This is a genomic window from Paenibacillus tyrphae (assembly GCF_000722545.1).
Classification (GTDB): Bacteria; Bacillota; Bacilli; order Paenibacillales; family NBRC-103111; genus Paenibacillus_G; species Paenibacillus_G tyrfis.
Genome location: NZ_JNVM01000004.1, coordinates 229,725 through 460,410, shown reverse-complemented (window position 1 = coordinate 460,410; position 230,686 = coordinate 229,725). Strand labels below are relative to the sequence as shown.

Here is a 230,686-nt window from a genome sequence, read left to right as displayed (position 1 = left end):
TTTATCGAAGAAAGCTTTGAAACGTGCGGTCGAATTGGTCCAGGAACAATCTCACAGCCTACATCCTCCGCGGCTCGAAATTATTCATGTGTACGCCCTTCCTACCTTTATCGGCAGCGAATATGCGGTTAACAACGATTATATTGAAGCTGCCGAAGCGACGATCGAGGAAGCCAAGTCGCTGATCCCGCCGACGCTAAACGTGAAATTTACGCTGACCCGGGGGCAGCCGGCTTATACCATCCTGTCGCATGCGGAAGAGATCGAGTGCGACCTGATTGTCATGGGAAGCCGGGGACTCGGAAAAATCCGCGAGTTCTTCCTCGGAAGCGTCAGCCATAACGTCGTGCAGCAGGCTAAAGTTCCCGTGCTGATTGTGAAATAAACCGGATTCCCATATCGTCGACAGACCGCCCGACCGGCGGTCTATTCGTCGTTGCGCAAAATTTATTTTAGCCTAAGCTTGCTTTAAAGTAAGGTTAAGCTTGGATGCCTATCCTAACATTGGTTGCAAAACCAATCCAACATCAGGAAGGTGAACCTGCATGAAGCAAACGTATGCGAAACGGGTAATCGTCTCCTCGCTGGCTCTTGCGCTTCTGCTCGGAGGCGGGGTCCTGTATGGAACCCGACAATCGGCGCACGCCGAGGATGCGGCCGCGCAGCAGCCGTCCGCGACGAAAGCGAAAGCCGGCCCATTCCAGGAGTGGTTCGGCAAGCGAAGCGAACGTGACGGCTCCAAGGATTCCGGCGATTCCGCCAAAGGCATGCCGATCTTCGAAGAAGCCGCTGCGATTCTCGGCACAGACAAAGCCTCGCTGGTCGCCTCGCTTAAAGACAAGACGCTCGTACAGCTGGCCGCGGAGAAAAACATGAGCGAAGCCGACTTCGTCGCCAAGCTGCAGGCAGCGCGCAGCAAAACGATCGACGAAGCCGCAGTCTCCGGGAAGCTGACCGCCGAGCAAGCGGAGAAGCTCAAAAGCCGCATGGCGGACCATCTGAAAAAGATGGTTAACCGTACCTTTGACGGCAACGGCCGCTTCGGCATGCATGCGGGCAAAAAACATTTGGGCATCACGCCGGACAAGCTCGCTTCCCTTCTCGGAATGACCGAGGACCAGTTGAAAACCGAGCTGAAATCGGGCAAATCGCTGACCGACATCGCGCAAAGCAAAGGAATCTCCAAAGCGCAGCTGGTCGGCAAAATCAAGGACGAAATGACCCCGTGGATTGAGAACATGGTCGATCGCAAGCCTTCGCAGGATAGGAAGAAATCTGAAACGACTAACAAGACCCCGTAGTGCTTACGTACCATACCGTCCCGATAGGGGCGGTTTTTTGCTTATCTGTTATGATATCTTTGCAGAAACGATGGCGTGTGTCACTTCATGCCTAGACTTCGTTTATACGCGAAGATCTCCTCGACGGCTCGATGATACCCGCCCGCAGCTCGAAACAAATCGCCAACTTCAGCGCAAACCTTTCGAATTGACGCATCCTTGAGTACGCGTTCCGCCGCCTCTCTGAGATCTCCTGCGGTTAAGCCTTCTTGATTCAGGTGGATGCCCGCACCGATTTCTGCCACGCGCCGTGCTACAACAGGCTGGTCGGCGCTTTTGGGAAATACAATCAGCGGCACACCATAATAAAGGCCTTCACTGGTGCTGTTCATGCCGCCGTGTGTGGTAAACAATTTAGCGCGTTGCAGTACTTCGAGTTGCGGTACGTAGTCGCGAACGATAAAATTCGCTGGAATGTCTCCCGATTCCGCAATCTGGGTTTGTCTGCCGATGGATAGAATTACGGTGCACTTCGTTTCGGCGAACGCCGCAAAACAGAGTTTGTAAAAATCCACGGCTTGATTAAAAACGGTGCCGAGAGATATGTAGATCAGGCGATGCACGAGTTGACTGCCGGTAGGTCGAGTATTTGTGCAAGCAAACGCCCACAGCCAAACATCGAGTCATGAATGATGTAATCAAAACGCTCTCCTTTTGTTTGCTCTAGAACACTGGGAATGACGATGTCGGCGGTACGCAATAGTCCCCCCACTCGAGCCCATGGAGTTCTTCCTCCGGCAAGGAACGCCTCCAAAAATTTGCCACTATCGAACGTAATCACTTCTGCGCCCGTCGGCTCGATGCGATCGCGAAATTGTTCCGCTACAAAGTAAACTACCTCTTCGCCACGACGGATAAGCTCTTGAACCACACCGAGGGTTGGGTTGATATGTCCTTCGGAACCTCCGTTGATCAGCAAAACGCGTGCCATAGTCATCACCTTTCATGAGGAAATATACCGCTCCGAGCGCCTGCCAGCTGATTTTTCGCGCAGGTCCCATAATCCTGTTCAAGATCTACGCAACATTTACAGCTTTAACTGTTTTTAATATATCATAAAGATGTATCAAAATACCTAACCTGAATCGCCTTCCAAATCAACGTTGTCGAACGTTCGTTCACACTATCGGACAATTTTGGTGTATAATATATGAGGCTCCCGAACTATGCATCAAAGAGGTGTGAGTCATGTTACCCGAATCGAACGAAGATTGGATCGAGCAATTGCTTAAGCTCAGCGACGAAGAACCGAAAATGACGGAAAAACAAACGAAAATCCTGCATGCGGCCATTGAAATTTTTGCCGAGAAAGGCTACGCCGCAGCTTCCACCAGTGAAATCGCGCAAAAAGCAGGCGTTGCGGAAGGCACGATCTTCCGTCATTACAAAACCAAAAAAGACTTGCTGCTGTCCATCGTCCTTCCGATCATGGCCAAGCTCGTCGCCCCGTTCGTCCTCCGTAATTTTACACCGGTGCTAGAAGCAAAGTATACCCGGTACGAGGACTTTCTGCGGTCGCTCATCCGCAACCGGCTGGAGTTCGCCCGCCAGCATTTGCCGATGATCAAAATTTTGATGCAGGAGATTCCATTTCACCCCGATCTTCAGGAGCAATTCAAGAACGAAGTTATGAACGAAGTATTAACGCGCATCAAAAAAGTGATTGTTTTTTTTCAACAAGAAGGGCAGATCATCCCCCTTCCTGCCGCCACCGTAGTCCGGCTGACCGCCTCGGTCATCATCGGCTTCCTAATTACCCGTTTCCTGCTCGTACCGGAACAAGAATGGGACGAGGAAGAAGAAGCGGAGACGTGCATCCGCTTTATTATGCACGGACTCGCCACTCGGTAAGCTGTGGAGACATACGCTTCATACTCGGGTTCCAAAGGAGACAGCTTCATGATTGTACACGGAGACCGGATCTATATCCGACCTCTTGATTTACCGGATGTCCCAGCGCTTCATCTGCTGCGGGCGGAAAACGAAACGTTCTTCCGTCCGTTTGAGCCTCTGCAGGACAGCAACGCTTTTACCCTCGACGCCGTACAAGAATCCCTGGTGAAGATGATCGCCGAACGGGAGCAGGACAGTGCCTACGCCTTCGGTATTTTCTTGAACGGCACAGACGAGCTTATCGGCCGGGTCAGGCTATCATCTATCGTTCGAGGGCCATGGCAGAACGCCAATCTCGGTTATTACATTTCCGAACGCTTCAACGGGCAGGGTTACATGTCCGAGGCGGTCGGACTCGTGCTCCGGTTCGCTTTCGAGAACTGCGGACTTCACCGGGTTCAAGCGGCCATTATGCCTCGCAATAGAGGATCGATTCGGGTCGTCGAAAAAAACGCCATGCGGCTGGAAGGCCTGGCCCGCAACTATTTGCAGATCCACGGCGTATGGGAAGATCATGCGATCTATGCCATGACACGGGAGGAATGGCCCCCGGCCCCCGGCGATCGGTCGGATTCGGCGCTGAGCCATCTGGAGTGAATAAGAAAGAAAAGCCGTCGCAGCGAACAATCGCATGCGGCGGCTTCTTTGCGTTCTTCAAGATTTCGATTATACGGGCTGTCCCGCTGTCCGGGTATCTGCGCGATCCGCGACGATAAAGCGGTACAGCAAGTACAAGGCAGCGATCGAAAGAACCGCTCCGGTCACGAACGGCACGCTGTGGTTGTAATCGTAAATGCCGGCCCCGAGCAGCGGCCCGGTAATGCGGCCCAGACTGTCCATCGAGGAGCTTAAACCGGAAGCCACACCTTGCCCGACCTTGGTCTTCTGCGTGATCAGCGAGGTGACGCACGGACGAATAAGCGCGTTCCCTGCGGCGAAGACGCTCAAGTAGATCGAAGCGGTAAGCAGGCTGCTGGAGAACAGGATCAGCACGAAGCCGAGCGCCGACAGCAGCAGGCCGATACCGATCACGCGGGATTCCTGCCCTTTTTTGACCAGCCGCCGGGCCACGCCGCCTTGGATCAACGCGCCGACTACGCCGCTTACCGCGAACATGATGCCGAGCTGCGTCGGCGTTGCGCCGATCTGATCCCGTTCAAACAGCAGCAGCGTCGCCTCCAGCCCCGCCAGCGTGAACGAGACGAAGAACGAAAGCACATACAAATATTTGAGCGAACCGACGAATGCGCTCCAACGAGAAGCTTTCGCTTCTCTTGATTTGCTCCGCATCTCCACGGTCAGCGACTCCGGCAGCATGAAGAAGGCGAACGCGAAGGTGGCCAGCGCCAGCGCGGAAGACGCGAAGAACGGCACCTGCAGCCCGAAGTGGCTCAGCAAGCCTCCGAACGCCGGGCCGAAGATGAAGCCCAGACCGATCGACATGCCGACAAGCCCCATGCCCTTGGTGCGGTTCTCCTCGGTCGTAATGTCCGCGACATAAGCGACGGCGCACGCGGTAGTTGCTCCGGAGAATAGGCCTCCCAAAATGCGCGACACGTACATCAGCACGAGGTTATCCCCCGCTAAGCCGAACAAGAAGAAGCTGACGCTAAAGCCGAGCGCCCCGGTCATGATAAGCGGGCGGCGCCCGATCCGGTCCGATAATCCGCCCCATACAGGAGACATCAGAAACGACGCCAAAGAATAGACCGACAACAGCATGCCGAGATGAAAGCTGTCGGCCCCCGATCCGGTGACGGCGTCGGGAAGCACCGGGATGATAATGCCGAAGCCGATAAATATCGTCATCAGCAGTACCATAATAATTGCCAGCTGTTTTTTCATATGCGTAACTGTTCCTCCCGATTCGTTGGTTGAACTAAAAACGGCCTGAGCCGCGGGTTCGGCCGAAGCCATTTGTAGAAATTATCCTTATCGTACCATAACTTTTTTGACGATGGAAACGAAAGCTTTTTAAGATTAACAAAATCGACAAACCTGCACGCGGGAGCCTTTGAAAAGCGCGGCCAGCAAGGCTTTTTTCGCCTCCGTTCGCCTCCCCGGTTAATTATTTGGCCGAGTTAACAAACTATTTATCAAAAACCGCTTGCATCCGTGTCGCTTTTTGCTATACTCATTTTGTTTGCTTTTTTTCCGACAAACGCTGGCATAGCCAACAATACTCGTACAAACGAAGGGTAGGGATGACCGTGGATCAAACGAAAACTCCTCTGTTTACCGCACTTAAGGAGCATGCCGGACGCAATCCGGTACAGTTTCACATTCCAGGACATAAGAAAGGTGTCGGCATGGACCCCGAGTTTCGGGAGTTTATCGGTGATAACGCGCTGTCCATCGACCTGATTAATATAGCTCCGCTCGATGACCTGCACCAGCCGACCGGCGTCATCGAAGAGTCTCAGAAGCTGGCCGCAGCCGCGTTCGGAGCCGATCATACGTTTTTTTCCGTGCAGGGCACGAGCGGCGCTATCATGACGATGATTCTCACCGTCTGCTCCCAAGGCGACAAAATCATCGTGCCGCGCAACATTCACAAATCGATTATGGCTGCGATCATTTTCGCCGGCGCGAAGCCGATCTTCTTGAAGCCGGTTCGCGACGAAAACCTCGGGATCGATCACGGCGTGACGACCAGCTCCGTCAAACGCGCGTTGGAGCGCCATCCGGATGCCAAAGCGCTACTGGTCATCAATCCGACGTATTACGGCGTGTGCGCGAACCTGAAGGAAATCGTAGATATCGTGCACAGCTACAATATTCCGGTACTGGTAGACGAGGCCCATGGCGTGCTGATTCATTTCCACGACAAGCTGCCGATGGCCGCCATGGAGGCCGGCGCCGACATGGCCGCTACGAGCGTGCATAAGCTCGGCGGCTCGATGACGCAAAGCTCCGTGCTCAACATTCGCGAAGGACGCGTGAACGTGCGCCGTGCGAAGACGATCATCAGTATGCTGACGACGACTTCGACGTCCTATATTTTGCTCGGGTCGCTGGACTGCGCGCGGCGGAATCTGGCGCTGAACGGCCACATGATGGCGGAACGGGCGCTGGAGCTGGCGAACTACGCCCGCGAAGAAATCAACCGTATCCCGGGACTGGAATGCTTCGGAGAAGAAATTTTAGGTACGGAAGCGACCTACGATTACGATCCGACAAAGGTCAATATCCATGTGCGCCATCTCGGCATTACGGGCTACGATGCGGAAAATTGGCTGCGCGAGCACTATAATATCGAAGTCGAACTCAGCGACATGTACAACGTGCTGTGCCTGGTTACACCGGGCGATACGCGCGAAAACATCGACATCCTGCTTGATGCGCTGCGCCAACTGTCCGAGGAGAACTACAACATTCGCCAAGCGAACGAACTGGTCATCAAAATCCCGAAAATTCCGCAGCTCGCCCTGGCTCCGCGCGACGCGTTCTACGGGGACACGGAGTTGATTCCGTTCAAAGAATCGGCCGACCGCATTATCGCCGAATTCATCTACGTCTACCCGCCGGGTATTCCGATTCTGCTCCCGGGCGAAGTTATCTCGCAGGATCTCATCGACTACATTACCGAACATATCGACGTCGGGCTGCCGGTTAAGGGACCGGAAGACCGCAGCATCGAATACGTCAAGGTCATCGTCGAAGCTCCCGCGATTTTCTAGAAAGCCAATTCAAGCTCTACGTATAAAATTCTCTGCATACGCCGGTAGGGTATATCCCTCCAGCCGCTCTTGAAACCCGTGAATTTGATTAGAGTTAGCGGTATTTTCACGGGCTTCAAAGGCGGACGTAAACTCTTACGGGATATACCCCACCTCTATTGGTCTGAGACTTTTCTATTTCTAGGAATTCTCGACAGCCTAAGCTTCTCCTCTGGAGAAGCTTATTTATTTTATGCTAGCGTCCCCTGCCGGACTTGTTCCTCCAACCATTCGATCACGTCGGCAATCGCATGCTCGTTATGGTGCTTGCCGTGGCGCTTGGCGGCGTCCAGAAGCTCCAGATGTGCATTGGCGACGGCGATACCGATACCTGCCCGGCGTATCATCTCCAGGTCGTTCAGATGATCCCCAAGCGCGATGCAGCGTTCCATCGGGATGCCAAGCTCCGCCGCTAACCGTTCCAATGCATGCCCTTTCGTCGCTTCCGGAGCTAGCATCTCGAAATATTTATCGTCCGAACGAACCCAGTCGACCTCCGTCCCTGCCGTCAGCCGCACGATCTCGGGTACGGCTTCGTCGAGCAGCGACGGCTCCCAGGCGAACAGCAGCTTGATCCACGGCTCGGACACGTCGTCATACGAATTCAGCCGCAGCAACGGAAATTTCTCCACGGCCCGGTGACGCTCCGTCGTTTCATTTTCCTGCAGCACATAAGGCGCCACTCCTCCGCGCACATACAATTCTGCGCCGATGCCGGGGAAGCGCTCAAGCACGCGCCCCACCGCTTCCTTAGCCGAGGCAGACAGCGTCCGTTCCCAGATGGCCTCTCCGCGGCTGAAATCGTGAATGACCGCTCCGTTGTACAAAATGGCCGGCGCATTCACCGGCAGCTGCTCCACGAAGGGCCGGACCGATCCGGCGATCCGCCCCGTTGCGAGCGTAAACCGGCCGCCGAGGCTCGTAAACCGTTCGATAGCGGCTCGATTTTCCCCGCTTATTTGTTTGGCGCTATCAAGCAGCGTTCCATCCATATCCGTGACCAGTAAATATCCTTCAAACCTTCTGTCTTTCATTGCTCTCTCCCTCTTCTCTGCCCGTCTACCGCTGCCGGAACAAGTATTGTATTTGATTTTTCTTAATGCTATGATGTTCATGGTACTTCAAACAAGAAAATCGTTCCAGTCCATATGTATAGGCAGGTGCATTCATCATGGCGCAAAGCGCTTATATCAAGTTCGTCGAAGGGTCCGCCGTTTCCTCCCTGACGTTAGATGAATTGAAGGCCCAGCTGGAGCATTACCGCGAGCAGCTAACGCTGACCGGCAAGCAGCTCAGCTGGGAATATGACGAAGCCGGATTTCCGTATGAGATTCAAACGAAACCCGAAGGGGAAGGCAAGTGGTTTTATTTAAAAGCAACAAGTCCTCGCTACAAATATATTGTGGCAGGCGTCGGATCAGAGACTTCTGATGAGACGCAAAGGCATTACGTCCAGTTTGTCCTTCCCGAGGATGCCACGCACGGCGACAAAGCTAAGGGCAACGAATTTTGCAAGTATCTCGCCAAGCTGTGGAAAGCGGAACTGCATTTATTCAACGGACGAACCATGTACTTCAATCCGCGCAAATAGACGTTCCAAAAGACCGTTGTCCGCCTTTGGCGGAGACGGTCTTTTTCGATTCTTCCCCCTGCCCTTCGCAGCCGCTTAAAACGCGAAAAACCTTTCTTGCAGGCAAGAAAGGTTTTTTACGGTATTCATTATTGCTGCTCTTGTTCTTCCACAATTTCGTTGTAGATTTGAACAACGCGATCCCACTCTTCTTCGTCTTCAATGCTCGCAAGAAAAGCTTCGCCGTCCTCTTCGTCTATCCGGAAAATAACGCCGTCTGCTTCCATATCGTTACGATCGAGAAGTACCGCATAGGCCCGGTCGTTAGCTTCGAAAGTGTATACCATCACCATCTCATGCTCGACTCCGTCTTGGTCGGTCACGATAAAGATATCGTCCTCATGATCGTGATCGCAGGAAGCGTCATGAATGTGATCGCTCATGGGAAAACCTCATTTCATCTTAATTTAATGTTCTCCCGTATCGTACCACGCACGATAAGACGAAGTCAATGAACCGGGTCATGCCCACCGTCCGCCGGCTTTACTCGGATGCGATCACCTTTTCCGAAACGACTGTATAATCGCTGCGCTCGTCCGGTTTGATCGAGAACTTCACAACATAGTTCCCGGATTCGGCGAATGTGACGTTAAACGGCCACGGGTACCAGAAGCTTTCTTTCTGGCCGTTGACGGCTTTCTCATGAACCGCCACTTGATCCCCGTTCGGAGCGTGGATCGAGATTTTGAAAGAAGAAATCGGCGTCGTCAAGCTGTCTACTTGCGCGAACACGGCAAAGTCGAGACGGTCGCCCTTCTTCACGCCGCCGAACGGCTGTTTGATCGAATAGTCGTCATTGACCTTCTTCGCAACAAACATATGTACGTTCGGCTTGGTGATGGAAACGGTCTTCGCAGCGTCGTCCCATTTCACGAGCGCCTGCAAAGATTCAGACAACACGCGAACGGGGAATACGGCGCTTCCCTTCGCGACAAAAGCGGGTGTCTCACCGTCTTTGAACGGCTTTTCCGCATTATTGATCATCAGCTTTACTTTCGGAAAACCTTCGAAATCGCCCCACATGGAGCTGGCGTACGCTCCCGCTGTTCCGAATAAGGAAAGCGACAGCACCAGCGTCAGCAATCGCGGCACCTTCATTTCCAGCAACCTCCATCATGTTCTTCGTTCTGCTATCTTATACTCCATAGCGCGGTAAGAGTTGCGCGCTTCGTCCAGAAAACTTTCAGCTTTTTTTAAGCGCCCCTCTAGATGTTGTGTGTGAAGAAGATTTTTTCCATTTTCTATACAAAATATGCCAACAAAAGCATCATTGTCGAACGATGCTCCGCAAAGCGAGCCGTGACGATTCGTGCGCTTGCCCGGGAAATTTCAACTCGCGCCCCCAAGGAGCTCCTGCAGCTTTTCTTCGCATTTACCCTTCAGCACGATAGGCATCATGGAGCAATGAAACTCGTAGCCCTGGAATACATACATGACATGGTAATGACGCTCCGGGGTCACTTCCTCCAGAACGATGCGGCATTCGCTCCGGCGCAGCCGCTGCTTCGCATGGTTATGTTCCCGCTCGGCCAATAGCAGCAGCCGTTCGAAAAGCCCTCTCCATATTCTGGATAGCTTCATTGCTTCGGCATGCTTCCGATCGCGTTCAAGTGCCTTAAGCAAATAAAGCGTGACGACATACTGATGCACCCACGGTTCCACCGTCGTATTCCGCATGTTCCCTCACCTGCTGGATTAAAAAAGATTTGATTTTATTATATAGAACATTTGTTCCCATTACAAGGGGATAAGATGTATTAAATTTACCCAAAATGTGACAAACCCATCTTGAATCGTGTAAGATAACCATGGTAAATTTAAAAGCATATCCGGCTGGAAGCCTTAACGAGCGGAGGAACCAAGTGAGTCTGCAAATTCAAATGATAGGTACGGGAAGCGCATTTGCGAAAACGTACTATAATAATAATGCCTTGGTTTATGCCGGCGGCTTCACGCTGTTAATCGACTGCGGTTATACCGCGCCAAGAGCTCTGCACGAGCTCGGCGTCTCTCTCGAACAGATCGATGCGGTGCTTATCTCCCACACTCACGCGGACCATATTGGGGGACTCGAAGAGCTCGCCTTTCGCTATATGTATACGTTTAAAAGAAAAATACCGCTGCTCCTATCCACCAATCTGGAAACAATCCTATGGGAGCAATCGCTGCGCGGCGGACTGGAGAATCTAGCGGAAGACGTTACATCCCTTAACGATTACTTCGAGGTCGTTGCACTTAGCGAACATACACCGACAACCCTCCATCCCGGACTGACGGTCGAACTCCTCCCGGCCGATCACATCCCGGGCAAGCCGTGCTATTCGGTCCTGCTTAACGGCAAAATCTTCTTCAGCGCCGATACCCGGTTCAACGGCCCGCTGCTGTACGAGCTTCATCATAAGGGCTGCACCGTTTTTTTGCATGATTGCCAGTTGTACTCCCCCGGCATGGTTCACGCCACGTTGGACGAGCTGCTGACGCTGCCGAAGGCGATTCAGCAAAAGACGCTGCTAATGCATTACGGCGACGATATGCCTCAGTTCATCGGCAAAACCGGGGACATGACATTTATCGAGCAGTTCAAGACGTACACGTTCGAAGCATAAAATGCCTCCGTTCGGCGCATGATAGTCCGTGGAGGCGATACCGCATGGAACAAAACAAGCAGCAAGTCGTAGCCGTACGCAAAAACGGCGACGGCGACATCGTCGAATTAAAGCTGTCTTCCGGCCAGGTGGTCGATTACTTGGAAGCGCAGCAGCTGGCCAAAAACGGACAGCTTGAGAACGTGAACGTATTCCGCGGAAGAGACGGAGACGAGCATTTGCGTTCCAACGCCGACGGAGATCCAAGCAACAATCTCGATAACCTGCCCGGATTTTAAACTCGGAGAACCAAGCGCAGCCTAACCGGCGATTCCGCTTGGTTTTCTTTTTTGGAACCCCAAAAAAGTTTTTACTGAATTTGGGAGTTCAAGCAGGAATTCCACCTCCCGATACAGAATTTCTTTAGTACTAATAAAATCTACGGATCAGTCGGGGGTTGGAGTTCCAATATGAAAGGTAGCTGGATCTTCCTCATTTATACCGGTTTGGTTTGCACTTCCTCCCTCTACCACGATCAGGCCTCAAGTCCGCTGCTGCTCGTTCTCGCATCCCTTGGCTACGCACTCACACATATCCGTTCCGTTCACACGTTCATACCGGCACTGCTTGCCGTCCAACTCAGTCTTCTCGTCGCGCTTCACGCCGCAAGCTTAAGCGACTGGTGCTTTCCGCTTTACCTGCTGCATATGTGCAAGCTATTTTACGGGACGCCTCCTTTTCGTTATGCGGTTAGCGCCAATGCGGCCTTGATGCTGGCTTATGCTCTCATTTCGATGGCCGGCGGCCCCTTCAGCTGGAGCACGCTGATCGAAGTTGTGTTTACGGCAGGAACCTACTTGCTGCTTGCTTTTATGTTCCGCAAATACATTTATGATATCGAGCAGCAAAAACAGCTGCTTACCAAGGAGAAGAAGCATCTGAGTACTCACGATTCGCTAACAGGCCTATATAATTTTCAGGAATTTCATAAACAAATGGAGCAGCTCGTCAAGCAAAAAGAGCCCGTCATCCTCGTGCTCATCGATTGCAAAGATCTCAAATCACTGAATACGACAAACGGATTCCAGGGAGTGAACAAAATTTTGCGACAAGCAGCCGAGCTGCTGCGCATCATGTTCCCCGACGCTTTGTTGATATGCCGGTACGGCGGGGACGAATTTGCAATCGTGCTCCGATCGGACGATATGCAAGAGACGGTCAATGCCGTCACGCAGCTGCTTGCTTCCGAGTTTCCTAAACTGACCGGCATCGAAATCAATTTCGGCATGGCCTGCTATTCGCGGGACGGGGTGACCAAGGACGATCTGATCGTCGTCGCCGAGCACGGACTCTATATGATGAAGCGGGAAAGCTGGCTAAAGCGCGAGGAGCATATGCTGCGGTCGGAGAAGCTTCGCGTCGTCGGCGAGCTGGCTTCGGGCATGGCGCACGAAATCCGCAATCCGCTGACGACGATCAAGGGGTTTCTGCAGTTGTCGAAAGCCGGGGATTACAACATTGAGCCTTGGTATGAGCTGATTATGGACGAAATTAACCGGATGAGCATGCTCACCGCCGAATTTTTACAATTTTCCAAGCCGCATGTCACCCAGTATAAAATTCAATCGATTCAAGGCTGTATTTACCGGGTTCTCTCGCTTCTGGATTCGGAGACGACGAGACTCGGGCACCAAGTAAGGTTCGAACATGACGACCGGGATATCCAAATGCTGATGGATCAAGATAAAATGCTTCAACTGCTGCTAAACCTGGTCAAAAACGCCTTTGAAGCGATGCCCGAACAAGGCGTCGTCCGAATTCGGCTGTTTGCCGCGGGACCCGATGCCGTGATTGAAATTTCCGATACCGGCAAAGGCATTCCCGAGTCGGAGCTGGATAAAATTTTTATCCCGTTCTATACGACCAAAGATTCCGGAACGGGTCTGGGCTTATCCATCTGCCATAAAATCGTTCAGGATCATGAAGGCACTATAGAAGTAGAGAGCGTGCCGGACGAAGGCACCAAATTTACGATTACTTTGCCGACGTCCGGGACAAACGATCTTATTGAACCATGCGAGAGCTCAACGTGTACAACGATTTCCGTATAAAAGAGACCCAAGCTCTCCCCGGGCGATGCTGGGGAAACTCCGTCATATAGCTGAGCCAACCGATTGCCGCCCCGATGGCTGCCCCTCCCAACACTTCTTCCGGCAAATGGCCCAACCGCTCTTCCAGCTCTTTGTCTTTACGATGCACATGAGGAGGATGCTGCTCCGTTAATTTAACGAGCACATCCTCCAGCTGGTTTACCTCCGATGCGATCATGCCGGCATGACGGCGAATCCCCATGGCGTCGTACATCACGATCAGACTCAGTACGGCTGCAAGCGAAAACGAAATGGAAGAAGCGCCCTTCTTAAGCCCGACATAAGTCGCGAGCGAAACGACTCCGGCCGCATGCGAGCTCGGCATACCACCAGTCCGAAACAGGTCCGACCACTCAAAACGGCCGCACTGACGGATCCGGTCGGGTATTTTAAGCGCTTGTGCCGTACCTATAGCGGCAAGGGACGTCCATAACGCCCGATTCATCAGCCATCACCTCAAGCTTAGCATCGTAATCCGCCGCCTTTTCTATACTTGGCTTTTCACTCCCATCGCTTCCAGCACGAACCGGGAAAATAAAAAGGCGGAAAAGCTCCGCCCTTTTTTACCGGAATACGCTTCGAACCTGTGCCTGCGCTCGCGAAACCGCTTCCGAATACTGCTTTTCTGTTTTAATCCGAAATGTAAAGGCATCCCCCAAATTTTGCTTGCGAAGCATATCCGCTTCGACGCAGCCCCAACGAAGCTTGCGCAGGAACGTCATCCAGCCCGGCTGTACGTCGCTTCCCGACTCCAACAGCGGCGTCAATGCCGTGAGACAGCTTTGGCGGTATATGCCATGTAAGGGCTCGGGCCGTCCCGATACCTCCGGCAGCACGGCATCGTAGCCGAAGACGCTCCGGTGCTCCGCCAGGAAAGAGGCTGCTCTTGCCGAAATGAACGGCATGGCCCCGCCGGTTACCCAGAGCTCCGGGTATCTGGACAAGGTGAGCGCCGCATGAAGCCCGCCGAGAGGTCCGCGGCCCGGGTAAAAATCCGTAATGATACGTACGGACCGGGGAACATGTTCAAGAAAAATTTTGGGCTCGTTCGTTACGATAATGACTTCTCCGCAGATCGTAAGCATTTCGCGGATTTGTTTCGCTACGACCGTTTCACCAGCCAACACCAACAGTTCCGCGGGACGGCCTTCAATACGCCGCGGGTGACCGCCCGCTAATAGCACTCCGGTCATCATAACGTTTTCACTTCCCCCATGTAATGTGATTCTTATCTTCACTATACACGTCGGGTGAAGCGCTGCATGTTACAAAGATCACAAAAAAATATGAAGATTTAAGGAAGTGTGATGAAAATCACATCACAAATCTTGCAAAATAGGGTATGTTAGATACAACAAAACCTACAGAGGTCTTAACCAGACCGACGCCGGAGGTATGTACCATGACGGATATGCTGCAACGAAAACCGGTCAGCCAAGTGGCCAATTCGGATTGTTTTACGGAAGAAAGCTTAACGAAGCTTAAGGAAATTATGTATGAAATGAGAGCCGAAACCGGAAATCATTTGTTCTGGGAAGGCGATACGGCCGATAAGCTGTATTTTTTGAAGCGCGGTCAAGTGAAGATTACGAAAGCCAGCGATGAAGGGAAAAGCTTCATCCTTTATGTCTATAATACCGGAGACTTGTTCGGACAGGTCGATCCTTTCCAAAACTCCGTTCACAGCTTTAATGCTGAAGTCACGGAAAACTCCATCATCGGGGTCATCCAGCAAAAGGATTTGGAAGTCCTGCTGTGGCAGCACGGGGATCTAGCCGTCGAGTTCATGAAGTGGATGGGACTTATGCATCGGATGACCCAAACGAAATTCCGCGATCTCATGATGTTCGGCAAGCCCGGCGCTCTCTGCTCGACGTTGATCCGGCTTTGCAACACGTACGGCAAAAATCACGGATCGGAAATCGTCATCACCAAAAAGCTTACGAATAGCGAGCTTGCCGACATGATCGGCGCAACCCGGGAGAGCGTTAACCGGATGCTCGGCGATCTGAAACGCGCCAACATTATTGCCATGGAAAACAACTACATCGTCGTAAAAGATTTGCCTTATCTCCGAGACATCTGCCAGTGCGAGAATTGTCCAGTTGATATGTGCCGCATTTAGAGCCGGGTCAGCATCGAAATCGGGAAGCTGGCGTCCGGCTCTTCCCCTAATATCCCCCAAGCCATAATACCGTTCACATAGCTTAAAGTAAACGGAAGCTGTACATGCTCAGCCTTATACACTCCTGGCGGAAAATCGGACGGATCGAGCGTATAAGCTTGCGCCGTATAATATTTGCGCTCGATCACAGAGCGCTGGCTCGGAAATTCCGCCCGGTCCATCTCCTCCCGCAGGTTCTTCATTTCCTGTTCCAATTCGGCCATGGTCATTTGGCTGTATAATTTTTTCATCTGCGATTCTCCGTTCCAATATATTGTTCTGCGAGTTTAATCAGGTCAATAAGTGTAACAAAGTTTTAATGTTCTTTTTCCGGCAATATTGTATAATAGATTTATCCGAATTTGGAAGAGAGGACCACTTCGAATCTTAACATCAGCATTCCACTGCCGCTCTACTCTTGAGCGGCTTTTTACTGGAAAGCGGTTGCTTAAGCCTGGTCCGCTCTGTTATAGTAAACGTTAATTTGCCTCTTCACCCTGCTGCAAAGGACTGTTGGAGATGATTATTATGGAAAAAAACAAGCGCAGCTTTTTTCGTTTGCGCTTTCAGCAGCCGCTATGCGCGGAATTGAAAATTATCGGAATGGACGATCTTGAGCCGGAATTCAAGACGACGAAAGCCGCCATGCTGGATCTTAGCGCCGGTGGAGCCCGCTTTTTTACCGCAGCCCCGCTGCCGGATGAAAGCCGTTTATTGATCGAGTTGAAGTTCACCGCTCTGGCCAAAGAATACCGGACGCTGGGGATGCTTGTGCGCTCCGGGCAGACGGAAATCGGGCATCCGGAATACTGCATTCAGTTTTCACATAGCGAAAAGGAGACGGCGGCTTTGACCAGCATGATCAATCAATTAGCGATCAAGCTTCGCAAAACCACCGTCATCTCGCAGTGCAGCTTCTGTACCGAAGAAGATCTGGCCGAATTCGGAATACTACGGGCGGAGACGGCCAGATAACCCGGCGATCAAATACGTTTTGCCAGAATCGGTATACCCGACCCAACTGCGGAACAATAATTGATCCGGGCGAAGAGAATCGTAAAGATCCTTGAGGCCCAGCACAGCCGCTTCGATCCCGTACTGTCCGAACGCTTCGAACAAAAAGCTCGTCCTCTCCTTATCGGTTCGCCGCCGGTCCAGCTCCTCGGCGATCCATTGCTTATCCTCGTCCAGCAAAATCATATCCGTCCATACCGTCACCCGGCCGTCAGGTTTTACGAGCGACAGCAGCATCCGGTTATAATCCGAAATCAGGCTGTTCCGAAGGTATCCCAGCGCCTCGACGATTTGCCGGGTTTCATTTTCATTGTATTTCTCCATATAACCGTAAAATTGCATGAGCGCATCCGGATAAAACAATTGCGTATGAACACCCGAGGAAACAACGAGCGAAAACGCTTTTTTCAAATGAGGCATCGCCTCCAGCCCGCGCACGCGAAACGCGCAGTCCCTCAAGTAATCCGTTATTTCCCCGGCAGACTTACCTTCCGTCAGCAGCTCCTCAAACGTTTCGTAGAAGGAAATTTGGTCCAGCCGGGTATAGTCGATTCGCGTTAAAGAACGAACCCGGTTGTTAGCGATTGCTCCGGCCGAATCGAGCCATTCCTGCAGCATATTGTCTTCCGTATCCAGCGCGGTTACCTGCTGAAAATGAACGGAAAGCCGAGGGAGCCCGACATCACCGTGATTCCCCGCTCCCAGTACGACGGCTTTCTCCGGCATAGGCAGCAGCGATACGGAATCCTCGACAAGCCGGTTGACGTGGTACCGATGTGTTCCCCATTCCTGCTCGCCCCAATCCAGCGCTTCTTGCTCCGGTTCCGGCTGCTCGTTCTCTCCTCCTTCGATATGCGGCTGAAAATGCGCCCATCGAAAATCTCTCATCAAAGTCCCCTCTTTTCAAATGCATGTCTAACATGCTCTATTATACCATAACGAATGTATAGGGATAAAAGAGAGATCCATGGCGGAATAAACCCATATTTACAAAAACAAAAAAATTTGTAGGCTAACGCTTGACATTATGCGCCCATCTTGGTATTATGGAAAACGTCCCCACAAGATATGAAACATGACTTGTTAGCTCAGCTGGGAGAGCACCATCTTGACAGGGTGGGGGTCAGTGGTTCGAGCCCACTACAGGTCATTATAACAGAAAGCCGCGTTCCTTTATAGGACGCGGCTTTTCTCATTGTAACAGCAGGTTTAAAATTACTGATACAGATGCAAAAATAGCAATTTGGGGACAAATTGGGGACGCGCGAACCTCGCCCCCCCTTAACAACCGGTTGGAAAGGCTAACAATTCAATGAAGAAATAAATTCCCAAATGCAGCATATAGTATGATGATATGCCTATTAAATTCCGGGGGGAAAGCGAATGTCTCCCAACAATAATCCGGTTTCAGGATTGAATCAACCGATCTATGTTAAAAGCCTTCAAACCATTACTACCCCAAACATTGTATCTTCACCATCTTATGCAGCCGCACAGAGCGGCACATTTTTTGCAATACCACTCAATCGCGCTCCGTGGCCGCTAACGGATTTCTTGCTATCCAACTTACCAACCCTGCCAACTCGAGAAAGACGCTTTATATCCAGAGAGTTTCGGGAGGGGCTACCGGCGGACCCGTTGTTATTGATTATGCTGGTGAAATTGCTATACCTCCTACTACAACAAACAATACAAACCAAACGAACCTTCTGTCACTTAATATAGGCTGGTTTGAATTGTAACTTCATGGATGAACCGTACACCTGCCAGCTTTCCCCCTTGTCTCCTTCCTCTCATTCCTACGTCTGGATTAACGTGATCCGTTCAGGATCGACCGGAGACCAAGAAATATATCTTTCTCTATCCAGCATGGATGAAAAACCTTCAAGTATGCTTCTTGGCGTTTCCTGATCTTATTTGTCTAATGATTGCGGCGGTTGTTGAGTAATGATGCACAGAACTTTCCGCGCCGATCCTCTTCATGGAATTCCCTTTTTGGTCTAATAACTTATCAAGATACCTACACATCCACTGTATGGCAATCGTCATAGCATATTAAGTCCTAATTAATGGAGGAGACTATATTGTCCGAATGTCTCAATTGTCCTACGCAAACAGTTTTTGATCCGCCTAGAGTTGTGTATGAAGATTTTTTTCATCCTCAACTTATTCAAGTTATTCATCCAATTGAAATCGTTAGACGGCATCGATGCGTTCCTGTTCCCCATCACGTTGCTACTTTTACAGTACGTGATAAATTTTGTAATAAACCTACTGCTTTCATTAGAAGTCGAAAATTGAGAAAAAATCAAAAAGATAATTAGGCCTCCGTACAGTTGGATTTGCGCCCCCCTCATTTAACACAGGCTCGTTCGCCTCCCCGTCCGTACATCCTGTATATTCAGCTACTGCATCGCAAATAAACTGTTCAAACGTCTTCCCAAGAAGCCGGAAAGCATTCATCGGCTGTTTTACGGGCCGGGTCCAGGATATGATGGCCGGTGATGTCCGTCGCCGGGTTCAGACCGTACTGGTAGCAGGCGTAGGCCAGCACCTCGGACGAGCGAAGACAAACTGGGGAAGAATGGGGGCAATTGGGGGACAAACACCATTCTCAAGCGGGTGACAATAATTTAGTAATCAAATCACCATATAAAGCTATTAAATTCCTATATTTTCAATTCAATAAATCTACTATACTAAAATTGTTAATTGAAGAAGGCGTCGATCTTCTATTAATAGATGAATCGAAGAAAAGAGGTATGGAGATGTTCAAGAAATCCCTCATCTTTGCGCTGGTCTTCTTGCTGGCTCTCGCTGTGCCTGTCAGTGCGGCAGCCAATTACACGTACTCCAAAGTAACGGCTTCCAATGGCGTCGTATTGCATGCAATGAAAGCTTCGCCCAACGATATAAAACTAAAAGCGATCAGCAGCAATTTAAAAAATCAAAGCAGCTACGGCATCAACGGCGGATTTTTCGGTTCCGGCGGAACTCTGCTGTCGATTGCCGTAAATAATCATGTGCCCGCAGGCGGCGGCTCCATCGGCGAGCTTTATAGAGGCGCGGTGAACGTTGGTTACGCGCGCGGAACACTGGTATGGGACGCTAAAGCAAGCAAATATTCGGTACAGGTCGTCAAATGGGCTAGCGAGCTGAACGTATCGGATACGTCCAACTATTGGGCGCAAGGCGGAATCAGCATGCGCTTAAGCAGTGACTCGACCTGGAAAAGCCAAGCAACCGCTGAAAATATTCCTGGAGGCGTAAACGGCACGGCCTCCGGCCGATCGGCGCTGGTGTACAACTCCGGAGGAAACATTTGGCTCGTCGTCACCAATACGACCTGCACCCCCGAGCAATTCCGTACCGCGATCAAAGAGAAAATCGGCTCCGGCACTTTGGTTGACGGCATATTTTTAGACGGAAGCGGTTCTTCCCAGATGAAAACTCAAACGTCCACAGGACAAGTCGTTGAGGTTACCGGCGACGGACGAACCGTATACCAGATGGTCACATTCAAATAATCCCTGCCAATCCGTTAGCGATGCCCTGTCAAGCATTCGATGCTTTACGGGGCATTTTTTCATACTCCCCTCTTGACTTCTTCCTTCATATGCGGTATAGTACTTCTTGCGACAACAAATACGACGTGACTTGTTAGCTCAGCTGGGAGAGCACCATCTTGACAGGGTGGGGGTCAGTGGTTCGAGCCCACTACAGGTCATAAAGAAAAAAACCTTGAAGCCAAGCTTCAAGGTTTTTTTCTTACTCATTATACTATCGGGTGAACGTAACGTAAGCCTGGCCTCATTCAGCCCCGCATCGCCGCTCTTAAATTAAGCTGATCATAATACCGGACAAACAGCTTCGTCGTGTTGATCGCATCGACCAAGGCGGAGTGGAATCTGCCTTCCTTCTCGATACCGGCCAGTTCAATCGCATCCTTCAGCTTCATTTGATTGCGCTTGACCAGCAGCTGCGAGATCGGCCTCTGAATGTCATGGTAATGGTTCAGCCAGCTTTGAGACAGATCGAACCGCCTGCAATGTTCCAGCAAAATTTTGCGGTCATCGACCCCCCAGCTGCAGAAGTAAACCAGCTCGGAGCCGATCCATTCCATGAAACGGTCGTACCCCTCGCGAAACGGGACTACTTTGCCCAGATCCTCTTCTTTCAAGCCGATAAATTTTAACGTCTTTTTGCCGAAGCGTCCTTTAATTTCAGGAAACGTATAGCATTGAAAACAATCCGTTACGGCTTCGCCCGGGTCATACGGATTCAGATTCACTTTGCATGCGCCGATCTCCACGATTTCCGGGATGTCGCCTTTAACGGTTACATATGTAGTCTCTACATCAAAGATGACTGCGAGCATTCTTCTCTCCTGCTTAAGAAATTTGTTCTAGTTTGTCCAACCTCTGCGCATCGTTATACTTTAGCGAAAAATTAGAACGGCTCAATTCGCCGGGTCGGCTTCGAATCGCTTCAATAATTTCTCCTGGTGGGCCTTGGCGGCATCTTCCAATGTAAAACCGTACTTATCGGCCAAAATCGCCAGATTCGCCAAAATGTCCCCGAGCTCTCCCATCAGCTCCTCCTTCAAAACAGGCTCAGGCTTTACCGCTTCGTCCGGACGATCCCGGCCGATTTCATACGTACGCACGGCTTGCGCCAGCTCTCCCGTTTCTTCCATCAGAAAACCCATACGTTCAAAGACGCCGTATTGCGTCCAATTTCGCTGTCCGTAAAATTGCATGACCCATTCCTCAAAATGCTTCATTCAGCTCTCCACCTTTTCCGAATAATGTCTAAAGTTCTCTATTTTCAGTTCGATCGGACAACTACAGGGTACCACAATTTCATAATCCGATGGAAGGCCTGTACAAAATAAAGAAGACGGCCCTTCGATATCGTATCGGATAAAGGCAGCCTTTGTCCGGGGCATCGCGTACACCTCGATATAAATTAGGGATTGACAGCGCCTGCATCCCTTGTTATTATCCAATTAATCACATCGGATTTATATATTATGTGCCAATCGACCTTGCCCCCTCCTTTCTTTGTCGAATTCTGATAGATAAGCTCAGTGCCCGATTTACCCCGCTCGTCCTCTCCTCACAATGCGGAAAAACCGTGCAGCTATGCGTCTGTGCGGTTTTCCGTTCCTTCTTTCGCCACATGCAGCCCAGCTTGCGCTGTCTAATCATTGGATGTTTGTCTATTTTTACGTAATCTTTAGTAAAACTTTATACCATTTTGAGTGCTATTTCACAATTTTACGCATATAATGTGTCTATAATTGTCATATTGTGACTCGAAAAGGAGAAAACTTATGTACTATTGCCTCGCTTGCCAGAAGCTTCACAAGCCGAACCCGCTCAAGAAATACGTCGTCTTCAAGACAGGTTTCCACTTCATCAATTCGATGAAATATAACGCAGGCATTTGTCAGGTTGTCTCCGATTCGAAAGAAAACGTTAGTATTAGCCCGGTATCCGCTTAATGTCCTGCACATGCGGCCGGGCTTTTCTTTTTTTACACCCCCGCTGTTCTTGGGAAGTTGCTTATGCCGGTTAATCCCAAGCTTTCGGCTTCGTATTCGGGCGTTTCGTACGAAGTCTGTCCAGCAGAGGGCGCTTTTTTTTCGCTTCCATCAGCATACGAATATCTTCCATCAGCTTTCTTAGCCGCTCCTGATCTCCGTGACGGTGCTCTTTCAACTCATCGTACAGATTGCTTCTCACATGCATTCCTCTCCTTATGCCAATTCCCGCTGTCTCGCCGCTGTTGACGGCGTACGTTTCGTGGATGAGACCGGCTGTACGGCCAATATGCGATCGATGGCAAAGCATCGGACCGCTTCGCGCTCCATGCAATAAGCCCGAATGAAAGCAGGCTGTACGGATCGAATGACGATCCTCCGTTTGCTGAATTGCCCGGAACGGTCCCCGTAAATGATCTCAACCATACGCCCAGTGTACTTTTGCCATGGAAGCACGATTTTCCCCTCCTCGAAACAGGAACGTTTGTTCTTCTATCTTTATTATATACCAAACATGCGTTCGTAATTCAAGTGGTGGAATTTTCTTTTCAAGGGGAAAAATAAATAAAATGAACTTGACGGGAGGGTTGTCCTTGGGGTTGAATCGCAAAATAAAAGGCACCCCGCGAGGGATGCCTTTGGATCGATCGGCCTAACGGCGCTTGCCGCCTTTCCTGCTCCAATCGATGACGTTATCTTTAGGTTCTGCATTGACTTCTTCGTTGCGCAGCATCTGCGACAAGTCCTCGATCGTTTTATCGAGCAGCTCGCCCTTATGCTTGGAAAACAATCGCCGGCGCTCTTTGAGCAAAACGTCGAGGATCAGCTTCTTTTGACGGTTACTGAACAGCATGTTCGTTTCCCCTGCCGTTTACTTAATTTTTTCTTCATAGGACAAGCAAGGCTTGCCCGAGGAACGCATCACCAAAGCGGAAGGCATATCCGCGGTTTTGAAGCCGTAGGCGCGGCAGCCCCTGGGAAAACTCGGCTCCCAAGTCACATAAAAGTGCTTGCACTTTAAACAATTTATTTTCGTATCGCGTTTTGCGTTTCCGGAATTCATGCGCGCCTTATCTCGTCGATTGGAAAAATTCGACCCATTCGCCATCCGGGCCATAGAAAAAGAAATAACGCGAGCCATTCGGCAGCGTCGTAATCTCTTGATCGATTAAACGCACGTCGAGTTCTTTGATGCGGGCGAATTCTTCCTCAATGTCGTCTACCGTAAAAGCGACATGGTGCACTTTGCCTTCCGCCGGAAGCCCGTCGTTATAGCCTTGGATCAGCTCCAGCTCCGTCTCACCCGACTCGTTGAACCCGAGAAAAGCCAGCGTGACGACGCCGTTCGTATGTACGAGCTTATCCTTCAGCTCAAGGCCCACGACGTCTTTATAAAACCGCACCGACGTATCGATATCCCGGACCATAATGCCCACGTGTTCTATTTTTTTGCGTGCCATCCGTTTTCGCTCCCTTATCCGTTCATTTCCAGTACAACAAAATGATTATATCACAGAACGGAGACGGAAGCCCATGAAGGCTCATGCGCTCTCCATAGCTTTATTTTCGTTATTTCGGAGGAAGGCCGCGAAGCAGCTGACGAATGTTTTTCACGCGGGCATCCGCACGTATCAATCGGACCGACCCGAACTGTACCATGGACGCTGCAGAAATGGCGACAACCCGCACATCCCTGACGCTAATGACCGGACTTGTGTTGGTTACATCCATCTGCACTGCCGGTTCCTGCCGGCCGATCGGAAGCGGGGCCGAATAAAGGGAATAAGCGCTCAAATGTCCTTCATCCCCATAAAAAACCGGAATTTCCCGCTGGACGGCAAAAACGTAAGTCACCGGAGAAAAATCGATTAAATCCCCTATAAAAACCGTAGAAGCATAACCGGTATCGTTAACCTTCAAGCTTCTGACAACGGATGTCCGCGGAGCGCAAGCCATCATCCTCTCGCCGAGGCAAGCGGTACCAGCGGCCCAATGATAAGCGATTCCGGCGGCGTATCGAACACGCTGGACAAGCTAATGACCTCGGCGTCACCGATCAGGAAAACCGACGAGCTGGCAACGCCCACAACTCTGATGTCGCCGACACAAATCTCTTTATTCTCCACCTGCAGAATCATTCTGTGCCTCTCCTCCTGTTTTTCGCTTTAAGAAATATTGTTCAAGCCCAAGCCGAATATCCCGGATCACTTTGTCCGTAATGCTCTGTTCCTGCTCCGTAGTCAAAACGACTGTATTCGGGTCGAGTCCGTAATTTAAATAATAATCGATCCGTTGCCCGATCTGCCCCTGGAGATCGCCTAAGATAGATTCGGTCGTGTCCTCATCCAGCTTAACTTGGTATTTCCCTTCCAGTTGTACCAATTCAGCCGGACACGACTGCTGCAAATAATCCGTCACCCGCTGTTGAATACGTGCAAACGACTCCGATTTGGCGGGATTTGTTCGAATCGTTTCACCGCCGACCTCCATATCCTCGACCGATTGTTCGCCGAGTCCGGCGGGCGAAAGCCCGACATTGAGCGTCCCATCGAGCTTCTCTACTTTCAATTGATCGAATTTGTATTCAATTCGCTCGATCGTCACTCCCCGCTGCTTTTTTAACGATTCGAGCTCTTTGGAAAGCGATTCGACCTTATTTTCCAAGGAACGGATGCGGCTCGTCTGCCATTTTAGATAGTCGTTCAGCTTTTGAAAGTAAGATTCCGGGTAAGATGAATACATCCGTCATTCCTCCGTTTACCTGGAAGGTGTAGGCAGCGGTACCAATGCTATCGGGCTGGGTTGCTCGATTACACCCTGCGTCGTTGGCGGAGCGGTTGCAGGAAGGGCCAATTGAGGGGCAGGGCCGGTAAACCCCCCCGTATTATATAGATTCGCCAACGCGCGGATCGTCCCCGCGGTCCCGATCTGAAGGACGGAAGAGTTAGACACGGCGCCGATCTTAAAATTTTGAATGACGATGCTTTGATGTATGATTAGCTGCATGACGGTTTATACAACACCTGCCTTATCGGCGGAAACTACATTGGAATCAACGATATCGTTATCGTACGTATTGGTTGTGCTAACCATGTTGTAGACCCGCAAATTATCTCCCGTATTAAACGAACCCGCTCCGGCGAACGTTTTAGCCGTTACACTTGGAGCTAACTGAATCGAATCTCCTATATGCACGATGGAGCCTGTACCGACGTTCACAATTTTGACGGCGCCCACGATAGCCGGCATAAGGCACCACCCTAACTTCAGATGAGTTTATTGTAGTATATGATTCAAGGAGAAGAAGTATGTTTTAGACAACTTTAGGGGACTCATGGTTTGCGCTTCATGCACATATACTGGAATCAGTAAGGAGTGGATAAACATGGGCGATTCCAAAAACAATAACTCGTTTTTCGACATGAATTGGAAACAGTTCGAGCAGTTTTTTAACGGCAAGCTGCCGTTTCCCGCCTCCCCCTTAAGCGGCGACAACAAAGATCCCGTATCATGGGTTGAAGGGTATATCAAAGACGTCCTGAACCAGGCATTGCCTAACGTGGAAGTTCAAGCGCTTAAGCACCATTTTCATTCGGAAATCTTCGACACCCACAACAATATCATCGCCAAAATCCACATCCCCGACAAAGTACAAGCTCGCAAAATCCAATTGAAGCTGAATCCTTACCAAATTCGTTTAGAGGGACTGCCTGACGACAAGACGCAAACGATCCGGTTATCAAATCAAATCGTGCCAAACAGCTGCAAAGCAGTATATAAGAACGGCATTCTCCAGCTGCATATGCGCAAACAGTCTCTGGATCCTCCATATACGGACGTCGATATTCGATTTACTTAACCGGCTTTAGTAAACAAAAAACGTCCCTTCCGGCCCAAAATGGCCGTTGAGACGCACAAGTGTTGGCAGATCTGAAGAATGGATCATCCTTTGTCTATGTACCCTAATTATTCCCCACGTTATTGGAATCGGCAATGTCGGGGTCAAAGATATTGGTAAAGCTAACGGCCGAAAAGGTACTTATAAAGTCTCCTGTATTGCCTCCACCCGCACCCGAATTGGTTTTTGACGTACTCTTCGGATTCACTTGAAGCACGTCGCCGAAAATAACTTCCCCTTCAGCGCCGGTAATTTTAATTGGAGCCAAAATAATCGAAGGCATGGAAGCTCCCCCTCCCCTTCCTTGTCGTGTTCTAAAGTATATGAGGGTCCGAAGCAAAAATCTCCTCCTGAAAAGAAAAAGAGTTTTGCTTTGAAAAATCAAAGCAAAACTCTTTATGTATGATACTACTACTGGAACTGCCGAAGACCGGACTCGAACCGGTACGGTAATCACCTACCGCAGGATTTTAAGTCCTGTGCGTCTGCCAATTCCGCCACTCCGGCGCAGTTCTTTTTGGTGGGCCCTGAGGGACTCGAACCCCCGACCAATCGGTTATGAGCCGACCGCTCTAACCAACTGAGCTAAGGGCCCTTGAAAACTTTGGTTGCGGGGGCAGGATTTGAACCTGCGGCCTTCGGGTTATGAGCCCGACGAGCTACCGGGCTGCTCCACCCCGCGTCAGAAAATCTACACTGTACATTGACAGCGACAAAGATAACTATACACCAACTAAAACGTCGAAGTCAAGTAAAAAAATTAGACAGTGTAGCGGACGCCAAAACGGCCCTTTTTCGAACGGAACACTTGGACTTCGCTTGGGCATTCATAACCGTAAATCCACCAGTCTTCCTCCATACGTTTGGCCAGGCATCCGGCTTGAAACTTGCTGTCATACAATTTCACCCAATAGACCCAGTTCATGTTATGTTCACTCCGCTTATCGAATGAAGATGAAGTTTTGTTAGTATCTTAACCCAAAAAAAGCTCCCTTATTTGCATAAGGAAGCTGCTCCAATATATAACAAAATTCCGGCTTCAGCCCACGCTTTCTTCTGATGCGGCAATATAAGCGACGACATTGTCCCGCTCATCCGCATCCCGCTGTCGATGGGCCAGACGGCTTGATGCCGATGCCGCGATGCTGGCAACCAGATCATCCAGGAAGGTGTGCACTCCGTTTCCGTTCTTGGTATCCAAGCGTTTAATAATTCCGATTTTTTGTTTATCCAAATGACCAAACGTCGTGAGCGCGATACTGCCGTATCCGAACACCGACCCAAGAGCCAGCGTTTCATCGCAGCCGAACAACCCTTCATCGCTTTCGATAATCGATTGCAGCGGCTCGGACAACATACCTTTTTCAGCCAATACGTCCAGCTCGATACCGACAAGAATCGCGTGCTGAAGCTCCCGCTTCTTCAAAACCGCATGGACCGATTCGAGACAAGTCTCCAGCGTCAAATCAGGATGATAAGGAAGCTGCATTTCTCTGACGATCAGGGCAATATCTTCCATCGTCACACCGCGTTCCTCCAGCTTTTGATATACCGCGGCTTTAATTTCTTTGCTGTGAACCTGACGTTTCATGAGAATCGCTCCTTTAATGGAAGTGCTATCATTATACCATGATCCATATTCACGTACCATGGGACAACTGGTGATAGTTGGGGAAAAGCCGGCCCAGAGGCCGGCTTTCGTTTGCTTCAAATGACTATGAATTAAGATTGCTTAAGCTCTTTAAGCAGGCGCTTGGACTTCTGGCCGCCCGTAGTCGTAAACTGTTCGTAAATCCGAACCGTCAGCGGGTGGTCGAATTGCTCCGTGCTGCCGTCAAAGATGATATTGTTTTCGCCAGTTGACAAACGGTTTACCCCTGTGAATGCTCCACTGCCTGTTCCGATCAATTGATTTGAGGAGTTATACAGCTCGAACAGCAGTCCCGAGAAGCTCGGATCTACCTGAACTTGATCATGACGGCTAACTTCCAGCCAGAACTTTGCTTTGTACTGATAGTTCTTCAGTCCCATAGGATTGAAGCTTGTACCGATTTGCCAGTTGTTCACTCTAATTTCAAACGGATACAGCTCAAACGTATCCTTGCTATCCTCGGTTTGAAGCGCAATGCCGTAAGCGCCAATCGTCGACTTGTACGGAGCGGCCGTCTTCGTGTCTTGGATCTTCAGAGACAAGCCCTTTCCAGTTTCGGATACTGGGATTGTGTAGAAGTAGTTCACTGTAAGCGAAGAATTCGGAAGCACGTTCGGCATCGTAATATTTTGACGGCTGCCATTGTACTCATACCCGTCCGAGCTGACCAGATCCGTCGCAAACGCCGGAACGGCAAGCGGTCGGTCCGTCTTATTGGTGAGTTTGAATTTGGCCGATACGGTTTTCGAACCTTCTTCTTTGTTGTCAAACATATGGAATTCGATGACGGAAACATCCATATCCGGATGAATCAGCTGGCTTCGTTTGTCTAGCGTCATTGGAGTGCCGAGCTTATAGCTAAGAGCAGTTTCTCCGGTTTGCTGCGACGGCAGCAAAATGTTCAGGCGACCTACGTTATATACGCCGGCAGCCCCCGCGGCTGCACCGGCATTGGCACCAGCTCCTGCACCAGCCGCAGCTCCGGCCCCTGCTCCCGCACTGCCTGCGCCGCCAACTGCAAATTTCTCGGGGGTCAAAATGTTTAAGCTGTTCAAAATCGTATCTTGGTCCGTCGGAATAGCAAAATGAATATATTTTTCTTCCTTCGCTTCCAGTGCAATGCTTCCTTGCTCTACCTGGCTGCCGGAAAATACTTTTCCCGCCGCCTTGCCATCCACGGTGAAAACCGGAATCGTTTCGCGTTGGTTCGAAGGATTATAAGCAAGCAATTGTACGACGTATACGGTCCCCTTTTCCGTCGACTCCTTGTTGATTGCCGCCGACGTATATTGGATCGGCGAGGTTAAGGTCGGGATCGTAAAGGAATCGGACCATTTCTTAATCGCGCTTGGATCGGTAATCGGCGTATCGCCGCCTTTCCAAATCTCTCCCGTAATTGGCGCCGCTACGATCTGCGTCTCCTTCTTCGGATAAACGTAGTAATCGACATCGGTCCAGTTCACTTGGGCCAAATTTACGGTATCGGTGCGGTCGATGACGGTCATATAGCTGAGCTCCGTGTTCGCTTTCGGCTGAATCGATTTCACATTCGACGCACTTGGCTGCAGCGTATATTCGACGCCTTCGCTCGTCTTCACCCGCAGTTCGTAGTCCGGAACCCGAGTCGAAGCCGTGCTGTTATTTTTCATTCGAATCACGACACCGAGTCGGGTGCCGTCCTGAATTCGCTCGTTTAATACGCCTTTGACTTCCACATCGAGAAGATCGGTCAGTTTATAGGTTACGACAGCTTGCGCTGCAGGCTCGCTTCCTGCAGGCTCCGCTGCGAGAACGGAATAACCTGTACTCATAATCGAGGCGGTAATAACGACGGATGCTACGGTTTTTTTCAGCTTGTTGTTCACTTGGTTTTCCTCCTGTCAGGTCCGCTGAAGGTTACTTGGCCAGCTGGACTTTCTCTTTGTCTTTCAATTGGTTCTGACCCGAAATAATGAGCTGTTCCCCTTCTTTGAGACCAGACAGCACTTCTTGGATCGTTTCGTTCAAACGGCCTAAAGCTACTTTACGTTTCTCCGCCGAATCGCCTACGAGCACGAAAGCAAACGTTTCTCCGCCTTCACGTACGATAGCTGTAGTAGGCACGGTAACAACCATCTGATCGGCTTCTTCCGTTACGAGAATCTGAGCCTTCATACCAGGCTTAAGCTTACGCTCAGTGTTAGGATATTCAAGCTCCAACGTGTAAGACTTGGAATTGGCGCTCATCACATCAGCCAAATAGTTGACTTTCGCTTTTGTCTTGTCAAGCGTGCCAGGGACGTAAAATGTCAGCTCCTGCTTACCCCGTACCAAATTAGCCGTCTCCTCGGTCAGCTCCGCCCGGATTTTGATCGGATCGAGCTGCTGCACCTTCCCGGCTTGGAAACCGGCATTCAAAGACATGCCCACTTCAATCGGCAGATCGGTTAATACGCCGCTAACCGTCGCTTTCACTTCCATATTTTCGAGCGTCCGGTCGGCTTCGCGAATCGAAAGATTCGAGGATTGCATCGCCTGCTCCAACGGGGCCAAGGGGTTCGTCGTTTCCAGCGTCTTCTGCTTGTTTCGGTTGTTTTCCAGTTCGAGCTTGAGATTGTTAAGCTGCGTTTCCATTTGTTCCAGCTGGAATTTTGTGACTAAGCCCATATCGTAGTCATTACGCATTTTATTATAATTCTTTTCGGTCTCCTTGATGGAATCTTCCAGCTTCTTGATTCCATTCTTCATCTCCTGCTTGCTGTTGACCAATTCTTGCTTTGCTTTTTCCAACTGCTGTTGGCTGCTTGAAATGTCAATCTGCGCTTTGTCCTTTTTCATTTTCACATCCGTCGGGTCCATGCGGAAAATCACATCGCCTTTTTCCACCATATCGCCGCGCTTCTTCAATACTTCCATGACGTCTCCACCAACCTTGGTGACCAAGTCAATCTGGATGGAAGAAATAACGTCGGCTACCTGCTCCTGCGGATCGCCGATCCTTTGCTTCTCGATCTTCGAGACTTTAACAGTCTTGAGTTGGGGCTCCGACGCGTTGGCAGCCGTCGGTGCGGCTTGCGGTTGAGCGCCGCAGCCGGCGAGGAGTGCCGTCGAAATAACGACGGCCCCCATCACTTTGGTACTTTGCTTGAAAGATTTTGACATGATCGGATTCATGGGCTGATTCTCCTTTTTCCCTTATGGAACTCTCTATCTATCTGAATAAATGCTTTCTTAAGCATTCGTTACCGGCGTTGACTTGGATTCCGATGTCTTTCTGCTGAACAAGCGGCCGAGACGGTTCTTTGTATTGTGAATAATTTCGTATACGACCGGCACAACGACGAGCGTAAGCAAAGTCGATGTGGTCAATCCGCCGATAACGACAACGGCCAAGCCTTTGGAAATGAGCGCCCCTTTAGAGAACCCAAGAGCCAGCGGCAGCAGGGCAATAATGGTAGCCCCCGCGGTCATTATAATCGGACGAAGCCGGGATAAACCACCCTCCAAAAGCGCGTCGCGTACGGACTGTCCCGCCTCCCGCAGCTGCTGCACGCGGTCGATAAGCACGATCGCATTGGTAACCACGACACCGATCAGCATCAAGAATCCGATCAATGAGGTGAGGTTGAGCGATTCGCCGCTGACGAGCAAGCCAAGCATGCCTCCGATTGCCGCAAGCGGCAGAGAGAATAAGATTGCAAACGGCGCACTGGCATTTCCGAAAGCCAGAACCATGATCAGATAGACAATAAAGATGGAGACGGCCATGGCTACGAACATTTGCATGAAGTTTTTCTGAATATCGTCGGATACCCCTTTGACTTCAGGACGAATTCCCGACGGAAGCTCCACGGATTTCAGCATTTCGGCCGCTTTGGCGCTAACGCCGCCCTTGTCCCTGGACTCGATCGTTGCCGTTACCGTTACGTATTGGACCTGTTGATCCCGGGTGATCGACGCCGGAGCCTCGATTTGGCGAATCTTCGCTACTTCATTCAGCTTGACGGTTGCCCCCGTAGGAGTCTTGATCAGGAAGTTGCCGATTTTGTCAATGGAATCCTTGAAGCTCTTGTCCAGCATGATCTTGGTAGAGAAGGTCGTATTGTCGAATTTCAGATCTCCGATCTTTTCCTCTCTCAGCCAAGAATTCACGGTTTCGACGATTTGTCCCGAAGACAAATTGTACAGTCTGGCTTTATTTTGATCTACGGCGATTTCCACTTCGTTCTTCGATTCGCTCAAGCTGTCTTTTACATCTTTAAATTCCGGAATTTCCTTGAGCTTCTCCTTTACCATTTTGGCTCCCTGAGTGAGCAGATTCAGGTCGTCGCCTTTAAGCATATAGGAGAAGTCTCCCCCGCCGCCAGGTCCGCCGCCGCTAAGCAGCATGCCGTTTACCTCAGAGCCTTTGGGAAGCAGGTACACAATCTTTTCTTTCATTTCATTCAAAAGCTTCTTGGCGTTCGTTCCCTGCGAAGCGGCGCCGATTAACTGGCTTTCATAATCGATGCGGTTATCCGTCGTGCCGCCGCCTACATAGGATTGCATATATTCGAAAGCGGGTTCTCCGGCCTGGTTTTTCGTTTCGCGTATCATCGCTTCGATTTCTTTCATTTTCAAATCGTTGGATGCGAGCGAAGTTTCCCGAGGCATTTTGACCATAATAAACATTTGTTTATCCGAATCGCTGGAAGGCATGAACTCCACAGCCAGGAACGGAACCGTACCTACGATAGCTACAACAAAAACCAACATGGAAAGCAGCATCGTTTTGATGCGATTGTTAAGCGACCATTTCAGCACTTTCAAATAAGCGCCGGATACTTTGCCGACGTGCGTTTCATCGTGAACCTTAATATTTTTGGAACGCAGCACGAGCAGCTTGGCAAGCATCGGAATAACGGTCACGGCCACCAACAGAGAAGACATCAAGGCAGCGGAAAGCGTGACGGCGAACGGGCGGAACATATCCCCGAGCTCTCCCCCGACAAAAGCGATTGGAGCGAATACCCCGACGGTTGTAAGCGTGGAGGAGGTAATCGCCGAAGCCACTTGCGCCGTCGCTTTCTTAATGACCGATTCTCCGCGTTCGTGAACTTTCACGAGCTCGCTGTAAATATTTTCGATTACGACGATACTGTCGTCCACGACACGCCCGATCGCGATCGTAATTCCGCCCAGCGTCATGATGTTGAGCGAAATGTCCAACGGAGCCATGATCAGCAGCGTGATCAACAACGATAAAGGAATAGAGACCAAAACGATAATGGTCATCCGAACATTTCTTAGGAAGAGCAGGATCATAATAGAGGCAAGCAGGGCGCCGAGCGCTCCTTCCTTAACCATGCCGTTAATGGAATCCTTGATCATGCTCGATGTAGCAAAAAGCGATTTAAACGTAATGTTCGGGAAGTCCTGCTTCCACTTGGCCATCAAAGCGTCTGCTTCCGTAGCCAATTGAACGTCATTGGAGTTCTTCGTTTTGTAGATCGTTACACCGATGGCCGGCTTCCCATCGAGACGCGAAATGAATCTAGACTCGGAAATGGCTTCAACCTTGGCGATGTCTTTCAGAAGAAGCGTTTGTCCCCCCGACGCCGTAATCTTCATGTTTTCTAAGCTGTAAATCGTATTGAGATCGCTCTTGACGCGCACCATCTGTGTGTTGCCGCTGAAGTCGACTAATCCGGCTGGGCTTGTCAGAATAGAAGATTGAATCATTTGGGATACCTGCGCCGGCGTTAGGCCGTAACTACTGATTGCGTTTCCGTTCATTCTCAAGGTCAGAACCGCTTCTTTATTGCCGACCCCTTCGACGCGGTCAACGCCCTTGATGGCCGCAAAGCCCGGCTGGACGATATCCTTGTAGATTTTATCCAGTTCCTGTTGGCTCATGTTGTTCTCGCCATACACCGAGAGGTAGTAAATGGCGCTCGCTTCGGCACTAGAGGTCTGAACCTTCGGTTTTTCCGCGCCTTGGGGCAGTTTTACGTTCGCAAGCAAGCCTTCGGCTTCTCTTCTGGCATCCTCGATCTTCTTCCCCTGCTGCAATTCAACGGTAACCATGGAGAAGTTATCGCTGGAGGTAGACTTTAAAGATTTGATGCCGTCTAGTCCCGCCACCGCTTTCTCGACAGGCTTGGTTACCAGCTCCAAAACATCCTTAGGAGGAGCCGTGTACTGGGTGGTAATATTGAATCTCGTTTGCGTAGTACTCGGTATGAGTTCCATTTTCAAGATGGAAGCCGCATAAGTACCGCCGCCAAACAACATCAGCACAATAATGATTATTGCGGCGATGTTCTTCATCGAAAAATTTGTTAATGAATTCATCTCTCTACTCCTCCATTACGATTGCTGACTACTTAGACGAGGCGTTTCCGGTTACCCCTTCATTTTCCATAAATCTTTTTTCAGTATAGCTTGGTTCGTTAACGGCTGTAAGGTGAAAAAAGTCATAACATAAAAAAAATCCGGGCGTCCCGTCTTTCGTCTATCTGTTTACAGCTGCTCTCTTAGTCGGATCCACTCCTCTTCGATCCCCTCCAATCGCGATAAAAACATCCGGTACATCGCGGAAACTTCCGCAAATCTTCGCTTGAAAACCTCAAAGGATTCTGTTTCCTCCTCACCAATCTGAGACATTCCTTTAAGAGTGAACAACAATTCTTCGCATTGCTTGGTAATCGATTCGATTTTTTGCTTGCTGGCCCGCATGCTGATCAGTGTGAAATCATCGGATATGTAGTAGTAGTCTTTGCGATCGCTTCTCAACGGAACCTTTTGGCACATGGAGTATTTTTCCAACGCACGGACCTGGACGCTGACGGCTGCTTTCGTTACACCAAGCTGATCGGCGATTTCCTGCAGGCTAACCGGTTTGGGCGCAAATAAAAGCAGGCCGAATATTTTGCCGACAAGCGGGCTGAATCCTTCCAATTCAAAAGTCCGTGACATTTGTTGGGTGACCGTCCATTTATATTCACCAAACGAGAGATGCGGTTTACTCATTATCTTCTCCTTATTCATTGAATTAACATCGTTAAGAATGTTGTTAACGTAAATAACATAAATCGTCTTGAAAAACCTGTCAATACCCCCAATGAACTTTTAACCAATTATTCATAGAAGTCTCTGAGTTCCCAGCAAAAAACCGCTTCTGCACAGTTTTACGCAACTGATGCAGAAACGGTTTCGTTTAATCAAAAAAAGTAAACATATTATTCCGCTGTTTCGAACCAGTTGACCTCTTTGGTGGCGATCAATTTCTTTTGCCCTTGGAACGAATCGTAGATGTTAAGTTTGAAAGTTTTCAGCTGATTGATCCTATACTTTATGTCCTTGATAGATTCCTTAAATTCAAAGTCTACATGCTCACCTACGGTCATTTTTTCTTTTGTTTCCGTTTGAGTTGTAGTGCCTTGCTTATCGGACGCTATACCCTCAAAGTCTTTAAAGTCGAGCGAGCTTTTCATTTTTGTCTTACCGTCGGAATCTTCAAGCTCAATAATGAGCTGGCGGCCTTCCATATTTGAAACGAACATTGAGTCTTTTGTCAGGTTGTAATCGAATTTTATTTTGACTGGCGTGACATCGGAATCTTTGACGTATTCAATGGTGGAACGAATGTTGCTGATGGATAGTTTATACGGATCGAGATTGATATCTTTAAATCCGTCTTGAACCGTGAAATCCTCTTCTGGAAGCCAGTACGCAGCAGCATTTACATAAGCATCCGGTTTTTTGTCCGCTTCCGTCAATTTTCCTTCAGTCACGGCTTCACCGATCAATATACTCATACCGGACGTTGGAGCTCCCTTGCCCACGTTGCTGGACAGCAGTAGCATCGCTGTTCCGTTCGGGTTGACCTTCGTCTTAATCTCGGAAATGGTAGCAGGATACGTACCTTCAGCTGTCTTGAAATAAGCAACCAATTTTGTAATATCCGATGGCCGTTTTTCAAGATTATTTACTTCCAAGAGAGCAGTGAATGTGTCATTCATTTTGCCGCCATACGTCCTAACAGAACGGACCTTATAGTTTGCACTCCGGCCGATGCTTGTCACTTTATACGTTTCGCCGAAGTTATTATAAGGAATATTCATCAGCTCCGAGCGGTGTACAAACTCGAGCAAATCGCTCGCCGCCGTCTGCTGGTCTGTCTTGCCGTCGCTGCTGCCGGTGCCCGTTTTCTCTTGCAGCACAAGCTTGACCTTGCCAAATTGCGACGTGTACGGAATTTTGCCGATAAACTGGAATTGAGCTTCCGCATTCGGGGCCAGGCCGATGACATTGTCCGTCCGAACCAGCTTCGCTTCCACCTTCACGTTGTCGTCTAGCTTGAAATACCCGGTCAGCTCCGGAATCGGAAGCGCTTCTGGGCCTTTGTTGGACAGCGTAAACCCTGCGGTCAAAATATCCTGGTCCTCCCAAGGCAGCCGTTGGACCGTATTCAGCTGAGTCGTGTAGGTACCCGATTTGTTCGTGAAGCTGAAGGCTTTGCCCGTGTCCACCCCGTCCGTATCCGATACGGCCGGTAAAGCGAAGAAAGCAATCGGCAGATTCAGCTTCAAATCCTGCGCGTTCTGAACGATCACGAGCTGCCAGCCTTCCGTTGACACGGAGACCGGAACGGAGCCCGTAAGATCGATATCTTTGTTCGTTTGCGGATTGATGGTCAAATCTTTGACGACTTTGGCGTCAAGCGGGTACATATACCCTTCGCTTGTGCGAAGTAAATATTGATATCCGGGCACCGCGACGCTCTTCGAGCCTACGTTCTCCAAATTAAGGACGATGGTCGGAGTGTAATTCTTCTCGTTCTTGCTCATCAATACTTTTTTGATGGTGCCTTTGACTGGATTGCTTGCTATTTGAATCGTATGTGCTTTACCGGCCGGCGTAACGACGGTATAGTCGTCAGGAACGCTCACCTCTCCGATTTTCCGCACGAAATCCGCCTCCGGCATGCTGAAGTCCCATTTGATAATTTCAAAAATAAGATCCTTCAGGTCCGTCGATTCGTTCACCGTTGCGTAAAAGCTGATGTCTTGGCTCGATTTGGCTGGAATGCGGTTTTTATCCTTGTCCTGCGGCAGGACGCGAACGGAAATTTGGTTGCCGTTTTTCGTCCTCAGCCGAGGCCAGTAGTCGATGAACTGCAGGTCGGTCGACCCTCCGTTGTTGACACCTACGGTGAACGTCACAGTTTTGTTGCCTTGCTCCGGCATCATGACCACATTTTTAATCTCGAAATAGCTGGTTGCGTTGAGAGCGACCTGTCCGATCGCCGGAGCGGTCCCTGTCGAGATTGTGGCCGTTGTCCCCGAAGGCGGGGTCGTGCCGCCGCCCTCCGCTGCAAAGGCGGGGAGCGCGGACCCGAAGGCAAGTACGGCTGCCAGCAGAACTATGCAAGTTTTATATCGTTTGCGTTTGGAATTCATCTTGTTGTTCCTCCTTGTTGAGTTTCACTCCGAACGTACTGCCCGCATTCTTGCTGAGAGGGGACATCTTATCCCCCCTGCATCATCGAATCAAACTGAGCATTCGGATTCTCTTTAATTTTTTGCAGCATCGCATCGCCTTCCGTTTGCCATTGCTTGAGCGCATCGCGCACTTGCAGCTTATTCTGGGCGACTTGCTGGAATTTTTGGGAGCCGAGGCGTTCCACATCGTACAAGCCCGGTTTCTCGCGATAAATCTTGTAGTCTTGGCTTGGCGCAGGAAGCAGCGTTGTGAACGCTTTGATATTGAACTCCGCCCCGTCCTTCGGCTTGATGTATTTTTGGCGCGACACCAGATTGTAGGTGCTTCCGGCTTTCAGACGGGCCCAATCCTCGCTGTTGATAAATTTGATGAATTTCCAGGCGTCCTCGGGGTTTTGCGCCTTGGCGTTAATGCCCATCAGACCGTCCAGACCGATGCTGCCGCCGTATTCCGGCGCTTCCTGATGCACAGGCACCGTAACGACATCCCAATCGAACGGAGTGAGACCTTTAATGTTTGCCGCATTTTTCATGACGTTCGTATACTGGCTAATTTGGCCGTAGTTGATAATGGACATGGCTACACGGCCGGATAAGAAATCGTCGTCCATAAACGGGTTGAAGTCTTCGTTAGGCCCAGGGTTGCGCCGCTTGGAGTAGTCGATCGGCTCAGGCAAAATTTTCTCAGTCTTCAGCTGCAGCAGCGTTTTCCACACTTTTTCCCATTGATCGGAATCGACGGTCATCTTCTCGCCTTTATCGTCGAAGGTCTTGAGGTCAAGCGGCGCCGTGTACATATGTGTCGCATAGAAAATGTCATCGCCCATGTTGTGCGGCGAGAACGAAAAACCGTACTTGCGGTTCTCCCCTTCCCCTTTCGTCAATCTGCGGGCCAGATCGAACGCCTGATCCCAGGTCATCTTGTCTGTCGGGTATTGAACCCCGGCTTCATCGAATATTTTTTTATTATAAATAAGTGCAGAAGAATAGAAAGTCGGTGCCAGCGCGTAAATTTTGCCGTCGCCCACCTTTTTGATGCCCTCGATGACCGCAGGAACGATATCGGACGTATCGAATTTGTCCTTCGCGATGTCCTGGTCAAGCTGCTTCAGCATATTGTTGCTGATCAGCTCCGGCAGTTGTTCGTAGCCAACCATCACCACATCGGGCGGACTATCGCCCGTCATCACTTCTTTCAGCTTATCCATCGGATCTTTCGGCTTTTCCTTCGGATCCGGCCGGCCGCCATACATGTAACGGTCATCCGATGTCGAGATGAACTCAAGCTTAATGTTCGGATTCGCGAATTCGAACAATTCGGTGAAGCGTTGGCGAAAATACTCATTGTCCCCGCCGTATCCCATGCTGGTTGCGACTCGAAGTACCTTCTCGGTTTTGCTTTCCCCGCTGCCGGATTTCGTGCAAGCAACCATTGTCGGCGCCATCAAGCCGACGCAGAGCGATACAGCCACCGTCTTCTTAACATATTTTTGCATTCTCAGGATCCCTCCAGATTGGTTTCTATGTATAATCAAGGCAGTTTTAACAAAAAAGGTTAATGATCGACAGACGCATTCGGATTGTCTTTCATCTTCTGGAGCAAGGCATCCCCCTCGCTTTGCCATTGCTTCAGCGCCTCGCGAACCTGAAGGATATTCACGCTGACGTCTTGCAATTTACGGTTGCCGATCCTTCTTACTTGGTACAAGTTCGGTAGCTTGCGATACAGTTTGTCTTCGACGGCCGGCGCCGGAAGCAGCGTCGTGAACGCTTTGATGTTGAACTCCGCTCCATCTTTCGGTTTAATATATTTTTGCCGGGCCATCAGGCTGCCGGAACTGTTCCCTTTAAGCCGGGCCCAATCCTCGCCGTTGACGAACTTGATGAATTTCCAAGCGTCTTCCGGATTTTGCGCCTTGGCGCTAATTCCCATCAAACCATCCAACCGGATTCCGTATCCGTTCTCCGGCGCTTCGAGATGAACGGGCATCGTGACCATGTCCCAATCGAACGGGGTCAGGCCTTTAAAATTGTGCGCATTTTTCATAACGTTGGCTACCGATCCAACATCTCTGTAGTCAATAAGCGACATCGCAACACGACCTGACAAGAAATTGTCGTCTTGAAACGGATGATCCTCGTTTGATCCCGATCCTCGTCCTTTTAGGTCATCAGACGGCTGCGGTACAAGCTTTTCCGTCTTCAGCTGCAGCAGTGTTTTCCACACTTTTTCCCATTGGTCGGAATCCACCGTCATTTTCTCGGCATTATCGTCAATCATACTCAACTGCAAAGGCTCCGTATAAACTAGCATTCCGTAACTCAGATTGCTCGCCCTGCTGCTGTAGGTCGAAAATGCAAAGCCGAATTTCCGGTTCTCCCCCTCCCCTTTGGACAGCCTACGGGCCAGATCGAACGTCTGATCCCAAGTCATTTTGTCGGCCGGGTACGGAACTCCCGCCTCATCAAACAATTTTTTATTGTAAATAAGAGCGTAAGACTCAAAAGTCGGAGCCAGCGCATAGATTTTGCCGTCTCCTGCCCTTCTGATCCCTTCAATGATAGGAGGAGCGATATCACTCGTATCGAATTTATCCTTGGCGATATCTTGATCGAGCTGCTTCAGCAGGTTGCTGCCGACAAGCTCCGGCAGATGATCGTAATCGATCAAGACGACATCCGGGGAATTGTCCCCCGTCATCAATTCGCTCAGCTTATCTATCGGATCCTTGGGCTTCTCGTTGGAATCAGAGGATCCGCTGTACCTAAAACGTTCGTCCAAGGTCGAAACATATTCCAGCTTAATGTTCGGATTGGCAAATTCGAACAACTCGGTGAACTGCTGCCGAAAATACTCGTTTTCATTTACGTAATCGCTGGTCGCAATCCGGAGTACTCTCTCGCTTTTACCGTCTCCGCTGCCCGTTTTGGTGCAAGCAGTTAACGTCGACGCCAATAAGCCGGCGCTTAATGACAGCAGCACCGTTCTCCTAGCGTACTTATTCATGTTTCAGATCCTCATCGGTTAATATGGTTCTCTCCGCTTCACGAATCCATCATACTAATCCAGCGACTTCGGCGTACGTATAATGATTTTCTCGCCGTCGAATTCCATCGATGCCTTTCCTTCAATCCCGAGCGCCTGCAAATACGATCTCGGAATTTGAAGCCGTCCTGCCCGGTCGAGCACGACATATTCTTCATGAACATCGTGAATCGATCCATGCGATGCCGCCGTCCCGCCTTCGTCGTCCAAGTTTGGGTTGCGTTTGACGAATTCGGTGCTCGTCATCCCGTCGCGGATGGCGACGACGCGGTCCACCTTGCCGGCAAGTGCCATATCGTGGGTTACGATAACGATGGTCACGCCAAGCTCGGAATTCAGATGCCGGAAAATGTCCATGATCATATCCGACGTCCGCGTATCGACGGAACCAGTCGGTTCATCAGCCAACAACAAGGACGGGCGATTCGCGAGCGCAATCGCAATTGCCACCCGCTGCTGCTCGCCGCCGGACAGCTGCTGCAGCTTGTTGTTGAGCCGCTCTTTGAGGCCAACCCACTCCAGCAGCTGCTTCGCATAGGCGCGGTCGTACTGTCCGCTCAGCATCATCGGCATTTCCACATTCTCAAGCGCCGTCAAGTAAGGAACGAGATTTCGCGCATTGTTCTGCCAGATGAAGCCGACGGTTTTGCGCTTGTACTTCACCAGCTCGTCGTCCGTTATTTTCAGCAGGTTCCATTCGCCCACGTGGACCTGACCGGCGGAGGGGCGGTCGAGCCCCCCCAGAATGTTCAGTAACGTCGACTTCCCGCTGCCGCTGTTTCCGATGATCGCCATCATTTCCCCTTGGGCGACGGAAATGTTCAGCCCATGAAGCGCAACGACCTCGATATCGTCGGTCTTGTATATTTTGACGAGTCCGTCGCAATGAATCACTACATCATTTCTCCTCTCCCAGCTTCACGGCCTGATGTACGCGCAGCCTTCTGATGTGAAGGAACAACAACCCGGCACCGGTCAGCATCATAACGGCTATGACGACATACAGTTGATCGGTATCTCTCGCATCGAATATAACGCGGAACGGAGGCACCTGCGTCTTGACGTTCTCCGCGGTCTGCAGGAACGGCAGGAATAAGTAGCTCGTCAGTTTGCCGATACCGAGACCGAGTGCAATGGCCAGCCCGGCGGTAAACAGCTGCTCAAGCAGCAGCATGCCCGTAAGCTGTCGTCGTGACAACCCCATGGCGCGCAGCACGCCGAACTGAACGACCCGGCTGGACAAGTTGAAAAACCAGTACAAAATGTAGCCGATCAACGAGACAAGAACGGATACGAGAAAGCCGAGGCTCAGGATGCCGAACACGCCGCCACGCGCCGGGTGCTTTTTCTGCGTGATCAGTTCGTTGCGGACGTCTTTGACGCTGGCAATGCCGATATTTTTTGCTTTGAGCGCTTCAATGACCGGCGCTACCTTGGCTCCGTCTTTCATTTTCATCCATACATCGTAAGGTACGACAGGCGCTTGATCGTACACATAGTCGAGGTTAGCGATAAAAAACGGCGTCTGATCCGGATACTGGCTCGGCCAGTAAGGCACGGTAGCTACCACGACAAACTCGACCGGCTGGCTGGAAACCGAAATGCTGATCAAATCCCCCGACTTGATATGATGTTTTTCGGCAAAAGAGGTCGGAATGATGACCGCCTGCTCATATTGCCCTAACAAATTCAAGTAGTTGTAAGGATGCGTTTTGTACAAGTCTTTGCGAAACCACGCCACCTTGGCGAAATCGGCGTTATCGATGCCCATCAGCATACCTTGTCCGAGCGACTTGCCGGAAACGACCACGTTCCCCTTCGATTGCAGCACGCGGGCTGCGTGCTCGACGCCTTCCAGCTCCCGAAACACCTGGAACGGAGGTTCGATGTAACGCAGCTTCGGCGGCGGGCCTTCTCCCGGACCTCCAGGCTGGCCGCCGCCCCCTTGACCGGGATTCTTTCCTCCGCCCTGTCCTTGCCCTTGACCTTGTCCGCCCTTATTCTGGTTGGACGTTGACGGCAGGTCGTCGGATACGGAAGTCCATTCCGCTCTCATGGTAACATCGGTGCCGTAGGCATAAAGCACCCGCTCCGTCGAGTTCAAGTCGATCGTCCGAGCCGCAGAAGCGTTGTAAATGCCGAGCCCGAGCGTCAAAATGAGCAGCAGCATGAGCGGATAGTACGCCGTAGACGAACGTGAGAGCTGGGTCAGCGTCAGGTAGACGGGAACCGGCAGCAGCCTTTTGCCCAGCCAGTTGCCGAAGCGAAGCAACCACGGGAAAATGCGCAGGAAAAACAGTCCAAGCGCAATGATCGACAAGGCCGGAATAAAAAACAGCAGCGGGTTCACGCTCAACTGATCGGTCGTTAGCCCAGTCCGGCTGAATAAATCTTGCCGGTCGTGGAACAGGTAATACCCGTAGCCCACCAGACCGACCAGCGCCACATCCAAAAACCAGCGCTGCCAAAACGGTTTTCGATCCGATCTGGCCAGCTTCTGCTTATAGCTGACGATGGAGGCTTTGGCGTAGACAATGGCCGGTATGACGCTGGCCATCAGCGCAATAACGACTGCGGCCACGCCGTACAGCAGCGCTTCGCTCGACACCCCGACAGGTACCGCCTTACGGTCGACGAATGCCAGGAACCCACTGGACGAACCTATGCTCTTCGCCATAAACCAGCCGAGCAGTGGGCCCATGATCATTGCAACCGCGCCGAGCAGCAGCCCTTCGAGCAAATAAATCCAGATGATTTGATTCGTACTGCCGCCCCGGCTGCGGATCACCGCAATGACGGTTCGCTGGCGGTCGAGCGATTGTCTGGCGTTCATGACGATATAATAGAACACCATGGCGATCATCGGCGCCGCCAATGTAAAGAGCAGCATTTGCAGCTGCAAGCTCTGCACCTTAAATTCCTGCAGCAGTGGGATAAACGAAATATCCACCCTTGTGTTCTTGAGCTTTTGGAACAAGACGATATCCAAACGTTCCAGCTTCGACTCGAGCGAGGACAGCTGGCTCGTCTTGATTTCCCGCAAATCAAAAGCATAATACCAATTGGCCAAGCTAAGCGGGATTTTTTTGCTTTTCAGCACATAATCGTTAAAACCGGCTTCGCTCATAAAAAAGGACGTAAGCAGGCCTTCCATGCCTTGATACCAATACTGATCGGTTTCGTTCTTTGGCTTGAACGTTCCCGTTACTTTCACTTTGAGCGGGGAAATTCCGTTTCCGCCGCTGATCGGATATGTGAAGACGTCGCCAATATGAAGGTCATTGCGGAACATCGCTTCCTCGTGAATAACGGCTTCAATGATTCCGCCCTGCGGCTGCTCGGAGAACCACTGCCCCTGCGTCAGCTCGACTTGATCCTTCAAGCCGTTCTGGGCCATCAGTGTCATCTGCCGGCGCTTGCTCGGGTCGACCTTGCCCGTATCCTCGGGCGTAATTTGCGAGCCGCGAATAGAATACGTCCGTACGTACGCCTGATACGGAAACGCGATGTCTTTAGGCAATTCTTCCTTTATGTATTGATCAACGTCGCTCAGCGCATTCAGATCGGCTTTTTCGTTGCCGGACGCTTGAAATCGGATCATGACGGCGCCGGCGGAAAGCCCGTTGTTCTTCTCCTCCAGCGATTTCGACACGACGCGCTTGAGCGAGCCGTCGGAATACATCGGGATGCTGGTCGTAAAAGCGACGGCCATAATGAGGCCGGCGAGCGTGCTGAGCGTCAGCCAGCGCGTGTTCCACATTTTACGGAATAAAAACCGGAACATCGCCATTAGCGTCCCACTACTTTCTGCCCTGCCGTGAGACCTTTCACAATCTCTACAGCCGTCGACGTCTGCAGTCCGATTTCGACGTCCACTTCGCGCTTGTTGCCTTTATCGTCCACAACCTGCACGTAATTGCGGCCCGCGTACGAACGAAGAGCGGCAGGCGGAATCGTAATGGCATTCTCCTTGCGCTGGGTAATAATTTTCACACCGAGCGGCGTTCCGTGGGAAATTCCTTCCGGAAATTGGTCAAGCTGGATCAGCAGATAGTTTTCGATCGAATCCGGCTTTTTCTGCTGGCCTCCGCCCGGGAACCCTCCGTCGCCATTGCCATTGTTCCCGGCCTTCGGACTCGGAAGCTTCGACACTTTGCCTTTGACCTTGCCTACGCCGTTGATGTCCGCTTCAGCCTCCATGCCAACGGAGACTTTCGACAAGCTGTCCGCGCTAATGGTCGCAGCCACCGTAAGCTGAGACAGATCCGCGATCGTGGCGACCGCATCGTAAGCCTTGGCCGTATCCCCTTTTTTCATGTAAGCGGAGATAATCGTACCAGCATAAGGAGCCGTCAGCTTGGCACCGGCAATCGTTTTTTCAAGCGTGGTTACTTCTTCCTTTTTCAATTCAAATTCGATTTTGTCCCGCTCCAACTGCTCGGGGCCTGTCTCATCGGCTTTGCGCAGCTTTTCGATCATACTCAATTCATCCTGGCGCGTCTGCAGCCGTTTCTGCCGCAATTTGTTTTCCTGCTCCGTGACGTCAAGCTCGGCGATCACTTGCCCCTGCTCCACCTTGTCTCCGGTTTTGACCAAGAAAGATTTGATGCGCCGGTTGGCATCATCCGTAAAGTATAAATCTTCTTCCACGGTCGACATCAGCTTCCCGGAGAGAGGAACGTCGAACACCAGCGTCTCTGTTTTGACTGCATACTCCGGTTTTTTGGAGAGCTGGGGCGGGGTAATGGCCGGCAATACTTCCTCCTCGTCCTCCTTTGGCAGCAACGAGCATCCGGACGACAATGCGAGAGATGCGGCGATGCAAACGAGCAGCAACGGGCGGCCCGATTTTTTAACCACTGATAAATTTTCCATCCACCATTTCGAATACACGGTCGGCAACCTCCATTATTGTCGGATCATGCGTTGTCATGCAAATCGTCATGCGTTCGGTACGGATAATGTCCCGGAATACCGCCATGACTTGCGCGCCCATTTGCGAATCGAGCTCCGCCGTCGGCTCGTCGGCAAGCAGCAGACTGGGCTTGTGCGCGATGGCTTTGGCAATCGCGACACGCTGCTGCTCCCCGCCCGACAGCTCGAACGGACGATGGTGCATCCGCTTGCCGAGGCCCACCAGCTCCAAACAATGGGTGACGCGGGGCTTCCATTCCGATCGGGGAACTTTTGCCATGCGCAGTGACAATTCCACATTTTCCCAAGCAGACAAAAGAGGCATCAAAGCAAACGATTGAAAAATAAAGCCGATTTCTTTTCTTCTTATGTACGTCCGCTGATCGTCACTGCATTCATGGAACGGGTATTCCTTGAACATGATTTGTCCCCGGTTCGGCTGGTCCAGACCGCCGATCATGTTTAGCAGGGTCGTTTTCCCCGAACCGGACCGGCCTTTCAGCATAACGAGCTGCGTCGGATACAGCTCCATATTGATTCCCTTGAGTACATGAAGCTGCTGTCCTCCGACAGGAAATGAACGCTCCACTCCCGTTACGGTAAGGAGCGGGATACTCGTGTCAATGGGTGGTCTGGTATCGACCAATACACTCGCGCCATCGCTTGCCGCAGCAGCTTCCCCGTCGACCGAGGCTTCCAGCGCCGCGGTCTCGATCCCCTGCGGAGCGGCTGGCACGGCGGCTGCCGCTTCATTCTGCGCTTCGTTCTTAGGTTTGCGCAGCCATCGGAACATGTGGCCCCTCCTTCTAACCGTTCTATAAATCTGTAAAATCATGTCACGCCTATTATAATAGACGCCACGAATCACAAAAAAGTTACAAAAAAACTACAGTTTTTTAAAATGTTTTTCACGTTTTTCGACTGATGAAGCAACTCTGGTACTTTAGTCAGGGTCCGAAAGTGTACAGGGCGCAGCAAGCTTGCTCGTAATACCTTTGGCATAGATCGCTTGCACGATGCCCCCAGCGAGGCACTCCGTCCTCCAATAACGCAAAACAGCCCTGCACGCAAAAAAATGCGTGCAGGGCCATTTCGTTCCCGCTTACCGGGAACGGAACTTCTGCGAGTGCTCCTTCGCCTGCTCGACGGTCGTAATCCGGTTGCGCTGCCACTCCAGCAAGATCCGGTCGATGTACCGGAAATGCAGCTTGCCGGCGAACACCGCTTCCTTAAGACCGGCGAGGATGAGCTCCTCAGGGTAACCATCTTTGTCGATCCACCCGGATATCGATTCCAGCTCCATCGGCGTGAGCGGACGGCCAAATTCGTTTTCGAAAATCGAGAAAATATCTTTTCGCTCCGCTTTGCTTGTCCGCTCGGCCTGTTTCTTGGCCGCCAGTTCCGCCCGATGCTCTTCGATGCGGCACTCCGCGAGCCGCTCCAGCAGCGGCCGCAAGTTATAAACCTCGCTGTGGACGCCCGTAACGGGATCTTCGATCTCGTCGATCCGCAGCAGTTGCTCCCGGATCAGCTTTTGCAGCACGGCAATCACTTTCTCCTGTGGCAGCGACATGCGGGCTTGAAGCTCTTCCAATGTCGGAAAATCTTTGTTTTCCTTTTGCTTAAAGGCCATGACATGAAGAATAAGCATCACGTCCGGCTCCAGCAGCCCAAGCTGCTTGTAATATTTGAACAGCCAGTAGGGAACGTCGACGTTCCCGTCCTGCCAGCCCGCGAGCAGCACGGACGGCAGCTCTTTCGTGTCGTAATCGCTACGTCTCATGCCTACCCTACTTTCCACTTACAGACTCGCGAGAGACGGCTTCCGCATGCAGACCTTACGGGTACAGGCGGTACAGCAACCGCGGGAACGGAATCGTCTCGCGAACGTGATCGAGCCCGCAAATCCAAGCGACCGTGCGCTCAAGCCCCAAGCCGAAGCCCGAATGCGGCACGGAGCCGTATTTTCGCAGGTCGAGGTACCACTGGTACGCTTCTTTGGACAGCTCGTGCTGCTGGAAGCGTTCTTCCATCAGCTCCGGATCGTCGATCCGCTGGCTGCCTCCGATAATTTCCCCGTAGCCTTCCGGAGCGATCATGTCCGCGCAAAGCACGACTTCCGGTCGGTTCGGATCCGGCTTCATATAGAAGGCTTTGATCTCCGTCGGATAATGCGTGATGAACACCGGCTTCTCATATTTCTCGGCAATGGCAGTCTCGTGAGGCGCGCCGAAGTCTTCGCCCCATTCGAATTCGTGACCGTTCTCTTGAAGGAATTTTACCGCTTCGTCGTACGTAATGCGCGGGAACGGGCCCACCACTTGCTCCAGCTTCGTCGTATCGCGCTCCAGCGTCTCAAGCTCCTGGCGGCAGTTCTGCAGCACCGATTGTACAATGTGAGAGACGAACTGCTCCTGCACTTGAAGATTCTCTTCGTGCGTCACGAACGCCATCTCCGGTTCGATCATCCAGAATTCGATCAAATGCCGGCGCGTCTTCGATTTCTCCGCCCTGAAGGTCGGACCGAACGAATATACCCGGCCGAGCGCCATCGCCGCAGCTTCCATGTACAGCTGGCCGCTCTGCGTCAAGTAAGCGTCCTCGTCGAAATATTTCGTATGGAACAAGTTCGTCGTTCCTTCGCAGGACGAAGGAGTCAAAATCGGCGGATCGACCAAATGGAAGTTGCGCTCGTCGAAAAATTGCTGAATCGCGCGGATAATTTGCGCCCGGATGACCAGAATCGCCCGCTGACGCGGCGAACGGATCCACAAATGGCGGTGGTCCATCAGAAAATCGACGCCGTGCTCCTTGGGCGTGATCGGATAATCGCTGGTGACTTGAATAATTTCGACGCCGGTTACCGTCAGCTCGAAGCCGCCTTTGCTGCGCGTATCCTCGCGCACCGTTCCGGTGACGTAAAGCGAGCTTTCTTGCGTCAGCTTGCCCGCGTCTTCCCATACCTGCTCCGGTACTTCGCTCTTGACGACGACGCCCTGTATAAACCCGGAGCCGTCCCGCAGCTGCAGGAAACGGATCTTGCCGCTGGAACGGATGTTATGCAGCCAGCAGCCGATTGTCACCGACTCGTTTATATATTTATTCACATCCCCGATCATACACAGGTTACGGTTCATGAACATTCCTCCACCTACTTTTAAAATTGACCATCGTTCACTAGTTTACATCATTTCGGTCCAAAATCAACTGGTACGTATCCCGAGCGATAACAAGCTCCTCATTGGTGGGGATGACGAGCACTTGTACCCGGGAGCCCGGCGTCGAGATGGCGCGTTCTCCAGATTCGCGCCGTTCGTTCGCTGCTTCGTCCAGCTCCAAACCGAGAAAGCTGAGATTGCGGCATACCGCAGCCCGCAGCGAAGCGGAGTTTTCCCCGACACCCGCCGTGAAGACGATGGCGTCCAAGCCGTTCATGGCAGCCGCGTAAGCGCCGATACATTTGCGCAGCCGGTACTCGTACATGTCGAACGCGAGCGCCGCATTGCGGTCTCCCGTCTGCCTTGCCTCGTCAATCTCCCGCATGTCGCTGCCGATGCCCGAGATGGCAAGCAGTCCGCTGTGCTTGTTCAGCATCGAGTTCACTTCGCTGAGCGTCAAATCCTCCTTGCCCATCGTAAACGGGACGATGGCCGGATCGATATCCCCGCTCCGCGTTCCCATCATGAGCCCTTCCAGCGGCGTCATTCCCATGCTCGTATCGTACGACCGCCCGTCCATCACCGCGGTGCAGCTCGCCCCGTTCCCGATGTGGCAGGTGACCAGCTTCAGCTCGCGGAGCGGCCGCCCGAGGAATGCCGCAGCGCGCTCGCTCACATAAGCGTGCGAGGTGCCGTGGAAGCCGTAGCGGCGAATTTTATGCTTCTTATAGAGCACCATCGGGATCGGGTACAAATACGTCACCGGCGGCATCGTTTGGTGAAACGCCGTGTCGAATACGACGGCCTGCGGCACGTTCGGCATATTCGCTTCGACCGCCTGAATCCCGAGCATATGGGCAGGATTGTGCAGCGGAGCCAGATCGAACAACCGCTTGATCTCCTGCTTTACCTCTTCGTTGACCAATGCGGAATTGGAAAACGATTCGCCCCCGTGCACGACCCGGTGGCCCACCGCGTCGATTTGCTGCGCCGACTCGAGCACCCCGTGGACCGGATGCACCAGCATGTCCAGCACCTTGCGGATCGCGGTCGTATGCTCCAAAATTTCACTGACTTCGCGCACGTCCTGCTTGCCCTCCGGCTCAAATGTCAAGATCGCGGATTCCATCCCGATCCGCTCCACCTTCCCTTTGGCCAGCACGGATTCGTCCTCCATCTCGTAAAGCTGAAACTTAAGAGAGGAGCTGCCTGCATTAATGACGAGTACGATCATATCCGGTCACCGTCCTTATCATAGCGAAAAAAGCCTTGTCCCGTCTTCGTGCCAAGATGACCGGCCCTTACCATCTGCTTCAGCAGCACCGCCGGCCGGTACTTCACATCGCCGAACTCGCGGAACATACGTTCCATCGCGGCCAATATCGAATCCAAGCCGAAGCGGTCTGCCATCTCCAACGGCCCATAATGAAAATCATAGCCGATTCGCATCGCATTATCAATATCGTCCGCGCTCGCCACCCTCTCCGACAGCGCGTGCATCGCTTCGTTGATCAGCACGCAGATCAGCCGCGTCGTAACAAAGCCCGGCGATTCATATACCTGAATCCCGCGTTTTTGAATCGTTTCTTCGACGAATTCCCGGGTCGCCTGGAAGACATCTTCTCCCGTTTGCAGCGCGCGGATGATTTCTACCAAATGAATTTTCGATACCGGATATAAAAAATGAAGCCCGATGACGCGCTCCGGATACTGGGTCTCCGCCGCCAGTTCCGTCAAGCTAAGCGTAGACGTGTTGCTGGCGAGGATGGTCGACGGCGAGCATACCTCGTCAAGTTTGCGGAATACTTCTTTTTTAATCTCCAGATCTTCCGAAACGGTTTCGATGACCATGTCGCATTCGGCCAACCGGTGAATATACGTTTCCTTCGCAATGCGCGAAAGAATCAATTTTTTCTCAACGGGAGTGATCGCCCATTTCTCCAGCTGCTTGTCCAGACTGATCTCGATTTGCTCCCAGGCCTGATCCAGCTTTTCAGGCGTCCGTTCGATCAGCATGACTTCCAACCCTTTGGCTGCCAACATTTCGGCAATGCCTTGACCCATCGTTCCGGCGCCCACGACGCCGATTCTCGCAAAACTCATTTCTGTCACCCTCCCATCATGCTTCCAGTGATATTATACACAACGCTTTCGGCGTTTGAAAAAACATAGATCACACTTTTCAAGAAAATTGTCGAAAGTTTTTGAACATTGTATGATAAAATGCGGCCGGATCAAAAAAAAGCCCGACCTTAACTCTTTTTCGAGAGCCAGGCCGGGCTATTCGTCGCTTATTTGTACGCGAGACGCGCTTTATGCGCCGCTTCGTATGCCGCGATTTTGTCTTCATGCTTCAGCGTCAGACCGATATCGTCAAGACCGAGCAGCAGGAATTGACGGCGGTGCTCATCCAAGTCAAAGTCGATGCCGAGGCCTTGATCGTCGGTGATCTTTTTGTTCTCCAGATCGACGGTCAGCTTGTAGCCTTCTTTCGCTGCGGTGCGCTGGAACAGCTCCTCGACCTGCTCTTCGCTCAGCTTGATCGGCAGGATGCCGTTCTTGAAGCAGTTGTTGTAGAAAATGTCGGCGAACGACGGCGCGATCACGACTTTGAACCCGTAATCCTGAATAGCCCAAGGGGCATGCTCCCGGGAGGAGCCGCAGCCGAAGTTGGCGCGGGAAATCAGAACGGAAGCGCCTTGATAGCGCGGCTGATTCAAGCTGAACTCCGGAATCGTATTGCCATTCAGGTCAAAACGCCACTCGTAGAACAGAAATTGGCCGAAGCCGGAACGCTCGATGCGCTTCAAAAATTGTTTAGGAATAATGGCGTCCGTGTCCACGTTCACGCGGTCCACCGGACCGACCAGGCCGGTATGCTGTTTAAAAGCTTCCATGTCGTTGAACTCCTCGCTTCGATAAAATGATCTTCTTAAGCTTCCTGCTTCACTTTGAAATTCCAATCGCGCACATCGGTGAAACGGCCTTCGATCGCTGCCGCAGCTGCCATTGCCGGAGACACGAGGTGCGTGCGTCCGTCACGGCCTTGACGGCCTTCAAAGTTCCGGTTCGACGTCGAAGCACAGCGTTGGCCCGGTTTCAGCACGTCCGGGTTCATCGCCAGACACATGCTGCATCCGGCATCGCGCCATTCAAAGCCCGCTTCGATGAAAATTTTATCGAGGCCTTCTTTTTCCGCTTGGATTTTTACTCGGCCCGAGCCCGGCACGACGATCGCCGTCACGTTCGGCGACACCTTGTAGCCTTGAGCTACGGCAGCCGCCGCGCGCAGGTCCTCGATCCGGCCGTTCGTACAGGAACCGATAAATACGTAATCGATCGTAACATCCGTCATCGGCGTTCCCGGTGTCAAGCCCATATACTCGATCGCTTTTTCCGCCGCTTTGCGCTCGTTCTCCGTGCTGAAATCCGCCGGATTCGGCACGCGGGACGTAACATCTGTACCCATGCCCGGGCTGGTACCCCAGGTGACTTGCGGAATCAAGCTGTCCGCGTCGAAATCGACCACGCGATCGTACACCGCGCCCTCATCCGTCGTCAGCTGCTTCCACGCCGCTACCGCTTGCTCGAACGCTTCGCCCTGTGGCACATATTCGCGTCCGCGAAGGTAATCGAACGTCGTTTGGTCCGGAGCGATCAAGCCTGCTCTTGCACCCGCTTCGATCGACATGTTGCACACGGTCATGCGCTCTTCCATAGACAAGCCGCGAATCGATTCGCCCGTGTACTCGAGCACATAGCCGGTTGCAAAATCCGTGCCGTATTTCGCGATGACGCCGAGAATCAAGTCCTTCGCCGTAACGCCCGGCTTCAGCTTGCCGTTGATGCGCACTTCCAGCGTTTTCGGCTTCGCTTGCTGCAAGCACTGCGTCGCAAGCACGTGCTCCACTTCACTCGTTCCGATCCCGAACGCCAAAGCTCCGAACGCACCGTGCGTAGACGTGTGGCTGTCGCCGCAGACGATCGTTTTGCCGGGATGCGTCAAACCGAGCTCCGGTCCCATAACGTGGACGACCCCTTGATCAATGCTGTCCAGGTCAAACAAGGTAACGCCGAAATCCGCACAGTTTTTGGAGAGCGTATCGATCTGCTGCTTGGAAATCGGATCGGTAATATTGAAACGATCCTTCGTCGGCACGTTGTGATCCATCGTCGCGAACGTCAAGTCCGGACGGCGAACCTTGCGGCCACTCAGGCGTAGGCCTTCGAACGCTTGCGGCGAAGTCACTTCATGGACCAGCTGAAGGTCGATATAAATGATGCTCGGCTTGCCCGACTCCGAATGAATAACGTGATTGTCCCAAATTTTTTCGAACATTGTTTTTGCCATCGGTTCCACCTCGGTATCTGAATGATGCTCCTAATGTCACCTATCGTATCACGTCCATCTTCATTGATCCAAGATATAATATCTATAGCCTTCATAGGTTTTCGCTATGAGCTAGTCAAAAAACGGCCAGGCGCTCTTCCCCCTCCTAAACTGCATAAATTAAGGGCCGGCTGGACAACCTTTCAACGAAAGCAAAAGTAAGGGAGCTGGGAAGCATGAGCAAGCTGCTTGTCAAACTCGCCATAAGCGCTCTTTTTACCGTCCCGCTGCTGCTTTATTTTTCCAACGCTACACTGTTCCAAGCGCTGATGGCCTCCGTCAGCCTGAGCATCCTGGCTTTTTTTCTCGGAGATCAATGGATTCTCGACGAATTCGGGAACGGTGCCGCAATCTTGGCCGACGGACTGTTGGCCGCTTTATTTTTGGGAGCGGTCGGAACCGCATATCATTGGGGATTGTCCTGGCCGAGTCTTGCCTTTGTCGCCGTCGTCACGGCTGCCGTTGAATTCGGGTACCACCTGCTGCTCCGAAGATGGGACGTCCGTTGGTATTCCTGACCATACCCCTAGGAGGATTGCACAATGACCGATACACCTCGCCCAGCAAATGCGACTCCGGCAGAGGAGCCCACTCCCGGCAAAGTAAAGCTGGTCGCCGAAATGCCCGGAGACGAAGAGATGCGCGAGCATTTGGAAGAAATGAAACGGAACGACGGGTATCCCGGCTCTTGCGGGACTTGATGAATCCCAGCCGAAAAGATACGGCTGTTGCGCGTGTCATGCAATATTCCGTTCTGCCCTGGAAGAAGGAGCCTCCCGCTCTTTCTTCCTTTTTGTTTGCGAACGAGGAGCTGCCGCACACCGGCTCTTTCATTCTTATAACAAATACGTTACTATTAACGTAGCATTAATAGGTATTCTTTATAAAAGGAGCCGAGCCGCATGGAACTGCGCCAGCTGCAATACGCTTTGCAAATTGCCATTGAAAAGAACTTTTCCCGCGCAGCCGAAAAACTGCATATCGCTCAGCCGTCGCTCAGCCAGCAGCTTTCCAAGCTGGAGAAGGAGCTCGGCGTGCTTTTGTTTCAACGGACGACCAACTCGGTGGAGGTCACCTATGCCGGTACCCGCTTTGTAGAAAAAGCGCAAAAAATTCTCGACATGGTCGAGCAGCTAAAACAAGAAATGGAAGACATTTCCCAAATGCGCAAAGGTAAGCTCGTCGTGGGTAGCCTCCCGATCACAGGCGCGCACGTGCTGCCCCTCGTTCTGCCCGTCTTCCAGGAGCGCTACCCGGAAATCGACATCGTGCTCGTCGAAGAAACGACCTCGAACCTCGAGCAATTGACGGCGAGCGGGCAAGCCGACATTAGCCTGCTTTCCCTGCCCCTGATCGATGACTCGCTTGATTACGAGCCGATCATTGAGGAAGAGATCGTACTAGCCGTCCCGCCGCAGCATCCGCTGGCCGCGCGCCTGACCGAGGGAGCAAGCAAAACCGTCGATATTGCGGAGCTGCAGGAGGAGCCGTTCATCGCGCTTAAAAGAGGCCAAGGCTTCCGTCAAATTGCGATCGCATTGTGCAACGACGCCGGATTTACACCGAACATCGTGTTCGAGAGCAGCAATATTGAGACGGTGCAGTCACTCGTCGCGGCGGGGATGGGCATTGCCTTCATCCCGCATATGCTGCTGAGGGGATGGAATGAGCTGGCACCCGCTTACCTGCGGCTGACCAACCGGCCGACCCGTACCCTCGTCATCGCCCACCGTAAAGGGCGTTATTTATCGAAGGCGGTCGCCGCGTTCATGGAGACGTTCCGCCAGGTAATGGAAGCCGAACGCGCAAAAAACCGGCCGGAATGATCCGAGCCGGTTTTTCGTACCTTTTTAATACAAGGAAGGACGTCTGTCTTCAAATACCGGAATTTTATTGCGCACGGCAGGCACCTGGCTAAGGTCGACGGCAGCGCGAACGATCGTTTCGGCCTCTCCCCCTTCGGCCAGCACCTCGCCCCATGGATCAATGACCATCGAATGGCCGAAAAACTCCGTCGTCCCGCTCACGCCTACACGGTTGCAGGAGACGACGAACATCTGGTTCTCGATCGCCCTCGCCATCAGCAGCGTACGCCAGTGATGCAGCCGCGGATTCGGCCATTCGGCCGGAACGAACAAAATTTGCGCACCGCCGAGCGCCAGCTTTCGCGCAAGCTCCGGGAAGCGGATGTCATAGCAGATCATCATGCCGGCCGGAATGCCGTCCAATTGCAGTTCGCCCGGACGGTCTCCGCTTTGCAGGAACTTCTCCTCATCCATCAGCCGGAACAAATGAATTTTCGAGTAGTCTCCTGCACGGTTTCCTTGCCGGTCATATGCGAATATCGTATTGTAAACGCCGTTGTCCCGCTTCTCCGCGATCGAACCGCCGATGATGTTTACGCCGTACTTTCGGCTAAACGCCGAAAGCAGCGCTTCAGTCCGCTCTCCGTACTGGTCCGCGAGCTCCTGAATCCGATCCAGCGCGTAGCCGGTATTCCACATCTCCGGAAAGACGATCACATCCGGCTTCGTACCATGAGTGACCGCTTCATGCAGAAGGCTCTCCAGCTTTGCGAAGTTGCGTTCGGGTTCTCCTATTGCGATGTCCATCTGCAGCAGAGCCAAATTCCATCGTTGCCCAGCCATCTAACCTTCCCCCTACCCGTCTCGAAATTCCGAACGCAGCGGCCCGATTCGGGAAACTGCGTCGTTTCTTCCTATTATCATAGAGCAACGGAAGTGGAACTTCAACGCGCTTGTGCAAAGAATATCGTCCAGCGGTCCCGTTCCAGGGCGGGCTCATTCATTTCATAGCCCGAGTCCGCTGCGATGGCATCCGCCAAATCCTGAAGCTCCGCATCCGACAATTCATGCAAAATGGAACGTCCCTTCCGACTCAAAAGCTCCTCCCGATAGTCGCTATAGCTGGCATAGCTTTTGCGCACTTCCCATAGCTGCGTTTGTTCCACGATCGAGAACCCGGATGCTTCCAGAGCCTTGCGTATGGCCGCCGCATCGTGACGGCGTCCTGCTTCCAGCCGGCGGAGACGCGGGTACTTCTCGAACCAGTAGCCGCGCAGATGCTCCCTGCTCCCGGGAAGCAGACAGTCTTCAGGCGTCCGATCCTGCACGATCAGCAGCCCTCCGGGCCTCAGAATCCGCTGCGCCTCGCGGAATACGTCCGGCAGTTCTTCCGCGGCAATATGGTGTATCAGCGCGCGCTCCAGCACGAGCTCGACCGAGTCATCGGGCAATCCCGTCCGATCCGCCGTCCCTTGCGCCAAGCGGATTTGCCCGTACGCCGCGCAATGCTCGGCGGCTCCTTGAAGCATCGCTTCGGAGAAATCGATGCCGACGACCGACGAAACGCCTAGCTCTGCCAAAGCGACGGAGTAAATGCCACCGCCGCAGCCGATGTCCGCTGCCGTTTTCCCTTGGGGGCTCGCCTTCCGCCGGATCAGCTCCATCCAGCCGGAATCGGCAAGCCTGCCGGTATAGGTATATTTATTGTATTCATCGTGAAAGCTTATCGTCATGGCATTTCCCTCCGTTGTCATTATAATTTCATTGTATGAAACTAAATATCACTGATTGAAACGACCTGCGATTAATATAACACATCCTCTGTATTTTGCACATCATAGACGAATAAAAAAGTTCTACTCGACAGTTAAATGGATGATTCGATGAAATAGACCCGTATACACGTACCGGTTTTCATGTTACATTATTCCTATCCGCTCAGGGTATTTACCATATTCCGATAAGAACACAAGGGATTTATTGTAAGGCAACACATTTGAAACCAAACTAATGGAGTGACATAGATGAATACCAACAACCCAACGAAAGCAGCCGTCAGCGCTTTTCCCATGATTCCGGCTCAGCGGCTGCAAGAACTGCCCACCCAATTTTTCGCCACGCTTGTGCGCAAAGCCAATGTCCAGATTGCCGCAGGACACGACGTGATCAATCTGGGACAAGGGAATCCGGATCGCCCAACCCCGCCGCACATCGTCAAGGCGCTGCAACAAGCGGCGGAAAATCCGCAGTACCACCGCTACCCGCCGTTCAACGGTTACTTATTCTTAAAAGAGGCCGTGGCCCAAAGATACCGGGAAGATTACGGTGTCGAGCTTGATCCGGAAACGGAAGTGGCGGTTCTGTTCGGCGGTAAAACCGGGCTTGTGGAAATTGCCCAATGCCTGCTCAATCCCGGCGACGTCTGTCTGGTGCCGGACCCGGGATACCCGGATTACTGGTCCGGCGTCGCCCTGGCCGGCGCCCGGATGGCCTTCATGCCGCTTCTGGAATCGAACGGGTTCCTGCCGGATTACAGCGCACTTTCCGCCGATGACGTGAATCGGGCGAAGCTGATGTTCATCAACTATCCGAACAATCCGACGGCGGTTTCGGCTCCAGCTTCCTTCTATGAGGAGACGATTGCTTTTGCGGCGAAGCACGGCATTGTAGTGGCCAGCGACTTCGCTTACGGCGCCATCGGCTTCGACGGACAGAAGCCGGTCAGCTTCCTGCAGCTCCCGGGTGCCAAGGAAGTCGGCGTCGAATTTTACACGCTGTCCAAAACGTACAACATGGCCGGCTGGCGGGTCGGCTTCTGCCTCGGCAACCCCGAAATCGTGCGGATGATCAACTTGATTCAAGATCATTACTACTGCAGCTTGTTCGGAGGCATTCAAGAGGCGGCGGCCGTCGCGTTGACCGGCCCGCAGGATAGCGTGCACGAGCTCGTGCAGATGTACCAGAGCCGCAGAGACGCGCTGTTCGGGGCTTTGGATCGGATCGGCTGGCAAGCTTCGCGCTCGCAAGGTTCTTTCTTCACTTGGCTGCCTGTGCCGAAGGGCTACACGTCGGAGTCATTCTCCGACATGCTGCTCGAGCAGGCCAAGATTGTCGTCGCACCTGGAGTCGGCTTCGGCGACCATGGCGAAGGCTACGTGCGTCTCGGCTTGCTCAGCACGGAAGAGCGGCTCCGCGAAGCGGTTGACCGAATCGATGCGCTCCGCCTGTTCGGCTGATCGCCTTTACAAACCTCCCCCCTCATGCTATGCTAATGAAAAGCAAAACGTATTGATGGGAATAGTAGGAAAGCCCCTGCACGATCAGAGAGTAAATTCCACCGGCTGCGAGAATTTACCGTGGAGCCTTGCCGAACCCGCCCCTGAACGGCCAGCGACGAGCTGGACGGCTTTCCCTGCCGTTACAAGGGACTGAAGCAGGATGGATTGGTCGTCAATTCATCAAGTAAGGTGGTACCGCGGAAGTAGAGGCTTTCGTCCTTAAAGGACGGGGCCTTTTTGCGTTTTCCGCACCTGCCCCGGACGACAGCCAGATCAGTCATGGAAAGAGTGATTCCTATGCAGCAAACGATCGTAGTGAAAATCGGCAGCAGCTCGCTAACGTCCGACGAAGGCGGATTGAACCGGGCAAAGATCGCATTTTTTGCAGATGAGCTGGCGGCGCTTCGCGGCCAAGGCTTTCCCGTGCTCCTTGTGACCTCGGGTGCCGTGGCAGCCGGCTTTCGGGAGCTGGGCTACGCGTCACGTCCCAAGCTGCTGCACGAGAAGCAGGCCTCCGCTTCCGTCGGGCAGGCGCTGCTGATGCAAGCATATCAGGCCGCATTCTCGGGGCATGGCGTAGGCGTAGGGCAGATTTTGCTGACCCGCTCCGACTTCTCCAACCGCAAGCGAATCCATAACGCGCAGATGACGATTGAAGAGCTGCTGCGCCGCGGAATGCTGCCGATCATTAACGAAAACGATACGGTCTCGGTCGACGAGCTGAAATTCGGCGACAACGATACGCTTTCCGCCCTCGTAGCCAATCTGGTCCGGGCGCAAAGGCTGGTCATTCTTACCGATACGGACGGATTGTATACCGAAGACCCGCGCAAAAACGCCGACGCCAAACGGATCGACCGTGTGCTGGAAATCGACGAAAACATTTACCGGATCGCCGGCGGCTCCGGCTCCATGGTCGGCACCGGCGGCATGCGCTCCAAAATCGAGGCCGCCCGAATCGCAATGCGCGGCGGCGTGCCGGTGTTCGTCGGGCGCGTCGCGGAACCCGGCGATCTGATGCTCGCCGTGGAAGGAACCGGGAAAGGCACTTATTTCGATACGTCGGAACATAATTTGCCGATGAAGAAGCAGTGGCTTGGGTTCCACTCCCAGCCGCAGGGTGCGGTCCATGTGGACGAAGGCGCGGAGCTGGCGCTCGTCGCTGGCGGCAAAAGTCTGCTGCCCGCGGGAGTCAAGGAAGTGACCGGAGAGTTTCATCCCGGCGATGTCATCGAAGTGCTCGGTCCGAATGGGGAAACGATCGGGCGCGGTGTCGTCAATTACGCCTCCTGGCAGCTCCAGGCCGTCGCCGGTCTTAGTACGGAGGAAGTGCAGAAGCGGATCGAGGTATCGCGCATTGAAGTCATCCATCGCGATGAATGGATTACCCTCGCATCCACGACAAAAGCAAAGGATGCTGCCGAAACCTAAGCAAGAACGACCTAAAACGACGCTCCGAAGGAGGAAGTTGAACATGACAACGGATCAAGCTCTAAACCTGAGCGAAGTGGTGCAAAAAGCGAAGCTCGCCAAGCAAGCCGCGCCGAAGCTTGGTTTGCTCAGCACCGAGCAAAAGAACGACGCGCTGCTGCGCATGGCAGACGCCCTCGTAGCGGAGGCCGAATCGATTATTGCCGCCAATGCGGAGGATCTGCAGCGCGGACGCGAGAGCGGCATCAGCACGTCGCTGCTCGACCGGCTGGCCCTAAACCGCCTGCGGATCGAAGCGATGGCCGATGGATTGCGGCAGGTCGTTGCTTTGCCCGATCCGATCGGCGATACGCTGGAGGCGTTTGACCGCCCGAACGGCCTGCAAATCCGTAAGGTCCGCGTTCCTCTTGGCGTCATCGGCATCATCTACGAAGCTCGTCCAAACGTAACGGTGGATGCGGCAGGACTTTGTCTGAAAACCGGCAACGCCGTCGTCTTGCGCGGCGGCTCCTCGGCGCTCCATTCCAATAAGCGGATCGTCGAAGTGCTTCACGAGGCGCTGAAATTGACGGACGTTCCGGCAGACGCGCTTCAGCTCGTCCTAGACCCGAACCGTGCATCGGTGGACGAAATGCTCAAGCTGAATGGCCTGCTCGACGTGCTTATTCCGCGCGGCGGCGCTTCTTTGATTCAAAACGTCGTCAAAAACGCAACTGTGCCGGTGATTGAGACCGGAGCCGGTATTTGCCATACTTATATCGACGCCAGCGCGCAGCCGGATATGGCGCTGAAGATCGCCATCAACGCGAAAGTACAGCGGCCTTCCGTATGCAACTCGATGGAAACACTGCTGGTGCATCGCGATTTCGCGGAACGCCATCTGGCGAGCATCGCCGAGCAATTCGTGCAGCAAATGGTCGAGCTGCGGGGTGATGCGGAAACGCAGCGGCTTGTGCCGGCGGTGAAAGCGGCATCGGAAGCCGACTGGGATACCGAATACAACGATTATATCTTGAACATTTGCGTCGTGAACGGACTGGACGAGGCGCTGGCGCACATACGCCGCCACGGAACGATGCATTCGGAGTGCATCGTGACGGAGGATACGGCGAACGCAGCACGCTTCCTGCGGGAAGTCGATGCGGCAGCCGTGTATCATAACGCCTCCACCCGTTTCACGGATGGCTTCGAATTCGGCTTCGGCGCCGAAATCGGCATCAGCACGCAAAAGCTGCACGCTCGCGGTCCTATGGGCTTGCCGGCGCTGACGTCGAGCAAATACTGCATTGTCGGAGACGGGCAAATTCGCGGTTAACCCAGAAGATCGGTATAGACTTGCAAAGTTCGAAAGGAGCAGCCAATATGTCACAGATTTTATCCAAAAACATCACGTTCGTCGGCGCCGGCTCCATGGCGGAAGCGATCATCCGAGGACTCATCTCCGAGGCGGGCATGCAGGCGGAACAGCTTGTAGCCGTCAATCGGTCGAATGAAGCCCGTCTGCAACAATTGAACAAGCAATACGGCATTCGTTATGCCGCGGGAGCAGCCGGACGAAACGAAGCTATCGCTTCCGCCGATATTATCGTCTTGGCCTTTAAGCCGAGCGACGCCGCTCAAGGCTTGCTCGATTTGAAGCCGATGCTCCAAAAGGAGCAACTGCTCGTATCGGTGATTGCCGGACTTTCCATCGACATGATGGAAGCGATTCTTGGCGGCACCGGCTGGGCCATCGTCCGCACGATGCCCAACACATCCAGCACCATCGGGCTTGGCGCAACCGGGCTCAGCTTTTCCCGCGGCGTCTCGGACGCGCAGCGGCAGCTGGGTGAAGAGATGTTCCGCTCCGTCGGCATCGTATCGATCGTTGAAGAATCGCTGATGGAAACGATTGTAGGGTTATCCGGCTGCGGCCCGGCCTACATTTATTATATGATGGAAGCCATGATCGAAGGCGGAATGAGCGGGGGGCTAACGTATGAGGAGGCCAAGCGTCTGACCGTGCAAACGGTGATGGGCGCGGCCCGCATGGTCGAGCTGAGCGGAGATGAGCCAGCCGAGCTGCGCCGCAAGGTGACGTCTCCGAACGGCGCTACGCAGGCAGCTATCGAGACGATGGACCACTGCGGCTTCACCGATGCGATCTCCAAAGCGATACACCGCGCCACGGAACGTTCCGCCGAGATGGGCGCGGCGATCAGCGCTTCCATCGCTTCCCATACCAAGTAAAGAAGGTGTCCGTTTGTGAGTCTTGCTATATCCTCAGCGTATTGTGTAGCCACCTACCGTTGCTATGACGAGAAAGCCGATTTTCATAAAAAAGCGACCGGCATCGCCGTCGGTCTGACCGTCGGAAGCTGGACCGAGTTGCCGGAAGCGCGCAAGGCGGAAATGGAAAAGCATCTCGGCCGCGTCGTCAGCGTGGACGTACACGAACCGTCAGCAGGTGAGCCCGCTTCCGCAAGATATGCGGATATTCGTATCGCTTATCCCGATATTAATTTCAGCCGCGATATCCCTGCCCTACTTGTCACGGTTTTCGGAAAGCTGTCGATGGACGGCCGGATCAAGCTGATCGACCTGGCATTTTCCGAGTCGTTCTTATCCGCCTTTCCGGGACCGCGCTTCGGCACCCGGGGCGTGCGCAAGCTGCTTGGCGTTCACGACCGTCCGCTGCTCATGAGCATTTTCAAATCGGTGATCGGCCATGATCTGCCCACACTGCGGGAGCAGTTTTATCAGCAGGCGCTCGGCGGCGTCGACCTGATCAAGGATGACGAGATTTTGTTTGAGAATCCGCTGACCCCGATCGAGAAGCGGGTCGAGCTGTGCATGCAGGCGGCGGCCGAAGCCGAGCGGGAAACCGGCCAGAAGCTGCTGTACGCGGCCAACTTGACCGGGCCGACCTTCGGGCTCGTCGAGCAAGCCAAAAAAGCGATCGACGCCGGAGCCAACGCGCTGCTCTTCAACGTGCTTGCTTATGGCTTCGACGCTCTCAGCGAGCTGAGCCGTCATCCTGACGTCAACGTGCCGTTGATGGCTCACCCGTCGCTCGCCGGGGCCTTGTATCCGTCGCCGTATCACGGCATAGCCGCGAACGTGCTGCTTGGTAAGCTCATGCGGCTCGCCGGGGCCGATCTGGTGCTGTTCCCTTCGCCGTACGGTTCCGTCGTTATGCCGAAGGAAGAGAACATGGCGATCAAGCAAGCGCTGCTGACAACCGAAGCGGCCGACTATATCTACGGCGGAGACGGCGCATCGGCGTCCGCGAACGGACAAGTTCCGCTTGCAGCGAGCTTCCCGGTCCCTTCAGCCGGCATTCATCCCGGACTTGTACCGCTCATCTTGCGGGATTTTGGCGGGCAAGCGGTCGTCAATGCAGGCGGCGGAGTACATGGCCATCCTATGGGTGCTGCGGCAGGCGGACGTGCCTTCCGGCAGGCGATCGACGGCTGCCAGGCGGGCGTTCCGCTGCTGGAGTATGCCGCGGATGAGCATCCGGAGCTGCAAGCCGCAATTGACGCGTGGGGGATTAAAGAATGAGCAAGCAGCGGGTTATTTTTTGCGATTTCGACGGGACGATTACCGTCAACGACAATATCGTGGCGATTATGAAGCATTTTCAGCCTGAGGGCTGGGATACTTTGGTGAATCAAGTCATCTCCAAGGAGATTACGATCCGGGAAGGCGTCGGACGCATGTTTGCGCTGCTTCCGACCTCCCGCCGGCAGGAAGTCGTCGATTACGCGATTGGCAACGTGACGATTCGCAGCGGGTTCCGCGAGCTGCTGGATTACTGCAAGCAGGAGGACATCCTCTTCCTGGTGACAAGCGGCGGAATCGACTTTTTCGTTTATCCCGTTCTGTCGTCGTTTGTGATTCCGAAGGAAAACATTTATTGCAACGCGAGCGACTTCAACGGCACGCATATCCGCATTCTGTGGCCGCATTCGTGCGACGCCGAATGTGATAACGACTGCGGCATGTGCAAAACGAGAATCATCCGCTCCTATCCGCGGGAGTCGTACGAACGCATCATGATCGGCGACAGCGTAACCGATTTTGCCGGAGCGAAGCTGGCCGATACGGTATTCGCCCGCTCCCATCTGATCGAGCTGTGCCAGGAGCTTGGGTTAAATTACTATCCTTTTGAAGATTTTCACGATGTGATCAAGCGGTTAGAGGAGATGAAAGTGCGTGAGCTTTAGCGCCATTCGTTTGGAAGAGAAGCAGCAGGCGTTCGCCGAGCTGCGGGAGATTAAAACTTTGCTGGCCGCACGCGGCTGGTTTCCGGGAACAAGCGGTAACCTGTCGATCCGGACGGGGGAATTTTCTCCCGAGCAGTTCGCGTTTGCCATTACGGCGAGCGGCAAGGACAAGTCGGTCAATACGCCTTCCGACTACTTGCTGGTCGACCAATCAGGCCAACCGATCGAAACGACCGGCCTGAAGCCGTCCGCGGAAACGCTGATCCATTGTGAAATCTACCGTTTGACGGGCTGCGGCGCGATTTTTCATGTGCACACCGTGTTCAACAATCTCGTCTCCGAGCTGTATGCGGAACGAGGCAGCGTGCCGGTGGACGGCGTCGAGCTGATCAAGGCATTCAACATATGGGAAGAGGAAGCGCACATCGATATTCCGATTCTCCCGAACTACGCGGAAATTCCGCGAATCGCCGAATTGGTCGAAGGCGCGATCGTCCCCCGCATTCCCGGCATTCTGCTGCGCAAGCACGGCATTTATGCTTGGGGCGCCAATGCCTTCGAAGCGAAGCGGCACCTCGAAGCGTTCGAGTTTCTGTTCGAGTATGCCTATCGCTGGGCCCTGCTGAAGAAGTAAGCTTATCCTATAGTCGGCGCAGTGTACTTGCGCACTCAACGGAATCGGACAAAAGCCCGTCTCCCCGCTCATCACAAGCAAGCGATGAATGGAGCAGACGGGCTTTTTTTGGTAAGATGTGCGCGGATCATAGGTCCTTTCTCCGAAACGACCACAAGCCGAGCAGCAACATCATAAGCACATATCCGGCACTGTACATTAGAAAGGCGTTTGACGGCACTTGACCGACACCGAAAAAACCGAAAAGGCTTCTAACATTCACCAGTCCTTGAAGCTCGTTCATGGCAAATAGCTCCGCTTGCATCCGGTTTTGCAGCGAATCGGCCGGCATGACAAGCGACATGATTCCTGCGATGGTCAGCAGCGGCTTAATGGCTATATTTTGCTCGATTTGGATCGAGCTTGCCACTTTTTCGATCATCCCCCCGAGCCATCCCGCCCCGTAAAGCATCGTCATCAATACGCCGTTCCCGGTGGAAGAGAAATGACAAGAGCCTAGCATCGATAAAGATACAAGCAGCGGCACAACGAAAATAAACAAAGCGAACGAACGCGTTAGCGACACGATATCTCCGGGAATACCGGCATGAGCCCAGGATACCAGCAGAATCGATATAAAAAGGAGCGCCGCATAACCGATTCCCCAACTGACAAATCCGATCCATCGACCCATGTACCAGGATAAACGGGATAATGGCCGAGTCATTAACGCCTGCAATACGCCCTGCTCGGCTTCCCCTGCAATCACGGAGAACGAGCTGAAGATAGACAAAAAAGCAATGACGAATGAACCGAAAAAAAAGCCGAGCGACAAGATCATCGCGCTTCGTTCGTAAACGGCAATCATATTTTGCATGCTCGACGCAAAATGGCTCTCATGCAAGCTTGCTCCGATGGTTTTGGCGACAAACCAGAAGGCGAACAGGAAAATAACGGTCATCAGCAGCGTCAACAGCATGACCCGTTTGCGCAGCAGTTCCTTCCAAGTCGAGCCGATGATGGTAATCATTCCCGTTCCCCCCTATGGCTCCGTCCGGCAACGGAGCTGACGAACCATTCGTCCAGCTTCGTTTTTGCCTTCTTTACTTCATAGAGCGTCATCCCCTGCTCGATGACAAGCGCGTTCAACCAGCCGATCTGCTCGTCATCCTCCAGCTCCGCTTCCAGCCAGACCGAATCTTCTTCCGCTGCCATCTCAAGAAGACGCACGGTCAGGCCCGAGGCTTCCTGAAGCCAGGCCAGCAAAAACGGCGCAAACCCGCCGACACGAAGGTGCCAGCGGGATGTCTCGTGCAGCACGTCGGCCACGGAGCCAACCTGCAGAATTTGACCATTATTCAACAAGGCGACGCGGTCGCACAGCAGCTCCACGTCCTCCAACAGGTGCGAGTTGAGAAAAATCGTTTTGCCCTGCGCCTTCATCAGCCGCAGCAGTTCTCGCACATCTCTGCGGCCCAAGGGATCAAGCGCGGAGGCCGGCTCGTCCAAAAAAACGATAGGCGGGTCGTTCACCAAAGCGCAAGCCAAGCCGAGCCGCTGCTGCATCCCTTTGGAGTACATCTTCACCCGGTCTTTGCCCCGCAGCCCGAGCCCGACGAGGTCGAGCAGCTCCGGAATGCGCCGCTTCGCTACGGAAGCCTCGACTGCGCATAGCCGGGCATGCAGCTGCAGCACTTCTTCACCGCTAAGCCACTCCTGGTACCGGTACAGCTCCGGCAAGTAGCCGAAATGCCTTCTCGCTTCCAACGAGCCGATCGGATGGCCGCAAACCGTACCGTGCCCTTCAGTCGGCCGGATCAAGCCGACGAGCATTTTCACAAACGTGCTCTTGCCCGCCCCGTTCGGGCCGAGGAAGCCAAAGGCTTCCCCTTTCCCTACGGTAATCGTAATGCTTCGGCAACCGCGGCCGTTGCCGTAATCTTTCGTCAGCTCCTGCGCTGTAATGGCTAGCCCGGTCAAGAGCCGATCAGCTCCTTCACTTTGCCAAGCAGCGCTTCGCGATCCGTGAGAGCGTTATCGCCATAAAGTTCAAAGAGTTGACCTTGCTTCACCCACATGGCATTGTAATAATTTCGTTTGTCCGTAGATTCCACCATGATCAGCACATCCGTACTCCCCACTTTGACCTTCTCGGTAGGCCGATTCGTGATGATAGGCAGCGGCACGTTTCCGGTAGTAAGCAGGTCCACGTTCTGCAAGCTCTGCTTCAAATAATCCGGCAGCAGCGGGAACTGCAGAACCGCTTGCAGCGCTTCGGCCACCGGAATCGACGGATCGACAGATACGACGGGAATCGGCTGCTGGGTCAGAGAGTAGCTTCGTTCGCCGTTTCTCACGTTCAGGTGGACTTTTTCGCCCGCTTCAAGCGTAATCGCTTTGCCGTCCACGGATTCAGGCAGCATCTGCTTCGCGCCAAGTCTGGACATCACACGGTTCACTTCATCAACGTTCAACTTTAACGTCAGCGTGTTGGAAGGACTAACATAAGGCCTATCTGACTTGGCGTCGTAATCCTGCGGAATGACGATGCTGCGCCCCAACATCTGTGAAAGCTTACCGACCTCAAATGTTCCTCCTATTTTGCCGGACGTATTCGTGAATGCTCCAAGCTTGTTGATGCTTTCTTTCGTTTGTCCTTCCGGAAAAGCGCTGTTCAACAAATACATCAGATCGTTTTCCTGAACGACCGTCATTTCCTGCATTCGAAATTTATTCAATATGGAAGCTAGCGCCTCGTTGCCGATTGGCGTGCTCAGGAAAGCGGCCAGTATCAGCACCGCGGCCGAAACAGCTACTCTCTTCCTACGCCGTTTGATCCAACGGACGAACGGATGAGCTTTAGGCGTCTCCCCCGCTGTCTTCTCCGGTTCTAAAACAGGCAACGAACGACTATCGGATATAGCGATCGATTGTAACGATTCTGTCTCCCCGGCTTCTGCTGCTGACGGGTTTAATTTATCGGCTTCCTTTGCCCACTGCTCCCAACGAAGCGATTTCGGTTCAGAAGCAAGCCGCTGCTGAAGCTTCTCCCAAGCCGCATCCGTGGGGCCGGAATTTTTCCTTACAAATGACTCAGTCATATGCCGTGGTCCTCCTATTCAACTTGAGTTTGCAATTCCGCATGCCGTTTCAAGCGGGCGGTCGCCCGGTGAATAAGCGTGCCTACAAGCGGTGCGCGAATTTGAAGCTTCTCGGCGATCTCCGCGTAACTGTAGCCGGAAAATCGAAGGAGCAATACTTGCCGGTCGCGTTCCGAAAGCTGGTCCAGCCACCCGCGCAATTCCTCGTGTTCAAACTGCTCCAAAACCGTCTCCTCGTTCGACTTGCCCTCCTGCGCCGTTACCCGCAGATGAAGCTCCTGCTTCTCCTGAAGCGCCCGTTCGCGGGCACGTTTGGACATATGGTCGTAGGCGATCCGGGTCAGTACCCGATGAAGCCAAGCGCCGATCAACTGCGGATCGTCCGGCGGATTGCGGTATAACCGCAGGAATACTTCCTGGGCCAAATCATCGGCGGCTGCCTCGTCGCGGACCAACGCGATTAATTTTCGGCGCACCGACGGGTAATGTTTATAAAATATATGACGGAAATAATCGGAATCCGGATGTTCCAATGTGATGTCCTCCTTTCAGCTGCAGCTATACATAAGACAGGGATCAGCCTTATTTTGCATCACCCGGTGAAAAATGAAAAGCATCCGAGCTCTTCCCTTTAGCGTAGCGGAAGAATTCGAATGCCATAAATTTTGTTTAGGCTTTGCCGTATTCGCTCGGATTTTCACGCCATGCTTTCAGCGCCTGTAAATCCTGCTCCTGGATGCTGCCGTTCCGAAGAGCGACGTCGAGCAGTACCGAGTAATTCGTCAGCGTCTCGAATGGAATGCCCGAGCCCGCAAAGGCCTCGCGTGCCTTCTCGAACTGATACGAGAAGATGCCAAGCACCCCGAGAGCCTGTGCCCCGGCTTCATTTACAGCCAAGGCCACCTTGAGCGAGCTGCCGCCCGTCGAGATCAAATCCTCGATGACCACCGTCTTCTGATCGGGCTTGATCAAGCCTTCGATCAAGTTTTCCTTCCCGTGGCCCTTGGCCTTGTCGCGCACGTAAACCATCGGCAGACCGAGCTTTTGAGCCACCCAAGCCGCATGCGGAATCCCTCCGGTTGCCGCCCCCGCAATGACTTCCGCATCAGGGAAATTGTCGCGGATGAGCTCAACGAAACCTTCGGCGATCCGTTCGCGGATCTCAGGGAACGAAATGGTCAGCCGGTTGTCGCAGTAGATCGGCGATTTCAGACCGGATGTCCAAGTAAACGGCTGCTGCGGACGAAGCGCTACGGCGCCGATTGCGAGCAGATCGGCGGCAATTTGCCCGGCCAGCTCCGGATTTATACGAATCGATGGGGTTGTCATTCGATTTCATCTCCTTAAATATAAAAAATGCGCTTTTACAGCCCTTCGACTGAAGCGATAATCGCTTCCAGCGTCGCTCTTGGGTCCGGCGCGGCTGTGATCGGACGGCCAATGACGATATAGTCCGTCCCTTGAGCAAACGCCTGTTCCGGCGTCATGACGCGGGATTGATCGCCGATATCCGCTCCTGCCGGGCGGATGCCCGGCGTCACGGTCACAAAGCCGCTGCCGCACGTTTCTTTGATCCGAACGACCTCCAGCGGGGAAGCGACGACGCCTTGCAACCCGGCGGCTTGGGCCAATCGGGCATAGCGGATCACTGCATCCTCTACCGTACCTTCGATACCGATTTCTTCGTTCATGACCGCCTGGCTTGTGCTCGTAAGCTGCGTAACGCCGATGACGAGCGGCTTAGGACCGGAAGCGGCTTGAATCGCCTTGTCCACGCCTTCCATCGCCGCCTCCATCATCTGCTTGCCGCCGGCCGCATGCACGTTGAACATGTCTACACCTAGCTTCGTGATGCTTTCCGCACCGCCTTTGACGGTATTCGGAATATCGTGCATTTTGAGATCAAGAAAGACGTTATAGCCCTTTTCTTTAAGCATCCGCACGAACGCCGGACCGGCGCTGTAAAACAGCTGCATTCCCACCTTCAAATAACACGGAATGCCTTCCAGAGACCGGACGAGCGACTCCGCCTGCTTCGCCTCGGCATAATCAAGCGCGACCATGATGCGCTTCGCCGCCGCTAAGTTGGTAGACACAAGTTACCGCCCCTTTTCTTTAAAATCGGGTGAATCTGACCACTCGTAGAAAGGCCTAATCAAGGGATTAGCACAGCATTTCCGCAAGGAGCGGAACGCTGTGCTAATGCAATTGTTGTTATGCGTGATTCGCAGGCATGGCCGTGGATTGGAAATAAATGGACTCCAATACGTGCAGCAGCGCGCTAACCGTATCCAACGAAGTCATGCAGACAACGCCGTTCTCTACCGCTTCGCGGCGAATCCGGAAGCCGTCGCGCTCCGGCGTTTTGCCTTTCGTCAGCGTGTTGACGACGAAGTGCGCTTCCCCGTTGCGGATCAGGTCGAGAATGTTCGGCGAGCCTTCGCTCAGCTTATTGACACGGGTTACTTGAAGACCGGCGTCCTCCAGGGCTTGTGCCGTTCCCCCCGTAGCGACGATGCGGTAGCCCAGTCTGCCGAATCCGCGGAAAATTTCCATCGCTTCGGCTTTGTCTTTATCGGCAATCGTGGCGATGATCGCACCTGTCGGCGGAATCTTCATACCGGAGCCGATCAAGCCTTTATACAGCGCTTTGGCAAACGTTTTGTCGCGGCCCATGACTTCGCCCGTCGATTTCATCTCTGGTCCGAGCGTCGTATCGACACGGCGCAGCTTCGCGAAGGAGAAGACCGGTACCTTGACGGATACGAACTCGTCTTCCGGCCACAGGCCGGTTTGGTATCCCATATCGGCTAGCTTTTCGCCCATAATGACGCGGGTTGCGACGTTCGCCATCGGAATTTTCGTCACTTTGCTGAGGAAAGGAACCGTACGCGAGGAGCGCGGATTCACTTCAATCACATACACTTCGTTTTGATAGATGACGAACTGGATGTTGACGAGACCGACAACCTGCAGCCCTCTGGCGATTTTAGTCGTAATGTCGATAATTTTTTGTTTCAGCTCGGCGGATACCGTCTGCGGCGGATATACCGCGATGGAGTCGCCGGAGTGAACGCCGGCCCGCTCTACGTGCTCCATGATGCCCGGGATAAGAACCGTTTCTTTGTCGCAGATCGCGTCGACTTCGACTTCTTTGCCGAGCATGTAACGGTCGATGAGAACCGGATGCTCCGGGTTGATTTTGACCGCATACTCCATGTAGCTGAGCAATTCTTCGTCGGAGTAGACGATTTCCATGGCGCGGCCACCAAGGACATACGACGGGCGAACAAGCACCGGATACCCGTAGCGGGAAGCCATGCCGACAGCCTCGTCCACCGAGGTTACCGTACCGCCCGGCGGTTGTGCGATGTCAAGCTGACGCAGCAGCGCTTCGAATTTTTTGCGGTCCTCGGCTGCGTCGATGTTCTCCAAATCCGTGCCGAGGATGCGCACGCCCGCTTTCGTAAGCGGCGCCGCGAGGTTGATCGCCGTTTGTCCGCCGAATTGGACGATAACGCCGATCGGCTGCTCGCGCTCGATGACGTTCATGACGTCCTCGAAGAACAACGGCTCGAAGTACAGCCGGTCCGATGTATTGAAGTCCGTAGACACCGTCTCCGGGTTGTTATTGATAATGACCGCTTCATAGCCGGCCTTTTGGATAGCCCATACCGCATGTACGGTCGAGTAGTCGAACTCGATCCCTTGACCGATCCGGATCGGACCGGAGCCGAGCACGACAACTTTTTGCTTCGTCGTTTCTTTGACTTCATCTTCCGTCTCGTAGGTCGAGTAGTAGTAAGGCGTTGTCGCTTCGAATTCTGCGGCGCAGGTGTCGACCATTTTGTAAACCGGCTTCAGCCCCAAGCCGATCCGGTATGCGCGAACGTCAGCTTCCTGCGTCAAGCTCAGACCTTTGTCGGCTTGACGACGCAGCTCGGCAACGGCGCGGTCGGTGAAGCCTTTGCGCTTCGCTTCGCGGAGCAGCTCTTCGCTCAGCTCCGGGACAAGCAGCTCGGCTTCGAAGGCAATCAAGCCTTCCAGCTTGTGCAGGAACCACCAGTCCACCTTGGTCAAATCCTGCAATTGCTGTACGCTGTATCCGCGGCGGATTGCTTCGGCGATCAGGAAGATGCGCTCGTCGTCCGGCTTCACAAGCCGCTGCTCAAGCGTCTCTTGGTCTAATGTCTCTGCATCTTTCAAATACAGGCGGTGAACGCCGATTTCAAGGGAGCGGACCGCTTTGTGAATCGACTCCTCGAACGTTCGGCCGATGGCCATGACTTCACCGGTCGCTTTCATTTGCGTACCAAGCTTGCGGTTCGCCGCGGTAAATTTGTCGAACGGCCAGCGCGGAATTTTGGATACGATATAGTCCAGCGTTGGCTCGAAGCAAGCGTACGTTTGACCCGTCACCGGGTTGACGATTTCGTCGAGTGTATAACCGATCGCAATCTTGGCTGCCATTTTGGCAATCGGGTAGCCGGTTGCCTTGGAAGCGAGAGCCGACGAGCGGCTAACCCGCGGATTCACTTCGATGACGTAATATTGATAGCTGTGCGGGTCCAGCGCAAACTGCACGTTGCATCCGCCTTCGATATTCAAGGCGCGGATAATTTTGAGCGATGCGGAACGCAGCATTTGGTATTCGCGGTCCGACAGCGTCTGGCTCGGTGCCACAACGATGCTGTCGCCCGTATGAACGCCAACCGGATCGAAGTTTTCCATGTTGCACACGACGATACAGTTGTCGTTCGCATCGCGCATCACCTCGTACTCGACTTCCTTCATGCCGGCGATGCTTTTCTCGATCAAACATTGGCCGATCGGGCTGTAACGAATACCGGAGGAAACAGTTTCCAGCAGCTCTTCCTCGGTGGCGCAGATACCGCCGCCTGTTCCGCCCAACGTGTACGCCGGACGTACGATAATCGGATAGCCGATTTCATTCGCAAAATCGAGCGCTTCCTGGACGGTCGTAACGATTGTGCTTTCCGGCACCGGTTGTTCCAGTTCGCGCATCAGATCACGGAACAAATCGCGGTCTTCCGCTTTTTCGATCGCCATTAGCTGAGTACCGAGCAGCTTCACGTTTTCGCGCTCCAGTACGCCGGCGCGCGCCAGCTCAACCGCCATATTGAGGCCGGTCTGGCCGCCAAGGGTCGGCAGCAAGCCGTCCGGACGCTCTTGGCGGATGATTTGGGTGACGAAATCGAGCGTAATCGGCTCGATATATACTTTGTCGGCCATGTTTGTATCGGTCATGATCGTCGCCGGATTGCTGTTGATCAGAACGACTTCGAAGCCTTCTTCTTTCAGAGCCTGGCAAGCTTGCGTACCGGCATAATCGAATTCCGCCGCTTGCCCGATGACGATCGGACCGGAGCCGATCACGAGAATTTTTTTGAGGTTATTATTTTTCGGCATGGTGAAGCTCCCCTTTCGATGCGGATACGGCCGTGCTGCCCGCTTTGTATGCCGCTGCGATCTGCGCCTGACGCGGAAGCTGCGGGTTGTTTTGCTTTTGATCGCGGATCAGCTGCAGGAAGTCATCGAACAAGTAGCTCGAATCGAACGGTCCCGGTGCTGCCTCCGGGTGGTACTGAACGGAGAAGGCCGGATATTTTTTGTGGCGCAGCCCTTCGATCGTCTTGTCGTTGTTGTTGATATGAGTCACTTCCAAATCCGTGCCGGCGATCGACTCTTCATTTACGGTGTAGCCATGGTTTTGCGATGTGATGTAGCAGCGGCCCGTAGCCAAGTCTTTTACCGGGTGGTTGCCGCCGCGATGGCCGAACTTCAGCTTTTCCGTATCGGCGCCGCTCGCCAGCGCGAACAATTGATGGCCGAGGCAGATGCCGAAGATCGGGAATTCGCCGAGCAGCTCGGCGATCATTTTCGCCGCATGCGGCACGTCTTTCGGGTCCCCAGGGCCGTTGGACAGCAGAATGCCGTCCGGTGCTAACCGTCGGATTTGGTCCGCGGTCGTGTCCTGCGGAACAACGACGACGTCGCAGCCGCGCTTGGTTAAGTCGCGCAAAATGCCGCTCTTGGAGCCGAAATCGACGAGAACGACGCGCTCTTTCGTTCCCGGAGCGCTGAACACGCTTTTCGTAGATACGCGGGACACTTGATCGGTCATAAGCGGCGATGCTTTAAGCTGCTCCAGCAGCTCTTCCACACGTTTCTCGGAGGTGGTTAGGATGCCTTTCATGACGCCATGGTGACGGATGCGGCGGGTTAGCATCCGGGTATCAATACCGCTGATCCCGATAATGCCGTATTCTTTAAGCAGGCTGTCCAGCGAGTACTCGGCTCTCCAGTTGCTAGGCACCATTTCGTGCTCGCGAACGACGAATCCGTGAATGAACGGACGGATCGATTCGAAATCGTCGCGCGTGATGCCGTAGTTTCCGATCAGCGGGTACGTCATGGTTACGATTTGACCGCAATAGGACGGGTCAGACAATACCTCTTGGTATCCTGTAATGCCTGTATTAAATACGACTTCGCCAACCGAGTCGCCGGTGCTTCCGAATGCTTTGCCGGTAAACAGCGTACCGTCTTCCAACAACAATCTTGCCTGCATCTGCTGTCATCTCCCTATGTGGTATTAATCCCCCTAATTCCCCCTTTTCAAAGGGGGACCCCAGGGGCGCTGCCCCTGGACCCCTCAAGTTGTCGCACAAGGGGGTATGTAGCTTTGAAGGAGCTGCGACGGGGGATCGCGTTTGTCCGGACGGCGCGGAGGCTGACGCCCCCGTGGCCGGCCGGACACGCTTTACGGTGTTGCGGGTATTCGTGCACAAGCAACCGACCTGCTCAATGCCTTCTTTACAACAAAATCGTTTCTATAAATAAGGAACTCTGTTCCTTTATTTCCCTAACTGTAGGTTCCCCTAGCAGCAGAGGTCTACTCGCCCTTCCCTACTCGGACCAGACGACGTTTCCGCCGACGATGGTTAAGGTCGGCCAGCCTTTCAGGCTCCAGCCGGTGAACGGCGTGTTGCGTCCCTTGGAGAGGAATTCCGCCGGATTGACCTTCTTCTCCGTTTCGAGGTCAATCAGCGTCAGATCGGCGGTTTTGCCGACCTCGATCGTTCCCCAAGGAAGTCCGAATACTTGCGCCGGCAGTTTGGTCATTTTATCGAGCAGAAACTCCAGCGTCCATTGACCCGTAGCGACGAACTTCGTGTACAAGAGCGGGAAGGCCGTCTCGAAGCCGACGATGCCGAACGGGGCAAGCTGCATGCCGCGCGCTTTCTCTTCTTCGCTGTGCGGAGCGTGGTCGGTGACCACGATGTCGAGCGTGCCGTCGACAAGGCCCTCGATGCAGGCCTGCACGTCTCGCGGGGTGCGCAGCGGCGGGTTCATTTTCCAATTCGCGTCCATCCCGGGAATGTCTTCGTCAGACAGCAGCAGGTGGTGCGGACACACTTCGGCGGTTACTTTAATGCCAATCTGCTTCGCTTGACGGATCAGGCGAACCGACTGTTCCGTGCTGACGTGGCATACATGGTAGTGAACCCCTGTCGCTTCCGCGAGCAGAATGTCACGGCCGACATGAATCGCTTCGGATTCGTTCGGAATCCCTTTGAGTCCGTGCTTGCGGGCAAATGCGCCTTCGCTTACGGCAGCGCCTTCGACCAGTGTGTTATCCTCACAGTGCGCAATAACCGGCATACCGATCGAGGCCGCTTTGGCCATCGCATCCTTCATCATTTGTGCACTTTGCACGCCGACGCCGTCATCCGTGTAGCCGATGACTCCGGCTTCTTTCAAGGCATCGAAGTCTGTAAGCTCGCGGCCAAGCTCGTTTTTCGTGATGCAGCCGTAAGGCAGAACGCGTACGATGCCTTCGGTTTGAGCCTTGTTCAGCACATACTGCACCGTTTCCACCGTATCGATAACCGGTCGCGTGTTCGGCATGCAGGCAATCGTTGTGAAACCACCACGCGCCGCGGAACGGGTGCCCGACGCGATATCTTCCTTATATTCGAAGCCCGGTTCGCGCAGATGTACGTGCATGTCGATGAGTCCGGGTGCCAGCAGCTTGCCCTGGGCATCGATAACCGTATGTCCGGCCGTATCCGGCAAAGCTTCCCCTGCGTCGACGATTTGCTCGATGCGCTCACCATTTGCGAACACGTGCTTTTTCTTCAGCTCATTGCCCCCAGCCGCCAGGCTGGCATTCAGTATCCAAATTCCCATGGGAACCTCCGCTTCGTTTCATCTTCGTAGTAGGTTAGGATTCGGTTTAGCTCAGCGCCCGTTCGATGACCGCCATCCGGATCGGCACGCCATGGCTCATTTGCGTAAAAATTTTCGATTTCTCGCATTCCACCAGCTCGTCGTCGATTTCCACATTCCGGTTGAACGGAGCCGGATGCATGATCACGGCGTGCGGCGCCATGCGTGCGGCGCGTTCTGCCGTTAGTCCGTAGGCAGCGCGATATTCCTCAGCCGAGCCGAACAGCGATCCTTCGTGCCGTTCGAGCTGCACACGCAGCATCATGACCACGTCGGCTTTCAGCGCCTCGTCAAGCGAGACATAAGGCGCATGCTCCGCAAGCTCGGCGGCCTGCATGACCGGCGGCGCGCAGAAGCTTACTTTGGCTCCCAACGTTTGCAGCGCCCACAGGTTCGAACGCGCCACGCGGCTGTGTTGGATGTCTCCGACGATCGCCACATGAAGGCCGCGGATCTCGCCGAACTGCTTGCGCATTGTATACAGATCAAGCAGCGCCTGCGTCGGATGCTCGTTGTTGCCGTCGCCCGCGTTGATCAGCGGGACTTTGATTTTTTGCGCCAGCTCGGCCAGCAGCCCGTTGGGCTTCATGCGGATAACGCCGGCGTCGATGCCCATCGATTCGAGCGTTCGCACCGTATCATAGATCGATTCGCCCTTCTGTACGCTGGAGACGGCTGCCGCGAAGTTGAGCACTTCCGTTCCGAGCCTTTTCTCCGCAACCTCGAAGGAGAATCTCGTTCTTGTGCTGTTCTCAAAAAACATGTTGGCGACAAAGCGCCCTTGCAGCTGGTTCGTCACTTTTACCGGATGCTGTTCCCAGTGGGCCGCACGATCGAGGATCGCGTTCAACTCTCCGGCGCTAAGTCCTTTGGTGCCTAGCAAATGTTTTTCCGACTGTACTTGAAGCTGTGTCATTCGTTTGGCCTCCTCTGTCCTGTGATGACGACTTGATCCACCCCATCCACTTCATTCACCTGTACTTCGATGCTTTCGAGCCGGGACGTCGGAATGTTCTTCCCTACGAAGTCCGGACGAATCGGCAGTTCCCTGTGCCCCCGATCCACCAGCACCGCCAATTGAATCATTTGCGGCCGGCCGAGATCCATCAGGGCATCCATGGCTGCCCTTACAGTGCGTCCCGTGAACAGCACGTCATCGAACAAAATGAGCTTTTTGTTGTGAACCTCCAGACGATCGTTCGCCTGCTCACTTCCCGGCGCATCCTCCCGGGCTCCCGATACGGTCGCTTCCAGCAAGCCGCTTCGGTCGTCCCGGTATTTGGTCACATCCACTTCGCCGATGGGAGCGGGTATGCCCTCGATCTCGTGGATTCGGTCGGCCACCCGCTTTGCAAGGTAAATCCCCCGTGTCCGGATGCCGATTAACATGCAGTTTTCGAAGCCCTTGTTTTTCTCCAAAATCTCATGGGCGATACGCGTCAGAGCCCGCCGTATCGCGGTTTCATCCATTAACACATGTTCAGCAGACTCCATCGGTCAGGCAACCTCCTTCACCAAAGCTTTCGCGATTTAGACCATAAAAAAACCTTGCCGTATCGGCAAGGTTTGCGCGCACAGGAACAGAACAGGTCATACCGGGACAGACACACCTCACCGGCATCTATGCCGTCGGCGCATCCGCTTGGACCGTTCGATTCGTCGTTCACCTTGCCAGCCTCACGGGACTGATTTTAAAGGTGCTATTCAGTTACAAGCATTATGCCATGTTCGACACCCGATGTCAATACTCTTCGAATCGCACCCGGTTTGACCGGCCAAGGATTGCTAGGGCATGCGTTTTATGCTATAAAAGATGTAGTTCGTGATCTTCGGGACAACGGATCATGCCCGTTTTCGTTCACGGTATCACTACATAAGGAGCTGGAATCCCGTTTATGTCGATCGAAATGAATACGGAAGACGTTATTAATTTCATTAAAACAAGCAAGAAAAAGACTCCGGTTAAAGTATATGTTAAAGGCGACCTGGAATCCATCTCCTTCGGAGACAATATTCAAGCGTTCATCTCCGGCAAAAGCGGCGTACTGTTCGGCGACTGGGCGGAAGTAAAAAGCGTGCTGGATGCGGAAGCCGGCAAAATCGAAGACTATGTCGTCGAGAATGACCGCCGCAACTCCGCAGTTCCGCTGCTGGACCTCAAAAATATTAATGCCCGCATCGAGCCGGGCGCGATTATCCGCGACATGGTCGGCATCGGCGACAACGCAATCATCATGATGGGAGCCGTAATCAACATCGGCGTAACCATCGGCGAAGGCACGATGATCGATATGAACGCCATTCTCGGCGGACGCGTGAAAGTCGGCAAAATGTGCCACATCGGAGCAGGCGCCGTCCTCGCAGGCGTGATCGAGCCGCCTTCCGCTCAACCGGTCGTGATCGAAGACGACGTGCTCGTCGGCGCTAACGCCGTTATTCTGGAAGGCGTGCGCGTCGGACAAGGTTCCGTCGTTGCTGCAGGCGCGGTCGTCGTGGAAGACGTTCCGGAGTTCAGCGTCGTTGCCGGTACCCCTGCCCGCGTCATCAAAAAAGTGGACGACAAAACGAAGTCCAAAACGGAAATTTTGAAAGACCTGCGCAACCTGTAATTCGGCGCATTCAAGGCTCGGCGATCAGACGCCGGGCCTTTCTCTTCATTCCCTCACCAAAGGAGGCTTTGACACCATGTCTGTAGCCGTCAACCCGAGCCGCTTTGTACAAATTCGCAGAGATTTGCATAAAATTCCGGAGCTCGGGTTTCAAGAGTTTAAGACCCAGCGGTATTTGCTCGATTACATCGCATCCTTGCCCCAGGAGCGGCTCGAAGTCCGCACTTGGCGAACCGGCATTATCGTTAATGTAAAAGGAACCGCGCCGAAGCGCCGGTTCGGCTACCGCGCCGACATCGACGGGCTGCCGATTACGGAAGATACCGGGTACGATTTTCGTTCGGAGCATCCCGGCTTTATGCACGCCTGCGGGCACGACCTGCATATGTCCATCGGCCTCGGCATTCTGACGCATTTTGCACAGCAGCCGATTCGAGATAATCTGACCTTTATTTTTCAGCCCGCGGAAGAAGGACCTGGAGGCGCTAAGCCAATGCTCGAATGCGAAGAGCTGCGGGACTGGATGCCCGACGAAATTTTCGCTTTGCATATCGCACCGGAATATCCGGTAGGCACCATGGCTACCAAACCGGGCATCTTGTTTGCCAATACGTCCGAGCTGTTCATCACCTTGACGGGTAAAGGCGGACATGCGGCTTTCCCGCACAACGCGAACGATATGGTAATTGCCGCGTGCCAGCTTGTGGGACAATTGCAAACCGTCATTTCGCGCAATGTAAATCCCCTTGATTCGGCGGTTATTACGATCGGCAAAATCGACGGTGGTACGAAGCAGAATATTATCGCCGAGACGTCCCGTCTGGAAGGAACGATACGGACACTCTCGGCCGAAACGATGTCGCTCGTCAAGTCCCGGATCGAGGCGCTCGTCGCCGGAATGGAGACGGCTTTCGCCTGCAAGGCTGAGATCGACTACGGCGCCAATTACCGGCAGGTGTTTAACGAGGCGGATGTTACGGGCCAATTTATGAACTGGGTTCGAGATACCGACCATTCGATGCCACTTCAATTGATTGAATGTACCGAAGCGATGACCGGGGAAGATTTCGGTTATTTTCTCGAATCGATTCCCGGATTCATGTTCTGGCTCGGCGTCGGGACCCCTTACGGACTGCATCATGCGAAGCTTAAGCCGGACGAACGCGCCATCGATTTGGCCATCGACCTAATGAGCCGTTACCTGACTTGGAAAAGCGAGCAATAACACAAAAGCTTCTCATCACCTTCTCTGTCACAGAGAAGCGGGATGAGAAGCTTTTATTTTTACCTACAGGCGGCTTACGAATACCTTCAACCGCTCCATGGCCCGCTCCAAAACGTCCATCGAATAAGCGTACGATAAACGGATATAGCCTTCCCCAAGCGCGGAGAACGCATCCCCCGGCACAACGGCCACCCGCTGTTCGTCCAGCAGTTTCATGGCAAAATCCATGGAAGACAAGCCAAAACGCTCAATCGAAGGGAACAAATAAAACGCTCCCTCCGGCTTCGCCAGCTCGAAGCCCATCTCGACGAGCCGGTCATACAGAAAGTCCCGCCGTTTGACGTATTCGGCTCTCATCGGCAGCGCATCGTCGATTCCCGCCGTCAGCGCCTCAATGGCCGCATACTGGCTGATGGAGCTTGCGCAGGTGACATTGTACTGGTGAACCTTAACCATGTGCTGCGTCAAATAAGCCGGAGCTAACGTAAAGCCGATTCGCCAGCCCGTCATCGAGTGCGATTTCGACAATCCGTTAATGACGATAGTACGCTCCCACATCCCAGGCAGCGCGGCAATAGAGTGATGAGGTCCGTCGTAGATCAACTCGCTGTAGATTTCGTCGGAAATGACGAACATCTTGCGCGATTCGAGCAGCCGGGCAATATCGGCAAGCTCCTCCGCGCTCATCACACGCCCGGTCGGATTGGACGGATAGGCCAAAATGACACACCGCGTTTTGTCGGTCAGATACGGCTCCAGTACTTCCGCCGTCAGCTTGAAGCCGGTGCCGCGGGTATCCGCATAAACCGGCATGCCGCCGCACAGACGAATGAGCGGCTCATAGCCCGGATAGATCGGACCCGGCAAGATCACTTCGCTTCCCGGCTCCAAAATCGTGCGAAGCGTAATGTCCAGCGCTTGACTCGCGCCTACGGTAACGAGCACTTCTTCCAGCCCGGAATAGCTGAGCCCGTATTTGCGCTCGATGAATGCCGCTGCAGCCTGCCGGAGCTCCGGAAGACCCGGATTCGGCGTATAGGTCGTCCGTTGCTCTGCGATGGCCCGCTCGGCTGCGCGCATAATGTGATCCGGTGTCGGAAAATCAGGCTGACCGATCGTCAGCGTGAGGGCGTCTTTATAATTCGCAACCAAATTGGAAATTTTCCGGATGCCGGAGATTTGAATCTCCTTAACACTCGGATTGATTAAGCGCTCAAGCTGTTCCATAGCGTTCCCCCATGTCCCTGACCTTGTTACCTTGTTCGCAGCACTTCCAGAAGCCGCTGCATATCGTCCGGAATCGGCGCTTCGAACTGCAGCTCCGCTCCCGAGCGCGGATGCTCGAATCCGAGCACGGCCGCGTGAAGCGCTTGTCCCTCCATCAGGACCCCCTTGCTCTTGGAAGGACCGTAGGCCGGATCTCCCACAAGCGGATGTCCGATGAATTTCATATGCACCCGAATCTGATGCGTACGCCCCGTCTCCAGCTTCAGCTCCAGCAGCGTGTAATCTCCGAATCTCTCCACTACAAGAAAATGCGTGACCGCATGCTTGCTGTTCCGTTCGGTGACGGTATACAGCTTCCGATCCTTCGGATCTCGTCCGATCGGCGCATCGACGGTACCGTTCTCGTGAGGAACGTTGCCATGCACAAGGGCAAAGTATTTGCGATTGACCGTATGCGCCTTAAGTTGAGCAGCAAGCCCCGAATGAGCCAGATCGTTTTTCGCGGCCATCAGCAGACCCGACGTATCCTTATCGATCCGATGAACGATGCCGGGCCGAACGACGCCGTTAATGCCGGACAAATCCTTGCAATGATACAGAAGCGCATTGACGAGCGTTCCGCTGTAATGTCCGGGCGCCGGGTGCACGACCATGCCCCGAGGCTTGTTTACGACAATCACGTCGGAATCTTCATACACAACGTCCAGCGGAATCGGTTCCGCTGTAAGCACCAGCTCCTCCGGTTCGGGCATGACCAGCGTCATGGCATCTCCTTCAGAAAGCTTGTAGTTCGGCTTCACCGCGCGGCCGCCGACCTTCACGCAGCCGTCCTTGATCCACTGCTGCACTTGCGTGCGGGACACTTCTTCCTCCAGCGCTTCCGTAATGAACTTATCGATTCGCTCACCGGCGTCTTCCGGCTCGGCCGTCCATTCGAATCGCTGATCCTGCTCCGACCATCCTTGCTCGGTCACATTCATGATTGTGTGTCCCCGCTTTCCAGCTTGTTGGCGGCGTTAAGTTTCAATTCCTGGCGCCAGCTGATCAGCGAATCAACGAAGATCAAGGCGACCCCGACGACGATGGCGGAATCGGCAACGTTAAAGATCGGGAACGGATAGTTCACCGGGATGCCGAAGAAACTGAAACGGAAGTGAAAATCGAGAAAATCCACAACCTCGCCAAACAGCGCACGATCGATAAAATTGCCGAGTGCCCCTCCGAGCAGCAAGCTCAAAGCAAAAGGCAGCAGCTTCTTTCCTTCTTTTCGCATCTTCTGCAAATACCAAATTACCCCAACAACTACAAAAAAAGTAATAACCAGGAAAAACCAGCGCTGATTTGGCAGAATACCAAAAGCCGCTCCGGTGTTCCGATGAGAAGTGATTTGGAAAAACTCGCCGATGACCGATCGCGATTCCCCCCGCTCCAATCGGCTTACGATAAGCCATTTGGTAGCCTGGTCCAACAGGAGAACGATGAAAGCGTAAATGTAATATCTCAAAATAACAACTCCTTATTGGGCTTGCTGACAACCTGCATACATTTACCTAGCTAAAAACAACGGGCAGCGCGAAACATAACGGTACATGCTTGCTTTAATCAAAAGGAGGCGCTTTTCTTGACGAACCTTCCGTTCGAATCCGGTTCACCCGGTCCGCTTACCGGACAGCAGCTCCAAGCGCTCAAAGCCAAGCTAACGGAAGAAAAACAGTGGCTGGAACGGCATTTGGAATCACGCGAGCATATGGGACTCGGCGATTCCATGCGCGTCCAGACTGGAGAGCTTTCCAACTATGACAACCATCCCGGCGATTTGGGCACCGAGATGTACGAGCGCGGCAAAGATATCGCCCTTCACGAAAATGCTGAGCATCAGCTTACCGACATCAACGAAGCTCTGACGCGTATGGAATCGGGGGAATACGGCATTTGCCGGGTATGCGGGCAGCCGATTCCACACGAACGGTTGGAAGCTGTTCCTACAACCGCATACTGTGTAGAGCATGTACCCGACCCCAATATGTCCCAACGCCGTCCGGCGGAAGAAAAATTTCTTGACCCGCCGTTCGGAAGAACAAGTCTCGACGAACGCGAAGGGCAGACGCAGTTCGACGGCGAAGACGCCTGGCAAATCGTCGAAAGCTGGGGAACGTCCAATACGCCGGCGATGGCCGAAGATCCGAACGAGTCCGACAGCTACAACGAGATGCAGATCGAAGCCGACGAAGCCGAAGGATACGTCGAACCGCTCGAAAGCTTCCTAGCCACCGACATGTACGGCCGTCAGGTCACGGTTGTCCGCAATAAGGCGTACCAGCACTATATGCGCAGCGGCGAAGGAGACGGCTTGCTCGAACCCGAGGAAGAGGCCGAAGATCGGTTCCCGTAAAAGTTATGGGCTAGTACGTTCTTCTTCCTTCCAATTGGTACTGCACATGCTTAACAATATCGGCAATATAATCCCCGATAATAGGCAAGTTTAACACGTTAAGCGCCTGAAGCAAATACAAGATGGTAGAAGCGAAGATGGTAAATCCGATCGCGATGCCTACGCCGCGTGAAATCCCGGCAATTAGGTTGGTCCAAATCAGACGAATTGGGCTGTTCATGAGCAGAACGTAGTCGGCAATTTGCGTCCGTTCGATGTTCGCGGCAATTTCGCTCACTTTTTTGTGGACCTGCTCAAGCAATTTTTCCTGTTCGTTCTTTTTCGTCGTCTGTCCCATTGCGGCAACCCTCCCGGGGTTCAAATCACGAGCCTTTCCATGGGAAGCTCCTTCGCATCCCATGGATGGCTCGCTATGCCCATTAGCCTGCAGCGCCGGCTTTCAGCACTCCCGAGCATCGTTTGCACAGCGTCGGGTGCTCGGAGTCATGACCAACCTCCGGCGTAACGATCCAGCAGCGTTCGCACTTCTCCCCATCGGCCACAGCGACTTTTACGGCAAGCCCCTTGAACGTTTGAGCTTCCTCAGGTGCTGTCTCCTCCGGATTATGCACCTTCACCGCGGAAACGATAAACAACAGATCCAACCGGTCAAAGCCGCCGAGCAGCTCGTACGTCTCCGCATTCGGGTACAGATGAACCGAGGCGCTGAGCGAATTACCGATCAGCTTTTCCTTTCGCGCTTCCTCCAGCGCTTTCAGCACATCGTCACGCACGCCGTTGAATTTTTCCCATTTTTGTTCCAGATTCGCATCAAACAAGCTTGCATCGACCGTCGGCAGCTCTGCAAGCTGTACGCTCAGCAGCGTCGTGCCCGGAATATATTTCCATACCTCGTCAGCCGTATGCGGCAAGATCGGAGCAATCAACTTAGTTATTGCCGTCAGCGCATCGTATAATACGGTTTGCGCCGCTCTGCGAGCCGGATCGGCCGGAAGGCTGGCATACAGCAGGTCTTTCAGTATATCAAGATAGAACGCGCTCATATCAACCGCGCAGAAATGATTTACGGTCTGATACACCACGTGGAAATCGTAATTGTCGTACGCCTTAATGACACGGTCCGTCATCCGGTGCAGACGCAGCAGCGCGAACCGGTCCAGTTCGCTCATTTGTTCTACGGCTACGCGGTCTTTGGCCGGATCGAAATCCGACAGGTTGCCGAGCAAAAAGCGCAGCGTATTGCGGATTTTCCGGTAGCTCTCGGCAATCTGGTTCAAAATGTTGTCCGAGATGCGCTGATCCGCTTGGAAATCGGTCGAAGACACCCACAAGCGCAAAATATCGGCGCCCAGCTTGTTGCACATCTGGTTCGGATCGATCGTGTTGCCGAGCGATTTGGACATTTTGCGTCCCTCGCCGTCCAGCGTAAAGCCGTGGCTCAGAATGCCTTTGTACGGTGATTGTCCTTTGACTGCTACTCCGGTAATTAAGGACGAGTTATACCAGCCGCGGTATTGGTCCGAGCCTTCCAGATACAGATCGGCCGGCCATTGCAGGTCTTCGCGTGTTTCGAGCACTGCCGAATGGCTGGACCCGGAATCGAACCAAACGTCCATAATGTCCGTTTCTTTTCGGAAGTGGTCATGACCGCATTTCGGACAGACGGTACCCGCCGGGAGCAGCTCCTTCTCGTCATGCAGGAACCACGCATTGGAGCCTTCCTTCTCGAAAATCGAAGCGACATGCTCGATCGTCGTCTCGTTGACCAGCGGTTCGTTGCAGCTGCGGCAGTAAAAGATCGGAATCGGCACGCCCCATGCGCGCTGACGGGAAATACACCAGTCGCCGCGGTCGGCGATCATGTTATGAAGTCGAATCTCGCCCCACTCCGGCGTCCACTTCACGCGTTTGATTTCGTCCAGCATCGCTTGGCGGAATTTATCTACCGATGCAAACCACTGCTCGGTCGCGCGGTAAATGACCGGCTTCTTCGTCCGCCAGTCATGCGGATATTGGTGCTGAATAAAGCTCAGTTTCAGCAGATGGCCGCTTTCCTGAAGCTTTTCCGTGATCGCCTTGTTCGCTTTATCGTAAAACAGCCCTTTAAAGCCAGGCGCTTCCGCTGTCATATGCCCTTGGTCGTCCACCGGACACAAGACGCCCAGACCGTATTTTTGCCCGATCACGAAGTCGTCTTCCCCGTGCCCCGGAGCAGTGTGTACGCAGCCCGTACCGGCTTCCAGCGTCACGTGCTCGCCCGTCATCACAAGCGACGTCCGGTCGTAGAACGGATGGCTGCAGAGCACATGCTCCAGCTCGCTGCCCTTGAATGTTTGCACAACATTCACGTCGGTCCAGCCGATCTCCTTCGCAGCCGCTTCGAGCAACCCTTGCGCCAGCACGAACTTCCGGCCTCCCGCTTCCACCAGCACGTAGTCGAAATCCGGATGGATGCTGATCCCAAGGTTTGCCGGCAGCGTCCAAGGCGTCGTCGTCCAGATGACGATGGCGGCGTCCGCAGGCAGCTTGCCTTTACCGTCCTGTACGTCGAAAGCCACATAGATCGAAGCCGACGTCTTGTCGCGGTATTCGATCTCGGCCTCCGCCAGCGCGCTTTCCGAAGAAGGTGACCAGTAAACCGGCTTCAACCCTTTGTAGATGTAGTCTTTCGTCACCATCCCGCCGAAAACGCGGATTTGCTGCGCTTCATATTCAGGCAGCAGCGTAATATACGGGCGATCCCAATCGCCGCGGATACCGAGTCGCTTGAACTGTGCTTTTTGCTTCTCCACCCACTGCAAAGCGTAGTCTTTGCAATAGTCGCGGAATTCCGGCACGCTCATTTTTTTTCGGTCGACTTTGCCGCTGTTGGTGATAGCCTGCTCGATCGGCAAGCCGTGCGTATCCCAACCCGGCACGTAAGGCGCATCATAGCCCTGCATCGTTTTGAAACGGACGATGACGTCCTTTAAAATTTTGTTCAGCGCGTGGCCGATATGAATGTCGCCGTTCGCATACGGCGGTCCGTCATGCAATACAAACTTCGGTTTGCCCTTGCGGCTCTCCTGCACTTGACGGTAGATGTCCGTCTCGTCCCAATGCTGCTGCATTTTCGGTTCAGCCTGCGGTAGGTTGCCGCGCATCGGAAAATCCGTTTGCAGCAGGTTTAGCGTTTTTCCATAATCCATCGAATGTCTCACTCCTAACTGAATTTACAACAAAAAAAGACCTCGCATCCCTAAGGGACGAGAAGTCTCGCGGTACCACCCTGTTTAAGACGACGAATCGTCGAAACAATCGCCCGTGTCGTTCACGGCCGCTGCCCGGCTCGAAGTCTTCGCTCCATGATCGATAACGGGATCAGCCGATGCTCTTTACTTCCGGAATGAGGTTCAAGAGATGCTCCTGGGGGATATTCCTTGACCGCCGAAGTCCGGGCTCGCACCATTCCCCCGGTTCGCTGGCCTCCGCTGGACGTCAAGTACTCGTCCCAGTCATCGCTTTGATTCATGTTAACTTATACAGGGAGTATAGCGGAAATGAGCTTCCACGTCAACTTGGGCCAATTAAGGCTGCTCGATCTCCATCCGGTCGAGCGAGCTCCAATCTTCCTTGCTGAGCAGCTCCAGCTGCGCCTCGATGAGCGTGCGGAACCGGGTCCGGTAAATCGATGCCTGCTTCTTCAGCTCCTCGATTTCCACTGATACTTTACGCGCTTTGGTCAGCGATTCGTTAATGATGCGGTCGGCGTTCTTCTCCGCTTCTTTAATAATCAGCTGCGCTTCTTTTTTCGAGTTATTTTTCACTTCATCGGCCGCTTCCTGCGCGATGATGATCGTTTTGCTAAGCGTTTCTTCGATATTGGCAAAATGGTCCAGACGCTCTTGAATCGCGGCCAACTGATTTTGCAGCTCTTTATTTTCACGGATCAGCGATTCGTAATCTTTAATGACCTGATCCAGAAATTCGTTCACTTGATCTTCGTCATATCCCCGAAACGAGCGGCTGAACTCCTTGTTATGTATATCGAGCGGTGTTAAAGCCATTGCTGCACCTCCTGCAAATTTGGCAAAAAAGCTATGATCCTATGTTGTCCGCGCATGCGTAATCCTATATTCGACAGTTGCTGGCATATTCCTGCATCGGCAAACAAAAAAATCGGCGTTCACGCATATTTGCCGATTTTCAAACGATATCTCCCTTTTTTGGTTACCCCTTCGACTTCCAGCACCTTGAAGCGTCCGAACCCTTGAAGCGATACGACGTCCCCCTGCTTCAGCGGCTTGCTCGGATCTTCTTCCTGCTTCCAGTTCACTTTGCAACGCCCGGCTTTAATCGGAACAAGCACTTTGGCCCGGCTCAGCCGGTATACGTCGCTGACGATGCCATCCAGACGAAGCGAAGCGACCGATAAAAACATTTCGTCCAGCTTCGTTTCCGTCGCCTTGAGCTTATCGAGCGGCAGCTGCTCCGTCCGCACGTGCAGCCGGTGCACCTGAGTCAGATTGAGCCGGATATAATCGGCAATTTCCGAAGCCACGAGAAAATGACAGCCGTCTTCCCGCACATAAATATCGCCGATTTTATCGCGCTTGATGCCAAGTCCGAGGATCGCTCCCATGAAATCGCCGTGGTCCAGCTCCTTCAGCTTCTCGTCCTCGGAGGTAATTTCAATGAGGCTGATCCCCATCTCTTCATCGTCCAGCACGCGATAATCCGGAGCGACCAATGCCCGCTTTCGTTCCACACCCGGATGGCCGCCGTCGAATCGCACCTGCACGTCCGGGTGCCGATTGGCAAGCGTGGTCAGGATGAAAATCTGCCGCGGGTCCAAAAAATCGGTCAGCTTGACCGTATGCTGCCCGGCCCGCTCCACCCATTCCGCCGCCTTATCGACAAAGCGGTGTTCGTCTGGATGGAAGTGGGCATATAGTTGTTCTTCCATCATCGGTTTAAGTCTCCTGCATGATTAAACTAGGGAATAATGAAACGGAGAACCGCAACGATACCTTCCCCTACGAAACGCAGTGCAATCAGCGCGATAATCGGGGAAATATCGATCATCCCGCCGATCGGAGGAATGAAACGGCGGAATACGGACAAATACGGCTCACACAGCTTCCCCAGTATTTCCCCAATAAAGCTTTCTCGCGCGCTCGGCAGCCAGGAGAGCAGAACGTAGGCGATGAGCACGTACTGATAAATCTGAATCAAAGTGCGAATGTAATCTTCAATGTAGTACAAGCCGTTCACCTCGTTCTTTCTAAGTACGCTATTCTTCGTTATGATGCATCATTTCCGAAATCGAACCGTGGATTTCCACGGTATCCGGAGTGCACAAGAAAATGTTCGGTCCGATCTTCGAGATGGAGCCGCTGAGCGCATACACGGTACCGCTCAGGAAGTCGACGATCCGCGTAGCCTGATCCGGCCGGACCCGGTGCAGATTGACGACGACAGGCCGGCGTGAGCGCAAATGGTCGGCAATTTCCTGGGTTTCCTCGTAAGACCGTGGCTCGTTCAAGACGACCCGCACGTTTTTTTGTGAATGGATGCTGACGATGTTCCCCTTATTTTTACGCAATTCCTGCGCCGGGGTTTCAGCTTCTTCGTGATGCTCTACGACGCGCTCGCGCTCCACGACTTCTTCCTCTTCCTGCAAGCCCAGAAAGTTCATGAATTTATTCATTACGCCCATATCCTTTCCTCCTCGGATTTTCATCTCTGTCACTCTTTGCCCACCAAGACCGAACCAAGACGCACCCAAGTCGCTCCTTCTTCAATGGCTACTTCAAAATCGTTCGACATTCCCATCGACAAACCCGTCACTTCATAATCGAGCACGGCTTCCCGATTCAGACGGTCCCGCCATTCGCGCAAGCCGTGAAACACCGGGCGGGTCGCCTCGGGCTCCGCTTCGTAAGGCGCCATAGTCATTAGACCGGCCACGCGGATATGCTTCATCCCCCGAAGCTCCGCCGCAAAATTAAGCAGCTCGCCGGGCTCCAAACCGTATTTCGTCTCTTCCCCCGACACGTTCAGCTGAATAAAGCACGGAACCTCGATTCCGAGCGCCGACGCCTTCTTCTCGATCTCTTTGGCCAGCGACAGCCTGTCCAGCGAATGAATATACGCGAATCGTCCGACGACGTCCTTTACTTTGTTCGTTTGCAGATGTCCGATGAAATGCCACACGCCTTCGCTGCCGAATGCTTCCCATTTGACAGCGGCATCCTGCCAGCGGTTCTCGCCGACATCCGTCAGTCCGCTCCGCAGCGCTTGTCCCGTTGTTTCGAGCGAAACGTATTTGGTCACGGCGATGACGCGCACCTCCCCGGGATTGCGTCCCGCGCGGGCGCACGCCGCGGCAATGCGCTTGCGGACTTCTTCGATCCGTTCCAGCAGTTGTATAGTCAAAACGTCAATTCACCTCGCTTTCGGCCTGCTCGGCTATGGGGCGGTCCCCGGTGTTATCAAGCCGGAAGTCCCCCAGCCGCTATTCCCGCAGTCCGATCCATGCCGCCATTCTGCCGGTTTTTCCGCCCTCTTTGCGATGCGAGAAAAACAAGTCGGTACGGCAGCTTGTGCATAAACCACTTATTTCGATATGAGACGGCATAATTCCTGCTTTTATCATAATTTGTCGGTTTATTTGTTGCAAGTTCAACTTGTATTTGCCGTTGGGCTTTTTTTCGTAGAACGGCGAACGGCCGGATTCGTCGGCGCTGCTGCCCGTCGCAACCTGCTCAAGCACCTTGTCCATTCGCGCAATAACGGCATCGTCGACCTCGTAGCAGCATGCGCCGATGGAAGGGCCGATGGCGGCTTTCACGTCTCGGGGCTTCGTGCCGTATGCCGCGCTCATCGTCTCCAGCGTCGCCTTCGCGATTTGCAATGCCGTCCCCTTCCACCCTGCATGCGCCAATCCTACCGCCTTGCGGACCGGATCGTAAAAATACAGCGGCACACAGTCCGCAAACAACGCGTGCAAAAAGACCCCCGGTTCGTTCGTCACGAAGCCGTCTTTGCCCTGCAGCGCCTTCTCCCGAGAATCGTTGCCCGCACCGCGCTGCCCTCTGCCGACAACCTGAATTTCCTTCCCGTGTACCTGCTCCGCGTATGTACACGATTCGAACGGCATCTCCAGCGATTCGGCCAGCAATTTTCGGTTCGCAACGACATCTGCGGGCGCATCCTCCACGTGAAGCCCGCAGTTCAAGCTGCCGAACGCTTCGTGGCTAACCCCGCCGCGTCTTGTCGTAAAGCCGGCCGTCACGGCCGGACAGGCGTTCATGAAACGCTCCAGCATAAGCAGTTCACAGCCGTTTTCGGCTTGTCGGATTACAAAAGGTTCCATGGGTCCGCCTCCCGTCTTTTTACTACTCAGTATACACGAAGCGAAAAAAAAGAACACCCTTGTTCGTCCGGGTGAATCACGTCTGTCTTCGTTTTTTCCTATCCGCGGGAATGGCGGGTGTAGTCGTACACGTTATCGGCCGGCTCTTGCTGCCGGAAAGCCCGAACGTCCTCCAGCTTGACCAGGACGACGTCCATGCCGATTTTGACGATGTTGCTCCAAGGGATAATCACATCGGTTCCGCCGCCGAACAGTCCGAAAAAACGGGAGGAATTCGGGACGACGATCGCCTCGATGCGTCCTTGCCGGAGATCGAGCTCCAAGTCGCTGATTTGGCCCAGCTTTTTGCCGTCGACGATATTGATCACGTCTTTGGTCTGGAAATCGGATATTTTCACGCTGTCACCACCGGGGGAGGCATATTGCTGAGAAATCGTAGTTTAAAACCTTCGTTCTGCAGGTCGCCTGCGAGTGAAAAGTAATCCGCTTCGGCTCAAACACGTTTTTCAGGCTTTAATTTTAAATTCATTTTATGGTAAAAAGCCTGAAAAAAACTCGCCGCGGATCACTTTTCACTCTACGGCAACAAGCATCGAGAGTTTTAAAAAGACGTCTCAGCAAATGCCCTTTTTTATACTATATGAGCAACTTGGGCAAAATGTCCTCGCCAGACTATAAAAAAAGCTTTTTATCGAAGCCTTTTCGAGGAAGATACATTCGTGTTTTAACGGAAGCTTTTCTTGCGATATATAATTCAATCAGCTCCGCTGATAATTTATAAATTCTATATCTATAAAAAAAGACCGTGCCCGCAGCATTGTAGCGAGTCGGTCGGATCTTCGCAGGTCGGGCCAGCTCCCGTCAGTTTTTCACATGCTTCTGCATCTGGGATATGGCCGATTTCTCGAGCCGGGATACTTGCGCTTGGGAAATGCCGATCTCGTCGGCCACTTCCATCTGGGTCTTTCCGTCGAAAAAGCGCATGGACAAAATCATTTTCTCGCGGTCGTTCAGCTTCCGCATCGCTTCCCGGAGGGCAATGCCTTCGATCCAAGATACGTCTTTGTTCCGGTCGTCGCTGATCTGGTCCATCACATAGATCGGATCGCCGCCGTCATGATAGATCGGTTCGAAAAGCGACACCGGGTCCTGTATGGCATCGAGCGCAAACACGACATCTTCCTTCGGCACGCCGAGCGCTTCCGAAATTTCGTAAATGGTGGGCTCCCGCGAATTTTGATTCGTCAGCTGATCGCGCACCTGAAGCGCCTTATAAGCGATATCGCGCAAGGAGCGAGACACCCGGATCGGGTTGTTGTCCCGAAGGTATCGGCGGATCTCTCCAATAATCATCGGAACCGCGTAGGTAGAAAACTTGACGTTCTGGCTTAAATCGAAATTATCAATGGCTTTCATCAGTCCGATACAGCCTACTTGGAACAGGTCGTCGACAAATTCCCCCCGGTTATTGAACCGCTGGATGACGCTCAGCACGAGCCGGAGGTTGCCGTTGACTAATTTCTCTCTTGCAGATCGTTCGTTATTCGTCTGCAGGTCCACGAATAGTTCACGCATTTCCGCATTGGTCAAAACCGGTAGCTTTGCCGTATCGACGCCGCATATTTCGACTTTGTTTCGGGTCACCGTGATTACCTCCCAAGGAGAAACATTACTGTTAATTATCTCCTCGGAATGCTTTTTTATGCGGCTCTCCCGGGCTCTCCACCGGCCGCATCGCCCCCTAAAAATCGTTCAAAGCCTGTTCCGGCAAGGACGGTTTCGCTTTCATCGCCCACGAAAAAAAACTTTTTCCAATTTACACCATCTTATTAAACTCTTTGCGAAGCCGTTTGATGATCCGCTTTTCGAGCCGCGAAATATACGACTGAGAGATGCCGAGCATGTCCGCGACGTCCTTTTGCGTCTTCTCTTCGCCGTCCTGCAGGCCGAAACGCAGTTCCATGATGATCCGTTCGCGCTCCGACAGCTTATCAAGCGCCTTATGGAGAAGCTTGCGATCGACCTGCTCCTCGATATTGCGGTAGATGGTATCGTTTTCCGTCCCGAGCACATCCGAAAGCAAAAGCTCGTTGCCGTCCCAATCGATATTGAGCGGCTCGTCGAATGAAACTTCGGTGCGAATTTTGCTATTGCGCCGCAAATACATCAAAATTTCGTTTTCGATGCATCGCGAGGCGTACGTGGCGAGCTTAATTTTTTTCTCGGGATCGAACGTATTGACCGCTTTGATCAAGCCGATTGCGCCGATCGATACGAGGTCTTCGATATTGATGCCTGTGTTCTCGAACTTACGCGCGATGTAAACAACGAGCCGCAGATTTCGTTCGATCAGCATGCCACGGATGGCCGCATCTCCTGAAGGAAGCTTTTCCAGTAAATATTCTTCCTCTTCGCGTGTGAGCGGGGGCGGCAGCGCTTCGCTTCCACCGATGTAGTAGATTTCGTCCGATTTGAGCCCCAGCACTAGCAGCAGGCGAAAATACATAATTTGCAGCATCAGCTTCCACTTGACCATCATGTTTACGCTTCCTCCCATTCGTACCATTTTTTTCGCCGTACATCCTAGTCATGAAAACAGCTTTCTTACGGTCAAGCTTCGGTTTTCCTTTACAAGCACGGCCTTGAGCTGCGGCAAGCCAGATGGTAAATATCGGGTCCCACTCGGGTTACATGTTGACTAGCGACGGATGAATGATGGCCTGATAAGCGTTGTCCGAGCTGAGCCGGCCGCCGTCCAGTCCGATCAGCACTTTGTTCGCCTCGATCTGCTCGCTTCCCGTTGTGATGACGACCCGGTCCGGCTTCAGCGCCAGCATAAACTGCGTATTCCGGTTCACCCCCCGATACGGCACCAAACGCAAGCGATCCTGCCAGACAAAGGGTTCGGTACCGATCGACGTCACGAGCTGATCCACTTCGGCCCGGCGGATTTTGACCAGCCAAGCTTCGGGAATGCGCTCCCCCCACTGTGCCGCTTCCATGACCATGACCGGCGTTTTCGTCAGAGGATCGTACAGTTGGTTGCCCGTATCGATAAGTCCGGTGCAGCTGGAGGCAAATTCGTCGATATGGACCTCCACCTTGGCCAAGAACGAGGTCAGTTCCTGCTTGCGCCTCAAGGCTTGCAGGACGTGCCGGCATAGCCATAACGCCAATGGGAAGGAAAAAGCCAGCATCGTCAGCGTGACCCCTAGATCGTGGCTGAACAAGATACCATTTACGATTTCGCTGGAGGATTGCCAGAAGTAGGCGCACCCGAAGACAGCACCGGCTGCCATGAAATTGATGACGTAAAATGCGCCAAGGTTCCGCAAAAAATGCTGCAATCCCCCGAATCCGAAGGCGGTCAGCAGCATCAGCAGAGAAAGCGCAAATTTTAGCGCAAACGTAAACAGAAACGATAACGGCGGAAAAAACAGCATCACCGCATAGCTGCCTCCGATGGCTGCGGAAAGCGCCAACCGCCACGGGCGGTAACGGAGCTTGCGCGACCAGGCCGTCGTCCAGAGCAGCGCGCCGTCGATCAGCACGTTCATGAGGAAAATGACATCGATGTACACGACCATCTTCGTTACCTCCCGCCCAGCTTGCCGCCCGCTTGCCGTGAATGAGACAAGTATATCCCAATCGTATTCCAAAGTCTGTCTAAACATGCCGAGGGGGCGGTACTATTTTTGTCGAGAATGAGGGGTTGGGGGGAGTGAGTGGAGTTGATGGTGCATGGTGATCAGCGGGCGTGTGGCTACGAGCAGCCGTATGTGCCTTCGGCCGCTGTTGAACTCGGGTTCCATTAAACTTACCTTGCGGTAAGAACCCGAGTTCAAAGGCAGCACGTAGACTCAGAGTTTTACGCAGGAAAACTGCTTCGGAAGCATAAGCTACGGCACATACACTGCTCTCCGCCACACAAGCTGATCTAGCGAGGACTCACTCCTCCCAACCAAGGGAGGAGTAGGAAAAGGACTGCCACCTCTCGGTACGCGAGGAGGCGAAAAAAACAGCCGCCTCTAGGGATAGAGGCGGCTGTGCATTAAAGAATATAGTAACCATATGGATTAGTTCATTATTTGTCGAAGCCGTTGCGATTGCGGTTGCGAAGGAATGCCGGGATGTCGAGCTGGTCGTTCGGCGATTGGCCTCCGAACGGACGGAGGTTGCCAAGCCGATTGTCTACAGGCTCCTGCGATTGGCTGGCGGACGCCGTTGTACCGGCAGCTGCCGGTTTCTTCGCGGGTGATACCGCTTCGCGATGCTCAAAACCAGTGGCGATAACGGTCACCCGAATCTCGTCTTTCAAGCTTTCGTCAATAACCGCACCGAAAATCATATTGACTTCCGGGTCGGCAGCGTCGGCCACGATATCAGCCGCTTCGTTGACTTCGTACAGCGAAAGGTTGTTGCCGCCTGTGATGTTGAGCAGCACGCCGCGCGCGCCGTCAATCGACGTTTCGAGCAGCGGGGAGCTGATTGCTTTCTTGGCAGCTTCCGCCGCGCGGCTTTCACCCGAAGCGTAGCCGATTCCCATCAAAGCCGAGCCGCGCTCGGTCATGATCGTCTTTACGTCGGCAAAGTCGAGGTTGATCAAGCCGGGAACGGCGATCAGGTCGGAAACCCCTTGAACCCCTTGACGCAAAACGTTGTCCGCCGCAAGGAACGCTTCCAGCATCGGCGTTTTCTTGTCAACGATCTCAAGCAAACGGTCGTTCGGAATAATAATGAGCGTATCGACTTTTTCTTTGAGGGCGGCAATCCCTTGCTCCGCTTGCCGAGCGCGCTTCAATCCTTCAAACCGGAACGGACGCGTCACGACGCCGACGGTCAGTGCGCCGCATTCTTTGGCGATTTCAGCGATAACCGGCGCAGCGCCTGTCCCTGTTCCCCCACCCATACCGGCGGTAACAAAGACGAGGTCGGAGCCTTTGAGCGCATTGGCGATTAACTCGCGGGATTCCTCAGCTGCCTTCTTCCCGACCTCGGGATTTGCACCAGCCCCGAGACCGCGCGTGAGCTTGTCCCCGATTTGCAGCTTCATCTCCGATTTAGCAAGATGCAATGCCTGCGCGTCGGTGTTGACCGTTATAAATTCGACCCCTTTCACGCCGGTGTCAATCATCCGGTTAACAGCGTTGCTTCCGCCGCCACCGCAGCCGATTACCTTTATTTTGGCAAACCCTTCCATGTCCATATCAAATTCAAACATACTAGCGTCTTCCCCCTCATTAGGCTTTCATCGTGCAAGCTACCCGAGTTTAAATAAATTCGCTTAACCAATTTTTGAAACGTTCCATGGCCGAGGGCTTTTGCTCTTGACCGGAAGACGCTTTTTTCGTCGTGACTATTTTCTTGACGCCGGAGCCTTGTTTGGAATTCCGCAAATACTTGGAGGCGTACTGGATAATCCCTACGCCGCTCGTGAAAGCAGGGTCGCGCACGCCGATAAACTCGGGAACGGCAATACGAACGGAAGACGCCAGCTCCACTTGGGCGACATTCAACACGCCGGGCAGCGAAACCGTCCCGCCTGAGAGCACATAACCACCAGGCAGATCGGTGAAGCCAAGCCGCTGAACTTCCAGGCGGATTAGGTGAAATATTTCTTGTACCCGGGGCTCGATGATGTTCGCCAAATCGACTTGGGAAAATTCCTTGTCCACATTGCTGCCGATCCGGTTAACCTTAAACACTTGATCAGGCGCTGCATGCTCTACGATGGCACACCCGAATTTCAGCTTGATCTTATCGGCAATGTCCGCTTGCGTCCGCAAGCCGTAAGCGATATCGTTTGTGATGAACTCGCCCCCGATCGGAAGCGTCGATGTGGCTACCAGATTGTTCTCGCTAAAAATGGCGATCGTCGTAGCGCCCGCACCGATATCGACCAGTACGGTCCCGACAGCCTTTTCGTCCTTGGACAAAGCCAGATGGCCTGCGGCCAGCGACATCAATATAAGTCCGGCTACCTTGAGTCCGGATTTCTCCACGACACGGAGCAAATTATGTATAGCCGTTTTCGTACCGGTAACGATGGTCGCTTCGACTTCCAGTCTAACTCCGATCATGCTCCGGGGATCGTGAATCTGATCCGTTCCGTCCACTACGTATTGGTTCGGCACAACGCCGATAATCTCGCGTTCGGGAGCCAAAGGAATCACTTTCGCCGCCTGAATGACCCGTTCGATGTCATCGTCGCCGATTTCGCGGTCTTCATTCGATACCGCCACGACCCCGTGACTCGATTGCAGCGCAATATGATTGCCGGAAATTCCAACGTACACTTCCGATATTTGCACTCCGACCATTCGCTCGGCATGATCCACTGCGCTCCGGATCGACTGGACCGTTTGATCGATATCCACGATCGCTCCTTTGCGAATTCCCTGCGAGTCGGCAGATCCAACTCCAATTATATTAATGGCGCCGTTAACGACTTCCCCAATAATAGCACGAACTTTGGATGTACCGATGTCCAAACTAACAATGATGTCATTGCTGCTCAACCCGTGGCACCTCCTGTGACATAATTTCGATTTGAGCCTTGGTCAGCAAAACCTCCTGTAGATATTCCACACGGCTCGGCAATTCCCTCTTTTTTAGTTCATTTTTTTTCACGGCCAGGCTTAAATTATACCATAATTTCGATTCTAGCACTATTCTAGTAGGTTGAGTAGAGTTTTTTGCTCAGTTGCGGGCCGTTTCCTGGCTTTCCGGCTTCTTTTCGTCAGCGGACGACGATGCGGTATCGCGCTTGTCCGTCTCTTTGGAAGCAGAGGTTTTACCTTCCTTGCTATCTTTGCTGTCCTTACCGTCTTTCGTATCCTTGGCGTTCGTTTTGCCCGAATCCTTTTCGAAAGGGGCATGCGTATCCGCTTCGAGCATCGTAATCACGCCCCCCGATATTTTACTGCTTTGCAGGCTGGCGATGTAAGAATCCAAATACTTCATCTTTTCGGGCAAATACCCGATCGTCGTCTGCACTTCATATTGGGAGCGGGTGTACATTTTGATTTTGTCCGGATAGGATTCTGTTGGAGATGGCTTGATCTCGGACACGTCGGAGAAGTACGAGGCCGGCAGCTTGGACATGGCCAGACACAGCTTAACCTTGAGCGGATCGTCCTTCGGCCATCCCGTCAAGATCGGCTTGTCCAACGCAACGCCCTGTACTGTAACTGGCACAACGCTTGCGTCGGCGAGCAGCGCCTCGATCTGGCCGTTTTCTCCAACTTGGTAAGCCACCTTCGGGTACTCGTGCACCTGAATGATCAGGCGGCCCGGGAACTTTTTGGACACATCGACCGATTCGACCATCTTTAGTGCTTTGACCTGCGATTCGACTTTGGAGGATGAGACGGAAAAAAAGTGGTCCCCCGCTTTGACGGCAGCCGCTTGGGCGATTTCTTCCTTGGATATCAATTGCTGCCCTTGAATCTCGATCTCCGTTATTTTGCTGAGCGACGATTGGAAGAAGAGAATCAGCAGAAGCGTAATAAAAAAGATAAATAAAAACAGCAGAAGCTTCTTGCTGCTCCGGCTTTTCGGATTCGGTTTCTTGATCACTGGGAGTCTGTCTTCCATAGGTGCCTCCTCTTCTGAACGGCAACAAAGCCCGCATGGCAGGCTCTGTACGCTTTTGCGCCGGGTAGCTTGTCCCGGACAGGACGGGAGCCGTCCGCAGGCTAGGCGAAACGGTCGTCCTCACCCGCATCTGCCGGCATCACCTGCATGATAACTCAAACCAAATAATACGGAATATGTAAACCGCAGGGTATCCCTTCTCCCATGGAAAAAGGGATATTCCAGCGGCTGTGGTCATATGGATGTATAAAGTGCTACTCCGTAGGCACCGGCGTCGTACGATGTATGTCCGCCCCAAGGGACGCGAGCATCAGTTCAATCCGGTCGTACCCCCGGTCGATATGATGAATTTGTTCGATGACGGTTAATCCCTGAGCCGCCAATCCGGCGATGACGAGCGCAGCGCCGGCGCGAAGGTCGGTCGCTTCCACGGTGGCGCCATACAGTCTGGGTACTCCCCGGATATAGGCCGAGGTCAAATCTACCCGGATATCCGCTCCCATGCGCGACAGTTCGTCTACATGCTTGAATCGTCCTTCAAATACGGTTTCCTTTACGATGCTTACCCCGTCTGTAAGGCTGAGGAGCACCATGATTTGAGATTGCAGGTCCGTGGGGAACGACGGATAAGGCGAGGTCACGATCCTCTCCACCGATTTCGGCCGGCCGAGAGCGCACACGTTCATTATATCACCGTTAATTGTGATTTGAACACCTGCCCGTTTGAGCACATGAATGGCGGAGGTCAGATGTGCCGGACAAACCTTTTCCAGCGTCACGTTTCCTCTTGTAACCGCAGCGGCAATCATCAGCGTGCCGGCTACGATGCGATCGGGAATGATCCGGTAAGTACAGGGGGTTAATTCCGATACGCCTTCAATGGTGATCGTATCCGTACCGGCTCCGATAATACGAGCGCCCATGGCGTTCAAAAAGTTTTGCAAATCTTGAATCTCGGGCTCTCGGGCCGCATTGATGATCGTCGTCATTCCTCGGGCCGTCGCAGCAGCCATCATGATGTTTTCGGTCGCGCCCACGCTCGGATAATCGAGCACGATTTCCGCACCCTGCAGCTCATTGGCCGTGCATACGATCTGGCTGCCGTTTTCCTCGATATGCGCTCCCAGGGCTGCCAGCCCCTGCAGGTGCAGATCGATTTTTCGCTCGCCGATCGCGCAGCCGCCCGGCTGATACAGCTCCACACGTCCGAGACGGGAAAGCAGCGGGCCCATCAAAAAAATGGAGGATCGCATTTGGCTCATCAGGCTTTCGGGAATATGAAACTGATGAACGGCGTTCGTACTCACGGTTACGTTATCCCCGACCAACTCCGCCTTGCATCCCAGCGCCCGCAAAATACCGAGCATCACGTGAATGTCCGACAAATCCGGCACGTTCTCAATTGTGATCGTACCTTCTGCCATGATGCCGGCTGCCAGAATGGGCAAAGCGGCGTTTTTCGCGCCGTGAATTCTGATGGCTCCCGAGAGAGGTTTCCCGCCTTCGATAACCAACTTTTCCAAAGTCCCACCTCCGATTTACCGCTCACCCACCACCAATACTTCAGGAACAAGGCAAACGCCGAACTTCTCATTCACGGCAGTCTTGACTTGTTCGATCAGGGTGAGCACGTCGTGGGCCGTCGCCTGCCCGGTGTTGACAATGAAGTTGGCATGCAGCGGCGATACTTCGGCTCCGCCGACCCGAAGGCCTTTAAGTCCGGCTTCCTCGATCAGCTTGGCGGCGAAGTGTCCTTGAGGATTGCGAAAGACGCTTCCGGCGCAAGCAAGCTGCAGCGGCTGTGTACGCAGCCTCCGGTCTTTGTTCGACGCGAGTGTAGCGGCAATCTCCTTGCGGTCCCCATACCGCAGCTGGAATACCGCCTCAGTCACAATCCCCGGCTTCGTCTGCAGAATCGAATGTCGGTAAGCATAAGCCAAATCCTCATTATTCAGCGTCACCAACTCCCCTGTCGGGAGCAGTACTTCAGCCCGCAATAAGATGCGTGACACATCAGACCCGTGCGCCCCGGCATTCATGTAGACGGCGCCTCCCACGGTTCCCGGAATGCCCCCCGCGAACTCCAGGCCGGTCAATCCTTCCTTGCCCGCCATCACCGACAGCTTAATGAACGAATAGGCTCCGCCGGCATAGACGAGTTCCCCTTCGAACCGTACGGTTTCCAGATCATCCCCGAGCTTGATGACCACACCCCGTATCCCTTTGTCGGTGACAAGCATGTTGGAGCCCCGCCCCAGCGCCCTCCATGGAGTCTGGTGCCGGTTCAGCAGCTTTACCGCATCGATAAGCTGCGATCGTGTACGAGGAATGAGCAGAATGTCGGCCGGACCTCCGATTTTCCACGTGGTGTAAGGCGCAAGCGGTTCGTTCAGCCGCAACTCGCCGCAGGACCCGTTCAGCAATTCCGTTATGACCTGTTGCATGGGAAAACCTCCTTCACAGAACGACGCGGCGTCCGGCTTTCCGGTAAATGAGCTCCGGAACCAAGGATTGGCGGCACGCGCAGAGCTTCTGCATTCTTGCGCTCGGGCTGCGCGCCGCTTCGCCAAGTGTCTGTCACGGTATAGTGTAGTTTATGTGAATCGTATCAGAGTGTGACAATCGCCTAGTGCAAAATTCACTAGGCGCGAGGCAAACAATAGGTTTCAATCAGCTTCACGATGTGATCCGTGCCGTTGCCGTACGGATTCAATTCCATCCGCTGCCGAATTTCATCCTGCTCCGCAGACAGGCCGTAGAGATTGGAGATCAGCGACTCCGGATTCAGCTCCTCTTCGAACAGCACTTTGCCGTAGCCCATACCCCGGAACGATTCCGCGTTAAGAATCTGGTCTCCGCGACTCGCCTGGCGGGTCAAAGGGATGAGCAGCATCGGCTTGCGCAGCGCAAGAAATTCAAAGATGGAGGTGGAGCCTGCCCGCGAGACGACCAGATCGGCGCAGGCGAGCAGATCGGGCAGCTCGTCCTTGACGTACGCATACTGCCGGTAGCCCCGGATTCGGTCAAAGGAGGGATCGGTATTTCCTTTCCCGCAAATATGAATGACCTGAAACCGCTCCAGCAGCGCCTCCAGCGATTCGCGAACCGTTTGGTTGATCCGCTGGGCGCCAAGGCTGCCGCCCATAATAAATAGGACCGGCTTTTGAGAATGAAAGTCATTCATTTGCAGTCCGCGGGATGCTTTTCCACCCAAGATCTGCTCGCGGATCGGAAGACCGGTGCGTTCCGCTTTATCTCTGCGGACATACTTCAACGTTTCGGGAAAAGTCACGCAAATACGGGAGACGAGGGGCATCGTAATCTTGTTGGCGAGACCCGGGGTGTAGTCGGACTCGTGCGAAATGACGGGAATTCCCCTCAGTTTGCTGGCAACGATAACCGGCACGGTAACGAAGCCACCCTTGGAAAATACGATATGGGGCTTAATTTTGCCCAGCAGCCGGTAAGCCTGGCCGACGCCTTGCAGCACTTTGAACGGGTCTTTAAAATTTTTGGCGTCAAAGTAACGCCTCAGCTTGCCCGAAGCGATATGATGAAACGGAATCCCTTCGTGCTCGATAATTTCTCTCTCGATCCCATCCTTGGAACCGATATATTCCATATCCCAGCCGAGCTGGCGCAGGTTGGCCATAACCGCCAAATTCGGCGTCACATGGCCGGCCGTACCGCCGCCGGTGAAGACGATTTTTTTCATAAAGGAAGGTCACCTCGAATACCGGGAAATGTTCAATAGCACGCCGATCGAGGTCAGCATCAGCGTTAGCGACGAGCCGCCGGCGCTGATTAGCGGCAAAGTAATGCCTGTAACGGGAAACATGCCGATCACGACGCCGATGTTGATGATGACCTGTACGGCAATCATGCCGACGATGCCCGTCGCAAGAAGACTGCCGAACGTATCCGGCGCGGTAATCGCCGTACGCAGCCCCCGCCAGACCAGCAGGGTGAACAGCAGCAGCACGAAGGAACCGCCTATAAAGCCGAGCTCCTCTGCAATGATAGAAAAGATAAAGTCCGTTTGCGGCTCGGGCAAATAACTATACTTTTGCCGGCTCATGCCCAGACCGAGGCCGACCAGCCCTCCGGGACCGATCGCATAAAGCGATTGAATCGCTTGATAGCCCGCACCAAGCGGGTCCTGCCACGGATCGAGAAAAGCGGTAATCCGCTTCAGCCGATAGGGCGCCGCAATGATCAAGCCGACGAAGCCGAGAATCCCGACCAGCCCGAGATACGATAAATGCAGCAGACGGGCTCCTGTCGTATAGATGATCAGCAATGAGGCGCCGACCAGCACCGCGCCCGTTCCAAGATCGGGCTGCAGCATGATGATTCCGAAAGCGAGGCCGACAAGGCCAAGCGGCGGCAGCAGCCCCCGGGTAAAATGCGTAATGGAGCCCTGCTGCTCGGACAACCATTTGGACAAAAACACAATCATGCCCATTTTCATAAATTCGGACGGCTGAATCCCGAACGAACCGATACCGAGCCAGCTGCGGGCCCCTCCGCGAACGACCCCGATGCCGGGAATAAGCACCGCGACCAGTAGAACGAAGCAGACGATCAAAATGATTTTGGAATATTTTTTCCAGATCCAATAATCGGCGTTCATCGTAAAAATCATCGCTGCGATACCGAGCGCCGCAAACAGCGCTTGACGTTTCAAATAGTACAGCGAGTCGCCGAACTCGCGAAACGCAAGCACCGCGCTGGCGCTGTACACCATCACCACTCCTACGGCAAGCAACAGCAGCGTGGAGCCCAACATCATCCAATCCGGAGTCGAACGTGCTTTCACCATACCGCCCACACCTCTACCTCTCGGTAATCTGGGAAGGGACCTTTCACGCCGGATCAGCGCTGCCGGCTGACAGGGCTTGTTCCCCCCTTTTACAGGTTATGCACGGACTCCTTAAACATGCTTCCCCTCTCCTCGTAAGAGGAAAACATGCCCCAACTTGCACATGCGGGCGAGAGCAGCACCACGTCACCGGGTTTCGCCAGCGCCTGTGCTTCCCGCACCGCTTCCTCCACCGTTCCCCGTGCACCCTTAGCAGCAGTATCGACGGTTTTAATCCGGCTCATGCCTGCAAGGTGTGCCACACGGACGATTTTTTCCTTTGTCTCTCCGAAGGCAACAAGGGCTTTCACCCGGCTCTGGAACGCAGGCAGCAATTCCATGTAATCCGATCCGCGATCAAGCCCCCCCGCAATCAAAACGATGTCCTGCTTAAACGATTCGACCGTTTTAATCGTTGCTGTAGGATTCGTCGCTTTGGAATCGTTATAAAAGAACACGTCGCCCTTCTGCGCCACAAATTCAAGCCGGTGCTCCACACCGCGGAACTCCTTCAGCACCCGGGCGATCGTCTCCAGCTTCACACCGGAAGCGACGGCCATGGCGCTGGCTGCCAGCGCGTTCTCCACGTTGTGGCTGCCCGGTATTCCGAGCTCCCGTACCGACAAGATACGGTGCGCTTGTCCGTCTTTATCGCGGTAAACGATCGTATGTACCGTGTCTTCGCCCCCAGCGGCAAGCGGAGGCTGCACGAACAATCCGTAAGCCAACTCCTCACGAACGGAAAAAGGCAGCACCGAGGAACGAATCGCGTCAGCCGTTTGACGGCAGACCGGGTCGTCCCAGTTCAGCACGGCCGTGTCCGCTTCCGTTTGATTGGCAAACAGCTTCGTCTTGGAGACGACGTAATCGTCCATCGTCCCGTGATAATCGAGATGCGTCTCGTACACGTTCAGCAGAGCCCCTACGGCCGGACGGAACGCACGCGTTCCTTTGAGCTGAAAGCTGCTCAGCTCGACAACCATCCGGTTGTCCGCCTCGGCTTCCAAAGCGGCTTCCGTCAAGGCACGTCCGATGTTACCGGCGACGATCGGCTTTAATCCGTCCGCTTCGAGCATGAGACCGGTCCACGTCGTCGTGGTCGTCTTGCCGTTGGAGCCGGTTATTGCGATCATCGGCGCCTTGCAAATATGATAGGCGACTTCGACCTCCGTCACCACTTCAATCCCCAGCTCGACCGCCCGCTTTACAGGTTCGATCGTGTAAGGAATGCCGGGATTTTTCACGACGAGCTCAACACCCTCGTGTACAAGCCCTTCGGGATGGCTCCCGCAAACAACAGAAATACCCAGAGCCTCCAATTCGTCGGCCTCAGGGCATAAATGGCGTTCTTTCTTATCGTTGACGGCGACAACCGCGCCGTTTTCGTGAAACAATTTGGCGACTGCAACGCCGCTGCGCGCAAGACCTAGAATGACGACCTGACGGCCGCGGTACTGAGCGGGATGCTCCATGCCTACAACACCTCGTTAATATAAAGTCCGATACCGGCCAAAATCAGCCCCGCCGTCCAGAACGAAATGACCACGCGCCACTCCGACCAGCCCGTCAATTCGAAATGGTGATGAATCGGGCTCATTTTGAACACCCGTTTCCCCCTCGTCTTGAAGGAGACGACTTGAATGATGACCGATAAAATTTCGACAACGAACACGCCGCCGATCAACGCCAGCAAAATTTCCGCTTTGGTCAAAATCGCCACGGCCGCCAAGCCACCGCCGATGCCGAGTGAGCCGGTATCCCCCATGAACACTTTCGCTGGGTGAGCGTTGAACACCAGAAATCCGAGCACCGCGCCGACCATCGCGGCACAGAAGATCGCGAGATTCGGCTGTGAGTTATTCAAAGCAATGATGGCATATGCGCCGAACGCGATCGCGCTGGTTCCGGCCAATAAGCCGTCCAGACCGTCCGTGAAATTCACCGCATTGGACGTACCCAGCAACAGGAAAGCGACGAACGGGAAGTATAACCAGCCGATATCGAACGAAAAACCGATATAAGGGATCCGGATGTCCGTGTTGTGTCCGGTCTGCACCAGCAGGATACATACGATGATCGAGACGGCGAGCTGCCCGAGCAGCTTTTGTCTGGCCGTCAAGCCGAGCGAACGCTTGAACAAAATTTTAATATAATCGTCCAAAAATCCGATAAAGCCGTATCCAAGCGATGCGATAATAAGAATGAGCGTCTCGATGTTTTTTTCTCCGAAACGCAGCACGGCGAGCGCCAGCGCCAGCATGATGATGATCCCGCCCATCGTAGGCGTGCCCGCTTTCTTCAGATGCGCTTGCGGCCCTTCGGTGCGAATCTGCTGCCCGAATTTGAGTCTGCGAAGAAGCGGAATGAATAAAGGTCCCATAATGACCGCAAGCAAAAAGGCCACGCCGAGCGTGATCATGACAATTTGAAAATCCACCGGACTATCCCCCCAATTGCATTAAAAACGATGCCAGCTGCTCCATCCGCATACCGCGCGAGCCTTTGATCAGCACAACGTCGCGCGCTGCGGCAGCCTGACCAAGCGCACGGGCCAGCTCCTCTTTATCTTCAAAATGCCGGACGCGCTCCGCCGGAAACCGCTCCCTCGCTCCCTCGGCAATATGCCGGGCAAGCGGGCCGTAAAGATACACCGCTTCGACCTCGTCCGGCTCGACGAAACGGCCGATATCCCGGTGAAACTCCGCCTCTTCGGGGCCGAGCTCGAGCATATCGCCAAGCACCGCGAACTTTCGGCTATAACCAGTCGCCTCGTGCAGAAGCGAGAGTGCGGCCCTCATCGAAGTCGGGGAAGCGTTGTAGGCGTCGTTCCACACGGTCAAGCCGGAAGGCGCCTGCGACACTTCGATCCGCATTCCGGTAACGACCAGCGATTGCAAGCCCTCGGTCATCCGCGCCGCATCCAGTCCAAAATACTTCCCGACGGCGATCGCCGCCAGCGCGTTGACCGCATTATGCCCCCCGAGTAACGGAATATAGAAAGGAACTCCCGGATCGGTGTTGACGACAAAGTGCGTTCCTTTCGCATCCAGCTTCATTTCCAGCGGGTACAGATCGTTGGCCGCACCCGCTCCGAAACGGACTTTGGCATAGCCGTCCGCCTTCATTCGTCCGGGCTGGGTCAGCTCCGGCAGAACCTCCTCAATCAGGGGTTCATCCCCGTGATAGATCAGTGCGCCGCCGGGCAGAAGTCCTGCTAAAATTTCCGTTTTGGCTCGCGCGATTTCGGTGCGCGAGCCGAGCTGCAGCAGATGCGCATCTCCGATATTCGTGATGACGGCAAGCTCCGGCTCGGCGAGCCGGGACAGCAGCTCAATCTCTCCCCGCCCGCTCATGCCCATCTCTAGGACGGCGATCTCGGTATCCTCATCCAGTTCCAGCAAAGTGAGCGGAAGACCGATGTGATTGTTGTAGTTTCCTGCCGTTTTATGCACACGGAAGGCCGTGGCCAGCACGGCTCCCGTCATATCTTTTGTCGTCGTTTTGCCGTTGCTACCTGTAATGCCGACAACGCGTGCCTTCAGCTGACGGCGATAGGCTTGGGCCAGACGCTGCAGCGCCGCCAGCGTATCGTCCACGAGAATCAGCGGCTTGCCCGGCGGTGGATTGAGGCGGTCCGTCTGCCACAGCGATACGGCCGCGCCCCGTTCAAATGCGGCATCGGCGAAAACATGCCCGTCAAACGACTCCCCGATCAACGGCACATACAAGCTGCCTTCCGCAAGAGTGCGCGTATCCTTCGAAACGCCGTGAATCACGGCATCGCCGGGCGTTCCTTGCGCCAAGGTTCCTCCGGCCATGACGGCAATCTCGGCCAACGTACGTCTGATCACTGCAACCGTCCCCTTATCGCGTTTTCCGCTACCAGCCGGTCGTCAAACGGATGCTTGACGCCTTGGATGTCTTGATACGTTTCGTGCCCTTTTCCCGCAATCAATACTACATCCTTAGAGGTTGCCCGGGCAATCGCTTTTTGAATGGCCTGTCTGCGATCGGCGATCAGCTCGTAACGCTCTTTGTCCCAGCCGGCCCCGACAAGGCCCGGTTCGATATCCCGGAGAATGCTTTCCGGGTCTTCGGTGCGCGGATTGTCGGAAGTGACGAATACGTAGTCACTGTACTTTGCGGCCACGCCTCCCATCAGCGGGCGTTTGGCGCGGTCGCGGTCACCGCCGCAGCCGAATACGCAGTAAACTTGGCCTTCCGCAAATTGCCGGATCGTGGAGAGCGCATTTTCCAAGCCGTCCGGCGTATGGGCATAATCGACCAGCACAAGAGACTCTTGCCCCGCATCCACAATCTCCATCCGCCCTTCGACGGAAGTTATGCTGCCAAGGCTGGCGACAATTCGCTCCAGCTCAATCCCTTCCGCCAGCGCTGCGGCGATAGCGCCGAGCACGTTGTAGACGTTGAACCGGCCGACCAGCCGCATCTTCACCTCGGCCGTTCCGCGGTAGGTGACGCAGCGGAAGTTGGTGCCCTTGGCAGTTATTTCAATGTCCTCCGCCCGCACGTCGGCAGCCGGGTTGTCTATGCCGTATACGATCGTCTGCGCCGTCGTATGCTTGGCAAAGTAGTCGGAAGCCGGATCGTCTCCATTCAGCACGGCATATTGGTGCTGATCGGCTGTCGGCGCGAATTCGTTGCCGAGCCTGGAGAACAACAGACCTTTGGCTTCCCGATACCGCTCCATCGTTTGGTGATAGTCCAGATGATCCTGCGTTAAATTCGTAAATAAGCCGGTACGGAACCGGCAGCCGTTCACCCGCCCCATGTCGAGGCCGTGAGAAGAAACTTCCATAATGCAGTAATCGGTTCCGGCATCGGCCATATCGCGTAAAATACGCTGAAGCTCAATCGCCTCTTGCGTATTGTTCTTTTCGTTCGGATGTCGGACAGCACCGATTTTCACATGGATATTCCCCATTAATCCGGTTTGAAAACCTTGGTCCGATACTATTTTTTCCAATAAAAACGTAGTCGTCGTTTTACCGTTCGTTCCCGTTACGCCGATGAGCTTCAGCTCCCGGCTCGGATATCCGTAGAAATGGCAGGCTAATGCCGCCATGGCGTAACGCACATTTTTTACCAGCAGCACGGGGACGTCCGCTTCAATCTCCCGTTCCGCAACCAAAGCGGCAGCTCCCTGCGCAACCGCCTGCCCGGCATAATCGTGACCGTCCGTCTTCAGGCCGGGTACACAGAAAAACAAATCTCCGGGCAGGACCTTGCGGGAATCGGCCGCGAGACCGTGAATATGGGTATCGCCGTCACCGATCATCCGGCTGACGGCAAGCTGGGCTGCCAGCTCCTTCAGTTGCATGTTGTGTCCCCCTCCGTTTTTTGCACATGGTATCATTATGGACAAAAAAATGCGTGCTGAAAAGCCCATTTCCCCAAATGTTACCGTACTTTCATCGAAGCGTCAGCCTCACTGCGCCTGCGGTTTGCCGCTTTCCGGCGGGCTCGCATCGGACAAATAAATCCGGATCGTCGAGCCTTGCTCCACCCGAGTTCCGGCTTTCGGAACTTGGCTGATCACGGTACCGCCTGTGCCGGATTTCGCCAGTTGAAAATTCATATTCATGCTTTCGTAAATCTCCGTGACGCTCATGCCTACCAGATTCGGCACTTCCACGATTTTCGTATCGCCATACACGTATTTACGGTCCATTTGATCTTTGCGCGGCGGAACCTTCATATAACGAAGCGTGTCCTCCATAATCCCCTTGACGAGCGGAGCGGCGACCAAGCCGCCGAACTGGATGCCCTGGGGATTATCGACCGCAGCGTACACGACGACTTTCGGATCGTCGGCCGGAGCAAATCCGATAAAGGAGACGATGTGCTCGCTCGCGGAATAGCGTCCGTTCACGACCTTTTGCGCCGTCCCCGTCTTTCCTCCGACCCGGTAGCCGTCAATGAACGCATTGCGCCCGGTTCCGTTCGCCACGACGCTCTCGAGCGTCTCCCGTACCTGCTTGGATGTCGCTTCGGAGATCACCTGGCGAACGAGCTCCGGCTTCATCTCCTCGACCAGCGATCCCGTATCCGGGTTATACCAAGCCTTCGCCACATGAGGCTTGAACAGCTTGCCGCCGTTCACGGCTGCCGATACGGCCGTAATTTGCTGAATCGGCGTGACGGAGACCCCTTGCCCGAACGAAGTGGTGGCCAGTTCGACCGGACCGACCCGCGACGGCTTAAACATAATTCCGTTCTCTTCACCGCCGAGATCGATCCCCGTTTTTTTACCGAACCCGAAGTTATAAATATACTCGAAAAGCTTCTCTTTGCCAAGTCTTTGGCCCATCACCACAAAGCCCGGGTTACAGGAATTTTCTACCACCTGCTGAAACGTTTCGCTGCCATGCCCGCCTCGCTTCCAACATCGCAGCCGGGCGCCCGCCACCTCAATCGCGCCCGGATCGAAAAACCCTTCCGTCAAGTTAACCTTTTTCTCCTCTAGTGCTGCCGCAAGTGTAATAATCTTGAAGGTGGAGCCTGGTTCGTAGGTCATCCAAATGGGCAAATTCCGGTTGTAGTTCTCCACGGGATACGCCTTATAGTTGCCCGGCTCGTAGCCCGGCCTCGACCCCATCGCCAAAATCTCTCCGTTATTCGGGTCCATGGCAATCGCAATGACATGATTCGGCTGATATTTCAGCATTGCCTGATCCAGCTCGCGTTCCATAATCGCTTGAATGTTGCTGTCGATCGTGAGCTGAAGGTTCAGGCCGTCAAGCGGCTTCTTGTACTCGTCCGTCGATCCGGGCATCGACTTGCCTGCGGCGTCGGCCAAATACGAGATGCTGCCGCCTATACCCGTTAATGTCCGGTTATACTTCAATTCTATGCCCGTCAATCCTTGATTATCAATCCCGGTAAAGCCGAGCACGTGCGCAGCCAAACTCCCGAACGGATAATATCTCTTGTTATCCTCGGTCACAACGATACCGGGAAGCTTCATATCGCGGATTTCCCGGGCTTTTTCCTGCGTAATTTTGCGGCCGGCCGGCTTGATATAAGCACTGGACGCTCTCGTCGTCAACTGCTTGTAAATCGTCTCCTGACTTGCGTCCAGCGCCGCCGCCAGCTTGGACGCCGTTGCCTGAGGATCTTGAATTTGCGCCGGAATGGCCATCACCGTAGGCGAGCTTATGTTGTAAGCGAGCTGCGCCCCGTTCCGGTCCAGGATTTCCCCTCGCTTGGCCGTGACGGGAATGTCGCGGCGCCACGAATCTTCCGCTTTATCCGACAGCTCCGATCCGAGCCAGATCTGCACGTACGCGAGCCGCACCGCCAAGGCCAGAAAAATAGCCGTTCCGACAATCAGCGCGGCGAACAACCGACGGCGAACCGTTACGTTCGATGCCCTCATGCCCGCTCCTTCCCCTTCCTGAAAGAGAATCGTTTCATATCATCCCTATTCAGGACAACCAGGGGTTAGAACAAGCTATGGCTGAGCCGATGCCGTTTTTTTGGACCCGCCGTCGGCGGTTTGCTTGACGGAGTCGGTATTTTTCTTGCTTGTGCCCGACTTTCCGCTGTCGCCCGTCGTCTTGGCCGAGGACGAATCCGCCTTCGCCGTTTTATCGGATTTGCCCGATTTATCCGATTTGTCCGTCTTGCTGGCCACCGGATTTTCCAGCAGCTCTTTGTACGATTTCAGCTGCAGAGTGAGCACCCGGGATTCGCCGGAGCCTTCCAGTGCTTGATCCGACACATATCCTTCGCCGGTCGATTGGCAGCGCACCTTGAGGAAGGAGCATACCTCCAGCGCATCGCGAAGCGATTTCCCGGACAAGTTAGGCACCGGAACATCCTCGCCTTCCTGCATCAGTACATACATTCGCTGCGCCCCGCCGATTTCGGTACCTGGCAGCGGAGATTGGGCGATAACCTTCGGTCCTTGACCGATCGGCTCGACGGAAACGCCGAACTTGTTCATCGCTGATTTGGCATCATCCAACGATTGGCCAGTCAGATCTGGCATTTTGCCCTGCGGCGCTTTCTCCGTCGGCTGGGAGATCTGCTGCACGGTGGTGCTCGGCGCAATGCCCCAATACCGCAGCGTTTGCGATACGATTTCTTTAAAAGCCGGGGCGGTTACATCGCTCCCCAAATGATAATTGCCGCCGAGATCGGGATCGTCCGCCATAATCGCTACCAATATTTGCGGGTCCTCCAAAGGCGCGTAGCCGATGAAGGAAACCATCCATCGTCCTTCAGCATATTTGACTTGGCCCTGCTGCACGAAGTTCGCGGTACCGGTCTTGCCTGCTACCCGGTAGCCCTCGATATATGCCTTGCGTCCCGTTCCTTTCTCCTGGTCCGACACGACCTGCTCCAAATATTCGCCAACCTGTTTTGCCGTCTCCGGCGTTACGACCTCACGGATGACCTTGGGGTCGTACTTCTCGACGACTTCGCCCGTATCCGGGTTCGTGATCTGCTTGATGACATGCGGCCACATCAGCTTGCCGCCATTCGCAATCGCAGCGTAAGCCGCTGTCTGCTGGATCATGGTGCTGGTTAACCCTTGACCGTAGGTCGCCGTTGCGTACTCCGGCGCATACTGCATTTTGACCCGGCCCGCAACTTCACCGGGGATATCGACGCCCGTCTTGGCGCCGAATCCGAAATTATCAATATACTGCCGCAGCTTATCCGGCCCAAGCTTCTCGAGACCAAGCTTCACGAACGCTACGTTACTTGAACGTTTCAGACCCTCAAGGTACGAAATTCTACCCCAACCGACAACGTTGTGGTCGTGCAGCTCGCGGTCCGCTACGATGATTTTGCCGGACTGATATTTGTCTTCCGGAAAAAACACGCCTTCCTGTACCGCTGCCGCCAAGGTAACAATCTTGAACGTCGAGCCCGGTTCATATTGCGAGGCGACGGCATGATTGATGAAATCCGATTGATTTTTCGTTTCGCCGTATTTGTTCGGGTTGAACGTCGGCATGTTCGCAAGTCCAAGAATTTCCATTGTCTTCGGATCGACCGCGATCGCGGTAAGGCTTTTCGGATGCCACTTGTCGTACGTCTTCTGCAGCGCGTTCTCGATGTAAAATTGAATGTTTTTATCGATGGTCAGCTGTACGTTGCTGCCGTTCACCGCAGGCTGATACCGGCTCTTCGAACCCGTCAACTCGACGCCATAGCGGTCTTTCTCGTAATTCAGAAAGCCCGGAACGCCTTTCAAATAGTTGTCGAGCTGCACTTCGATCCCCATCACCGGCTTGCCTTCTTTATTACTGTAGCCGATCAGATGGGCAGCAAGCTGGCCTGCCGGGTAAAACCTCTTAATCTCAGGCAGCAGTACAATACCGATCGGCGTGTTCTTTTTCGGAAGCTTGGCCTGCATATCTTTAACAAGTTGAGTGATTTTATCGGCCTTCTCCGAGTCGATCTTCCAGCCTTCGTTGCGGATTTCGATCTGGTCCGTAAGCGTCCATTCCCGCTTGGCTTCAAAACGCTTGCGTATTTTGTCTTCCAGCGCCGAGACGCTGGCCGGATCGCCGGAAGGCGCCAGAATCGCCGCCAGACCTTTTACAACTTCTTCCTGATTGTTGTTATCTTTAATCGTCCGGGGAACCAGAGCCAGCGTGAACGCCGGGGAATCTTCCGCAAGCACCTTGCCGTTCCGGTCCAAAATACTGCCGCGGACCGGCTGAATGACCTTCTCCTTCGACCACTGATTTTCTTTAACCTCCGTGACCAATTTGGCGCCTTCAACGATTTGAACCCAATAGACACGGGTTATCAGAACAACAAAAAGGAGGGTGAATCCCCCTCCGATGATTAACGAACGCAATTTTACCTTTTTTGTCATCGTATATCCTCCCTATTCCAACGGACAGATCAGGGTTGATCCTTTGTTTTTTTGGAAGCGACGCTTTGCCCTGAGGACCCCGACGTCTTTCCTGTTCCCGGCGGCTTCGTCTGATTCGGATCGGCTACGCTGTAGCCGCGGCTGCGGGCTTCTTCCTCAAGACGCTGATGGTCGGAGAGCGCGTCTACCTTTTGCTTAAGAATGCTGTTCTCCGCTTCCAGGTTAGCAATTTTCTTCTCAAAGGTTTGAATGCTGGAGCTTATCTCGTAAATTTGTGCATAACGCCAGATGATGACACCCGCAACGACGACGCAGACGGCAACCGTAAACAAATAGAGCAGCTTTTCTTGTACCGGCAACGTTTTGTTCCGGTATACGATCTTTTTCGTCTCCTTGACTTTGACTTTGTTCTCGGTCCGCTGCTCAACTGCTAAATTCCCTTGGATATAAGCCGGCAAGATGCTTTCCCCCTCAGTTCGTCAGTTTCTCCGCGATTCTCAGCTTGGCCGAGCGGGCGCGCGGATTCGCTTCGAGCTCTTCCGCTCCGGCTTCGATCGGCTTGCGGTTCACCAGTTTAACGATACCGGCAGATCCACACACGCACATCGGAAAGTCGGGCGGGCACGTGCATTTGGCTACATATTTGGCAAACGTTTGTTTACATATCCGGTCTTCGAGCGAATGAAAGGTAATGACCGCAGCCCGGCCTCCGGGGGCCAGACAGCGGATGGACTGCTCCAACGCGTCCTCGAAGGCGCCGAGCTCGTCGTTCACGGCGATCCGCAGCGCCTGAAAGCTGCGCTTGGCCGGATGCGGACCTGTACGCCTCGCCGCGGCGGGAATCGATTCTTTGATCAAGTCGACGAGCTGTCCCGTCGTTTCGATCGGAGCCTTGGCGCGAGCGGCAGCTATTGTCGCTGCGATGCGGCGCGAGAACTTTTCTTCCCCGTACTCAAATAAAATTTGCGCAATCTCCTGCTCCGGCCATTCGTTGATGATGTCTCTCGCCGTCAGCGGAGCCGTCCGATCCATCCGCATGTCCAGTTCGGCGTCATGATTGTAGCTGAAGCCGCGGTCTGCCTCATCGAGCTGCGGGGACGACACGCCCAGATCGAACAAAATCCCGTCCACCTGCGGACGGCCGTCTCTCAAAGCGCGCGGCACTTGGGCAAGCTCGCGCTCCAAATAACGAAAGTTGCTACGGATCAGCTTCACCCGGTCCATAACCGGAGCGAGCCGCTCCCTAGCATTGGCAAGCGCCGCGTCGTCTTGATCGAAGGCGATAAGCAAGCCCTCCGGTCCGAGACGCGAAGCGATCTCGAAGCTGTGCCCCGCTCCGCCAAGCGTACAATCGACATAGACGCCGTCCGGTTGTATATGTAATCCTTCCACTGCTTCCTGCTTAAGTACAGTCACATGATGAAACATCTCGCTGTTCCTCCTACACCGGCTTATTCCGGGGTTATAGATCAAAGTTAAAATCGACCAGTTTCTCCGCAATTTCGGCGAACGATTCCTCCGATTGCTGGAAGTAGTTTTCCCAGATCGACTTGCTCCAAATCTCCACCCGATTGGAAACGCCGATAACGACGCAATCTTTCTCCAGCTTGGCGTGCTCGATCAGATTGTTCGGCAGGTTGACCCTGCCCTGCTTGTCCAGCTCGCATTCGGTGGCGCCGGAGAAAAAAAACCGGGTAAAGGCGCGAGCGTCAGACTTCATGAGCGGCAGCGCTTTGAGCTTCTGCTCCAGCACCGCCCACTCGTTCATGGGATAAACGAATAAACATTGGTCCAGGCCGCGAGTGACGATGAATGATGTTCCCAGGGCTTCGCGAAACTTGGCCGGCACGATCATCCGGCCTTTTTCGTCGACGGTATGCTGATATTCCCCCATGAACACCACTCGCCACCCCCTTTCCTCCACTTTACCCCACTTTCCACCACTTGTACAGTAATGATTCGGCACGTTAACAAAAAATCCTGCTTCGTCAATAGACGACCGCAGGATTTTTTTCGGTTATTCCGTTTTGTCCTGAGGCGGTTCCGCGTTCTCCCCGGCTTGCTCTTGAAGGGACAAACGGTCGGACGGCCGCGCCTCCGACGGTGGGTTATCCCCAGCCAGCCGCGCACGAATGTCCGCCAGCTTCTCCTTGCGCCGTTTGCGCAGGAGCCAGACGGGAATGCCGATCAACATCAGCAGCAGAATCACCGGCAGCGCTCCCGCCAAAAAAACGAACGCCCATTGAAGCAAGAAGCCCAGCACCGCCAAGCTTCCGTTCAGCGCTTCTGCCGCCCGCTGCCCTAGCGGCCCCTGACCGCGAGCCTGAATAACCTCGGCGGAGCTGTTTTTTTGCGTCAGCTTCAGCTCGATGGTCGACATGGCTACGTTTTGCTCCAAGTACCGCATACGCCCTTTAATTCGCTCGATTTCTTCCTGAACCTTACCTAGCTCGTTTGAGAAAGCAAGCAGTTCGTCGGTCTTCACAGCCTTTTCCATAAAAGCGATCAGCCGGCTCTCCACGACCTGCTTTGCCTTCAAACGCGCGGCGAGATCGACATACTCCTCCGTCACATCCTGGCCCTGTAAGTTTTTTTGCAGCGTCGGCTGAATCTGTTCAAGCAGCGCCAACAGCGATTGGAAGCCGGTCGCCGGCACCTTGATGACGAACGTACCGCTTTTTTCCGAACCGGAAGCGTTCTCGTTGAACTGCAAAATGTAGCCGCCCGACTGCTTGACCACCTCCTGTATTTTCGCTTGCGCCTCTTGATACTTTTCCACCTGCATGACCAAATCTGCTTTGTAGATGATTTTGCGGTTGTATGGCTCCGGCGTCTCGGGCGCCTTTTCCCCCGTCAAGCTTGCGCCTGCGGCGGGCTTCACTGCATTCGAATCAACTGCCTCTCCGGTTGGGCCGGCAGAGCTTGTCCCGCTATTTTGCGCCATTTTCTGATCACCGACAGCCAGCTTCTCCGAGTCCGTTGAAACCGCATTGCAGCCTGCAAGCCATCCGGCCAACAGCAGAACCGTCCCGGCTCCACGTATCAGCCGCAGCTTCGTCGCAGCCCCTTCCCCTATCTTTCGCATATTGCCTCCCCCTTCTTTGTCTGATCCCACAGCCTCTGAACGCTGCGTTATTCCCTAGACGAGAGGAGGATTTCCATTGTTTCAATTTTGTTACAATTCCCCAATAAAAAAATCCCCCCTTGACGCTCCTGCATCAAAGGGAGATTCGATAGCCGGATGCGGATTAATGCTCCGCCCAACTGTCCAAGTATGCTTTTTGCTCTTCGGTCAGCGTATCGATGCCGATGCCGAGCGAAGCCAGCTTGAAGCGGGCCACCTGCTCATCCAGCTCGTAAGGCACGTTGACGACCTTGCGGCCGATTTGCTTGTAGTTCTCGTTCACGTATTTCAAGGACATCGCCTGAAGCGCAAACGTCATGTCCATGATTTCCGCCGGGTGCCCGTCGCCTGCGGCCAGGTTGACAAGACGTCCCTCAGCCAAAATGTAAAATTTGCGTCCGTCTTGAAGCGTGTACTCCTCGATGTTGCGGCGAACCGTCCGTACGGATACGGCCATGGCTTCCAGCTCCGGTTTGTTTACTTCCACGTCGAAGTGACCGGCATTGGACAGGATGGCTCCATCCTTCATGACTTTGTAATGCTCTCCGCGGATGACGTCCCGGTTGCCCGTTACCGTTACGAAGAAATCGCCCACCTTGGCCGCTTCGCTCATCGGCATAACCGCAAAGCCGTCCATGTAAGCTTCTACCGCTTTGATGGCGTCGATTTCCGTCACGATGACGTTGGCGCCGAGCCCTTTGGCACGCATTGCCACGCCCTTGCCGCACCAGCCGTAGCCGACAACAACGACCGTTTTCCCCGCAACGACAAGGTTCGTCGTCCGGTTAATGCCGTCCCAAACGGATTGGCCCGTACCGTAACGGTTATCGAACAAGTATTTGCAGAATGCATCGTTGACCGCAACCATCGGGAATTGGAGCTGGCCGTCCTTCTCCAGCGATTTCAGGCGAAGGATGCCCGTCGTCGTTTCTTCCGCGCCCCCGCGCACGTTTTTGAGCAGGTCTTTGCGCTCGGAGTGGAGAATGGTCACCAAATCTCCGCCGTCGTCAATGATCAAGTCCGGCTCGGTTTCAAGCGTCTTGATCAACAACTCCTTGTATTCCTTCGGCTCCGGGTTATACTTCGCAAATACCGTAATGCCGTCCTCTACCAAAGCCGCGCATACGTCGTCCTGGGTGGACAGCGGATTGCTGCCGCAAATGGTTACTTGGGCTCCGCCGGCTTGAACCACTTTGGCCAAATAGGCTGTTTTGGCTTCCAAGTGAAGCGATATGGCGACTTTCAGCCCTTTAAACGGCTGTTCCTTCTCGAATTGCTCGCGGATGCGGTTAAGCACCGGCATATGAGCGTTCACCCAATCGATCTTCAAATGTCCTTCCGGCGCGAGCGCAATGTCGCGGATAATGCTGCGGTCGATCGTATTTGCCATCGGTAACGTCCTCCTTGGATCATGAATTCTCTACGTTATTACATGTAACATATACGATGCTTCCCGTCCAGTGGCAAAGACAATTCTACGAGTTCCCTTATCCAACCGTCGCCGTATTTGTTCAAATAGGCCAGCGAATTGTACACCCGCTCCTGCGGCTTGCCGTCAGGCAGCAAGGAAAGCCCGATGCGGGTAAATTGCCGGAGCCCCGCCTCGTATTGCGAACGAAGGCCGTCATCCGCTTTGTACTGCAAGAAATCGATTTGCTCGATAATTTTCCCCAGATTCGTTTCGCCTAATTTTTGCAATCCGGGATTGATAGCGGCTATCGCTCCAATCAACGGCTCGTAGCTGGCGCGAAATTGCTCTTTCACCTCGGCAAAGCGAGCATCCAGTTGAAGCTGGTCCTGCTCCCGAAGCCAAGCCTGCTGTTTCTCATCCAAGCGGTATAGCGCATCGTCGATGGCAAGCCCGTACTTCTGCATGTTTTTCTGGATCGTGCCTTCCACAAGCGTAAAGCCCAGACGCGGTAGAACGATCGGCATCCGCATACCCACCGTATGAAACGCTTCGCGCGTCAAAGCCCAATAAGCTATCTCAGACGGTCCCAAAACAGTTCCGAGTACGGGGAACAAATAGTCCTGCATCAAAGGCCGCGTCATCACGTTGTTGCTTAGCCGCTCCGGGGCCTCCTCCGCCCATTGCAAAAGCTGCTCCCGGCTGAAGCGGCGTTCCCCCTTGCGGTCCGTGTAGCCGCCCTCTCCGTCCGCGTAAAGCAGAATGCGCTCGCCTTGTTCGTCGAAGACGAATAAGTTCGCGCCGTTGTCGGAAACCTCCGCCTGCGGTACATATCCCGCTGCCCGCAGCTTGTCTTGCCCCCGCAGCAGCGCTTCGTTAATCGAACCGCTTTGCTCGGTCAATTGACGGAACATCGGGCTTTCGAGCACCCGCAGCTCCGGGTCGTCCGAATCGACCAGCACGAGCCCGTCCCGGCCGAACCAAGCGGAGAGAAGGCGCGCAAAGCTGTCCGTCAAAGAAACGGCCCCGTCGGTCGACGAACGCAGCACTTCCACCAATCCGTCCTTGAACTCCGTAGGCATAAGCGTCTGCTCAAGGGCAGCCAACGCCTCGCCCCACTGCTCCGGCAAGATTGGCGTCCGGCTGACGGAGGTGCGCAAGCCGGTCGGATGCTGCAGCTTGATCTTCTGAAGCTGCTGATCCGCCGTCAGAACCGTCACATGGTTCACTTCGTCAAAATCATGATCCTCCCCGGCAATCCAAAATACCGGCACCACCGGCCGACCCAGCTTCTCCGAAGCTTCGCGGGCCGCCCGAATCAGCGTAATCGCCTTGTATATAACGAGCAGCGGTCCGGTAAACAAACTGGCCTGTTGGCCTCCTACGATACACAGCGTACGGGAATCCTTAAGCAGCTCGATCGAACGAAGCGCTTCCGCCGAAGCCCCCGCCCGTTCATTGAACCGGCGCAGCGTTTCCGCAAGCCGCTGGCGGTCAGCTCCATGAATCCGCTCGCGGTCGATCCAAGCCGCACGTGCCTCCCAACAGTCGGCATCTGAAGGATTGTAATCGAAAAACGCGCTTGTTTTTTCGAAACGGTCCGAATAATCGCCTGCCAAAGGTTGGCCGGAATCCCACTGCATTATTTCTATCCGCAATCCGCCCGCCACCCTTCCTTTTAAAATGTAAGCTGCTTCTGGTTTGTAAATAACATGAGCATTACTATTTTACACGTGATCCGGGAAATCGTCAAAAGGTGGGGGGAACTGATATGGATCGTTTCGTTATAGTTAAAAAGCCCCTGCACATGCAGAGGCTTTCAAGGTTAATATAAATGGCAGGCCGTAAAGTGACCGGGTTGGACTTCCTTGAACTCCGGCATGCTGGCCGCGCATTCCGGCATCGCCTTCGGGCAGCGGGTACGGAACGGACAACCGCTTGGCGGGTTCAGCGGACTTGGAATTTCGCCTTCCAGAATGATCCGCTCGCGTGTACGCTCCACCTCCGGGTCCGGAATCGGGATCGCGGACAACAGCGATTGCGTGTAAGGATGCAGCGGATTCGCATACAGCTCCTCGGAAGTCGTTACCTCGACCAGCTTGCCGAGATACATAACGCCGATACGGTCGGAAATATGCTTCACCATCGCAAGATCGTGCGCGATGAACAAGTAGGTCAAACCGCGCTCTTTTTGCAGCTTCTTGAAGAGGTTGACGACCTGCGCCTGAACGGATACGTCCAGCGCGGAGATCGGCTCATCCGCGATGATGAACTGAGGCTCGATCGCCAGCGCCCGGGCAATGCCGATCCGCTGACGCTGTCCGCCCGAAAATTCGTGCGGGAAGCGGCTCGCATGCTCCTCGTTCAGACCTACCGCATCAAGCAGCTCGCTGACGCGCTGCTTGCGCTGTTTGCCGTCGGCAAGACCATGAATGTCGAGTCCTTCGGCAATAATGTTGCCAACCGTCATCCGCGGGTTCAAGGAAGCGTACGGATCTTGGAACACCATCTGCATATGACGGCGGAACTCTTGCAGCTTGTTTCCGCGCAGCTTATGCACATTCTCGCCATTGAACAGCACTTCGCCGCCCGTCGCTTCATAAAGCCGGATGATCGTGCGTCCGGCCGTCGACTTGCCGCAGCCGGATTCACCTACCAGGCCGAACGTTTCGCCGCTGGCGATCGAAATATTAAGCTTGTCGACGGCTTTTAACGTCTTGCCGCTGCCCAAGTGAAAGTGTTTTTGCAAATCGCGTACTTCCAAAATCGGATTGCCCTTCATCGTGCCGCACCTCCAGCTTCTACAGGTCGCTCTACTTTAGGCGCATCGGGATGCAGGAGCCAGCAGGCCGCCGAATGCGTCTCGGAAAGCTTCGTATGCTCAGGATCGACTTCCAGACAGGCTTTCATGGCGTAAGGACAACGCGCTGCAAAAGCGCAGCCTTTCGGCGGGGCGAACAAGTCCGGCGGCGTTCCCGGAATCGGCACCAATTCGCCGTCCTTGTCCTGGTCCAGACGCGGAACGGAACGAAGCAAGCCCCATGTATACGGATGTTTCGAATCGTAAAACAGCTCGTCTACGGTGCCCTGCTCCACGACTTTGCCGGCGTACATGACGATGACGCGCTGCGCCATCTCCGCAACGACCCCGAGGTCATGCGTAATCACGATAATCGATGATTCCGTCTGCTCGGACAGCTTCTTCATCAGTTCGATAATTTGCGCCTGGATCGTCACGTCAAGCGCCGTTGTCGGCTCGTCGGCAATAAGCAGTTTCGGATTGCAGGCAAGCGCGATCGCAATCATGACACGCTGACGCATCCCACCCGAAAATTCGTGAGGATATTGGGTGATTCGACCTTCCGGGTTGGAAATGCCGACCATTTTCAAAATCTCGACTGCACGCTTCCGTGCGTCGCTTGCGCCTAAGCCCTGATGCTTAATGAGCCCTTCGGCGATTTGCTTCCCGATTGTCATCGTCGGGTTAAGCGAAGTCATCGGGTCCTGGAAAATCATCCCCATTTCGGAGCCGCGGATTTTTTCCATTTCTTTATTTGAAATTTTGGTAATTTCCGTTTTACCGTCGAATTTGATCGATCCGCTCTTGATCATGCTCGGAGGCGTCGGAATGAGCCGCATAATCGTTTGTGCCGTAACCGATTTGCCGCAGCCGGATTCGCCTACGATGGCGAGCACTTCCCCTTTTTTGAGGTCGAAGGAAACGCCGCGAACGGCTTGCACTTCACCGGCATAGGTGCGAAACGATACTTTGAGGTCGCGAACCTCCAATATATTTTTGCTCATGATTTTGGCACCCTCCTTACTTCCTCATCTTCGGATCGAGCGCATCGCGAAGGCCGTCACCGAGCAGGTTGAAGCTCATCAGGATCAAGCTGAAAACAATCGTCGGGAAAATAACCCGATGCGGGAAATAACGAATCGAGTTGGCACCGTCGGACAACAGCGAACCGAGCGAAGCAAGCGGCACGCGGATTCCGAGACCGATAAAGCTCAGGAACGCTTCGACGAAAATAGCCGAAGGAACGATAAACGTAATTTGCACGATGATCAAGCTAAGCGCATTCGGTACCAAATGGCGAAAAATAATGCGCGCGCCTCCTGCGCCCAACGTTCTGGCCGCAAGCACGTACTCTTGCTCCTTCAAAGTCAGAACTTGACCGCGGACCAGCCGCGCCATCGGCACCCAGCCGGTAATGGCATAAGCGATGATGATCGTTAAGAAGCCCGGACCGATAACGATGATCAGCAAGATCGAGATCAGCAGAAACGGGATGGAGTGAATAATTTCGATAATACGCTGCATGATATCGTCCACCCGGCCGCCGTAGTAGGCCGAAACGCCACCATAAATAACGCCGAATACGAGGTCAAGCAGCGCGGCAATAATCCCGATTGCCATGGAAATCCGCGTTCCCCACCATACGCGCACCCACAGGTCGCGGCCGAAATCGTCGGTTCCGAACCAGTGCGCTCCGGAAGGCGGCAAGTTTTTGATATCGTAATTTTGCGTCGCGTAGTCGTGGCTCGAAAAAATCGGTCCGAACGTAGCGAGCAAAATCAAGATGATAAGCGTTGTCATGCCGAACATGGCCAGCTTGTTTTTCTTAAGCCTTCTCCACGCATCCTGCCAGTAGTTCATGGAAGGGCGGACGACAGCTTCCCGGCCGACTTGCTCTCGGACAACCGGCTGGAACAGGTCTTTGGACATCTGCATTACTTGCTACCTCCCTTAACCAAACGAATGCGCGGGTCGATCAAACCGTAGACAACATCGGTAAGAAAGAGCACGATGACAAGAATAAACGCATAGAAAATGGTCAATCCTGTAATCATGGTGTAGTCGTTGGAATAAATCGATTGAACAAAGTGCTTCCCTAATCCCGGCACGACGAAAATTTGCTCTACGATCAGCGTACCGGTGATCAGACCGACAAATACGGGACCCAGCACGGTAACAACTGGAAGGATCGCATTACGGATCGTATGCTTAAATACGATGGCCGACTGGGACAGACCTTTGGCTTTCGCCGTTTTGATATAGTCCTGATTCAGCACGTCCAGCATAGACGTTCGCATGAGCCGGGCAAGGATGGCAATCGTACCGAACGATAAAGCAATGGAAGGCAGTATCCTGGATGAAGCCCCTGTCCACATCCCCGGCGGCAGCCAGCCTAACTTCACCCCGACAAAATAAGACAACAAAGGCCCAAGAACGAATGATGGAATCGAGATACCGACAATTGCCGTAAACATTGCTGTGACATCAAGGCCTTTGTTATGATTCAAAGCAGCAATAGTGCCGAGAACCAATCCGACCGTAATGGCAATCGCGAGCGCCCACAAGCCGAGCTCCAGCGAAGCCGGGAACGCTTGATGAATAATGTCCGTGACTTTGCGCGTCGGGAACTGGAAGGACACACCCAAATCGCCATGGAGTACGTTATTCATGTATTTCAGGTACTGCTTCCAAATCGGTTGATCCAAACCATATTGAGCATAGAGCAGCTTTCTTTGCTCAATCGTCAATTTTTGCGAATCTTCCCCGAACGGATCCCCTGGCAAGTTTTTCATCAACACGAATGTGAAGGAAACAACCAACCACAAGGTAATTACCATATAAACCAGACGACGCAGCAAATAGCGAAGCATGGCACACCTCCTGAACTAATTCAAACAAGGACAAGCAGCAAGGCTCGAAAAGGCTCGATTGGAAACAGCCGAACTGCTTCGCAAGCATAGACCGCTCCAAAGCAAGACTATGTTTGCGAAGCAGCTCCGCTTCCTCCGAACAGAGGGCAAGCGTTACAGAAAAAATCGGAGCCGTTCCAAAGATCAGAACGGCCCCCTCGTTGACGAATCAGCCACTACTTACTATAGTTCATCGGGAGAAACGGATTACTTAATGGAAACCCACTTCAGTTCCCATTCTTTGGACATAGCCGGCAAAATCAAGCCTTCTACGTTCGGTTTCTTCGCGTAAGGTCTCGTACGGAAGTAAACCGGGGAAATCGGCATGTCGGCCATCAGCTGCTTCTCGGCATCGACCAGCATTTTCGAACGTTTCGCCAAGTCAACTTCTTTGTCGGCGCCTTTGACCAGATCGTCATACGCTTTGCTGTTGTATCCCACATAGTTGAAGGATTTGTTGTCGGACAACCACATGTCGAGGAATGTCATCGGATCGTTGTAGTCAGCGCCCCACAGCGCGAACAAAACATCGAAGTTGTTCTCCTGCATGTTTTTCACGCGCAGTGCGAATGGCAGCGGCTCACCTTCCACGTCGACACCGAGGTTTTGCTTCCATTGAGCTTGAACGAACTCGATCGTCTTTTTGGACGTTTCGGTGTCGTCAGCCGTCAGCTTGAACTTCGGCAAGGAAGTCATGTTCAGCTCTTTCAAGCCTTCAGCCAGAAGCTGCTTCGCTTTTGCCACATCGTAAGGAGGTTCAGTGTCGCCCGCTACTTTGCGGAATTCCTGTTTGTTTCCGTCAAGAACGGTTCCCGGTACCAAGCCCGTCGAAGGAATGGAAGATCCGCCGTTAACGACTTCGTTGAAGTTTTTGCGGTCGACCGCCATGCTCAGCGCTTGACGAATTTTGGCGTTAGCAAACGCCGGGAACTTCGAGTTGTGGAACATCAGATAACCCGTTACGAACTCTTTCTTCAGCGTCAAGTCCGGCTTGCCTTGGTAAGCTTTGGATTGCTCGCCGCGAAGCTCCGTCAGGTCGACTTGGTCCGTTTCGTACATATTAAGCGCCGTATTCGGGTCTTTTACCACGTTGACGGTTACTTTGTTCAGCTTCACGTTTGCAGCGTCCCAGTACTTGTCGTTTTTGACGAGTACGATTTGCTGCTCGTGATCCCATTTTTCCATTTTGAACGGACCCGCACCGATAATTTTGTCGGCATCGGCGCCGTTTTTGTCGCCTTGTGCTTTGACAAAATCCGCTTTTTGCGGGAAGAAGAGCGGCAAAGACAATTGGTCGGTGAAGAAGGCAACCGGTTTTTCGAGCGTGATTTCAAGCGTTTTGTCGTCTTTTGCTTTTACGCCCAGCTCGGCTTTCTTCGCTTCCACTTCTTCCGGCTTCGCTTTATTCAAAGCCGTACCTCCCTTGATCCAGGAGAGCATCGTTGCGTATTTCGCTTTTGTCGCCGGGTCCAACGTACGTTGGTAAGCCCATACAAAATCGCTTGCTTTCAACGGCGAGCCGTCAGCCCATGTCAAACCGTCGCGAAGCGTGATGGTATATACGAGACCATCCGGAGAAATTTTCGGAAGCTCTTTCGCAAGACCCGGTTGTGGCTTACCTTCCGCATCCAGACGATACAGACCTTCGTTCACCGCGTTAAGAATCGTAAAGGAAGGGTTCGTCGTTGCGACGGAGCTGTCGATTGCCGGCGGTTCTGCCGCAAGGTTGATTCTAATCTCTTGAGCCGGAGCTTTTTTATTGTCTGTGCCCCCCGCTTGTTGTTTGTTATCTGCGTTGCCCGAGCAACCCGCAACGGCTGTGCCAAGCATAGCGGTAACCGATGCGAGGACGAGAAGCTTGTTATACTTCATAAGATTGACTTCCTCCTTTTTAATTTATGTAAATATATGTTAATCCCTGTCGTGTTATATAACATGACATAGAATTCACACCTTACATGACACCCTTTGATGATATAAGATTCCAACGGAAAAGTAAAGACCCTGTTGGATGAAACCGTTACCAAATAGAAATTATACAACCAGGGGTTAATAAAATCTAGTGTTATTTTTTGTTTCTGGTCATTTTCTGTAGTTTTTAGTATTATTATATCATTTTTCGTAGTTTAATCACAAAAAAATAAAGAGCCTTGTGGGTTAGACTCTCAAAAATGGCAGCATTTTATTCGTCAAATGCTGCAACACGAATTTGCGTTCCGTCTGCAGCCCCTTGTCCTTCAGGAAGCCCTGCACGATGTCTTCCATCCAATGATGTACGCACATTCCTTCATCTCTTTTACGGGTTGATCATATATTTGCCGATACCGATGAACAGCAGGAGAACATAGCAGGCCGTCAACAGCACAAAGCCAAGTCGTCCTAGCGTTCTGGCGATTTTGATCAAATCGACCTTTCCCTTAAGACGGGTTTGCATATTTCCAAGCAAGCCGGCGGCCACGAGAAACAGCAGCACGATCGTCCACAGCAGCATTCCCGAATCGAACAAATTCTGGCTCATAAACGCAACGGAGCCGATAAGAAACAACGTGGTGATATCCATGCTGAGGTGCGTGGCTTTGCGCTTATCTTTAGTATAGTAGTAAACGGCAACCCATACAATGAAAAATGCGACGAACGGAACGACAGCAAGAAACGTATAAAGCTGCTGCAGCCATCCAAACAATGCACTCATGCGATATCACCCGATTCAATCAATAATAATGTTCACGTCAGGGCCGATGCCCGGCTTCCGCCGCCTTGATCAGCCGGTATACGGTAAGATGCGTCGGGAGCGCTATTCCGCTGCGATTCGCTTCCCGCAGTAACCCTCCCGTAATAGCGTCGATTTCCGTAAGACGGCCAACCGTCATGTCCTGAAGCATGGAGGACCGGTTGTTTGCGGTTCGCCGGCATACCTCCAGCAGCTGCTCCCACAGATCCGGCTCCAGCCGGATATCAAGCGCATGCGCCAGAGCAACCCCTTCTTCGTATAAAGCGCGCATCAGCTCCCCGGCTCCCGGCAAACTTAGAAGCTCGCCGTTCGGCACTCGCAGCAAGGCGGTGAGCGGATTGATAACGGCGTTGATAAGAAGCTTTTGCCAAATGCGGCTAGAGATGTTTTTCGACATGGATGCGCTAAATCCTGCCAATTGCAGCCAATAAACGAGATTTTTTTGCGCGATTTCCGAGACTTCGACCCTTTCGTCTCCTGCTGCGCCTACCCAGGTCATGCCGCTCCCTGTATGAACGGCTTCCCCAGCGGCGGAAATCATCGCACCTTCCGTCGTCACGGCCGCAAGCAGCCGTTCCGCCGGTACATGAGCCGCCAGCGTCTCCAGATGCCCGATGCCGTTCTGCAAGCAGACCATCCATGCCGAGGGGCCCATGCGCCGGCCGAGTTCGAACCCGAGCTCCCGGGTTATGGCGGACTGCTTTACGGCTAGCAGGATAAAATGCGGCCCACTCCCGTCCTTTCCCCCGAAACCTTCCATCTCGTCCCATAAGCAAACGCGGGGAAAAGCAGTAATCACTGCCTGAGCGTTTTTTTCCTCCGATCCGGAAACGGCATCGATCAAGCGCAGTCCGGCAGCTTCGATTTCGGCTTGCCGCTCGGCACGGCGGACGACGACCTCAACCTCGTGCCCCGCTTCGGATAATTTGACTGCAAACAACGTTCCAAGCGCCCCTGCGCCAATCACCGTAAAACGGCCCATCGTCTCTCTCCCCCCGTGCGCTAAAAGTTTGTTCAGTCTATCATAGCAAAAAATGGCGGGACACGCACAAAAACCCCAGAACAGGTGCTCATGGCAACCCGATTCGGGGGTTTCTTCCTTTTTATGAGACGGTTCCGGTTATTCGATCCGCTCCAGATTCCCGTTTTCATCCATTTTAAAGCGGGTTTTACTTTCCTCTTCTTCCTCTGCCAGAAAAGCAAGCTTGCGGGCCCGATCCATAATCTGGATAAGCGCTTTGTAATCGTCGTTCACGACGCGATAATCGGTCGAAACGTCGCTGACCTGCCGGCTCAGCTCGTCATTGAGACTGCGCAGCCGTTCAAGCTCATCCTGCTTGTCGTTCAGTTCCTTCTCAAGCTGCCTTACGTGCCGCACCATTTCCTGATAGCTTCCTTTCCACTGCCGCAGGAAGCGGATAACGGCGTCGATCGACAACTCTTCCACAATACCGTCGCTGCGCACCGCGCCTTCCGAGGCCAAAGGGCCGCCCATGCCGCTGCCCGCAACGGATGCAAATGCATTCGCATGTTTGCGGTGCTGGTTCCGTTTTTGGCGCTGCGCTTTGGCGATCTGAATCGCCGCCTCGTATTTCTTGCGGACGAAGCTGTTCCAGCGGAAGCCGCAAGCGGCCGCGGTTCTACCTATTTTTTCGCCCACTTCCTCAAAAGCGGACAGCTGCGTGCTGCCTTCGCGAATATGTCTTAACGTCACCTCCGCCAATATCAAATCGTCTTCCTCGCTCCAAGCGTCTTGTCTGATTGCCGTCATCAAGCCGTCCTCCTAACCCCTATAGGTTCATCCGCATCTATGTTCGTGATGCATAAAGTGCTGCGTTACTTTATCTCTATGCCCATGGTAGAGTTCATAGAATACTTTTCTAGTAATTTGTATTGCCAATTTTCAAGGCAGTCATACATCGTTTCAGCGGATTTAGGTAACGATATTATGCGAAGGGCTAAAAATTTGACTAAAATTCGTCACGGATTGGGCGTTTACACGTAGGAAGGCTTTCGCTATAATGGTGGGTAGTACATAAGTAACGATCGTGAACGAAGAGAGGGGGATACAGGATGGATCGCATGTTTCGCGTGCTCGGCTTCTGGACGCTTGTAATCGGGCTCATGGCGTTGGCCGGCGACTTTATTCCGATGGCGCTCATCTTTTTCGCCCAGACGGCGATTTTTACGCTGTTAGGATACATGAAATTGTCCGAACGTGCCTACATATTGATTTTTTGGGGCTACATGATTGTTTCGTTTACAGGGTTTACCTACTGGTCATTTTTCAAAATGTCCATCTAATCCTTCCAGTTCGGAAAAAAGTAAGCGAATACGGAGACAAGAAAGGCGAACCGCAAGCTTCAGTGCGGTTCGCCTTTTTTTTGAATCAAAACCTTAAACAGCTCGCTCATCCGGTCGCTGAGAAGCAGCTGCCGAATGGCCCGGTTGCGCCGGGCCTGCGGCGAGAACGGGTCCCGGGCATCATGATCGCTCAGCTCGTCAAGCAATCCCTGCTCCAGCAAAAATTGCTTCTGGCTGAGCAGGCCCGAAGGCTCCAGCCCCGCTTCCTTCCCGGCATCAATCAACGCGCTGAAATTGACATGGGCGGTCATATCCTGTTCGCCTGGGAACTGCAGCGGCGTATCGGAAGCCTGATGCTTCCGGTAACACAGCAGCGTTCCGTTCATCCGGTGCGGAGCGTACAGCTCTTCCCTGACATGCCCGTAGTCGATCGTCAGCAGCACACTGCCGTTCCCCAAGCTGCCGGCAACCGACCGGAGCCAACGCAGCGCGTCCAAATTGACTTCGAACCGCTGACCCGCTCTAGGAGGAATCGCTTCCTTACGGATAAAGGCCTCGAGCTCGCCGCCCGATAACGGTCTTTCCACCTCCGTCAGGCAGCTTCGTTCGTCGTCCCAGCCCACCATAATTTCCCGCCATCCCGCTTCGCGGCTTACGATCAGGTACACTGGAAAGGCGTCCGGCAGCTCATTGGACAAAACCATCGTATTGGGCCAAGGGCCTGCCGCGTGCCACTCCTCGGCTGTGAGGTAGCTCACAAGCTCCATATGAGGCGCTAGCGCCTCCGATTGAAGGCTCCGGTGCACCGGGCTCTTTTCGACGCTGATGAAGCGCAGCCGCGCGTACAGCGCGGGAGAGCCGCTCCGGATGGCGTCAAGCATTTGTCTCGCTAAAGTACCGTCGCCCCCTCCCCACTCCGTTAAGCAGATATCGCCGCTCCGCGTTTCCGCAAAGCTTCGAAAATAGGCGGCGAGCATGTCGCCAAGCACGCTGCCGACTGAAGCACTCGTATAAAAGTCGCCCGCCCGCCCGATTTTCCGATTTGAATTCATATAATAGCCCAAGCTCGGATGATACAAGCACAAATCCATATAGTCCCGGAACGTAATCGCCCGGTCCGGCTGCATTTCAATCTGTTCCCGAATCGCTTGCAGCAGCGGGGAATCGTTCGTCTGCTCCGTTTTCATACGCCTACCGCCTCTCGCCAAATTACTAAAGACAAAACCGCCCCCACTCGCTATAATAGGATGAGAAAAATAGGAGAGGAAGCAGAGCCTTGTTTAAACCACGAACGATCTTCTGCGCGGCCCTTATAAGCTGCACCGTTCTGCTCACGTCCGCCTGCACCGATCATCAGCAGGTGAAGCAGGATTTGATGCAAGCTGTCGCCAAGCAGGAGCAAATCCAAAGCTACCGATATGCCGGGGAAGCGGAGCTGAAGCTGGACGCTTCTTTATTTTCGGGCTCGCAACCGGTAACTGCCGCTTTGCTAGGCCTGGTCAAAGAAAGCAAATTCGAATACAGCGGGCTCGTTTCGCTGGCAGATCCGGTCCGAATGGAGACCTCGGTCAAATTAACGCCGAAAGGCGCGGCCTCGCCCATCGAACTGCCGTTTCTTCTTAAAGATAACAAAATGTATCTACAGATGCCAGCCATTACGAAGGCGGACGAATATTTGATGCTGCCGCTGGACAAGCAAGCGGATAAGCTCAAGAACACCGGAAGGCTGAGCGCTTCCCTTACCGGCAAGCTGCTGGAAGGGGTCAACCCGAACTGGCTGGAGCCCGGCAGCAAGGACGAGAAGCTGGCCGACGGCGAACCGGCGAAGCGCATTACGCTTACGGTGACGGACAAGAACAAGCAAGAAGCGGCAAAGTATTTCACAACCGCACTGCCGTCCGTGCTTAACGAGCTAATGACCAGCGGGCTGAGCGGAACGGGACAAACCGAGGAATGGAAAACATCGCTGGAGCGGATCAAGATCGAAGCCCCTACAACGCTAAGTATCTTAATCGACAATCAAGGTTTTATCCGCGAGCAGAGCGGAAAGCTTTATTTTTCGGTTGAAGGCGGAAACGATGCGAAAAACAGCGTGGAATGGACGTACAAGGTGCAAGAAATCAATCAGACGCCTGCCTTTACGAAAGAAGCGCCGAAGCAGGTCAAACATGCGGAAGACATTTTACGATTGCTCCCTAAGCCTCAAGCGGGCAAAAAGTAACTTGACGGAAGCCCTTCCATGGCATAGCGCCGTGGAATTTTTTTGTCATGTTTTTCCCATTCCTATGATAATCTTTAGTTGAAAGGACGGGAGGGACATGCGTGTGAATATACGCCAATGGGCTATCCTTGCGCTTTTCTCGGTATACGGATGTTTATCCGCCTTGTGGCCCTACTCCGCGTATGCGGAGAGCGGACAAGCGGACAGAAGCTTGCTGCAGAAAGGCCTTACCATCTATGAAATCGATCAGGAGCTAAGCCGCATTGCCGACCAGGAAATCAAGCTCCTGGCGCAGATGCAGAGCTCAGAACAGCAAATTCGCGAAGCGGAGCATTCCACAAGCGAGGCGAAAATACACGCCGCCAAAGTCGTCCGCTCTTATTACATGGGGGACCGCGATTCGCTGTGGGTGCTGCTGTTTTCGGTAGGTTCGTTCTCCGATGCGGTATCGGTGCTCGACTATCTGCAAATGATTCTGCGCAATGATAAACAAGCGCTGCAGCGTCATACGGATGCATGGCAGCGGCTGACCTCGGTCAAAAAAGAGCTGGCTGATGCCCATACCTCCCTGCAGCGGACAAAAGAGCGTTACTTGCAGCAGCGGGAACGGCTTGCCGCACTCCAGAAAGAAGTAGACGCTCAGCTGGCCGATAGCAAGGAGCAGGCGGCGCTGCTTCAGCAGCAGATGCTCGAGCTTAACAAGCTGTGGGAGGACAAGGGCATCCCTCTGTTCAAGACTTACTTCCAAGCGCTGGCGGGTGCGATGCAGCAGCTTCCCGAGCTGGTGACGTCCGGCGGCAGCAAGAACAAGAATGGCAATCTGGTTATGAACGGGACAAATTATACGTTTCAGATGACAGACAGCGAGCTTAACGATTTTTTGCGTAAAAAAAACGAACGGTTCCGCAATCTGACGTTTCACTTCTATCCCGATCAAGTATCGGCCTCCGGACAGGAAGGCGATATTGCCGTCATGATCCGGGGAAGCTACGAGATGGCCGTGATGAACGACGGAAGCGGAAAACCATTTATCCGGTTCCGGATTCTGGAAATGCAGTTCAACGGTTTCTCCCTGCCTTCCACGACGGTGGAGGAATTCGAAAAAAGCTTTGATCTGGGGATCTATCCCCAAAATATCGCCTCGTTTTTGCAGGTAACCGGCGTCCGGCTGGAGGAAGGAAAGTTAAGCATCATGCTGAAGCTGGCCTTATAACTTTTTAATCTGAGCACACCCCGGAACAAGAGGAGCGTGAAGACGTTGACGGAGCCCGTTCTCAAATATGCGGCAGCCTTGGATCTGCCCGAAGACAAACGGGCCGGCTATTATGCCCAGATTGTCAAAGCGTTGGCCGGAAAGACCGCCTTGTTCGACCGCGACAAGGAGCTGATGATTTTTTCGTCCCCGGAAGAGCTGGAGCGGCTTAGGCCGATCTTGGAGCAGTATGCCATTCCTTCCGAGGAGCTAAACGTGCTCCTGCTGCCGACTCCGGTCACGACGTATCCGGCCTTCGGCGATTACGGCTTTGTCAGCCGACTGGAGAACGTTTACCTGTATGCGGAGCTTGTCGCCGTATTCCGCCTGCGGGCTGCGACGGAGACGAACGGTCCGCTCGGGCGGGTCTTCGAGCCGCAGCAGGCGGAAGCACAGCTTGAGGAGCATTTGCTTGCAGCTTGGCCGGAACCGGGAAACGGCTCCGCCTTCGCCATCGAAGCGCAGCTGGCCGAGCTTGCGGAAGGCATTGCCCGCGCCTACGGCGGCGCTGTGGAATGGATTTATTCGCCTGAGCGGTAAAACCGCAAAAACAATAAAAAACGGTGGTGCAACGATAGATTTCGTATCGTTGGCATCACCGTTTTTTCATTAAGGCTGCCTACAGCAAATCGGCGGCAAGCTGCGCCAGATGCGAGCGCTCCCCGCGCTCCAGCATGATGTGTCCGCTGATCGTTTGCTCCTTAAAGCGCTCGACAACATACGTAAGGCCGTTGCTAGAGGCATCCAGATACGGATGATCGATCTGCTCGGGATCGCCCAGCAGAACGATTTTGCTGCCCTCGCCGACGCGAGAAACGATCGTTTTCACCTCATGCTTGGACAGGTTCTGCGCTTCGTCGATGATGATGAACTGCCCGGGAATGGACCGCCCGCGGATGTAAGTCAGTGCCTCGACTTGAATGCTGCCGAGTCCTGCCAATATTTTATCGATATCGCCCGGCTTTTTCGTATCGAACAAATATTCCAAATTATCGTAAATGGGCTGCATCCAAGGCCGCAGCTTTTCTTCTTTTTCTCCCGGCAAGTAACCGATGTCCTTGCCCATCGGAACGACGGGACGAGCAATCAGCAGCTTTTTATACTTCCTTTCGTCCTCGACCTTCAATAAGCCTGAAGCAAGCGTCAGAAGCGTTTTTCCCGTGCCTGCTTTGCCCGTTAGCGTAACCAGTGGAATATCGTCGTTAAGCAGCAGCTCCAGGGCCATCCGCTGCTGGGCATTCCGCGCCGCGATTCCCCAGATCGGATCGTTGCTGAGGTAAAGCGGCTCCAGCTTCTTCCCGTCGGCATTCACTTTAAGCAGCGCCGACTTGCTGGTACCCATCTCGTCTTTCAGAATGACGAATTCGTGCGGATGAAGCGCATAGCCAAGCTGCAGCGAATTGATGCTTAAATAGCGGTACGTGTAAAACTCGTCGATGACCGAAGGGTGCACCAGCAAGGTCAAATGCCCGGTGTAAATGTCTCCGGCCACGTTCACGACCCGGTCCGTCAAATAATCTTGTGCCGTAATGCCCAGCACGTCGGCTTTGATCCGGACGAGCACATCCTTGCTGACCAGAATAACCGGCTTCGGGTCGGATTTCTCCTTCTCTTCCAGCAAATAATTAAGCGCCACCGCCAAAATGCGGTTGTCGTTCGTCACTTCGGCGAACGCTTCCTGCAGTTTCGCGAAGCTCCGATGGTTCAGCTCCACCTTCAGGCTGCCGCCGCCGGGAAGCCCGATGCCTTCAAAGAGCCGGCCGTCGCTGCGGAGCCCGTCGAGCATCCGGGAGATTTGGCGCGCATTGCGCCCTAGTTCGTCGGCGTTGCGTTTCTTGGAGTCGATTTCCTCCAAGACGACCGCCGGAATAATAATATCGTTATCTTCAAAAGCATAAATCGCATTCGGGTCCTGCAGCAGCACATTGGTATCCAGCACATAAATTTTTTTCATCATGAGTCCCTCCCAGGTTCGGTGTTTGGTTCGGCTCAATACATAGGAATTTTCCCGTCAGGACAAACTAGCCAAAGCCGATGACGAAAAGAAAGGACGATTGCTGATGAAAATGTTTGTCGCGACCCTCTTGATGTTGTCCGCTGTCGTGTCAGGATGTAACCAAGCACCAAAGAATGGAGCTGCCCCCTCGCAGACCGCCGATTCAAACCGGCAAGTACAAGTGAAGCAAACGGCACCGCAGAAAAAAGAAATTCAGGACCCCCGCGCCGTAGCCCACAGGCTGGAGCAAATCGCCGTTAGCGTGCCGAATGTGGAGAGCGCAAACTGCGTCGTCTTTGGCAACACGGCTGTCGTGGGAATCAACGTCCCGCCTGCCATGGACCGCGCGAAAGTCGGAACGATCAAGCTGTCTGTCGCGGAGGCGCTCAAAAAAGATCCATACGGAGTGGATGCGCTAGTAACCGCGGATATGGATTTAAACCAGCGCTTGTGGAACATCAGGCAGCAAGCGATGAACGGCAGGCCAATCAACGGCTTTGCTGAGGAAATGGCGGCCATTATCGGCAGAATCGTTCCGCAGTTGCCACGTGATGTAAATCCGCTGCAATCGCAGCCGCCCGCTCAAAGGTAATCCGTAGGCAGCAATCTGTAACGGTCTTTTGAGGTGGAAAAAAAGCCTAGGACGTCAAACGGTCTTAGGCTTTTTGCATCGCGTCGAACACTTGCGTGTCCAGCTTCTCAGCGGCACGCTTGTCGTACGTTTTTTCATATTCAGGCGCAACGGAAATGCGCGCTCCGTAAAACATCGCATCGCGCACCGAAGCAATGTCAATATCATAGCAAGCCAGCTTGAACGGAACCCCGTCAAGAGCTTCGGCAACCTGACGCGCGCTTCCGTAAATCACGAAGACAGAGCCGGCGCCGACAACCGTCAAATTCACATCCGCATGCTGATTGATGTTCGTCAAAATGCGCGAACGCTGGTCGACGGCGAAACGAACCGTTATCCGGTCTTTAGCGAATAGCCACGAAATGGCGTTTGTCGCAGGCGAACCGGTTTCATGATCGATCGTGCTCAAGAGAGCAAACGAATCCTTTTGGAGTAGATCGAAGAGCTGTTCCGACAAGGCTGTGATCGTTTCGGCCATAGGTTCCCCTCCTGTAAAGGTTTGTCTCCGAATCTAAGACCATTATAGCATACGGGTTAGGTAACAGCTACCAGCAGTTATCACGGACACTCCCTTCGGACAATGATATTTTATTGTATCTCGCCGTCCGGGGTTATATGTCAATCATTGTATTTAGGATTCGAGTTAATATCCGTTAAAAGCTGTTCGGCGAGCTCGCGGTCGAACCTTTTCATATGGCGGACGCCTCCGGCCTCTTCGTACTCCACGGTATAGGTCTCTTCGTTGACTGTACGCACGAACCGCTCGAGATGATGGTCCTCCCGCAGGATCGTTTCAAAAAAATCTCTCGTTTCCGATGCTGCCAGGTCGTCCGGCCGGGCCTCCGCCACAATGCTGATCTGCAGCCAATTGAACACCGCATCCTGTAAATTCACAAGCCCTCAGTCCTCTCTCAGCAAAATCACTTGACGGCCGCCTGCCGTCCATGTCCTCATGGCATCCAGCCAGCGCTCCGCCTCCGGTTCGGCTTCGGCTTGCCGGAGCAGCGCTGCCGCTTCCCGTGCCGTCAGCATCCGGTTCAAATACGCTTCGGCGCAATGGGACAGCCGCCAGGTCGGCGGCGCATCCGCAACAGCCATGGTCTCCGAAGGCTCAGCTGCAGCGGACAATCGAATATCGCCGGATTGCGCGAGTGCAAAAGGGAGTTCCTCCGTACCGCAGACCTCGCCCGACTCGTCCTCCGGCAGCAAATGCGCTTTGAACATCATCAGCAGCCGCGGGTGGATTCGTCCCATCGTTTCCAGAAAACGCATCCTGAGGTCCTCAGGCTCAAGCCGAAGCCTTTCTTCGCCGAGCAGAGCCGTTTCCCCGTCCCATGACAAGGGGACTAGCCAGAAGTCCGACATCAGCCAAGCACCTCCATCGGGCCAAGCCCTTACGATTTGCGGTTTTCCCGATCCTGAACGTAGTAGCGAATCCGCACCATCAGCATCAAAACAACCGCGACAGTCAGGCTGAGCACGATCGGCAGCCCCGCCAGTTGAAAGAACAGAAGCATCCCCGATCCGAGAGCCAGCATCAGGTAAATGATAGCGTCTTTCAAAATCGGCAGCTTCCGCGTCTTAAACACTTTATTGTAGACGTAAGTAATCAGCACGAAGATGATGATCCAGGTCACAAACGGATGCGCCCTCAGCCATTCGAGCATCGGAATCCTCCTTATGTAGACTTGCAAAGAAAGCTCCGATTGCTCAGAGCTTTCCCGCGTCTTGTTTATTAAGTTGATTTAAGCGTTGGCTTCTGCCGTCTTACGCTGCTTTTCGAAACGCTCGCGCTCGCCTTTGTTCAATATTTTTTTACGGAGGCGAATCGATTTCGGCGTAATTTCGCAGTATTCGTCGTCATTCAAATATTCAAGCGCCTGCTCCAACGAATAGAGCCGCGGCGTTTTCATTTTAACCGTATCTTCCTTCGTTGCCGAACGGACGTTCGTCAGCTGCTTTTCCTTACAAATGTTGACGATGATGTCATTATCGCGATTATGCTCGCCGACGATCATGCCTTCGTAAACTTCCGTACCCGGCTCTACGAACAAGGTGCCGCGGTCTTCGACCGACAGCATGCCGTAGAACGTGGAAGTGCCCGTTTCGCTGGAGATCAGCACCCCTTCATGACGCCCGCCTACGCCGCTGCCCGCATAAGGACCGTAGCTGTCGAAGGCGTGGTTCATGACCCCGTAACCGCGGGTCAGCGTCAGGAAGTAGGTCCGGTATCCGATCAAGCCGCGGGCTGGAATGAGAAACTCCAGACGAACGCTGCCGGAGCCGTTGTTGATCATGTTGACCATCTCGGCTTTGCGCGTCCCAAGGCTTTCCATAACGGAGCCCATGCTGTCTTCCGGCACATCGATGATCAGCCGCTCGATCGGCTCCATTTTTTGGCCGTCGACCACGCGGATGATGACTTCCGGCTTCGATACTTGCAGCTCGAATCCTTCGCGGCGCATATTTTCGATCAAGATGCCGAGATGCAGCTCGCCGCGGCCGGATACGATAAACGCGTCGGGGCTGTCCGTTTCGTCGACGCGAAGGCTGACGTCGGTCTCCAGCTCTTTGAACAGACGCTCGCGCAGCTTGCGGCTCGTTACCCATTTTCCTTCGCGGCCCGCAAACGGGCTGTTGTTGACAAGGAACGTCATCTGGAGCGTCGGCTCGTCGATCTTGAGCACCGGCAGCGCTTCAGGGTTCGCCGGGTCGGCCAGCGTTTCGCCGATATTGATGTCCTTGATCCCGGAGATCGCGATGATATCGCCCGCGCCTGCCTCTTCAATCTCGACGCGCTTCAAGCCCTGGAAGCCGAAAAGCTTCTCGACGCGCGCTTGTTTCACTTGTCCTTCGCGGTTGATGACCGCAATCGGCTGACCTTGGCGCACCACTCCGCGGTTTACGCGGCCGATGGCGATCCGGCCCAAATATTCGTTATAATCCATGAGCGTAACCAGAAACTGCAGAGGCTCGTCGACCTTCTCGGTCGGTGCCGGGATATGGCTGACGATCGTATCGTAGAGGTCCTGCATGTTTTCGCCCAGCTTTTCCGGGTTCAGGCTGGACATTCCCATAAGACCCGATGCGTAAACGACCGGGAAGTCAAGCTGGTTGTCGTCCGCTCCCAGCTCGATGAACAGATCGAGTACTTCATCAACCACTTCGGCCGGTCTGGCGTTTGGACGGTCGATTTTATTGACGACGACGATCGGCGTCAGATGCTGTTCCAGCGCTTTGCGCAGCACGAATTTCGTCTGCGGCATCGTTCCTTCGAAGGCGTCGACGACAAGCAGTACGCCGTCGACCATTTTCATAATCCGCTCCACTTCGCCGCCGAAGTCGGCGTGGCCCGGAGTATCGACGATATTGATCAAGTAGTCCTTGTATTGGATGGCCGTATTTTTCGCCAAAATGGTAATGCCGCGTTCCCGTTCGATATCGTTCGAGTCCATGGCGCGTTCCTGCACCGCCTCGTTTTCCCGGAACGTTCCGGATTGCTGAAGCAGCTTATCCACCAGCGTTGTTTTGCCGTGGTCGACGTGGGCGATGATGGCGATATTACGAATTTTGTCTCTCGAATGCATGTAGTCTCAAAATCCTCTCTTTGAATTTGGCTCAATGTCGTGCTCCTTGTTGCCGGAGCGCAGCCCGTTCACAAAAGTAGCGTCGGACGTAAGCGCCGACGCTACAATTCACACTTTATTATACGTGCAGATGCCGTAAAACGCAAGATAGCTTGCAGGATTAACCGATTATTTACAATGCCTTTTCCTGGCTGAAAAGCGGCGTACCAATAGCCTGCCGGCTTTCTACGTATGCCGCTGCCGCGGCCGGAACACCCATTTCTTAAGCACGCCGGACGCAAGTACGATCAAGGTCGTGACGATCGGCAGCACATAATGCGAAATATCCCCGAGCAGTCTGGTCGCCAGCTCCTCGTCGGCGATAAACATCTCCCCTGCGGTATAGCCAAGAATGCCGGCTCCCAAATAAACGAAAATAGGGTACCGCTTCAGCAAATTGACGACCAGGGTGCTTCCCCAGACAATAATCGGAATGCTAAGCCCGATCCCGAGAATGATCACCCCGACCTCTCCCTTCGCTTTGGCTGCAATGGCCAATACGTTGTCGAGGCTCATGACGAAATCGGCCAAAATAATCGTGCTGACCGCTTTACCGAGGGTAGCCGCCTGCTTCACGTTGGAATGATCCTCTTCGTCGATCAGCAGCTTGATGGCAATCCACAGCAGCAGCACCGAGCCGAGCGCTTGAATGAACGGCACCTTCAAGACATAGACGGCAATGACGGTGAGCACCACCCGCAGGGCGATCGCCCCGAAGGCCCCCCACCAAATCGCCTGCTTTCGCTGATGCAAAGGCAAATTTTTACTCGCCAAAGCAATGACGACGGCATTGTCGCCGCTCAGCACGATATTGATCAGCATAATTTGGAGAAACAAAATGAACCAATCCAGCATTGTCGTTACCCTCCATCTCATTCAATTCGATCTGGAGTCCGGCGAACGATGGCATAGGATAAGCTTAGAAAAAAGAGGAGAATCGATCTTCTTGTTCCGTCCGACGGTCCGTATCTATCCATAGGGTTTCCGTATTACGCACTGCTTCATCCATTTCTTCCTGCAGCCAGGGCATTCCCGCTTCGATGCTTTCGACGACCTTCAAGTTCGGGTTGGTGCTCGGACTTGGCGGCAAAAACAACGTGCAGCAATCTTCGTACGGCAAAATGGATACTTTGTACGAATCGATCGCCTCGGCGAGGCGGATAATTTCCTGCTTTTCCATACAAACGAGCGGACGGATCAGCGGAAGGTACACGGCCCGGCCGATGGCATTCATGCTGGCCAGCGTTTGACTTGCCACTTGTCCCAAGCTTTCCCCAGTAACGATCGCGCCCGCCCCATTCGCCTCGGCCAGCTTCTCTGCAATCCGCATCATGGCTCTGCGCAGTACCGTGATCAGCAGATTTTCCCGGTACGCTTCATGAATTTTGGTCTGCACGCCCGTGAACGGCACCATATGCAGCTTGATCGGTCCGGCAAATACGGCCAGCTTTCGGACAAGTTCCTTCACTTTCTCTTGCGATCTTTCGCTGGTGTAAGGATAGCTGTGAAAATGGACGGCTTCCACTGCCAGCCCTTGGCGCATGGCCAAATATCCCGCTACCGGACTGTCGATACCTCCGGACAGCATAAGCACCGCTTTGCCGTTCGTGCCGAGCGGGAAGCCGCCAGCGCCGGACTCCACTTGGCTGTATACGAGCGTTTGGCGTTCACGGAGCTCGACTTTCAGCTCCGCTTCAGGCCGGTGCACGTCCACTTTCAGATCGGGCATCGCCCTTAAGACATATCCTCCCACAAGCCGGTTCATTTCTTGCGAATCGTGCGGAAAGCTTTTGTTCACGCGTCGCACGCTAACCTTGAACGTTCGCGGCTGCGTATCCATGGCCCGCATTGCCAAGAGCGCTGTTTCCTGTACGCGCTCCAGCTCCAATTCAGTCGTAAGCACGGGACTGAACGACACTATGCCGAATACCGTCTTGAGCGGCTCGCGTACCGTTTCGTAAGGCGTACCGTTCAAATGCAGCGTGATTCGCCCGAATTCTTTTTCATACTTGATGGCTCCCCAAGGACGCAATACCCGTTTCAACTGCTGCAAAACCGCTTGCTCGAACCGGTGGCGGTTGCGTCCTTTAAGCGTCAATTCCCCCAAACGGAGGACGACCTGTTGCGGTGTCATAAGTTACCTCCGTTCGTCCTTCCCGGCGATGGCCGGTTTTAACTCTTCTACAAGCTGTTTCAGCACGCGGCAAAAGCGATCCGCATCGCCCTCGGTCTGCTGAAGCGAGTAGCTGAGCCGGATGCCGCTGACTGCGACCGCCGGGTTCGCCCCCATAGCCGACAGCACGCGGCTGGGCTTCTCCGCTCCCGAAGAGCAGGCCGAACGGGTCGACACATAAATGTCGTGCTGCTCCAAAGCATGCACGAGCACTTCAGACTTCATTCCGGGAAACGAAAAATGGACAATATGCGGCGCCATATCCTCCGGCCGCTCCGAGCCGTTCAAGACAAGCTCCGGAATTTGGCGGATTCCCTCGGTCAAACGGGCGCGCAGTCCAGCCGTATGCGCCGCAAAGGCAGGCTGCTCCTGAACGGCCATCCGCACCGCCTTGGCCATCCCCACCACAGCCGGGACATTTTCCGTTCCCGAACGAAGCCCTTCCTCCTGCCCGCCTCCGAACAGCAGCGGCTGCAATTCGACCCCGCGCCGGCAGTATAAGAACCCGATGCCCTTCGGACCGCGAAGCTTATGGGCAGAACAGGACATCAGATCGATGCCGTGCCGCTTCGGGTCGACTGGGAGCTTCCCGATAGCTTGTACGGCATCGACGTGAAACAAAGTCTTGGGACGGTCGCGCAGCAGGGCGCCAATCCCTTCAATCGGTTGAATCTGGCCCACTTCGTTGTTTACATGCATCACGCTGACCAGAATCGTTTCGTTGGTCAATGCTTGCTCAAGGTCTGACAACCTAATTTGACCTGTAGCGTCTACGGGCAAATAGGTGACTTGAAAGCCCTCTTCTTCCAGTTTACGAAAGGTTTCGTAAACTGATGCATGCTCGATGGACGAAGTGATCAAATGATTGCCCCGAGACCGGTATCGGTAAGCCGCTCCGCGGATGGCCAGGTTGTTGCTCTCCGTTCCGCCGGACGTAAACCGGATCTCATTCGGGTCGCAGTGAAGAGCGTTCGCAATCGTTTCCCGCGAGCGGCCTACGAGCTGCTCGGCTTCCAAGCCCAGCTTATGCAAGGACGACGGATTTCCGAAGTGCGATTTCATCACTTCGGTCATAACGCCGATGACTTCGTCATACATAGGCGTGGTTGCCGCGTAATCCATGTACAGCATTGTTTATTCCCCTTTTTCGTAGTCTCTGCTTGGTCCAGGAAGAAAATAAGACCAATGGTCGGCCCCGCAAACGGAGTGCCTACGATTGGTCTCGCTCATTTTATGCCTCGTAGTGCTCTTTCAACGCCAATACTTTGCGTACGTACTGCTGTGTTTCGGCAGGCAGCAGATGCAGCTTTTCGGCTAAGTCCTGATCGTTTCGAATGCCGAGCCGATCCAGTCTGGTAGGTCCTGCATTGTAAGCGGCGAGCGCAGTGCCCAAATTGCCGCCGTATTTGGAGAGCAGGTTGGATAAATAACGGGTTCCGCCGTGGATGTTTTGCGCCGGGTCGAACGGATTGTCCACTCCCAGACCTTGGCCGGTTGCGTCCATCAATTGCATCAACCCCTTGGCACCCGCACCGGAAACGGCGTTGGCATTAAACGACGACTCCGCATGGATGACCGCTTTCACTACGCTGGGCTCGATGCCGAACCGGCGGCTGGCTTCCTGAATCAGCGGTTCGTAGGCCGACGGATTCGTAGTAGCCGAGGCGAACTTCTTCGTGAGCGCGCCTGCGGAAGCGGCGGAAAACCCGCTTAGCATGGCCGGGTTCCAAGCTTGTCCCGGGACGAGCCCGGTTCCTGCGGACATACCGGCCGCACTCTGGGGCGAAGCCGAATCCATGCCGGCCAGCATCCCGTTCAATATGGAGGCAAAGTCCGTATTATCGCTTTGCTCGGTAACGGAATTTCTGCCCGAGGTCAGCAAGCTTAATTGGTTCATCACCTGAAGCTGCAGCAGCTCTTTAATCGTATAGGGATCGATAGCTTTTGTCGATAAGTTCATCGGTTGCGGAAGTCTCCTTGTACCGGGATTCTTTTCCCATTGTACACTTTTTTGGGCGGTTCAGCCACTATAAAATTTATAAGAAAAACGGCAGACCGGTTGCCGGCCTGCCGTCTCCGCCTCAAGCGTATAGAGGAACCAAAATGAAATAACCGGCCAGCGCGATCAAACCGATAATGATCGACCATGTGCCCAGCGAACGCTCGCCCAGCATATAAGCAAACAGCCCTAATATGGCTGACGTCGAGCCGAGCAGCGCCGGATAAAGAAACCACGCCAGAATAGACAGCACGAGCGCCGTGTATCCGAGCCAGCGGTAAGACGTTTCCGCCTCCTCCGCTGTCCCGTTTTCCGTTACGGCCACAGGCTGCGTCATGCGGGATCTCTCCTCCCGCGAACCGCCGCCGGGATAAGCGATCTCCACAGCGAATTCCTCGTGCGTTTTGCGGCCGGTTTCCCTGCGCAGCTGCTCGTGCTTGAACTTCCGCAGCGACCTGTCATCCCGGACCGAGCCGGGATGTCTTCCGAGCTTCCGTTTCATTTCGTTCCCCTTCCCTTCCCGAGAGAAATGAACGCTTGACACTTCCGGAAAAATCGATGCTTATTTCGATTTTTTCGGCTCGAAAGTGTGACAACAGGTGTTCTGCGAGCTGGAGGCCCGGTCTTGATGATCTTCAAACTCGGCTCCGAATTCGGCGTCATATTTGACGTCCGCATGTTTGTCGATCTCGATCATAATCGCGTTGGCGTTGCAATTGTTTCCCTGCGCCCAATATTCGCAGTTGGCGACGCTGCATTTGACATCTGGCATCTTAATCACCCCTTTCTCAGCTTTCCCGCATCGAAAAGGGGATATACTTTAGGCCATGGCCCGCAGCTTGTAATATAGCACCATGAACATCGCATGAGACCACAGCAGCGGCGTTGCCGGAGGCCCCCAACGGCGGACCCAATCGTCGTAGGCTTCCTCGCTGCCATGTGGACGCTTCACCTGCTCCGGAAACCGGCCCAATTCGTCTGCCTGCTCTGACATCCACTCCAGCGAGCGCGCAGCTTCCTCCCGGTTGCCCATCTTCAGTTGAACCAAGCCGTACCAAGCTGCCAGCAGCAGCCACTCTCCCCCGCCGTAGTAAGTATCGCTTGCGTAACGGCGGACGCCTCCGGTCTCTGAGCGCAGCTCATTTTTGATCACTTCGATCGTTTTCTGCATAGCCGGATGCTGCGAATCGAATACGCGGAACGGCTCCGCCAGCCATAGCAGGCTCGCGTCCACTCCGTCGTAACCCGTTACGTATGCTGTAGAATCCCCTTGGGGGACAGGCGTTATATTTTTGACAAAATGGCTGTTTACGGCATGTACGCCATGCTGCAGCAGAAAATCCTTTATTTCCGTGCAAACATGATGCAGCTCCGCATTGCTGTCCAGCCGGGCAACTCCCTCCAGCCCGCCGTAAATGCAAGCCAGCGTCGAAGGGTGTACGTGCTCGCCGTACTCCTCCCAGCAATCGAAATTCGGATACCGCCAAAACGCGCGCAAATAATCAACTGCAGCATCCACGCTAATCCGGTACGAATCCGGAATCCGGTCCGCCCCGACCGCCCGAAGGTGCTCCGTCAATCCCCAGAGCCACGCTCCGTAGCCGTCCAGTTGAAAATGCCCCCATTCCGAGCTCGTATCGTCCCGGCCGTCCAGATGATAACGGGTATGTAAAAATTCGTGAAGCGCCACGTGTTCCCCGCGAGCTTGCTTGTCCGTCAAATAGCGGATATGACTTTGCTTCGAAACGATAATCCGGTTGGCCCAGTCGTAAAATAAAGCCGCGCTGTCATGCTCTCCCGCCGTATCCATCGCGTATGCGACAAAGCTGCCATCCCTTAACCAGCCGTAGGCATAGTGCGCAAAAAGCGGACAGGCCACGTATCCCCCTTCCGGGTGCTGGTTTAACCGGATCAGCCGTATGGACGCTTGTACCAGCTCTTCTTCATTCATCTTTGGCCGCATCAGAGAAGAGAACCCCTTCCTTTAGCTTAATTAAACAAAAAGAGATGCCCGAATCGAAGCATCTCTTCACAATATGTCTCGGATCGGACGAATTATACTTTCTCGCCCTGCATCCGTTTTTGCGTAATATAGTCGGTTTCGTAATAAGCCAAATCTTCGCGCAGCGTTTCAAAAATTTTGGACAGCTCGATCGTCAAGTCGCGCACATCGCGTACAGGCTTTTTACGGAAGCGGATGGCATCTTGACCGGTATAAGCATAACGGCCGTCTTCCGAATAGCATTCGTTTTTCGGATAAAAAAAGCTGTTCACGCAGCTATGATACACGTCGTAAAGTACTTTTTCGGCATAATCCACGTTAAAATTCGGACGGCGCAGCGCCACGCCAAGCTTCTCGTACGCCACCTCGGAAAAAACTAGCAAATGTCTCGTATCGGTCAAATAACCTTTATAAAATTCTTCCATCGCTTCGTCATTATCGGTATTCAGCTGCTGCAAAGAATGTCCGTTCAGGAATTGTTCCATTTTGGCGATTGCCTCGCTCAGCTGGGTCCTTGTCGTTTCACAAAGAGTTTTTACATGAAATACTGCCATCGCTTAAAAGACCTCCTCAACTTTAAAACAGAACGATATGGGCAAAACGACCTCTCCTTACCATCGTACCACAAAACGCATGTAAAAGTAATATGAAAAACATCCATGAGACCTTTGTTTCAGACTGCTCCTTTTTGGATAACTTTGCTGCTTTTTAAACTGCCTGCGAAGGGGATTCTAATTGATGTACACACTGTTTCGATCAGGAGGCAACGGCCCATGTGGAAATATGCTTTATCAATCGCTCTTGTTATCGCCGGGGTAGCGATTTTTTTCCCCCGCGGCGATCAGGCTCCCGCTCCCGAGAAGGTTACGCCCGCCGCCGAGCTGAAAATGAAGCAAACGATGCTGAATCAGGATGTGGCTCGCACGGACGAGCTTTGCCGCAATCAGTGCAGTCTGGAATTGCATCGGATCGTTCAGGACACGCAGGCGCAGACGGACGGCAAAGCGCGGGAAACGCTGCAAGCGACCCAAGCGGAGCATCCGCATATGGAACGTCTGGTGCGAACCAAAAGGGACCAAACCTTGGACCAAGGCATCGCGGCAGGTACGCTGAACGAGGCGGCGGCAAAAGCTTCGCGGCCCTATATGGAAGAAGCGAAGCGGCAGGTCGACGGCGGAAAGACGTATCAATCTCCGCCGTTTCAAGTGGGCAGCAGCACGTATTTCGTTCTTGGCGTTCCTGCAGCAGATGGCGCATCCGGAATCGTCGGCGCCGTGCACCAGCAAATTCTCGCTCAGGTAGCCGATCACCAGAAGAAAAATTTGAGAATCGAGCCGTACCCGGCCGCAGGCCGCTACAAAATCGAATCGGTCGATTCGAAATCGCTTCAGAACGTGCAGGTTCGCCATCCCGAAGATAACCAGGGAACGAGCCATTATCACACGAATCAAGTCGTCGTCAAATTCAAGCAGACGCCTTCCGAGAACGATCTTGCCCGTATCCGGCAAGAAATTGGCGGAGGGCATGTCCACAAGCTCGGCTATACTTACGTTTTCGAATCACCGGGCATGGAAGCCAAGCAGCTCATGGGGTATTTCGGAAAATGGGACATCGATTACGCCGAGCCGCATTTTCTTTATTTGACGAACGACATTGCACCCGTTCTGCACCCGAATTCGGCAGCGATCATTACGCCGAACGATTCGCTGTACCGGCGGTACCAATGGAATTTACCGCAGATCGAAACAGAGGCCGGCTGGAACGTCTCCAAAGGCTCGACGGACGTCATCGTCGGGGTCGTCGATACCGGGGTCGATGGAAACCATGCGGACTTGAAAGGCCATTTGATGGCCGGCTACAATGTCGTCCAGCCCGGGGCCAGACCGGCCGATGATGTCGGACACGGCACGCATGTAGCTGGAGTCATCGGGGCCATTGTGAACAACAACTTGGGCGTCGCCGGCATGAGCTGGTATAACCGCGTCTTGCCGGTCAAAGTGCTTGATTCCAGCGGCGCAGGCAGCACCTATGCCGTTGCGCAGGGCATTATTTGGGCAACGGATAACGGGGCGAAGGTCATCAACATGAGCCTTGGCAATTATGCCGACGCCCAGTTCCTGCACGATGCCATCAAGTATGCCCACGATCGCGACGTCGTCCTGATTGCCGCTACCGGCAACGATAACACCGAACGTCCTGGTTACCCGGCCGCTTATCCGGAAGTGCTTGGCGTGGCTGCGGTGGATGCGAGAAAGCAGAAGGCTGCATTCTCCAACTACGGCGACTATGTCGGCGTAGCCGCCCCGGGCGTCAACATCGCCAGCACGTATCCGAACAACCAGTATGCGGCACTGTCCGGAACTTCGATGGCCAGCCCGCACGTTACCGCGCTGGCGGCACTCATCCGTTCGGTCAATCCAGCGCTGAAAAATACGGAAGTGGTCCGGATCATCAAGGAAACGGCGATGGATCTGGGGCCAGCCGGGAAAGATAAATATTTCGGTTACGGTCTGATCGACGTGGTCGCTGCGCTTAAGGCAGCGGATCCGAAGGCTTCCGGCCAAGCGGCCGGCGCCCCAACCGAGACGGCTCCGAAGCCGGGATGGCCGGACTGGATGCAGCGCTGGTTTAGATGATAATAAAGGATAAAAACAGCAAAAAACCGCCTCCTAAGGCGGTTTTTTGCATGAAGATCTATTGCGTAAGCGGCTGAAAGAAAGTTTGCCGTAAGCCGGGTTCTGTGCTTCCGGTGGTCGTAGCGGGGGCCACCCTGCCACCATTGAAGCGACAATCATCTATCTAGGCCGTTCATTGCTGAACGGCTCAAGCGACCAACCCGAACGCGTCTCGGGCAAAGACTGTCCCTTGCGGGACTTGCGTTCCTCTAGGTCTTGCTCCAAATGGGGTTTACCAGGAACGATGTCACCATAGCTCCTCGTGGTCTCTTACACCACGGTTCCACCCTTACCTGTGCCGGCGGCGATCGAAGATCGCATGCACGGCCATCGGCGGTCCGTTTCTGTGGCACTAGCCTTCAGCTCGCGCTGACTGGACGTTATCCAGCATCCTGCCCTATGGAGCCCGGACTTTCCTCTCGTGGCGAACGCCACCAGCGATTGTCTGTCAAACTTTCCTTTGCAATAGATGCATTTGCTAGTATACAAGGAATCGGCTCAAAACTCAACTGCCGGATTCCGGCAAATTACACGAACCGGAACGGTTCCGTATCGATTTGCGAAGCGATGACCGCTGTAGCCCACTTTCTCTCCTCCAGCTTTCGCCGCAAGTGGTCGGCGACGCCGCGCTTCATAATTTTCTCCACATTGTGCCCCGGATCGATCAACGCGATCCCCGCCGCTAAGGCGTCATGCGCCGTGTGATAATCGATATCGCCGGTGATGAGCACGTCCGCTCCGGCGAATTGCGCATGCTTCACGTAGCGGCTGCCCGATCCCCCAAGCACGGCCGCTTTGCGCACGGTCCGCGATAGATCGCCGACGACGCGCAGCATCGGCACGTCGAATACCTGCTTGACCTGCTCGCACAGCTCCTGCAGCGTGACCGGCTGTGGGAGCTTTCCGGCGCGTCCGAGCCCGAACGTACGCGTCTTCAAATCAAGGGAATACAAATCGTAAGCGACTTCCTCATACGGATGCGCCTTTAGCATCGCCTGCACGACTCTGCGTTCTACGCTCTGAGGGACGATCGTTTCGACGCGTATTTCCTGCGCCGTCTCGAGCTTCCCAGGCTGGCCGATAAACGGGTTCGTCCCTTCTTCCGGCTTGAATGTTCCGACGCCTTCGATATTGAAGCTGCAGTGGCTGTAGCGGCCGATGCCGCCCGCTCCCGCTTCAAACATCGCCTGGCGTACCGCGTCGGCGTGCGTCGTCGGCACGAAGACGACGAGTTTTTTCAGCTTATCGGTATGTACTTCGTCAAGCGGCTGCGTATCGATCAGGCCGATCGCCTCCGCCATCATGTCGTTGATTCCCCCGTCGGCCACATCCAGATTCGTATGAGCGATATAGACGGCGATGTCGTGCTTGATGAGCCGTTCGTAAAGCCGGCCTGCCGGCGTATCCGTTTGAATATGAGGCAGCGGACGGTAAATGATAGCGTGATGCGCAATAATCAGATCGGCTTGCTCATGAATCGCCTCGTCTACTACTTCTTCCGTCACGTCAAGGGCGACAAGCACCTTGCGGATTTCCTTGTGCAGCGTGCCGATTTGCAGCCCGATTTTATCGTTCTCCACGGCGTACGATTTGGGCGCGAGCTCCTCCATCAATTGAATTACGGCTTGGCCTTTGGCGTACATGCGGTTAATACCTCCTCGATTCGTTTCATCTCGGCGCGAAATTCCGCTTCCCTGCTGCGGGACGCTTCCGTTTCAGACCCGGCCAGATTATCGCATATTTTATAAAGCTTATCCAATTCATAAGTCCATTTCTTCGTCCAGACGGCGGAAGCCTCCCGCACCAAATACGGACCCATGCTCAGGAGAACTGCACGATCTGCGGTCATTCCGTTCGCCAGAGTCAACGGTTCATACAGCGATTCCAGGTCTGCCCCGGACTCCGCTGCGGGAACCGCCGTCAAAATTTCATAGATTTTTCCGTCTTCCTCCAAAATGTGCTCCCCGGTCAAAAACCAGCCGTTCCCGAGCAGCCATTCCCGTACCGCCGCTTCACCTACATTCGGCTGAAGCACCAAGCGGCGCACGCCTTCCAGCTTCGCCTTTCCGGCTTCCAGAATCGAAGCGATCAGCACTCCGCCCATCCCCGCGATCGTAATGACATCCGCCTCGCCCGGCGCGATGACGGCCAGACCGTCGCCCCGCCGGACGTCGATGACCTTATCCAGCCCCGATGCGCGTACCTGCTTCACGGCAGCGTCGTACGGACCGGGATTTACCTCGCCCGCAATCCCTCGTACGATCGTGCCTTGCTTTGCCAAATAAGAGGGGAGCAGCGCATGGTCCGAGCCAATGTCCGCCAAGCGGCTGCCTGCAGGAACCTCCTGTGCAATCTTACCCAATCGTTTTGATAATCGTATCATCTCAGACAACCCATTCTGTCCATTTTTTTCTCCATACAAACAGCAAGGAAGCCTCCGTCACAATCTTAACCAACAACATCCATTGCAGCGTCATTTCACCGTACTGCTCGGCATACAGCATACCATATAATTCAGGCATATACCAAACGATCAAGCTGAGCAAAAAGAACACGAGCCCCATATGGCGGCTCTTCTCGTGAACCATCCATCCCATCCAGCAGAACAGAATGCTGAGCGGCACCCAGCTCAGCTCCAGCGTAACCCAACTGATCGAATCAAGCTGATAATGCAGCAGCCAGCCGTAGCAAAACACGAGGCTTACCCATCCGCCGAGATGGAACGGCACATGCCTTGCAAGCAGGCCCGTCACAATCCACACCAGGCTGCATAGAAACACGTAGGTCACGACGAACACGGACGATTGCATTCCGTGGAGCTTCATCAGATAAACACCAATAAAGAGCAAAAACAACGAAGCCATGCCGATCAAAATTTGCGAGCCCATCGGGTCCTTTTCCCGCTTGTACCCCCCATAGCCGTAACAGCAAGCGAGAAACAAAAGCGAGACCCCTATTTGCATTGGTAATTGAAAAGCGTTAAAATGAAGAACAGTAAAAGAAAAAGCGCATGCAACAACCAAAAGCATAACCCATATTTTCCAATTGCTGTCGCTTATTTTGGACGCCGTAATTCCGAACAATCCACCGGAGCTTCCCGGCTTTTCTTGATTGTCTTCCAAGTAAATATTCAGCAAAAAGTCGCAGTACCGCTCAGGCAGCAGCTTGCTTCGCCGCCAATGCTCGATTTCGCGGATAATCGTTTTCTTTTTATCATCCATAGCTCTATATGTTCCTCCGAAGCCCATCGTGGCTTAATACATAGGATACATGATACATAATTCATTCATCGGCTTGGAGCCCGCAAAAAATTAGACCTTCCCGCTGACGGCGGAAAGGTCGTAGTGACAAGCTAATTATTCAAGAAAATCTTTCAACCGTTTGCTGCGGCTCGGATGGCGAAGCTTGCGCAGCGCCTTGGCTTCGATCTGGCGAATCCGTTCCCGGGTAACCCCAAATACTTTACCGACTTCCTCCAGCGTCCGCGTCCGGCCGTCATCGAGTCCGAAACGCAGCCGAAGCACGTTTTCCTCGCGCTCAGTCAACGTATCGAGGACATCTTCCAACTGCTCCTTGAGCAGTTCGTAAGCCGCGGCATCCGCCGGAGCCAGCGCCTCCTGATCTTCGATAAAATCTCCGAGGTGCGAGTCGTCTTCCTCACCGATCGGCGTTTCGAGCGATACGGGTTCTTGCGCGATTTTCATAATCTCACGCACTTTGTCCGTACTTAGATCCATTTCCTTCGCAATTTCCTCCGGCGTAGGTTCGCGCCCCAGCTCCTGCAGCAGTTGACGGGATACCCGGATCAGCTTGTTGATCGTCTCCACCATATGTACCGGAATCCGGATCGTACGCGCTTGATCGGCAATCGCGCGCGTAATGGCTTGACGAATCCACCACGTGGCATACGTACTGAATTTGAAGCCCTTGATATGGTCGAATTTCTCAACCGCTTTGATCAAGCCCATATTGCCTTCCTGGATCAGGTCGAGGAACAGCATCCCCCGACCGACATACCGCTTGGCGATACTGACGACCAGACGCAGGTTCGCTTCCGCCAAACGGCGTTTCGCTTCTTCATCGCCCTGTTCGATCCGTTTCGCCAAACCGATCTCGTCCTCTGCGGAAAGCAGCGGAACCCGGCCGATCTCCTTCAAATACATCCGTACCGGATCATTGATCTTAATACCAGGCGGCAAGGACAAATCATCGTCAAAATGGAACTCGTCGTGCTCATTCTCGCTCGGAGTCAGATCATTGTCATCGTCCGATTCGTTCCCGACATCGATGCCCATCTCTTGGATTTGCTCAAAAAATTCATCGATTTGTTCCGGGTCCTGATCGAACGGCGCGAGCTTCTCCATAATTTCTTTGTACGTAATTGCCGAACGTTTCTTGCCTTGTTCGATCAACTGTTCTTTTACTTGTTCGAGCGTCAACTCTGTCTCTAGTTCCGTACGTTGATCGTTCGCCATAATCCAACTCCCTCCTCCCTGGAATACACCCCGGTACCGTATTTAAGACGAATCAGGATGATTTCAACTGCTTTTCCAAGGATATAATCTCACTGCCTAATTGCAGGGCTTTGGGAATATCACCCAAACGTTCTGCTTGCTTGATTTCTTCTCTTTTTCGTTCCAATGTCTGCAAGAGCGGGAACTTTTTGATTTGCCGGATGTAATCGTCGATTACGGCATCGTTGATACCGCTGCGATTGTCTATTAAGGTTAAGGAGCTAGCCAAGCTCTCAAGCTTGTCATCCTGTAGCATGCCGATGAACGTGCTGGCGTTGGGCTCGAATCCTTGTGCATAGTAGGCATACAAGTAAGCGGCGAGCGCCGCATGAGCTTCCATGTTGAATCCGTCTCCCAGCTGACGCTCGACATAACCGGATATGTCCCGGTCCAGCATCATGACGGCAAGCAGTTGACGCTCTGCATTCTGATAGGCAGGGACCATCGAAGGGGGTTGCGCGCGAAGCCTTCCGTCATTCATAACATTATTCCACGAATTGTCTTTATTATCCCCGGAACGGTCCTTTTTTTCGGCTTGGAGCCTGATCTCGTTCAGATTTTGCATCGCGGATTCGAACGTTAGGTGAAATTCGGAACAAAGCTCTCTCACATAGTGCTCTCTCTCAATGGGTGAAGTCAATCCTGCGATCAAGCGGAGCGCTTGTTGAATGTAGCGAAGCTTTTCTCCATCCTCCTGCAGTTTATAATTTTTACGATAATAAAAAAGTTTATATTTGATCGATGGTACGGCGGTTTCGATAACCTCTCGTACGAATCGTTCAGAACCGTGAGCGGAAATATATTCGTCCGGGTCCAACCCGTTCGGCAGCATAGCAATTCTTACATTGCACCCTGCATTTTCCAGTAGCGGAATGCTCTTATAAGCTGCGGATTGCCCGGCATTGTCCCCGTCGTAAGCGACGACCACCCGTTCCGCAAGACGCCTGATCGCTTCCGCATGCTCCGGTGTCAGCGCCGTTCCCATGGTCGCCACGCCGATATGCACTCCGGCCTCCCAAGCACGAATGACATCCATATAGCCCTCGAACAAAACGAGTTCCTGGCTTTTGCGGATTTGGGGTCTGGCGGCATGCAAATTGTACAGCGTACGGCTCTTATGGAAAAGCATCGATTCCGGACTGTTCAAATATTTGGGCTGTACGTCGCCCATCGCTCTTCCTCCGAAGGCGATGATATGCCCTTTCCAATCGCGAATCGGAAACATGACGCGGTCTCGAAATTTGTCGACATACCCGCTTCCGTCCTGCTTCGCCGAGATTAGCCCTCCTTGCTCCACCAAGGGCAGCGGAAACTGCTTCTTATCCAGCAGGTTCGTCAGCGTATCCCAGCGCGATGGCGCATAGCCGATACCAAACGCTTCGATCAGCTTATCGGTCATTCCCCGGGCGTGCAAATACTGCTTCGCCTCTTTGCCCTGCTCGGTGTTGTGTAGAAGATATTCGTACAACTTGCCGGCAAGCTCATGAGCTTCGATCAGTTTCGCCCGGTCCGCGTGCTCCTTCGTTTCGGCTTGGCCTTGCTGCGGCCCGAGTCCGATGTCGAGCTTCGCTTCATCGGCTAATTTCCGGAGCGCCTGGCCGAAAGACAGCCCTTCGACTTCCGAAACGAACCGGATGGCGTTTCCGCCCGCCCCGCAGCCGAAGCAGTGATAAATCTGCTTTTCGGGCGTGACGGTAAAGGAAGGTGTCTTCTCTGAATGAAAAGGACACAGACCTTTGAGGTAATGTCCCTGCTTCGTCAAATGAACGTGTCTTCCGACGACTTCGACAATATCGTGGGCTTTCAAGACCGCGTCGATGACTTGCTCGGGAATGCGTCCGTTACTCATCCTATCCACCTTCATTCAAATTAACACGTATAGTTATTCGCTACTTTGCCCGATTCTCCTGCAAGCCCGACAAAACTTTTGTCAAAGTTTGTAGAAAGGCTTGGCGGTCCTCGTCGGTGAACGCTCTAGGACCTTTCGTATGCTTGCCTCCGCGGCGCTGTTTCGCCTGCTCGTGCCTTCGCTCCAGTAAAAAATCAATCGTCCGTTCATTGTACGTTTGGCCACGATTCGACAGCGCCAGCGCTTTTTTGCCAAGCGCCAAAGCGGCCAGCCCGAAATCCTGCGTGACCAGCACATCTCCGGGCGCGATGCAATTGACGATATACAGGTCTACCGACTGGTCCGACCGGTCCACTTGAACGATATCGACGCCGTCCATCGGCTGCAGCCGATGATCGAACGAGGCGACCATCAGCACTGGGATTCCGAAACGTAAGGCCGTTTGCGCGATTTCCGTCTTCACCGGGCATGCGTCGGCATCCACTACAATTTTATACGTCATAGGTCCCCGCCGACTGTAAAATTCAAGATTAAAGCATTACCGTAATATTATATACGATGAAAGGATAAAAAATCCTGCTTCCTTTCCGTAAAATAGACCGCTACCGCGAACGGTACATATCGATGATGATGCTGGCCGTTTCTTCGACCGCTTTGTTCGAAACGTCGATCACCGTGCAGCCGATTTTTTTCATAATCTTATCCGCGTACTCCAATTCCGCGTGAATCCGCTCGGTGTTTGCGTAGGTGGCATTCCCCGGCAAGCCCAGCGTTTTAAGCCGTTCGGTGCGGATGACATTCAGCTTGACCGGGTCGATCCGCAGACCGACGATCTTCTTCCCGGACACCGTAAACAGTTGGTCGGGAGGCTGAATTTCCGGGACGAGCGGCACGTTGGCCACCTTGAATTTTTTGTGTGCAAGGTACATCGACAGCGGGGTCTTCGACGTGCGGGATACCCCGACAAGCACGATGTCCGCCTGCAAAATCCCGTTAAAATCCCGGCCGTCGTCATACTTGACGGCAAACTCGACCGCTTCCACTTTTTTGAAATAATCCTCGTCCAGCTTGTGGATCATGCCCGGCTGATGCCTTGCCTCCTGATCCAGCGTTTGCTCCAGCGTCCGTATGATCGGACCGAGCAAATCGATGTAAGGAATCCTGTAGCGCTCCGCCTGTTCGATCAAATAATCCCGCAGCTCGGGAATGACGAGCGTAAAAACGATCGCGCCGCTGCGCTCAATCACCGTCCGGATCATCCGGTCGATATCCGACGTATCAATCAGGAAAGGCACCCGGCGAATATCCACCTGCTGAGGATGAAACTGCACGGCCGCCGCCCGAACTACCGCTTCTCCCGTTTCCCCTGCCGAATCTGATGCTACAAACACTACCGGCTTAACCGCCCGTTCCATGCGAACCCGCCTTTCGTCCTGGCTTTTGTACAGAGATGAGCTATGCCGCTGTTCCCTGGTTTCGGTGCAATCTGCGCACATATTTCGCAACTTCATGTAAATTTGCGACCGTACGCGGGTCCTCGGCACGTCGGATTTTGGCCGAAGTCCCTCTTATCAGGCTGCAACAAAGGCCGATCATTAGGAAAAGATCGGCCTGTCTATAACTACTACGTTGCAGTGGCAAAAAATGTTTCAAGACTTCGGTCAAACGTTCTGCCCCAGAAAAAAAGCTACTCTTCGGACAGCAAAAAACCCCGCTGACAAAGTCATGGCATAGACTTCGTAACAAGAGGTTTTCTAATGGGTGTATCATATTATAATAGCAAACGGGTAAAAACATGTCAATTATTTAGCTAAACTCCGTATTTGTCCATTTGATCCAGAAAATCTCGCGATTTCAGCTTCAGTCCGACATGCGTATCGAAATAAGCCCGTAAAATCGTCTTGAGCAGCTGTTTCGTTTGCGGCTTCACGTCGATTTGACCGAGCCGGCGCACATCCATTTGAATGAACAGCCGAAGGAGCTTGTATACCCCGGGCGTCAGCGGGATCGCTTGCGGATCTCGCAGCTTGCAGCGCTCACACAGCATTCCGCCCATACCAACGCTTATGGCAAACGGTTCCGCATTCTCGCGGCAAACGACACATTGCTCCAGCTCGGGCGTATATCCGGCCAGGACGAACATTTTCATTTCGTACAAGTGGTCGATAATCTGCAGGTCCTTGTCTTCCTGGATCGCCTGCAAGCTGGCTTTCAGCTGATCGTATAAAAAAGGCTGTCCCTCTTGATCTCCCAACATCCGGTCGGTCAGCTCCGATAGATAGGAAGCATGGGCAGCCTTGTGCAGATCTTCCCTTATTTTATGAAAAGGCTCGATAATTTCCGCATGATTCAGCGTACCGAGCTGCCCGGATTTGAAAAACAAGTAGTCGCCGCACGTAAACAGCTGGGCGGAAGACCCGTAACGGCTCTTCACTTTTTTGGCGCCCCGGGCCACGACGCTAAGCTTTCCGTGTTCCCGGGTGAACAGCGTAATAATTTTGTTGCCTTCCCCGTAGTCCATGCTTCGGATGACGATACCTTGAACTCTGTACTGCACCTTACAGCCTCTCCCTGCGTTACCGCACCGGTAACCTGATATTGGGCGAAACTTACTGTACCCAATCGGAAGCGTCCGAGGCGTCCTCTTCTTCCGGCTCCGCCTCGTCGCCGTCCCGGGTATTCACTTCTTTGTATAGCAGGTAAGCATCCACATCTCCGGTCATTGAAAAGTACTTCCACGAAAAGTCTTTCATGGTACATCCTCCCCTTGATGACATGACTACAACCTGTTTCTAGGATTAGGATGGATCGATCCGATGCGAAGTATGCTCTGCAAAAACTGCCATGTATTCTTTGTATAGTTATGATGGATTAAAGTGGCGGAGCCTGATTGAAACAGGCTGGCGCCGGTTTACTCATGCCGGAAGCCGAGATCCCGCAGAACCCGGTCCTGATTGCGCCAGTCCTTCTTCACTTTGACCCACAGCTCCAAGAACGTCTTCGAACCGAGAAGCGCTTCGATATCGGCCCGCGCTTTTTGTCCGACTTCTTTCAGTAACGTACCCTTTTTTCCGATAATGATGCCTTTCTGCGAGTCGCGTTCGACATAAATAACAGCCGAAATATGAACGACGCCGTTGGCCTCCACGCGCATGTCTTCAATGGAAACCGCGATCGAATGAGGGATTTCCTCCCGGGTCAGATGCAGGATCTTCTCCCGGATCAGCTCCGCGCAGACAAATTGCTCCGGATGGTCCGTCACTTGATCCGCAGGGTAATACTGCGGTCCTTCCGGTAAAAATTTGATGACCTGCTCCAATAGCGTATTGACGTTATTGCCGTGCATCGCCGAGATCGGCACAATTTCGGCAAACGGGTACAAATCCTTGTAGGTCGTAATGACCGACAGGAGCGCTTCCGGGTGAATCTGGTCGATTTTGTTCATCACCAGAATGACCGGCGTTTTCACCTTTTTCAGCGTCTCGATAATGTACCGGTCCCCGCCGCCCAAGCCTTCGACCACATCGATCAAAAACAGGATCGCGTCGACTTCGCTAAGCGCGCCTTCTGCCGCTTTGATCATATAGTCACCGAGCTTCGATTGCGGTTTATGAATGCCGGGCGTATCCAAAAAGACGATCTGCGCCTGGTCGGTCGTATAGACGCCGTGAATTTTGTTCCGGGTCGTCTGGGGTTTATCGGACATGATGGCAATTTTTTGGCCGATCACCTGGTTCATGAGCGTCGATTTGCCGACGTTCGGCCGTCCGATAATCGCCACAAAGCCGGATTTAAATTTAGAGTCAGCCTTGCTGTTCGAAGACATTAATCAATCGTTCCTCCGTCCAAATCTAAAGATGTGAATGCACCGGGAAGCAGCTCGGCTACGGTCGTCTCGCTGATATCCCCTTTCAGATTAGCCAGATATACCGGCATATCCGGCGGACACAGCTCGACCAGCACCTGCCGGCATACGCCGCAAGGCGAGATCGGCTGAAGCGTATCCCCGATAATCGCTATGGCCCGGAACGACTTTGCCTGTTCGCCGTCCGCGATCGCGCGGAATAATGCCGTGCGTTCGGCGCAGTTCGTCGGACCGTAGGCGGCGTTTTCCACGTTGCAGCCCAGATGAACCCGCCCTTTGGAATCCAGCAAAGCGCTGCCGACTTTAAAATGGGAATAAGGTGTATATGCTTGCTCTCTCGCCGTTCTGGCCAATGCGATCAATTCCGTTTTTTCCAAGAGAAGCGCCCCTTTCGCAACCTACATGGGATATAAATAATAGGCGAGTACCGTAATGAATCCTCCAAGCAGAGCACCAAGCAGCAGCGAGCCGAAAGGCCGCTTGCGTTTGTCGTGAAGCGCCAGCAGCAGTACCGTGGCCAACAAAAAGCCCAGCAATGCGACAAGTGTATCTTGAACCCGGCAGGCAATCAAGGTGGCGACCGCAAAAGCGACGGCCGTCAGCAGGCTCGGCTTCACCCCATTTCCTTTGGAGGAAAAGCGAGTCTGCACCGCAATCACTGTCAGGATGACCAAGCAAAGTAAAATCCATACCGTTCCCGCGGTGATGGGATGGACTCCCGCCCGGCCGGTTTGAATGAGCCGTTCGATCGGATCGAAAAATACGATCATTCCCGTTACGACGGCAAAAGCTGCCGTGACCAATACGGAAGCCGCGGCCACGTCCTTGGCGATTTTCGCCAAGGGGTGCAGGTCCGGCATCGCCAGATCGACCGTTTTTTCCACGGCGGTGTTGATCAATTCCGTCACGATCATGAGCGTCACGGCAAGTAAAATGAATAAAATGTCCGTCTTCGGCAAGCCGAAGAATAAGGCAAGCGCTAGGATGACCAACGCGGCGAAAAAATGAAATTTCATGTTCCGCTGGGTCGCAAGAGCATATTTAACGCCTTCGTAAGCGTACCGAAAGCTGCGCTGCCATTTGACCGGCTGCTTCACCGCGTCAAACCCGCCTGCTGTAAAATTTGCTCCTGCTTGCCGAACATGACCTTCTCTTCTTCCTCGTCCTGATGATCGTAACCGATCAAATGCAGAAAGCCGTGAACGAATAGAAACCCGAGCTCCCGCTCGACGGAATGGCCGTACTCGTCCGCTTGGGCGATCGCCCGCGGCACCGAGATGATAATATCGCCGAGAGGCTCTTCATAGCCGTCGTCGTCGCCATCATCGTCTTCCGCCGTCCCGGACTCTTCTGCGCCCGTCTCGTCCGCATATTCCACTTCTTCGAAGCCGTCGTCGCCATAAATGATCTCGATCTCGTCTTCGCCCATTTCCCGCATGGCGAATGATAGTACGTCCGTCGGCTTATCCAGTCCCCGGTACTGCTTGTTAAGCTCTTGAATGGCCTCGTCGTCAACGAACGTCAACGCCACTTCGCCATCCGGCACCTCTTCCTGCTTGCCGGCAAGGCGAAGCAGCGTCTCCAGCTTCTCGGTGAGAGCCGGCGTAATTTCGTAAGCGGTTTGCTCGCTGTTCCATGAAAGCTTCAGGCTCATGGCTTCACCTCTTTTTTCGTTTCCGACATCTTCGCTTCGGACTTCGTCTTTTCCTGCTTCGCCGCCGTTTTTTGCTCCGGCATATCCGCGGGATATTCGATTCGCGAATGGAAAATGCCAAGCAGCGTTTCGTTCAAAATCTTAACGATCTGATCCAGTTCCTTGATGGTCAGATCGCATTCGTTAAACTGGCCGTCGTCAAGCCGGTTTTTAATAATTTTGCGCACCATTGAGTCGATCTGTTCGACGGTCGGATTACGCAGGGAGCGGACGGCCGCCTCGACGCAATCGGCGATGCCGACGATCGCCGCTTCCTTCGTCTGGGCTTTCGGACCGGGATAGCGGTACTCCGCCTCCTCCGGCGGCTTCTCCTGACGCTCTTCGGCGAGCTTTTTCGCTTTGTGATAAAAATATTGCAGCAAGGTCGTGCCATGGTGCTGCTCCGCAATATCGCGGATCGGCTTCGGAATGTTGTAATCCTTCAGCATTTCGACGCCGTCGCGCGCATGGGCCACAATGATCGATTTGCTCAGCGCCGGTTCGATTTTGTCGTGCGGGTTTTCCGTGTGCGACTGATTCTCGATAAAATAACTCGGCCGCTTCGTCTTCCCGATATCGTGATAATAGGCTCCGACCCGACAGAGCAGCCCGTCGGCGCCGATCGCGCCGGCCGCGGCTTCCGATAAGTTGCCGACCATGACGCTGTGATGGTAGGTGCCCGGCGTCTCCGTCAGCAGCTTGCGCAGCAGCGGATGGTTCGGGTTGGAAAGCTCGACCAGCTTAAGCGGCGACAAAATGCCGAAGGCGACTTCGAAAAACGGCAGTAGGCCCATAACGAACACAGCGGTAAGCAGTCCGCTCCCTAAGGCGAAAGAGGCGGCAAACAGCGCGTTATTTCTCGTCTCGTGATCTTCGAGCAGCAGCAGCGCACATACAAGCGCCAGAGCGAAGAGCGATACCATCATCCCCGCTTTCAGGATTGAGGAGCGCTGGCTTGCCCGCTGGATCGAGAAGATCGCCGCAAACGAGCTGGTCAGCGTCAGCAAGCCGTATTTGAATTCGAACGACTGCAGATGGTCCGAGTTAAAAATGACGCTGGAAATGACGCTCAAAACGACCGCGGTCACAAAAGCAAGATGCGAGTTGAGCAAAATCGTCACCATCATGGCTCCCATCGCCGTCGGGGCCAAGTAGCCGATATACGGGTAATCCAGATTTTGCAGCAGCGAGAACAGCTTCATCCCGGCAATCGTCAAGACGACAATCAGCACGTACATAAACAGCTGAGCGTTATTATGATTGATCGGGAGCGAACTTTGTCTGACATACATATACAAAAACACGCAGCACAAGACGATAAATAAAAAGAGTCCGAGATTTGGCCAATAGCTGGCTTCGTCTCTCAGCAAATCGAGCGAAGCCAAACGCTGATACAGTTCTTCCGTTACTTTTTCGCCCTTGGGGACCAGCACTTCATTTTTGTTGATCATGACTTGCTTGACGTTGTCACGCGCGTGTCCCTTGGCTTCCTCGGTTCCTTTTTGGTCGTAAAATTTATTCGGCGAAAGCGCCGCCCGCACAAGCTCCTGAACCAGCTCGCGCGCATTGTTCTTGGTCAGCGTCGAAGAATTCACCAATTCCGGCACTTTGACCCTGGCCGTCTGCGCATCCGTAATCTGGTCGCTCATCAGCTTGACGACGATCTCTTTGGCCACGGGTTCCATCGCGGTCAGATCTTCTTTGGTGAGCCGGGGAATTTTGTAAAACGATTCCTCCGGAATCCGGTACTGCTGCTCTCGGATGCTTTTGCGCATTTCCGCCAGCAGCAGGTCGTTGTATTGACCGCTGTCCGTGAAGCCCTTGATCTGACGGTCCAGATGGTCCTGAATGATCGTCGGAATGACCGTTTTGTAAATATTGACTTTGTCGGCGACGGAAACCTCCGCATCGCTGTTGATCTGCTGAAGCTTCTCAAAAATCGCTTCGACCGCCACTTCGTTGCGCAGCGAAGCAATCTTGTATACCGGCTGCACCCGTGCGGCCGCTTCTTCCTTCGCTTTTTCCGTTGCGACTTCGTTCGCGATTGCCCTGGGGGCCAGGATATCTTTCTCCGTAACGCTTCCCAACTGAATGTCGTACGTCTGCGGCACAATCCGGTGCAACAGAGCGACGTAAAACACGACGGCAAGCGCTAAAAACAGAAGAAAGCGCACGATGGCGCTGTATCTCCAGCCGGCAAGCCGGTATTGAAATTTGCCTTGAATGGAAACGCGGTTGTTCATGACGAAAGGTCAGCCCTTCCTCAGCCTTCTTTGTCCTCATTATAGGCCATGATGATTTTTTGCACCAACGAATGTCTGACAACGTCCTGCTCGGCAAACTGGATAAACCCGAGCTCTTCGATGTTCCCCAGGATGCGCTGCGCCTCCACCAGCCCCGACGACTTGCCTCGCGGGAGGTCGATCTGCGTCACGTCGCCGGTAATGACCATCTTCGAGCCGAATCCGAGGCGCGTCAAAAACATCTTCATCTGCTCCGGCGTCGTATTTTGCGCTTCGTCCAAAATAATGAACGAATCGTCGAGCGTCCGGCCGCGCATATAGGCGAGCGGGGCAATCTCGATGAGGCCGCGCTCCAGCGATTTGAGCACCTGCTCCGGCCCGAGCACGTCGTTAAGAGCATCATACAATGGACGCAAATAGGGGTCAACCTTTTCCTGCAGGTCGCCGGGCAGAAAGCCAAGGCTCTCGCCCGCTTCGACCGCGGGTCTCGTCAGTACGATCCGCTTCACTTTGCCTTCCTTGAGCGCGGAGACGGCGAGCACGACGGCGATGTACGTTTTGCCCGTGCCGGCCGGTCCGATCCCGAAGACGATATCTTTTTTCTTAATTTCGTTGACGTACTGCTTCTGTCCGATCGTCTTGATGCGAATCGGCTTGCCTTTGTGGGTAAGGGCGATTTCGCCTTTAAACAAATCGAGCAGTTGATCGGCCTTCATCTCTTTGGCCAGGTCGATCGCGTAATGAATATCCCGCTCCGTCAACACGTATTGGTTGCGGACCAGCTCCAGCAGCACGGTGAACAGCTGCTCGAGGCGCGCCGTATCGGCCGCCTGGCCTTGGATGACGATCTCTTCCTCGCGGGTAAAGATGGCGGCCTGCGTATGCTGCTCGATCAGCTGCAGGAATTTGTCCTGCGGCCCGAAGAGCGAGAGGGCTTCGGCCGTATTTTTGAGTGTGACTTTTACGGTGGTCTGTTGATCCATGTACAGGGCTTAATCTCTCCTCTGGGTTTTGAAGAGGACGGTTCGTTATTCGTCAGCAAGGCCGCTTCGTCTGCGAGACAGCATCACTGCCTACAGCCGCTCTTGAATTCGGATTCTATGAATAAATGGATAATCGGGTAGAATCCGAATTCAAAGGCGGCACGTAAACTTTCCGGCAGTAATGCTTCTCTCCGCCTACGCTTTGCTAGACTGGAATAAAAAACAGAACCCCTTCAAAACCGCTCCGTCAGTAGTATTTATTGGACGATCGGTTGTTCGATTGCGATCGGTTCTTCCACTTCCAAAAGTACTTCCATATAAACTTTACCATTCTCCGCCTTTTCATGCAAAATTTTTTCCGAAACGACACGCGATTCGCTGCCCGCCGCCGACAAAATTTGCGTTTTAGCCTGCTCGATGCCGAGCTCCGAAGCTTCCTTCGGGTCAACCGTCTGTTCGACGACTTGCACCTCCAGCAGCTTTTCGCTGAGCCAGCCGATCGGGAGCGTGTAGCCCCGCCAGCTGAGCGTTTTCCGTTCGGGAACAGATTCATACTGCTCGAACGGAATTTTTCCGTAGCCGCTTAGCTGAAGGCCGCGGCTGCCCAGGACGAGGTACGAGCGGTTTTTCGTTTCGCCGGTATAGGTTTTGTACTGGAGCGTAAGCGGCACTTCGATGGTCGGCTTGTACCACACAATTCCCTTAACCTTCCCCGCGGCGACAACGTTCTGCTGGTTCGTCTCTACGCCGATGATGCCGGATATCAAGATGTCTCCTTTGCGCACATACGTATTCGGCTTAACCAGCGGCCTTCCTTTTTCGGCGAAGATTTCGGTGACCAGCGCGCTTTTGGAAGCAACCAGATGCCTTGGGCTAAGCAGCGGCGGTTTATCGGGCACGGTCGATTCGACGACCTTAATAATCACATGCGTGCCGCTTACCTCCACACCGACCCAAGCGGTGCCCGGCAGCTCCTGCTGCAGCGCCCTTGATAGCTCAGCCGGGTCTTTCAAGCGGAATTTCCACTGCAGCTTGTAAATGCCTTGCTGCTTCGCGGCTAGCAGAATCTGCTCTTTACTCAGTTTCTCGTTGCCTTCCACGCGAACATGCCACACGAGCGAGGACAGCAAATAAATTCCAATAACGAAAGCAAGCACGCCCAGGGCAAAAAATTTGCGTTTCTCCAGCTTGTCTATCCAAAAAGGAAGCCCCTCTTTCTGGCGAATCCGGGTACGGGAGCCTGTCTCCTTCAGTAGCGGGCGAAGCCGGAAAAAGTCGCGGATCGTGATCGACAGCTCGGCTTTATTTTCCGCCCTATACCGGATGTCCCAGACGGCCATCTTCCGCTCTGTCATGCGGTTCAGCAGCTTCTCGATCTGCCCGCCTTTCACTTCAATCCGAACAAAGCCGCGCAGGCGGTGGATATACGAAGATTTCACGATCGACTTCTCCTTTCCGGGCTACGGAATATATTTGATATCTCGGATCATGCCTTCGATGAACACTTCTTCCGTCAAAATGGCGCGGATGACAAGCTCCGAGCCGTGCACCTCCACCCGCCCCGTCGTAAGCGCCAGCTTGAGCACCTCGTTGGAAAAATGCAATACGCCGCGGTGATTTTCGATATAAAGCTGCCGGTTCCCGATCATGGTCATGCGGGGCAAGTCCATCACGACATCCTGCGGCAGGTCGAGTAATTTCGCGGTAAATTGATTGAATCGGCGGGTCAGCTTTCGCATAGTCAACCTCCTCCGCAGTCCAAAAAGCATAACACGGCTATTTACACCTTATGCCGGGAATTGGAAAATATGCGGCAAAACAAAAAGCGCCTTCCCGCGAATCCCGGAAACCGGGATCGAAAGGAAGACGCTTCGTATGAACTCTTAACGCCGGAAGGGGCGTTTGGCTCGCGGAGGGCCGAGAATCTCGGCCCACATCACGCCGCGCGCCGCATCCTGCGGCGTCAGGCCGCCGAAGGCAGCGGCTGCGTTTTCGCCCGAGCCCTGCGGCTCGGCGAAAGAAGGCGCTGTGGCGGCCGCAGATGACTGCTCAGGCGCCGGCGCAGCCGCAGCGTTAGCCTCGGGCAGAGGCGCAGGCTTCGACCGGCGGCGGTCCATTACGGCCGACTGAGGACGGACGCCGCCCGATTCGGCCGGCCGCGCTTGGACCGGCTGGGCCTTGGGCATCGGCTTCGCCGAGCCGGGCCAGCCGGAGACGTCGCCGCCGAAGGGCGGCATGCTGCTTTTCGGCTCTCGTCTCTGCGGCTGCGGTACGCCTCTTCCACCCTTGCCGCCTGTCTTTAATTTTCTCACGATACTGCTTAGCACGATATACAAAATAACCACGACAAACCAGTTGCTCATAATCAGATCCAAGATGGTGCGCATCGGTTATCCCGCCTTTCCGCCCGGCTGGAGGCTATTAGGCATTGTCGTCGTTTTTGCCCGGGTCGTTCATTTTGCCAAGGCTGGAGCGCATTTGCGTGTCTGCGTCAATATTCTTGAGGTTCATGTAGTCCATGACGCCGAGTTTACCTTCGCGCAGCGCTTCCGCCATCGCGAGCGGCACTTCGGATTCGGCTTCCACGACCTTCGCTTTCATCTCCACGACCTTCGCCTTCATCTCCTGCTCTTGGGCGACGGCCATCGCACGGCGTTCCTCTGCCTTCGCCTGCGCAATCCGCTTGTCGGCTTCCGCTTGCTCCGTTTGCAGGTGCGCCCCGATGTTTTTGCCTACGTCCACATCCGCAATATCGATGGACAAAATCTCAAACGCCGTACCAGCATCTAGCCCTTTGCCCAGTACCGTCCGGGAAATCATATCTGGGTTTTCAAGCACGTCTTTGTGCGACCTGCTGGAACCTACCGTGGTGACGATCCCTTCGCCGACACGGGCGATGATCGTTTCTTCCCCTGCACCCCCGACCAACCGGTCGAGGTTGGTGCGTACCGTCACCCGTGCGATAACTTTCACTTCGATCCCGTCTTTGGCCACAGCGGAGACAACCGGCGTCTCGATCACTCGCGGGTTGACGCTCATCTGTACGGCCTGAAGCACGTCGCGGCCAGCCAGATCGATCGCCGCGGCACGCTCGAATTCCAAGTGAATGTTGGCGCGGTGCGCCGCGATCAACGCATTAACTACGCGGTCGACGTTACCGCCGGCCAAGAAGTGGCTCTCCAGTTGGTTAATGGTTAGATCCAGTCCGGCCTTGGTCGCCTTGATCATCGGATTGACGATCCGGCTCGGGATAACCCGGCGCAGCCGCATTGCCACGAGCGTAATGATACCGATCCGTACCCCGGACGCCAGTGCGGAAATCCACAGCATGACTGGGACAAACGTAAAAAATACGGATAGGGCGATGATCACAACGGCCGCCAACAAGAAAATTGAAATAAGGGATGTATCCATTGTACAAATTCCTCCTTTGTTATAAGTCCATCGACGTAATGGCAAGGCGTTCAGTTTACGGTTCCTTGACTTCCTTTACGACGACCCGGACACCTTCGACATGCGTAACCGTCACCATTCGGCCGGATGCGACAAAATCCCCCACCGTGACGACATCGACGCGCTCGTCGCCGAACAGCGCAGTCCCGGCCGGCCTAAGCGGCGTAACCGCCTTGCCTGTCCGGCCGAGCAGATCGCTGCGGGACGACGACGACACGTAGCCTTTTTCTTCGGTGAGCTTTTCCCGCAATACAAACCGGTTCCAGACGCCGCGATGCTTAAAAATGTTCACGACAACGGCGACGACGACGACCGCAACGACGAAAGCAATACCCAGGTTCATCGCGGCCGCTTTCGTGTTGTAGGCGGCAAGCACGACGCCGCTGATCAAGCAGGCAGCGCCGAGAAAGCCCAGAATCCCGAAGCTGGATACGAACACCTCGATCAACAGCAGCAGAATGCCGGCGATAAACAGAGCGATCTCTTCGAATCCCGCAAATCCGGCGATATAGTGTCCGAAAAAGTACAGCCCGAAGCCGAGCACGCCGATGATTCCGGGCAGCCCGAAGCCCGGGACGAACAGCTCGATCGCGATGCCGGCGATTCCGATAATAAGCAGCAACGTCGATACCCAAGGCTGGGTCACATACCGGGCGAACGATTCCGCCAGACTCGGCTTCAGCATGACGAGCGGATGCTCTTCCCCGCCGATGAACTGTACGACCTCCTGCAGGCTGGCGGCCACTTTCTCCGCATAGCCTACCTTAAGGGCTTCCTCCGCGGTTAGCGTCAGGATGTCGCCTTTAGGCAGCGTTCGGCCGATCTCCGGCATGGACACGCCGACGTTTTTGTCGACCATCGCTTCGGCGATTTGCGTCTTCCGTCCGCGCAGCTCCGCGGCGGCCTTCATTTGGCCGGACCAATACGATACGACTTTGACGCTTTCGATTTCATTCCCGGCCCCGTCCACAACGGCAGCCGCGCCGAGCGAGCTTCCCGGCTCCATGGCGATTTTGCCGGCATTCAGCGCAATGTAGCTGCCTGCCGAGATGGCTTTGCCGTGCACGTAAGCAATCGTCGGAACCGGGCTGTTTTTGATCAGTTGACCGATTTCCTGCGCCGAATCGACGCGGCCTCCAAGCGTATCGACGTCCAGCACGATGTAATAGGCACCCATCGATTGCGCTTCCTGCAGCGCCCGCTGCAAAAAGGTCTGCAGCCCGTTCTCCACTGTTTGATGCACCGGAATCACAACGACCGGGGCAGCTTTCGGCGGCGAGGACGACGTTTCGGCGCTCGCGGGTTCCGCAGGCAGAAATCCGGTTAGAGCGGACAGCAGAAGCGCCGCTGCAAGGAAAAAGACAAGCGGAAGCCGAAAAAGCAGCGCCGAGCGCTTATTCCCGAGTGAATGCACAAGATGACCTCCTTTTCGCGCGTTTTGCAATGCTTCCAAGAGGTACTACGCGACAATGGCAAGTTTGATTCACAAAACTACAAACAAAAAAGAAAAACACTCCAATAAGTAGGAGTGTTTCCCGCTGTTGTTAAGACAATAACTGTTGGACGAACTGATTGACGACTTTGCCGTCTGCTCGTCCTTTGACCTTTGGCATTAATGCGCCCATGACTTTGCCCATGTCCGCTTTGGAAGAAGCTCCCACTTCTTGGATGGTCTGCTGTACAATGGCTTTTACTTCTTCATCGGTGAATTGCTGCGGCATGTACTCCATCAGTATGGCGACCTCGGCCTTCAGGTTTTCCGCCAAATCGTCACGACCGGCCTTTTCAAATTCTTGGAGGGAATCTTTGCGCTGTTTGATCTCGCGATTCAAGACGTCAAGTACTTCTTGTTCATCTAAGGTTTTACGCTGATCTATCTCAAGATTCTTGATAGCTGCACGAACCATACGGATTACGGAGAGTTTAAACTTGTCTTGACTCTTCATCGCAAGCTTCATGTCGTCGTTTAGTCTGTCGCTTAAGCTCATCGATTAAGCCTCCTAGAACTTTCTCTTGCGAGCAGCCTCTGACTTCTTCTTGCGTTTCACGCTTGGCTTCTCATAATGCTTGCGTTTTTTGACCTCCGCCAAAACGCCATCTTTGGCGATGGAACGCTTAAAGCGACGAAGTGCAGCATCTATAGTTTCGTTCTTGCGAACTCGAGTTTCTGACACCAGTTTTCCCTCCCTCCGAACAGACCGTCCAAGACGAAAAAAGACATTCATCAAACCTCATTATAGGTGATAAGGAAACTGGGTGTCAACCTATCCGGAACAAAACTTCAAAAATGAGTCGCACCGGGTTTAGCGGGCGTTGAGCGGCCCCAGTTTTTCACCGCCAAGCAGGTGATAATGAATATGGAATACCTCTTGCCCGCTGTGCTTGCCGCAGTTGTTGATCAGACGGTAGCCGGATTCGGCAACGCCCTGTTCTTTGGCGATTTGCTGCGCCGCGCTGTGCATTTCTCCAAGCAGATGCCAGTCGTCCGCTCCGACATCGTTCATCGACGCGATATGTTTTTTTGGAATGATTAAAATATGTACGGGAGCGGCCGGATGAATGTCGTGAAAGGCAACGACATGCTCGTTCTCGAACACTTTTTTCGAAGGGATCGACCCTTCGACGATTTTACAAAAAATGCAGTCCACGTTCTCCCCTCCTTCCAAAGATCAGGTTCAGGCTTGTCTCCTTCCACTATACCCGAAAACTTGGCAAAAAGAAAACTCGTCGCGGCAAAAAGACAAAAACACGATTTTTGGCATCATTCGGCTTGTTTTCATAATAAAACATTGTTTTTTTGCGCGCCTCCGTCCATTGTGACCTGATCGTTCTCAAAATGTGATCTATATTAACGAAAATAAGCATCGATTTATGCCCGAAAACAGGGATTCATTTATAGACTATCGGTCTAATATTATCTATAATACTAAACGGAGCCATTCAATGCTTGGCAAACGGTGCTAACCAAAGGGGGTTTAGGGGTGGACCGGTTCATGAGAGCGTCGACGCGGAAAAAACGCGACTACCTGATGGATGTCGCCCTGAAGCTGTTTGTGGAACGCGGGTACGAGCATGTGTCGGTGGACGATATCATCGCCGCGACTCAGACGTCCAAAGGAACGTTCTACCATTATTTTGAAGGCAAAGACGAAATTTTGCAGGAAATTCCGAGAAAACAAACGGAGCTTATTCAAGCCTGGTGCAGCCGCACGCCTTCGCAGGTGCGGTCGCTCGAAAGCCACGTCAACCGGCTGATGCTGGATTTGGCCGAAGCACTGGGCGCCTACAGACGGCTGATCCGCAGCTGGATCGCCCTTTCGATGCAAAACGAAGGCCTGAAGGCGGCCATGGAAGAGCTGAAACGAACGCTGTACGAAAGCTTGCTGCGCTGGCTGCCCGAGCCGGGTAAAGCCAAAATGCTGACCACCGCTTATTTCGGCACGGTCATGCTGTGGTGCGCGATTGAGGAAGAGACTAATTTGACCGAGCGGATGCGGGAGCAGCTCGCTTGGGTTTGGACAGGGCTTCGCCATAACAAGGAAGCGGAACCGATTCTACTGGAAGCAGAACGGAAAGGAGAACACAACATGAAGGTTGCTATCATCGGAGGAGGGCTTGCGGGGTTAACCGCAGCCGCTTATTTATCGGAGCATCAAGGAATCGAGGGCGTCCTATTCGAGCGCAGTCCACAACTGGGCGGACGGGCGTTTACTTATGAAAAAGCGGGCTTTACGCTGAATTACGGCGCGCACGCGATTTACGGCATCGATCGCCACACCATCGGCGATCTGGAGCGCGAGCTGGGACTCTCGTTCAGCTCGAAGCAGGTGGACAAACGGCGGGTCATGTATTACAAAAACGAACAGCTGACGCCGGCTCCGCTCGACTTCGTCAACCTGATGCGGACGGAGCTGCTGAATCCGATCCAAAAGGTGCGCTTCGTCGGGGAAATTACGGCGATCATCGCCAACATTCACAACGTGCGCAATTACGATACGCTGGGTGATTACTTGGCACAGTCGGACGCGGACGAAGACGTCAAGGAACTGTGGGAGCATCTTGTCTGTTCGAACTTCTTCATCACGCCGGAAGAGGCGCGGAAGGTGTCTGGCGCGGTGATCAGCGAGTATTATCACAACCTCTTTTTGTCGGGCCGCCCGGTCAACTACGTGCTCGGCAGTTGGGCCGTCATTACGAACCAGCTCAAGCAAAAAATCGACCTGACCTCCCGCTGGGAAATTGCGCTGCGCGAAGGCGTAGACGGCATCCGTTACGCGGACCGCAAGTTTTGGCTGCAGACGAAAACCCGCGAGCTCGAATTCGACCGCGTTATTTTCGCCATGCCGGTACAGCAGGTCTGTAAGCTGCTCAAGGATACGCCGTGGGAGCCGTTCATGGCCCCTTACGAGGACAACACGGCGACGGAGGTCATGGTATACGACATCGGCATGAACCGCGTTGTGGCCCGCCCGTTCAGCTACATCAGCGACATGGACAACAAGCTGTTCATCAGCGACGTCTCGGCGACCGACCATACGCTCGTTCCGGAAGGCGGGCAGCTGCTGCAGGGCATCGCGTACCTGAACGACAGCTTCGAGGGCGAGGACGAGCGCAAAGCGTATCTGGATAAAAAGACCGAACAGATGGAAGCGTTGTTCGATCAGCACTATCCGGGCTGGCGCGAAGCGACGGAAGTGAAGCGCGTTTCGAAAAAAGCGATGGTGTCGAGCGTCAAAAATATCGCAAGCAACCGGCTGCTGCCGAACCGGATCGAGAACGTGCCGTTCTACTTCTGCGGCGACGGCTGTCAAGGCAAAGGCGAGCTGGCGGAACGCGCCTTCTCCAGCGCGCGGCTGGCGGCCAAAGCGATTCTGGAGGAAACCCCGCAGCTTCAACGAGCATAATTCCGATTATAGGCGTGCAAATAAAAAGCTCGAATGGTCTCGGTTCCGTGAAAAGCGGAACCTGCCGTTCGAGCTTTTTTTATTAATGATCGAATGTATATCTTACATCAGATCGTTCCAAAGCTTGGCTAACTGCTGCCCCACCCAACCAAACCATGCGCCGACCGCCTGAAGCGGCCCTGGTTTGGGGTCGGACGGCGACTTACGCTCCGCTGAGAGAGTCGTGACGGTGGACGAGGACTTCACCGCGGTAAGTGACACCGGAAGCTCCCGCAATGCTGTTCCGCGCTCTACCCCCGATCCGGTGCCGATTCGCACCGTTTGCGTCTCCCCGTCCCACTCGACCTTGCCGCCGAACGCTTCGCCGATAAAACGGGCCGGAACCATCGTATGGCCGTTGACCAACTGGGCGGGAGCTTCGAGCGGGAAAGCTTCGCTGTTTATGCTCGCGGCGCCGCTGCCGATCGTCACGGAGACGGTCGTCGAGCCTTTTTGCCCTGTGGCCGTCCGGGTCGCCTCGTTCCACTCCACCTTCGCCCCCATCGCTTCGAAAATCGTGCGCAGCGGCGTCAGCGTGCTGCCCTCGATCAGAACCGGAGGCTGCTCGAACCGTACGTCTTTTCCATCCACATCGACGGAAATTCTGGAGGTGATCGGAAATGAACGGGAGCCGCTCTTCTGTCCAGCGCGATTATAGACTGCGAGTTCAATAACCGAACCCTCCGGAATCGCGCCGGCCACCAGGTCGATCCCGAATGGCGGAGCCGTCTGCGTCGCAAGCAAGGTTCCGTTCAAATAATATTCAAGTTTGCCGATGTAGATATCCGGAATTTTGACGAACGGAATAAGCTTGCCCGCCCGTGCGACAGCGTTGTCCTTCCCCATCGGCACAAACCCTGCGTGATCGGAAGGCTTCGCCCCTTGCTCCACCTTGGACAAGTAATACGGAGAAGAGATAAGCTGCTTATACAGCTTCAGCATCGCCTCATTGTCGCGAAGCAGGTAATTGTTCTTCGATTCCTTCATATCGAGATTGACGTTGAAATACGTAATCGACTTGAGCCGCGGGTATTTGAAGGGCATCACTTCGTACAGGCGCTGCAGGTTAAGCAGCCCGTAGTCGGTAAACGATTCCTGCGGCAGGTTGGCGTAATGAGAGACGGCCGTTTCGCTGATCATCAGCGGCTTGCGATCGGCGTACGTTTTGTACAAATGATCGAGCCGTTCGACGGGACTTGTCGCCTGCATATTGCCCTGCTGCGGATCGCCGTTCTCATACGGCTCCGTATACATGCTCACGCCGACCCAGTCGACGTAAACGTCGCCGGGATAATAAGCGTCCATCGAATACATCGGCACGTCGCCGGGGCTCCATACCATGGCGACGTTCGGCGCTTCCTCGGCCATGATGTCGTGAACCATTTTGAATTTATCGATATACTTTTGCGGATCGCCGTGCCAGACGACCCAGTCGCCGTTCATTTCGCTGGCGTAGCGTAAAAATATCGGAATGCCGGCGGCTTTCGCCTCCTTTGCCCATTGACGGACAACATCGTCCGTTACGGCGTCCAAGCCATTTGCCGGTTCCCAGCCGACCTGCAGTGCAGCGCCAACCTGCTTGGCCCGGGCCGCATGCTGCTTCGGAAACGGCTTGCCGACTTGCGAATAGGCAAGATACAGCGCATGCTTTTTGCCGTACAAGCTCTCCGAGCGGTCAAAATAGTTCTGCATCCCCGGGTCCCGTTCGGTGTACATGCCGATGTACATGCCGTATTCCGGCTCGAACTTCGCCAGCTTGCCGTTTTTCGGGGCCGCTTGCCGCCGCAGCGTTTCGGCATCTTGCGTCCCGATATACGCGTCGATGGTCGTGCGGATCTGCTCCGCCCGCTGCAAATCGACCGCTCCCCAATCTTTTCCCGCCTTCAGCCAATAGTCGTTCTCCTGCTCGTAGTAGCGTATCGCCTGCTCGTAATCCTTAATGCCGTCGAAATACTGGTTGAGCTTGCCGCTAAACAGCGCGGCATTCTCCCAATCTCCGGCCGCCGCATAATGCTCCGTAAGAAATTTCCAGTGCGGCACGGCCGTCGCCGCATCTCCTTTGGCCACAGCGGCATCCGCCGCCTTCCAGCGGTCCCAGATGGCGTCGGCCTGAACCGGCAAGCCTTGTCCGAGGAGCAAGCCCGCGCCCACAACGGCGGCAAGCAATAGGCGCGCGCTTCGGCGGTTCATGCCGCGCCCCTTCGGATAATCCGGCTTGCGATTGGTGATGGTCATTCCTGTTCCCCCTTGCGCTGCGGCTTGTTCTATTTATTATATCATTAGCTATGACCGTCCGCGTAGAAGTATGCTACATCGTTTCCAGCGTTACCCTGCTGCCTCGTCCGTTCGGCTCGGCGGGGTGAACGACCAGCCTGCGCGGCAGCCGCGCTCTCAGCTCCGGCACGTGGCTGATGACGCCGACGGTCAGCTTGTCTAAATGCAGCTTTTCCAGCGCGGTGATGACCGTATCGAGCAGCTCTTGATCCAGCGTACCGAACCCCTCGTCCAGGAAGAAAAATTCGAGAGGATGCTCCCCTTTCAGCTGAATTTGCGTCGAAAGGGCGAGCGACAGCGACAGCGAGGTCAGGAACGTTTCGCCGCCGGACAAGGTAGTCACCGGCCGGCGCACGCCGCCATTCGCGTTGTCGCGGATAACGAAGCCGCCGCCGGAATCGACCTCGATCGCATATTTTTGCCGCGTCAGCTGACCGAGCCGTTCCGATGCTGCACGGCTGACATGCATGAGCTGCTCCTCCGCCAAAAATTCGACGAAGGCATTGCCGCGCAGCACGCTTTGCAATTTGCCGAGCATGGACAGCTCCTGCTGGCTTTTCTCCCGCTCCGCCTCCAGCTCGCTCCACCGGGCATGCTTCGCCTGCAGCTCCTCGTGGTCGCGCTCCGCCTTGGCCGTCGCCTGCAGCGCCGATTCGTCCTCGGCCTTGCATCGGGCCAGCTCTTCCTCCAGCGCCGTCCACTCTTCTTCGGTGACCTGCCGTCCCGCCAGCTCGGCGTCAAGCTCCATCTGCCGCGAGGCAAGTTGGTGCTCCTGCTTGCCGTGGGCTTCGACTGCGGCAGCCCATGCCTGCTGCTGCTCCGGTTCGACCAGCGCTTGCGTCACTTCGTCTGCTGTTGCGAAGCCTTCTGCGGACGCTTGCTGCGTCCATTCCGCTTCCGCTTCCTCGTAGGCGAGCCGCGCCGATTCGGCCGCTTGCCGCGCCGCGGCTTCCGCCTTCGATTCGGCCTGCTGGCGGGCCTGCGCTTCTTCGAGGAGCTGGGTGGCCCGCTGCGCTTCGGTACGCAGCTTGTGCAGCTCGGCTTGCGCCTTGGCAGCCAATGCGGAAGCGTCTTCGTCTCCTACCCAAGCCCGCAGCCGCTCCGCCTGCTGTCCGGTCTGCTGCTCAAGCGCTTGCCGTTCCGCCGTCAACCGCACGAACTCTTTCTCCGCCTCGCTCAGCTCTTGCTGGAGCTGCTCCATCCGGCTCCGCTTCTCATCCAAAAACTCCACGCTTTTGTCCAAACGGCCGCGCAGTTCCTCGGCCAGTTGGTCCTGACGCTTCAGCCGCTCCGCAAGCTCTTCAAGTTCCTCCGGTTGGAGCTCCGGAAATTTGGCTTGCCAGCTGGTGCGGACGGCGTTCAGCGCTTCGCGGGTCTCGCCCGCTTTGGCCGCATGGGCGTCGAACAGCGTTTGCGCCGTTTGCTTGCGCGCTTCGCCGTCATGCCGTTGCTTGTCCAGCTGGCGCTTGCTTTGCAGCAGCTCTTGAAGCTTTGCTTGCAGTTGCTGAATCCGACGGCTGACCCCAGCAGCCGACTCCGCCGCTTGGCGCAGCGTCTCTGCGATCCGTTCGCCGGCGATGCCGGGAGCGGAAGATTCCGTTGCGGAAACGGCTGTGACAGCCGCTTCGCCTAGCGCAGCGGGCAGCCCTTGGGGCTCTTCCTCCACCGCCTGCCGCCATTGTCTTTCCAGCGCTTGCAGCGACTGCAAATGGCCTTGGACTGCAAACCGGCTTTCGCGGGCTTCGTTCTGCTGCCGCTCCAGCATCGCCGCTTCGTCTTGCGGCGCGGCCGGAGTTCCGGCCATGGCTTTCCCGGCCTGCGGCTGCGCCGGATTCGGATGCGCCACGGAGCCGCAAACCGGGCAAGCTTCACCGTGATGTAGGTGCGCCGCTAACGCCTCGGCCATCGCCGAAAGCTCCGCTTGCTGCTGAGCTTTACGGCGGTTTGCGATTTCCTCCGCGATGCGGCTCTCCAGCCCTGTCAGCCGGCTTTCCGCCTCCCGCGAAGCTCGATAAGCTGCGAGCAGCTCCTGCGTCCATTCTGTCGCCAGCCGCTCCCATTCCCGCTGCGCCGCTTGCAGCGACGCCCCCGCCTGGCTCAGCCGCTGCAGCTCCGCCTGCAGGCGGTTCGATTCCGCCTGCTGCTCCGCCTCCAGCTTCGCGAGCCGTTCTAGCTCGCGCTTCTCCTGCAGCGCCTCCTGCAGGCGCTCGCGGTGCGCGGCGGGGACCTCCGCCCGCTTCAGCTCGTCGCGCAGCTGCGCCTGCCGCTGCAGCGCCTTCTCGCGCAGCTCGCGCTCGCGCGCCTGCTCCGCGCGCAGCGCCGCCAGCTGCGCCTCGCGGCGCCCGCCTTCGGCGGCCAGCGCGGCCAGCCGCTCGCGCGCCGCAGCAAGCTCGGCCGCGAGCTGCGCAGCCTGGCGCAGCTGCTCGAGCCGCGCAGCCAGCGGCGCCTCCTGCGCGGCCAGCGCCTCGCGCGCGGCAGCGTGCGCCGCCTGCGCTGCGGCGAGCGCGCTCTGCGCGGCGCCGAGCGCCTCGGCGGCGGCGCGGGCAGCGCCGCGCTGCTGCGCGAGCTGCGCCTCCGCGGCGCTGCGCCGGCGCACGAGCGGGCGCAGCCGCTCGGCCTGCGCCGCGCGGGCGAGGCGCGCCGCGAGCTGCGCCACGCGCGGCGCCTGCGCGGCCAGCGCCGCCTGGCGCTCGGCCAGCGAGGCGCGCTCGCGCTGCAGCTCGCGCACGGCGCGCAGCTCCGCGGCGCGGCGCTCGCAGGCGGCGAGCCGCTCGCGCAGCCCGCGGGCGGCTTCGCGCGCTTCGCCGAGCCGCTGCTCGGCCAGCGCCAGCGCCGCTTGCGAGGCGTCGCCGAGGCCCTGCTGCTCCGCCTGGAGCGCCCGGATCGCCACATCCGTTTCCTTGAAACGGGCGGCGGTTTTCGCACTTAGCCGGTCGCCGTACGGCTCAAGATGGAACAAGCGCTGAAGCATCGCGCGTCGGTCTTTGCCCGTCAGCGTCAGAAACTCCGCGAACTTCCCTTGTGGCAGCACGACCGCCCGGGTAAAATCGGCCATCGACAAGCCCAAAATATCCTGAATCTGCTGATTGACCTCACCCGCCTTGTCGGCCAGTACGATCGCTTCGTCGTCCCGGTATTGAATCAGCCGACACAGGCTGCCCAGCACCGAGACGTCGCCGCCCCGCTTGAACTGGCGGTCTACGCGGTAGCGCTTGACGCCGAGCGCATGCCCCAGCTCGAAGGTAAACGAGACGGACAACGTCTGCTCCGCCTGGTTCATAATCGCCTGCGTGCCGCCCGGCGCCCGCTCCACCTTCCCGAACAAAGCCAGCGTCATCGCATCGAGCAGCGTCGACTTGCCGCTGCCCGTCGGCCCGAAGATGCCGAAGACGCCAGCGCCGGTCAACGCGCTGAAATCGATGTCCTGCGCTTCCCGGTAGCTTTGCAGCCCCGCGATTTGCAAATGAATCGGCCGCATGAGCGAGCCCCCTTTCCAATCTACCTTATTAATATCCGGCTACACCGCCAGATGAGCTTGCTGAGAAAGTGGTCAATTCAAAGAATAGAGGTGTACGAAGGGGTGAGGTATCCACTTCCGGTCGCTGCTCCACCCCACAAAGTGAAGTTGAATCGAGGAAGCTTAATCCGATTACTTTGCGGGGATCCCGGGTCTGCAGGAAATTTTGATTTGAAGCCGCTCAGTAGCAGGCATTTCCCGCAGACAAAGGCGAACGCTATCGCTCCTCCAGTAGATACCCCACCTCTGTATGTATCTCTATTTCAGTCAAAAACCTCTCTCTCAACACTCTGATCCGGCTACACCGCCGGATCGTCTTCCTCCGTATGTAACAGCTCCAAAAACAGCCGGATCAGCTCCGGCTCGGGCTGCGCCCCTCCGGTCTGCCGCTCGTAAAAGCGGCGAAACAGCTCGTCCATCGGCAGCTTCGTCGCCGAGACCGCTTCCTGCAGCGACACCTCCAGGTCCGGGTACACCGGCCGGATATGAATAAACCCGTCCCGGGCCAGCCGCAGCCGGTGCAGCTGTTCCATCGACATCGTCTCCTGCAAGTGAACCTCCAAATCGATCCAAGCGTTGGCATCCTTGCCTTCCTCCAACCAGCGATGCACCTCTCCCAGCCCGCCCTTGGCTTTCCATTCCACAAGCGGACGTCCGCTTGACAGAAAGATTTCCTCCAGTTGGGGGGCTGCGCCCGGCTTCAGATCGAGCACCGTAACCGATTTGGCCTGCCCGGCCTCTGAGAAGCTGTAGGCGAGCGGCGAGCCGCTGTAGCGGATCGTCGTCTTCTCCGACTTCAAAAATTGCGGCCGGTGCAAATGGCCGAGAGCAACGTACTGCGCCCCGGCTTCCAGCGCCGACGTGTCGACCGTATAAGCGCCTCCGACTTGAATCGGCCGCTCCGATTCCGTTTCCTGCCCGCCGAGCACATAGAGATGGCTCATGAGCAAATTGACCGTATCCGCGCGGTAATGTTTTGCCTGCTCCGCGACGATATGCCGCACCCGCTCGGAATATACGGCTCGCAGCAGCGTCTCGTCGGCCCCCTCCGAGAGCAGCTCGCGCAGCCGCGATTCCGACGGATACGGCAGCGCGAACAACACTGCCGTTTCACCCGTGCGCCGAATGTCCACCGTATGCACCCGCGCTTCCGGCAGACCGACCAGCGTGACGCCAAGTTTATGCGCCAACGGGTCGGCGGCGGCCAGCCGATCGGGGTGATCGTGGTTGCCCGCAATGACGTACACCGGCCGCTGTCCTTGATCCGACAGACGCGCCAGCGCATCGTAAAACAACTGCTCGGCTGCAGCCGGAGGATTCACCGAATCGTAAACGTCTCCTGCCAGCAGCACCAGATCAATCTGCTGGTCCTTCACAAGAAGGGCCAACTCGTCGACGAACGCTTCCTGCTCGGCGAGCCGGCTTCTTCCTTCCAGCGTCCGGCCGAAATGCCAATCTGCCGTATGCAATATCCGCATGACTTTTCCTCCCTTCCCTAATAACGTCGCAATGAGATGGGCGACGCCCGCTCATCCCAGACGTCTGCTTCCATTCTTACTTCATTCACAACTGCACTACATGAGCGCCGTCGAATAAAAAGATATATTTTCCGGTTACCGGTCGCTTCCAGATCGTCTCGACGGCTCTGGCGTACAAGTCAAGCTGCAGCCGGTATTTTTCCGCCGCCCGATGCGGAGAAGCGCCTTTTAGCCGGTCCGTCTTGAAATCCACCAACACGAGGCCGTCGCCTTCGTCAATCAGACAGTCGATTACGCCCTGCAGCATCACGATCTCGTCCGACAACCCGCCCCGTTCCGGACCATAGACGTCTCGCGCAGGCAGCCCGAAGCTGAACGGCGTTTCCCGGTGCACCCGCTTGGCATGAAGCAAACGCCGTCCCAGCTCGCTTTCAAAGAACGTCACGATCACCGCGGGGTCGACCAGACCGCACTGCTCCTCCGTTAGCAGCTCTCGCTGCACCAGAGAGGCCAGCAGCTCGCGGACGTCGGATTCCGAAGGGAGCCGGTCCATCGGCATATGCTGCATCACGGTATGAAACACCGTTCCGCGCTCGGCCGCATTTGGCCCGCTTCGCTCCATAAACCGCGGTCTTCGGACAATCATTTTGTGAAAAGCTGCGCCATCGGCTCCCCGTCCGGACCTCTCTTCCGTTCCCGGTTCTCCGGACTCCGTCCCGACCCCCGGCCACAATGCCGCAGACGGCTCGTCCGACAGCAGTTCAAGCAGCTTCCCGTGCTCCGAATGCCGCTTCAGCTCCGTAACGGACGTTTTGGACAGCACCAGCGTCGCATCCTCCCGGGGGTAGCTCCAGGACAAGCGCCGCCATACTTCGTGCTCCCACCGCTCCGTATCGTCGACCGGCTCCAGCCGGACCACCGATTGCCAGCGGGTATCGGCAAAGCTCACCGTCGCCGCAGCCTGGGATATCCCAGCGAACAGCTCCGGCCTCAGCAGGCGCACCTGCCATTCGGAAGGCTCGCCGTCCATAAACGACCATAGCCGATAGTCCAGACCGGCCGCTTCTCGGAGCGGTTCCGCGTCAGGGTGCCGGATCAGCGTAGGACCGATCCAATCCAAATAACAGCGGGCGCCCGCCAGTGCGTCGTCCGGCAGCGTCAGCCGATCATGCAGGACAAACCGTCCCCACGCGTCCAACTGCTTCTGCAAATTTTTGACCGAAGCGATCAGGATAAGCTTCTCCCTCGCACGGGTCAGCGCCACATACAGCACCCGCATTTCTTCGGCCAGCATTTCCATTTCGATTTTGCGCCGGATCGCCAGCCACGGCAAGGTCGGATAACTGACCCGCGTGTCCGTCTCCATCAGCTTCGGCCCGAAGCCAAGCTCCTTGTGCAGCAAAAAGCTGTCCGTCAAATCGCGCCGGTTGAACGCCTTGGCCATTCCGGCGACGAAAACGACGGGAAATTCCAAACCTTTGCTTTTATGGATCGTCATGATGCGAACGACGTCCTCCTGCTCGCCAAGCGCTCTCGCCGTTCCCAGGTCGCCGCCGCTGTCCTGCATCCGCTCGACAAAACGCAAAAACCGGAACAGCCCGCGAAACGACGTCTCCTCGTATTGCCGCGCCCGGTCGTAAAGCGCCCGCAAATTGGCCTGCCGCTGCGGACCACCGGGCATGGCGCCGACAAAATCGAAATAGCCGGTTTTCCGGTAGATGTCCCAAATTAAATCGGCCAGCGAGCTTTGCTGCGATTCCAACCGCCACTGCCCGAGCCAATCGAGAAATGTCCGCAGCTTGCGCCGCGTTTCCGGGTTCCGCTGAAATTCGTCCCCCGTCCCGTCGCTCTCACAGGCCTTTTCGGCTTCGCATGCCGCGAACGTTTCGGCAGCCTTGTCTCCGCGGTCCGGTTCGGAACCCGCAGCCTCTCTCGGCGCGTAGGCCCTCACGGCGTCGAAGTACGCCCCGTGCGGCCGGCATATGCGAATATGCGCCAATTCCTCGGCGTCGAGCCCCACGATCGGAGAACGCAGCACGGCGGCCAGCGGAATGTCCTGAAACGGATTGTCGATCACTTTGAGCAGCGACAATACCATTTGCACTTCAACGGCAGTAAAATACCCGGTGCTCAGCTCCGCGTAAGCGGGAATGCCCTGCTGCCGCAGCTCCTCGATCATGACGGGCGCCCACTGCTGCGTCGCCCGCAGCAAAACGACGATGTCCCGGAACTGGGCGTCGCGCATGCCTTTGGCGGATTTGTCGTATACCTGCCGGCACCTTCCGCCGTCCATCCCCATCATCTCGCGGATTTGCCGCGCGATATACCGCGCTTCAAGCTGCACCGTCTCCAGTTCGCGCACCTCGGCTGCCGCATCGTCCGCGGGCTCCTCCGCCCCGGCGACAAAGCCCTCCGGTGAATCCCCCGCGTTCTCTCCCGGCGCCCCGGCGTCCTGCGGCGTCCGGTCGATCAGCACAAGCTCGGCCGCAAATGCGCCGCTTGCGTTCGGCGGCTCGGGATAGCCGGCCCCGTATACGAGCTCCGCCCGCTCGTCATAGTCGATCTCGCCGACGTCTCCGTGCATCAGCTGACGGAAAATAAAATTTGTACCGTCCACCACTTGTCGGCGGCTGCGGAAGTTGCGCGCCAGATCGATGCGCTGCCCCGGCCCGCCGCCATCGGTACGGTAGCTTTTGTACTTCTCCTGAAACAAGCCCGGCTCCGCCAAGCGAAACCGGTAAATGCTTTGCTTGACGTCCCCGACCATAAACCGGTTGCCCGGCGCGTCCTTGGCAATCAGTTCGACAATCGCTTCCTGGACGCGGTTCGTATCCTGGTATTCGTCCAGCAGCACCTCGGCGAACTGCTCCCGGTATTCTAGCGCTGCGTCGGAAGGAACGGGCTGCTCGGGCAGCGATTCGTCGGCGCTGAGGATCTTCAGGCAAAAATGCTCCAAGTCCGCAAAATCCACAAGACGCTTGCTCATTTTGGCCGTCCGGTACCGCTCGCCGAAATCGATCACTAGACCGATTAACGCCTCCATAAGCGGTCGCATCGTCCGCAGCTCCGCCTCGTACTGTTCCGGCGTCCGTCCGAACAATTCTTCCTTCAGCTCGCTCAGTCTGTCTTTGACCTCGCCCCGCATATCCTTCACTTGCTCCTGAAGCGCTTTGTCGAAGCCATCCCCCCGGCAAGCTTTCAGCTTGCCGAAAGCGGCGCCTTGAAACGCATGATACAGCGGTTCCCATAATCCTTCGACGGCCAGCTCCAGCAGTTCGCCGACGACCACGCCGTCATCTTGTAGATTGGCCAAATACGGCACCGGTCCTCCGGGCTGCTCTGCAATCCGCACGGCTTCCCGAAGCCGCGACGCCATAGCCTGAAGCTCCAAGCGGACGTACGCAAGCAAGCTCGCCAGCCACGGGTTGTCGCCGGAAGCGACGGGCCGCTCGAACATGCGAACGCACTCGTTCAGCCAATGCTCCGGCCACGGGTGGCTCCGCGAATCGTCATACAGCCGCTGCACCAGCGAGAACAGCGCGTCGTCGTTTTTATCCCCGCTGAACGAATCCGCCAGCCGCCAGAACAAATCGCCTTCACCGGCTTCGCCGTACCGCTCCTCCAGCAGCTCCTCCAGCAAATCCTGCCGCATCAGCGCGCTTTCCGTTTCATTGGCGATTCTGAAGTTCGGATCGAGTCCGATCCGCTGGTAATGCCGTTGAATGACCTCCATACAAAAGGAGTGCAGCGTCGTAATCGACGCTTGCGGCATCAGCGCAAGCTGCTTGCGCAGGTGATCCGAGCCCGGATTGTCCGCCAGCGCCTTCTCCAGCGCCTCGCTGATCCGGTGGCGCATTTCCGCCGCTGCCGCCTTGGTGAATGTAGCGACCAGCAGCCGGTCTACGTCGAGCGGCTCGCGTTCGTCCGAAATGTGGCGGATAATCCGCTCGACCAGCACGGCCGTTTTCCCGGAGCCCGCAGCGGCAGCAACGAGCGTGGAACGGCCGCGAACGGCGATGGCCTGCCATTGTTCGTCCGTCCAGGTGCTGTTCTCCGGCTTCGGCATCGTTTCCGTCATTGTTCGTTCCCTCCATTCTCGTTATCCGGCTCGCCCGGGACGTTCTCTTCCTCCGGCTCCACTATCCGGCTCTCTTCCGCAGTCGGCCGTTTCGCGGCGGTGCGCGGCCGGTAAGCCGCTCCGGCGGAGCGGGGAGCGGAAGCGGCCTTTTGCTCCATCATTTCCCATATCCGGTCTTTGCCGATCGGCGTAAGCTGCTTGTACGCATTGCCGTCGAGCTGCGTGTCGAATTGGCATACGGAACGGTATGCACACATCGTGCAGGCCGTCGCTTGGCCCATCCGGTAAGGCGCAATCTCGATAGTGCCGTCTGTTAATGACGTCCCGATCTCGCGGATCGTCCGCTTGACGTACCGCCGAACGGTGCTCCACTGTTCCTCGGAGGCGACCGACGACGTTTTATAGAAGCTGCCGTCCGTCTTGAGCGCCACCGGCAGCAGGTCGGAATGCCCTCCGGCTTCCAGCCCCCCGTCCATCAGCCGGACCGTATCCGCGTCGGCGCGCAGCAGCCCTCTCATTTTGAACCGCTTCTTCAATTCGCTGTCGATCTCTTGGGCGGAAAGCCCGTTTCTTGCGTTCAATACCGGATTATGTACATGAAAGTACAAAACGCCCGCCGGCTGCGCTTCGTGGCCGAGCCAGATCGGGGCATGCGTCAGAATGACGTCCAAATACGTGAGCATTTGCAGCGATAACCCGTAATACACTTCCGTCATATTCAGCGCCTTGGCGCTCGACTTGTAGTCGATCACCCGCAGCAGCGTTCCTTGTTCGGTATCCGCCCGGTCGATCCGGTCGATCCTTCCCCGCAGCTCCATGTGCACGCCGTTGTCCAAATCGTAAAGCAGCGGCGGGATCGGCTGTCCGCTCCCGAAGCCGACCTCCAGCCCGATCGGCCGGAACTGTCCCCGCCGGGCGTGCTCGCCCAGCATCAGCGCCGCCCGTCCGATCACCTGCTTGAGCTTGCGAGCAATATAGGAATACCGTTTGGAGCTGAGCAAAATTTCCCCCTGCAGCTTCGGCGCAAGCGCGTCGACGACAAGCGCCGCCCGCTGTTCGCATTCCGCAGCCGACAAGCCGCCCCAGTCGAACCCTTCGCGCTCCGCCTGCTCCGCAAAATTGGTCAAGGCGGCGTGAAACAGCTGCCCGATATCGGGCGCTTCCAAGCGAAAAATACGGCGTTCCTTCAGCCGCAGTCCGTGAGAGACGAACTGGGAGAACGGACACGCGACAAAGCGTTCCATCCGCGATACGCTCGTCTGAATGATTTCCCCGTACAGCTCGCGGCTCGTTTCGGCACTCAATTCCTTCGCCCGGTTCGAATAGAGCAGAGCCTGCACCATCCGCGACAGCTTTAGGGCGTGTTCGGGTTGGCGGGCGAACCAATTGTATACCGACCACCAGACGGCGTTCATCGGAGCCCCGCCCATCCACTGCTTTAGCTGCACGATCAGCAGGGACAAGGCTTTGTCCGGGCGGGCGACATATTCCATTTGTTCGCCGGCGTGGCTGTCAGGCGTCGGATCGTTCAACAGCAGCCGCTCCTGCAGCGACGGAAACATCCGCTTCACCTGCCGGATCACGTCCGAAGGCAGAAGCGACCTCCCTTCCTCGTCTGCCAGCGGATAGCTGAGCCATAATCCGTGCGAAGGCGCGCAAAACGCGCAGTAGATCAGGAACGACTCGTCAAGCAGCCGCCTCCGGCTCCCTTCGGCGGTCTGCAGCCCGTTTCCGGCCAACTGCTCGCGCTCCGCTTCCGACAGGACGCCGCTTTCGGGCATTTTGGCGGGCATGACCCCCTCGCTTACGCCAAGCACGAACATGTGCTTGACCTGGCCGGAACGGGTCCGGTCCATGCTGCCGACCAGCACCTGATCGAGGGTAGGCGGGACATGGCCGAGCTTGATGCTTTCGAGTCCCGTGTCCACCAGCTCCGCGAACGTCTCCGAAGTCATCGTCTCGTCTCCCATCAGCTCCGCGAGCTGATCGAACATATCGACGACACGCTCCCACACTTGGGCGTGCTCCCGCGCTTTCTCCGCTTGTCCCTGCGCGAGGGACGCCTGGCTCCAAGCCTCCAGCCGCTCCGGCACCCGCAACTGCTCCAGCAGGCTATACAGCGCCTCCACCTGCTGAAGCACCGTCGCTTTCCGGCGCATACGCTCCTGCAGCGCCCCGAGCGGTTCGGCCACCAGCCTGCGGCAGGCGTTGAGCTTGCGCAGAAACGCCTCGTCCGCCTCGCTCGCCTGCGTCTCGTCCTGTTCTAGCGTGGTCCGGTACGAATACTTCCAATCCTTCATCCATTTGTGTCCTTGAATGCCGAAGGCCAGCACATAGTTTTCGAGCTGGTCCATCGCATGCCGGTCGATGATCAAACCATCCTCCCGCTCTTTGGCCTCGCCGAACGGTAGAAAAAATCCGGTTTTGACCGCACGAAAAACCGCTTCGTATTTCAAATAATGGTTGACCGTTTCGAGCGCGGAACGAATCAATTCGACGAGCGGGTGATGCACAACCGGCCGCTTATGATCCAAAAAGTGCGGGATGCCGTAGTCGGCAAACGTGCCGGAGATCAGCTCGCCATACGATTCCATGTTGCGGACCGACACGGCGATGTCGCGCCATCTAAGCCCTTCGTCGCGGACGAGCTTGACGACGTCCCGGGCCAGCGCCTCCACCTCCGCCCTGCGGCTGGCCGCCGCCGATATGCGCACGGCCGGCGGCCGGTTATCCCCCGGCTCGGGTCGGAACGGCTTTTTCACCCGCTCCTCCCATTGCGCCTCCAAAAAGCCGAGCGACGGCGCCTCCCGGAACCTTGCCGGAGGCGAAGACGGCAGGATGATCGAGGCTTCGGTTTCCACTTCCAAGGCATCCAGCCGCTCCCGGAGCGTCTTCATCGTACGGGCGGTCGGATGGAACAAATCCAGCTCGTGTGGCTGCTCCCCGCCCGCGTACGGACGGTTCAGGCAGAGCGTCATCGTGACCCGGCCGGCGTGCAGGGCAAGCTGCTCCAGGACGGCGAGCTCCTGAGGCGTGAACCCGTGAAATCCGTCGACCCATATTTCTGCACCCCGCAGATACGCCGATTCGCCGACTTGGCGGGCCAGCAGCGTCAAATAATCTTCCCCATCCAAGTACAGCTTGGACAATTCCGCCTCGAATTCGCCGTACAGAAGCTGCAAATCGTGCAGCTTCTCCGGAAGTGTGCCGGAAGCATCACCGCCGGAAACGAAACGCGACGAATAAAACTGCTCAAGCTGATCAGGACTGATGCAATACCGTTTCAGCTCGGCAAATAGCTCGTTCAATTTATCCAGAAAGCCCGTTTGTCCCGCCGATGCTTGAAAACGGCGCAGACGTTCTTTTTGTTTATGTAAAATGCGGTGAAGCAGCAGTTTTTTACCTGTTTCATCGATCGGCAGGCGCGAGGTGCCGCCCACCTCCTGCATGACACGCCAAGCAAGCCGCCGGAAGCTGAGCACTTGAGCGCGCAGCGTGCCTCCGAGCTCCGGGGAGGACACCAACGCATATTCCGTCTGAAAGCTTGCCTGCTCCGGCACGAGCCAGATCAGCGGCGCACCGTCCGGCTGCTCCAGCAGCTTTTGTTTGATCGCGCTCAGGCAAAACGTCGTTTTGCCGCTGCCCGCACGGCCGAGCACAAATTGAAAAGCCATAGTCGCTCCTCCAAATTTCGCTTCAATTCACGTAACTCTACTATTCTACCAAAATGTCGGACATTGCGGAAAAGACAGGTTTTGGTATAGTATAGCACAATCGAATACACCGGAACACCCGTTCCGCCTCAGCTTATCCTTTGGCTGCGGTATCGGCTCGGCAAAATAGGAAAAAGCCGGGAAAAGGGCTGCCCTATAAGACAGCGCACTTTTCCCGGCTTTTTCCGCGTGATTGAAGCTTGAAGTTTTCTAGAAACGTTCCCGCTTTTGTTGAAAACGGGCGATCGCCTCGTATTCCTCCTGCATGTTTCTCGCGATTTTAATGTAGATGGGCAGAAGCTCATGGTAGATTTCGGCATGCTCCCGTATCGGCTTATGCACATGCGTTGCGCCGACCATCCGAGAAACGATATGCAGCGAATCCGCTCTCCCCGTCGCATATAAACCAAGCACGACAGCTCCGAGACAAGAGCTTTCGAAGCTTTGGGGGACGACCACTTCCTGATCGAAAATATCCGCCATGATCTGGCGCCAGAGAGAGGAGCGGGCAAAGCCGCCCGTGGCTTGAATTTTTTTGGGCCGCCCGATCCGCTCCCCCATCGCCAGCAAGACGGTGTACAGATTAAAAATAACCCCTTCCAGTACGGCGCGGATCATATGCTCCTTGCGATGGTGCATCGTCAAGCCGAAAAAGGAGCCTCTTGCATTCGCATTCCATAAAGGAGCGCGTTCCCCGGTCATATATGGATGAAAAATCAAGCCGTCGGAGCCCGGGCTCACCTTCTCCACAATTTGCGTCAACAGGTCGTAGGCGTCGATTCCGAGACGCTTGGCCGTTTCGACCTCCGATGCGGCAAACTCGTCCCTCGCCCACCGGAACAGCATGCCGCCATTGTTGACCGCTCCGCCGATGACCCAATGCTTTTCCGTCAGGGCATAACAGAAGATTCTCCCCTTCGGATCGGTTGAAGGCTGGTCGATCACGGTGCGGATCGCGCCGCTGGTGCCGATGGTCGCCGCCACAACTCCGGGCTCGATCGCATTCATGCCAAGGTTGGAAAGCACGCCGTCGCTCGCGCCGACAATAAACGGGGTCGATCCGGCAAGGCCCGTTTCTTCCGCGAAAACGGCTTTTATTCCTTTCAGCGCATACGTCGTCGGGACAAGTCTGGACAATTGATCTCTCGATACCCCGGCAACGTCCAGCGCTTCCTCGTCCCAGTCCAGCTTCTGCAAATTCATTAGACCGGTCGCCGAGGCGATGGAATAATCGACCACGTATTCGTCGAACAGCTTGGCAAACACATATTCCTTGATCGAGATGAATTTGCCGGCGTTTTGAAACAGCACCTGATGATCGTGGCGAAGCCACAGCAGCTTGGAAAGCGGCGACATCGGATGGATGGGCGTCCCCGTTCGCAAATAGATCTCATGCCCGTTCATGTCCCGCTTCAAGCGTTCCGCCCAGGCGGCACTTCGGTTATCCCCCCAGGTAATGCAGCGCGTTAGCGGCTTGCCTTCGGCATCAACCACGATGACGCTGTGCATGGCCGAGCTGAAGGAGACAAACAGGACTTGCTCCGGCCTCGCGGCGCTTTGCACCATTACGCGCTTCAACGTTTGAATCACTGCGCGGAATATGCGGTCCGGGTCCTGCTCGGCTATAGACGAAGTAGGCATATACAAAGGGTATTCCTCGTCCGCCTTGGTGACGACTTTCCCGTTTTCCTCGAATAAGACGGCTTTCGTGCTGGTCGTTCCGATATCAACGCCAATCATATAAGTAGGCTGGCTCAATGAAATAACCCCCTTTCTTATTCTTAAACCACGACGCTAAGGAGAAGAATGAAAACCAGTCCCACCACGGATAAAATCGTCTCCATCGCCGTCCATGATTTTAAAGTTTGCGATACGCTCATGTTAAAAAACTCTTTGACCATCCAAAAGCCCGCGTCATTCACGTGGGACAATACAAGCGATCCTGCGCCCGTAGCCAGCACGACCAGTTCCACATTCACGCCCGGATTCAGCGCAAGGACGGGAGCGACGATGCCTGCGGCCGTCGTCATCGCAACCGTGGCCGACCCTGTCGCGACACGGATGAGAGCGGCGACAAACCATGCGAAAAAGATAATGTTCACATGCGCCTGAGTGGCCATCGCGGCAATAGCGCCGCCTACCCCGCTGTTAATCAATACCTGCTTAAAGGCTCCGCCGGCCCCGATGATCAGAATGATCGTTGCGGTCGGGGCTAAGCATTCGCTGGCAAAGCGGGAAATATCCTCTTTCTTAAAGCCCCTCGCAAAGCCGAGCGAAAAGAAGGAGAAGACGACCGCGATAAGCAGGGCGATAATTTCATGGCCGATAAATGTGCTAAACCGGGTGAGGCCGCTCGTCGCTTTCGGGTCGATAATGGTGGCGATCGATCCGATCAGCATGAGAAGGACGGGCAATAAAATCGTGAACAGTGTGATCCCGAACCCGGGAAGGCCGCGGTTATCCTTCGCCGCGAATTGCTCGGCCAAATCGGCCGGCGGCTCTACCGCCAAGCGTTTGCCGATAAATTTGCCAAACAGAGGGCCGGCAATAATGGCCGTCGGCAGCCCGACCAGAATGGAATACAGAATCGTCTTCCCCAGATCGGCATTATAAGCGGCAATGGCAATCATCGGCGCCGGATGAGGCGGAACAAGCCCATGCACGGTGGAAAGCCCGGCCAGCAGCGGAATGCCGATTTGCAATAATGACATTTTCGTCTTGCGCGCCACGATAAATACGATAGGAATCAACAGGATAACCCCAACCTCGAAAAACACGGGAATCCCTACAATAAATCCGACGATCATCATCGCCCAGTGAACGCGTTTTTCGCCGAACCGGTCGATCAGCGTGGTTGCGATCCGCTCGGCGCCTCCGGACTCCGCCATCATTTTGCCGAGCATCGTTCCGAGCCCGATGACGATTGCAATCGTTCCGAGCGTGCCGCCAAGCCCACCTGTAACCGCTTTAATGATGTCCTCAGGTTTCATGCCGGCCAAAAAACCTAAAAGCAACGAAGAAATCAAAAGCGTCACAAAAGGATTCCATTTGAATCTGGCGATCAGAACGACAAGAAAAACGATGGCAAGTAACGCCCAGATGATCAAGGTCAAGTTGTGATCAAGACCAAAAATTCGATTCATAAGCAGTTCTCCTTATATTCATGCGAGCATGGTTCGGTATCCAGAGTATGCCCAATTTATAGAATGGCAATGAATTTATACATGTATACTTGTCGACAAGTATGGGCAGTGAAAGCCACATAGCAGCGCCCTTTTAAGGAAATCTGCTATGAAGCGTTTTATGCGAATCCGCAAAATATTGCTGAACGACGGATTGAATGACGGTAACGTCCTTCGATTCGAGCCCGGCTACAATCGACCGGTGCTTATCGATGACGGACTTGAGTTTGTTCTCGCCTTTGGAGAATACCTCCGCCGTCGTAAGGTACATGACGGTCAACACGATTTGGCGGATGCTTTTCCACAAATGCAAGATCCTTGCATGTTTGGCCTCCACGATGATCGATTCGTGAAAGGAAAAGTCCAAATACGAAAATTCCTCGATATCGCGGTGCTTCATAGCCAAATCCATTTTGTCGATGTTCCGTTTCAGATTGGAGAGCAGCGACTCATGGTTTCCTTCGGCCAATCGCTGCTGCGCAAAGCTCTCGATCAAAAACCGGACGTCATATAGCTCTTCGACATCCTGTGAGCTTAGACCGTTCACGACGGCGCCCATTCTTTCCAGACGAATCAGACCTTCGTTTGACAACGTTTTCAACGCTTCCCTGACCGGCGACCGGCTTGTTCCGAATTCCGCGGCCACCTTATTTTCCGATATGACTTCGCCCGGCTTTATGTTCCCGGCGATAATTTGCAATCTTAAATCGCAAGCCATACTTTCTCCCAAAGATAACCCTTGCAACCATACAGCAGGATAACGCATGAACAACTCTCCCATACAGACCGTTTTTCGATAACTGCGATAAGGTATCGTAGACAAGTATTTTTAGATTTTATCACATAGTTATGAAACGAATCCATCAGGTAAATCGATCTTACGAATTTCTTACGACTTCATGACCGCCAAATTCATTGCGCAGAGCAGCCACTACCTTGCCGTGGAACGTATCGTCTTCCATGGACCGGTACCGCATCAGCAGGGACAGCGCGATGACAGGCGTGCTGATTTCCATATCGAGCGCCGTCTGAACCGTCCATTTCCCTTCTCCGGAGCTTTTCATGATTCCCCGAATCCCGTCCAGCTTAGGATCTTTAGAAAACGCGTTTTGGGTCAGCTCCATCAGCCATCCCCGAATTACCGAACCGTTCGCCCACACCCGCGCGACCTCTTCGTAATTGAAATCAAATTGGCTTTTCGATAAAATCTCAAATCCTTCTGCAATCGATTGCATCATGCCGTACTCAATGCCGTTATGGACCATCTTGAGAAAGTGCCCGCTGCCGTGGCCGCCGGCATACAAATAGCCTTTGTCGACCGCGATGCCTTGAAACAGCGGCTCAATGGTTGCAAACGCGTCTTGGTCTCCGCCGATCATAAAACAGCCGCCATGGGCCGCGCCCTCCGTGCCTCCCGATGTTCCCACGTCGAAAAAATGGATGCCCCGCTCCTTCAGCTTATCCGCCCGGGCCACCGATTGCTTGTAGTGGGAGTTCCCGCCGTCAATCACGATATCTCCTTGCTCCAGCAACGGACTAACCGTGTCGATCACCTGATCCACAATCGGACCGGCCGGAACCATAACCCAGACGATGCGGGGAGCTTCCAGCTTCTCCACCAGCTCGTTGACGGAAGCGGAAAGCTCTGCGCCGCGTTCTTGCAATTTCTTTCCCGGTTCGGGATTGACGTCGTACACCACTACCTCATGCTGCTGCTGAAGCAAATTTTGCACGAGGTTAAACCCCATTTTTCCAAGTCCGATCATCCCAAGTTTCATAAATTATCACCTCGATAAATATTGTGTACTTGTATACAAGTATTCATGTGTTCAAAAATAATATACCTCTATCCCGCCTGTCTGTAAACTACGAATTGGTCTGCTCCTCTGCCGGGAGAGTGCCGGATTTCGGATCAGCTCCGGCTTGCACTGGGACAAATGCCTTGCTCGCAGAACGTATGTTTGGTAAGATTGTGGGAAGATATAACAACGTAACGTTTGAAACGGAGGAATTTGATATGATGCCGCTTGCCGAACAAGACTGGAAGCGTGATGCGGCGGACGCCGCCTCCCGTGGCTCGGCCTCCGCCTTAACGGCTGCCCTGGGCCCGGTCCTCGGCACGCTGCCCGATAAACAGGCGCGCGCCGTCAAGCACCAAGCGCTGCAAGTGATCGAAGCCGCTCTGTCCGATCCGAAGCGGCTCGTCCGCCTGGCTTCCGGACTTGCGCAAACTGGGGACGAAACGGCGCAGGAGCTTGCCGTCTTTCTTTTGTCCGGCCATTACACAGCCGCTCCCGACGAGACGGCCGAACGGCTGCGTTTCTTGGCGGACAGCCCGCACGCCACCGTCCGGCGCTGGACGGGCGAGGCCTGCGGAACGCTACTGGTCAAGCAATTTCACACGTTTTATCCACAGCTGGCCGCTTGGTCAGCCTCGCCTCTGCCGCACGAGATCGCAGCCGTCGCCAACGCTATCCGGATCGCGGCCAAAACCCGCAACCCGGCATGGAGCGGGCCGCTGCTGGATTTAACCGAGCAGCTGATGTCGGGCGTCCCGTTCCCCGCCGGAAAAGCAAAAAGCCCGCTCACGCTCGGTGAGGGGCTTCTCGCTTCGTATCCGGAGGAAACAGCTGCACGGCTTGACGTATGGATCGCCAGCGCGAACGAGGCGGTCCGCATCCACGCGGCGAATATGTATGCTTCAGCCGCAGCGGCTGAGCATTGGGACCTGCTCGCGCCCGGCTTCACCAAGCTGGAGCAGAATGTGTCGCCAGCGGTCCGCAGAGCCGCCGCCCGGGCCCGCAAACAGCTGATGAAACGGCTGCCGCCGGAACAATCCGGCGAAGCCCTTTAGTCCGCTACGTCCAGTCGATCGTCTGGAACGTGCCGGTGAGCGCCGACTCCCGCGCTTTCAGGCAAAGGAGCGCGCTTAGCAAGCCATCGTCCAGCGTGCTGACCGACTCCTCGGTGCCGCGGATCATATTGACGAAATTTTCCGCAAGCGCCGCGTCGCCGCCAAAATGGTCTTCCGCCGCATCGATCTCGTACGTTTCTACCCGCGGCGTGTGATGCATGAATACCTTGACGACACCGGTCGTAAAGTCGAACTCGACCGTTCCTTTGTAGCCGAGGAACCGCGCGCCGCGGGAGCCCGCTTTTTGCCGGGCGAAAAAGTTCTGCGAGTACGACACATGCATCCCGGTCTCGTAACGGATCAATGCGCTGCCCGAGTCTTCATTGCCCGTATCTTCGGCAAAGGCGCAGTAAGGCCATTCCTGCTCCATTGGCGTGCCGACCGTGCTCTCGGCGCACGTTTTGTTTTCCCCGCAATCGAGACACCGGAGCCCCGCAGGCTTCGTGCCCTTGAAAATTTGTTTGGACGTCATCGCGCAGACGCTGACCGGACGAAGCCCGAGCACATGGTTAATATAGTCGAAATCGTGGGTCGCCTTTTGCAAAAACAAGCCCCCCGTTTCGTTCTCGTCCCGGTACCAATTGTGAAAATAGACGCCGCCGTACGGAACGTTGTTGACTGCTTGGACATGCTCGACCGTCCCGATTTTGCCGGAATCGATAATTTCCTTCACCAGCTTCACGATGGACGTGACGCGCAGCGGGAAAGAGACGATCACCGGCGACGGACAGGCCTCGAAGCCGCGCTTCAAGCGCAGCGCATCCTCCATCGTCGTAGCGACCGGCTTTTCGAGATACAGCGGAATTCCGCTCGGCAGCACCTTCAGAGCCATCTCCGTATGCAAGGAGCAGCGCGGGCCGATCAGGACGCCGTCCGGCTTCTCCTGCTCAAGCATCTCCTCGGGCGTCTCAAACAGCCGGATTTCGCCCGATCCTTCCGTATCGTTCAGCACCTTATCCTTGCGGATGTCGACAACCGCCGTAACCTTGCATTCGGGGTTGGCCTGCTGCACATATTTCAGCACCCCGCGTATTCTCGCTCCATAGCCAATGACAGCCAATCTCATGTCTGACTCCTCCTCCAGGCAATCCGTATGTTAATGGGTTAGGTTCACTTACCCCCATTATAGAAAAGCCTGAGCGGCCGTGGCTTTGTCTTCGAAGCCGCATTTTTTGCAAAATGAGCCCGTCCCTCAACGCGGGGCCGCTTTTCAGAAGCCCGGAGCCAAGGTATGATGGAGATAAGAACGAAGCGGGAGACGAAGGACCGGATGAGCTATCAACGAACGCGCTTAAAGCCGACAATTGTGATTGACAACATCATCACGATGTACTATTTCGAATTTGCCAAAAACTATGTATTCCCGGGCGAGCAGCACGATTTCTGGGAATTGGTTTATGTCGACAAGGGCGAGGTCAAGGTAACGGCGGGCACGACACAGCATCGGCTTCGTCAAGGGATGGTCGTGTTTCATGAGCCCGACGAATTTCACAGCTTTTACGCCTGTGAAGGCACCGCGCCGAACATTATCGTTCTGACGTTCGACTGCCGGTCTGAAGCGATGAAGCGGTTTGCGCGGCAAATTGTCTACTTGGAGGATACGGAGCGGAATCTTCTGGCGGAGATCGTCAAGGAGGGAAAGCATGCGTTCGAGTTCCCGTTTCGGTACCCGCTCAAACGGCGGCAAGATGCGCCTGTCGGAAGCGAGCAGCTGATCCAGCTGTATTTGCAGACATTCTTGATCCGCCTTCTGCGCAGGATGGGACATGCGGAGACGAGCAAACCGCTTTCGTTTACGGCAAGGGAAAAGGATAACGAAGCGTTGGCCCGAAGGGTCATCGGTTACTTGGAGGACCATGTGGAAGGAAACGTGTCGCTCGGGGAAATTAGCGAGGCGCTGCATGTGGCCAAAACCCGGCTGAAAGAACAATTCAAGCGGCAGACCGGGCTATCCATCATGTCTTATTACAATCAATTAAAGATCGGCCGGGCCAAATCGCTGATTCGGGAGAAGACGTACAACTTTTCCGAAATTGCCGCGATGCTCGGCTTCAGCGGGCCGCATTATTTTTCCAAAGCGTTCAAAAAATCGGCCGGCATGAGCCCTTCCGAATACGCCCGGTCCGTCCAAGCCCGAAGTCAGACGGATTCGGAATAGCCCCAGCGACGGCTTGAGAAGCAGGTTACGGCCTGCTGGCGGCTTCGCCGGTCATCCATACCGTTTTGTCCGCGGCCGGACGGCGCTTGCCTTCGGATGGCGTCGTCTCCGGAATGCCGACGTACACCAGTCCTACAATCGCATCGGCTTCGCCTAGAGCGAACGCTTGCTTCATCCGCGGATGATAAGCCGGTTCACCGGTCCGCCAGATCGCCCCGAGTCCGAGCGCATGTGCCATGAGCAGCATATTTTGCACGGCGGCGTGCGCTGCGGCAAACTCCTCGATACGGCTGACCCCTTTCGCCGGCGAGGGAGACATGACAACGGCGATCACCACCGGCGCACGGAACGCTTTGGCCGACTGCTTTGCCCGCAGCTCCTCCAGCTCTTGCCCGGACACGCCTGCCACCCCTTCGGCTGCAATATCCGCATACGCGTCAGCCAACGCTTGCCGGCCGCCACCGGTCATCACATAAAAGCGCCATGGCTCGGTCGCATGGTGGCTGGGCGCCCAGTTGCCCGCTTCCAGCAGCTGCTCGATCAGCTCCCGCGAGATGGGGTCGCTCTTGACGCGCCCTACGCTTCTTCGACCGCGAATCGCCTCAGTTAACGACATGTTCGAATTCATCAAATCTGCACCTCCGAAATCATCCTATGAAAGAAGCTACCGCATGGATCATAATATAACGGTCTGCCCGCCGTCAAATCTATCTACAAGGAATCAAAAAACCTTAGTGCGGCTGCGTACCGAACTAAGGCTTGTTTCTTGCTGATTCTGTTATCGTCTGCTGCGAACCTCAAAAATAGCGAACTTCAAATAGTTGCCTTCCTCCACCCCGAGAATGCGGGGATGATCCTTGCCGGCATTGCGGAATTCGACCAGACGCAGCGTTTTACCTGCATCGTAAGCGGCCGCGTGGATCGTTTCAAGGAACAGCTCCGGCTTCATATGGTAGGAGCAGCTCGCCGTCACCAAATATCCGCCTTCGTTCACCAGCTTCATGCCGTGCAGGTTAATATCCTTGTAGCCCCGGCACGCCCCTTCTACTGCGCTCCGCGACTTGGCGAAAGCCGGCGGGTCCAAAATGACCACGTCCCACGTTCTGCCTTTTGCGGCAAGAGGCACCGATGTATCGACCTTCCGGTCGCCCGCTTTTCCCCGCTCCTGCCGCAGATCCAAGCCGCGGGCCTGCTCGCGCAGGTAATCGAACGCGTCGGCGACGACGAACTCTACCCGGTCGCTGAAGCCGTTCAGCTCCACGTTCCGCTTGGCTGTTTCGACGGCATGCTCGGAAATGTCGAGGCACGTTACTTTTTTGGCGCCGAATTGGCACGCATGAAGCGTAAAGCTGCCGGTATGCGAGAAGCATTCCAGCACCGTCGCGCCGTCCCAATAAGGAAACGTCACTTCGCTACCGTTCCGGTTGACCGGCATGCGCTTTACCGTTCCGTCATCCAGCACCCGATCTTGCAGCTCAATGCCGCTCCGCTTGCCCCAGCCCTTCATGAGCGGTTCCAAAGCGGCCCGGTTTTCCCGCTGGTCGAAAAAATAACCGGTCTTCTGCCCCTGCGCAATATCCACTTCCAGAACGATTCCGTTCTCGCGGATCGTAACATGCTGCGGGCATTCGCCGTACAGCACGCCGGTCCGTTGCTCCAGGCCTTCGAGCTGCCGCACAGAGACGTCGCTGCGCTCGTAAATGCCGGCCGGACGCATCACCTCGACCAACGCGGAAACGACCGCCTCCCGCACCTGCTCCATGCCAAGCGTCAAAATCTGTACCACCAGCACGTCCTCAAATTTGTCCACGATCAGTCCCGGCAAGAAATCCGACTCGCCGTAAACGAGCCGATACGACCCGGCGTTCGGCAAAAACCGTTCCCGGTGCTCCTTGCATTCTTGAATCCGGCGGACAAAGTAGGCGTGTGTCATTTCTTCCATCGGTTCGTAGGAAACAATCCGCACGGTCAATTGGGAAGCCGGATTATAATACCCGGTCGCCAAATATTGACCGGCGTGCGTATGTACGGATACGAGCCCTCCAGGCGGCACTTCGCCCTCCACGCGCTCGATTTCCGAGCGGTACACCCATGGGTGACCTTCTTCCAATCGTTTTTTTCTTTTTTTCTGCAATACAACGACAGCCATGGCCGAAGTCCTCCCAATGTTTAGTACGACGAGGTGCCGCTGAGCCCCCGTTTCAGGTCAAATCCGGTCATTGTCCGTTCACTTCATAGCCCAGCGCATTCAGCGCCTTTTGAAGAACGGAATCGTTGTTCCCGTATCCGGAATGCTTCTGCTGATGCCATGCCTCAAGCGGATGAAGCCATTCGACGCCGCGGATTTCCTCGACCTGCGCCTGCAGAGTGCCTCCGGTCGCTTCCACCAGAAAATAGTGGACCTCTTTGTCGATGACTCCGCCGTTCATGGCGAATTGGTACGTGATCGTCTCCAGCGGATGCACAATGGTTCCCGTAATTCCCGTTTCTTCGAGAATTTCGCGCAGCGCCGTTTGCTCTATCGTTTCCCCGGCTTCCATCTTGCCTTTCGGCAGCGTAATTTTGCCGTACCGGTCCTGGATCATTTGCACCTGCACGTCGTTTCCGATCTTGCGAAACACCACGCCACCTGCCGAAATTTCCTTCATCGACATCACCCTTTCCTATTGGAAATCGAAAGGACTTCACCCGGCGGGACGCAAGCGGTCCTGCCGGCGGCTCGAATCATGGATGCCGCAGGAAAGACGCGCTGCCTATCGTCGAATGAAATCCTTCGTTTTTCAGCTTATACGATCGCTTTAGCCGCTTGTCCCGGAATCGTCTCGGCCGAACCGCCCGTGCCTGTCGCTCTGGACGGCGGGTGAACGGCTCCCGCTTCGGGGGCACGGACAAGCTGGCCGCGGCACTCGTTGACTCCGGCTTCGGTGACCTTCACCCGGCATACTTGGCCGATCCAGTCCTCGCTGCCTTCGAACACGAGCTGCAGGTAGTTGTCCGAATAGCCCATGAGCAAGCCGCTTCCCGGCTGACCCTTATAGTCCCGCTCCGGAATGATCTCCAGCACTTGCCCGACAAACGTCTCCGCGTAGCTGAGCTGCATCCTTTCGGACAAATCGATCAGTTCGTGTACGCGGGCGTTTTTAATTTCCTCGTCAATCTGATCCTCCATCCGTGCGGCCGGCGTACCGGTCCGTTTGGAATACGGGAATACGTGCATTTCCGAAAATTTCATCTGCTCCATAAACTGGTAGCCGCGGCGGAACATCTCATCCGTCTCCCCCGGGAAACCGACGATAACGTCCGTCGTAATCGCGACGCCCGGCATAATCCGATGGATGTGCTCGATTTTGCGGGCAAATTGCTCCGTCGTATATTTCCGGCGCATCCGCTTGAGCACTTCGTCGTCTCCGGCTTGCAGCGGAATGTGCAGATGACGGCACATTTTGTCCGAGGCTTGCAGCACCTCAAGCACTTCGTCCGTAATTTGGCTCGCCTCGATCGAGCTGATGCGAATCCGCTTCAGGCCGTCGACCTTGTCCAGATCCCACAGCAGCTTGGCGAGGCTGTAATCCTCCATATCCTCCCCGTAGCCGCCGGTATGAATCCCTGTCAGCACGATCTCCTGATAACCTGCGTCGACGAGCATACGGGCTTGATTCAGCACGCTTTGCGGCTCGCGGCTGCGCATGAGGCCGCGCGACCACGGAATAATGCAGAAGGTGCAGAAGTTATTGCAGCCCTCCTGAATTTTCAGGAAAGCACGCGTACGATCCGAAAAGTCCGGCACGTCCAGCTCTTCGAACGCGCGTGTTTTCATAATATTGCGCACGGCGTTGATCGGCTGACGCTCCTGCTCCAGCTGTTTCACGTAAGGCATGATTTTGTCCCGGTCCTGCGTTCCGATGACCAGATCGACGCCCGGAATCGCCATGATTTCGGCCGGCGACGTTTGCGCGTAGCAGCCGGTCACCGCGACGATCGCTTCCGGGTTTCTGCGAATGGCGCGCCGAATCATCTGGCGGCTTTTTTTATCCCCCGTATTGGTCACCGTACAGGTATTGACGACATAGACATCGGCCGTCGATTCGAAATCAACCTGCTCGTAGCCTTCCTGTTTAAACAGCTGCCAGATCGCTTCCGTATCGTAGAAGTTGACTTTGCATCCGAGCGTATGAAAAGCGACGGTTGCCATTTATTGTTCTCCCCCCATCTCTCCGGATTCGTATAAAATGCATGTGAGTCCGACCATGGCGGCCGTCTCCGTTCGTAAAATTCGTTTGCCCAAGCCGACCGCAACGCAGCCGACCGCCTCCGCCTCCGAAACTTCCCGCTCGCTGAACCCGCCCTCGGGTCCGACGATCAGCATCAGCTTGACGCGGCTTCCGCCGGTCCGGTCGCTTCCTTTGGTCACTGCTTCTCGTATCGCCCGGCGAAGCTGCTGCGCGTCCTGCTTCTCATAGCAGATCCAGGCGGCATCCGCCTCCGAAGCCGTCCGCAGCAGCTCTTTCCAGGAAAGCACGGAATCGACCGCGGGAACGCGGTTGCGGTGCGCCTGCTCGGCTGCTTCTTTGGCGATTTTCTGCCAGCGTTCGAGCCGCTTGCCTTCCTTTTTGCCGTCCAATTGAACGACCGTACGCTCCGAAACGAACGGCAAAAAACGGACGGCGCCGATTTCCGTCCCTTTCTGGATGACAAGCTCCATCTTGTCCCCTTTGGGCAGGCTTTGAGCGATCCATACGTCAACCGCCGCTTCGTTCTCCATCGGCAGACGGTCCACAATATCCGCCGTCACCTGCCGGTCCTCCAACGAACGAATGCGCACAAGCGCCTCCCGGCTCACGCCGTCGCTCACTATACACGTATCTCCCGGCTTCGCCCGCATCACGCGAATCAAATGATGCGCATCGTCCCCGGTTATCGTAACCACAGCATCCGCAAATTCGTTCGGATGAATGAAATATCGCTGCATTCCGTATCCTTCGCTTCCACAAAAATAGGTTGACCGCTTATACGAGACGTAGAAACGGTCATCCTCCATCATACACTTTTTTCACTCTAAACGCCAGTTTCCGAAGAAAATTAACCAATTTTACCGGAAACGATCACATCCGGATGCCTACCCCGAACATCAGCTTCGCCACGGAATCGAACGCTGCAAAAATCGGTCCTTGCAGGGCAAAGATCGGCCCGAGCGTAATCTGCCGGATCGGCGGGATGAAGAACATCAGCAAAATCGCGTAAAACAGCCACTGCTCGTAAGGCTTGATCTTCATCATGATTCTGCGCGGCAGCAGATCCTCCACAATGCGGTAGCCGTCCAGCGGAGGGAATGGAATCAAGTTGAGTATGAACAAGAAAATATTCATCAGGACCATCCGGGTGAAAAACAGCTGAATCGCCAGGCTTACCCCTTGCGACGTTCCGGTTAACACGCCCATACGGATCAGGGCATAGAACAGGATCAAGCTAACGAAAGCAAGCACCAAGTTGCTGAGCGGCCCGGCCAACGATACGATGATCCCCATCAGCCGGGGCTTTTTGAAATGGCTGCGGTTGACCAGAACCGGCTTCGCCCACCCGATGCCGACGATCAGAAAAAAGATCATCCCCAGCAGATCGAGGTGTACGCGCGGATTCAGCGTAAGCCGCCCCATCGACCGCGGCGTCGGATCGCCGAACCGGTCGGCAAAATAAGCGTGCGCGAATTCGTGCACGGTAAAGCTGATCAACAGCACAAGGAAAACAAACGGCATTTCCTCCAGCGGGTAGGCGAAAAAATTCCAGCTCATCTCGGCTCACCTACGGCTTTCTGGCAACAAGCACAACCCAATCCTGCTCCTCGGTTTGCTCGATCAACTCGAAACCGGCCGCGGTCAGCGCTTCTTCTACCGCTTGCTGCTTGCTCTTGATAACGCCGGATACGATATAGCGTCCACCCGGCTCCAGCACTTCGTACACGTCTTGTACGAACAGCAGTATAATTTCGGCCAAAATGTTCGCTACAACGACCTGTACGGGCAGCTTGACGCCGAGCGCGCCGCTTCCGGCCGCTTCCGCTTTATGCTCGTTCAGCACCTGCAGCAGGTCGCTCAGCTTCACCGTGATCTGCTGATCCAGCCCGTTCAGATGCACGTTCTCCGTGGCACTGGACACGGCCACCGGATCAAGGTCAAGCGCCAGCACATGCTTCGCGCCCAGCTTGGCAGCCGCAATGGCCAAAATACCTGAGCCCGTGCCGACGTCGATCACGTCTTCGCCGCCTTGCACGAACTTCTCCAGAGTACGCAAGCAAAGCGACGTCGTCGCATGCGTGCCCGTGCCGAAGGCCATTCCGGGGTCCAGCTCCAGAATCAGCTCGTCCGCTTCCGGCGTATACTCCTCCCAAGTCGGCTTAATCGTTAGCCGGTCCGTCACGCGCAGCGGCTTGAAGTACTGCTTCCACGCGTTCGCCCAATCCTCGTCGTCCACATCCTTCAACTCGTAGGCGGGATTGCCGGTATCAATATCGTATTCTGCAAGCTGATCGACGGATCGCTTCAGCTCCTCCAGAATCGCATCCATGTCGGTTCCTTCGGCGAAGTAGCCTTTGATGACGGCCCGGCCTTCCGGAATATCGTTCAGCGGCAGCTCATACCATTGTCCGAGCGACGTATCCCTCTTCTTGTTGAGCGTCCCGGACTCCTCGATCGACACCCCGCCTGCCCCAAACTCGTGTATAAAATTCGAAATCATCTCGATTGCTTCTTCTGTCGTATGTACCGTTAATTCATGCCAACGCACCGGGTATTCCCTCCCATATTTTGCTTATGCAAGCACACGTAAATCTTAGTATACAACAATTACGGGCGCGGGTAAAACGGCGCTGCCGCATGCGAAAAACGGTTCCCCGCATGTCGGACATGCAAAGAACCGTTATCACCGGTAGCGAATGCCGGCTTTGCCGGGTTTTAGATGTTGCCGCCCGCCTCGCGGATGACCCGCATCGCTTGGTCGTAGGTCACTTCATCCAGGACGACCGTCAGCAGAATGTCCCGGCGCGTCATATCCTCCGGGTCCGGCGCCAGCAGCTCTCTGCTGCCGTCGGCCATGCCGCTGGCATCCACATCGACGGCGGTCAATATCCGCGCATCCTGACTCATACCGGACCCGCCGAGCGTTAAATAGGCCAATCCCGGAAAATCGCTATTGCTTAAAGGATTGAACGTTTCCTCCACGCCATGCCCCGGATACTCCCCGAATTGATCGATTTGAATATCGGCGGCACGCAAGGCTTTCAGCTTCGGCACGCAGCTCTCCGCTTGCTGCCTGGACTGGAAATAAGCCAAGATGCTTTTTTCAGCCATGAGAATTACCCCGCTTCCCTACGCTTGCCCTTGCTGTCTCTCATCGGCATCCGCCGCACGCTCGCGCGCTGCGACGTCCGCTTGGTCTGCCAATTCGGAAGTAAATTCAACGTCTTCGTTTGTGGCGATGGGAAGCTGCCGATTCGCTTGATTGGCCTGACGTTCATTTTCGCTCATGTCAGTTTCCTCCTTCACGTAGTCTATACAGTTAGATAACCACCTCCTGTATTGTCCGCCAATCTTAAGGAAAATATGCAAAAAAGCACCGCAGCGAAAAATCGCCGCCGTGCTTTCGTAAGCCACTTGATCTGCTTAATCACCTAAAAAGGCTTTTTTCATCCGCTCGAAAATCGATTGATTTTGCTCGTGCGTATGCTCGCCGCTGAGCCGTGCGAATTCGCGCAGCAGCTCCCGCTGCTCGTCATTCATGTTGGTCGGCGTCACGACGACCACCTTCACGTGCTGGTCGCCTTGCCCGTACCCGCGAAGCCGCGGAACGCCTTTGCCTTTCAGGCGGAAATACGTATCCGTCTGTGTACCGGCCGGAATTTTCAGCTTCACCTTCTCGGTCAGCGTCGGAATTTCGATTTCGTCCCCAAGCGCCGCTTGCGCGAACGTCAGAGGTACTTCGCAATAAATGTCGTCGCCTTCCCGCTCGAAAAATTCATGCGATTTCACGCGAATCACGACGTACAGGTCTCCCGGAGGACCTCCCCGCGTCCCGGCTTCGCCTTCTCCCGTCACGCGAAGCTGCGCCCCGTCATCGACGCCTGCCGGAATGTTCAGGCTGATCGTGCGCTGCTTCTTGACTTTCCCCGAGCCATGGCACGTTCCGCATTTGTCTTTGACAATTCTTCCCTGTCCTTGACAAGCGGAGCATACCCGGCGGTTGACGATTCGCCCGAAGGCCGTATTTTGCACGACCTCCTGCTGCCCGGACCCGTGACAGACGCCGCACGTTTCAGGCTTCGTTCCCGGCTTCGCGCCGCTGCCTTGACACGTATCGCACGTTTCCGTACGAGGAATGTGGATGTCGGTCTTTTTGCCGAATACCGCTTCCTTGAATTCAATGGTCAGCGTATATTGCAGGTCGCCGCCCCGCTGCGGCGCGTTCGGATTGCGCCGCTGGCCGCCGCCGAAGAACATGTCGAAGATATCGCCAAAGCCGCCGAAGTCCGCGCCGTTAAAGCCGCCGCCCATGCCCTGATTCGGGTCGACATGGCCGAAGCGGTCGTACTGCGCTTTCTTCTGATCGTCGCTCAGTACGTCGTACGCTTCCTTCGCTTCTTTGAACTTGGACTCGGCATCGTCCGCCTTGTTCACGTCCGGGTGGTATTGGCGAGCGAGACTGCGGTAAGCTTTCTTGATATCCTCTTGGGAAGCGTCCTTACCTACTCCAAGCACTTCATAGTAATCGCGTTTACTCATCGTTCCACTCCCACTCCCCGGGCGACAAACGGAAAGTCAAAGCCGAATGCCGGCTTTGACTTCCTGCTAACCGCAAGGGTTATTACTTCTTGTTCTCGTCGACCACTTCGTAATCCGCGTCTACCACGTTGTCTTTGCCTTTGGCTGCGCCTTGCGAGCCTTCGGCGTCTGCGCCGCCGGCCGCTTGAGCCTGCTGCGCCGCTTGCTCATACAGCTTCGTGGAAAGCTGCTGAACGACTTGCGTCAGCTCCTCGGTGGCTGCTTTGATCTCGTCAAGGTTGTCACCTTCAAGCGCTTTTTTCACTTTGTCTTTCGCCGCATTCGCTTTGTCGATTTCAGCCTGGTCGACTTTGTCGCCCAGATCTTTAATCGTTTTGTCGACGGAATAGACGAGCTGATCCGCCTGATTGCGGGCTTCAACAAGATCCTTGCGCTTACGGTCTTCGTCGGCATGCGATTCCGCGTCTTTCATCATGCGGTCGATTTCCTCGTCGGACAGACCGCTGGAAGAGGTAATCGTAATTTTTTGGCTTTTGCCGGTGCCTTTATCCAGTGCGCTTACGTTGACGATACCGTTGGCATCGATGTCGAACGTAACTTCGATTTGCGGCACACCGCGCGGCGCGAGCGGAATATCACCCAGGATGAAGCGGCCCAGCGTTTTGTTATCGGCTGCCATCGAGCGCTCCCCTTGCAGAACGTGGATTTCCACGCTCGGCTGGCTGTCCGCGTAAGTGGAGAACACCTGCGATTTCGTTGTCGGAATCGTCGTGTTGCGGTCGATCATTTTCGTAAATACGCCACCTGCGGTTTCGATCCCCAGGGACAGCGGAGTCACGTCGAGCAATACGACGTCTTTAACGTCGCCAGTGAGTACGCCCGCTTGAACGGCAGCGCCGAGCGCGACGACTTCGTCCGGGTTAACACCTTTGTGCGGCTCTTTGCCCGTCAGGCGTTTAACGGCTTCTTGAACGGCCGGAATCCGCGTGGAACCGCCGACCAATACGATTTTGTCGATTTGGTTCGCGCTAAGGCCCGCATCGCTCAGAGCTTGACGGGTCGGTCCCATCGTTCTTTCCACCAGCTCGGCGGAAAGCTCTTCGAATTTGGCGCGGGTCAGGTTCATCTCCAAGTGCTGCGGCACGCCGTCCACAACCGTAATAAACGGAAGGGAGATCGTCGATGTCAGAACGCCGGAAAGCTCTTTTTTCGCTTTTTCGGCCGCGTCTTTCAGACGTTGAACCGCCGCTTTGTCTTTGCTCAAATCGATGCCTTGCTCTTTTTTGAACTCGGCCACGAGGTGGTCGATGACGACTTGGTCGAAATCGTCGCCGCCCAGACGGTTGTCTCCACTGGTCGCTTTAACTTCGAAGAAGCCGTCGCCAAGCTCCAGAATGGAGACGTCGAACGTACCGCCGCCAAGGTCGTATACGAGAATCGTTTGGTCTTCGCTTTTCTCCAGCCCGTAAGCGAGAGCGGCTGCCGTCGGCTCGTTGACGATCCGCAGCACTTCAAGGCCCGCAATTTTACCTGCGTCCTTCGTCGCTTGACGTTGGCTGTCGTTGAAATAGGCCGGCACGGTAATAACGGCTTGCGTGACCGTCTGGCCGAGGTAAGCTTCCGCATCGGCTTTCAGCTTTTGCAGAATGATCGCCGAAATTTCTTGCGGCGTGTACTCTTTGCCGTCGATGACTTCTTTGTGGTTCGTCCCCATATGACGCTTGATGGAGATGATCGTACGGTCAGGGTTCGTAATGGCTTGGCGTTTCGCCGTTTCGCCGACGACGCGCTCGCCGTCTTTCTTGAAGCCTACGACGGAAGGAGTCGTACGGTTGCCTTCCGGGTTCGGGATAACGACGGCCTCGCCGCCCTCCATGACGGCTACGCAGGAGTTGGTCGTCCCAAGGTCGATACCGATTACTTTACTCATGAGGGTTAGCCTCCTTAATTTCGCTGTGCATTGTATGGGTATACGCTTATCGCGTTCATAATTTATGCTTTATGAGCTCACTTTGACCATGGCAGGTCGGATGACTTTGTCTTTCAGCAGGTAGCCCTTTTGCACTTCTTCCACGACGATGCCTTCCTCGTACTCCTCGGATTCCACCTGCATGATGGCTTGATGGTACTCGGGATTGAAAGGTTGACCGACCGCCTCCATCTTTTGCAAGCCTTCGCTCGTCAGCACTTGCTCCATCTGGCGGAAAATCATATCGATCCCTTTCGCCAAGGCTTCGTAATCGTTGCTGCCTTTGCTGGCGGCAAGCGCCCGGTCGAAGTTGTCGACTACCGGAAGCAGCTGCTCGATCAGCTTGAACGAAGCGTATTTGGCGAATTCTTCTTTTTCCTTTTGTGTGCGGCGTCTGAAGTTGTCAAAATCGGCTTGCGCCCTCAAAAAACGCTGGTGATTTTCCTCCGCTTGTTTTTTGAGTTCTTCCACTTCCGGATGGACTGCCTCCTGAGCCTCCGATTGGCCGGTTGCCTGTTCCGTGTCGGCAGCGCCTTCGGCCGATGCTCCGGCGCCATATGTAGCTCCGGCTTCTTGCTCGTTGGTTTCAACGTCCGTCTCCGGGCGTCCGTTTGCTTGCTCTTTTTGTTCCGCGTTCAATTGTGTCACCTCCTTAACCGAATCAGCCGTCCGGCTCTCTATCTTTACTTATTGTAACCATCCCTTGCAGCCGGGAAACGCCCGGCATGCTTGAGCCCTACTCTTCCGTGCGCGGGCGCATCTTAATGACCGTGTGGATGCGAAGCACCGCGCATGCCACCTCGCCGGCAGCCTGCAGCGCGTGCAGCTTCACCTCCGCCGGGTCGACGACGCCGGCGGTCGTCATATCCGCGACGCTTCCGGTATCGCAATCGATGCCGAGCGCATCGTTACCGGAAGCGATCTGCGCCGCCTTCACCTCTTCGACCTTCTCGAGAGGGTTGTAACCCGCGTTCACGACGATTTGGGCCAGCGGCTTGCGCAGTGCCTGCGCGACGGCGGCAATGCCGAAGCCTTCCATGCCCTGCACCGTCTCGCGGTGCCGGTCAAGCTCGTGGGCGACGGCCATTTCAGCCGCCCCGCCGCCGGGCAAGCAGCCGCCGCGCAGCGCGGCCTGCACGCTTGAGGCGGCGTCGCGGGCGATGCGCAGCCGCTCGCCGACCACCTCGCTCGTGCTGGCGCCCACGACGATGGATACTTGCGTGCGGCCTTTGCCTTCGGCCATCCGCACGCTCTCCAGCCGCTCGTCGTAAGCGACGTGCCCGGCGAACCCGAGATAGCCCGCCAGCTCCGAGGCGGGCTTGCGCAGTCCGCTGCGGCGAATCGGCCGCGCGCCGGTATATTCCGCGACGCGGCGCAGCTCCGCGCGCGGCAGACGCTGCAGCACCATGATCCCATGGTCGGTGCAGAACTGCTCCGCCTCGGGATCGACGCCTCGCTCCGAGGCCACGAAGCCGACGCGCAGCTCGACGAGCTTCTCCAAGAGGGCGCGGAACTGCTCTCGCAGCTGCGTCTGCTTGTGGAAGCCGGCATCGGTCATGAGCGCTTCCTCATCGACCGTCTCCGGCTCGAACGCATCCTGGAACAGCAGCACCTGCGCCGTATCCGGCGGAAAATCAAGCTGCGCATTGGCCGGCTTTTTGTTAATCAACAGGCCCGGCCATACTTCATTCGCCGCTTTTCCGTGCGACATCACGACGTCGGAGAAGCGGAAGTGCGGCTCCTGCAGCTTCGCCGGGCCAAGACGCTTTGCCCCTTCGACAATCAGCTTGGCGAGGTCGGCGTGCTCCCGCCCCGCAATGTACGCGATCCGGTACAGCAGCGGATCGTTCATCCCTTCCAGCGGGCGCGCCCGGCGGGCCAGCGACTCCAGCCCCGCGGCCACGCCGTCCTGCACCCCGCGGACGACCTTCGCTACCGGTACGCCCCGTGTGACCTGCGCTACGCCTTCGGCGACCAATGCGCCCGCCAGCACGGTGGCCGTCGTCGTACCGTCCCCGACCTGATGCTGCTGGGAACGGGCGACTTGAATGAGCAATCTTGCGGCAGGGTGGGTAACGTCCATCTTTTCCAAAATGGTCACGCCGTCATTCGTAATGACGACTTCCCCCTGCGTCCCGACCAGCATCGTATCGAGCCCCTTCGGTCCGAGGGTCCCTTCCACCGCCGAGCAAATGGCGCGGATCGCATTCGCGTTGTTCCGCAGCGTTGCAAACGCCTCTTCGCCTTCTTGGCCTATCGGCTTCATTTGGCTCATTTGTACCAACGTCCCATCAACTGATTCAAATCTTTGGTCAAATGATCGAGCAGCTTGATGACTTTACCGTAATCCATTCGTGTCGGTCCGAGGATGCCGATCGTCCCGAGCAATTGCCCGTCCAGCGAATACGAAGCGGTGATCAGACTGCAATCGTTCACGGCTTCCAGCTTGTTCTCGCTGCCGATCCGCACCTGTATCCCGTCCGTTTCGCCGGTTCCGTCAAACAGCTGCACCAGCTTCGGTCCTTCGGCGAGCAAGTCCAGAATGCTTTTCACCTTATCGACATCCTTGAACTCGGGCTGCGTCAGCATGTTCGTCGTGCCGCCAAGGAAAATCCGCTCTTCTTCCCCGCGGTCCATGACATGATCCAGCATGAGCAGCAGCTCTTCGTAACCGGAGACGTAGCTGCTCAGCTCCGAGGCGATCTCCGTGTACAGCTTCGACTTGAAATGAAGCAGCGGCACATTCTTGAGCCGGGCGTTGAGCACGTTGACGAACTTCTCGATCTCCGACATCGGAACGCCTTCGGGAATCGTGACGGTCTTGTTCTCCACCTGTCCGGTGTTGGTCACGATAATCGCGACAGCCGTCCGTTCATTAAGCGGAACGATCTGCAAATGCTTCATCGTCGTACCCAGCATCTCCGGTCCCATGACAATGGACGTGTAGTTCGTCAGCTGGGACAAAATTTGCGCCACATGCTGGATGGTACGTTCCATTTCCTGCATTTTTTCGGCAAAAAACTGCTTAAGCATGTCGACATCCTGAACAGGAAGCTGGTTATAATGCATCAGATGATCGACATAATATCGGTAGCCCTTGTGGGAAGGAATCCGGCCGGCCGACGTGTGCGGCTGCTCCAGAAAGCCCATCTCCTCCAGGTCGGACATTTCGTTACGGATGGTGGCGGGGCTGAATCCCACATTGCCGCGCTTGGATATGCTGCGGGAGCCGATCGGCTCTGCAGAACGGATGTAATCATCGACTATGGCGCTTAAAATATGACGCTGACGTTCGGTTAGCACACCAAGTCCCCCCTTGCTTTGGAGGTTTTTCGGGAGAAAAGGGAATTGACTGCGTGAAAGAAACTGCAACCTCCGGCCGCTGCTGAACTCGGGTTCCAATTGAACTTACCTGTCGGTAAGAACCCGAATTCAAAGGCGGCACGTAGACTGAGCGTTTTCCTTTAGGAAAACGACTTCGGAAGCATAGGCCCCGACTGCAGTTCTTTCCTCCGTCAAAAGCTTTTTACCGAAAAACAAATACATTAAAAGAAGTAAACCAAGGCATACCTTGCTCGCCTTGTTTCCCAATTATTCAAACCGCTCTTTCGTTAGCACTCCGTGCTAGTGAGTGCTAAGCTAATACAAAAATAACAGACCCAGAGGGTCTGTGTCAAGTCAGTCGAGCCGTTTCAGGACGGCGATTTCGTCGCAGCAATGCTGCTTTTTACAGTGGACGCAGTCGCGCCATACTTTCTCGGGGAAGATCTCCTTCTCGACAACGGTAAAACCGTTTCTTTCGAAGAACGCCACCTCGTAGGTCAGCGCCATCACTTTCGGGATGCCCTGCTGCTTCGCTTCGTGCAGCAGCGAGTTGACGAGCGCCTTGCCGATGCCTTGACCTTTGTATCCGTCCGAAACGCCGAGCGACCGGATCTCGACCAGATCCTGCCCGAGCCTTGTGAGCGAGCCGCAGCCTACAAGCTGGCCGTCGATCTCCGCTACGACGAACGTATCGAGCTGCACAGACAGCGTCTCCTTGGTACGCGGGAGCATAATTCCTTTTTCAGCATAACCTTGAATAATGTCGTATAAAGTGTCAATGTCCTGCGCGGTCGCTTTTCTGCAGGTCAACGTTGTCGTCATAGCGGTTCCCACCCATCGCCTAGTAGTATCTCATGTAGAAAATGATATGAATAAATATACAACAAGACGTATAAAGGATCAACCTATTTTTGACTATTTTTTACGGCTCCCAAAAATTCGCCGAACACTTCGTTTCCGAGCAGCACGCCCCGCTCCGTCAGCTTGTAGCCCCCGGTGCTCGCCTCCAGCAGTCCGAGGCTGCATTGCCGCTGCAGTACATGCCCGAACACGTCGTCCAGCTCTATGCCGAACTGTTCGTTAAAATCCGCCTTGCGCACGCCGCCGAGCATCCGCAGCCCGACCATCATGAAATCTTCCATCGCTTCATGGATTTCCACCGCGTTCTTCTCCAGCAGCGGCAGCCCGCTGCGCGTCGCGTCGATATAAGGCTGGACGCCTTTTATATTCACATGCCGCTGACCGTGAACGTAGCCGTGAGCCCCGGCGCCTAGGCCGTAATAGCTTTGATTGCGCCAGTACATTGCGTTATGCCGGCTCTCGTATCCGACTCTGGCGAAGTTGCTGATTTCATACTGCCCGTAGCCAGCCGCGCGCAGCCGCTCCATAATCAGCAGAAACATGCCGATTTCCTCATCCTCTTCGGGCAGGGGCAGCTGTCCGCGCTCATAGAGCGTGTGGAACAACGTGTTCTCTTCGACCTTTAAGCTGTAGATCGAGTAGTGCGGCAGGTCCAGCGCGAGCGCTTCTTTCAGTGTCGCTTCCATTACGGCCTTGGTCTGCTTCGGCAGGCCGAACATCAGGTCGATGGACAGATTCGTAAACCCGGCCTTCCGCGCGTTCTCCAAGCTCCGGTACACGTCGTCGGTATTGTGGATGCGCCCGATACCTTCAAGTAGCCCGTTATCAAAAGACTGCACCCCAAAGCTGATCCGGTTGACGCCTCCTTCTTTCATCGCTTGCAGCTTCTCCAGGTCGGTTGTGCCCGGATTCGCCTCCATCGTGAATTCCAGCTGCGGCGACCAGTCCGGGAAATAAGCGCGGACGCGGCGCAAAAACACTTCCATCTGCTCCGGCGTCAACACCGTCGGCGTGCCGCCCCCGACGAAGATCGTCTCGATCTCCCCCGGCGGAACCGCCTGCACCGTCCGTTCCATTTCGCGCTCAAGCGCGTCCAAGTAATCCATCACGGGCTGGCCTTTCAGCACGTAGGAATTGAAATCGCAATAATGGCATTTGTTCGTGCAAAAAGGAATATGAATATACACCGCTTGGGGTGTCTGGGTTCGCTGCAGCATTTAGGTTCCCCCTAATGGCAAAAGCAGGCGTTCGGAACTCCGAAGCACCTGCCTGCTTTTTTTCTTAGTTATCGTCGATCTTCAATACGGCCATGAACGCTTCCTGCGGCACTTCCACGCTGCCGACCTGCTTCATGCGCTTTTTGCCTTCCTTTTGCTTCTCCAGCAGCTTCCGCTTCCGCGAAATGTCGCCGCCGTAGCACTTGGCAAGGACGTTTTTGCGCATCGCCTTCACCGTCTCGCGCGCGATGACCTTCTGGCCGATCGCCGCCTGTACCGGCACCTCGAACATTTGGCGCGGAATGAGCTCCTTCAGCTTCTCGCAAATGATGCGACCGCGGTGGAACGCCCGGTCGCGGTGCACGATGAACGAGAGCGCATCCACCTGCTCCCCGTTCAGCAGAATGTCCATTTTCACCAGATTGGAACTCTTGTAGCCCGACAGTTCGTAATCGAACGAAGCGTAGCCTTTGGTGCTCGATTTCAATTGGTCGAAGAAATCGTAAACGATCTCCGACAGCGGAATATCGTAAGTGAGCGTTACACGAGTCGTGTCGAGATATTCCATATTGATATATTCGCCGCGCTTGGATTGGCACAGCTCCATGATGGCGCCGACATAATCGTTCGGGACGATGACGGACGCCTTGACGTAAGGCTCTTCGACGAAGTCGATTTTGCCCGGCTCCGGGAACAGCGACGGGTTTTCGATATTCAGCACGGTGCCGTTCGTCTGCGTCACGCGGAACACCACGCTCGGCGCGGTCGTAATGAGCGGAATGTTGAATTCGCGCTCGATCCGCTCCTGAATGATCTCCATGTGGAGCAGCCCCAAAAATCCGCAGCGGAAGCCGAACCCGAGCGCCGTGGACGTCTCCGGCTCGAAGCTGAGCGACGCGTCGTTTAGCTGCAGCTTCTCAAGCGCTTCGCGCAGATCGTTGTAATCGCTCGTTTCGATCGGATACAGTCCGCAGAATACCATCGGGTTGATTTTACGGTAACCCGGCAGTGGCTCGAGCGTCGGATTTTTGGCGTCCGTTACCGTATCCCCGACCCGGGTATCGCCGACGTTCTTGACCCCGGCGACGATGAAGCCGACATCCCCGACCTCCAGCGAAGGAACCGAGCCCATACGCGGTTTGAATGCGCCGACCTCGATGACCTCGAACGTTTTGTCCGTCGCCATGAATTTGATTTTCGAGCCCGCTTTGATCGAGCCGTCGATGACGCGGACATACACGATAACGCCCTTGTACGGATCGTAGTGCGAGTCGAAAATGAGCGCCTTGAGCGGGTTGTCCGGATTGCCCGTCGGTGCGGGCACCTTCTGTACGACCTGCTCGAGAATTTCCTTAATGCCGATCCCGGCTTTGGCGGAAGCCAGTACCGCATCGCTGGCATCAAGTCCGATCACGTCCTCGACTTCCTGCTTCACCCGTTCCGGCTCGGCGCTGGGGAGATCGATTTTGTTGATGACCGGCAAAATTTCCAGATTGTTGTCCAAAGCCAAGTAAACGTTGGCAAGCGTCTGCGCTTCAATCCCCTGCGCCGCGTCCACGACGAGCAACGCGCCTTCACAGGCGGCAAGACTGCGGGAAACCTCGTACGTAAAGTCGACGTGTCCCGGGGTATCGATCAAATTCAATATATATTCTTCACCGTCGTCGGCCCGGTAGCTAAGGCGAACCGCCTGCAGCTTAATCGTGATGCCCCGCTCGCGCTCCAGATCCATCTGGTCAAGCACCTGCTCCTGCATTTCACGCGACGTCAGCGCGCCGGTATATTCGAGGATGCGGTCGGCAAGCGTCGATTTCCCGTGGTCGATATGGGCGATGATACAAAAATTTCTTATTTTCTTTTGTCTGGCTTGGATATCCATCGGCAGCTTTACCCTCACTAACCTGCAAATTTACAATACTTCTAATTATAGCAGTTGTGACGGCGGGCAGCAATGGACACCCCTAAACTTCCATGTCCATCCCATTGCCGAGGTCGGCATTATGGACTTATCGCTTCAAATATGGAAACGACGAAACGGATGCCGTAATACGCCGTAATCTGCAGCAGCTCCCCCGTTTTGTTCCCGACACGGTTGATGCCCGTGTACGCAGCCGGATCTTCCGGCATGGCCGGCTTCGCTTTAGCCTCCGCAGGTCGCTGCGCATGCGGCTTGGGCACCGGCCCCGCTGCATTCGCACCCGCCGGAGGCGCGGCGCCCGGTTTCCCCGCAGGCGCGGAGGTATACGCGTGCTGCTTCGCCTCCGCAGCCCCAGACTGCGGCTTGTTCAGCGGGCCGTGAATCCGCTCGGTTCCCTGCGTGGCAAGCGCAACTCCGAAAAAGATGCAGAAGGCCATCGCCAATCCTACGGCGCCGACTTTGACGAACGTATTTCCTCTCACCGTGCTCTCCTCTCTTTCTCGCCGGGGGTCCGGTACCGGCCGTTACTTTTTCCCGTCTTTCCCGTCCGTAACCGGCGCATCGACCTTCTCCGCATTCAGGATTATTTCGGAAACCGCTTTGGCCAGCGCATCCACGGTGCGATAGCATTCCTCCAGGCTGTTGTCCACCCCGCCGACTTCGATCAGCACGCTGTTCGGAGAGAAGGTCTGATTGTAGACGCCGTTGCCCTCGCCGTTTTTGGCATGAATCCCTTTGGAGAGGCCGGGATACTTCACTTCGAGCACGCGGTCGATTTGTTCGGCGAATTGGTAATTTTGCTTCCAATTCGGATTTTTACCGCCGATGATAAAGTAGATTTGCGCGTAATCTTTTCCGTTGATCGTCGCCGTCGTCTTGTCGCGGCGCTGTGAGTCGCGGTGAATGTCAAAATAAAATTTCAAGTCCGGGTGCCCGAATACGGCCTCTTCCAACGTTTTGAACGAATATTTGTAGGAGTAGTAATAGTTGAAGCTTTTTTCGATGGCCGGATAGTTTTTATCGGAATGCACGGCGCCGATGCCTTCCTTTTCCAACATTTGGGCGAGCCGCAGCCCGACCTGCGTCACGTTCCGTTTCGGGTCGTACGCCTTGTCCGGATCTCTGACGCCGGGCAGCTCCGGCAAATACGATTCCTGATTGTGCGATTGATAGACGAAGGCGACGTTCTTGCCCGCCATTCGCGGTCCCTCGGCCGCAGGCAGCGGGATGGCCGGTCCCTGCACTTTTCCGTCGTCGACCGATTTCGCTCGGGGATTGGCCGTGATCGAGCCCGCTTCCCCCAGGTCCCCACGCTGGAACACGTCCGATTTGGGGCCGTAGTCCTCGGGAGAATCGACGACGAAGCCGTCGGCGCCGCTCAGCAGTATGGAGCGCTCCTGCGACAGCCCAGGCACCTCCCGGGAAATGAGCGTTTTCGGATCCTTCGGATTCAGATCGGTAAACAGCGAGAACAGGAAGCCTGACACGTTCGATTGCGAAAACGTAAACGACTTGCGGTCCTGCTGCAAGCCCGGCACCTCCATCCCCATCATATCCATGAAGAAACGGCTGGACACGGATGCTGCCAATCCCTTCATCGACGTGGAAGGGGAAGGATTCGAGACGGTCGAATGCACATACCCCAGCAATCCGATGGCTATAAAAAACAACAGACATCCTGTCATCAGGATGGTAAACGTCCTTGAGTACATGCCGATGGCTTGTCCCATTTTCCGGTACCTGCTTAAATTGACGGTTACGGCCGGCCACTTCATGTTCCATTCCTCCTTGTTCGGCTTCTGGTGCATCTTCGGCTGAGCAGGCACCCCGGCACTTTTTTGCCGCCGGCAGGTAAGTCTGCTTCTCTACTACCAACTCTATGAAGCCGCGCTAGAAGATAGAACCTGAAAATCATAGACCGTGAGAAATTTGCCGGCATAATCAAAAACGCCCGAGTCGGAGGATCGTCATCCTGCCATTCCCGGACGTTCGTTCAGCTTAATGCGTATACGCAGATACGTTGCTTGTATCGACTGCCTCATGCAGCGCGGCATTCAGCCCGCTGGCAATAATGTTGGCGATATCTTCGATGAACTGGTCGATTTCCTTCGGCGTAACGAGCAGATCGTGGCCGAGCGGGTTCAGCACTTCCTGCACCAGTTGCAGCCGCTCCTGCTCCTGCATATTGTCGAGAAGACCGAGAATATGTCCGGTGTTCGCCGTCTGCTTGCGAAAATGGTTATGCATCATGTCGAACGCATTATTCACAATCGTCGAGGCGAAGACGACGGTCGGCACGCCGATGGCGATGACAGGCACTCCAAGCGTATCCAGCGTCAAGCCTCTGCGCTTGTTGCCGATGCCTGACCCGGGATGAATGCCCGTGTCCGCGATCTGGATCGTCGTGTTGACGCGTTCGAGCGAACGGGACGCCAGCGCGTCGATGGCGATGACCAGATCGGGCTTCGCCTGCTCCACGATTCCCTGCACGATCTGGCTCGTTTCGATCCCGGTCGTCCCAAGCACGCCCGGCGCCACGGAGCTGACCGGACGATAGCCAGGGCTGACCTGATCCGGCATCAGCTCGAAATAATGGCGGGTCACCATAACATTTTCCACGACCATCGGTCCCAGCGCATCTGGCGTCACGTTCCAGTTGCCGAGTCCGATGATCAATACGCTCGCCTTCGGCCCAATATTCAGCTTGTGCAAAAATTTCTCGAACTCCTGCGCGAATATCGTGGCTACCCGGTCCTGCAGATCGCTGTCTTTTTGACGCAGCGCCGGCACGTCCAACGTTATATAATGACCCGGAAGCTTCCCGACCGCCTGGGAGCCCTCCTGGGAAGTAATATCGATCACGCTGACCCGGACGCCTTCCTCCTCGTACTGCGTCCGCTCAATGCCCGGTATCGTCATTCCGCCGGCCGATGCCAAGTCGTGCGCCTCAAGGGCGAGATCCGTGCGTACGGAGTAAGCGCTCAAATCCAATCCCATGCTCTCGTCTCCTTTCATTCTGGCTCGCCCAGTTATTGTGTGAAAAAGCCAAATCCGTTATGCAAAAGTTTTACAGGCTCAGTCCGGCGTTTCTATTGCATTTTCATATGGCCCATGTTAGAATATTAAGAGTTGTCAACAAAACATGACCTATGTTTTTTTGCAAGTTGTGGTAGGAGGTGAACGTCATGCCAAACATTAAATCCGCGATTAAACGCGTGAAAGTAAGCGAGAAGCGCCGTCTTCGCAACGCTTCGCACAAATCCGCGCTCCGCACGGCTGTAAAAACAGCTGAAACTGCAATCGCAGGCACCAACGTGGAAACGGCTAAAGCCGCTCTGATCGCTGCCAGCAAAAAGTTGGACAAAGCAGTGACCAAAGGATTAATCCATAAAAATGCCGCTGCCCGCAAAAAGTCCCGTCTCGCGAAAAGACTTAACGCGCTTTCCGCACAATCGTAAGGCACTTTAAGCGGTGTTGCAGCAGGTACGAGACTTTGTCTCCGTACCCGTTGTCAACAACATACATGCGATAAAGAAAGACCTTCAGGCCATTCGTCCTGTCGGTCTTTTTTATTTACATGAAGGAGATCGTATGAAGAAGGTTCTCATCGTTGGAATTGTAGCCAGCGGTAAAACGACGTTGGCGAAGCGCTTATCCCAAAAGATGAATGTTCCTTGGTATGAGTTGGATGATATCGTTCATCCTCAAACGGCGGCCGGGCGGTATAAACGTACAGCGGATGAGCAGGTCGAGGTTATTAGGAATATTGATAAAAGCGGAGCATGGATATTCGAAGGAACGGACCGGGAATCGTATCAATGTTTATTTGATATGGCAGACACCATTATTTTTCTCGATACACCGCTATGGAAACGCAGAATCCGAATATTTGATTATATGATAATAAAGACTTGAGTTTTGTTAAGCAAAAATGACAAGAGCATGGCCGTCCCTTCCCGGAACGATCATGCTCTTTTCTTGTATCGTCAGGACGCCAGCCGCAGCAGAAACATTTCCAAGCCCAGCACCTTGTCGATTTTCCCGCTCTTCATCCGATAATCGAGATCCGCCAGCTGCCGCAAAATGTCCGCCAGCTGCTTCAATTCGAACTTGTTCGCCTGACCGGCCGCAACCTTCACGCCATACGGATGCAGCCCAAGCTGGCCGGCGATTTGCTGCTGCGAATAGCCCTGTTGCATCAAATCCTTCACTTGAAACATAATGCGGAACTGCCGGGCGATCAACATTACGATTTTGATCGGCTCCTCCTTGCGGCGGATGAGCTCGCCTAGCATCGTAAACGCCTGATCCAGCTTGACCTGAACGATATGCTCGATCAGCAGGAAGATGTTCTGCTCGATGCTTCTTGTGACAAGCTGCTCCAAATCTTCGGCTTGAAGCGTCCCCCCTTGACCGACGTAGAGGGCGCATTTCTCCACTTCCTTTATGAGCGCCTGAAGGCTGGTGCCCGTGTACAAAATAAACTGCTCCGCAACCCCGGGACCGAACGAAAACCCGGCTTTACCCGCTTCCTGATTGACCCATCCCGTCAGTTCGTCCGCAGACAGCATGGCGCACGGGACAAGCGCATCGGCTTCCTTCAGCGCCTTGACGATCTTTTTGCGCTCGTCCAGCTTGTCCGCCTCGACCGTAAAAACGATGATGGAGAAATCCGTCGGGGCTTTCAAATAGTCCGCAAGCCGTTCGAGCGAATGCTCCACTTTGCCGCTTTCCTTGGCGCCTGTCAGAAACAGCGCATTCGTTGCGACGACCAGCTTGCTCGGCACCATAAAAGGCAGCGTCTCCGCCTCCTCGATGATGGCATCGACCGGCGTTTCCGTCAGATCGTACCGCGATACGGCAAACGCTTTATGCTCCGGCTCGATCAGCTTGTCCGTCAAGCGGGCGATCAGCTCCTGAATCAGATAGCTTTCCGCCCCGTAGGCTATGTATACGGGCTTAAACTGCCCCTTGCTGATGTGCTTCATCGCCGTTTTGTAATCCATCGTGCCGCCCACCGTTCCTTCCCGCTCTGCTTACGTCCTTCATGATACCAACAACAAAGGGATTACGTCAAAACCCTAAGGCCCGACCTAATCCCTTTGCCCGAAACCCATCTATATAAACACCCGCCGGGCAGGCTCTAGAAACCGGCCCGCAGATGGTCATACGACGTGAATCGTCTTCCGTCCTAATCTATTGTATATATACGTGAATGTACGCCGCGAGGTGCAACAGTTCTCTTTACCAATATGTTAAACTTTCATGAACTTGTTGAAACCCGGCTTCCGGTTACGGCTTGCTCGGTTTGACTTCCGTTTCGTTTTTGGCTTTCAGATCGATGACGAACGTCTTGGACTGTTCAGCCATGTTGACCCGGTACGTCAATTTCCCGTCGCCGGACCATTCCACAAGCTCGATGCGATCCGCGCCCTTCCAATTGTAGCTGGACGCATACAGCTCCTTGCCGTCTTTGTCAAAAATAACAATTTTCTCTTCCCGGACCGATGCCTTATACTTCCCGTCCGAGGATGCAAGCTCATGAGCTGCGGGCTTCGAGTCCGGCTTGGCGGCAATGCCCATATGCGAGCTGCCTTGAGCGGAGCCTTCCAACGGCGGCTGATCCATCGCTTCGGCACCGCCCGTATCGGCCGACTCGGAGGTAGCCGCTTCTTCCGAAGTTTCGGATGGCCCCAAAGCGTTGAAGCCCTTGGCTTGCTCGCCGCTGCCGTTCTTCGGCACTACCGTCTGTTGACCGCCCCGGTCCCCGGACGAACCCCCTTTTTCCTGTTCCGGAGGAGACGCAGGCTGCTGGGAAGGCACCGCTATACTATCGCGTCTCTCCGCCGGAGCCTTCGGCAGCTTCTCCTGAATGGGCTGCTCCGGTTCCGCCGCCGTGTTCCCGCCTCCAGACGTCTGCTGCCGGGGTACGGCAGTCTGGTTCCGGTCCGCATCCGTTGCCTCGGGGCTTCTCGATTGGATAGTAGCTTCTTTGTCGGCATCGCCGCTTCCTGCAGACGAAGTTTGGGGCTTGTGCTCCTCGGTCGCCGATTTGTTATCGGAGCCACCTGCGGGAAGAGACTTATCCGCTTTGACCCCCGCCTGCGCCGCCGGCTGGCTTTTCGCCGCATCGGTTGCTTGACCGGCCGCAGCATTTTCCGCTTTCTTATCCGTCATCGAGAGCAGCAATCTTCCCGCATCCCCATCGGGTTTGGTCTGGTGCTGGAACAGGAAAAATCCGAACACGAGCCCGGCCGCTACGACGCCGCCGAACACGGGGAAGGAAATCCATTCCCGCACATTTTTGCGCCAGCTTCCCCAGGTCGGACGTTCGTCCGCCGGATCAGCGGCGGCCTTAGCCCGCAGCGCTTCCGTCTCGCGCTCGATCTTGTCGGAAGCGGCGTAAGTGGTATCCGGTACAGCCCCCGCCGCCTCAAGCTGCTCCAGCTTCGGCAATATGGCATCGACCAAGCTGAATGGCGGCGTTACCTTGGGCAAGCTCTCCAGCTCGTTCGATAAATTAACAAGACGTTCGAACAATTCCGTGCAATCCGGACACTGCTGCAGATGCTGAAGCATCCGGCCGTACTCCGTTTCATCGAGATCCCGGTCCAGGTATCTCTGCATCAGTTCGATCACCTCTTGACACATCATCCCCGTACACTACCTTTCCGTAACGATTCGTATATCCTCTTCATGCTGCGCCGCTTACCCTCGAACCGCGTCGCCGCTAGGCTTTTTGTACTCCCTCAGGATGGTTTGGAGCTGCTGTCTTGCCCGGAACAAATAAGATTTCACCGTATTGATCGGCAAGTCGAGCGATTCCGCTATCTCATTGTAGGAAAAATCCTGCAAGTATCGAAGCACCACGACGGACCGATGGTGCTCGGGGAGCTTGTCGATGGCATCTCGGATGTCCTGAGCGATATACGTAGACATCACTTCGTCTTCCACCGTTTTATGGTCGGTAAAGCTCAAATCGTGCTGCTCGATCGAAACCGTAGGCTTGGCCCGGCGGAATTTATCGATACACAAGTTGGTCACGATGCGCTGCACCCACGTTTTAAACTGAGCCTTTTCTTCATAGGAGTTGATCTTCGTATAAATTCGGATTAACGCTTCTTGGGCAGCGTCCATCGCATCCTGCTCGTTGTTCAAAATGTAATAAGCGGTACGGTAGACGTGGTTTTCAATTTCGCGCAATAGGGTAATTAGAGCGTCGCGATCGCCCGACTGGGCAGCCTTGATAACTTCAGGCGCTACCACTGGGATCCCCCTCTCTTGCAACCTTATAAACGAGTGCGTCGGGCAAAATGTTGCACCCGGAACACAACTCTATCAGCATATCAAATTTTGACTTCGAGGTATATAGAAGTTCCCAAGCTTGAACAGCCGATTCATATCGTTCAATTATACGTGTACAGAGCTTTTTTGTTTCGTAGCAAAAAAAGATCGGATTCCCCGCGGTTCCCCGGCTGACGCTGCCCGTTTAAGGCTCGTGCTCGGAGAATCGTTAAGAATCCGATGATAGGCTTAAGTATAAAGCAAATGTGTTGCTCCCGGTCTATGTCACCGTTTGGCTGCCGATATTCGGGCCGTCTTTCCAAAAGAAGCTTTCCGTCCCGCAGGAAAGATCGTGGCGAGCGCTCCGGCGCATACGATCGAAGCTGCGCCGATTAAAGCCCCTTGGTAATGCCCGCTGCCCGATACCATCCAGCCTGCGACGATCGGACCTATCACCTGCCCGGTGCCGTAAACGGCGGTGAGGACGCCGACAAATCTTCCGGAATCGGCCGGCATCCGCTGCCGCGTCCACGAAATGGTCAGCGTCGTGATGCCCATGAACGTCAAGCCGAACAGCACGGCTCCCAGCAGCACGCCCGGCCATGCCGGATAAATAACGGGAAGCGCGATTCCGGCCGCTTGGAGTACCAAGGCCGCAAATAAAGCCGACCTGCTTCCGATCCAGCCCGCAAGCAGAGACCATAACCAGCAGGAAGGAATGGCCGTTGCGCCGACCAAAATCCAGCTCCAGGCTGAAAAAGACTGCATCGCCGGAAGCTGCTGCACGTAAGCGACGAGAAACGTACCGGTCACGATGTAGCCGAGCCCTTCCAGTCCGTAGACGATCAGCAGCCGTATTTTGAAGCTTGTCAGCGAGCTGCGATCCTCGGGAACGGATGAAATGGTGCGGGCCTCCGCAGCCGCTGAATCCGCCGGTTCCCGAAGCTTCGTCCACGCCAGCGCCAGCAAAACGGCGCATATCAGCGCCATGCCAAGCCACGTGCCGCGCCAGCCGTACTGCGCATGCAGCCAAGGGACCGCAAAGCCGGTCGCAGTAATGCCAAGGCCGACGCCGCTGTAAAAGAGCCCTACCGCATGATGAGGCTTCGACAGCCCCGCCAAGCCGTCCATGACCAATCCGGACACGTAGACGAAGATCACGGCGCTTGCGAAGCCGGAGACAAAGCGCAGCGCCAGCCACAGCGCATAGCTGCCCGCGATCCCCATCCATGCCGTCGTCGCTACACTGACGATAAGCGCCAGCTTCAACCGGCTCAATCTGCTCTCCTTCCGAGCCCCCAGGGCGGTCATAATCGCACCGGCCAAATAACCCGCATAATTCGACGATGCCAGCGCGCCGGCGCCCGCCTCGGAAAACAACTGCTGCTTTAGCATTAATGGAAGAATCGGCGTATAAGCGAACCTCCCGACCCCCATTGCGATAAAAAGAGAAGCGATCCCCCCGCCGACCAATAATAGCGAACGCTTTTTTTGCTCGTTCATCCCGATCCCTCCGCTGTCTCGTTCAACAAAAACTTATTGTCTTGTTTATCGTAGACGCAATTTGATATCATGTAAATAAAATGTTTTTGATAATACGTATCATTATTTCATATACCAAAGGAGGCACCGATCATGCCGCTGGATACCGCAGCTCTTCAAGTATTTCAAGCCGCCGCGCGGAGCGGCAGCGTCTCCAAGGCCGCGCAGCTGCTAAACTACGCGCAATCCAACGTCACCACGAAAATCAAGCAGCTCGAAAAAGAGCTTGGTGCCCCGCTCTTTTACCGGCATAACCGGGGTATCACGCTGACTCCTGCGGGCAAAACGCTGCTTGAGTACGCCGACAAAGCGCTGCGTTTATTGGAGGAGGCGCGCAAAGCGGTTCAAGATGCATCGACGCCGATCGGGCCGTTGTCGATCGGGTCGATGGAAACGACCGCTGCCGTCCGGCTGCCCCACCTGCTGGCAGACTATCACCGGATGTGCCCGGAGGTCGATTTGTCTTTCGTGACGGGACCGTCGCAGCAGTTGATTCAGGCGGTGCTTGATTACAGCTTGGACGGAGCGTTTGTCATGGGACCCGTGGAACATCCGGAGCTGCTGCAGGATTCCGTCTTCGAGGAAGATCTTGTCCTTGTCACGGACACATTGCACCCGCGTCTTGATTTTCCGAAGGAATTGACGGACCGGACCGTTCTCGTGTTTCGTTCCGGCTGCTCCTACCGGGCCAAGCTGCTTGGCTGGCTTCAGGAGGAAGGCGTCATGCCCGTCAAAATTATGGAATTCGGCACCTTGGAAACGATTATCGGATGCGTTGCCGCCGGACTTGGCGTCTCCCTGCTTCCCGAATCGATCGTGCGGAGCAAAACCAAGGAAAGCCTCGTCCGATCCTATCCGATCCCGGAACGGTACGGACGGGTTCAAACGGTATTTATCCGCCGGAAAGACGCCTATATGACGCAAGCCTACAAGCTGTTTCTCCATGAGATCAAGAACCGTTTCCTCTTACCGGGCGGCTCCGGCGAGCCATCATAATTTAAGATGGCCAGTATCTGCTATTGCGATTTTACTCGACGAAGCGGATTGCTTATGATGAGAACATAGCAGGTTTGGATATACCTCCAAGTATTGGAAGGAGTGCTGTACCATGCTTTCTACTCCCATGACAGACATCGTCGGATGTTCCTATCCCATCATACAAGCCGGCATGGCCGGGGGGCCGACGACTCCGGAGCTCGTAGCCGCCGTGTCGGAAGCCGGCGGTCTGGGGACGATTGGCGCCGCATATCTCACGCCCGAGCAAATCAAACGCGCCATCGAGGATGTCCGCCGTCTGACGGATCGCCCTTTTGCCGTCAATTTGTTTTCCCCTGAAACATTCGGTCCGCCCGATGAGATCGCAGCGCGAATGAACGAATGGTTAAACCGTTATCGGGAACGGTTTAATCTTGCGCCCGGGGCTATGCCCGCTAAGTTTCAAGAAACGTTCGAAGAGCAGCTTCAAGTCGTTCTGGACGAACGCGTGCCCGTGTTCAGCTTTACCTTCGGCATTCCTTCGCCGGAGCTCATCGGCAAGCTGAAAAGCGAAGGCATTAAGCTCGTCGGGACCGCGACAACGGTTCGCGAAGCGCTGGCGCTTGAGGCGGCGGGAATCGACCTTATCGTCGCCCAAGGCAGCGAAGCCGGCGGACACCGCGGCACGTTCTTGGGCCGTTACGAGGACGGACTGGTGGGAACGATGGCGCTTGTGCCTCAAATCGTCGCCCAAGTCCGCACTCCCGTCATCGCCTCGGGAGGCATTATGGATGGCCGCGGAATCGTTGCCAGCCTGGCGCTAGGCGCTTCCGGCGTGCAGATGGGCACCGCTTTTCTGACCTGCGACGAAAGCGGAGCCCACGAGCAGCATAAGCGGACCATCCTTCAAAGCAGCGAAGAGGACACGACGGTGACCGTTGCCTTTTCGGGAAAAGCAGCCCGGGGAATCAAAAATGAATTTATTTCGGATATGGAGCAATATCCGGGATCCATTCCCGAGTACCCTATCCAAAATAAATTAACGCAAGACATCCGCAAGGCTGCGGCGAACGCAAACAACCCGCAGTATATGTCGCTCTGGTGCGGACAAGCGCTGCGCTTGAATAGGACTCAGCCCGCAGGCAAGCTGATCGGCGAGCTGATGAGCGAAGCAGCCGGGACGCTGCAGCGACTAAGTCAATTCCGAGAAGGATGATCGTACCCGGCATATAAAAAAGAGGCTTCTTCCAAGCAGATTCACGTCTACTCGGAAGAATGCCTCTTTTTAATTTACATAAAACTGCTGCTGCCGGTCGCTTATCGCGGCCTGTCCGTTTGGGGCTCCGCAAGGTTCCGTTCGCTTTGGCTCGCACGCTTGCTTTTCCATTCGGATACGACGATGCCGGCAAAAATAAGTCCGATGCCGAGCCACTGGAGCAAGCCGGTCCGCTCATGAAGCAGCAGGCTGGAGCACACAATGACGACGGGCAGCTCGATCGCCCCGATGATGGAGGCTACGCCGGTACTGAGGTGCGGGGCACCCTTAGTATACAAGTACGGCGGAAGGATCATGCCGAACAGGCTGAGAATGACCGCCCATCCCCACAAGCCGTTCGTCAGCGCGCCGCTCCACAGAAACGTCGGCGGATAAATAAGCGACACGACGATGACCGCTCCCGTCAGCATCCACGAGCTGCGCAAAATCGCAGGCACGTCTGTCGCAACCCTACCGCTGAAATAGACGGTCAGCGTATAGCTTGCGGCCGCAAGCAGCCCGAGCCCGATACCGGTCCAGTTGAACTGAGGCACGCTGCCTTCGAGAAAACCGGAGGCGAACAGCGTGCCGGCCAGCACGATGACAACGCCGATGAGCTGAAACCGGTTGGGCGCTTTTTTTTGCAGCAGCCAATCCGCGAGCAGCCCCATCCAGGTGAACTGGAACAGCAGCAGCACCGCGAACGATGCGCTCAACGTTTGCAGCGCGTAGTAGTAAAACACGCCGGTAAGCCCCGTAAACACCCCGCTGCCGAGCAGCTTCAGAAAGACCATCCTCGGCATCTTCTTCATGTAGCCCCAGCAACGGATGCTCAGAAGCCACAAAGCCACAAAGCCGAACAACACTTGGCTGCCCGTCACTTCGGCGGGCGAAAAACCGTCCTTATACGCCAGTTTGACGCAAGTGGACAGTATCCCGTACGATGCAGCGCCGGTCAGTACCAACAAGCTAGCTTTGAATCGCTGCGAAAATATCATAACCGATCCTCGGTTCTAGTTAACCCTCACCCACCCGCGGTAGCTCCGGCCGTTAAAACCGAAAGCCCCACAAACAAAAAATATAGCAAACTCTGAGCCGAGTTTCAAGACTTGTTTTTTATAATGAACTGACTGAAGTAAGTTTTCTGTTTGAAAACAGCTTAAATTGTGATAATATTACTAATATGTTTACCTGACTACGGTAAGGTAAATGAGTCATAGAGCCAAGGTGGGTACGATGAGCCGAAGAGAAGAGATCAAGAAAGCCGCCATAGGGCATCTGCTGCAATACGGTTATGAAGGCACGAAGCTGGCGGATATTGCCCAAGAGGTAGGGATTAAAAAGCAGTCGATGTACGCTCATTTTGAGAACAAGAAAGATTTGGTCGTCGAAATCCACGAGGACGCAACGAAGCAGGAAATCGCCTACTTGACCACGTTTTTTCACGAGCATAAGGGGGAGCCGCTGCAGACGCTGCTGCGCACCTTCGTTGAAGAGATGAAAGACCGCTACGCGACCAACCGGAATGTGAAGCTGATGTTTCTGATGGCGTTCATGCCTCCGGAGCCGCTGCAGGAACTGTGCATCACCATGTACGAATTGTATTCGCACCATTTGCTTCATCTGTTGGAGCTTGCTTTTCAGCTCGATTCGACCACTCAGGTCAATCCGAAGGAAGGCGCGCTCGCCGTGCATACGATTTACGAAGGCTTGACCGCCAAACTGATTTTCGGCAGCCCGGATTATTTTATCCAAGCGGCCGATACAACCTTTTCCTTATTATGGAAAGGAATACTTTATAGAGAAGATAGCTAGAGGTGTATGATGCAACTTGAAAATAACAAGCTGACAGCCTTGGAATCCGATTCCGTAGGCAAAGTATTCGTCCGTTATTTGGTTCCGTCGGTTGTCGGTATGTTTATGATGTCCATTAACGTCGTAATTGACGGCATTTTCGTCGGGCAGCGGCTCGGCGAGGTGGCGTTGGCGGGGGTCAACGTCGCCTTTCCGGTATTTTCGATTTATTTTGCCATATCGCTGTGGGTCGGTATCGGCGGCGCGGCTCTGTATTCCAGATCGCTAGGCGCCAAAGATGCCGAGCAGGCACGCTCGATCTTTACTCATTCGCTTACGCTCATTTTCAGCTTGACGCTCGCGCTGGCGGGAATTGCTTATTTGTTCCGGGAAAAGCTGGCGGTGTTTCTCGGGGCCAATAACGAGACGATGCCTTACGCGATGGAATTTATGACCGTGCTGCTGAGCTTCGGCTTTGTCGTCACTGTGCAAAATGCGTTCAGCATCTTTGTACGCAACGACGCCAATCCGAATCTGGCGATGATTTCGCTGCTCGTCACCGCCGTATGCAATATCGGGCTAAATTACGTGCTTCTGTTTGTGCTCGACTTCGGTGTAGCCGGGTCCGCATGGGCACTCATCGGCGCATCCGCCATCGGGGCGTGCGTGCTGTTCACGCATTTTCTGCGCAAGGACAGCACGCTCCGCTTCGTTAAGCTGCGTTTGTCGTGGAAGCTGGCCAAAAGCACGTTCACGATCGGCTTTCCGAGCTTCGTCGCGGAATTGGGTATCGCTGTCTTTACGGCAGGCTACAACATGGCTATGGTCCGGTGGGCGGGCACGTTAGGCGTATCGGCCTTCTCCATTCTAAATTACGTACACAGCGTGGTGCTGATGTTGTTCATCGGCATGGGATCGGGCATTCAGCCGCTGATCAGCTACTATCGGGGCGCGAAGCAGCATGCCCGGGAGCGGGAAACGATCCGCATCGCCGTAAAAACGTCGATCGGCATCGGGCTGGGCGTGTTTCTGATCGGTTTGCTTACAGCCGACGGCATCGTCTCCTTATTCGGTTCGTTTACCCGGGAGGTTCAGGAGCTGGCCGCTTCCGGTATACGCCTGTTTTTCGTCGGCTATTTGTTCATGGGCGTCAACTTTGTCATGATGACGTACTTTCAATCGACCGACCAAGTCAAAATGGCGACTTGGATTACCGTAGCGCGCGAAATGCTGATCATGGTCGCCCTGCTGTTCACCCTGCCCCATGTCATGGGAACGACTGGAATTTGGCTCGCTATCCCGCTTTCGGAGCTGATCGTCGTCCTTACCGTATATGCTTATATCCGCAGACACTCCCGCACCGCCGCTTCGGTGAATGCCGCCTCTTAACGCAGACTGCACCTTCACCTGCGTTTCCACTTCGCGAAAGCCGCTTGGCCCATCATCGTATGGACCGGGCGGCTTTCGCCGCGTTATGGCGTGCAGTTGGCGCGGCCGTTCCCGCCATACCTTTAAGGCCGGAGCTTCGTTCGCGTATAAATCTTTCCGTCACGCACGGTCATCTGCACCTCCCCGTCCCTGTCCGTCCGCTGCACACTTATACCGTGCGACGTCAGCCGCTCCAGCACCTGCCGGTTCGGATGCCCATAAATGTTGTTCGCCCCGGCGGAGATGACCGCGTGCTTCGGCTGCCAAGCGTTCAGCCACTCTTCGGCCGTAGACGACTTGCTCCCGTGATGGGCGACCTTCAGCACATCGACGGGCTGATATACTGCCGATACCTGTGCGGCATCCCCCGATGACGACACAGCTTCACGAACGGCAGGAGCCAGCGCCTCCCCTTGAGTAAGTCCCGGCGTTACCGTCGACCAACGGTCGAGCAGCTTTCGCTCCTCGGCCTGTCCGATATCGCCTGTGAACAGCCAACGAGTGCCCGCCATCTCCATTAAAAACACGACGGAGCTCGGGTTTTGATCCTGCTCCACACGCACACCCTCCCGCGCTCCCTCCGGCAGCGGATACAAGAAATGAAGCGCCGTGCCGGCGTCGACCTGCAGCGTATCTCCCGCCTCCACTTCGACTAGCTCCGTCCCCTTTTCCAGTGCGGTTTGAAACAGCTTTTTCACAGCCGGCAGCGGCTTCAACGTCCCGTTGAACAAAAAACGACGTACCGGAATGTGCTCAAGCACCGCCTGCAAGCCGCCGAAATGGTCGGCATCCTGATGCGTCAGAATAAGCTCATCGATTTGCTGCACGCCGCGTTTTTTGAGCAGCGGCACGAGCATTTTCCGGCCCACTTCATAAGGGTCTCTCCGCTCCTTCCACGCATCCCCCGGTTTACGGAAGGAGACCGTTCCGCCTCCGTCCACCAAGATCGTATGGCCTCCCGGGAGCGTCTGGATCAAGATGCTATCCCCCTGTCCCACATCCAGAAACTGCACGCGTCCCTCCGCTGTTCCGCGTTCCGGATCGTAGCCGTACCAGAGCAGTCCGGCAAAACCTAGTAAGCTCGCGGGCAGCAGGACGTATCGGTTCATCGTTTGCCGGTTTAGAAACGGCAGCTTGTTCGTTTTTACCCCGTAAAGCATCGGCTCGGGGGCAGCCCCTTCGTCCTTGGCCGCGAACGACTGCAGCAGCACAAGCGCCGCGCACAGCAGTCCGTAATAAGCCAAGATCCATACCGGTGAAGGGCTTGGCCAAATCGTTTGAACCGCATCCGGCTTGCTGGCTTGTTCCACCACGTAAAACAGAAGCTCGTTTGTCTTGGCAATCAGCCACCCAAGCCAGCCCGCTCCGGTCCCCCAGACGAATCCAAGCAGCATGGCCGCCGTTCCGCCCGGCATCACCCATGCGCTAAAAGCAGGAACCAGCGCAAAATTGGCAGCAAACGAAAGCAGGGAAAATTGGTTGAAATAATAAATCGACAGCGGAAACGAGATCAGCTGCGCGACTACGGTAATCGACAGCGCGTCTCTTAGTTTCACATGCTTTACCGGTAGCAGCTTGTTCATTTGCGGAACGCCGAGAATGAGTCCGAGCGTAACCAGAAACGAAAGCTGGAAGCTGACGTCCAGCAAGTAATACGGATTCCAGACGAGCATGCCGACTCCCGCGATCAGCGCGATGTGGAGCCCGTCCTTAAGCCGGTTCCGATAAGCGGCATACAAGCCGATCATCGCCATCAGGCCGGCGCGGACGATCGAAGGCGAAGCCCCGGTGACGGCGATATACAGCGGCATGAGCGCAAGCGCGGTAAGCAGATACGTTTCCCGTGTCAGTCCGAAGCGGCGCAGCAGCCAGATCAAGCATGCCAGAAAAATAGCGACATTCAAGCCGGAGATCGCGATAATATGGGTCAGGCCCAGCCGGGAAAACCGCTCGAATTGCTGCGGCTCGATCTCATCCGTCAGGCCGATCAGCATCCCTTTCATAAAGCCGCTTTGATCCGGAGGGAACAACCGGTCTACCTGCGCAGCCAGCCGGTCCCGAAAGCGGTCGATGCCGCGCATGGCAAACCAGCCGCCCCATACGCCGGATTCCGGTGGCGTTACGGCGAGTCCCGCTGTCCCTTTTGCCGTCATCTGCCAATGAATATGCTGCAGCCGCAAATAGTTCCGGTAGTCGAAGCCGCCGAAATTGCGAGCTTCCGCCGGGCGGCGCAGCGTTCCGTCCAGCTCGATCCGGTCGCCCCGCTCCCAGCGTCTGGCCGTCTCCTGCTCCTCCCGAGCAAGCAAACGGATCGAAAACTGCATCAGCTCGCCTTTGCCGCCATTCTCCGGTACCACATGTTCGAGAATTGTTACGGATTCAGCTTCCGCTTGAAAGGAAACGCGGTCCCCGTCTACCGAAACCGGCGTCACGATCCTCCCTTGAAAATGCACGCCGCTTACTTCATCGGTTTGTAATTCGACCAAGCTCCGGTTTCGGGCATCATGGTCGCCGTATACGCCCGCCGCTGCCGCGACGATCAACAGACTGCGGAGCCAAACGGTCCCCTTTGGTCTCACGATCATCGCAGCGCAATACAGCATTCCTGCAGCCATAGCCAGCCACAGATTCATCCATGGCAGCCGCACGATCACCGCAACGGCATAGCCTATCCCCCAACATACCGCGAACGCTACGATCGGTCTTTGAGCCATCCGCTCCTCCTTCCAGCAACAAAAAAGAACCTCTTCCGGACGCATGCCTGACGCACGCCCCAAAAGAGGTTCTTCCTCTTAAGCTTTGGATCGTTCTAATTTTTCACTTCGCTGACCGTTCCGGCCGGAGGCTCGTAGTTTTCAAGCTGCCGGAACGTCATTCCGCGCTGCTCCATCAGCGCCCGCACCTTGTCGTCGTCTTTTGGATACGGCCTGTGGAACACGATTTCCGACACGCCGCTGTTCGCGAGCATATTCGCACACGTCCAGCACGGCTGGTCGGTGACATAAACGACAGACCCTTCACGGTCCTCGCGGTCCGTAAATAACAGCAGGTTTTGCTCCGCATGGATCGTCCGGATGCAGCGCTGCTTCTTGATCACCTGCTCCTTGCCGTCCGATGCGACCAATTCGTACTCTTCCACGAGCATGCAGCCCGCTTCCGAGCAATCCGGCACGCCCATCGGAGCACCGTTGTACGCCGTGCCGAGCAGCTTCTTCCCCTGCACCAGGACGGCTCCAACGTGCCTTCGGCTGCATTGGGAGCGGGTGGAAGCCATATAGGCGATATCCATAAAATACGTATCCCAATCTTTACGTGCCATCATGCTGATTCAAGCTCCTTTATGTTTTCCGGCTCTATTTCTGGCTTGCTTGGATCGCTTGATCCAAATCGTAAATAATGTCGTCGATCGCTTCGGTCCCGATGGACAGACGAATCATCCCCGGCGTTACGCCCGCCGCCGCCTGCTCCTGCTCGCTAAGCTGCTGATGCGTGGTGCTGGCCGGATGGATGATGAGCGACTTCGAATCGCCGACGTTCGCCAAATGGGAGAACAGCTTTACCGCATTGATCACTTTGCGCCCTGCTTCTACACCGCCTTTGATGCCGAACGTCATGATCGCGCCTTGGCCTTTAGGCAAATACTTTTTCGCCAGCTCATGCGACGAATGGCTCGGAAGGCCGGCGTAGCTCACCCAATCCACGGCTTCGTTCTTCTCCAGGAATTCAGCAACCTTCTGCGCATTGAAGCTGTGGCGCTCCATGCGAAGATGAAGCGTTTCGAGCCCTTGCAGCAGAAGGAACGCGTTGAACGGCGAGATCGAAGCGCCCATGTCGCGCAGAAGCTGCACGCGAGCCTTGATAATGTAAGCGATCGGGCCGACGGCGTCGGTATACACAACTCCGTGATAGCTCGGATCCGGATCGGTCAGACCGGCAAATTTGCCGCTGGCTTTCCAATCGAAACGGCCGCCGTCGACAATAATGCCCCCGATCGAAGTGCCGTGCCCGCCGATAAATTTGGTCGCCGAATGTACGACAATGTCCGCTCCGTGTTCGATCGGACGGCAAAGATATGGGCTCGGGAACGTATTGTCGATAATCAACGGAATGCCGTTCTCATGCGCAATAGCCGCTACGGCAGCAATGTCGAGCACGTCGCCCTTAGGATTGCCGATCGCTTCCGCGAACACGGCTTTCGTCTTCGGCGTAATGGCCTTCCGGAAGTTTTCCGGATCGCTTGCATCGACGAAATGCACTTTAATGCCGATTTTCGCCAGTGTGTTGGCAAACAGATTGTAAGTACCGCCGTACAAGGTGGACGAGGATACGATCTCATCGCCCGCTCCGGCAATGTTAAGTATTGAGTATGTGATGGCCGCTTGGCCGGATGCCGTCGCCAGAGCCGCAGCTCCGCCTTCGAGCGCAGCAACGCGTTTTTCGAACACATCGGTCGTCGGATTCATAATGCGCGTATAGATGTTGCCGAACTCTTTGAGAGCAAATAAATCGGCGGCGTGATCCGTATCGCGAAATCCATAGGACGTCGTCTGGTACAAAGGAACTGCTCGGGACATCGTCGTTGGGTCAATTTCCTGTCCTGCGTGAACGGCCAACGTTTCCAAAGAAAGCTTGCGCTCTTCTGACATACTGCATCCTCCTTATAATCAACAGAAATGATGGATAATCGTACCTATTTTCGCACATTCCGCAGCAAAACGAAAGCTTTCTCCGCAAAACATTTCAGACATAATTACATGGCCTGGCCGACTCAAGGCTCCAAAGTGACGAGAGGCTTTATTTTTTTCAGCATTTTTTCGCCGATTCCCTTCACTTCCAGCAGCTGGTCTACGGATTTGAACGAACCGCCCAGCTTCTTGCGAAGCTCGACGATCGCTTGCGCCCGGCTGGCCCCGATTCCCGGGAGCTCGTCGAGCTGTTTGGCGGTAGCCGTGTTCAAATTGATTTTACCGGGAGCGCTCTCAACCGGCTTCCCGGCAGCGGCCTTCGCCGATTCGGAAGCCGCCCCGGCGGCAGAAGCTTCTTCCGGCGGACTGTCCGCTGCAGCAGGCTTAGGAGATGACTCTGCGGCAGCCTTCTCCGCGACCGGGTTCCCTTTCGGCTCCGCCGCAGGGTTCTTTTCACCCTTTGCTACCTTCGCCTCGCCCGGAAGCCCATTCGCCTGTCTTGCTTCGTTCTGCTCCTGAAGCAATTTTCTCATTTCCTCGTCCGCCGCCTTAAAGCCCGCCGGTACCCCGTCCGATGTC

The 230,686-nt window shown here is 54.7% G+C and carries 215 protein-coding genes, 5 tRNA genes, 1 other RNA gene, 1 pseudogene and 2 other annotated features (2 of these 224 only partly in view); of the genes and pseudogenes, 44 read left to right on the top strand and 178 right to left on the bottom strand.

From position 1 onward, the window contains the following. Positions 1-385: the 3' portion of a universal stress protein gene (locus ET33_RS05540; RefSeq protein WP_036677552.1), read on the top strand. Its footprint begins 41 nt before the window's first position; the window shows 385 of its 426 coding nt (coding positions 42-426); its start codon lies beyond the left edge, outside the window; the stop codon is at positions 383-385. A 160-nt stretch (positions 386-545) separates the two neighbouring features. Further along, a complete protein-coding gene (locus ET33_RS05535; RefSeq protein WP_036677549.1) occupies positions 546-1,301 on the top strand; it encodes a hypothetical protein in 756 nt (251 codons plus the stop codon). A gap of 80 nt (positions 1,302-1,381) precedes the next feature. Here ET33_RS05535 and ET33_RS05530 read toward each other — a convergent pair. Next, positions 1,382-2,271 (bottom strand): annotated as a pseudogene (locus ET33_RS05530) (nucleotide disphospho-sugar-binding domain-containing protein). Between the two features lie 257 nt (positions 2,272-2,528). On the opposite strand from ET33_RS05530, the gene ET33_RS05525 reads away from it, so the two are divergent. Further along, positions 2,529-3,191, top strand: a complete 663-nt coding sequence (locus ET33_RS05525) for a TetR/AcrR family transcriptional regulator (protein ID WP_036677546.1) — start codon at positions 2,529-2,531, stop codon at positions 3,189-3,191. 48 nt (positions 3,192-3,239) lie between these two features. Beyond that, positions 3,240-3,830 carry a GNAT family N-acetyltransferase gene (locus ET33_RS05520; RefSeq protein WP_036677543.1) on the top strand — a complete coding sequence of 197 codons (591 nt, stop codon included), beginning with the start codon at positions 3,240-3,242 and terminating at the stop codon, positions 3,828-3,830. A 69-nt stretch (positions 3,831-3,899) separates the two neighbouring features. Here the strand turns inward: ET33_RS05520 and ET33_RS05515 are convergent, their stop codons facing one another. Further along, positions 3,900-5,078 carry an MFS transporter gene (locus ET33_RS05515; protein ID WP_036677539.1) on the bottom strand — a complete coding sequence of 393 codons (1,179 nt, stop codon included), beginning with the start codon at positions 5,076-5,078 and terminating at the stop codon, positions 3,900-3,902. A gap of 365 nt (positions 5,079-5,443) precedes the next feature. Between ET33_RS05515 and ET33_RS05510 the strand changes: the two genes are divergently transcribed. Then, on the top strand, positions 5,444-6,913 hold the full coding sequence (locus tag ET33_RS05510; RefSeq protein ID WP_200879186.1) for an aminotransferase class I/II-fold pyridoxal phosphate-dependent enzyme: 1,470 nt from the start codon (positions 5,444-5,446) through the stop codon (positions 6,911-6,913). A 230-nt stretch (positions 6,914-7,143) separates the two neighbouring features. On the opposite strand, the gene ET33_RS05505 is transcribed toward ET33_RS05510, so the two are convergent. Beyond that, a complete protein-coding gene (locus ET33_RS05505; RefSeq protein ID WP_036677534.1) occupies positions 7,144-7,986 on the bottom strand; it encodes a Cof-type HAD-IIB family hydrolase in 843 nt (280 codons plus the stop codon). A 137-nt stretch (positions 7,987-8,123) separates the two neighbouring features. On the opposite strand from ET33_RS05505, the gene ET33_RS05500 reads away from it, so the two are divergent. Then, on the top strand, positions 8,124-8,543 hold the full coding sequence (locus ET33_RS05500) for a DUF1885 family protein (protein ID WP_036677532.1): 420 nt from the start codon (positions 8,124-8,126) through the stop codon (positions 8,541-8,543). A gap of 128 nt (positions 8,544-8,671) precedes the next feature. Here the strand turns inward: ET33_RS05500 and ET33_RS05495 are convergent, their stop codons facing one another. The 3 genes from ET33_RS05495 to ET33_RS05485 all read right to left on the bottom strand — a co-directional run bounded on the left by ET33_RS05495 (position 8,672) and on the right by ET33_RS05485 (position 10,259). Next, entirely contained in the window at positions 8,672-8,965 is a 294-nt protein-coding gene (locus ET33_RS05495; RefSeq protein WP_036677529.1) for a DUF1292 domain-containing protein, read from the bottom strand. Positions 8,966-9,065: 100 nt separating this feature from the next. Continuing rightward, on the bottom strand, positions 9,066-9,680 hold the full coding sequence (locus tag ET33_RS05490; protein WP_036677527.1) for a stalk domain-containing protein: 615 nt from the start codon (positions 9,678-9,680) through the stop codon (positions 9,066-9,068). Positions 9,681-9,911: 231 nt separating this feature from the next. Then, positions 9,912-10,259 carry a hypothetical protein gene (locus ET33_RS05485; RefSeq protein ID WP_036677524.1) on the bottom strand — a complete coding sequence of 116 codons (348 nt, stop codon included), beginning with the start codon at positions 10,257-10,259 and terminating at the stop codon, positions 9,912-9,914. Positions 10,260-10,444: 185 nt separating this feature from the next. Between ET33_RS05485 and ET33_RS05480 the strand changes: the two genes are divergently transcribed. The 3 genes from ET33_RS05480 to ET33_RS05470 all read left to right on the top strand — a co-directional run bounded on the left by ET33_RS05480 (position 10,445) and on the right by ET33_RS05470 (position 13,278). After that, a complete protein-coding gene (locus ET33_RS05480) occupies positions 10,445-11,188 on the top strand; it encodes an MBL fold metallo-hydrolase (RefSeq protein ID WP_036677522.1) in 744 nt (247 codons plus the stop codon). Positions 11,189-11,232: 44 nt separating this feature from the next. Then, a complete protein-coding gene (locus ET33_RS05475; protein WP_036677520.1) occupies positions 11,233-11,466 on the top strand; it encodes a DUF3892 domain-containing protein in 234 nt (77 codons plus the stop codon). A 171-nt stretch (positions 11,467-11,637) separates the two neighbouring features. Beyond that, the gene (locus ET33_RS05470) at positions 11,638-13,278 is read left to right on the top strand and encodes an ATP-binding protein (protein ID WP_036677517.1); all 1,641 of its coding nucleotides are present in this window, start codon (positions 11,638-11,640) and stop codon (positions 13,276-13,278) included. Here the strand turns inward: ET33_RS05470 and ET33_RS05465 are convergent. Together ET33_RS05465 and mobA are read right to left on the bottom strand one after the other, a co-directional pair. After that, positions 13,232-13,762 carry a divergent PAP2 family protein gene (locus ET33_RS05465; protein ID WP_036677515.1) on the bottom strand — a complete coding sequence of 177 codons (531 nt, stop codon included), beginning with the start codon at positions 13,760-13,762 and terminating at the stop codon, positions 13,232-13,234. The genes ET33_RS05470 and ET33_RS05465 overlap by 47 nt on opposite strands. 118 nt (positions 13,763-13,880) lie before the next feature. Further along, positions 13,881-14,513: a molybdenum cofactor guanylyltransferase gene (mobA, locus tag ET33_RS05460; RefSeq protein ID WP_051775115.1), complete on the bottom strand. Its 633-nt coding sequence runs from the start codon at positions 14,511-14,513 to the stop codon at positions 13,881-13,883. Positions 14,514-14,719: 206 nt separating this feature from the next. Between mobA and ET33_RS05455 the strand changes: the two genes are divergently transcribed. Further along, entirely contained in the window at positions 14,720-15,442 is a 723-nt protein-coding gene (locus ET33_RS05455; protein WP_051775114.1) for a Crp/Fnr family transcriptional regulator, read from the top strand. On the opposite strand, the gene ET33_RS05450 is transcribed toward ET33_RS05455, so the two are convergent. Then, on the bottom strand, positions 15,439-15,732 hold the full coding sequence (locus tag ET33_RS05450; protein WP_036677512.1) for a DUF1811 family protein: 294 nt from the start codon (positions 15,730-15,732) through the stop codon (positions 15,439-15,441). The genes ET33_RS05455 and ET33_RS05450 overlap by 4 nt on opposite strands. A gap of 277 nt (positions 15,733-16,009) precedes the next feature. Here ET33_RS05450 and ET33_RS05445 point away from each other — a divergent pair, with 277 nt between their 5' ends. Continuing rightward, positions 16,010-16,456 carry a PilZ domain-containing protein gene (locus tag ET33_RS05445; RefSeq protein WP_036677510.1) on the top strand — a complete coding sequence of 149 codons (447 nt, stop codon included), beginning with the start codon at positions 16,010-16,012 and terminating at the stop codon, positions 16,454-16,456. Here the strand turns inward: ET33_RS05445 and ET33_RS05440 are convergent. Further along, the gene (locus tag ET33_RS05440) at positions 16,433-17,383 is read right to left on the bottom strand and encodes a hypothetical protein (RefSeq protein WP_200879181.1); all 951 of its coding nucleotides are present in this window, start codon (positions 17,381-17,383) and stop codon (positions 16,433-16,435) included. The genes ET33_RS05445 and ET33_RS05440 overlap by 24 nt on opposite strands. 189 nt (positions 17,384-17,572) lie before the next feature. Between ET33_RS05440 and ET33_RS05435 the strand changes: the two genes are divergently transcribed. From ET33_RS05435 to ET33_RS05425, 3 genes are all read left to right on the top strand, one after another. Then, positions 17,573-17,645: transfer RNA gene (locus ET33_RS05435), tRNA-Val, on the top strand. Between the two features lie 1,618 nt (positions 17,646-19,263). After that, positions 19,264-20,022 carry a hypothetical protein gene (locus ET33_RS05430; RefSeq protein WP_051775113.1) on the top strand — a complete coding sequence of 253 codons (759 nt, stop codon included), beginning with the start codon at positions 19,264-19,266 and terminating at the stop codon, positions 20,020-20,022. 127 nt (positions 20,023-20,149) lie between these two features. Next, positions 20,150-20,222 (top strand) — tRNA-Val (locus ET33_RS05425). 87 nt (positions 20,223-20,309) lie between these two features. Here ET33_RS05425 and ET33_RS05420 read toward each other — a convergent pair. Continuing rightward, complete coding sequence (locus ET33_RS05420; RefSeq protein WP_036677506.1) at positions 20,310-20,873, bottom strand: 3'-5' exonuclease; 564 nt, start codon at positions 20,871-20,873, stop codon at positions 20,310-20,312. Between the two features lie 81 nt (positions 20,874-20,954). Continuing rightward, positions 20,955-21,278 carry a MazG nucleotide pyrophosphohydrolase domain-containing protein gene (locus ET33_RS05415; protein ID WP_036677504.1) on the bottom strand — a complete coding sequence of 108 codons (324 nt, stop codon included), beginning with the start codon at positions 21,276-21,278 and terminating at the stop codon, positions 20,955-20,957. A 552-nt stretch (positions 21,279-21,830) separates the two neighbouring features. Here ET33_RS05415 and ET33_RS40565 point away from each other — a divergent pair. Further along, positions 21,831-22,001, top strand: a complete 171-nt coding sequence (locus tag ET33_RS40565; protein WP_010492049.1) for a DUF3973 domain-containing protein — start codon at positions 21,831-21,833, stop codon at positions 21,999-22,001. Positions 22,002-22,071: 70 nt separating this feature from the next. Here the strand turns inward: ET33_RS40565 and ET33_RS39165 are convergent, their stop codons facing one another. From ET33_RS39165 to ET33_RS05370, 9 genes are all read right to left on the bottom strand, one after another. Beyond that, entirely contained in the window at positions 22,072-22,242 is a 171-nt protein-coding gene (locus tag ET33_RS39165; protein WP_167336419.1) for a hypothetical protein, read from the bottom strand. Between the two features lie 14 nt (positions 22,243-22,256). After that, complete coding sequence (locus ET33_RS05410) at positions 22,257-22,496, bottom strand: WYL domain-containing protein (RefSeq protein WP_036677501.1); 240 nt, start codon at positions 22,494-22,496, stop codon at positions 22,257-22,259. 196 nt (positions 22,497-22,692) lie between these two features. Continuing rightward, positions 22,693-22,893 carry a hypothetical protein gene (locus ET33_RS05405; RefSeq protein ID WP_036677498.1) on the bottom strand — a complete coding sequence of 67 codons (201 nt, stop codon included), beginning with the start codon at positions 22,891-22,893 and terminating at the stop codon, positions 22,693-22,695. Between the two features lie 217 nt (positions 22,894-23,110). Then, complete coding sequence (locus tag ET33_RS05395) at positions 23,111-23,500, bottom strand: VOC family protein (protein WP_036677492.1); 390 nt, start codon at positions 23,498-23,500, stop codon at positions 23,111-23,113. A 109-nt stretch (positions 23,501-23,609) separates the two neighbouring features. After that, positions 23,610-23,996: a spore germination protein GerPE gene (locus ET33_RS05390; RefSeq protein ID WP_036677489.1), complete on the bottom strand. Its 387-nt coding sequence runs from the start codon at positions 23,994-23,996 to the stop codon at positions 23,610-23,612. Beyond that, complete coding sequence (locus ET33_RS05385) at positions 23,996-24,178, bottom strand: spore gernimation protein GerPD (protein ID WP_036677486.1); 183 nt, start codon at positions 24,176-24,178, stop codon at positions 23,996-23,998. Before ET33_RS05385 ends, ET33_RS05390 begins: the two co-directional genes overlap by 1 nt. Beyond that, the gene (gene gerPC / locus ET33_RS05380; protein ID WP_036677485.1) at positions 24,156-24,782 is read right to left on the bottom strand and encodes a spore germination protein GerPC; all 627 of its coding nucleotides are present in this window, start codon (positions 24,780-24,782) and stop codon (positions 24,156-24,158) included. The genes ET33_RS05385 and gerPC overlap by 23 nt, the downstream gene beginning before the upstream one ends. A 15-nt stretch (positions 24,783-24,797) precedes the next feature. Further along, a complete protein-coding gene (locus ET33_RS05375) occupies positions 24,798-25,046 on the bottom strand; it encodes a spore germination protein GerPB (RefSeq protein ID WP_036677483.1) in 249 nt (82 codons plus the stop codon). 6 nt (positions 25,047-25,052) lie between these two features. Continuing rightward, complete coding sequence (locus tag ET33_RS05370) at positions 25,053-25,289, bottom strand: spore germination protein (protein WP_036677481.1); 237 nt, start codon at positions 25,287-25,289, stop codon at positions 25,053-25,055. A gap of 136 nt (positions 25,290-25,425) precedes the next feature. Here ET33_RS05370 and ET33_RS05365 point away from each other — a divergent pair, with 136 nt between their 5' ends. Further along, on the top strand, positions 25,426-25,899 hold the full coding sequence (locus ET33_RS05365) for an Hsp20/alpha crystallin family protein (RefSeq protein ID WP_036677480.1): 474 nt from the start codon (positions 25,426-25,428) through the stop codon (positions 25,897-25,899). Between the two features lie 103 nt (positions 25,900-26,002). Here ET33_RS05365 and ET33_RS05360 read toward each other — a convergent pair whose 3' ends face one another. The 23 genes from ET33_RS05360 to leuC form a co-directional block, all read right to left on the bottom strand. Next, the gene (locus ET33_RS05360; protein ID WP_036677479.1) at positions 26,003-26,221 is read right to left on the bottom strand and encodes a spore germination protein; all 219 of its coding nucleotides are present in this window, start codon (positions 26,219-26,221) and stop codon (positions 26,003-26,005) included. A gap of 138 nt (positions 26,222-26,359) precedes the next feature. Next, a tRNA-Leu gene (locus ET33_RS05355) sits at positions 26,360-26,445 on the bottom strand. Positions 26,446-26,456: 11 nt separating this feature from the next. Beyond that, positions 26,457-26,533 (bottom strand) — tRNA-Ile (locus ET33_RS05350). A gap of 10 nt (positions 26,534-26,543) precedes the next feature. Next, positions 26,544-26,620, bottom strand: a tRNA-Met gene (locus ET33_RS05345). A 78-nt stretch (positions 26,621-26,698) separates the two neighbouring features. Further along, complete coding sequence (locus ET33_RS39160) at positions 26,699-26,863, bottom strand: hypothetical protein (RefSeq protein ID WP_010492025.1); 165 nt, start codon at positions 26,861-26,863, stop codon at positions 26,699-26,701. Between the two features lie 114 nt (positions 26,864-26,977). Further along, the gene (locus ET33_RS05340) at positions 26,978-27,529 is read right to left on the bottom strand and encodes a phosphatidylglycerophosphatase A family protein (protein ID WP_036677478.1); all 552 of its coding nucleotides are present in this window, start codon (positions 27,527-27,529) and stop codon (positions 26,978-26,980) included. A 131-nt stretch (positions 27,530-27,660) separates the two neighbouring features. Beyond that, on the bottom strand, positions 27,661-29,454 hold the full coding sequence (locus ET33_RS05335) for a hypothetical protein (RefSeq protein ID WP_036677477.1): 1,794 nt from the start codon (positions 29,452-29,454) through the stop codon (positions 27,661-27,663). A 31-nt stretch (positions 29,455-29,485) separates the two neighbouring features. Next, positions 29,486-30,742 carry an efflux RND transporter periplasmic adaptor subunit gene (locus tag ET33_RS05330; protein ID WP_036677475.1) on the bottom strand — a complete coding sequence of 419 codons (1,257 nt, stop codon included), beginning with the start codon at positions 30,740-30,742 and terminating at the stop codon, positions 29,486-29,488. 57 nt (positions 30,743-30,799) lie between these two features. Then, entirely contained in the window at positions 30,800-33,901 is a 3,102-nt protein-coding gene (locus ET33_RS05325; RefSeq protein WP_036677474.1) for an efflux RND transporter permease subunit, read from the bottom strand. A 168-nt stretch (positions 33,902-34,069) separates the two neighbouring features. Next, a complete protein-coding gene (locus ET33_RS05320) occupies positions 34,070-34,579 on the bottom strand; it encodes a GbsR/MarR family transcriptional regulator (protein ID WP_036677473.1) in 510 nt (169 codons plus the stop codon). Between the two features lie 209 nt (positions 34,580-34,788). Further along, positions 34,789-37,011: a transporter family protein gene (locus tag ET33_RS05315; RefSeq protein WP_036677472.1), complete on the bottom strand. Its 2,223-nt coding sequence runs from the start codon at positions 37,009-37,011 to the stop codon at positions 34,789-34,791. A gap of 68 nt (positions 37,012-37,079) precedes the next feature. Beyond that, complete coding sequence (locus tag ET33_RS05310) at positions 37,080-38,549, bottom strand: ABC transporter substrate-binding protein (protein WP_036677470.1); 1,470 nt, start codon at positions 38,547-38,549, stop codon at positions 37,080-37,082. A 59-nt stretch (positions 38,550-38,608) separates the two neighbouring features. Next, complete coding sequence (locus ET33_RS05305; RefSeq protein WP_036677468.1) at positions 38,609-40,060, bottom strand: ABC transporter substrate-binding protein; 1,452 nt, start codon at positions 40,058-40,060, stop codon at positions 38,609-38,611. A gap of 54 nt (positions 40,061-40,114) precedes the next feature. Beyond that, entirely contained in the window at positions 40,115-40,993 is an 879-nt protein-coding gene (locus ET33_RS05300; RefSeq protein ID WP_036677466.1) for an ABC transporter ATP-binding protein, read from the bottom strand. Positions 40,994-40,997: 4 nt separating this feature from the next. Further along, the gene (locus ET33_RS05295; RefSeq protein ID WP_036677464.1) at positions 40,998-43,889 is read right to left on the bottom strand and encodes an ABC transporter permease; all 2,892 of its coding nucleotides are present in this window, start codon (positions 43,887-43,889) and stop codon (positions 40,998-41,000) included. Then, complete coding sequence (locus tag ET33_RS05290) at positions 43,889-44,992, bottom strand: efflux RND transporter periplasmic adaptor subunit (RefSeq protein WP_374701675.1); 1,104 nt, start codon at positions 44,990-44,992, stop codon at positions 43,889-43,891. Before ET33_RS05290 ends, ET33_RS05295 begins: the two co-directional genes overlap by 1 nt. After that, positions 44,952-45,806 carry an ABC transporter ATP-binding protein gene (locus ET33_RS05285; protein WP_081890206.1) on the bottom strand — a complete coding sequence of 285 codons (855 nt, stop codon included), beginning with the start codon at positions 45,804-45,806 and terminating at the stop codon, positions 44,952-44,954. The genes ET33_RS05290 and ET33_RS05285 overlap by 41 nt, the downstream gene beginning before the upstream one ends. A gap of 309 nt (positions 45,807-46,115) precedes the next feature. Next, a complete protein-coding gene (locus ET33_RS05280) occupies positions 46,116-46,796 on the bottom strand; it encodes a DnaD domain-containing protein (protein WP_036677462.1) in 681 nt (226 codons plus the stop codon). A 55-nt stretch (positions 46,797-46,851) separates the two neighbouring features. Further along, a complete protein-coding gene (gene asnS / locus ET33_RS05275) occupies positions 46,852-48,150 on the bottom strand; it encodes an asparagine--tRNA ligase (protein ID WP_036677459.1) in 1,299 nt (432 codons plus the stop codon). Positions 48,151-48,190: 40 nt separating this feature from the next. Continuing rightward, complete coding sequence (locus ET33_RS05270; protein WP_036677457.1) at positions 48,191-49,405, bottom strand: acetate/propionate family kinase; 1,215 nt, start codon at positions 49,403-49,405, stop codon at positions 48,191-48,193. After that, entirely contained in the window at positions 49,402-50,274 is an 873-nt protein-coding gene (locus ET33_RS05265; RefSeq protein WP_036677454.1) for a 3-hydroxyacyl-CoA dehydrogenase family protein, read from the bottom strand. Before ET33_RS05265 ends, ET33_RS05270 begins: the two co-directional genes overlap by 4 nt. 188 nt (positions 50,275-50,462) lie before the next feature. Continuing rightward, positions 50,463-51,068: a 3-isopropylmalate dehydratase small subunit gene (gene leuD / locus ET33_RS05260; protein WP_036677451.1), complete on the bottom strand. Its 606-nt coding sequence runs from the start codon at positions 51,066-51,068 to the stop codon at positions 50,463-50,465. 35 nt (positions 51,069-51,103) lie between these two features. Then, positions 51,104-52,522: a 3-isopropylmalate dehydratase large subunit gene (gene leuC, locus ET33_RS05255; RefSeq protein WP_036677447.1), complete on the bottom strand. Its 1,419-nt coding sequence runs from the start codon at positions 52,520-52,522 to the stop codon at positions 51,104-51,106. A 215-nt stretch (positions 52,523-52,737) separates the two neighbouring features. On the opposite strand from leuC, the gene ET33_RS05250 reads away from it, so the two are divergent. From ET33_RS05250 to ET33_RS05245, 3 genes are all read left to right on the top strand, one after another. Further along, positions 52,738-53,079, top strand: a complete 342-nt coding sequence (locus ET33_RS05250; protein WP_036677443.1) for a DUF2512 family protein — start codon at positions 52,738-52,740, stop codon at positions 53,077-53,079. A gap of 24 nt (positions 53,080-53,103) precedes the next feature. Then, entirely contained in the window at positions 53,104-53,262 is a 159-nt protein-coding gene (locus ET33_RS39155; protein WP_167336418.1) for a hypothetical protein, read from the top strand. Positions 53,263-53,463: 201 nt separating this feature from the next. Then, entirely contained in the window at positions 53,464-54,387 is a 924-nt protein-coding gene (locus ET33_RS05245; RefSeq protein WP_036677440.1) for a LysR family transcriptional regulator, read from the top strand. 24 nt (positions 54,388-54,411) lie between these two features. Here ET33_RS05245 and ET33_RS05240 read toward each other — a convergent pair whose 3' ends face one another. Both ET33_RS05240 and ET33_RS05235 read right to left on the bottom strand, forming a co-directional pair. Then, positions 54,412-55,209 (bottom strand): carbon-nitrogen family hydrolase, encoded by a 798-nt coding sequence (locus ET33_RS05240; protein ID WP_036677435.1) that lies wholly within the window; start codon positions 55,207-55,209, stop codon positions 54,412-54,414. Positions 55,210-55,310: 101 nt separating this feature from the next. Beyond that, entirely contained in the window at positions 55,311-56,099 is a 789-nt protein-coding gene (locus tag ET33_RS05235; protein ID WP_036677432.1) for a class I SAM-dependent methyltransferase, read from the bottom strand. Between the two features lie 291 nt (positions 56,100-56,390). On the opposite strand from ET33_RS05235, the gene ET33_RS05230 reads away from it, so the two are divergent. The 7 genes from ET33_RS05230 to mtnB all read left to right on the top strand — a co-directional run bounded on the left by ET33_RS05230 (position 56,391) and on the right by mtnB (position 63,917). Beyond that, positions 56,391-57,602: a pyridoxal phosphate-dependent aminotransferase gene (locus tag ET33_RS05230; RefSeq protein ID WP_036677430.1), complete on the top strand. Its 1,212-nt coding sequence runs from the start codon at positions 56,391-56,393 to the stop codon at positions 57,600-57,602. Positions 57,603-57,645: 43 nt separating this feature from the next. Beyond that, positions 57,646-57,868: a binding site (T-box leader), on the top strand. A 73-nt stretch (positions 57,869-57,941) separates the two neighbouring features. Further along, a complete protein-coding gene (gene proB / locus ET33_RS05225) occupies positions 57,942-59,075 on the top strand; it encodes a glutamate 5-kinase (RefSeq protein WP_036677427.1) in 1,134 nt (377 codons plus the stop codon). Positions 59,076-59,142: 67 nt separating this feature from the next. Beyond that, entirely contained in the window at positions 59,143-60,390 is a 1,248-nt protein-coding gene (locus ET33_RS05220; protein WP_036677786.1) for a glutamate-5-semialdehyde dehydrogenase, read from the top strand. Positions 60,391-60,437: 47 nt separating this feature from the next. Next, entirely contained in the window at positions 60,438-61,304 is an 867-nt protein-coding gene (gene proC, locus ET33_RS05215) for a pyrroline-5-carboxylate reductase (protein WP_036677424.1), read from the top strand. 15 nt (positions 61,305-61,319) lie between these two features. Beyond that, positions 61,320-62,618: a 2,3-diketo-5-methylthiopentyl-1-phosphate enolase gene (locus ET33_RS05210; RefSeq protein WP_081890205.1), complete on the top strand. Its 1,299-nt coding sequence runs from the start codon at positions 61,320-61,322 to the stop codon at positions 62,616-62,618. Then, entirely contained in the window at positions 62,615-63,283 is a 669-nt protein-coding gene (locus ET33_RS05205; protein ID WP_036677421.1) for a 2-hydroxy-3-keto-5-methylthiopentenyl-1-phosphate phosphatase, read from the top strand. The genes ET33_RS05210 and ET33_RS05205 overlap by 4 nt, the downstream gene beginning before the upstream one ends. Beyond that, on the top strand, positions 63,273-63,917 hold the full coding sequence (mtnB, locus tag ET33_RS05200; protein WP_036677417.1) for a methylthioribulose 1-phosphate dehydratase: 645 nt from the start codon (positions 63,273-63,275) through the stop codon (positions 63,915-63,917). The genes ET33_RS05205 and mtnB overlap by 11 nt, the downstream gene beginning before the upstream one ends. A 127-nt stretch (positions 63,918-64,044) precedes the next feature. Here mtnB and ET33_RS05195 read toward each other — a convergent pair whose 3' ends face one another. From ET33_RS05195 to pyrR, 11 genes are all read right to left on the bottom strand, one after another. Continuing rightward, positions 64,045-64,926 carry an ABC transporter permease gene (locus ET33_RS05195; protein WP_036677416.1) on the bottom strand — a complete coding sequence of 294 codons (882 nt, stop codon included), beginning with the start codon at positions 64,924-64,926 and terminating at the stop codon, positions 64,045-64,047. Then, complete coding sequence (locus tag ET33_RS05190) at positions 64,923-65,876, bottom strand: ABC transporter ATP-binding protein (RefSeq protein WP_036677413.1); 954 nt, start codon at positions 65,874-65,876, stop codon at positions 64,923-64,925. The genes ET33_RS05195 and ET33_RS05190 overlap by 4 nt, the downstream gene beginning before the upstream one ends. Continuing rightward, positions 65,873-66,997, bottom strand: coding sequence for a hypothetical protein (locus ET33_RS05185; RefSeq protein WP_051775111.1), 1,125 nt, complete (start codon positions 66,995-66,997; stop codon positions 65,873-65,875). The genes ET33_RS05190 and ET33_RS05185 overlap by 4 nt, the downstream gene beginning before the upstream one ends. 14 nt (positions 66,998-67,011) lie before the next feature. Continuing rightward, positions 67,012-67,530 carry a sigma-70 family RNA polymerase sigma factor gene (locus ET33_RS05180; protein ID WP_036677412.1) on the bottom strand — a complete coding sequence of 173 codons (519 nt, stop codon included), beginning with the start codon at positions 67,528-67,530 and terminating at the stop codon, positions 67,012-67,014. A gap of 136 nt (positions 67,531-67,666) precedes the next feature. Further along, a complete protein-coding gene (gene pyrE / locus ET33_RS05175) occupies positions 67,667-68,326 on the bottom strand; it encodes an orotate phosphoribosyltransferase (protein ID WP_036677409.1) in 660 nt (219 codons plus the stop codon). 35 nt (positions 68,327-68,361) lie between these two features. After that, entirely contained in the window at positions 68,362-69,093 is a 732-nt protein-coding gene (gene pyrF, locus ET33_RS05170) for an orotidine-5'-phosphate decarboxylase (RefSeq protein ID WP_036677406.1), read from the bottom strand. A 118-nt stretch (positions 69,094-69,211) separates the two neighbouring features. Continuing rightward, on the bottom strand, positions 69,212-72,427 hold the full coding sequence (gene carB, locus ET33_RS05165) for a carbamoyl-phosphate synthase large subunit (RefSeq protein ID WP_036677403.1): 3,216 nt from the start codon (positions 72,425-72,427) through the stop codon (positions 69,212-69,214). Further along, positions 72,414-73,589: a glutamine-hydrolyzing carbamoyl-phosphate synthase small subunit gene (gene carA / locus ET33_RS05160; RefSeq protein WP_036677400.1), complete on the bottom strand. Its 1,176-nt coding sequence runs from the start codon at positions 73,587-73,589 to the stop codon at positions 72,414-72,416. The genes carB and carA overlap by 14 nt, the downstream gene beginning before the upstream one ends. A 338-nt stretch (positions 73,590-73,927) precedes the next feature. After that, entirely contained in the window at positions 73,928-75,211 is a 1,284-nt protein-coding gene (locus ET33_RS05155; protein WP_036677396.1) for a dihydroorotase, read from the bottom strand. A 46-nt stretch (positions 75,212-75,257) separates the two neighbouring features. Next, positions 75,258-76,166: an aspartate carbamoyltransferase catalytic subunit gene (locus ET33_RS05150; protein WP_036677394.1), complete on the bottom strand. Its 909-nt coding sequence runs from the start codon at positions 76,164-76,166 to the stop codon at positions 75,258-75,260. Continuing rightward, a complete protein-coding gene (gene pyrR / locus ET33_RS05145) occupies positions 76,163-76,744 on the bottom strand; it encodes a bifunctional pyr operon transcriptional regulator/uracil phosphoribosyltransferase PyrR (protein ID WP_036677391.1) in 582 nt (193 codons plus the stop codon). The genes ET33_RS05150 and pyrR overlap by 4 nt, the downstream gene beginning before the upstream one ends. A gap of 401 nt (positions 76,745-77,145) precedes the next feature. On the opposite strand from pyrR, the gene dapD reads away from it, so the two are divergent. Both dapD and ET33_RS05135 read left to right on the top strand, forming a co-directional pair. Beyond that, positions 77,146-77,859 (top strand): 2,3,4,5-tetrahydropyridine-2,6-dicarboxylate N-acetyltransferase, encoded by a 714-nt coding sequence (gene dapD, locus ET33_RS05140; protein ID WP_036677388.1) that lies wholly within the window; start codon positions 77,146-77,148, stop codon positions 77,857-77,859. Positions 77,860-77,935: 76 nt separating this feature from the next. Then, positions 77,936-79,084: an N-acetyldiaminopimelate deacetylase gene (locus ET33_RS05135; RefSeq protein ID WP_036677386.1), complete on the top strand. Its 1,149-nt coding sequence runs from the start codon at positions 77,936-77,938 to the stop codon at positions 79,082-79,084. 63 nt (positions 79,085-79,147) lie between these two features. Here ET33_RS05135 and ET33_RS05130 read toward each other — a convergent pair whose 3' ends face one another. From ET33_RS05130 to lspA, 3 genes are read right to left on the bottom strand one after another with little or no spacing between them, the layout of a single operon-like run. After that, a complete protein-coding gene (locus ET33_RS05130) occupies positions 79,148-80,311 on the bottom strand; it encodes an aminotransferase A (protein ID WP_036677384.1) in 1,164 nt (387 codons plus the stop codon). Positions 80,312-80,337: 26 nt separating this feature from the next. Beyond that, complete coding sequence (locus ET33_RS05125) at positions 80,338-81,291, bottom strand: RluA family pseudouridine synthase (RefSeq protein WP_036677383.1); 954 nt, start codon at positions 81,289-81,291, stop codon at positions 80,338-80,340. Further along, positions 81,288-81,815 (bottom strand): signal peptidase II, encoded by a 528-nt coding sequence (gene lspA, locus ET33_RS05120; RefSeq protein WP_036677381.1) that lies wholly within the window; start codon positions 81,813-81,815, stop codon positions 81,288-81,290. Before lspA ends, ET33_RS05125 begins: the two co-directional genes overlap by 4 nt. 117 nt (positions 81,816-81,932) lie before the next feature. Between lspA and ET33_RS05115 the strand changes: the two genes are divergently transcribed. Beyond that, complete coding sequence (locus tag ET33_RS05115; protein WP_036677379.1) at positions 81,933-82,703, top strand: TraR/DksA C4-type zinc finger protein; 771 nt, start codon at positions 81,933-81,935, stop codon at positions 82,701-82,703. Positions 82,704-82,713: 10 nt separating this feature from the next. Here ET33_RS05115 and ET33_RS05110 read toward each other — a convergent pair whose 3' ends face one another. The 40 genes from ET33_RS05110 to ET33_RS04920 all read right to left on the bottom strand — a co-directional run bounded on the left by ET33_RS05110 (position 82,714) and on the right by ET33_RS04920 (position 127,119). Beyond that, positions 82,714-83,040 (bottom strand): DUF5665 domain-containing protein, encoded by a 327-nt coding sequence (locus ET33_RS05110; protein ID WP_036677377.1) that lies wholly within the window; start codon positions 83,038-83,040, stop codon positions 82,714-82,716. Positions 83,041-83,122: 82 nt separating this feature from the next. After that, positions 83,123-85,891: an isoleucine--tRNA ligase gene (ileS, locus tag ET33_RS05105; protein WP_036677375.1), complete on the bottom strand. Its 2,769-nt coding sequence runs from the start codon at positions 85,889-85,891 to the stop codon at positions 83,123-83,125. A gap of 50 nt (positions 85,892-85,941) precedes the next feature. Beyond that, positions 85,942-86,210 (bottom strand) — a binding site (T-box leader). 59 nt (positions 86,211-86,269) lie between these two features. Beyond that, on the bottom strand, positions 86,270-86,749 hold the full coding sequence (locus tag ET33_RS05100) for a DivIVA domain-containing protein (RefSeq protein ID WP_010491960.1): 480 nt from the start codon (positions 86,747-86,749) through the stop codon (positions 86,270-86,272). Positions 86,750-86,868: 119 nt separating this feature from the next. Continuing rightward, positions 86,869-87,651, bottom strand: a complete 783-nt coding sequence (locus ET33_RS05095) for a YlmH family RNA-binding protein (RefSeq protein ID WP_036677372.1) — start codon at positions 87,649-87,651, stop codon at positions 86,869-86,871. Positions 87,652-87,677: 26 nt separating this feature from the next. Beyond that, a complete protein-coding gene (locus ET33_RS05090) occupies positions 87,678-87,947 on the bottom strand; it encodes a YggT family protein (protein WP_088832962.1) in 270 nt (89 codons plus the stop codon). 28 nt (positions 87,948-87,975) lie between these two features. Beyond that, positions 87,976-88,401 carry a cell division protein SepF gene (locus ET33_RS05085; RefSeq protein ID WP_036677368.1) on the bottom strand — a complete coding sequence of 142 codons (426 nt, stop codon included), beginning with the start codon at positions 88,399-88,401 and terminating at the stop codon, positions 87,976-87,978. Positions 88,402-88,430: 29 nt separating this feature from the next. Beyond that, on the bottom strand, positions 88,431-89,114 hold the full coding sequence (locus tag ET33_RS05080) for a YggS family pyridoxal phosphate-dependent enzyme (protein ID WP_036677778.1): 684 nt from the start codon (positions 89,112-89,114) through the stop codon (positions 88,431-88,433). Between the two features lie 85 nt (positions 89,115-89,199). Further along, positions 89,200-90,060, bottom strand: coding sequence for a peptidoglycan editing factor PgeF (pgeF, locus tag ET33_RS05075; RefSeq protein WP_036677366.1), 861 nt, complete (start codon positions 90,058-90,060; stop codon positions 89,200-89,202). 98 nt (positions 90,061-90,158) lie between these two features. Continuing rightward, complete coding sequence (locus ET33_RS05070) at positions 90,159-90,458, bottom strand: YlmC/YmxH family sporulation protein (RefSeq protein ID WP_036677363.1); 300 nt, start codon at positions 90,456-90,458, stop codon at positions 90,159-90,161. A gap of 463 nt (positions 90,459-90,921) precedes the next feature. Beyond that, on the bottom strand, positions 90,922-91,704 hold the full coding sequence (sigG, locus tag ET33_RS05065; protein WP_010491950.1) for an RNA polymerase sporulation sigma factor SigG: 783 nt from the start codon (positions 91,702-91,704) through the stop codon (positions 90,922-90,924). A gap of 172 nt (positions 91,705-91,876) precedes the next feature. Beyond that, positions 91,877-92,599 (bottom strand): RNA polymerase sporulation sigma factor SigE, encoded by a 723-nt coding sequence (gene sigE, locus ET33_RS05060; protein ID WP_025853411.1) that lies wholly within the window; start codon positions 92,597-92,599, stop codon positions 91,877-91,879. Positions 92,600-92,747: 148 nt separating this feature from the next. Next, on the bottom strand, positions 92,748-93,647 hold the full coding sequence (gene spoIIGA / locus ET33_RS05055; protein WP_036677355.1) for a sigma-E processing peptidase SpoIIGA: 900 nt from the start codon (positions 93,645-93,647) through the stop codon (positions 92,748-92,750). A gap of 497 nt (positions 93,648-94,144) precedes the next feature. Continuing rightward, positions 94,145-95,281, bottom strand: coding sequence for a cell division protein FtsZ (ftsZ, locus tag ET33_RS05050; protein WP_036677351.1), 1,137 nt, complete (start codon positions 95,279-95,281; stop codon positions 94,145-94,147). Positions 95,282-95,330: 49 nt separating this feature from the next. Beyond that, the gene (ftsA, locus tag ET33_RS05045) at positions 95,331-96,578 is read right to left on the bottom strand and encodes a cell division protein FtsA (RefSeq protein WP_036677348.1); all 1,248 of its coding nucleotides are present in this window, start codon (positions 96,576-96,578) and stop codon (positions 95,331-95,333) included. Between the two features lie 181 nt (positions 96,579-96,759). Continuing rightward, positions 96,760-97,656, bottom strand: a complete 897-nt coding sequence (locus ET33_RS05040) for a cell division protein FtsQ/DivIB (protein WP_036677344.1) — start codon at positions 97,654-97,656, stop codon at positions 96,760-96,762. Positions 97,657-97,910: 254 nt separating this feature from the next. Next, positions 97,911-99,179, bottom strand: a complete 1,269-nt coding sequence (gene murA / locus ET33_RS05035; RefSeq protein ID WP_036677340.1) for a UDP-N-acetylglucosamine 1-carboxyvinyltransferase — start codon at positions 99,177-99,179, stop codon at positions 97,911-97,913. 15 nt (positions 99,180-99,194) lie between these two features. Continuing rightward, the gene (gene murB / locus ET33_RS05030) at positions 99,195-100,100 is read right to left on the bottom strand and encodes a UDP-N-acetylmuramate dehydrogenase (RefSeq protein ID WP_036677336.1); all 906 of its coding nucleotides are present in this window, start codon (positions 100,098-100,100) and stop codon (positions 99,195-99,197) included. A 197-nt stretch (positions 100,101-100,297) separates the two neighbouring features. Beyond that, entirely contained in the window at positions 100,298-101,371 is a 1,074-nt protein-coding gene (locus tag ET33_RS05025) for an undecaprenyldiphospho-muramoylpentapeptide beta-N-acetylglucosaminyltransferase (protein ID WP_036677333.1), read from the bottom strand. Between the two features lie 9 nt (positions 101,372-101,380). Continuing rightward, positions 101,381-102,478 (bottom strand): stage V sporulation protein E, encoded by a 1,098-nt coding sequence (gene spoVE / locus ET33_RS05020; RefSeq protein WP_036677330.1) that lies wholly within the window; start codon positions 102,476-102,478, stop codon positions 101,381-101,383. A gap of 89 nt (positions 102,479-102,567) precedes the next feature. Continuing rightward, complete coding sequence (gene murD / locus ET33_RS05015) at positions 102,568-103,989, bottom strand: UDP-N-acetylmuramoyl-L-alanine--D-glutamate ligase (RefSeq protein WP_036677326.1); 1,422 nt, start codon at positions 103,987-103,989, stop codon at positions 102,568-102,570. Positions 103,990-103,991: 2 nt separating this feature from the next. Then, positions 103,992-104,954 carry a phospho-N-acetylmuramoyl-pentapeptide-transferase gene (mraY, locus tag ET33_RS05010; protein WP_036677323.1) on the bottom strand — a complete coding sequence of 321 codons (963 nt, stop codon included), beginning with the start codon at positions 104,952-104,954 and terminating at the stop codon, positions 103,992-103,994. 4 nt (positions 104,955-104,958) lie between these two features. Next, entirely contained in the window at positions 104,959-106,368 is a 1,410-nt protein-coding gene (locus tag ET33_RS05005) for a UDP-N-acetylmuramoyl-tripeptide--D-alanyl-D-alanine ligase (protein WP_036677319.1), read from the bottom strand. Beyond that, positions 106,365-107,858, bottom strand: coding sequence for a UDP-N-acetylmuramoyl-L-alanyl-D-glutamate--2,6-diaminopimelate ligase (locus tag ET33_RS05000; RefSeq protein WP_036677316.1), 1,494 nt, complete (start codon positions 107,856-107,858; stop codon positions 106,365-106,367). The genes ET33_RS05005 and ET33_RS05000 overlap by 4 nt, the downstream gene beginning before the upstream one ends. Positions 107,859-107,966: 108 nt before the next feature. Then, positions 107,967-109,916 carry a stage V sporulation protein D gene (locus tag ET33_RS04995; protein WP_036677314.1) on the bottom strand — a complete coding sequence of 650 codons (1,950 nt, stop codon included), beginning with the start codon at positions 109,914-109,916 and terminating at the stop codon, positions 107,967-107,969. Between the two features lie 75 nt (positions 109,917-109,991). After that, on the bottom strand, positions 109,992-112,376 hold the full coding sequence (locus ET33_RS04990; RefSeq protein ID WP_036677311.1) for a penicillin-binding transpeptidase domain-containing protein: 2,385 nt from the start codon (positions 112,374-112,376) through the stop codon (positions 109,992-109,994). Between the two features lie 29 nt (positions 112,377-112,405). Next, the gene (gene ftsL / locus ET33_RS04985; RefSeq protein WP_036677308.1) at positions 112,406-112,834 is read right to left on the bottom strand and encodes a cell division protein FtsL; all 429 of its coding nucleotides are present in this window, start codon (positions 112,832-112,834) and stop codon (positions 112,406-112,408) included. 13 nt (positions 112,835-112,847) lie between these two features. Beyond that, positions 112,848-113,804, bottom strand: coding sequence for a 16S rRNA (cytosine(1402)-N(4))-methyltransferase RsmH (gene rsmH, locus ET33_RS04980; protein ID WP_036677304.1), 957 nt, complete (start codon positions 113,802-113,804; stop codon positions 112,848-112,850). A 34-nt stretch (positions 113,805-113,838) separates the two neighbouring features. Then, a complete protein-coding gene (gene mraZ, locus ET33_RS04975) occupies positions 113,839-114,276 on the bottom strand; it encodes a division/cell wall cluster transcriptional repressor MraZ (protein ID WP_010491914.1) in 438 nt (145 codons plus the stop codon). Positions 114,277-114,393: 117 nt separating this feature from the next. Further along, entirely contained in the window at positions 114,394-115,461 is a 1,068-nt protein-coding gene (locus tag ET33_RS04970) for a DUF4349 domain-containing protein (RefSeq protein WP_051775110.1), read from the bottom strand. 163 nt (positions 115,462-115,624) lie between these two features. Then, positions 115,625-116,890 (bottom strand): adenosylhomocysteinase, encoded by a 1,266-nt coding sequence (locus tag ET33_RS04965; RefSeq protein ID WP_036677300.1) that lies wholly within the window; start codon positions 116,888-116,890, stop codon positions 115,625-115,627. A gap of 38 nt (positions 116,891-116,928) precedes the next feature. After that, positions 116,929-118,566 (bottom strand): bacillithiol biosynthesis cysteine-adding enzyme BshC, encoded by a 1,638-nt coding sequence (gene bshC, locus ET33_RS04960; RefSeq protein ID WP_036677298.1) that lies wholly within the window; start codon positions 118,564-118,566, stop codon positions 116,929-116,931. A gap of 167 nt (positions 118,567-118,733) precedes the next feature. Then, a complete protein-coding gene (locus tag ET33_RS04955; RefSeq protein WP_036677294.1) occupies positions 118,734-119,690 on the bottom strand; it encodes an ABC transporter ATP-binding protein in 957 nt (318 codons plus the stop codon). Further along, positions 119,687-120,712: an ABC transporter ATP-binding protein gene (locus ET33_RS04950; RefSeq protein ID WP_036677291.1), complete on the bottom strand. Its 1,026-nt coding sequence runs from the start codon at positions 120,710-120,712 to the stop codon at positions 119,687-119,689. The genes ET33_RS04955 and ET33_RS04950 overlap by 4 nt, the downstream gene beginning before the upstream one ends. A gap of 16 nt (positions 120,713-120,728) precedes the next feature. Next, positions 120,729-121,643 (bottom strand): ABC transporter permease, encoded by a 915-nt coding sequence (locus ET33_RS04945; RefSeq protein ID WP_036677288.1) that lies wholly within the window; start codon positions 121,641-121,643, stop codon positions 120,729-120,731. Further along, positions 121,643-122,578, bottom strand: coding sequence for an ABC transporter permease (locus ET33_RS04940; RefSeq protein ID WP_036677285.1), 936 nt, complete (start codon positions 122,576-122,578; stop codon positions 121,643-121,645). The genes ET33_RS04945 and ET33_RS04940 overlap by 1 nt, the downstream gene beginning before the upstream one ends. A 246-nt stretch (positions 122,579-122,824) precedes the next feature. Further along, entirely contained in the window at positions 122,825-124,489 is a 1,665-nt protein-coding gene (locus ET33_RS04935; RefSeq protein WP_036677283.1) for a peptide ABC transporter substrate-binding protein, read from the bottom strand. 285 nt (positions 124,490-124,774) lie between these two features. Further along, entirely contained in the window at positions 124,775-124,900 is a 126-nt protein-coding gene (locus ET33_RS40225; protein WP_258959151.1) for a hypothetical protein, read from the bottom strand. A gap of 13 nt (positions 124,901-124,913) precedes the next feature. After that, positions 124,914-125,309 carry a DUF3397 domain-containing protein gene (locus ET33_RS04930; RefSeq protein ID WP_036677281.1) on the bottom strand — a complete coding sequence of 132 codons (396 nt, stop codon included), beginning with the start codon at positions 125,307-125,309 and terminating at the stop codon, positions 124,914-124,916. A 37-nt stretch (positions 125,310-125,346) separates the two neighbouring features. Beyond that, positions 125,347-126,330 (bottom strand): ketopantoate reductase family protein, encoded by a 984-nt coding sequence (locus tag ET33_RS04925; protein WP_036677279.1) that lies wholly within the window; start codon positions 126,328-126,330, stop codon positions 125,347-125,349. A gap of 138 nt (positions 126,331-126,468) precedes the next feature. Continuing rightward, complete coding sequence (locus tag ET33_RS04920; protein ID WP_036677278.1) at positions 126,469-127,119, bottom strand: RsfA family transcriptional regulator; 651 nt, start codon at positions 127,117-127,119, stop codon at positions 126,469-126,471. 302 nt (positions 127,120-127,421) lie between these two features. On the opposite strand from ET33_RS04920, the gene ET33_RS04915 reads away from it, so the two are divergent. Further along, positions 127,422-127,652, top strand: coding sequence for a DUF2626 domain-containing protein (locus tag ET33_RS04915; protein ID WP_010491888.1), 231 nt, complete (start codon positions 127,422-127,424; stop codon positions 127,650-127,652). Between the two features lie 59 nt (positions 127,653-127,711). On the opposite strand, the gene ET33_RS04910 is transcribed toward ET33_RS04915, so the two are convergent. Next, positions 127,712-128,839: a class I SAM-dependent methyltransferase gene (locus ET33_RS04910; RefSeq protein WP_036677276.1), complete on the bottom strand. Its 1,128-nt coding sequence runs from the start codon at positions 128,837-128,839 to the stop codon at positions 127,712-127,714. A gap of 89 nt (positions 128,840-128,928) precedes the next feature. On the opposite strand from ET33_RS04910, the gene ET33_RS04905 reads away from it, so the two are divergent. The 3 genes from ET33_RS04905 to ET33_RS04895 all read left to right on the top strand — a co-directional run bounded on the left by ET33_RS04905 (position 128,929) and on the right by ET33_RS04895 (position 131,665). Beyond that, the gene (locus tag ET33_RS04905) at positions 128,929-129,873 is read left to right on the top strand and encodes a hypothetical protein (RefSeq protein WP_051775109.1); all 945 of its coding nucleotides are present in this window, start codon (positions 128,929-128,931) and stop codon (positions 129,871-129,873) included. Between the two features lie 97 nt (positions 129,874-129,970). Next, positions 129,971-131,086 carry a hypothetical protein gene (locus ET33_RS04900; protein WP_036677274.1) on the top strand — a complete coding sequence of 372 codons (1,116 nt, stop codon included), beginning with the start codon at positions 129,971-129,973 and terminating at the stop codon, positions 131,084-131,086. 45 nt (positions 131,087-131,131) lie between these two features. Then, positions 131,132-131,665: a hypothetical protein gene (locus tag ET33_RS04895; protein WP_036677272.1), complete on the top strand. Its 534-nt coding sequence runs from the start codon at positions 131,132-131,134 to the stop codon at positions 131,663-131,665. A 79-nt stretch (positions 131,666-131,744) separates the two neighbouring features. On the opposite strand, the gene ET33_RS04890 is transcribed toward ET33_RS04895, so the two are convergent. Then, a complete protein-coding gene (locus tag ET33_RS04890; RefSeq protein ID WP_036677269.1) occupies positions 131,745-133,079 on the bottom strand; it encodes a PhoH family protein in 1,335 nt (444 codons plus the stop codon). A 106-nt stretch (positions 133,080-133,185) separates the two neighbouring features. Between ET33_RS04890 and ET33_RS04885 the strand changes: the two genes are divergently transcribed. Next, positions 133,186-133,713: a YhcN/YlaJ family sporulation lipoprotein gene (locus ET33_RS04885; protein WP_036677266.1), complete on the top strand. Its 528-nt coding sequence runs from the start codon at positions 133,186-133,188 to the stop codon at positions 133,711-133,713. A 64-nt stretch (positions 133,714-133,777) separates the two neighbouring features. Here the strand turns inward: ET33_RS04885 and ET33_RS04880 are convergent, their stop codons facing one another. The 13 genes from ET33_RS04880 to ET33_RS04820 all read right to left on the bottom strand — a co-directional run bounded on the left by ET33_RS04880 (position 133,778) and on the right by ET33_RS04820 (position 144,106). Further along, positions 133,778-134,230, bottom strand: a complete 453-nt coding sequence (locus ET33_RS04880) for a pyridoxamine 5'-phosphate oxidase family protein (protein ID WP_036677264.1) — start codon at positions 134,228-134,230, stop codon at positions 133,778-133,780. Between the two features lie 140 nt (positions 134,231-134,370). Continuing rightward, positions 134,371-134,646 carry a hypothetical protein gene (locus ET33_RS04875; protein WP_036677262.1) on the bottom strand — a complete coding sequence of 92 codons (276 nt, stop codon included), beginning with the start codon at positions 134,644-134,646 and terminating at the stop codon, positions 134,371-134,373. 6 nt (positions 134,647-134,652) lie between these two features. Further along, on the bottom strand, positions 134,653-135,117 hold the full coding sequence (locus tag ET33_RS04870) for a hypothetical protein (protein ID WP_036677260.1): 465 nt from the start codon (positions 135,115-135,117) through the stop codon (positions 134,653-134,655). Positions 135,118-135,146: 29 nt separating this feature from the next. Beyond that, on the bottom strand, positions 135,147-135,419 hold the full coding sequence (locus ET33_RS04865; protein ID WP_036677256.1) for a YlaH-like family protein: 273 nt from the start codon (positions 135,417-135,419) through the stop codon (positions 135,147-135,149). Between the two features lie 78 nt (positions 135,420-135,497). Then, positions 135,498-137,339 carry a translational GTPase TypA gene (gene typA / locus ET33_RS04860; RefSeq protein WP_036677254.1) on the bottom strand — a complete coding sequence of 614 codons (1,842 nt, stop codon included), beginning with the start codon at positions 137,337-137,339 and terminating at the stop codon, positions 135,498-135,500. A 225-nt stretch (positions 137,340-137,564) separates the two neighbouring features. Next, positions 137,565-138,233 (bottom strand): TerC family protein, encoded by a 669-nt coding sequence (locus ET33_RS04855; RefSeq protein ID WP_036677250.1) that lies wholly within the window; start codon positions 138,231-138,233, stop codon positions 137,565-137,567. Between the two features lie 64 nt (positions 138,234-138,297). After that, the gene (thiI, locus tag ET33_RS04850; RefSeq protein ID WP_036677245.1) at positions 138,298-139,512 is read right to left on the bottom strand and encodes a tRNA uracil 4-sulfurtransferase ThiI; all 1,215 of its coding nucleotides are present in this window, start codon (positions 139,510-139,512) and stop codon (positions 138,298-138,300) included. Positions 139,513-139,515: 3 nt separating this feature from the next. Continuing rightward, positions 139,516-140,682, bottom strand: a complete 1,167-nt coding sequence (locus tag ET33_RS04845; protein WP_036677241.1) for a cysteine desulfurase family protein — start codon at positions 140,680-140,682, stop codon at positions 139,516-139,518. A gap of 100 nt (positions 140,683-140,782) precedes the next feature. Further along, entirely contained in the window at positions 140,783-141,511 is a 729-nt protein-coding gene (locus ET33_RS04840; protein ID WP_036677238.1) for a lytic transglycosylase domain-containing protein, read from the bottom strand. Positions 141,512-141,632: 121 nt separating this feature from the next. Then, positions 141,633-142,052, bottom strand: a complete 420-nt coding sequence (locus tag ET33_RS36230; RefSeq protein WP_051775108.1) for an MFS transporter — start codon at positions 142,050-142,052, stop codon at positions 141,633-141,635. A 60-nt stretch (positions 142,053-142,112) separates the two neighbouring features. Then, on the bottom strand, positions 142,113-142,322 hold the full coding sequence (locus ET33_RS04830; protein WP_036677233.1) for a DUF1540 domain-containing protein: 210 nt from the start codon (positions 142,320-142,322) through the stop codon (positions 142,113-142,115). Between the two features lie 48 nt (positions 142,323-142,370). After that, positions 142,371-143,513, bottom strand: coding sequence for a glycoside hydrolase family 15 protein (locus ET33_RS04825; protein WP_081890204.1), 1,143 nt, complete (start codon positions 143,511-143,513; stop codon positions 142,371-142,373). 92 nt (positions 143,514-143,605) lie between these two features. After that, on the bottom strand, positions 143,606-144,106 hold the full coding sequence (locus ET33_RS04820; RefSeq protein WP_036677224.1) for a YpuI family protein: 501 nt from the start codon (positions 144,104-144,106) through the stop codon (positions 143,606-143,608). Between the two features lie 219 nt (positions 144,107-144,325). Here ET33_RS04820 and ET33_RS04815 point away from each other — a divergent pair, with 219 nt between their 5' ends. Further along, positions 144,326-146,188, top strand: a complete 1,863-nt coding sequence (locus tag ET33_RS04815; protein WP_036677221.1) for a S8 family peptidase — start codon at positions 144,326-144,328, stop codon at positions 146,186-146,188. Between the two features lie 76 nt (positions 146,189-146,264). On the opposite strand, the gene rnpB is transcribed toward ET33_RS04815, so the two are convergent. From rnpB to ET33_RS04705, 24 genes are all read right to left on the bottom strand, one after another. Then, positions 146,265-146,684, bottom strand: an RNA gene (gene rnpB / locus ET33_RS36245) — RNase P RNA component class A. Positions 146,685-146,754: 70 nt separating this feature from the next. Next, complete coding sequence (locus ET33_RS04810) at positions 146,755-147,870, bottom strand: Nif3-like dinuclear metal center hexameric protein (protein WP_036677217.1); 1,116 nt, start codon at positions 147,868-147,870, stop codon at positions 146,755-146,757. Then, positions 147,846-148,610 carry a tRNA (adenine(22)-N(1))-methyltransferase gene (locus ET33_RS04805; protein ID WP_036677214.1) on the bottom strand — a complete coding sequence of 255 codons (765 nt, stop codon included), beginning with the start codon at positions 148,608-148,610 and terminating at the stop codon, positions 147,846-147,848. Before ET33_RS04805 ends, ET33_RS04810 begins: the two co-directional genes overlap by 25 nt. A gap of 1 nt (position 148,611) precedes the next feature. After that, a complete protein-coding gene (locus ET33_RS04800; protein ID WP_036677211.1) occupies positions 148,612-149,448 on the bottom strand; it encodes a hypothetical protein in 837 nt (278 codons plus the stop codon). Between the two features lie 135 nt (positions 149,449-149,583). Next, positions 149,584-150,702: an RNA polymerase sigma factor RpoD gene (gene rpoD, locus ET33_RS04795; RefSeq protein ID WP_036677206.1), complete on the bottom strand. Its 1,119-nt coding sequence runs from the start codon at positions 150,700-150,702 to the stop codon at positions 149,584-149,586. 52 nt (positions 150,703-150,754) lie between these two features. Then, entirely contained in the window at positions 150,755-152,590 is a 1,836-nt protein-coding gene (gene dnaG, locus ET33_RS04790; protein ID WP_036677203.1) for a DNA primase, read from the bottom strand. Positions 152,591-152,630: 40 nt separating this feature from the next. After that, entirely contained in the window at positions 152,631-153,092 is a 462-nt protein-coding gene (locus ET33_RS04785; RefSeq protein ID WP_036677199.1) for a YaiI/YqxD family protein, read from the bottom strand. Between the two features lie 100 nt (positions 153,093-153,192). Beyond that, positions 153,193-154,005: a pyruvate, water dikinase regulatory protein gene (locus ET33_RS04780; RefSeq protein WP_036677196.1), complete on the bottom strand. Its 813-nt coding sequence runs from the start codon at positions 154,003-154,005 to the stop codon at positions 153,193-153,195. A gap of 395 nt (positions 154,006-154,400) precedes the next feature. Then, complete coding sequence (recO, locus tag ET33_RS04775) at positions 154,401-155,147, bottom strand: DNA repair protein RecO (protein WP_036677193.1); 747 nt, start codon at positions 155,145-155,147, stop codon at positions 154,401-154,403. 52 nt (positions 155,148-155,199) lie between these two features. Then, entirely contained in the window at positions 155,200-155,343 is a 144-nt protein-coding gene (locus ET33_RS37225) for a YqzL family protein (protein ID WP_081890203.1), read from the bottom strand. A 158-nt stretch (positions 155,344-155,501) separates the two neighbouring features. After that, the gene (gene era, locus ET33_RS04770) at positions 155,502-156,416 is read right to left on the bottom strand and encodes a GTPase Era (protein WP_036677188.1); all 915 of its coding nucleotides are present in this window, start codon (positions 156,414-156,416) and stop codon (positions 155,502-155,504) included. Next, positions 156,416-156,832 carry a cytidine deaminase gene (locus ET33_RS04765; protein ID WP_036677184.1) on the bottom strand — a complete coding sequence of 139 codons (417 nt, stop codon included), beginning with the start codon at positions 156,830-156,832 and terminating at the stop codon, positions 156,416-156,418. The genes era and ET33_RS04765 overlap by 1 nt, the downstream gene beginning before the upstream one ends. A gap of 21 nt (positions 156,833-156,853) precedes the next feature. Beyond that, the gene (locus ET33_RS04760; protein WP_036677180.1) at positions 156,854-157,552 is read right to left on the bottom strand and encodes a diacylglycerol kinase family protein; all 699 of its coding nucleotides are present in this window, start codon (positions 157,550-157,552) and stop codon (positions 156,854-156,856) included. Next, entirely contained in the window at positions 157,549-158,109 is a 561-nt protein-coding gene (gene ybeY, locus ET33_RS04755; RefSeq protein WP_036677178.1) for an rRNA maturation RNase YbeY, read from the bottom strand. The genes ET33_RS04760 and ybeY overlap by 4 nt, the downstream gene beginning before the upstream one ends. Further along, positions 158,106-160,391, bottom strand: a complete 2,286-nt coding sequence (locus tag ET33_RS04750) for an HD family phosphohydrolase (RefSeq protein ID WP_036677175.1) — start codon at positions 160,389-160,391, stop codon at positions 158,106-158,108. Before ET33_RS04750 ends, ybeY begins: the two co-directional genes overlap by 4 nt. Positions 160,392-160,411: 20 nt before the next feature. Beyond that, a complete protein-coding gene (locus ET33_RS04745) occupies positions 160,412-161,374 on the bottom strand; it encodes a PhoH family protein (RefSeq protein ID WP_036677174.1) in 963 nt (320 codons plus the stop codon). Positions 161,375-161,631: 257 nt separating this feature from the next. Then, positions 161,632-162,813: a sporulation protein YqfD gene (gene yqfD / locus ET33_RS04740; RefSeq protein ID WP_036677172.1), complete on the bottom strand. Its 1,182-nt coding sequence runs from the start codon at positions 162,811-162,813 to the stop codon at positions 161,632-161,634. Positions 162,814-162,834: 21 nt separating this feature from the next. After that, positions 162,835-163,113 carry a sporulation protein YqfC gene (gene yqfC, locus ET33_RS04735; RefSeq protein WP_036677169.1) on the bottom strand — a complete coding sequence of 93 codons (279 nt, stop codon included), beginning with the start codon at positions 163,111-163,113 and terminating at the stop codon, positions 162,835-162,837. 144 nt (positions 163,114-163,257) lie between these two features. Then, the gene (locus tag ET33_RS04730) at positions 163,258-163,761 is read right to left on the bottom strand and encodes a hypothetical protein (protein ID WP_036677166.1); all 504 of its coding nucleotides are present in this window, start codon (positions 163,759-163,761) and stop codon (positions 163,258-163,260) included. Positions 163,762-163,795: 34 nt separating this feature from the next. After that, positions 163,796-164,788 carry a flotillin-like protein FloA gene (gene floA, locus ET33_RS04725; protein ID WP_036677161.1) on the bottom strand — a complete coding sequence of 331 codons (993 nt, stop codon included), beginning with the start codon at positions 164,786-164,788 and terminating at the stop codon, positions 163,796-163,798. A 55-nt stretch (positions 164,789-164,843) separates the two neighbouring features. Further along, on the bottom strand, positions 164,844-166,241 hold the full coding sequence (locus ET33_RS04720; protein WP_081890202.1) for an NfeD family protein: 1,398 nt from the start codon (positions 166,239-166,241) through the stop codon (positions 164,844-164,846). Positions 166,242-166,371: 130 nt separating this feature from the next. Then, on the bottom strand, positions 166,372-166,815 hold the full coding sequence (locus ET33_RS04715; RefSeq protein WP_010491814.1) for a GatB/YqeY domain-containing protein: 444 nt from the start codon (positions 166,813-166,815) through the stop codon (positions 166,372-166,374). Between the two features lie 12 nt (positions 166,816-166,827). Next, positions 166,828-167,001, bottom strand: coding sequence for a 30S ribosomal protein S21 (gene rpsU / locus ET33_RS04710; RefSeq protein ID WP_010491812.1), 174 nt, complete (start codon positions 166,999-167,001; stop codon positions 166,828-166,830). A 129-nt stretch (positions 167,002-167,130) separates the two neighbouring features. Further along, positions 167,131-167,475 carry a histidine triad nucleotide-binding protein gene (locus ET33_RS04705; RefSeq protein ID WP_036677155.1) on the bottom strand — a complete coding sequence of 115 codons (345 nt, stop codon included), beginning with the start codon at positions 167,473-167,475 and terminating at the stop codon, positions 167,131-167,133. 345 nt (positions 167,476-167,820) lie between these two features. Between ET33_RS04705 and ET33_RS04700 the strand changes: the two genes are divergently transcribed. Further along, positions 167,821-169,731: an FAD-dependent oxidoreductase gene (locus ET33_RS04700; RefSeq protein WP_235206641.1), complete on the top strand. Its 1,911-nt coding sequence runs from the start codon at positions 167,821-167,823 to the stop codon at positions 169,729-169,731. 102 nt (positions 169,732-169,833) lie between these two features. On the opposite strand, the gene ET33_RS04695 is transcribed toward ET33_RS04700, so the two are convergent. The 9 genes from ET33_RS04695 to gnd all read right to left on the bottom strand — a co-directional run bounded on the left by ET33_RS04695 (position 169,834) and on the right by gnd (position 189,790). After that, positions 169,834-172,005, bottom strand: a complete 2,172-nt coding sequence (locus tag ET33_RS04695; RefSeq protein ID WP_036677149.1) for a stalk domain-containing protein — start codon at positions 172,003-172,005, stop codon at positions 169,834-169,836. 73 nt (positions 172,006-172,078) lie between these two features. After that, positions 172,079-175,522 (bottom strand): AAA family ATPase, encoded by a 3,444-nt coding sequence (locus tag ET33_RS04690; RefSeq protein WP_036677146.1) that lies wholly within the window; start codon positions 175,520-175,522, stop codon positions 172,079-172,081. A gap of 338 nt (positions 175,523-175,860) precedes the next feature. Next, positions 175,861-177,039 (bottom strand): exonuclease SbcCD subunit D, encoded by a 1,179-nt coding sequence (locus ET33_RS04685; RefSeq protein ID WP_036677143.1) that lies wholly within the window; start codon positions 177,037-177,039, stop codon positions 175,861-175,863. An 85-nt stretch (positions 177,040-177,124) separates the two neighbouring features. Further along, positions 177,125-181,117: a helicase-exonuclease AddAB subunit AddA gene (gene addA / locus ET33_RS04680; RefSeq protein WP_036677139.1), complete on the bottom strand. Its 3,993-nt coding sequence runs from the start codon at positions 181,115-181,117 to the stop codon at positions 177,125-177,127. Continuing rightward, positions 181,114-184,791 (bottom strand): helicase-exonuclease AddAB subunit AddB, encoded by a 3,678-nt coding sequence (addB, locus tag ET33_RS04675; protein WP_036677136.1) that lies wholly within the window; start codon positions 184,789-184,791, stop codon positions 181,114-181,116. The genes addA and addB overlap by 4 nt, the downstream gene beginning before the upstream one ends. A 249-nt stretch (positions 184,792-185,040) precedes the next feature. Beyond that, a complete protein-coding gene (gene gntK / locus ET33_RS04670; RefSeq protein WP_200879180.1) occupies positions 185,041-186,588 on the bottom strand; it encodes a gluconokinase in 1,548 nt (515 codons plus the stop codon). A 23-nt stretch (positions 186,589-186,611) separates the two neighbouring features. After that, positions 186,612-187,973: a GntP family permease gene (locus tag ET33_RS04665; protein ID WP_036677134.1), complete on the bottom strand. Its 1,362-nt coding sequence runs from the start codon at positions 187,971-187,973 to the stop codon at positions 186,612-186,614. A 133-nt stretch (positions 187,974-188,106) separates the two neighbouring features. Continuing rightward, the gene (locus ET33_RS04660) at positions 188,107-188,778 is read right to left on the bottom strand and encodes a GntR family transcriptional regulator (RefSeq protein ID WP_036677131.1); all 672 of its coding nucleotides are present in this window, start codon (positions 188,776-188,778) and stop codon (positions 188,107-188,109) included. A 112-nt stretch (positions 188,779-188,890) separates the two neighbouring features. Then, on the bottom strand, positions 188,891-189,790 hold the full coding sequence (gene gnd / locus ET33_RS04655; RefSeq protein ID WP_036677128.1) for a phosphogluconate dehydrogenase (NAD(+)-dependent, decarboxylating): 900 nt from the start codon (positions 189,788-189,790) through the stop codon (positions 188,891-188,893). A 239-nt stretch (positions 189,791-190,029) separates the two neighbouring features. Between gnd and ET33_RS04650 the strand changes: the two genes are divergently transcribed. Next, the gene (locus ET33_RS04650; RefSeq protein WP_051775107.1) at positions 190,030-190,866 is read left to right on the top strand and encodes a hypothetical protein; all 837 of its coding nucleotides are present in this window, start codon (positions 190,030-190,032) and stop codon (positions 190,864-190,866) included. A gap of 4 nt (positions 190,867-190,870) precedes the next feature. Here the strand turns inward: ET33_RS04650 and ET33_RS04645 are convergent, their stop codons facing one another. Further along, positions 190,871-191,992 carry a Gfo/Idh/MocA family protein gene (locus tag ET33_RS04645; RefSeq protein ID WP_036677125.1) on the bottom strand — a complete coding sequence of 374 codons (1,122 nt, stop codon included), beginning with the start codon at positions 191,990-191,992 and terminating at the stop codon, positions 190,871-190,873. Positions 191,993-192,157: 165 nt separating this feature from the next. Between ET33_RS04645 and ET33_RS04640 the strand changes: the two genes are divergently transcribed. Continuing rightward, the gene (locus tag ET33_RS04640) at positions 192,158-193,084 is read left to right on the top strand and encodes a helix-turn-helix domain-containing protein (protein WP_235206640.1); all 927 of its coding nucleotides are present in this window, start codon (positions 192,158-192,160) and stop codon (positions 193,082-193,084) included. 25 nt (positions 193,085-193,109) lie between these two features. Here ET33_RS04640 and ET33_RS04635 read toward each other — a convergent pair whose 3' ends face one another. The 20 genes from ET33_RS04635 to gpr form a co-directional block, all read right to left on the bottom strand. After that, positions 193,110-193,712, bottom strand: a complete 603-nt coding sequence (locus ET33_RS04635; protein ID WP_036677119.1) for a nitroreductase family protein — start codon at positions 193,710-193,712, stop codon at positions 193,110-193,112. 150 nt (positions 193,713-193,862) lie between these two features. Further along, positions 193,863-195,233, bottom strand: a complete 1,371-nt coding sequence (locus ET33_RS04630; protein WP_036677116.1) for a class I SAM-dependent rRNA methyltransferase — start codon at positions 195,231-195,233, stop codon at positions 193,863-193,865. Positions 195,234-195,300: 67 nt separating this feature from the next. Next, a complete protein-coding gene (locus tag ET33_RS04625; protein WP_036677759.1) occupies positions 195,301-195,732 on the bottom strand; it encodes an NUDIX hydrolase in 432 nt (143 codons plus the stop codon). A gap of 137 nt (positions 195,733-195,869) precedes the next feature. Then, positions 195,870-197,276 carry a tRNA (N(6)-L-threonylcarbamoyladenosine(37)-C(2))-methylthiotransferase MtaB gene (mtaB, locus tag ET33_RS04620; protein WP_036677113.1) on the bottom strand — a complete coding sequence of 469 codons (1,407 nt, stop codon included), beginning with the start codon at positions 197,274-197,276 and terminating at the stop codon, positions 195,870-195,872. After that, positions 197,277-198,053: a 16S rRNA (uracil(1498)-N(3))-methyltransferase gene (locus ET33_RS04615; protein WP_036677111.1), complete on the bottom strand. Its 777-nt coding sequence runs from the start codon at positions 198,051-198,053 to the stop codon at positions 197,277-197,279. 133 nt (positions 198,054-198,186) lie between these two features. Then, on the bottom strand, positions 198,187-198,873 hold the full coding sequence (locus ET33_RS04610; RefSeq protein WP_036677109.1) for a site-2 protease family protein: 687 nt from the start codon (positions 198,871-198,873) through the stop codon (positions 198,187-198,189). A 10-nt stretch (positions 198,874-198,883) separates the two neighbouring features. Further along, positions 198,884-199,864: a 50S ribosomal protein L11 methyltransferase gene (gene prmA / locus ET33_RS04605; protein WP_036677106.1), complete on the bottom strand. Its 981-nt coding sequence runs from the start codon at positions 199,862-199,864 to the stop codon at positions 198,884-198,886. A 167-nt stretch (positions 199,865-200,031) separates the two neighbouring features. Beyond that, the gene (locus ET33_RS04600) at positions 200,032-200,427 is read right to left on the bottom strand and encodes a hypothetical protein (protein ID WP_036677103.1); all 396 of its coding nucleotides are present in this window, start codon (positions 200,425-200,427) and stop codon (positions 200,032-200,034) included. An 18-nt stretch (positions 200,428-200,445) separates the two neighbouring features. Further along, on the bottom strand, positions 200,446-200,604 hold the full coding sequence (locus ET33_RS37220) for a YfhD family protein (RefSeq protein ID WP_010495626.1): 159 nt from the start codon (positions 200,602-200,604) through the stop codon (positions 200,446-200,448). A 135-nt stretch (positions 200,605-200,739) separates the two neighbouring features. After that, positions 200,740-201,855: a molecular chaperone DnaJ gene (gene dnaJ, locus ET33_RS04595; protein WP_036677101.1), complete on the bottom strand. Its 1,116-nt coding sequence runs from the start codon at positions 201,853-201,855 to the stop codon at positions 200,740-200,742. Positions 201,856-201,937: 82 nt separating this feature from the next. Then, positions 201,938-203,785, bottom strand: coding sequence for a molecular chaperone DnaK (gene dnaK / locus ET33_RS04590; protein ID WP_036677099.1), 1,848 nt, complete (start codon positions 203,783-203,785; stop codon positions 201,938-201,940). A gap of 69 nt (positions 203,786-203,854) precedes the next feature. Further along, complete coding sequence (grpE, locus tag ET33_RS04585; RefSeq protein ID WP_036677097.1) at positions 203,855-204,463, bottom strand: nucleotide exchange factor GrpE; 609 nt, start codon at positions 204,461-204,463, stop codon at positions 203,855-203,857. A 97-nt stretch (positions 204,464-204,560) separates the two neighbouring features. After that, on the bottom strand, positions 204,561-206,099 hold the full coding sequence (locus tag ET33_RS04580; protein ID WP_036677094.1) for a TCP-1/cpn60 chaperonin family protein: 1,539 nt from the start codon (positions 206,097-206,099) through the stop codon (positions 204,561-204,563). Then, positions 206,096-207,127: a heat-inducible transcriptional repressor HrcA gene (hrcA, locus tag ET33_RS04575; protein ID WP_036677092.1), complete on the bottom strand. Its 1,032-nt coding sequence runs from the start codon at positions 207,125-207,127 to the stop codon at positions 206,096-206,098. Before hrcA ends, ET33_RS04580 begins: the two co-directional genes overlap by 4 nt. Before the next feature lie 375 nt (positions 207,128-207,502). Further along, the gene (locus ET33_RS04570; protein WP_036677089.1) at positions 207,503-207,970 is read right to left on the bottom strand and encodes an N-acetyltransferase; all 468 of its coding nucleotides are present in this window, start codon (positions 207,968-207,970) and stop codon (positions 207,503-207,505) included. Between the two features lie 83 nt (positions 207,971-208,053). Then, entirely contained in the window at positions 208,054-209,226 is a 1,173-nt protein-coding gene (gene hemW / locus ET33_RS04565) for a radical SAM family heme chaperone HemW (RefSeq protein WP_036677087.1), read from the bottom strand. A 64-nt stretch (positions 209,227-209,290) separates the two neighbouring features. After that, on the bottom strand, positions 209,291-211,105 hold the full coding sequence (lepA, locus tag ET33_RS04560) for a translation elongation factor 4 (RefSeq protein WP_036677085.1): 1,815 nt from the start codon (positions 211,103-211,105) through the stop codon (positions 209,291-209,293). Between the two features lie 119 nt (positions 211,106-211,224). After that, on the bottom strand, positions 211,225-211,626 hold the full coding sequence (locus tag ET33_RS04555) for a hypothetical protein (protein WP_036677081.1): 402 nt from the start codon (positions 211,624-211,626) through the stop codon (positions 211,225-211,227). Positions 211,627-211,668: 42 nt separating this feature from the next. Next, positions 211,669-212,919 (bottom strand): stage II sporulation protein P, encoded by a 1,251-nt coding sequence (spoIIP, locus tag ET33_RS04550; protein WP_036677078.1) that lies wholly within the window; start codon positions 212,917-212,919, stop codon positions 211,669-211,671. A gap of 223 nt (positions 212,920-213,142) precedes the next feature. After that, positions 213,143-214,141: a GPR endopeptidase gene (gpr, locus tag ET33_RS04545; protein ID WP_036677076.1), complete on the bottom strand. Its 999-nt coding sequence runs from the start codon at positions 214,139-214,141 to the stop codon at positions 213,143-213,145. A gap of 188 nt (positions 214,142-214,329) precedes the next feature. On the opposite strand from gpr, the gene rpsT reads away from it, so the two are divergent. After that, positions 214,330-214,602 (top strand): 30S ribosomal protein S20, encoded by a 273-nt coding sequence (rpsT, locus tag ET33_RS04540; RefSeq protein WP_010495603.1) that lies wholly within the window; start codon positions 214,330-214,332, stop codon positions 214,600-214,602. Positions 214,603-214,615: 13 nt separating this feature from the next. After that, the gene (locus tag ET33_RS04535; protein WP_200879179.1) at positions 214,616-215,059 is read left to right on the top strand and encodes a P-loop NTPase family protein; all 444 of its coding nucleotides are present in this window, start codon (positions 214,616-214,618) and stop codon (positions 215,057-215,059) included. Positions 215,060-215,130: 71 nt separating this feature from the next. On the opposite strand, the gene holA is transcribed toward ET33_RS04535, so the two are convergent. The 4 genes from holA to ET33_RS04515 all read right to left on the bottom strand — a co-directional run bounded on the left by holA (position 215,131) and on the right by ET33_RS04515 (position 219,931). After that, on the bottom strand, positions 215,131-216,150 hold the full coding sequence (gene holA / locus ET33_RS04530; RefSeq protein WP_036677756.1) for a DNA polymerase III subunit delta: 1,020 nt from the start codon (positions 216,148-216,150) through the stop codon (positions 215,131-215,133). Between the two features lie 286 nt (positions 216,151-216,436). Then, the gene (locus tag ET33_RS04525) at positions 216,437-217,795 is read right to left on the bottom strand and encodes a zf-HC2 domain-containing protein (protein ID WP_268808309.1); all 1,359 of its coding nucleotides are present in this window, start codon (positions 217,793-217,795) and stop codon (positions 216,437-216,439) included. Positions 217,796-217,852: 57 nt separating this feature from the next. Continuing rightward, complete coding sequence (locus ET33_RS04520; protein WP_036677069.1) at positions 217,853-218,410, bottom strand: RNA polymerase sigma factor; 558 nt, start codon at positions 218,408-218,410, stop codon at positions 217,853-217,855. 303 nt (positions 218,411-218,713) lie between these two features. Beyond that, on the bottom strand, positions 218,714-219,931 hold the full coding sequence (locus tag ET33_RS04515) for a YbfB/YjiJ family MFS transporter (protein WP_036677065.1): 1,218 nt from the start codon (positions 219,929-219,931) through the stop codon (positions 218,714-218,716). Positions 219,932-220,069: 138 nt separating this feature from the next. On the opposite strand from ET33_RS04515, the gene ET33_RS04510 reads away from it, so the two are divergent. Both ET33_RS04510 and ET33_RS04505 read left to right on the top strand, forming a co-directional pair. After that, the gene (locus tag ET33_RS04510; protein ID WP_036677755.1) at positions 220,070-220,966 is read left to right on the top strand and encodes a LysR family transcriptional regulator; all 897 of its coding nucleotides are present in this window, start codon (positions 220,070-220,072) and stop codon (positions 220,964-220,966) included. 112 nt (positions 220,967-221,078) lie between these two features. Further along, entirely contained in the window at positions 221,079-222,161 is a 1,083-nt protein-coding gene (locus ET33_RS04505; RefSeq protein ID WP_036677062.1) for an NAD(P)H-dependent flavin oxidoreductase, read from the top strand. Positions 222,162-222,262: 101 nt separating this feature from the next. On the opposite strand, the gene ET33_RS04500 is transcribed toward ET33_RS04505, so the two are convergent. Beyond that, complete coding sequence (locus tag ET33_RS04500) at positions 222,263-223,198, bottom strand: EamA family transporter (protein ID WP_036677058.1); 936 nt, start codon at positions 223,196-223,198, stop codon at positions 222,263-222,265. A gap of 238 nt (positions 223,199-223,436) precedes the next feature. Here ET33_RS04500 and ET33_RS04495 point away from each other — a divergent pair, with 238 nt between their 5' ends. Together ET33_RS04495 and ET33_RS04490 are read left to right on the top strand one after the other, a co-directional pair. Next, positions 223,437-224,015, top strand: a complete 579-nt coding sequence (locus ET33_RS04495) for a TetR/AcrR family transcriptional regulator (protein WP_036677054.1) — start codon at positions 223,437-223,439, stop codon at positions 224,013-224,015. Positions 224,016-224,021: 6 nt separating this feature from the next. Beyond that, a complete protein-coding gene (locus tag ET33_RS04490) occupies positions 224,022-225,383 on the top strand; it encodes an MATE family efflux transporter (protein WP_036677051.1) in 1,362 nt (453 codons plus the stop codon). A gap of 122 nt (positions 225,384-225,505) precedes the next feature. Here the strand turns inward: ET33_RS04490 and ET33_RS04485 are convergent, their stop codons facing one another. The 4 genes from ET33_RS04485 to ET33_RS04470 form a co-directional block, all read right to left on the bottom strand. Beyond that, positions 225,506-228,136, bottom strand: a complete 2,631-nt coding sequence (locus ET33_RS04485; protein WP_036677048.1) for a DNA internalization-related competence protein ComEC/Rec2 — start codon at positions 228,134-228,136, stop codon at positions 225,506-225,508. A gap of 95 nt (positions 228,137-228,231) precedes the next feature. Next, positions 228,232-228,744: a deoxycytidylate deaminase gene (locus tag ET33_RS04480; RefSeq protein ID WP_036677044.1), complete on the bottom strand. Its 513-nt coding sequence runs from the start codon at positions 228,742-228,744 to the stop codon at positions 228,232-228,234. Positions 228,745-228,775: 31 nt separating this feature from the next. Next, positions 228,776-230,068, bottom strand: a complete 1,293-nt coding sequence (locus tag ET33_RS04475) for a homocysteine synthase (protein WP_036677042.1) — start codon at positions 230,066-230,068, stop codon at positions 228,776-228,778. 122 nt (positions 230,069-230,190) lie between these two features. Continuing rightward, positions 230,191-230,686 carry the 3' portion of a ComEA family DNA-binding protein gene (locus ET33_RS04470; protein ID WP_051775106.1) on the bottom strand. 92 nt of this gene lie beyond the right edge of the window, so only the last 496 of its 588 coding nucleotides appear in the window; its start codon lies beyond the right edge, outside the window; the stop codon is at positions 230,191-230,193.

Bases quoted from the DNA above. Each gene is read 5' to 3' on its own strand.
- ET33_RS05535 (WP_036677549.1), top strand. From the start codon at position 546: ATGAAGCAAACGTATGCGAAACGGGTAATCGTCTCCTCGCTGGCTCTT.
- ET33_RS05525 (WP_036677546.1), top strand. From the start codon at position 2,529: ATGTTACCCGAATCGAACGAAGATTGGATCGAGCAATTGCTTAAGCTC.
- ET33_RS05520 (WP_036677543.1), top strand. From the start codon at position 3,240: ATGATTGTACACGGAGACCGGATCTATATCCGACCTCTTGATTTACCG.
- ET33_RS05515 (WP_036677539.1), bottom strand. From the start codon at position 5,078: ATGAAAAAACAGCTGGCAATTATTATGGTACTGCTGATGACGATATTT.
- ET33_RS05505 (WP_036677534.1), bottom strand. From the start codon at position 7,986: ATGAAAGACAGAAGGTTTGAAGGATATTTACTGGTCACGGATATGGAT.
- ET33_RS05500 (WP_036677532.1), top strand. From the start codon at position 8,124: ATGGCGCAAAGCGCTTATATCAAGTTCGTCGAAGGGTCCGCCGTTTCC.
- ET33_RS05495 (WP_036677529.1), bottom strand. From the start codon at position 8,965: ATGAGCGATCACATTCATGACGCTTCCTGCGATCACGATCATGAGGAC.
- ET33_RS05490 (WP_036677527.1), bottom strand. From the start codon at position 9,680: ATGAAGGTGCCGCGATTGCTGACGCTGGTGCTGTCGCTTTCCTTATTC.
- ET33_RS05485 (WP_036677524.1), bottom strand. From the start codon at position 10,259: ATGCGGAATACGACGGTGGAACCGTGGGTGCATCAGTATGTCGTCACG.
- ET33_RS05475 (WP_036677520.1), top strand. From the start codon at position 11,233: ATGGAACAAAACAAGCAGCAAGTCGTAGCCGTACGCAAAAACGGCGAC.
- ET33_RS05470 (WP_036677517.1), top strand. From the start codon at position 11,638: ATGAAAGGTAGCTGGATCTTCCTCATTTATACCGGTTTGGTTTGCACT.
- ET33_RS05465 (WP_036677515.1), bottom strand. From the start codon at position 13,762: ATGAATCGGGCGTTATGGACGTCCCTTGCCGCTATAGGTACGGCACAA.
- mobA (WP_051775115.1), bottom strand. From the start codon at position 14,513: ATGATGACCGGAGTGCTATTAGCGGGCGGTCACCCGCGGCGTATTGAA.
- ET33_RS05455 (WP_051775114.1), top strand. From the start codon at position 14,720: ATGACGGATATGCTGCAACGAAAACCGGTCAGCCAAGTGGCCAATTCG.
- ET33_RS05450 (WP_036677512.1), bottom strand. From the start codon at position 15,732: ATGAAAAAATTATACAGCCAAATGACCATGGCCGAATTGGAACAGGAA.
- ET33_RS05445 (WP_036677510.1), top strand. From the start codon at position 16,010: ATGGAAAAAAACAAGCGCAGCTTTTTTCGTTTGCGCTTTCAGCAGCCG.
- ET33_RS05440 (WP_200879181.1), bottom strand. From the start codon at position 17,383: ATGAGAGATTTTCGATGGGCGCATTTTCAGCCGCATATCGAAGGAGGA.
- ET33_RS05430 (WP_051775113.1), top strand. From the start codon at position 19,264: ATGTTCAAGAAATCCCTCATCTTTGCGCTGGTCTTCTTGCTGGCTCTC.
- ET33_RS05420 (WP_036677506.1), bottom strand. From the start codon at position 20,873: ATGCTCGCAGTCATCTTTGATGTAGAGACTACATATGTAACCGTTAAA.
- ET33_RS05415 (WP_036677504.1), bottom strand. From the start codon at position 21,278: ATGAAGCATTTTGAGGAATGGGTCATGCAATTTTACGGACAGCGAAAT.
- ET33_RS40565 (WP_010492049.1), top strand. From the start codon at position 21,831: ATGTACTATTGCCTCGCTTGCCAGAAGCTTCACAAGCCGAACCCGCTC.
- ET33_RS05405 (WP_036677498.1), bottom strand. From the start codon at position 22,893: ATGCTGTTCAGTAACCGTCAAAAGAAGCTGATCCTCGACGTTTTGCTC.
- ET33_RS05395 (WP_036677492.1), bottom strand. From the start codon at position 23,500: ATGGCACGCAAAAAAATAGAACACGTGGGCATTATGGTCCGGGATATC.
- ET33_RS05390 (WP_036677489.1), bottom strand. From the start codon at position 23,996: ATGGCTTGCGCTCCGCGGACATCCGTTGTCAGAAGCTTGAAGGTTAAC.
- ET33_RS05385 (WP_036677486.1), bottom strand. From the start codon at position 24,178: ATGATTCTGCAGGTGGAGAATAAAGAGATTTGTGTCGGCGACATCAGA.
- gerPC (WP_036677485.1), bottom strand. From the start codon at position 24,782: ATGTATTCATCTTACCCGGAATCTTACTTTCAAAAGCTGAACGACTAT.
- ET33_RS05375 (WP_036677483.1), bottom strand. From the start codon at position 25,046: ATGCAGCTAATCATACATCAAAGCATCGTCATTCAAAATTTTAAGATC.
- ET33_RS05370 (WP_036677481.1), bottom strand. From the start codon at position 25,289: ATGCCGGCTATCGTGGGCGCCGTCAAAATTGTGAACGTCGGTACAGGC.
- ET33_RS05365 (WP_036677480.1), top strand. From the start codon at position 25,426: ATGGGCGATTCCAAAAACAATAACTCGTTTTTCGACATGAATTGGAAA.
- ET33_RS05360 (WP_036677479.1), bottom strand. From the start codon at position 26,221: ATGCCTTCGATTATTTTGGCTCCAATTAAAATTACCGGCGCTGAAGGG.
- ET33_RS39160 (WP_010492025.1), bottom strand. From the start codon at position 26,863: ATGAACTGGGTCTATTGGGTGAAATTGTATGACAGCAAGTTTCAAGCC.
- ET33_RS05340 (WP_036677478.1), bottom strand. From the start codon at position 27,529: ATGAAACGTCAGGTTCACAGCAAAGAAATTAAAGCCGCGGTATATCAA.
- ET33_RS05330 (WP_036677475.1), bottom strand. From the start codon at position 30,742: ATGAATCCGATCATGTCAAAATCTTTCAAGCAAAGTACCAAAGTGATG.
- ET33_RS05325 (WP_036677474.1), bottom strand. From the start codon at position 33,901: ATGAATTCATTAACAAATTTTTCGATGAAGAACATCGCCGCAATAATC.
- ET33_RS05320 (WP_036677473.1), bottom strand. From the start codon at position 34,579: ATGAGTAAACCGCATCTCTCGTTTGGTGAATATAAATGGACGGTCACC.
- ET33_RS05315 (WP_036677472.1), bottom strand. From the start codon at position 37,011: ATGAATTCCAAACGCAAACGATATAAAACTTGCATAGTTCTGCTGGCA.
- ET33_RS05310 (WP_036677470.1), bottom strand. From the start codon at position 38,549: ATGCAAAAATATGTTAAGAAGACGGTGGCTGTATCGCTCTGCGTCGGC.
- ET33_RS05305 (WP_036677468.1), bottom strand. From the start codon at position 40,060: ATGAATAAGTACGCTAGGAGAACGGTGCTGCTGTCATTAAGCGCCGGC.
- ET33_RS05295 (WP_036677464.1), bottom strand. From the start codon at position 43,889: ATGGCGATGTTCCGGTTTTTATTCCGTAAAATGTGGAACACGCGCTGG.
- ET33_RS05285 (WP_081890206.1), bottom strand. From the start codon at position 45,806: ATGTTCCGATGGCTGCGCAAACCTAAGAACGAAGCGCAGAATGAAGCG.
- ET33_RS05280 (WP_036677462.1), bottom strand. From the start codon at position 46,796: ATGAGACGTAGCGATTACGACACGAAAGAGCTGCCGTCCGTGCTGCTC.
- asnS (WP_036677459.1), bottom strand. From the start codon at position 48,150: ATGAACCGTAACCTGTGTATGATCGGGGATGTGAATAAATATATAAAC.
- ET33_RS05270 (WP_036677457.1), bottom strand. From the start codon at position 49,405: ATGATCGTACTCGTCATTAATGCAGGCAGCTCCTCTCTTAAGTTTCAG.
- ET33_RS05265 (WP_036677454.1), bottom strand. From the start codon at position 50,274: ATGAGTTTTGCGAGAATCGGCGTCGTGGGCGCCGGAACGATGGGTCAA.
- leuD (WP_036677451.1), bottom strand. From the start codon at position 51,068: ATGGAAGCTTTTAAACAGCATACCGGCCTGGTCGGTCCGGTGGACCGC.
- leuC (WP_036677447.1), bottom strand. From the start codon at position 52,522: ATGGCAAAAACAATGTTCGAAAAAATTTGGGACAATCACGTTATTCAT.
- ET33_RS05250 (WP_036677443.1), top strand. From the start codon at position 52,738: ATGAGCAAGCTGCTTGTCAAACTCGCCATAAGCGCTCTTTTTACCGTC.
- ET33_RS39155 (WP_167336418.1), top strand. From the start codon at position 53,104: ATGACCGATACACCTCGCCCAGCAAATGCGACTCCGGCAGAGGAGCCC.
- ET33_RS05245 (WP_036677440.1), top strand. From the start codon at position 53,464: ATGGAACTGCGCCAGCTGCAATACGCTTTGCAAATTGCCATTGAAAAG.
- ET33_RS05240 (WP_036677435.1), bottom strand. From the start codon at position 55,209: ATGGCTGGGCAACGATGGAATTTGGCTCTGCTGCAGATGGACATCGCA.
- ET33_RS05235 (WP_036677432.1), bottom strand. From the start codon at position 56,099: ATGACGATAAGCTTTCACGATGAATACAATAAATATACCTATACCGGC.
- ET33_RS05230 (WP_036677430.1), top strand. From the start codon at position 56,391: ATGAATACCAACAACCCAACGAAAGCAGCCGTCAGCGCTTTTCCCATG.
- proB (WP_036677427.1), top strand. From the start codon at position 57,942: ATGCAGCAAACGATCGTAGTGAAAATCGGCAGCAGCTCGCTAACGTCC.
- proC (WP_036677424.1), top strand. From the start codon at position 60,438: ATGTCACAGATTTTATCCAAAAACATCACGTTCGTCGGCGCCGGCTCC.
- ET33_RS05205 (WP_036677421.1), top strand. From the start codon at position 62,615: ATGAGCAAGCAGCGGGTTATTTTTTGCGATTTCGACGGGACGATTACC.
- ET33_RS05195 (WP_036677416.1), bottom strand. From the start codon at position 64,926: ATGATTACCATCATCGGCTCGACTTGGAAGGAACTGCTGCGCAAACGG.
- ET33_RS05185 (WP_051775111.1), bottom strand. From the start codon at position 66,997: ATGACTGAGTCATTTGTAAGGAAAAATTCCGGCCCCACGGATGCGGCT.
- pyrE (WP_036677409.1), bottom strand. From the start codon at position 68,326: ATGACAACCCCATCGATTCGTATAAATCCGGAGCTGGCCGGGCAAATT.
- carB (WP_036677403.1), bottom strand. From the start codon at position 72,427: ATGCCGAAAAATAATAACCTCAAAAAAATTCTCGTGATCGGCTCCGGT.
- carA (WP_036677400.1), bottom strand. From the start codon at position 73,589: ATGCAGGCAAGATTGTTGTTGGAAGACGGTACGCTGTTTACCGGCAAA.
- ET33_RS05155 (WP_036677396.1), bottom strand. From the start codon at position 75,211: ATGGGAATTTGGATACTGAATGCCAGCCTGGCGGCTGGGGGCAATGAG.
- ET33_RS05150 (WP_036677394.1), bottom strand. From the start codon at position 76,166: ATGACACAGCTTCAAGTACAGTCGGAAAAACATTTGCTAGGCACCAAA.
- pyrR (WP_036677391.1), bottom strand. From the start codon at position 76,744: ATGGAGTCTGCTGAACATGTGTTAATGGATGAAACCGCGATACGGCGG.
- dapD (WP_036677388.1), top strand. From the start codon at position 77,146: ATGTCGATCGAAATGAATACGGAAGACGTTATTAATTTCATTAAAACA.
- ET33_RS05135 (WP_036677386.1), top strand. From the start codon at position 77,936: ATGTCTGTAGCCGTCAACCCGAGCCGCTTTGTACAAATTCGCAGAGAT.
- ET33_RS05130 (WP_036677384.1), bottom strand. From the start codon at position 80,311: ATGGAACAGCTTGAGCGCTTAATCAATCCGAGTGTTAAGGAGATTCAA.
- ET33_RS05125 (WP_036677383.1), bottom strand. From the start codon at position 81,291: ATGAATGTGACCGAGCAAGGATGGTCGGAGCAGGATCAGCGATTCGAA.
- ET33_RS05110 (WP_036677377.1), bottom strand. From the start codon at position 83,040: ATGGGACAGACGACGAAAAAGAACGAACAGGAAAAATTGCTTGAGCAG.
- ileS (WP_036677375.1), bottom strand. From the start codon at position 85,891: ATGGATTATGGAAAAACGCTAAACCTGCTGCAAACGGATTTTCCGATG.
- ET33_RS05100 (WP_010491960.1), bottom strand. From the start codon at position 86,749: ATGGCTTTAACACCGCTCGATATACATAACAAGGAGTTCAGCCGCTCG.
- ET33_RS05095 (WP_036677372.1), bottom strand. From the start codon at position 87,651: ATGATGGAAGAACAACTATATGCCCACTTCCATCCAGACGAACACCGC.
- ET33_RS05085 (WP_036677368.1), bottom strand. From the start codon at position 88,401: ATGGGCGTAATGAATAAATTCATGAACTTTCTGGGCTTGCAGGAAGAG.
- pgeF (WP_036677366.1), bottom strand. From the start codon at position 90,060: ATGGAACCTTTTGTAATCCGACAAGCCGAAAACGGCTGTGAACTGCTT.
- sigE (WP_025853411.1), bottom strand. From the start codon at position 92,599: ATGATGGTCAAGTGGAAGCTGATGCTGCAAATTATGTATTTTCGCCTG.
- spoIIGA (WP_036677355.1), bottom strand. From the start codon at position 93,647: ATGGTCGTGTACATCGATGTCATTTTCCTCATGAACGTGCTGATCGAC.
- ftsZ (WP_036677351.1), bottom strand. From the start codon at position 95,281: ATGTTTGAATTTGATATGGACATGGAAGGGTTTGCCAAAATAAAGGTA.
- ET33_RS05040 (WP_036677344.1), bottom strand. From the start codon at position 97,656: ATGGAAGACAGACTCCCAGTGATCAAGAAACCGAATCCGAAAAGCCGG.
- murB (WP_036677336.1), bottom strand. From the start codon at position 100,100: ATGCAACAGGTCATAACGGAATTGCTGAACGGGTCCTGCGGCGAGTTG.
- ET33_RS05025 (WP_036677333.1), bottom strand. From the start codon at position 101,371: ATGAAAAAAATCGTCTTCACCGGCGGCGGTACGGCCGGCCATGTGACG.
- spoVE (WP_036677330.1), bottom strand. From the start codon at position 102,478: ATGGTGAAAGCACGTTCGACTCCGGATTGGATGATGTTGGGCTCCACG.
- murD (WP_036677326.1), bottom strand. From the start codon at position 103,989: ATGGAGCATCCCGCTCAGTACCGCGGCCGTCAGGTCGTCATTCTAGGT.
- ET33_RS05000 (WP_036677316.1), bottom strand. From the start codon at position 107,858: ATGCAACTGAAGGAGCTGGCAGCCCAGCTTGCCGTCAGCCGGATGATC.
- ET33_RS04995 (WP_036677314.1), bottom strand. From the start codon at position 109,916: ATGAGGGCATCGAACGTAACGGTTCGCCGTCGGTTGTTCGCCGCGCTG.
- ET33_RS04990 (WP_036677311.1), bottom strand. From the start codon at position 112,376: ATGACAAAAAAGGTAAAATTGCGTTCGTTAATCATCGGAGGGGGATTC.
- rsmH (WP_036677304.1), bottom strand. From the start codon at position 113,804: ATGTTTCATCATGTGACTGTACTTAAGCAGGAAGCAGTGGAAGGATTA.
- ET33_RS04970 (WP_051775110.1), bottom strand. From the start codon at position 115,461: ATGCGAAAGATAGGGGAAGGGGCTGCGACGAAGCTGCGGCTGATACGT.
- ET33_RS04965 (WP_036677300.1), bottom strand. From the start codon at position 116,890: ATGGCAAATACGATCGACCGCAGCATTATCCGCGACATTGCGCTCGCG.
- ET33_RS04955 (WP_036677294.1), bottom strand. From the start codon at position 119,690: ATGAAGGGCAATCCGATTTTGGAAGTACGCGATTTGCAAAAACACTTT.
- ET33_RS04950 (WP_036677291.1), bottom strand. From the start codon at position 120,712: ATGAGCAAAAATATATTGGAGGTTCGCGACCTCAAAGTATCGTTTCGC.
- ET33_RS04945 (WP_036677288.1), bottom strand. From the start codon at position 121,643: ATGCAGATGTCCAAAGACCTGTTCCAGCCGGTTGTCCGAGAGCAAGTC.
- ET33_RS04940 (WP_036677285.1), bottom strand. From the start codon at position 122,578: ATGCTTCGCTATTTGCTGCGTCGTCTGGTTTATATGGTAATTACCTTG.
- ET33_RS04935 (WP_036677283.1), bottom strand. From the start codon at position 124,489: ATGAAGTATAACAAGCTTCTCGTCCTCGCATCGGTTACCGCTATGCTT.
- ET33_RS40225 (WP_258959151.1), bottom strand. From the start codon at position 124,900: ATGTGCGTACATCATTGGATGGAAGACATCGTGCAGGGCTTCCTGAAG.
- ET33_RS04930 (WP_036677281.1), bottom strand. From the start codon at position 125,309: ATGAGTGCATTGTTTGGATGGCTGCAGCAGCTTTATACGTTTCTTGCT.
- ET33_RS04925 (WP_036677279.1), bottom strand. From the start codon at position 126,330: ATGGGCCGTTTTACGGTGATTGGCGCAGGGGCGCTTGGAACGTTGTTT.
- ET33_RS04920 (WP_036677278.1), bottom strand. From the start codon at position 127,119: ATGACGGCAATCAGACAAGACGCTTGGAGCGAGGAAGACGATTTGATA.
- ET33_RS04915 (WP_010491888.1), top strand. From the start codon at position 127,422: ATGGATCGCATGTTTCGCGTGCTCGGCTTCTGGACGCTTGTAATCGGG.
- ET33_RS04910 (WP_036677276.1), bottom strand. From the start codon at position 128,839: ATGAAAACGGAGCAGACGAACGATTCCCCGCTGCTGCAAGCGATTCGG.
- ET33_RS04900 (WP_036677274.1), top strand. From the start codon at position 129,971: ATGCGTGTGAATATACGCCAATGGGCTATCCTTGCGCTTTTCTCGGTA.
- ET33_RS04890 (WP_036677269.1), bottom strand. From the start codon at position 133,079: ATGAAAAAAATTTATGTGCTGGATACCAATGTGCTGCTGCAGGACCCG.
- ET33_RS04885 (WP_036677266.1), top strand. From the start codon at position 133,186: ATGAAAATGTTTGTCGCGACCCTCTTGATGTTGTCCGCTGTCGTGTCA.
- ET33_RS04880 (WP_036677264.1), bottom strand. From the start codon at position 134,230: ATGGCCGAAACGATCACAGCCTTGTCGGAACAGCTCTTCGATCTACTC.
- ET33_RS04870 (WP_036677260.1), bottom strand. From the start codon at position 135,117: ATGTCGGACTTCTGGCTAGTCCCCTTGTCATGGGACGGGGAAACGGCT.
- ET33_RS04865 (WP_036677256.1), bottom strand. From the start codon at position 135,419: ATGCTCGAATGGCTGAGGGCGCATCCGTTTGTGACCTGGATCATCATC.
- typA (WP_036677254.1), bottom strand. From the start codon at position 137,339: ATGCATTCGAGAGACAAAATTCGTAATATCGCCATCATCGCCCACGTC.
- ET33_RS04855 (WP_036677250.1), bottom strand. From the start codon at position 138,233: ATGCTGGATTGGTTCATTTTGTTTCTCCAAATTATGCTGATCAATATC.
- thiI (WP_036677245.1), bottom strand. From the start codon at position 139,512: ATGACACCGCAACAGGTCGTCCTCCGTTTGGGGGAATTGACGCTTAAA.
- ET33_RS04845 (WP_036677241.1), bottom strand. From the start codon at position 140,682: ATGCTGTACATGGATTACGCGGCAACCACGCCTATGTATGACGAAGTC.
- ET33_RS04840 (WP_036677238.1), bottom strand. From the start codon at position 141,511: ATGAACTTATCGACAAAAGCTATCGATCCCTATACGATTAAAGAGCTG.
- ET33_RS36230 (WP_051775108.1), bottom strand. From the start codon at position 142,052: ATGAAACGGAAGCTCGGAAGACATCCCGGCTCGGTCCGGGATGACAGG.
- ET33_RS04830 (WP_036677233.1), bottom strand. From the start codon at position 142,322: ATGCCAGATGTCAAATGCAGCGTCGCCAACTGCGAATATTGGGCGCAG.
- ET33_RS04825 (WP_081890204.1), bottom strand. From the start codon at position 143,513: ATGCGGCCAAAGATGAATGAAGAAGAGCTGGTACAAGCGTCCATACGG.
- ET33_RS04820 (WP_036677224.1), bottom strand. From the start codon at position 144,106: ATGGCAGTATTTCATGTAAAAACTCTTTGTGAAACGACAAGGACCCAG.
- ET33_RS04815 (WP_036677221.1), top strand. From the start codon at position 144,326: ATGTGGAAATATGCTTTATCAATCGCTCTTGTTATCGCCGGGGTAGCG.
- ET33_RS04810 (WP_036677217.1), bottom strand. From the start codon at position 147,870: ATGTACGCCAAAGGCCAAGCCGTAATTCAATTGATGGAGGAGCTCGCG.
- ET33_RS04805 (WP_036677214.1), bottom strand. From the start codon at position 148,610: ATGATACGATTATCAAAACGATTGGGTAAGATTGCACAGGAGGTTCCT.
- ET33_RS04800 (WP_036677211.1), bottom strand. From the start codon at position 149,448: ATGGATGATAAAAAGAAAACGATTATCCGCGAAATCGAGCATTGGCGG.
- rpoD (WP_036677206.1), bottom strand. From the start codon at position 150,702: ATGGCGAACGATCAACGTACGGAACTAGAGACAGAGTTGACGCTCGAA.
- dnaG (WP_036677203.1), bottom strand. From the start codon at position 152,590: ATGAGTAACGGACGCATTCCCGAGCAAGTCATCGACGCGGTCTTGAAA.
- ET33_RS04785 (WP_036677199.1), bottom strand. From the start codon at position 153,092: ATGACGTATAAAATTGTAGTGGATGCCGACGCATGCCCGGTGAAGACG.
- ET33_RS04780 (WP_036677196.1), bottom strand. From the start codon at position 154,005: ATGGAACGGGCGGTTAAGCCGGTAGTGTTTGTAGCATCAGATTCGGCA.
- ET33_RS37225 (WP_081890203.1), bottom strand. From the start codon at position 155,343: ATGAAAGACTTTTCGTGGAAGTACTTTTCAATGACCGGAGATGTGGAT.
- era (WP_036677188.1), bottom strand. From the start codon at position 156,416: ATGTCTTCGAACAGCAAGGCTGACTCTAAATTTAAATCCGGCTTTGTG.
- ybeY (WP_036677178.1), bottom strand. From the start codon at position 158,109: ATGAGCCTGAAGCTTTCATGGAACAGCGAGCAAACCGCTTACGAAATT.
- ET33_RS04750 (WP_036677175.1), bottom strand. From the start codon at position 160,391: ATGAACAACCGCGTTTCCATTCAAGGCAAATTTCAATACCGGCTTGCC.
- ET33_RS04745 (WP_036677174.1), bottom strand. From the start codon at position 161,374: ATGGATCAACAGACCACCGTAAAAGTCACACTCAAAAATACGGCCGAA.
- yqfC (WP_036677169.1), bottom strand. From the start codon at position 163,113: ATGCGAAAGCTGACCCGCCGATTCAATCAATTTACCGCGAAATTACTC.
- ET33_RS04730 (WP_036677166.1), bottom strand. From the start codon at position 163,761: ATGCGCACCATCTTGGATCTGATTATGAGCAACTGGTTTGTCGTGGTT.
- floA (WP_036677161.1), bottom strand. From the start codon at position 164,788: ATGGATACATCCCTTATTTCAATTTTCTTGTTGGCGGCCGTTGTGATC.
- ET33_RS04715 (WP_010491814.1), bottom strand. From the start codon at position 166,815: ATGAGCTTAAGCGACAGACTAAACGACGACATGAAGCTTGCGATGAAG.
- ET33_RS04700 (WP_235206641.1), top strand. From the start codon at position 167,821: ATGAGAGCGTCGACGCGGAAAAAACGCGACTACCTGATGGATGTCGCC.
- ET33_RS04695 (WP_036677149.1), bottom strand. From the start codon at position 172,005: ATGACCATCACCAATCGCAAGCCGGATTATCCGAAGGGGCGCGGCATG.
- ET33_RS04690 (WP_036677146.1), bottom strand. From the start codon at position 175,522: ATGCGGCCGATTCATTTGCAAATCGCGGGGCTGCAAAGCTACCGGGAA.
- ET33_RS04685 (WP_036677143.1), bottom strand. From the start codon at position 177,039: ATGCGGATATTGCATACGGCAGATTGGCATTTCGGCCGGACGCTGGAA.
- addA (WP_036677139.1), bottom strand. From the start codon at position 181,117: ATGACGGAAACGATGCCGAAGCCGGAGAACAGCACCTGGACGGACGAA.
- addB (WP_036677136.1), bottom strand. From the start codon at position 184,791: ATGGCTTTTCAATTTGTGCTCGGCCGTGCGGGCAGCGGCAAAACGACG.
- ET33_RS04665 (WP_036677134.1), bottom strand. From the start codon at position 187,973: ATGAATCGAATTTTTGGTCTTGATCACAACTTGACCTTGATCATCTGG.
- ET33_RS04660 (WP_036677131.1), bottom strand. From the start codon at position 188,778: ATGCGTTATCCTGCTGTATGGTTGCAAGGGTTATCTTTGGGAGAAAGT.
- gnd (WP_036677128.1), bottom strand. From the start codon at position 189,790: ATGAAACTTGGGATGATCGGACTTGGAAAAATGGGGTTTAACCTCGTG.
- ET33_RS04650 (WP_051775107.1), top strand. From the start codon at position 190,030: ATGATGCCGCTTGCCGAACAAGACTGGAAGCGTGATGCGGCGGACGCC.
- ET33_RS04645 (WP_036677125.1), bottom strand. From the start codon at position 191,992: ATGAGATTGGCTGTCATTGGCTATGGAGCGAGAATACGCGGGGTGCTG.
- ET33_RS04640 (WP_235206640.1), top strand. From the start codon at position 192,158: ATGATGGAGATAAGAACGAAGCGGGAGACGAAGGACCGGATGAGCTAT.
- ET33_RS04635 (WP_036677119.1), bottom strand. From the start codon at position 193,712: ATGAATTCGAACATGTCGTTAACTGAGGCGATTCGCGGTCGAAGAAGC.
- ET33_RS04630 (WP_036677116.1), bottom strand. From the start codon at position 195,233: ATGGCTGTCGTTGTATTGCAGAAAAAAAGAAAAAAACGATTGGAAGAA.
- ET33_RS04625 (WP_036677759.1), bottom strand. From the start codon at position 195,732: ATGAAGGAAATTTCGGCAGGTGGCGTGGTGTTTCGCAAGATCGGAAAC.
- mtaB (WP_036677113.1), bottom strand. From the start codon at position 197,276: ATGGCAACCGTCGCTTTTCATACGCTCGGATGCAAAGTCAACTTCTAC.
- ET33_RS04615 (WP_036677111.1), bottom strand. From the start codon at position 198,053: ATGCAGCGATATTTCATTCATCCGAACGAATTTGCGGATGCTGTGGTT.
- ET33_RS04610 (WP_036677109.1), bottom strand. From the start codon at position 198,873: ATGAGCTGGAATTTTTTCGCCTACCCGCTGGAGGAAATGCCGTTTGTT.
- ET33_RS04600 (WP_036677103.1), bottom strand. From the start codon at position 200,427: ATGGCTGAAAAAAGCATCTTGGCTTATTTCCAGTCCAGGCAGCAAGCG.
- ET33_RS37220 (WP_010495626.1), bottom strand. From the start codon at position 200,604: ATGAGCGAAAATGAACGTCAGGCCAATCAAGCGAATCGGCAGCTTCCC.
- dnaJ (WP_036677101.1), bottom strand. From the start codon at position 201,855: ATGAGTAAACGCGATTACTATGAAGTGCTTGGAGTAGGTAAGGACGCT.
- dnaK (WP_036677099.1), bottom strand. From the start codon at position 203,785: ATGAGTAAAGTAATCGGTATCGACCTTGGGACGACCAACTCCTGCGTA.
- ET33_RS04580 (WP_036677094.1), bottom strand. From the start codon at position 206,099: ATGAGCCAAATGAAGCCGATAGGCCAAGAAGGCGAAGAGGCGTTTGCA.
- ET33_RS04570 (WP_036677089.1), bottom strand. From the start codon at position 207,970: ATGACGACAACGTTGACCTGCAGAAAAGCGACCGCGCAGGACATTGAC.
- hemW (WP_036677087.1), bottom strand. From the start codon at position 209,226: ATGCTGCAGCGAACCCAGACACCCCAAGCGGTGTATATTCATATTCCT.
- lepA (WP_036677085.1), bottom strand. From the start codon at position 211,105: ATGGATATCCAAGCCAGACAAAAGAAAATAAGAAATTTTTGTATCATC.
- spoIIP (WP_036677078.1), bottom strand. From the start codon at position 212,919: ATGAAGTGGCCGGCCGTAACCGTCAATTTAAGCAGGTACCGGAAAATG.
- gpr (WP_036677076.1), bottom strand. From the start codon at position 214,141: ATGGGATTGGATTTGAGCGCTTACTCCGTACGCACGGATCTCGCCCTT.
- rpsT (WP_010495603.1), top strand. From the start codon at position 214,330: ATGCCAAACATTAAATCCGCGATTAAACGCGTGAAAGTAAGCGAGAAG.
- holA (WP_036677756.1), bottom strand. From the start codon at position 216,150: ATGGATTACAAAACGGCGATGAAGCACATCAGCAAGGGGCAGTTTAAG.
- ET33_RS04525 (WP_268808309.1), bottom strand. From the start codon at position 217,795: ATGTGTCAAGAGGTGATCGAACTGATGCAGAGATACCTGGACCGGGAT.
- ET33_RS04515 (WP_036677065.1), bottom strand. From the start codon at position 219,931: ATGAACGAGCAAAAAAAGCGTTCGCTATTATTGGTCGGCGGGGGGATC.
- ET33_RS04505 (WP_036677062.1), top strand. From the start codon at position 221,079: ATGCTTTCTACTCCCATGACAGACATCGTCGGATGTTCCTATCCCATC.
- ET33_RS04500 (WP_036677058.1), bottom strand. From the start codon at position 223,198: ATGATATTTTCGCAGCGATTCAAAGCTAGCTTGTTGGTACTGACCGGC.
- ET33_RS04495 (WP_036677054.1), top strand. From the start codon at position 223,437: ATGAGCCGAAGAGAAGAGATCAAGAAAGCCGCCATAGGGCATCTGCTG.
- ET33_RS04490 (WP_036677051.1), top strand. From the start codon at position 224,022: ATGATGCAACTTGAAAATAACAAGCTGACAGCCTTGGAATCCGATTCC.
- ET33_RS04485 (WP_036677048.1), bottom strand. From the start codon at position 228,136: ATGGCTCAAAGACCGATCGTAGCGTTCGCGGTATGTTGGGGGATAGGC.
- ET33_RS04480 (WP_036677044.1), bottom strand. From the start codon at position 228,744: ATGATGGCACGTAAAGATTGGGATACGTATTTTATGGATATCGCCTAT.
- ET33_RS04475 (WP_036677042.1), bottom strand. From the start codon at position 230,068: ATGTCAGAAGAGCGCAAGCTTTCTTTGGAAACGTTGGCCGTTCACGCA.